This window comes from Aminipila sp., assembly GCF_032051575.1.
GTDB lineage: Bacteria > Bacillota > Clostridia > Peptostreptococcales > Anaerovoracaceae > Aminipila.
Genome location: NZ_DAMBYD010000006.1, coordinates 1 through 230686, shown reverse-complemented (window position 1 = coordinate 230686; position 230686 = coordinate 1). Strand labels below are relative to the sequence as shown.

The window sequence follows — 230686 nt, the reverse complement described above, 5'->3', positions numbered from 1 at the left end:
TGGGTATCCAATTATTTCGAAAAAGGACAAAAATCAGAGAATGGAGTGTGGCTGCATAGAAAGTATCGATATTGGGGCATACAATACCTGTAGGAATGGATGTAAATATTGCTATGCAAATCATAGTCCTGTTACAGTAGGAAAGAATATAGAAAAATATGAGTTCGATTCCCCCGTTTTGTGCAGTAAAATAACAGAAAGCGATAAAATAAAAGAGCGAACGGTTACATCGGGAAAGCAGGAACAGTTGATGTGGAGGTTAATATGATTACCAAATATACAAATAAAGCAAACTTAATATTTGGATTTAAAAGTGCCGATTTAATAGGCAGAGAAACTGCGAAATATGGGAATAAGGTGCTAATCGTTACAGGAAAATCCAGCACAAAGAAATCAGGATTGTTGGACAGGGTGATTGAGCAGCTTAAAGAAGAAAAAATCGATTATGTGCTCTTTGACAAGGTAGAAAAGAATCCTGTGATTTCCATTGTAATGGAAGGCTCAAAAGCAGCCCAGAAAGAAAAGTGTGATGTGGTATTGGCCCTTGGAGGCGGCAGCATTATGGATGCTTCAAAAGGCATTGCTTTCTTTTCTAAAAATGATGGGGATTTTGAGGAACATCAGCTTGGGAAGGTGGAAGAAAAACCTTCCTTACCTTTGATTCTTGTTCCTACCACTTGTGGTACAGGTAGTGAAGTCAATAGTATTGCGGTGTTTACAAAGGATGAAACTCAGGATAAGAGAGGTATGCGTAAAAACGGATTTATGGCAAAGGCTTCTATTGTTGATCCAGAATTAATGATGTCAATGCCAAAACAGGTTTTAGCATCAGTAGGTTTTGATGCTTTATGTCATTTACTGGAGGCCTACGTTTCTACAAGAGCGAATCATATGAGTGATATATTTGCAGAGAAGGGAATAACGCTGATAAAGGATAATCTGGTTAAGGTATATGAAGACTACAACGATAGAGAAGCCTGGGAGGCAGTAGCCTTGGCTAGTACATTGGGCGGATATACACTGGAAACTGCTGGAGTTTGTGCACCTCATGCATTTGAACATCCATTGAGCGGGTATAAAAATGTCACACATGGCGAAGGTTTAGCTGCGGTTATGCCAGCCATCGTCAGAGCATCCATAAACGGAAATCCACAAAAGTTTGCAAAATTATCAAAACTGTTAGGTGGAACGGATGAGACAGATTGCGCAGAGACTATAGAAAAACTATTAAGAGAAATAAACCTGAATATTTCATTAACAGATTTAGGTTTTGTGGAGGAAGATATAGAGTGGCTTGCCACAAATATATTTAAGGTATCTTACGGGAATATAAAAGTAAATCCTGTAGTATTCGCAAAAGAAGAGATGGAACAGATATACAGAGAGTCGCTAAAAAGAAGGTAAATATTTTACCTATTTTCTATAAAAAGCTATTGACTATATGGTAACTGTATACTTTAAACTATTGAGTAGGAGGGGATAATATGAAACTTTCACTCAAAATTAAGACAGCATATGGGACCATAGCCATAGCTGACCAATGCTTATATTTCCTTTATGGTACGTTTTTCTTGTTTTTTATGACTACAGTAGTTGGAATAGATCCTGGAATTGCAGGAATCATAGCAGCTCTTGGTGCTGTATGGGATGCAGTTTGCTCAGCAGTTATTGGGTTTATATCCGATAACACTCGTTCGAGGTTTGGAAAAAGAAAAGTGTTCATCATTTTTGCATCAGTGCCGGTAGCCATTGTAACTACGCTATTATTTACGGCTATAGAAGCAACCATGACCGTAAAGATTGTTTACTATGTATGTATGACTTTACTTTTCTGGACTGGGTTTTCTTCGTTTTTTATCCCATTTTTAGCATGGGGTGCAGAGCTTACAGAAGACTATAATGAACGAACAAGGCTAAGGTCCTTTGCCTATGTGGGAAACACTTTAGGCATGGCTATAGGCGCGGTAATGCCTACAATATTTGTGGACCATTTAGTTCATATGGGCAGAACACAGGCTCAAGCATGGCATGGAACGGCAGCTATGATTGCAGGCTGCGTATTTTTATCACTTTTTATCGGGGCTTCGATTATAAAAGAACCGCCAAATAACCTTGAAGATAGGCCTAAATCTGAAAAAATAACGATTAAGAAGTTCTGTCAGATAATAATAGATATGTTTAAAGGATTTGCAGAGATTCTTAAATTGAGGACTCTTAGATATGCTGTTTACGCAAGTATATTGTATTTAGCAGCAAATACAATATTTGTGGCTGACAGGCTATATTTTTATACATATAACATGGGGCTGAATGCTTTAAGCATAACTGCCTTAATGGCCATAGAGCCCTTTGCAGGGATGGTATTTGTACCAATTTTAATGGCTACAAGTCATAAATTTGATAAGCGCAGTCAGTTCATGATAGGTATGAGCATTTGTGCTCTAAGTATGATAGCGCTTCGATTTATTGGCGTTACCAATTTTATTGAAGCAGCACTTATGCTGGTTGCTTTTGGGTTAGGAGCCATATGCTATTGGCAGTTGATGCCAGCCATGATGTATGACGTTTGTGAAGTAGACGAATTAGTCAGTGGGAAACAAAGACAGGGAACGATTGTGTCCCTTCAGGCAATATCAGAATCTTTATCGGAGGCAGTAGGTTTAGTTTTGTTAGGAAATATGCTTCAGTGGGCTGGTTTTGACGGAAATGCACCCGTGCAGCATGAAACCGCATTGTTCTGGGTAGACAATGCATTTACCATTATACCGGGAGTCTTTATGTTTTTATCCGTATATATGATATATAAATATCCTATTACAAAGAAACTGTTTAACAGAGTGCTTGCGGCAGTGGAAAAACAGAGAGAAGGGGAAGCGGTAAACCTGGAAGAGTTTAAAGAAGTTATTTAATTAGTGTTACTTTATTTGCTACAGTACACGGATATTTTTATCATATAATTGTCATATCCACACATGGATAGTTCATCAAGCATGGTATCCTCATAGAAATATTCTCCAGGAGTGTACCCTTTTTTAAGTAAGTCGTTTATAAGCATCTTATAACTTTCAAAAGCCGTATTATAGCCGTGTCGGTGATATATAACGGCATAAGTACCAGCAGGTTTTATATGTAGATTAGGATACCGCTTATTTAAAACTTTTGTATATATGTGGGTATAGGAGTAGTAAATTTCACTTTTGGGCATATCAGATATTCTTATGGTGCTCCCGATTGAATGAATCATATAAAGCCCTAAGTCATGGCAATAGTTATAATGTTTTGTAATAGCTGCAGCTATAGACCTGTCATCTGGCGTGCCACTATAATCTGTAGCAATCAGATATTCTTCTGGCATTTTTACATAAGTAACCTTTTCTGTTTCGGCCTGAAGTCCCTCTGTAGTTATGTCAGTTTTAGTTTTTATATAGTTTTTTATCCATTCCAGTTCTGTAAGCTTATTGTCAACTTCTTTCTGCTTTTCATGAAGAAGCTGTATAAGACTTTCTGGCGTTCGGGTATCTAAATAGTTTTTTATGTCTTTTAAGGGCATGTCTAATTCTTTTAACATGGTAATAATTTCAAAAACTTCAATTTGCTGATATGAATAATAGCGGTAGCCATTTTCCCCAATGACTTCTGGAGAAAAAATACCTATATTGTCATAATGAAATAGTGTTTGCTTCTTTACGTTACAAAGTTTTGCAAATTCTCCTGTAGTATAATAGTTCTGTTTTATGAAATCCATTATTTATCTTCCTTTCAAAAGGTCCATTGCCTAAATTATACTGTTTTAGTATAATATATCAATAGGGTATTTTATTTATTATAACCTATCCCTTTTTATGATACAAATAACAAGAAGCCAAGAGGCTTAAATTCCAAATTTTAATTTTAAAATTTGGACAGAATACTAGAAAAAATAAAACGAGGTACGAAATGAATTACATTGAAACAAAAATATATACAAGCAGATTTGGAATAGAGCACATTCTGAACACACTTTCTGAGATGGAAATAGAAGATGCTGTTATTGAAGATCCTGCAGATGTTGAAGATCTTATGGATAAGAAGAATTCTTATGATTGGGATTATGTTGATGCAAGTGTTATGGAACAGATCAATGAAGAACCCACGGTTATTTTATATATGGAGGATTCACAAGAAGGGAAGGCCAAAGTACAAGCTGTAAAACAGGCAATGGACAGCCTTAGAGAACGTATGAATCAAGGAGAACTGGGAGATAAAAACTCTTTTGGAAGAATGGAAGTTGAAGATCGGCTTGTGAAAGATGAAGATTGGAAGGACAACTGGAAAGAATTCTTCAAACCTGCTAAAATTACGGACAGAATAGTGGTAAAACCTACATGGGAAGTATATGAGAAACAGTCGGAAGACGAGCTGATTATAGAGATTGACCCAGGTATGGCATTTGGTACAGGGACACATGAAACCACAACGCTTTGCATTAAGCTGCTGGAAAAATATTCGGAGAAAGATGATGCAGTACTGGATGTGGGCTGTGGCTCAGGTATTTTATCTATTGCAGCAGCATTACTTGGGATAAAGAATATCCTAGGAGTGGATATAGACCCCGTAGCTGTTGATGTTTCTAGAGAAAATGTTGAATTAAATGGGTTTTCTGATGTAGTTAAAATCCAATATGGTGATTTAACAAAGGGAATAGATTACAAGGCGGATGTGGTTGTAGCTAATTTAATGGCTGACCTGGTCATGATGCTGTCCTGTGATGTGGCCAAACATTTAAAGGGCAAAGGGATTTTTATTTCATCCGGTATTCTTATAGAAAAGCAGGAGCAGGTTTCTGAATCGATTAAAAACAATGGATTTGAGATTGTAGAAGTTTTAGAACAGGGCGACTGGTGTGCCATAGCAGCGAGGTTAAAATAGATGAGCAGATTTTTTACTACTCTAGATAATATTGGGGATAAAACCATACAAATAACAGATAAGCAGGACATTCAGCATATAGTAAAAGTTCTACGGTTACGTGAAGGTGACAAGATCGATATATCAGACTCAGCGAAGTGGGAATATGAAACAGAAATATCCTATATAGATAAAGATTATGTTGAAGCGATCATTCTGGATAAGCAGAAATTTACCAATGAGCCTTTTACTAAAGTAACCTTATTTCAAGGGGTACCAAAGCAGGGTAAGATGGAACTAATCATACAGAAAACAGTAGAATTAGGTATATATGAAATAGTACCAGTTTTTACAGATCGTACAGTAGTTACCGATAACGGAAAGTTTTCAAAGAAGATTGAACGCTGGCAGAAGGTTTCAGATGAAGCCGTAAAGCAGTGCAAACGAGGTATTATCCCAAATGTAGGGGATGATATTACTTTTAAACAAATGCTTAGCTTACTGGCAGGTTTTGATTTAGTACTATTCCCCTATGAAAATGAAGATAACAGAACGATTAAGGATGCATTAAGAGGATTGAACAACAAGCCTGAAACAGTGGCTATAATCATAGGCCCAGAGGGCGGTTTCTCTGATAAAGAAGCGGATACCCTTCGAGAAATGAATACACAATGTGTAACTCTGGGGAAAACTACACTTAGAACTGAAACAGCCGGAATGGCGGCACTTGCCATGGCTATGTACGAGTTAGAACTCTAAATATTTTTTAAGCAGGATGTTTAAAAAGAACTATAAAAAGGTATATATTTAGCATAATATGAAATCTTTAGTAGATATTAATGGATGGAGCATATATAATATAAGCAAATGTATAGTATATGTTTTAATTTGGAGGTAATTTGTATGAGTGATAAGAAATTTTTTGTATGTAAGCATTGTGGAAACTTAGTTGGAATGATTAAGGATTCGGGAGTACCTATGGTCTGTTGCGGAGAAAAAATGACAGAACTTGAAGCAAATACAGTAGATGCAAGTTTTGAAAAACATATACCTGTTGTAACGGTAGAAGGCAATTTAGTTACAGCAAAGGTAGGTTCTGTTGAACACCCTATGGTAGAAGAACATTTTATTGAATGGTTATATTTACTGACATCAAAAGGTGGACAAAGAAAGGGCCTTGCACCAGGTGAAAAACCTGAAGCTCAGTTCGCTTTGGTTGATGGTGAAAAGCCACTGGAAGTATATGCTTATTGCAACTTACATGGTCTTTGGAAAACTGAAATTTAATTATAAACAACAAAGAAAAGGAGATATTCTAAATAGGATATCTCCTTTTAATATAATTTTAAACTCTCTTACATATACTGTTAAAAAGCATGTTGATATAAAGGTTAACAGAAATGGAGAGAGATAATGGCAATTAAAATTTTTATTGATCAGGGGCATAACCCACAAAATCCTAATGCCGGTGCAGAGGGAAACGGAGTAAGAGAACAAGATATTACATACGAAATAGGTGTTAGACTGGCAGCACTTTTAAACGCTAACTCAAATTTTGATGCAGAGCTTTCCAGGAATTCCCCAACTGAAATACTGGGGACGACCAACGCTACCAGTCTTCAGACCAGAGTGTATGCAGCTAATTCATGGGGAGCAGATTTTTTCATAAGTTTACACTGCAATTCAAGCGAGATAAAAGAAGCCAGTGGAAGCGAAGCGTATGTTTTTAGGAGTGACAGTCCAGCTTATGATATGGGCCTGAGGATTTTAGAGGGTCTTAATTACAGCACAGGATTGGAGAACAGAGGAGTATTTGTGCGCCCAACTTTATATGTCTTAAGAACAACGGATATGCCGGCTGTACTGGTGGAAATGGGATACATAAGCAATCCAAGGGATGCATATTTAATGACTTATGACCCAGAAAGCTTTGCAAGGGGTATATATAACGGAATACTTTTATATTATGGTATGCTTTAAAACTAAAAAAATTGGGGTGGAAGGTAATATTACCTGACCACCCCAATTTTTATTTCTGATCCAGAATATTCTTAAAAAAACTGGCACTGCTTTTCCCAGGAGGACGGAGATATCTTCCCAATTTATACAGACATTCTGGATCGCGTGAAATTCTATTTACCTTTTGTGAACAGGTTAAGGATGCCTTAAATCCCATTTCTTTTGTAAGCGCTTCTGAATTTTTAGTATAGTATCCAAATGGATAAGCAATCGTATTTGGCGTAACACCCGTATAATCGGTTATACGCTGTTGCAGCAGACCGATATCGCCAACGAAATTTTCCTTATATGCTGCTAACCCTTCTCCTGACTTTTCACTGCATCCTTTTCTGCCTTTATCATAAGTATGCATATTATAGGTATGATTCTGTATTTCAATATGACCTGACATAAGCATCTCGTTGATTTGCCCCCAAGAAAGATATGAATAATAAGAATTAAATATTTTAATAAGACTATATCTGTCAGTTTGAGAACCGATAATTGAAATCACTGCTTTTTGATTATACTTCTTAAGAAGAGGATATGCATACAGATAATTGTTGTAAAAACCGTCATCAAAGGTTAAAATGATAGGTTTTTTAGGGAGAGGAGCTCCGGTATAAACATAATCTATCAGTTCAGTCATAGTAATTGCAGTATAACCATTATCGTTCAGATACTTTAAATCGTTTTCAAATGAATCAGGTGAAATAAAATATTTATTCTGTAGCTTGATATCTTTAATCAGGCCATGATACATAATAATGGGTAATTTTATTGTGTCTGTTTGTGAGGCTTTATCCTTAACAGTTATTGTACTGCCGCCAACTTGAGGAGGGGGTACCTTACAAAGAGTAAAGATAATTGAAATAGAAAGCATTACAATGCATAATGCCAAGGAAGACCATATCGCAGGCCAGATTAGTTTATGAAAGCGCATTTTAACCTCCCAAAGGTATAATATCTAACTATATGACGGATATAGGTTAAATATGATTTTACTACGAGTGATAACATGATAGCTGGTTTTATATTGCAGTAATTTATTGTAAGGTATATTATCTAATTACGTTAAATTATCATTACTTTGTAAAAAGGAGACCAAAATGGGAGCTAGATTCAAGAGAAATGTTAAAACTATACCAAGGCTAACCCTTACATCTATCAATACAAAGGGACAAGAAAGCACCAGTATCGGCATACCTGAAAAAAAGGCATATTATATTGATGGTCAAAATCAAAATGCATATTTTAAAGCGGAGGGCAAAACTAGAGAAGAAGTTGAGGAATCTCAAAATTTGTTTAGGAACCAAAGAAATCTTGAAAAAAAATTTAAGGCTGCTAAAAAATTAAAAGCCCAATATTCAAATAAAACTTTAAAAACATTTTCGGTAATTTTTAAATGCTTGGGGGTACTTCTTGTGATAACGGGTCTTATGTTATGTTTAATATCTCTCTTTGCATTACTCTTAGTAGGATACGGTATCTTTACGATTTACCAAGGAGACTTTTATTCTAAAATGGTAAAGGGCTATTATGACATGTAATTATTGAATTTATATAATCATTGAAAATCGATTGTATTTACGATATTATTATTTAAATACAAAATGGAGGACTTTAACTTGAGTAATAATAAAGAAATAACAAATGAAATTCAAATAGATGGCAGAAAAATGAAGATTGCTTTTCACACCCTAGGCTGCAAGGTAAATCAATATGAGACGGAAGCATTAAAAGAGAAATTTAAAAGTCATAATCATGAAATTGTAAATGAAAACGATTTTGCAGATGCTTATATTATCAATACCTGCACAGTAACCAGCCTGGCAGATAGAAAGTCCCGCCAATACATCAGAAGGATGAAAAAAATTAATCCGGATAGTATAGTTGCAGTAACAGGCTGTTATGCACAGGTTAGCCCTGAAGAGGTGGGGGCTATAGAAGCAGTTGATATTGTTACAGGAACAAATCAGAAGAATCGATTGGTTGAGTTAGTGGAGAATTATAAAAAAACTCCATATGCTGATACGGAAAAATATGTGGATGAATATGAGCAGCTTTGTGAATATGAGGAAACCGGTATTATTACTTCCATGGAATCTAGAACCAGAGCTTATATTAAAGTACAAGAGGGCTGTAACCGTTTTTGCTCTTATTGTGTGATCCCTTATGCCAGAGGGCATGTCAGAAGCAGGGCAGTTGCCGATGTGATAAAGGAAGCAGAGAGTCTCATACAAAGAGGTTTTAAAGAAATAATTCTAACGGGTATTAATACGGCTCTTTATGGTACAGAGGAAGGATTTAACAAGAAAAATGTTATAAGTGACAATCTATGGGGTATAGAAATCATAATTAATGAGCTTGAGAAGTTAGACGGTAACTTTAGAATAAGGCTTAGTTCTCTTGAGCCGACAGTTATCAATGTAGACTACGTTGAAAGACTTCTGAAATATAAGAAACTTTGTCCTCACCTTCATTTATCTATACAAAGTGGAAGTAATAAAATTCTAAAGGACATGAACAGACACTATGACCGGGAAGAGTATCTGGATATAGTACGTACTTTAAGAGGTTTTGATGCAGGGTATGGCATAACTACTGATTTAATTGTAGGATTTCCAGGAGAAACGGAAGAGGATTTTAAAGACAGCTTAGATATAGTAGAACAGGTTGGATTTTGCAAGGTACATGCATTTAAATACTCCAAGAGAGAAGGAACAAAGGCAGCATTAATGAAGGGCCATGTTGCACCTGAAGTAAAGAATAGAAGAATAGAAGAACTGATTTCTGTTGGGAATAAGGCTTCTGAGAAGTTTTTTGAGAATAATTTAAATACGTATAGAACGGTTCTTATTGAGGAATATTTAGAAGATATAAATTGTCTGACGGGATATACAGAGAATTACATTAAGGCTTATATAAAATGTGATGACTTGGATAGTGGATTTAGTGGGGAGAGCCTGCTTAATACATTTACAAAAGTAAACCTGACTAATCCGTATAAAGACGGTGTAATGTGCCAGCTAATCTGATGGAACAGTTCCTAATTCGTATGAGATAATGAGGTGCTATGATGAGAAAAGTAAAATTAATTTTAACCGTAATAATAGTGTCATTACTTCTGCTCTTACTTGGTTCTTGTGGTGAAGAGGATGCTAAAAATATGACATCTCAGGAAAAGGCCACAGACAGTGAAGAAGTAGAAGAGATGGTTATGCCAGAGGACCTTGGAACCACCAAAGATCTAAATTCATTTGCAACTATTGATATCTACGGTAATCAGGTGGACAATGAGGTATTTAGTGATTATGAGTATACTATTATTGATGTTTGGGGAACTTACTGTACACCTTGTATAAATGCTATGCCTGATATGAAAAAGGTTTATGACGAATATAAGGACAAGGGCGTCAATGTTATGGGCATTGTGATTGATGTGCAAAATGCAGACAGGTCACCGCAGATGGAAGGAATAAAGAAAGCTAGAACTATTGTTGAAAAGCAGGGAGCAGATTTTACACATATTCTTATTCCGAAGAACCTTCTATATTCTTTTATGATGGATATTCAGTTTATTCCAACCCAGTTTATTGTAGATAGTGAGGGAAACATAATAAGTAATTATTATGAAGGAGGGAAATCCTATGAGCAATGGTGCAAAATATTAGATGAAAAATTAGACAATAAGAAACAGGCAGTAAAACTTGAAAACTAACATAAAATGGATTATAATGATAAAATGATGAATCTAGAAAGGGAGTAAAACTTATGGCAGAATGTATCTTTTGTATGATTGCAAATAAAGAAATTCCATCGAATATAGTATATGAAGATGATAAAATCGTTTGTTTTCACGATTTAGAACCTCAGGCACCAGTTCATGTTTTGATTATTCCGAAGAAACATATTCCGTCTATGGATGATGTGAATGAAGAGGATCAGGCATTACTTGGACATGTTATGCTTAAGGTAAAGGATATAGCTGAAACACTCGGACTTGAAAATGGTTATAGACTTGTAAACAACTGTGGTGAAGATGGTTTTCAAACGGTAAAGCATTTGCATTTTCATCTTCTTGGAAAAAGAAAAATGACTTGGCCGCCAGGTTGATAAAAAAATCACTTGCCTTATGGGACAAAAGATAGTATAATACATACGTTGTAGATAAAACCGTTGGACCAGCATTCGTTAGTTCATGAGAGGTCAGGAGGTGAATTGGATACATGGCACAGGTAGTTGTAAGAGAAAACGAAAGTTTAGAAAGCGCTCTTAAGAGATTTAAGCGTTCTTGCGCAAGAGATGGAGTAATGTCAGAATTGAGAAAAAGAGAACATTACGAAAAGCCAAGCGTAAAGAGAAAGAAAAAGTCTGAAGCTGCAAGAAAAAAGGCTAAGAAGTTTTAGTTAGCTGATTTCTGTAGAGATAGATTAGAGGTGTTTTAATTGACCTTAAAAGAAAGATTAACAAGTGACTTCAAAGACGCTATGAAGGCGAAAGATGAAGTTAGAAAGAATACAGTAAATTTTGTTCGTGCTGCTATTAAGCAATATGAAGTTGATAATAGGGCAGAACTTGACGATGAAGGTGTTTTGGCAATTTTAACAAAACAAGTAAAAATGAGAAAAGACGCCCTCGCTGATTTTGAGAAAGCTGGTAGAACAGATCTTTTAGATTCCTACAACAGGGAAATAGAAATTTTATTATCATATTTACCCGAACAATTGTCCCCTGAAAAAATTGCAGAGGTTGTTAAAACAACTGCTATTGAGATGGGCATTGAAGGTGGAAAACAAAATATGGGTAAGCTTATGGGAGCTGTCATACCAAAGGTTAAAGGTTTAGCCGATGGTGGAGCAGTGAAAAAGGCTGTAGAAGAATTTCTAGCATAACGAAACATTTAACACCCCGATTATACAATCGGGGTGTTTTTTCTAGTATGGGGGTTTCATGAAAAATATTATTTCTAAAATGCTATCATTTGTATTTAAAAATGCTAAAGTTATTGTTGTAACTATATTTGTACTTATATTATGTTTTAATTATGTAAAGACTAAAGCAGAATTAAATCAACTATTAATGAAAAAAGATATTAAAGGCAGTTATGCTGTGCAGGATGTTCAAATGCCCATATCAGATAATGAATATCTTGTTTTTCAAGATGGGAGTTTTTATAGATACAAGCAGTTTGAGTTGTTAGATAAGGGAACTTATGAAAATGACCATGAAGACATTTACAAATTAAAAAGTGGCGATACCGATCAATATGTTATATGTAGTAATGAAAAAGTTTATTATTATGACCTGGAACGAAATAATATTTCAATCTATTATAAATTCTCTGATATGCCCACTTTTATAAATGTAAATGTTGATAATGAATGAAAGTGACGATTCTTATGTAAATTGCCTATGTGGGGGTAATCATAATTAATATTGTTTTAATATTGAAATTCCTACTAAACCTATGGTATAATAGTAATATTGTAAAACCAATTAATGAATGATTAGATAATAAGAAAACACAAATACTAATTTTAGATTTTTATCGTATAATGATCTATGCCAATTTGTGTAGAAATTGATGGAAGGTCAGATGCTAAAAAATCAAGAATTTTAACTTGCACATTTTTATTGTATAAAGGTAGGTATTAATAATGAAAGTATCAACAAAAGGAAGATATTCTTTAAGGCTGATGATTGATCTGGCAGAGCACAATACTGGTGAATATATTACACTTAAAGACATATCACAAAGGCAGAATATATCAACGAAATATCTTGAACAAATTGTAAGCCAGCTTTGTAAGTCAGGTTATTTAAATAGCGTCAGGGGCCCTCAGGGTGGATATAAACTGGCAAAAGCACCAACGGAATATACAATTGGGGATATACTAAGGATTACAGAAGGAAGTTTTGCTCCAACCACTTGCCTACAGGATAAGGAAAATCAGTGCGGTATGTATGGAGAGTGTTCTACTATCTCATTTTGGGAAGGTTTGTATGACGTGATAAACAAATATATAGATTCTTATACGCTTGAAGATATAGTGGAACAACATAAAGAAAAGGCTATGTGGGATTATAATATCTAGCCGTTAAACTGCTTATAATATAAGCAGTTTATTTTTTTGTGGCAATTATACTAAATTCCTATTGACAAAGTATGAAATACAATTTATTATTAATTCATACTAAAAAACAATTAATGCATAAGCATTAAAGAAAGTTTGGAAATAATATATTTATTGGAGGGTAATATTATGGCAAAAATATACAATAGTTTAACAGAATTAATAGGGAACACACCACTTTTGTCGCTTAACAATTATAACCATAACAGAAATTTAAAGGCTGAAATTGTTGCGAAGCTAGAGTATTTTAACCCAGCAGGAAGTGTTAAAGACAGAGTTGCTTTAAATATGATAAATGATGCAGAACAAAAGGGAATATTGAAACCAGGCAGTGTTATTATTGAACCTACTAGTGGTAATACCGGTATAGGATTGGCATCTGTTGCATCCGCGCGAGGATACAGGGCTATTTTAACCATGCCTGACACGATGAGTGTAGAACGTAGAAATCTGCTGAAAGCTTTTGGCGCTGAAATTGTTCTAACAGAAGGTGCAAAAGGCATGAAAGGTGCCATCGAAAGGGCAGAAGAATTAGCTAAAGAAATTCCAGGAAGTTTTATTCCAGGGCAGTTTAATAATCCTGCAAATCCAGAAGCACATAGAAAAACTACTGGTGTAGAAATCTGGAAGGATACAGAGGGACAAATAGATATCTTTATTTCTGCCGTAGGTACTGGTGGAACTTTGACAGGTACAGGTGAGTATTTAAAATCACAAAATCCAAATATAAAGGTTATAGCAGTTGAGCCAGCAGCTTCTCCTGTTTTGTCTGGTGGAAATGCAGGACCACATAAGATTCAGGGAATTGGAGCTGGTTTTATACCAGAAGTTTTAAATACAACTATTTATGATGAAATCATTAAAGTAGAAAATGATGATGCTTTTAATACAGCTAAGAATTCAGCTAAAGAAGAAGGATTATTAATAGGGATTTCCTCAGGAGCTGCACTTTGGGCAGCTACAGAAGTAGCAAAGAGAACGGAAAATGAAGGCAAGAGAATAGTAGTATTGCTTCCAGATACAGGAGAAAGATATTTATCAACCCCGAACTTTATTGATTAAATTAACATAACATTTAAAATCTCTTAAGAAAATGACCTCTAGTAGGTCATTTTTTTTAAAATTTGTAATACATTGTTATGATGAGGTGAGATTAATGTATGGATATAAAGAATGAACTACTTTATGATTTTAATTTAAGTATGCCCAGAGTTCTTGTCAGTGGTCGCACAGGAATTATTGATAATGTTAAGAAAATTGTATTTGTATCGGAAAACAGTATCGTAATAGACAATGGAAAACGTTTTACTGCATTAAATGGTCAGGACTTGACTATAACTCAAATTGAGGATGAAAGGGTGCTGGTGGCGGGTGAAATCAAATCAATCGAGTTTTATGGAGCATTACCTGCTGATAAAGGTTGAAGGATTTAAACAGCAGGAATTTATTTCTGAGTGTATGAAAAAAAACATACTTTTAAGAAGTATTAAAATAAAAAACAATATTGAAATGACACTTAAAATAAAGAGCAACGATTTTGCTTCTTTTAAAACAGTAGGGAAAAATAAGTATAGAATAAGTATTATATCTGAAGGTGGATATATTCCACTATTGTCGGTTATTTTAAACAATAAAGCCAGAGTTTGTGGTATATTAGTATTTATACTTATAATATATTTTCAAACTTTCTTCATTTCTGAAATAAGAATAGATGGTTACGAAGTGTTTACTGAGCGGGAAATAAGGGAATGCTTAAAAGAAGGAGGTATGTTTGAAGGCTGTAAAAAGTCTATGGACTTAGAAAAACTAAAGCTTTATCTGTATGATAAACTTGACAATGTTGCCTTTGTAAGCATAAACCTAAAAGGATGTATGGCACAAGTAAAAATAGTGGAAGGAACAAAAAATTTAGAAAAAGTAGATAAATCTGCCCCTTGTGATATAGTTGCAGATAAAGAAGGGTATATATACAAAGTAACACCGATTGAAGGCATACGCGCTGCTGATACCGGCACCTATGTAAAAAAGGGTGATATAATAATTGCAGGCACAGTCCCTATAAAATCAACAGCCTATGGACAGCCAGAAAATGCTCTAACAGAAAGGTACGTTCATGCAGAAGGAACAGCCCTTGCTAAAATCCCGTATCGATTTGTTTACAACCAAAATGCATACGAGATTATAAAAAAGCCCACAGGAAAATCCTTTTATGCTTTCAACTTAAAATTGGGCGAAAAAAATATAGGTACTTCAGATTTATTTAATCCTTTTGAGGTTTCAACTGCAGATGAAATTAAAAGTTTTGAAGGAATCAGACCATTCCCTTTTGCTATTTCGATTTCCAAGGTAAATGAAATCGAGCTTCAATCCAGAAAAAGAAGCAAAGAGGAGATGGAAAAAGAGGTTAATAAGCTTGTTAGGCAAGAAATAAAAGAAAAATTACCTGAAAATGTGCAAATTTTAAATAAAAGTTTGTATTTTGGTAAGGAAAAAAATATAATAGAAGTAGCTGTAATGATTGAATCATTACAAAAAATCGGAATAGAACAGGAGATTGCTATTGGAGAACATGCAGAATGAAGAAATGAAACTTCAAGTAAGTGAGTCTATAGACCGAGGAGAGCTTTTCGGAAGCTTGGATTCAAATTTAAAAATTATAGAAGAATATTTTGGAATTACCATTATTCAAAGAGATAATGAATTAATACTTAAAGGTGAAAAAGTTATTGAAGCACAAAAGGTTATTGCCGAAATGATGTCCATTATTTCTATGGGTGAGAAATTAGACACTCAGAAAATTAATTATGTAATAGCTTTATGTGAAAACGGCATGTCTTATAAAGAAAGTAAAATTAATAAAGACATTATATGTTTTACACATAAGGGCAAGCCATTAAAGCCTAAAACGATAGGACAAAAAGACTATGTAAACAGTATTCGAAAAAAGGATATTGTATTTGGAGTTGGACCTGCTGGCACAGGTAAAACCTATATTGCGGTTGCCATGGCTATAAGCGCTTTTAAAAATAAAGAAGTTCAAAAAATCATATTGGCAAGACCAGCAGTAGAAGCTGGTGAAAGGCTTGGTTTCCTGCCTGGCGATTTACAGGAAAAGGTGGATCCATATTTAAGACCATTATATGATGCACTTTATGATATTTTAGGAAGAGAAGGGGCTTTAAGACTGAAAGAAAAAGAAGTTATAGAAGTAGTTCCGTTGGCATATATGAGAGGTAGAACGCTGGACAATTCATTTATTATTTTAGATGAAGCTCAAAATACAACGAAAGAGCAGATGAAGATGTTCTTAACTAGGCTTGGATTTGGCTCAAAGGCAGTTATTACAGGTGATATAACCCAAATAGACTTACCAAGAGGAAAAAAATCTGGATTAGTAGATGCTATTAATGTACTAAAACCAGTTAAAGATATTGATTTCTGTTATTTAAAAGATGTAGATGTAGTTAGACATGAACTTGTTAAAAAAATAATTAATGCTTATGAAAAATACTATAATGAGAACCCAGAACCAGAGGACAGAAATTTAGAGTAGAAAAAGTTATTGTTATATGCGGAATATGAGGTGACAGATATGAACATTATTTTTAGTGAAGAAAGAATGCCGGGACAAGCTGTTGTTGAGAAAATGATTGAAGCAGGAGAATTGTGCGTTTTAGAGGAAGGTATGAATCCTGACTACATTGTTGTAAGTGTGACATTTGTAGATGAAGAAGAGATACATTCTTTAAACAAACAGTATAGAGGCGTGGATCGGATCACAGATGTTTTGTCTTTCCCTCAATTTGATGATTTAAATGACATACCTGAGGAAGGGGAGGTCTGCATTGGCGATGTTGTAATTTGTCCAGAGCAGGCATTATTACAGGCTGATGATTTTGGACATTCTCCAGAAAGAGAATTGATTTATCTATTTGTTCATAGTATTTTTCATTTGCTTGGATATGATCATATGGAAGAAGCTGACAAGCTAGAAATGAGAGCAAAGGAAGAACTTATTATGAATAAGATTGGAGTGGAAAGGTAGGCTTTTATATGAATGATAAAGAACTATTTTTGAAATCCCGTGAGGCGGCTAAAAATTCATATGCACCCTTTTCTAATTTTAATGTTGGTGCGGCATTACTAGCCAAAAGTGGAACCGTATATACAGGAGTTAATGTTGAAAATTCTTCTTTAGGTGGTACCATATGTGCAGAAAGAACGGCTTTTACCAAAGCCATTTCTGAAGGTGAAAGAGAATTTGATGCAATTGCTATATCAGGAAATGGCGGTGAGGCATGGCCTTGTGGAATATGCAGACAGTTTATGTATGAATTTGCGCCAGATTTAATCGTTATAACTGGAGATGATGAAGAACATTTAGATAAGATGACGTTAAGGGAACTTTTGCCTCATGGATTTAAATTGTAACAAGAAGGAGAAATAGATTGAAATCAGGATTCATTGGAATAATTGGCAGACCAAATGTTGGTAAATCAACATTATTGAATGCAATATTAGGAGAAAAAATATCCATTACTACAGATAAGCCACAGACTACAAGAAATAGTATAAGAGGCATTTATACGCATATGGCTGAGAATAAAGGTGAAGAAGATGTGCAGATGATTTTTATTGATACACCTGGAATTCATAAACCAAAGAATAAATTGGGCAGTTATATGACTGGCATGGCAGTAAATACTTTTAAAGAGGTAGAAGTAATTATTTTGATAGTTGATGATGAACTATCTGCTGGAACGGGCGATAAGTATATTTTAGATTTATTACAAGGTGTGGAAACTCCAAAGATATTAGTAATAAATAAAATAGATAAATTGGAACCTGAAAAGTACCGTAGAATTTATGAAGAATATAGTGCTATGGGTATTTTTCATGCAATCTATGGAGCTTCGGCTATTGATGGTAAAAATGTTGATGTTATAATGAAGGAGATAGAAGGTCTGCTTGAGGAAGGACCTATGTATTTTCCCGAAGATATGGTCACCGATCATCCTGAAAGATTTATTGTTAGTGAAATCATTAGAGAAAAGGCACTTTTATACCTTGAAAAGGAAGTACCACATGGTATTGCTATTGAAATAGAAAGCTATAAAGAAGAAAACAGAATTACAAAAATTGGTGCTGTGATTTACTGCGAAAAGAAATCGCACAAAGGTATTATTATCGGAAAAGAGGGCAAAAAATTAAAGGGTATAGGTAAAAGCTCTCGAATGGAAATTGAAGCACTCTTAGGGACAAAGGTATTCTTAGAATTATGGGTAAAGATTAAAGAGAACTGGAGAGACAGCGATTTTGCTTTATCTAACTTTGGTTATGATAACAAGGAATAGATATGTATACTGATACGGAAGGTATAGTTTTAAAAAATGTTAAGATGCCTGGTGGCAGAAAAATATTGGTATTATTTTCTTTAAAATATGGAAAGATAAGTGCAGGAACCAATATTAATGAAAAAGGAAGAAGTAAATCCACTCTTGCTTTAAGGCCTTTTACTTATAGTAAATTCGAAATATATAAGAACAGGGAAAGTTATAATGTTAACAGTGCTGAAGTGATAAAAAGTTTTTACAAAATTGGCGAAGACGTTGATAAATATATGTATGCATCATATATTCTTGAATTTACGGATAAGATTATTTCAGAAAATGAAAGAGCACCTCAGTTATTCGATTTACTTATTGATTATCTGACTGCTTTAGAAAAAAGAAATAAAAAATATGCCACGCTTGCTTTAGCGTATCAGATTAAATCACTTTTATATATTGGCTGCGCGCCAGAAGCTAAGAAGTGTGTATGCTGTGGACAACATGAAGACCTTAATTGGTTTGCTATAAACGAAGGTGGTGTGCTTTGTGAAAATTGCTTAAATAAACTAAAAAGTAATGTTAATGAGTCATTGATTTATGGCGTAAATTTTGGTATTATTGAGGTAATAAATTATATTTTGTCAAATCCCCTTAAGAACTTGGAAAATTTGGCATTAAATGATAAAACACAAGAAAAGCTTAAAATAATTATACGTAATTATATAGCGTATCATTTAGATATTAGGGATTTAAAAAGCGAAAGCTTTCTAATTGAATAATTTGAGGAGGTAAGATTATGGAGATTACATTAGAGAAGATTGAGTTAGTAAAAGACAGAACAGGTGTTAGCTATAAAGAAGCAAAGGAAGCTTTGGAGGCGGCTGATGGAAGTGTTGTCGATGCGATTATAAACATTGAAGAATCCATAGATGAAAAAGGGAAATCTAAAATCGGTGAAGGCAGTTCACAGATTATTGAAAAAATCAAAGAAACTGTAAAAAAAGGTAATGTATCAAAGATTATTGTTAAAAAAGATGATGAGGTTATGTTGAACTTACCTGTTAATATAGGTATTGTAGGAACTTTTCTTGCACCATGGGCTATGATTGCAGGTTTAATTGCTGCCTTTGGTACAAAGTGTGTTATAGAACTTGTTAAAGATGACGGTGCAATTATTGATATCAGTGAGATGGCAAATGATACAATTGGAGATATCGTTGAAAAGGGTGCTGTAATAGCGGATGAAGTAAAAGTAAAAGGCGTTGATGTTTATAATAATGTCAAGAATAAAACTTCAGATGCCTTAAATAAAGTTAAAAAAGAAGAATCAGAAGAAGATGGATGCTGCTATGATGAATCTGAGTGTGGTGAAGATTGTTGCTGCAACAATGATGATACGGAACATGAGGAATGCAGTTGTGGTTGCAATTGTCAGGAGGAAGAGAAGTAGTTTTAGGCAATAATTAAATAATTAATAAATTTCAAAAGACGAGCTTGGCTCGTTTTTTGGATATAATAAAAAAACTAGGAATGGTAGGTAGATATGAGTAAAGAAATTACAATGGAGAAAATTACAGCTTTAGCTAAAAACAGAGGTTTTGTTTATTCTGGCTCTGAAATTTACGGAGGACTAGCAAATACTTGGGATTATGGTCCTATTGGTGTTGAATTAAAGAATAATGTTAAGAAGGCTTGGTGGAGAAAATTTGTCCAAGAATCAAAATATAATGTGGGTCTTGATGCTGCAATTTTAATGAATCCAAAAACTTGGGTCGCTTCAGGACATGTTGGTGGATTCGCAGATCCGCTAATTGACTGCAAAAGCTGTAAAGCAAGATTTAGAGCGGATAAGCTTATTGAAGATTACTTAAAAGAACAAAACATTACAGACATAACTGTTGACGGATGGTCAAATGAAAAGCTAGAAGCATACATTCAGGAAAAGGAAATTGCATGTCCAGAATGTGGAAAAAACGATTTTACAAATATTAGACAATTTAATCTGATGTTTAAGACTTTTCAGGGTGTTACAGAAGACTCTAAATCAGAAATATTCCTTAGACCTGAAACTGCACAGGGTATATTTGTTAACTTTAAAAATGTACAGAGAACTTCTAGAAAAAAGATTCCATTTGGTATTGCACAGGTTGGTAAATCATTCAGAAATGAAATAACACCGGGTAATTTTACTTTTAGAACAAGAGAATTTGAGCAGATGGAACTTGAATTTTTCTGCAAGCCTGGTACTGACCTTGAATGGTTTAATTATTGGAAGGATTATTGTGAAGCATTCCTTAAATCCCTTAACATGAAGAAAGAAAGCTTTAGATTAAGAGACCATGAGCAGGAAGAATTATCACATTATAGTAATGCAACTACTGATATAGAATATCTGTTCCCATTTGGATGGGGTGAGTTATGGGGTATTGCTGATAGAACGGATTTTGACTTAAAGCAGCATAGCGAACATTCTGGTCAGGAAATGAACTATGTAGATCCTGAGACAAATGAAAAATATATTCCGTATTGTATTGAACCTTCACTAGGAGCTGACAGAGTTACATTAGCATTCTTATGTGAAGCATATGATGAAGAAGTACTTAAAGATGCAAATGGTAAAGAGGACACAAGAGTTGTTCTAAGATTCCATCCAGCCCTTGCGCCATTTAAGGCAGCAGTGTTACCTTTAGCTAAGAAGCTTGCCCCTGTAGCACAGCCTATTTACGAAGAACTTTCAAAGTACTTTATGGTTGACTATGATGAAGCAGGGTCTATTGGAAAGCGATATAGAAGAGAAGATGAAATCGGTACTCCATTTAGTATTTGTGTTGACTTTGATACTGAAAGTGATGGGTGCGTTACAATTAGAGACAGAGACACTATGGATCAGGTTAGAATCCCTGTAACACAGGTAAAGCAGTACATTGAAGAAAGATTAGTATTCTAGTCTTTTGGCAAAGAGAGAAGGAGCAAAATGCGAAAGTTTGTTTATTCATTTAATGAAGGCTCAAGGGACATGAGGAATCTTTTGGGTGGCAAGGGAGCAAATCTGGCTGAAATGACTCAAATAGGTCTGCCAGTACCTTTTGGCTTTACTGTTACCACTGAAGCATGTAATCGATATTACCATGAAGAATGTAAGATTGCTGAAGATATCATTGACCAGATTTTTGAAAAACTTTCTGAACTTGAAAACGTTACTGGCAAAGTTTTCGGAGACGTTTCCAACCCTCTTTTGGTTTCTGTTCGTTCGGGTTCTGTGTTTTCAATGCCCGGTATGATGGATACTATATTAAATTTGGGATTAAATGACGAAACAACGGCTGGCTTGGCTAAACTTACTGAAAATGAAAGATTTGCATATGACAGCTATAGAAGATTTATCCAAATGTTTGGTGATGTAGTTCTTGAAATTCCTAAATCAAAATTTGAAGATATTTTAAATGAGAAAAACCAGGAAAAAAACGGAAAATATGATGTGGATTTAGCGACAGAAGATTTAAAGGAAATCATAAGCTCCTATAAAGAACTGGTAAGAAACGAAATTGGAAGAGATTTTACTCAGAATCCTAAAGAACAATTGATGGAAGCTATAATGGCCGTGTTCCGATCGTGGAACAATGAACGGGCTATTTTGTATAGACAATTAAATAATATTTCCTCAGATTTGGGTACTGCTGTAAATGTGCAGTCAATGGTTTTTGGAAATATGGGAGATAATTCAGGTACAGGGGTTGCTTTTACTAGAGATCCTATAAATGGGCAGCATGGCATATTTGGTGAATTTCTGATTAATGCTCAAGGCGAAGAAGTTGTATCGGGTATCAGAACTCCTCAGCCCATTTCTGAAATGGCAGAAGCTTTTCCAGATGTGTATAAAGAATTTTTAAGAATCGCACAGTTACTTGAAAAGCATTTTACTGATATGCAGAACATTGAGTTTACTGTGGAAAAAAATAAATTATTTTTGCTTCAGTCACGCAATGCTAAAAGGACTGCGGAAGCTGCTGTAAAAATTGCTGTTGATATGGAGCTGGAAGGATTAATAGATAAGAAAACTGCAGTTACAAGACTTGAGCCGACACAAATTACCCAGTTGCTTCATCCTAAGTTTGAAGAAGAGGATTTAATAAAAGCTGTTAAACTTGCTAAGGGACTTCCAGCTTCGCCTGGTGCAGTAACGGGGAAAATTTATTTTAATGCACGGGATGCTGAAACAGCAGCAATCAATGGGGAAAAGGTAATACTAACAAGAATTGAAACTTCACCTGAAGATTTGGCAGGTATGGTAGCTGCAGAAGGCATACTGACTGCAAGAGGCGGAATGACTTCCCACGCTGCCGTAGTTGCAAGAGGCATGGGAAGATGTTGTATAGTGGGTTGTTCTGAAATTATAGTAGATGAAGAACAAAAAACACTTATTATTGGAAATATAGTTTTAACTGAGGGGCAGTATATATCCTTAGATGGCACCTCAGGAATAGTTTATAAAGGGCATGTTAAAACAGTAGCACCCGAATTGTCAGGGAATTTTGGAACTATTATGAAATGGGCGGATGAAATCAGGACCTTGAAAGTAAGGACAAATGCAGACAATTTGCAGGAAGCAAAATTAGCTTTGGATTTTGGCGCAGAGGGAATTGGTCTTTGCAGGACAGAACGAATGTTTCTGGTGGAAAGCAAAATATCACTTATTAGAAAAATGATATTGACTGATAATGAAGATAAAATAAGAGAGGCCTTATTGCAGCTTCTTCCTTACCAAAAAAAAGAATTTAAGTCAATATATGAGGTGATGAGAGATAAACCAGTTACTATAAGATTGTTAGATTTGTCTTTTGATGAATTTTTACCTGATACAACAGACGAAATAGAACAGCTAGCCAAGCAAATGAATGTGCCTTGCAACGATTTGATAAAAAGAATTGAAGAACTTCGAGAATCAAATCCAATGTTAGGTTATAGGGGATGCAGGTTAGCGGTTACTTATCCTGATATTGCTGCTATGCAGACGGAAGCTATTATTTTAGCTGCTATTGAATTGAAAAAAGAAAATAATCTGGATATAGTTCCAGAGATAATGGTACCCATGGTGGGATTAGCCAAGGAGTTTACTTTTATTAAGAAGATTGTTGTGGATACAATCGATAGGTGCTTTAAGAAGGAAAATATAACTTTAAATTATACAGTAGGAACTATGATTGAAGTGCCAAGAGCAGCTTTAACAGCTGATGAAATCGCTAAAGAAGCTGAATTCTTTTCTTTTGGAACAAATGACTTAACACAGTTGACTTTTGGATTTTCTAGGCCTGATTCGGTGAAGGTTATCCAGGAATATAGAGATAAACTGATTTTTGAAGATAATCCCTTTGAGACTATTGATAAAAACGGAGTAGGCAAACTAGTAAATATGGCAGTAGAGTTGGGCAAATCTGTAAGGCCAAATATTAGACTTGGTATTTGCGGCGAACAGGGAGGAGATCCTAGAACTGTTGAATTTTGTCATGCTGCTGGATTAAATTATGTATCCTGCTCACCCTATAGAGTTCCTATTGCAAGACTAGCCGCAGCACAGGCAGCTATCGCTGAAATGTAATTTTGGAGTAGCATCGTATTGTTTGTTGTGTGTCTGCTTTGTTGGAGGTCTGTCCTATTTCTTTTTGTGCTTCTAGCAAAAAAGATTGGGCGTATGGCGAATAGATAATCATTATTCTATGTGATAAAGTACAGTTGTAGTAGGTGATATTTGGTAACTTATGCCAGAGTAACTGCTTGACAAGGCACTGTATTATCAGATGATTTTGATTGCGAGTGTAAGAAATAATACAAGGTCATATCTTAGCAAGGAAGGAGCTCTTGAGAAATATTCAATTCCATTGACAGATAAAGAGGTTAAGGAATGTTTCGAAACAATTAAGGAAGTTGTTCCTCAGTTTAACAATGAAGTGAAAAAATGAATAATATGTATTTAATAAAACTGAATGAAGAGTGGAATTAATCTCATAGCAAGTGAAGAATAATCGAAACATGATGGTCGCATTATGTTGCAATTGTTCATAGAATCAACTAAAATAAAAAAGATTGTATTGTAACTATTTTGGAGGTTATGAAATGGTTGTTTCTTACAATAAATTAAATTATAATACTCACTAAACAGAATATGACTATGTTCGAACTTAGAAAGCTGATATAGAACTAAATATTATTTGAAAATATCACTGTGAAAGGTATAAAAATGAATACTAAGAATTTAAGAGATTGGACAATTGAATTATTACGTTTTATGGCTGCAATTGGAATTGCAATATTCCATTTTGAATGGATTTATTTAGAAGCACCTGTATATTTCCGTCACTTTTATATATTAGTAGAATTCTATTTTGTATTAGGTGGTTTTTTTCTTGCACATAATGTTTATTTAAAAGAAGAAAAAAACGAGCCATATACAGAGCTTGAGTCATTGAAATATATGATTAAACAAGCAAAAAAATTGTTTCCTATGTATGTAATTGGAGTGATATTCTCATTTGTAGTATATTGTATTTACAATAGAGTTACTGAAGTGGATAACATTGTGGCACTTTTATGGCGTACAAAATGGGAATTGATATATTTACAATTAAGTGGTATTGATATTTCAGCACCTCAAATGAATGGAGTTACAGGATATATACCTGTCTTGCTTATTAGCGGTCTGTGTTGTCATTATTTACTTAGAAAGTATAAACATTTTACAATTAATGTGTTATGCATAATAGGACCGATTTTAATATATTCACATATAATAAATGTTTATGGTAATTTGAGTCAGTGGGGAGCTTATGAAAATTGGTATTGTATAGGTGTACTACGTGGAATTGCTGGTTTATTAGTTGGAATTGGAGCATATTATTTTGGAAAATATATTTTTATTGAACATAAAAAAGATAACCATAAATCTATTAGAACAATTGGTGTAGTATTATGTATTATTTTTATTTTGTTATTGGTAATTATTTCAGATAAAATATCATATAATGACGAAGTACTATATCCTTATATTTTTGCTATTCTTATCACATGCATTTATCATAGATCAGTGGCGATAACATGTAAAATAGAGAAAGTAATATTATTAAGTGGAAGAATTTCATATAATATTTTTGTATTTCATTATGGAATTTGTTATCTGTTTAAGTATTTTACGCCTGATAAACCTTATAGGTCTATTGCAGTTATATTTCTTATAATTACTTTAATTTTTAGTATATTAATTGAGTATATTTTTATTTTATGTAAAAAACTTTTTAAAACACGTCTAGAAGAGTCTTCTTTACACTTACATAACCGTACTCATATTTAATAATTGAGTTTCCCCTCGTTTATGACGAGGAGGCGGTATCCGGTAGTATATTATCTTTACAAATAAGCTCATTTTGAGCCTCTGAAATATAGATTAATATTAAATATGAAATAATGATTACCCTATAATCATTCTATAAGGAGTGAGATAATAAGCGTTTATGCAGTGCCCCTCCTTAGCTTGCCTCAGCACAGGCAGTTGTAAAAGAAATTAAAAAATAAAATAATAGAATGACCAATTGGGGGAAACCTAATTGGTCATTACTAATTTTTCGGTGAAAATCTATTGGCTTTCAAATATAATAATATCTTCTCCTATTTTTACAATGGAGCTCCAGGGAAGCTGCATAAAATCGTGACCGGCAAGAAAACCTATTTTTGATTGTAAGTTAGGGACAAGAATGGATTTTATTTTGCCGGTATCTTTTTCAAACAACATTTCTGCATCCCAAAGCTGACCATGTCTACTGCCATTTCGTAAATCAACGATTTCTTTATCTCCTATTTCACTTAGTCGCATAATGAACCCCCATTTAGCAAATAATAATTAAAACATTTATTAATTTTATTTACGTAAGGAGCGTTTTATGAACAATTTTATGAATAAGGAAGAAGAAATAAAGGAAGATACAGGAAAAGAAGAAGCTGATAGTGGAGAAACAAAGGAAAATATAAAAGAATTAGGTATCACTAATACAGTAGACGATTTTAAAAGTGATATTTTATGTCTGCCCATTATCGGGAGCATTGAAGGTCATACTTTTGCAGCACCTATTGATAAAACTACAAAGTATGAGCACATTATACCTCAGTTAACTGCAGTGGAACAGAATCATAATATAAAAGGTCTTCTGACAATTTTGAACACTGTGGGCGGTGATGTGGAAGCTGGATTGGCTATATCTGAATTAATTGCGACACTTTCAAAACCAACAGTTTCGTTAGTTTTAGGTGGAGGACATAGCATTGGAATACCGCTTGCGACAGCTGCGGATTATTCATTTATTGCAGAAAGTGCAACGATGACTCTCCATCCAATTAGAATGAGTGGTATGATTATTGGAGCAGAACCAACTTATGAATATTTTAGAAAAATGCAAGATAGAATTATTGATTTCATTATAAGAACATCTAATGCTGATAGAAATCATATTGTTGAATTAATGAACTGTACGGATAATATGTCTAATGATGTAGGTACTGTTCTATTTAGTCATGATGCGGTAAAAGTAGGTCTAATTCATGAAATTGGTGGATTAGATAAGGCTTTAGCAAAGCTACATGAATTAATTAAAGAGAAAGAAAATAATAAATAAACATTGACAATTATTTCCACAAAGCTCTATAATAAATATGGATAAAGGAGTAAAATATGGAAATAATTACAATTATATTGGTAACTGATGATTTTGAGTATGCGAAAGCGATGTCAACTTGCGTATCAGAAGAGAATAAAGCTATAGTTTTTACAATTATAACTAGTGAAGAATTCGAAAATTATGATAAAACAAATGAATTTAATTTAATTTTGATTGACTATTTGATTTCTAATAATGAAGATAACTATATAAATCTAATTGAAAAGAAAACAGAAATAGAACAAATTAAATTGAAACAGACTTTATACAGATATGATACCGCCGAAAATTTTTCAAAAAGATTAACTCTTTTATATTGTATGAAAACTGGAAGTAAGTTCATAAGTCCTATGGAAAAAAACTGCAAGACAATATTATTCTGCAGTGCAGCAGGCGGCACTGGTAAAACATCTATAGCTATAGCTTTAGCGCAAGAATTAACAAGATTCCATGGGAAAAATGTATTATATATTAACTATGAAGAATTGGAATCAACAAATAGATATTTTAAAATGCAAGAAGATAAAACCGTTTCAAATTATTTGTATTATATAGAAACGAATAAAGATTTTAGTGGATTAATTGATAATTTTATTGTTTCTGACGAATATGGAATTAAAACATTTTCAGCTGGCAAAGGAAGAAATCAATTAAAACTGCTAAACATCGAAGAGCTTTGTAAATTTATAGAACAAATTCAGGCTGTAGGAGAATTTGATTATATTCTTATTGATGGAGATCATTCGTTAAATGAGGAAATGCTATGGCTTATTTCCATTTGTAACAAAATTTGCAAAGTTGAGAAATGGTCTAGTATTGGCTGCAATATAAAAGAAGATAATTTCAACAATTATCTAGAACACGTTTTTGGAAAACAAATATATGATAAAATAACTAATGTAGCAAATTGTTATATACAGCAAGAAGATTCCTGCCTTGAAGAAGATACAAAGAAGATATATATTTTTTATGACGAGAGTAGTTTTCGTACTCAGGCAAGAACAGAAAACATTTTTTACACAGAAATTAATATAGAACGGGATTTTGGTAATGGCATAAGACAATTGTCAACAAAATTAACAATAAATTAACAAAGCTTTAACATTTTTTCTCTTTTTTAGCGTGTGTTTACCTTATACTATAATAGAGACAGGCTATGATAGTGATAATCGCGTGCAATTGAGAGGAGAACAAAATGGAAGTAAATTGGTTTCAAGTCATTATAACATTACTTGGAGGCTTAGCTGTTTTCATATATGGAATGAACTTAATGAGTGATGGATTGCAGAAGGCAGCCGGAGAAAAAATGAGAAATGTTTTGGCTCTTTTGACCAAAAATCCCCTGATTGGAGTTTTAGCAGGTGCTTTAACAACTGCTGTACTACAGAGTAGTAGTGCAACAACCGTTATGGTTATTGGTTTTGTCAGTGCAGGACTTATGAATTTACCACAGGCAATTAGTATTGTACTCGGTGCTAATATTGGTACAACTATAACAGCACAGCTTATTGCCTTTAAGGTGGGAGATTATGCTTGGGCGTTTATTGTTATTGGATTTGTTATGTACTTTTTTATGAAAAAAGAGAACTGGGTAAATATTGGACAGACTATTTTTGCATTTGGACTACTCTTTATGGGGATTAATACCATGGGTGATGTTATGAGACCCATAGCTGCAATGCCAGAAGTAGCCCAAATGTTTTTATCCGTTAAAGAAATTCCTGTTCTGGGTGTTATAATTGGTACATTAGTAACCCTTGTTATACAGAGCAGTTCTGCTTCTATTGCGGTATTACAAAATTTAGCCTGCCAGGTAGGACCTGATGGTGTTTCAAGTATTATTGGACTTCAAGGTGCACTACCGATTTTGTTTGGCACGAATATAGGAACAACAATTACTGCGATACTGGCATCAATAGGAGCATCTGTTAATGCTAAAAGAACTGCAGCTGCCCATATTATTTTTAATGTTACAGGTACAGTTTTATTTATGTTTTTTATACCTATATATAGTAGATTTATTAAATATATTTCACCGTCAGGTCCGGAATATGAAATTGTATCAAGACAGATTGCAAATGCACATATGCTTTTTAATATTATAAATACAATTATTTTCTTACCATTCATTTGGCTTCTAGTTAAAGTTGTTATGAAAATTATTCCGGGTACAGATAACGACAGATTACCTTCGCAACCTGTATATTTGGACTATAATATTATTGAACAGCCATTTTTTGCTATACATCTTGCAACAAAAGAACTTTCCCGAATAGCAAACTTTACATTACAGATGATTACAGATGCAAAGAAGGCATTTCTGGCAAATGATACTCAGGCCTTAAATAGTGTGTTTGAAACAGAGGAAATTGTTAATACACTTCAAGATGAAACGGTGAAATATCTAGCTTCAATATTTGCTAATGATACATTGACAGAGCATCAGGGGAAAATAGTTTCAGGACTTATTCATATGGCTACAGACATAGAACATATTGGTGATAACTGCACGAATATTGCTGAGTTTACCAATGAAAAAATGAAGCATGGTTATGAATTTTCTGATATAGCCTGTGCTGAAATATATGAGTGTTTTGATCAAGCGTCAAGAATGACGAGAGAAACCATTAAAGCTCTTGAAACTGGAGATATAAATCTTGCAAATGATGTTCTTGTTCAAGAGGAAGAAATGAATAGAACAGAACAGAGATTGAAGAAAGAGCATATTAAAAGACTTTATGATAAAAAGTGCTCCCCAGAATTTACAGTTATGTATACAGATATAGTTCATAATATTGAAAGAATTGGTGATTCTTGTAAAAATATTGCAGAGGCAGTGCTATCGGATATAAACTTTAAAGAAAGTAATATTCCAACTAAAGAAATTAGAGATTCTATATAATTGATGAAAGTTGTTATTTGTGTTAAAATTAAATATACAAACTTAAAATTAAGCTGATATACTTGGGATGACATTTTGACTCCATAGCGTATCAGCTTAAATAGTATCAGAGATTAGCGATACAGAATTGAAGGGAAATAATGAAAAAGATATTAATAATTGAGGATGAACCCAATATTATAGAATTAGTTGGTTATAACTTAAAAAATAACGGTTATGATTATATAAGCGCTGAGGACGGTTTGCTGGGTATTACTTTAGTACACAAACAAAAGCCGGATTTAATTCTTTTAGACTTAATGCTGCCCGGTAAGAATGGACATGAAATATGCAGAGAATTGAGGGAGGAAGGAAATAAAACTCCTATTATAATGCTTACGGCCAAAAGTGATGAGGTAGATAAAATATTGGGTCTGGAATTTGGTGCAGATGACTATATCACAAAACCTTTTAGTGTACGTGAGCTAATGGCTAGAATAAAGGCTGTTTTAAGAAGATATGAGGAGAACAATTCTTCTGATAGTATAGATGACTATGTTATTAGTATAGACGACATAGAAATAAATACAGACAGGCATGAGGTTATGGTAGCAGGGAAACAGGTGGAGCTTACACTGAAAGAATTTGAACTATTATGTTTTTTAACAGAAAATAGGGGACACGTTTTTTCAAGAGATCAGCTTTTGGATAAAGTTTGGGGAATTGATTTTGTAGGTGAGACAAGAACTGTAGATGTACATATCCGATATTTGAGAAAAAAACTGGGGCAAGATGACAATGAGGATAAATATATACAGACAATACGCGGGAAGGGCTACAAAATGAGATGAAAAAGAGATTTTTAATGGCTTCAGTAGGGATCACAGCATGTAATGTTGTTTTACTTTTATTTGTTATGGCTTACTTTGTTTCTATAGAATCAAATACACATGACAGTGCTTTCTCGTTTATGCTAAATAACAAATATTTTGGCATCACTATGGTTATATGTGTGCTGTGTTCCGGAATTTTTTCGCTATTTATGTATAACCAAATAATGAAGCCAGTGCATAAGCTTCAAGAACAGATGGTTAAAACAACAGAAGAGAATAAGAAAGCAGAGCAGATAAGAAGTGAATTTGTGGCTAATGTAACACACGAGTTAAAAACTCCACTCACTTCCATTTCTGGATTTATTGAGACATTACAGGATGGTGCTGCTGAAAACCCTGAAATAAGAAATAAATTTATTGACATTATTGCCATTGAAACTTCTAGATTAGAGCGGTTAATTGAAGATGTGCTGGTTCTTTCAGACATCGAAAATAAAAGGGCGCCTTTGGACATTGCAAAGATTGATACAAAGGACAGTCTGATTAAAATGATTTCTACAATGGAACCCCTTGCAAACAGTAAAAATATTAAAATTGAAACCAAACTGGCAAATCAATGTTTTATCGAAGGAAATGTTGACCGTTTTATACAAATGATGATGAACTTAATTGAAAATGCTATAAAGTATTCCAAAGAAGATCAAAAGGGAAAGATACTGGTTTCATCTTTTATGGACAATGATAAGGTGTATATTGAAGTTACTGATAATGGAATCGGAATATCTGAAGAACATTTTGACCGATTGTTTGAGCGATTTTACAGAGTAGATAAGTCAAGAACTAAAAAAGGCGGTGGAACGGGATTAGGACTTTCTATTGTTAAGCATATCGCTTTTTTATTTAATGCAGAAGTTAGTGTAAAAAGTACGTTAGGGGAAGGAACTACATTTACAGTTATATTTAATAGAAAAGAGGATTAGATGGGTCATCTTGATATATTAATACGTGATTTAGCGTTAATACTTGCAGTAGCAAGTGCAACCACTATTATTTTCAAAAAAATAAAACAACCATTAGTCTTAGGATATATTTTGGCGGGTTTTTTAACTAGTGCGAACTTTTCTATATTTCCAACTATTATGGATGTTGAAAATATAAACCTTTGGGCTGAACTTGGGGTTATTTTTATCATGTTTGCCTTGGGACTTGAATTTAGCTTTCATAAAATAGCGAATATAGGTGGCAGTGCTATTGTAACGGCTGCTACAGTTATAACATCAATGGTATTTATTGGATATGGTGCAGGATCAGCTATGGGATGGGACCGGATGGATAGTATTTTTTTAGGTGGTATGTTATCTATGTCTTCTACCATGATTATATTAAAGGCTTATGAAGAACTAAAATTAAAAACTAAAAAATATGCACAATTAGTATTGGGAACATTAATCATTGAAGATGTGGTAGCTATATTTATGATGATTGTGCTTTCCACTATTTCTGTAAGCAAGGATGTATCAGGAATTGAATTATTCAGTGAAATAGGTATGATGATGCTGTATTTAATTTTATGGCTGCTTTTAGGCATATATCTGATACCTACGGCTTTAAAGAAGGCGGATAAATATTTAAATGATGAAACTTTGCTTATTGTGTCCTTGGGGCTTTGTCTTGCTATGGTAGTGATTGCAAATTACATGGGATTTTCTTCTGCTTTAGGCGCATTTCTGGCTGGATCTATACTTGCTGGTACTGTTAAGGCGGAACGAATTGAGGATCTTGTAAAACCCATAAAAGATTTATTTGGTGCAATATTTTTTGTGTCAGTGGGAATGCTTGTAAATCCAGAGTTAATTATTAAATATGCAGGACCTATTTTAATCCTTACATTGGTTACTATCATTGGGCAAATGGTTTTCTCAAGTATTGGTGTACTCTTGTCTGGCCAATCACTTCGTACAGCGGTTGGCGCGGGAATGAGTATGGTTCAAATCGGTGAATTTTCATTTATTATTGCTTCTTTAGGAAACTCTTTGGGGGTAACAAGTCATTTCTTATATCCAATAGTAGTATCTGTATCTGTGATAACAACCTTTACAACCCCCATGTTTATAAAGAAAATAGATACCGCTTATCTAAAAATAAGCAGGATATTACCAAAAAGAACATTAAAGACTATAAAACAATATACTTCGGAAAAGCAGAATGAAAATGAAAAGGATCCTGACTGGAAGGAATTTTTAAGTAAATACTTACCAAGAACAGCGATTACTACAGCTATTTTGTTTTGTATGTATATAGTAGAGACACAGGTTTTATTACCTGCCTTATGGTCATATGGAATGGAATCTACCGTAGCAAGATGGATTACAGGTGGTCTAACAGTAATTTTAATGACACCAGTAATAAATTTGATGTCGTATAAGAGAAATACAATTTACACGAAACTTTGGCTTAAAAGTAAAACCAATAGGCTTCCACTGTTAGTTTTTCGAAGTGTAAGGGTCCTTGTTTGTGTATTCTTTGTTATGCTTACTATTAGTTCTATTACAGAGATTCCTATATGGATTCTTTGGATAATAGCTTTGATTATTGTATTTTTTAGTATAAAATCTGATTTTATGGCTAGCAATTCCATTAAAATTGAAACAAGGTTTATAGCAAATTTTAATGAACGTATATTAGAAAAGAAGAAAAAAGAGAGGGGCATTACCGAGGAGTATAGGTGGCTTGATGAAACTTTATTAGTAGAAGAATATGAAATTAATGAAATATTGATAGAAAAACCTGAAAGAAGCTTTTTCGCCAGACGTAAACTAGGAGTACAAATTATAAAGATCATAAGGAAAGGCAAACATATAAATATTCCAGATATAGGAACAGGCATAGAAGAAGGAGATATCATTGTAGTCATGGGTAAACGGCATAATCTTGATTCCTATGAAATGGCCATTCAAACCACTGCTGTTACGAATAAACGAAAAGCTAAATTTACATTACGGGATTATACCTATAGGCAGGTTTTCACTTCCACAGACAGAGAAAATCATTTGCTTTGTATGGCAGTTAATGTAACGAATCAGTGTGAATTCTGCAATAAAACCATTCAAATGTCAAATGTGAAAGAAAAATATAATGGCTTTGTTATAGGTATAGATAGAGATGCACTATCATTAATAAGCCCAAATAAAAATACACAAATTCAAGAGGGAGATGTTTTATGGGTATTAGGAGCCCAGAGAACGTTGGATAAATTCTTTAGAAAAGGTGTACTTAATTAAGCAAGTCGAATAATGTCGATACAAAACAGTTGTAAATTATTTACAGCTGTTTTATTATATAGTTGAAAGGAAATAAAAGTAAAAAAAGGTTAAATATGTATATTAATAAAGATATAATTATGGACATTATGGAAGATATGAGAAAGATTATAGGGCATAGCGATTATGGTAATGATGAGCAACAAATTTTTAAAATAATTGAAAGTTATATTCTATCGGATTCAAGATTAGAAATGTATAATTTCAAGGTCAAAGCAAGATTAGTTTATCAAGTATATTATTCCATAAGAAAAGATTTAGGGATATTGCATCCATTTAGTAAGGATAAAGACATTACAGAGATCATGGTAAATGGCAAAGATAATATATTTATTGAACGGTCTGGGACGATTGAAAGAGTAAATGAACAATTTACTACAACAGAAGAACTGGAAGAATTGATAAGAAGAATTGCAGGCAGAGTACATCGTGAAATAAACGAACTAAATCCTATAGTGGATGCCCGATTGCCAGATGGTTCAAGGATAAATGCGGTTTATAAGAATGTAGCATTAAATGGACCGATTCTAACGATTAGAAAGTTTCCTGAAAAGGCTTTTTCAATGGAAGATTTAATACAATTTGGAACTATAACAGAAGAAGCAGCAGATTTCTTAAACAGAATGGTAATTGCAGGAGAAAATATATTTATCAGTGGAGGTACGGGTAGTGGTAAAACCAGCTTATTGAACGTTTTATCAAACTATATACCTAAGGAAGAACGAATTATTGTTATAGAAGATTCTGCAGAACTTCAGCTGCATGGAATTGAAAACATAGTGAGGCTGGAATGCAGAAATGCAAATGTTCAAGGCAAGGGCCTTGTTGATATGCAACAATTAATTAAGACTAGTCTTCGAATGCGGCCAAATAGAATTATTGTTGGAGAGGTAAGAGGGAAGGAGGTACTGGATATGCTTCAGGCTTTTAATACGGGACACGATGGATCATTATCTACGGGACATGGGAATTCTATATCAGGAATGTTGAAACGATTAGAAACCATGGTACTGCAGGCAGCAAATTTCCCAACAGATGCAATACGGAATCAAATAGCAGAAGGCATTGATATAATGGTTCATTTAGGCAGAATGCCAGATAAATCTAGACGTGTACTTGAGATTGCTGAAATATATGGCTATGAACAGAATAAGTATATGATTAATAGTTTGTTTAAGTATGAAGTAAAAAACGGATTAGTAAAAATCCAAAATGAATTGATAAATAAGGATAAATTGTTATTAAGGGGAGTTAGATAAATGGATAACAATATAGTAGACAACATCATTGATTATGACAACTATAAGCTGCAAGGTGTACAAGCTAGAAATTACTATATGATTACTTGTACCAGTTTATTTCTGATTGGATATATTTTTTATTTTAATTTATTTATTGCAACTTTTATGGCCTCTCTGGCTTTGCCATTCAAGAGGACCTATATTAAATTTAAGATAAAACAACAGAAAGAAATTTTAAAGCAACAATTCCGCGATTTACTTTATTCTTTATCCGCCTCAATTTCTGCCGGAAGACAAATGTCAGAGGCCCTAATAGAAGGAAACAAAAATTTAGCTTTAATGTATGGAGGAGAGGAACCCATAATGCTGGAGTTACAATACATAACCAAAAGCATTAAGGATAGTAGGGCAACAGATGAGATGCTATTAAAGGATTTTGCTTATAGAAGTGGAATTGAAGAAATCATTAATTTTGCAGATGTGTATTCTATCTGCAGAACAACCGGAGCAAATTTAGGGGCAATGATTTCAAAGGCAACTGAAGTGATAATGGATAAAATGGCTATAGACAGAGAAATTAAATCGATTACTGCCCAGAAGAAGGCGGAAGCTAAAATAATTAGTTCTATGCCTGTAATTATAATTGTTTTTTTAAATTTAGTATCTCCTGGATATTTAGATAGTTTGTATTATACATTTTGTGGACGCATTATAATGACTAGCGCCCTTGTGATTATAATCATATCTTATTATATTATGAACAGAATGGTTGAGGTGAAAGTGTGAACTTAATAGATGAATTTTTAACTCACCTTATGAATAAAATGCCCGATTTGCTTACAGGGGAAACTAAAAAGTATGAAAAAGAACTATATGGCCTTTATGGAAATAATAAAAATAGCAATCTGACATATGCTATGAAACTTCAAAATTTTAAAAGATATATTGTCATTATAATCATACTTCTTTTTACAGTTTTATTAGTTACATCTGCAAATATGCTTAATAATCAAATCCCTTTTTCTATTGATCAAGCTGGACATAAATATATTGAAAGACCTACTTATGATCAGGGAGATATAAATGCAAAGCTAATTGTATCAGGAGATGTGGAAGGGGATACTATAAAAAAACCAATTACATTAAATATAAAACCTGAAGGAGCGAATAGTAATAAAGAAGATGTTAAGGAGAAATCAGTAAATCTGAAAGAGCAGGTTTATGGTAAACTTAATCTGCTTGTTTATAGTATAAATAAAAGTGATGATCTAAAAAGAGTATATTTACCAGAGCATATAGAAGGAATGGGTAATGTGTCATGGAACAAAGACAAAAATCACCCTATGCTATTAATTGCCTTTGCATGTGGTGTTTTATTATTCGGTACTTACATTAAAAGATATAATCAAATTATGAAACTTAAGAAAAGTTGCAATGAATCGATTGAAGAAGAATTACCAGATTTTATAAATAAGATAGTACTTCTAATGAATGCAGGATTAGTTTTATCAGCTGCTTTTGAAAAAATAGTAAAGGATTACAATTATCGTGCATACATGGATAAGTCCTATTTTTATAGTCAGCTTACGGAGATAAATATTAAAGTAGCTGAGACAAATGCATCAATGGTAGAAGAATTGAAAAGATTAGCAGAGAGAAGTAAAAACAGAGAGTTTATGCGGATCAGTAGTGTTATATCAGATAATATACATAAAGGAACTGAATTAGTAAATATTCTTCAAGGCGAGAGTAGTTTTTTATGGTTTCAAAGAAAAAAACGTGCAGAGGAAAAGGGACGTATAGCTGAAACAAAGCTGACTATGCCATTAGCATTACAGCTTTTAGTTTTAATTATTATAACCTTGGCACCTGCTATGATTGAAATGTAGGATAAGTAATTAGAAAATTTTATACAAAAGGAGGAAGAAGAAATGAAATTAAACCTAAACAACAAAAAAGGAATGGAAATGGTACAAGTAGGTATTCTTATAGCCATTGCTATAGGAATAGGGCTTATCTTTAAATCACAGATTACAGATTTTATAAATGGAACCTTTTCTAATCTGATGAATAGTGGTTTTTAAATGTTAAACAAGAAGGGGTCACTAATGGTTGAAGCAGCCATTATATATCCATTAGCTATTGGTGCAATAATGGCTGTAATTTACATAATAATTTGTATGTATACTGGTAATGCAATTAAGGCTAATATTAACATAGAGCTAAGAGATAGAGTGCTTGAGATGACCCAAACAGGTGAAAAAATTACGGATTTGGGTAAATTTATGCCAGAAGATAAATATGGAAAAGGGGCATTTAATAAAAAAATCTATATAACAGAAGAGAAAAATGTAGAAATAAATAGTTTATATGGCACCGCAGCACATGTTTATAGAGGTAATAGCCTGATGTCAGATAAATTTTTAAGGAAGCATCAGAGCACAGTGTATTTAATTGATGAAAAAGAATATATACGAAGGGTTGATATGGTGCTTTAGTGAAGAAAATATTGCCTTATAGTGTCAAAACTAATAAGAAAGGAAACATTTCGGTAATGCTTTCTATGATATTTGTGTGTTTGATGATGATTGTAGTAGTTTTAGTAAATGCTTCTACAAAAGTTTCAAATTACTCTTATTGTGATTGTGTTTTACAGTTGGCAGGAAGATCAATTTTGTCAGAATATCATATAGCATTAAAAGAGAAATATGGAATTATGGCTTTTAAAAGTTATAATCAGGAGACGAATGAAAAATTACAGTTTTATGTAAACAGTAGCTTTAATAGAAAAAAGGCACAAAATATTCTTACGCTCATAAAGCCAAGATTAAATAGTATAAATTGTGATCTGAGTTTGTATTCATTAACAGATGTGGATAATTTTGAAAATGACATTATAGATTATATGAAGCATCCTAGGCTAAAACAACAAGAAAAAGGGGGGCAGGTATATGAGGGTAAAGGCCAACTTATGAACGAAAGAATTATAAATGCTCTGCCCTCAAAAGAGTTAGAAGATGAAGGCTTTAATATAAGCAGTATTTTATCGAATGGTGTTCCATCATGGAAAGAACTTTCATCTCAAAATACAAAGAACCTTATAGTTAATGAATATATTTTAAATAACTTTAATTACCAATTAGGGCTGGAGAGCTCTACTGAAACATTTTTTCGAAATGAACTGGAGTATATATTGTATGGAAAGTTAAGTGACAGTGAAAATCAAGATAATTTCATAAAAGATTTTAAAGCTATGAGGCTTATTTTAAATTCTGCGCATTTGTATGCAGACTTTGAGAAAAGAAATCAAATTTTAGAAATGGCTGAACTTATGACTCCAGGTCCACAAGCACCAATAACTGCTATAGCCTTAGCAGAAACATGGGCATATGCTGAATCGTTAAATGATGTAAAATTACTCTTGGCAGGAGAAAAAGTAGCTCTATATAAAAATAAGCAGAATTGGGCATTAGATCTTGATTCGGCCATAAAGGGGACAAATAAAGGTGGATATGTTAAGCCTGCAAGTAATGAAGGCTATACGTATAAAGATTATCTTCGTATATTTTTTTATTTTGAGGATAGAGAATTAAAATTAATGAGAATGATGGATTTAATACAAATAAATATTCAAGGAGGTTTTGATGAAGGCTTTTACATAAAAGATTGTTATATTGGCTTTAAATTTTATACTAAAATTAATGGACAGGAGTACTGCTATGTTGAAAATTACTAAAAGGGGCAGTATAGGCGTGGAAGCAGCAATTGTTCTGCCTTTGGTTATATTAGGTATTTTAACTATTTCCTATTTAATAAAAATAAACAGTACTAATGAAACGGTCATGAGTATAGCAGCTGATGAAGGAAGAAAGTTAAGTATTGAATCCTATACTTCAGTTGGAAGAATTGCGGCGTTTAAGTTCACAACAAAACTTGATGAGAGGGTAGAGCAAAATTCAAACTGTACAGATGTAAATACAAGCAATTTTAGATACTTGTATTCAAACCTTAACATAGACAAGTTAATATCCTTTGATATTGATTATAAATTGGATTGTAAGTTCCCGATTTCATTTTACGAGCCCATACTGGGAAAAGAAACTATTACAACGCGAGCTTTTTTAGGAAGTAATAAATATAGGAAAACAAAGGGATTTTCTACAATGGAGGAAATGGAAGAGTCAGAGCAGGTTTGGATTTTTCCTAGGGCAGGAGAAAAATATCATAAAAAGGATTGCCCCTATATAAAAGTTGCAGCTACGCAGGCGATATTAAGTAAAAATATAAAGAAAAAATATAAGCCTTGTAGTATTTGTAATTCAAACAATATTAGAACTGGAAGTATAGTATATTGTTTCTTTAACAATGGAAAATCGTATCATAGGCCTAATTGTTCCACTGTAGATAGATATGTTATTGAAATAGAAAAAAGTGAAGCCATAAAACGAGGATATATGCCCTGTTTAAAGTGTGGGGGAATATGATGGAAAATTTTTATGAAAATAATGAAATTAAGGATTTTGAAGTGAAAATATTTGCAACAGGAGATTGCCACAGCTTTATTCCTATGTCATTTGTAAAAATACAAGAAAAAATGTGCGTCACGTATTATACAGAAGGTTATAGACAGTTGAATTTAGAACAGTTAAAAAATCCTTGCGAAATCCTTAATATTGTAGAAAAATTAGTATTAGCTATGAAAGCTGCTCAAAATCATTTTATTATACAATCAAGATATTCCTTGAAGCAAGAGTATATATATGTGGATCAAAACATGTCAAATATAAAAATTCAATTTATACCTATAAGAGAGAAACAAAACACGTCAATTTTTTCTGAAAAAATAATTATCTTTTTAAAAGAATTGTCTTTTGAAGATGTGAGTTGCTGTGATTACATAAATATGGTAATAGAAAAATTAAATAATGTGAATTTATCTATGGAATCATTAATAAATTATTTAGGAGAATTAAAAAGAGAAGCTTATTTATGTGGCTGGGGATAAGACCTTAAAGTTCTGATAATTTGTATCGCAATATTGAATTTACTAAATTAGAAGTCTATTATAGAGTATAGAGGTTAATCAAATGAATAATAGCTTATAAGGGGGTAATAAAAAATGATTTCACAACAACTTATAGCTGTTACCATATTTATTGTGGTAATCGTTGCTATCATGTCAGAAAAAGTGCATCGTGCAGTGGCGGCTGTAACTGGTGCAGTATTACTTGTACTTTTAAAAGTACTGAGCATTGATGATTGTATTTCATACATCGACTTCAATACCATCGGCGTCCTAATAGGCATGATGCTTTTTGTAGCCGTGGTAAAGAATTCAGGTATTTTTGAATATATTGCTATTAAGTCAGCAAAACTTGCAAAAGGAAATCCATGGAAAATAATGGCGTATTTCATGATTCTAACAGCTGTACTATCAGCTTTCCTGGATAATGTAACCACCGTACTTCTGGTTGGGCCAATGACTCTTGCCATTACTAGGATACTTAAGATTAACCCGGTTCCATTTTTAATGACCCAGATTCTATCTTCCAACATTGGTGGTACTGCAACATTAATCGGTGATCCTCCTAATATTATGATTGGTAGCGCTGCAAATCTAAGTTTTATGGACTTTATTGTAAATCTTGGTCCAATTATTGTTATCGTCTTAGCAGCAACAATTTGTTGCTTTTACATAATTTACGGAAAGCATTTTATTTTTGATAAATCTGCAATAAAGGATGTAATGAAGCTGGATGAGCAAAAAGCAATAAAAGATTTATCGTTAATGAGAAAAAGTATTACATTAATAATTTTGGTTGCTGTTGGATTTGTTTTGCATAGCACACTGCAGGTTGAATCTTGCATTATTGCTTTAACTGCAGCTAGTATTATGCTGCTTATTGGAAAACAAGATGTTGATGAGATTATTGCGGGTGTAGAATGGCCTACGATTGTGTTTTTTACGGGGCTATTCGTAGTTGTAGGTGGTATGGTAAAAGTAGGCGTTATTGATACATTAGCCCAGCTTCTTATGAATGCAACAGAAGGACATATGGTTTTGACTATGTTACTAATTCTCTGGGTTTCTGCTATACTTTCGTCAATTTTAGATAACATTCCATTTGTTGCTACCATGATTCCGTTGATTCTTACTATGGAGCAAAGTGGGCTTAATGTTATGCCTTTTTGGTGGGCAATTTCACTAGGAGCTTGTCTGGGCGGTAATGGCACGTTAATCGGCGCTTCTGCAAATGTAGTACTTTCAGGTATTAGTAACAAACATGGATATCCAATTACTTTTGCTCAATACCTTAAAGTAGGATACCCAATGATGATTCTTTCTATGTTGCTTTCTACCATTTATTTAGTAGTGCGTTTCGCATAAAATAGTTTCTCTGTTAATTCCAGAAAGGAAGTGGAAGAATGAACAGTAATGCAATAGAAGGGGACTTAATAGAAGTTAACTTAAGGCAGGCGGGGGCTTCAAAAATAATAGAGGCCAGCAGCGCTATGTACCTAGTAGAATTTGATTTAATCGAGGACTTAACTATTTCTTATATTTATAATATTACTCACAAAGAAAAGTATTATTTACAACGTATTAAACCATATCCTATTTCTCAAGGAAAGTTTGCTGATGAGCAAGAAATTGTAGCATACATAACAAAAGATGTAAATAAATTTCGCAATGCAACATTAAGTAGTAATTTCCAAGCCTTTCTTCATGTAACTAAAACAGTAAGTACTCTTACCGATCGAATGGAAGAACTCTTTCTAAATCATAATGTAGATGGAACAGATTTAATGATACTTAATGACAAAATTGATACATTAATTAGTACAATTGATGAGATTCATAAAGAAGTAAAAAAACTATAATTTCAGTTAAAAACAGATTTTTTAATATAAATGCCCAATAAAAAAAGCCGAGTTATCTCGGCTTATTTTAATGTAAGATCGTTTTAATATTATCTATCTCTACGTCTTTCCTGCTTTTTCTTGTCCCTGCATTCCTTACATCTCTTTGGTTCATTGTCAAAACCCTTTTCCTTGTAAAATTCCTGTTCTCCAACAGTGAATATAAATTCATTTCCACAATCCTGACAAATAAGTGTTCTGTCTTCCATAATCTTAATTCCTCCATATTTAAAAAAATTACTTAAATATTTAAAATATCGAAATGGGAGACGATTCAGATTTAGAAGTCTTTCTTTTCAGATGCTAGGGACATTAGTTTCCGGGTAGAGAAGTTTCCACGTTCAGATCGAGCCAAAGTTATTTTAAATATTCTTTAACTTTATTATATAGGGGAATCATAAAAATGTCTACAATTATTTCGATATTAATTAAAAATTACAACAAATTAATTAATATGAAAAAGGTAGACGACTTAAAATATCAGCTTGTACAGTAAAATAAATGTTCATTAATGTTAATTTAATATGCAAACAAGTTGATATTTTGAAAATTAAGGCATATTATATTAGTTAAATTAACATAATAATAATTTAAGGAATAAACATATTCTTCGATGTAAATAATATTACGAATTAAGGAACAGAAAGGTAGGAGCTATGAAGATTTTTTTTGCTGATTGGAATTATAAAAAACATGCAAAATTTGTAACAGCAATTTATGGGGTACTTTATGCAATTGACATGACATTGACATATTTTCTTATTAAAAAAATAAATAATAGCCACTGCAAGCCGAAAAAGCGCTGCAAATCTAGGTCTTAAGAACAATCAAAAATTATAAATGCTCAATTCTATTTATTAAAGGAGTTGGGTATTTTTTTTATTTAAAAACATACAATTAACTAGCATGATATTCCTAGTAGGGGAGTAGGGAGGATAAATGAAATATGGGACCAATTAGAAGAAAAAGACGAAGAAGTAATTATCGTCAAAAAACAAAGGTGAATTTTACTGCAATTATTGTTATAATGAGTATTGCAGTATTACTTGGATATGGAGCTGCAAAATTTATAATCTATCCATTATTTAATTCAGGAGGTACTTCAGATAGCACGAATGGCGAAGGTTTTAAAATTGAAAAGTTTTTAAGCTTTTTTTCAGATGAGGACAATCCAAATAAGAATAATGAAAATAATGAACAAAATACAACTGATCAAGGGATTAAACAAAATGTTCCAGATTCTGATTCGAATATTGTAGAGGATCAGTTAAATATTACACCAACAGGTCAGACTCCGGCAGCAACTACTCAAAATGGGTATTGCATACAATTTGGCAGCTTTTCTACTAAAATAAGTGCGGAAAGTCTTATTTCTGAATTAAAATCAAGTGGGATTACTGCTCAAATTGTCGAAAAAGATGGAGCATATAAGGTCATAAGTCAGTTGTTTGAACAAAAAGAGCAGGCAGTAGCAACTATGAATTCTTTAGTAGGAACTAAGTATTCAGATGCCTTTATTACACAAAGATAAGATTGATAAAGAAAGGTAAAATTTATATGATTCCTCTTTCAACAAGAATGCGACCAGATAACATTGATCATTTTATAGGCCAGAGTCATTTTATGTATAAGGGCTCTTTATTTTATAATTCAATAAAGAATAAAACTTTTGACTCTGCGATTTTTTATGGACCTTCAGGAACAGGTAAAACTACGCTGGCTAGAATTATTGCCAAGGAAATGGATGGGGAATTTTATGAGTTAAATGCTTCTACTACAGGAGTTAAAGAATTAAAAGACATTATAGAAAAGGCACAATTGAAATTTTTTGGAATACAAAAGCAGACAACTTATGTGTATGTAGATGAAGTACATAGATGGAATAAATTACAACAGGACTCGTTACTTAAGGCTATTGAAGAAGGTGTCATACACTTTATTGGGAGCACGACAGAAAATCCATATTTTTCTATAAATAATGCTATCATAAGCAGGGTAAGAAATATATATGAGTTTAAACAACACACAACTAAGGATTTAATAAACATTTTAATTTATACCCTCGAAGACATGGAACGTGGTTTTGGAAATCTTCATATAAAATATGAGGAAGAATCACTTCGGGTTTTAGCAGAGCTAAGTTCTGGGGATGCCAGAGTTGCATTGGATACGCTTGGGTTCATTGTAGATAACCTAAATAATAATATGGAACTTACTACCGAGCTTGTAGGTGAGGCCATGCAGAGAAAGACTACATTTTATGACAGAAGTGAAGACAGATACAATCTTCTGTCTGCATTGCAAAAATCTATAAGAGGTAGTGACCCAGATGCTGCAGTTCATTATCTAGCTAGACTTCTTAATGGTGGTGCAGATATTCAAATGGTAGGAAGAAGGCTGCTTGTTATGGCTAGTGAAGATATAGGTATGGCATATCCTACAGCCATAACGATTGTAAATTCATGTGTTCAGGCGGCATTAATGGTAGGATTACCTGAAGCACAGATTAATTTAGCCCAAGCAGTAGTAACATTAGCTGCTTCCCCTAAATCGAATGCCGCTTATATGGCATTAGAGAAGGCTATGAATGATATTAAAACAAAACAAATTGATGATATTCCGTTACATTTAAAGGATGCACATTATTCTGGAGCATCCAAAAGAGGCATAGGTTTAGAATACAAATATCCACATGCATATGGTGGATATGTGAAACAGCAGTATTTACCAGACAACCTTTACAATGAAGGGGTAAGGTATTATGAACCGACGGAAAATGGTAATGAAGCGGCATTTAAAAAGTTTTTAGAGGGAGTAAGAAAAATAAATGGCAGAGATTAAATTAGCAGAGAACTCAGGGTTTTGTTTTGGCGTAAAAAGGGCTATTGAAATCACTCAAGAAACAGCTGAAAAGTATAGGGGGGACAAGCAGGTATTTACTTGTGGCCCTTTAATTCATAACAAAATTGTTACAGATGATTTACTAGATAAAGGGGTAAAAATTATACAAAAACCAGAAGAGGCTTCCGAAGAAGATGTAGTTATTATAAGATCACATGGTGAGGGTAAAGATTTCTATGAAAAATCAGGTAAGATGGGGTTTAAATTAATTGATGCTACCTGTCCGTTTGTAAAAAAAATTCATAATTTAGTGAAACATGCATACAATGACCAAAAAAAGATCATAATAATAGGTGATTATACACATCCTGAAGTTAAAGGGATAAATGGATGGTGTGAAAATAGCGCTTTTATAATAAATTCTGTGCAGGAAGCAGAAAAGGTAGATAATGGAGAATATTTAGTTGTTGCTCAGACTACTATCCAAAAAAATCATTTCGAAGAAATTATTTCTAAGCTTAAAGAAAAACAATGTGGTTTATATATAAATAATACCATCTGTAATGCTACAAATACAAGACAGGAAAGCTGTAAAAAACTGGCACAGGAAGTTGATGCTATGATAATAATTGGAGACAAACAAAGCTCAAATTCCCAAAAATTGTATGACTTATCAAAAAAATATTGCGAAAAAGCATATTTTATTGAAAATATAGAAGATTTACCATTGAAAGATATTGAATTATGTAATAAAATAGGAGTTGCGGCGGGTGCATCGACACCTGAACGCTTAATTAAGGAGGTTATTGCTAACATGAGTGAATTTATCACTGAAGACAATGAACAAAATTTAATGCACGACTTAATGGATGAAATTGAGAAGTCATTAAGACTGCCTAGAGGCGGAGAAATCGTAGATGGTACTGTTATTCAGGTAACTGACAGAGAAGTTGTTGTTAATCTTGGCTGCAAGAAGGACGGTATTATACCAAAGGACGAATTAACACTGGAAGGAGAACAGAAGCTAACTGATTTATTTAAAGAAGGCGATGAAATCCAGGCTAAAGTACTAAAGACTGACGACGGCGACGGAAACATTCTACTATCTAAGAAAAAGTTAGAAGTAAACGAGCATTGGGATGAAATTAATAGTGCTCTTGAAGATAAATCATTTGTTAATGCTAAAGTTATTAAAGAAGTTAAGGGCGGAGTTATCGCTGCTTACAAGGAAGTATACGGATTTATTCCTCTTTCACAGTTATCAGACAAGTTCGTTGATAAAGCAGAAGAATTCATCGGTAAGACTCTTCCAGTAAGAGTTACTCGCGTTGATCAGAAGAAAGGTAAGGCTGTGTTCTCACATAAGGCTTACTTATCAGAAGAAAGACAGAAGAAGATTGATGAAGTTTGGGGCAGCCTAAGCGAAGGTGATGTTGTTGAAGGTACTGTTATGAGATTCACTGACTATGGTGCATTCGTAGATATCGGTGGCATTGATGGATTACTTCACATTTCAGAGATTTCATGGGGCAAGTTAAAGCATCCACAGGAAGTTCTTTCTATTGGTCAGAAGGTAGAAGTTAAGGTTTTATCAATGAACAATGAAAAGGGTAAGATTTCTCTTGGATTAAAGCAGACTAAGCCTGAACCATGGTCAATCATTGATGATAAATATCAGATTGGACAGGTTATCACAGGTAAAATTGTTCAGATTAAGGAATATGGCGCATTCGTAGAATTAGAACCAGGTCTTGATGGTCTTGTACATATTTCTGAAATTGCACATAAGCGTGTTACAAACATCGCTGATGAAATTTCAGTTGGACAAGAAGTATCAGCAAAGATTCTTGAAATCGACAAAGACAGAAAAAGAATTAGCTTAAGCATTAAGGAAACTTTAGAAGCTCCTGAAACTGATGAAGTTGAAGAGTTAACTGAAGAAGATGCTGAATAGTTTTTATTCTTAAAAAGTTAAATTTAGTGGGGTGCATGTCGCCCTGCTATTTTTGTATAACAAGAAATCTCTTTATAGTTTCTTTTTAAGGGAAAATAGCAAGTATAGTGGGGGTTATGCATGTGAAGAATTTGATTTTAATAGGCATGCCAGCTTGTGGCAAAAGTACGGTAGGAGTTGTATTGGCAAAAACAATGGGAATGAAGTTCCTTGATACAGATTTATTGATTCAGGAAAGAGAAGGGGCATTATTGCAGGACTTAATCAACCAAAAAGGCAATGATTATTTTAAAAAGGTTGAAGAATACGTTCTGCGTAGCTTGGCTACTGAAAATACAGTGATATCAACCGGTGGAAGTGCTGTATATTACAAAGAAGCCATGAAACATTTTAAGAAAAATGGATTAATAGTATATATTAAGGTTTCTTTTGAAAGTATTGAGAAGAGGCTTGATAATATAACCACTAGAGGTATTACTATGGCTCCAGGGCAGACTTTGAGAGATTTATATGATAATAGAATTCCATTATATGAAGGAAATGCAGATATTATAGTTGATACTGAAGGACTGACTGTTGAGCAGACCATTGAGAAAATCATGAAATTAGTGGAGCACCATTAATCCTTGACAAAATATATTCCATATGTTACCATAAATTTATAAATGCATACGATGAAGTAGCATTTTAGGAAAAATAAGATTAAGCATGACGTAGTGCCTTGGATATTTTATATATTCAAGGCATTTTTGTTTTTGCAATCCGTGTTTCAAAGATAAAGGTAATTAAAAGGAGAGTTGCTATGAAAATGATAAGTAAAGTAGGCGTGAACAAGCAAAAAGTTGCTTCAAGGTTAACATTCATGATTGTGTTATTATTAGTTATTATATTTGCTATTTTTATAACCTTTTCATCTGCAAATACATATTCTCAAATGAAAAATTCTGTAATATCCGAATTTTCCAGTACAGCAAAAACAAATTCTATTATTTCGGATGGAGTTTTGAAAGAATCAGAGAAAACCGTAGAGCTACTTTCATCATATATCGCTAAAACAATGCAAATAGACACCGCGTCTAGTGATATTAGTGCAAATAATCTTAATTTAAGTGCTGTATATAAGGTTGGTATGTCGCAAAAAACAAAAAGTATAGAACAATATGCGATAGAAAATATTCAAAATAATGTTTCTACCAGTGAAGACATCATTGGGATGGGTGTTTATTTTGAGCCATATGCTTTTGATAAGAATATACGAGATTATACACTTTATATTGCTGACGGTGATATAGAATCAAATGCAATACAGACTTTTGGAAAATATGAAGATTATTGTAATGAAGAATACTATAAAGCACCAATGGAATCTAAACAAGTGCATGTAAGTGAGACTTATGAATACCAGGGGATTAACATGATAACTGTTTCTTATCCCATTCTTATAAATGGAAATGCAGTTGGAGTTGTTACTGCAGATATAGATATCAATTTATTTTCTGCCTTTAAATCAAATGCAAACAGTAAGTATTCTACCATGTTCTTTAATATTTACAGTGACAAATACAATGTTGTTTATGATCCTACAGACGTTAAGAATGTGGGACATAATTTGTCAAAGGACTATACAAATGATAAAGACTTATCAGCTATGACTGAGAAATTAAGTGAAAAAAAAGCATTTAATATCAGCGTTTCTAATAAGGACCATAAAAAAGTAATTTGCTTTTTCTATCCTATCAAAATTGGTGAGCAGACATGGTGGTCAATGGTAGGTATACATCAAAGTGAAATCATTAAACCAATTGCTAAATTTGTTTGTTTACAGATAGTATTTATGATTATTGCACTGGGAATTGTTAGTTATATGATTTTTGTTTTAGTAAATAAATCCTTAAAATATTTAAATAATTTAGTCATTGCTGCCCAGAGTATTACGAATGGTGATTTTGAATTAAATCTCAAATCAGATAGAAATGATGAAATAGGTGAACTTACAAATGCCTTTAACGAAATGTCGAATAATATAAGAACGATTATTTCAGATGTGGCTACTACTTTAGAACTTATTTCCAACGGAGATTTTACGGCAAAAAGTCAATGCTCCGATAAATATGTAGGGGAATATGCTAAATTATATAAAATGTATGATGATATCGAGGATAATTTAACCTCTGCAATGATTGAAATTAGTAAAGCATCAGAACAGGTAAATGTAAGCAGTGAACAAGTTTCAGATGGTGCACAGGCTCTTTCTCAAGGAGCAACAGAACAGGCATCTTCCATTGAAGAATTATCTGCGACAATTACAGAGATTGCAAATGAGATTAAGGGGACTGCTGAATATGCAAAAGATTCAAATGAAATAGCCAGTCAGGCAGGGAATGCATTGAAAGCAGGAACTGTACAAATGTCAGAAATGACAAATGCTATGTCAGATATTTCAGATTCTGCAAATGAAATCAGTAAGATAATTAAGACCATTGATGATATAGCTTTCCAGACAAATATTCTGGCACTAAATGCTGCGGTTGAAGCTGCGCGTGCAGGTGTTGCTGGAAAGGGATTTGCTGTGGTTGCTGATGAAGTAAGAAATCTTGCTCAAAAAAGTGCTGAAGCAGCCCAAAATACCACAGAACTTATTGAAAACACTATTTCTGCAATTCAAAATGGTTCTAAGATAGCAGTAGAAACAGTAAATACAATTGATGACGTGGCTTCTTCAACAGGTAAACTGGTTGAATCTGCGGGCAAAATCGCACATGCATCAGACAATCAGGCAAACCGAATAGAGCAAATAACTATAGGTGTTGACCAAATTGCAGCAATTGTGCAGACAAACTCTGCAACAGCCGAAGAAAGTGCTGCAGCAAGTGAAGAACTTGCTGGTCAAGCAAGTATATTGGAGAATTTAGTGAATAAATTTAAAATCGCACAGTAGCGTGCATAGTATTAAAAATATGAATTAAAAAAAGCTTTTAAGCTTGTTAAAGGGCAATCGTGGATGATGCCTCAGCAAGTTTAAAAGCTTTTTTATTATTGCTTAGATAGATGCTTCAATTAATTCTTCTGCATTTTTTAGAGTTGATTCTGTGATATTAAGTCCACCAAGTAGTCTGGCAATTTCTTGGACTTTCTCCTCCTTTGAAAGAGGCACCACAGTTGTATATGTAGCTTTTTCATCAGAATGTTTTACTATTTTAAAGTTGTGACTTCCACAAGCTGTGATTTGAGGAAGATGTGTAATACATATCACTTGATGATTTTGTGCAATCTCTTTTAGTTTTTTTCCTACAACGCTGGCAGCAATTCCACTAATACCCGCGTCTATTTCGTCGAAAATCATTGTAGAAATGTCATCGTAATCACTAATAATCTTCTTAAAAGCTAACATGATTCTGGACATTTCTCCTCCAGAAGCTATTTTTGCTAAAGGTTTAAGGGGTTCACCACGATTTGTACTTAAAAGAAACTCTACAACATCCGTTCCGCTTACAGTATAACCAGAAGGATTATTAGAAAAGCTAATTTCAAATTCAGAACTATTAAAACTTAATTCTAAAAGTTGTTCTTTAATTTTACTCTGAAGTTCTATAGCCGATGCTTTTCTAAGTGTTGAAAGCCTTTCTGAGGTTAATTTCAACTGCTCTTCACACACTGAAAGCGCATGAGTAAGATTTCCTTTCGCCTCATCAATATTTTCTATGAGGGATAAATCATTTTCTAACTGCTCCCCATAAGCTAGTACCTTCTCAATAGATCCACCAAATTTTATTTTTAACTTATCAATAGTATCCATCCTGGAAATAGCCATATCTAATTCATCTGGTGCAAACGTAATATCATCCCTGATATTGCGGATTTCCCTGCTGATATCTTCTAGCTTGTAATAAGCATCATCGAAATCAGAAAGCAAGTCAGAAACAGGTCTAGAATACTGAGCAATTTCTTGCAGTTGATTTTGTATTTTGGTTAGCGCCTCTAAGACGGAAGGCGAGTCACCATAAATCGTTTCATATGCATTTGATAAGTTTCCATATATCTTTTCACTGTTTTGAAGTGACAAAATCTCTTCTTCGAGAATCACATCCTCTCCAATGGAAAGTTTGGCACTGTTAATTTCGTTCAGTTCAAATGCCATAAAATCACGTTTACGTTGATTGTCAGCAGCATTGGATATGATTGAATTTAATTCACTGGAAAGCTTTCGGTATTCAAGATAAAACTTTTCAGTTAAAGCTTTAATCGGTAATATCTCAGAACTGTTATATAAATCAAGAAGGGTTATATGTAACTCAGGATTAAGTAATGACTGATGGTCATATTGTCCATGAATATCTGCGAGTTTTTTACATAGCGTATTCAAAAAGGATACAGAAACGATTTGATTATTAACTCGGCAAACACTTTTTCCTGAAACCGTAATTTCACGTTTTATTATAATTTGATTATCATCAATAGGAATATCGTTTTCTGTTAAAAGATCAGCGGCCTGAGATGAACAATCTTCTATGATGAGTTCAATGACAGCTTTATCTTTCCCAGAACGAACAAAAGCAGTATCTGCCCTGCTTCCTAAAGCAAGGCTTACTGCTTCTATTATAATAGATTTACCAGAACCTGTTTCACCGGTAATAATATTTAATCCAGAATGAAAATCTACATTCATTTCGTTAATAATAGCGAAATCTTTTACATGTAAATGAGAAATCATATTTATTAACCTCCCAAAGGGTATTATTGTAATAAATCGTTAAACTTTCCTACAAGAATAGGCACATTTTCTAATTCATCCACTATAATCATAAGGGTATTGTCTCCGGCAATAGAGCCTACAACATGAGGGAAGTTTAATGAATCAATAGCCTCTCCTGCAGCATTTGCACAACCAGATAATGTTTTTACTACAATAAGGTTGTAAGATGGGACCACACTTCTAATGGTTTCTTTAAAGATTTTTATAAATCTGTCAGAAATGGGTGTTTCTATGGAGTTACCTAAAGCATACTTATATTTTCCAGTATTGGATAAAACCTTAATTAACTGAAGTTCTTTAATATCTCTTGAAATGGTGGCCTGAGTAACATCATAACCACTTTCTTTTAATAAGGAAGCAAGCTTTTCTTGTGTTTCTACTTCATAACTATTGATAATTTCAAGAATTTTGTTTTGCCTTGAATAACGCATATCTTTACCTCCGCGTATCTTTTAAAATAAAAATACATTACATGTATATAATAACATAATTATTCAGGGATATTCAACAACAATTATTATTTATGCAATAACTTCAAAATTATAAGAACTTTTATACAATAAAGTATATGTATATGCACAAGTAGACAAACATGTGTTTGTGTGATAAAATGGAAGAAATAATAAGATTTAGATTAGAAGAAATTTGTGGTATAATATTATAATTATGGAGAATTTATGAGAATATTAGGTATAGACCCAGGTTATGCAATTCTGGGGTATGGTATAGTTGAAATGAAGGGAAATCATTTTGAAGTCTGTGGATACGGAGCTGTGACAACCGAAGCTTCTATGGAAATGCCAGACAGATTGAAATGTTTATATAGTTCACTAACAGAAATCATTGCACAATATGAACCTGAAGTAGCTTCCATTGAAGAGCTGTTTTTTAATACAAATACTAAAACAGCAATTATGGTAGGACAGGCTAGAGGAGTGGCTATACTTGCCTGCGTTAATTCAGGTATGGAAATAGCAGAGTATACACCATTACAGATAAAGCAGGCTCTTGTAGGATATGGAAGAGCAGAAAAAAAGCAAGTACAAAATATGGTTAAGACTATTCTTAATCTTAAAGAAGTACCAAAGCCTGACGATACAGCAGATGCTCTGGCAGCAGCGGTATGCCATGGACATTCAGCTAATTCAAATAAAAGATTGTCAAAAGCTATGAAATTACGATAATACAATTGTATAGATTATAAGGAGGGCAATATGCTTCATTTTATAAAGGGAATATTAGCTATGCATTTTGCTGGCGGTGTTGTTATAGAAACAGGTGGTCTGGGATATGAAGTTTATGTTCCGGACAATTCTTCTGTATATTTGGCTAAAGAAGGCCAGCAGGTAATGGTTTTTACAGCCATGATTGTTAGAGAAGATGATATAAGTATTTATGGATTCCCAGATAAGGAAAGTCTACAGTTATTTAGAAAGCTTATGACTGTAAATGGTGTAGGAGCTAAGGCAGCATTATCTATTTTATCCACATTACCAGTTATGGAACTTCAAAAGGCTATTGTATTTGAGGATGCAGCAGCACTAACAAAAGCGAATGGCATAGGTAAAAAAACTGCTCAACGGATTGTTCTTGAATTAAAAGACAAGCTGGATGCTACGGATGCAATAACTGGCGGTGTTTCAGCTTCAGATATTACAAATGCAAATGCGAATGAAAAGGGAGAGGCCGTTAATGCATTGATGGCACTTGGATATAGTAAGGGAGAAGCAGTCGAAGCACTAGCAGCAATAGAGGAAAATGACTTGACTGTTGAAGATTATCTAAAGAGAGCATTAAAAAGATTATGCTAATATAAACGGGAGCATTTATGATGGATTTTATGGAATATGATGAGCGTGTCACTTCGACCAATCAAAATAGTGATGATGAAGGGGTAGAGCTTACTTTAAGACCAAAAAAATTAGATGATTATATCGGTCAGAAAACAGCAACAGATAATCTGAAAGTATTTATTGAAGCTGCGCAAATGCGAAATGAACCTTTAGATCATGTATTGTTTTATGGACCGCCTGGTTTAGGTAAGACTACGCTAGCAGGAATTATTGCCAATGAGCTTGGTGTAGATTTAAGAATCACTTCAGGACCAGCAATAGAAAGAGCAGGAGATTTAGCAGCTATACTTACTAACTTAAATGAAAATGATGTTCTTTTTATAGATGAAATACACAGGCTAAATCGGTCAGTAGAAGAAGTATTATATTCGGCAATGGAGGACTATGCATTAGATATCATCATAGGGAAAGGACCATCTGCAAGATCTATTAGACTTGACTTGGCTAAGTTTACTTTAATCGGGGCCACTACCAGAGCAGGCAGCTTGTCCGCACCTCTTAGGGATCGATTTGGTGTAGTCAGTAAATTTGAACTTTATACTATTGATGAGTTAAAATTAATTATTAAGCGGTCAGCAGGACTTTTAAATATTGAAGTGGATGATGAGTCCCTTGAGGCTATGGCTAAGAGATCTAGGGGAACACCTAGAGTTGCCAATCGAATTCTTAAAAGAGTTAGAGACTTTAGTCAAGTAAAGGGAAGCGGTATTATTGACCTTGATATAACCAACGAAACTTTAAGATCTCTTGGTGTTGATGAGTATGGCTTAGAGACACTGGACAGGGAAATACTCAGAATGATTATTGAGAGGTTTAAAGGTGGGCCTGTAGGTATAGATACAATAGCAGCTTCCATTGGGGAAGACAGAGTGACTATTGAGGATGTATATGAGCCATATTTAATACAAGCAGGGTTTTTACACAGAACACAAAAAGGAAGAATGGTTTCAGAACAAGCATATAAGCATTTAGGAATTAATTTACCAGATTAATAAAAATAAGGAGCAGATATGAAGGTTACGGTAAAAGATATTTTGTCAACAGTTGTCGTAATGGTAATAATAATGACAGCATGTATTAGTTTAGATTTAGATTATGCCAGAGCAGATTCTATACCGGAATATATTAAGATTGGTTTAAAGTATGGAAGTTCAAGTGCCAGCCAATATGATGTAACATTTGATAATGGTGTGAAATTAGGTATGGGAGATAATAATGGATTTACTGAATTGGCGGCTTTCCAGGATGTAAATAAAGTAACTATTAGTATTCAATTTGGCAGCATACAGTTAATTGGAACAAAAAACTCTGGTGAAACGATTGCAATGAACACAGGTTTTCAAAACGCAAATTGTATTATGCCATATAACTATGAAAATGGTAGTACTTTAACTTTTGCAAATAGTAAATATAGAGGCGGAATCATGTTTAATATTTCTTCAGGCAAGTTGACAATTATCAATTTTTTACCTATGGAGCAATATTTATATGGTGTCATAAATGCTGAATTAAGTAAATCATTCCCAATAGAAGCGCTAAAGGCTCAGGCTGTTGCAGCAAGGAGCTTTGCAGTCTGCAAACTTGGGACTCATAACTCGTATGGTTTTGACCTTTGTGCATCAACTCATTGTCAAGTTTATAAGGGATATAATGATGAGTATCCTGAGACCATCGCAGCTGTTGATCAAACTAAGGGAGAGACTATAAATTATGAAGGTAAAACTGTAGCTGCATTTTTCTTTAAAAATAGTGGTGGTTATACTCAGGATGTTCAAGATGTATGGGGAAGCAGTTTAGGATACTTAAAAGCAGTTAAAGATGAATATTCACCTTCATATCCTTGGAGTCAATCTTTTACATTTTCTGAGTTAGCAAGTAAATTATCTGCTGCAGGTAATAATATAGGAACGATTACGAATGTTTCCATAATAAAGAGGAATCAGTCAGGGGCTGTGGATACCATTCAATTCACAGGAACAGGCGGTATTGCCACGTTACAGAAAGAAAAAATAAGGAGCGTTTTAGGGGCTACTGTTATTAAATCAAACAGGTTTTCTTTAAATGAAAATGGAAGCACCCAGCCTGTGGTGAATAATTCTTCGCAGCCTTATGTAGTTTCTAAATCCTCGAATAGCCCAACCGTATTACCTGAAACGGTGTATGTAATAAATAAAAGTGGTTCCACTAGTCAGATTTCAACAAATAGTATGTATGCTCATAATGGTAAAGATACGAAGTCTGTTGCGGATATGAATCAGACTACAGGCGGTAATCAGATATCCAACACATTAGAGAGTGTGAGTGGTGGAAATGTAACATTTACAGGGCTTGGTTATGGACATGGCATCGGTATGCCTCAGGATAGCGCTGTAGAAATGGCCAAAAAAGGCTTTACATATATGGACATATTAAAGTATTATTATACGGATATTACAATTGATTAGATAATAGAATGGAGTTATAAGGTTAATGCATATTAATGATTTTGATTATAATTTGCCTCCGGAGTTAATTGCGCAGAAGCCGGCCGATAAAAGAGACAATTCAAGGCTTTTGGTAGTTCATAGGGATACTGGAGACGTTGAACATAAACATTTTTATAATATTTTAGAATATTTGAAGCCGGGAGATTGTTTGGTATTAAATAATTCAAAAGTATTGCCTGCCAGGTTATTTGGAACGAAGGAAGGAACTGGTGCTAAAGTTGAATTCCTTCTTATTAAAAGACTTGAGGGTGATACTTGGGAAACCATGGTCAAACCAGGTAAGAGGCTTAAACCAGGAGATGTAGTTGATTTTTCAAGGGAAGGTGCTACTGCTCCATTTAAGGCTACCATAATAGATTATGGTGAAGAAGGTACCAGACATGTAAAATTTGAATATGAAGGTATCTTCCTTGAGAGGCTTGAAGAACTTGGGAGTATGCCATTGCCTCCTTATATTGAAAGAGCCAGTGAGGAGGAAGATAAGAACAGATATCAGACAGTTTACTGTAAAGAAGAGGGATCTGTGGCAGCGCCAACTGCTGGTCTTCATTTTACTGATGAAATTCTGGAAAAAGCAAAAGAAATGGGTGTTAAATTGGCTTATGTTACTTTACATGTAGGTATTGGTACTTTTAGGCCAGTAAAATGTGAAATCATAGAAGAGCATAAGATGCACTTTGAAGAATACGAGGTAAGTGAAGAGAGTGCAAGGATTATAAATGAAACTAAAGCAGCAGGTGGCAGGATTATTTCTGTTGGAACTACGTCTTGCCGAACTGTGGAAAGTGCAGCTATTCCTAATCAAACTGATTCTACCTCAAAATATGAAGTTCAATCAGGACATGGAGATACTGGTATTTTTATATATCCAGGTTATGAATTTAAAATAATTGACTGCTTGATTACAAATTTCCATTTACCAAAATCAACATTATTAATGCTTATTTCTGCATTATACGATAGAGAGAAAATTCTTGAAGTATATAATACTGCCGTAGAAGAACAATACCGATTCTTTTCATACGGCGATGCGATGCTGATTTTGTAGCATCTGACCTTCCAACGATTTGTTTCACACATTTGGATTGGTCATAAAAACAAGTTAAAAGGAGAATGTTATAGATGAAAAATGCAGTTACTTACGAACTGATAAAGACAGACAGTCGGACAAAGGCTAGAAGAGGCAGAGTTCATACACCTCATGGTGCTATTGAGACTCCTGTGTTTATGCCTGTTGGAACGGCTGCTACAGTAAAGGCTATGAGACCTGAGCAGGTCAAAGAAATGGGAGCGCAGATTATATTATCTAATACGTACCATTTATATCTAAGGCCAGGTCATGAAATTGTAAGAGAAGCAGGCGGACTTCATAAGTTTATGAATTGGGACAGAGCCATATTAACAGATAGTGGTGGATTCCAAGTCTTCAGCCTGGGGGACTTAAGAAAAATTACAGAAGAAGGGGTAGAGTTTAGATCTCATATTGATGGTTCTAAACATATGCTTTCACCAGAAAAATCAATGGAGATTCAAAATGCTTTAGGCTCAGATATCATGATGGCCTTTGATGAATGCGCACCATATCCTGCAGACCGAGATTATGTGAAAAATTCCTTAGAACGAACTTCCAGATGGTTAAAACGATGTAAGGATTACCATAAAGATGTGGAGAGACAATCTTTATTTGGAATCATGCAGGGTGGTATGTATAAGGATTTAAGATATGAAAGTGCCATGCAGATCGTTGATTTGGATTTACCTGGTTATGCCATAGGTGGATTAAGTGTAGGAGAACCGAAGGAATTAATGCTTGATGTGCTGGATGATTGTGTTGACTATTTACCAAGTGAAAAAGCCAGATATCTGATGGGAGTCGGAAGCCCTGATTATTTGTTTGAAGGTGTTGAACGTGGGGTTGACATGTTTGACTGTGTCCTTCCAACAAGAATTGCAAGACATGGTATGGCTATGACTTCATATGGAAGAGTAAACATAAAAAATGCAAAGTATGAAAGAGATTTTGAAGCTCTTGACCCTGAATGTGACTGCTATACTTGCAGAAATTATTCAAAGGCATACTTAAGACATTTGTATAAATGTGATGAAATGTTATCAGCAATGCTTTTATCTAACCATAATTTACACTTCTTAGTAAATATGATGGGCAATATAAGAAAAGCTATAGAAGAAGATCGATTTCTTGAATATAAAAATGAGTTTTATACTAAGTATGGCAGGTTCTAAGAACCTGCCTTGCTAGTCTACTGTGACAAATTCTAAATAAATCATTAAAGGAAATAGGAGAGATTTATGGAAATATGTAAGCATGACCAATTTTGTGGAGGATGCATTCATCAGGGTATACCTTATGAAAAACAGGTAGAAATGAAGGGTAAAGAAGTCATCCGTTTACTTGATGCAAAAGATGTAGTTTGTGAAAAGTTTTTAGGCATTGAAGGTAGTCCAAAACAGTATGCCTATAGAAATAAGATGGAATATACTTTTGGAGACCAAGTTAAAGATGGAGAAATGACCTTGGGAATGCATCAAAAGGGTAGATTTATGTCAATTGTTACAGTTGATGAATGCCAGCTTGTAGATCCTGATTTTAATATAATACTGAAAGCTGTTCTGGAATTTTGTAATCAACATGAATATAAGTTCTATCATAAAAAATCCCATGAAGGGTTAATGAGAAACCTGATTATAAGAAAAGGGGAACGAACTAAAGAATTACTTGTAAATATAGTTACTTCTTCTCAGGTTGAATTTGATGAACAGGGTTTTGTTGAATGTATTCAGGGCCTTAAGCTTGATAATGAACTTGTAGGAGTACTTAGGACTATAAATGACGGGCTTTCAGATGCAGTTTATTGTGATGAATTGAAGATACTTTGGGGACGTGATTATTATATGGAAAAAATCATGGGCCTCGATTTTAAAGTAAGTGCATTTTCATTCTTTCAGACAAATATTGAAGCAGTGGAACGATTATATGCAGAAGCTCTAGAGCTAATTGAAAATGTTGAAGGCAAAACCGTCTACGACTTATTCTGCGGAACAGGGACTATTACGCAGGCTTTAGCATTGAAGGTCAAAATGGCTATCGGAGTGGAATTAGTAGAGGAAGCTGTAGAAGCCGCCAAGGTAAATGCAGAGCTGAATGGACTGAAAAACTGCCGGTTCCTTGCCGGAGATGTGTTTGACGTACTGGACCATATAGAAGAAAAACCTGACGTAATCGTGGTTGATCCTCCAAGAGTGGGAATTCAAAATAAGGCATTGAGCAAAATTGTAGATTATGGGGTTAATCAGATTGTTTATATATCTTGTAATCCTAAGACGTTGGCTGAAAATTTGCAGTTTATGCAATTGTATGGATATGAGGTTAAAACAGTAAAGGCGTATGATAATTTTCCGATGACGAAACACACTGAGTGTGTGGTTCTGATGACGAAATGTGGTTCTGATAAGAAATAATGAAAGCTAACCACAATATGTTGTGGATTTGAAGTGAATTTGGGGCAAAAATCGAGCGTAAAAATGACGATTTTTGCCCCTTAAAAATATGCAAAAATAAGGATGACATATGCAGATATGATTGTAAAAATTCCTCAAGGCGGCAACGATTGCTACTTTGAGGAATTTTTATGAAATATTTATATTAAAGGCATCTTTATATTGATGGAGATAAGGTCGACAGATGTTTGAAGGGTGTGGTAAAATAAGGAATATTGAACGGCCGTTATGAAAATAGAAAGAGTTTTGGAGGGAGCATGAATACAATATTATCAGGGCTATTAATTAATTTTATATCAAACTTTGTATCTGAGTGCTTTAATTATATTACGAAAGAAGATTTTGAAAGTAATATGACGGAAGTTTTTATCAAGTTAGAAAATAACTTTAGAATAGAAAATCCAAATCTCGTAGTTGAGGATTCTGCTTTAGCTAGACAAGAGAATGTAGACATATTATGCAAATGGATATTCGAAGATAATATTTTCAACACAGTGCCTTTAAATTTTAATTTGAATAATTTTGATGGAACAATCTTAGCAATAGAACAAAAAGATTTTATTATAAAAGAGTTAAGGAAGTTAGTCGTAGAAAATGATATTTTAAAAAGATATATTGAATTTAATATTACAAAAGATACAAATAACATAATTCGTAGAGAAATTGAAAAATATACAGGAATCAAAATATCTTATTTTTATCCAAATGATTATATTGAGCGAAACGTTAGATCTTTTAAAGATAAACATGTAAGCGGGAGTTTATATGATATTTGCTGTGCGAAAAAGAGAGTTGTGCTACTTGCAGATGCAGGGATGGGAAAAAGTAAAGAATTGGAATGCTTAACCACAGCTGTTTCTAAACTTGATTTTTATAAAGTATATAGCTATGATTTATCAACATATATAGACCATTCTATTGAAAATTTTATTGGTTTTGACAACACATATAAAGGTCAGTCTTTCATAATTTTAGATGGATTTGATGAGATAGAAGCTAAGAATGTCAATGCATTTATAAAAAGACTTAATAGATTTACAAATCAATATAAAGAAAATACCGTATTTATAATCTCTTCAAGAAAAAATTTTTATGTTTTATCACAGGAAAGTATTATCAGTAGTTTTAATAATTTTTATGAACTAGAGCTATTACCTATTGATGATAAATTAGTAGAAGATTATATTGAAAGGCAAATTGGTGATAGAAAATATTTTATGGAGGCTATTTCAAAAAGTTCATTAGAAGATTTAATCAAAAACCCATTTTATCTTAAAATGCTAATTGAAATATATAATAAAGATAAAATTTTGCCTAAAAAGAGCGATCTAATAGATAAAATGATAGATAATAGATTCTGTCAGGATAGTAATAAATATATTAGTACGGAAGCTCTTTATCAAAGAAAAGTAAAAATCAATGAGTTACTTCAAAAAGTAGCATTTAGCTTGCACTGTTTAAATAAACAGGATTTTGATGAAGCTGAATATCAAATATTATTTGAATATAATGAAAGATGTTTACTTCAATATACTGGAATATGGAGAAAATATAATGGACTAAATTGGAAGTTTGAACATAATAACTTCAAAGAATATTTAGTAGCTAAATTTCTTTCGAATATGGAATTATTTGAAATAAAAGAGCTTATCACTTATAAAGAAATGTTAGATACAATTAATCCATTATGGATGAATGTTTTATCTTTTTTAGTATCAATTTACCAAAAAAATACTCTTGTTGAATGGTTAATAGATGAACATCCATCTTATGTGGTTCAATTTGAGATTAATACAGTTGATTATAATAAAAGAGGTGAATTGATAATTGCAATTTTAGAAAATTATAATGAAAAGAATATGTCGATAAATTGGGATGTTAATTCATCACAAAAGTTAGCTAATTTTGGACAATCTAAACATCTACTAAAATACCTATTGAATCAGGTGGAAAATTTTACAAACATAATCTCCTTTAATAATGCCTTAAGAATTCTGAGATTTATTACAGATTTCTACTGCTATGAAAATGATATAAGATCAATTATATTTGAATATTGTAAATCAGAAAAAATGGATAGTTATGAAAAACAATGCCTTATTATGATTCTATCCAATTCAAGGATTTATACAGAAAAAATTGCAGATGAACTTATAAAGCTTTTTTATGAAAATTGTATAAGTGACATTCGATATGGCATGTATTTATTTATACAAGAGCATAATCTACAGAATAAATATGTGGGATTTCTTATTAAAGGTATTGAAATTTGGCATTCTAACAAAAAAGAAACAATAAATTTAAGTGAAAAAATATATTTGGATAAAAATATCCCGTCAATTAATAGTATCGAAGCTGTTAGATATGTACTAAATTATTTAATAAATTTGGATGAAAATTCTCCATTTTGGTGGGAAGGTGAAGAATATTTTGACCCAATAATCTTTAATGCTGAAATTCTGTATAAAGAAGGTGAAGTAAAGGTATTAAATGATATACAAGTTCTTTTTATAAAGAGTTCAATGAGATTTAATCAAAGATTAGTGTCTCTAATAAAGACATTTTTTAATAATACAGGTACAGTTTTTGATACTTATGCTTTTGTATTAAATGAGTGTAAAAATCTTGATGAAGGGATTTTTTGCATAGAAGATATTATGGATAAACAGTGTATAGATGATTTTATAGAGATATATAAAAATGACGAGTTAGAAATTAAAAGAATATTTATTGAATATGCTCTAAGAAGAAATACTTCTGATTACAGATTTGAAGAAATTATTAAGCTAGTTTTTGAAAAGGAAGGCATAAAAATTCCTAAGCGAGAGGTAGTGGATTATGATCTTATTAGAAAAAGGGGGAAGCAAATATATTTTAATGCTTTATTTGATGAAGAGAAATATTTAAAATTAATAGATGATTTTATTAAATTACTGATGCCGGATGGTAGTATATTAGAAAATTGGCATTCTAATATAAAAAATAAACCAGAGCTATCTGATATTTACTATGACTGTTATTTGAAGGAAAATAATAACTCTGATAAATTGAGAGATTTTATTTATGCAATTAATTGGGAAGACTTTTCGATTAATCGCATTGTAAAGAAAATGTATAATTCATCTAAAGATATCGAAGTAAGTAAAAAACAAGAGGAGATCATTATAAATTATTGCTATAAAAAGATTTATGAAACAAATTTTGAATCCGAGATAGAGTTGAAAGTAAATGGTTTTAGTTGTAGTAATTTAATTAAAAATTTGTTATTCTTTACAACGTTTTATTCTCTTGATTATGAAGAAGAAGTTTATTTGAAAATGTTGATGATACCTACTACTTTATTTAATGAAACGAAAAATTCTTATCGTCAATTTTCTTCATATTTAATCAGACGCATCAGACATGAAGAAATGAAAAATCAAATTATCTTTAATTTGAGAAACGAAACTTTGATTGGTGATGTAGCTCTTCAACATTTGAATTTTTGTAAAGAAAACAAATTAGATGATGGAATAGATTTGGCTTTAGATATATGGAAAGATAATGAATACACAGAGTATGTTAAAGGTGAGATATTAGAGTATATAATGGTTGTAAAAGACAGCAATTATGTATATAAAAATCTTTTACCCACTTCAAACACAGTTCAATTAAAAATTATAGTAAATAAATGTCAGTCCGAAAAAAATGGACTACTTATATGTAGAATGCAAGAGGAAAACTCGAAATCTGAAGACGGTAAAATGTATTTGCAAGAGTTGATTTCTATTGATTCTTTATTTGGCTTGAAAAAATATTATAATTTGGCAATAGAGAATAATCGAATACCAGATTATCCAGACGAAGAGGGGACAATACCCGTTATTACAGGTGAAATTAGTAAAGTAAAGGATTTTGAATCTTTAGAATTAGTTATGAAATTATCGGAATTGGTAACAAAAAATGATTTTATAGATTTAGATTCTTGGGGATTATATAATAGTTTATGTGGTGCTATAAAAAATATTGCATCAAATGGTAATGCACTTAAAGTAAAAATAGCATTGGAAAAGTTAGCAAATGCAAGTATTGGCAGAGAAAAATTAGCAACATTTTGCTATGGGAATATTGAAAGTATTAGAACAGACTTGCATAGTCAATTAAGTAGTAGCTGGAGTATAGCAGAAGTCAAATCGTTTTTGGAAAAAGGAGTTATTCATATGGGAAATAATTACAATATCACTAATAATGGAACAATACAACATTTAGCTGTTGGGGATCAAGCATCAGTTGTGGTAAACGATGGATTAAAAGAAGAATTAAATTTATTATTAAAAGAATTGGCAAAATTAGATTTACCACATGAAGAACAAGAACGAATTAATGTATTAAATGACAATATAAAAAATAACCGCTTTGGTGGAGTCAAGGCCCAAATAAATAATTTAATTGTTGGAATAAGTGCTAGCTGCATTGCAAATGGAATGCCACAGTTGATAGAAAATTTAGCTAGTATAGTTCAAAGATTGACATAAATTGATGATTAAATAACGAATCAGGAAACTCATGTACTTCGTATTCGTAAGAACTCCGCCAAGGAACCACCAGCTCCCTATGACATCATTATTGTCTACTCAAGGCATACGGAGTGTGTGATTCTGAAACTCGAAAAAGAGAGTTATATCGGAATTTAGTGCGAGTAAGCAAGGCCTATGGCAATATTAAATTTTCAAGTAACATAATAAGGGTATCGGATAGGCTGGGTATAGCCTATCCGATACCCTTATTCTATATAATTTATTTATACGTGTATAGGCATGCTTACATTTGACGATTACAAACAGTCACGTTTTACTCATACCATAATACTATACAGTAAAATGTAATTTACATTATTAAAGGAGGAAATCTCATGACAAATGTGTTCAGATATGACTGCGATGAAAAAATATCAGACTGCAAGAATAATGATTTTAATTGCATAGATAAAAAACATCCAGTACCTGGTAATTCTATTTTGTCAACTGGTAATGGGTCTTTGGGACCAAGAACAATTGATTTTACAGGCGGTGTGTCAACAATAGATATAAATCAAGCAATTGCAAGTACTACAATTGACACATCTTGCAACAAAAATTTAAAATGGCTAATTAACTTTAATGGAATATTAAATATAACAGCAAATAATACTGATATGTTTAAATTTAAATTCACCTTAACCAGTATATGTAAAAACAATAAAGTTTCAAATACACTGGCTATCTTTACTTTTGACTTTTTATATGTACTTGCTACAAATCAAGATAGCCGCACTTTAAATTTTGAGTATTCTCACTGTGATGAATTATGCGAAGATTGCTGCACCTATATTCTTGAATTGACTAGTATTCAATCCACTAACGCCTCAATTTTAAACTTTGATATTAACAGTGGACTTATTTCTATACTGGGCGTAGAATATCAAAAAAGCAATTACTTTTCTGATATTCATAATAAAAACTCTGGAAATGCCTTACTATGTGTTAATTCTAATATTTATTATTCTAGCAATCTTACTTTTACAGTTCCAAACTATTTGATTACCTTAAATCAACCTATTGCTGTTATTAACTTGGATACAACCTTAATGAAGAAGCCTAAGCTGCGCTTAAAGTTTACAGGAATATTGAATATAGTTACAATGAATATAGGTGTAACACCTACACTTTACTTCACTTTATTTAAGCTTTGCAAAGGCAGCAGAGTCCGTACTCCGGTCACAACCTTTGCCTTTACAAATATTATCGCTAACGTAGTTTCTAACAGTGAAACTTTAAATTTTGAATATTCTCCTTGTGATGAAAACTGCTTTGAATGCTGCACCTATATTATTGAGCTAACTAGTATTACTAACGGAGGGCAGCCAGGAACGATGACTCTTTCTATTAACAATGGCACCTTCTCTGCATTAGCTTTTGATTGCTGTTTAAACAGAAGTAATAAATTAATTGGGAATAGTATATTTAGCAGTAATGTCGGTTCTTTTTATTTTGGACCTATTGATATACCAGCTGATAGACAGCTAACACAAACTTTAAACCTTCCTATAGTCAGCACCACAATTGATATAAGTAATTTAAAATGTCCAAAGTTTCTTATAGATTTTAATGGAATTATACACAATGACTCAAGTTCAACAGCTACGACAACTTATAATTTTACCCTATACAGAACCTGCAAAAACAGTAATGTTTTACAGCTATTAACCTCCTTTGTTTATAATTCTATAAATTTACTGACCCTTAATCAAAGCAATGCTTTAAAATTTGAATATTCCGACAATGAAAACGTATGCGGTGATTGCTGCACCTATATTCTTGAATTAACCAGTATAACTGCATCTGACCATATATTTATATATGATATTGGCATAAGTAAAGCAGTACTTTCTATATTAGCGGTGGAATCCTGCAATTAACAAGGAGGAGATTGGACTAGATCAAATAAGAGAGTGAGATTAAACTGTTTTCGAGAAAAATACTTTGCCACCAAGGAAGCAGTGGGCCATTATGGCATCATTATTGTCTACTCAAGGCACACGGAGGTAGTTTGTTTGTTGGAGCGTGGCAAGAGCATTGAAAAATAGAGGGATTTGGTCGTTTTGCGCAAGCTAAAAGATTTGAGAACCTTGAGATGACAAAAAAGATGACGAAATGTGGTTTTGATAAGAAATAACGAAATATGAACACAATATGTTGGCTTGGAAGTGAAATTGGGGCAAAAATCGGACGAAAAAAGGACGATTTATGCCCCTTTATAATAGGCGGAAATACAGATGATATGGCAATACATATATTTTCAAGTAAGAGACATCATTGTCCGTTTCTTGACAGCTAACCATAGTGTATAATTAGTGTCAAGAAAGGAGTGAACGATATTAGTAATGAAATCATTAGGAGATAAGATAAAGGAATTAAGAATAGCTTTAGGAATGACGCAGGAATATTTAGCGGATCAGTTAGAGATTACGGTTAAATCTGTACAACGCTATGAAAGAGGAAAATCCAGGCCAGATACATATACAATAGCTAAATTAGCAGTCTTTTTTGAGGTATCATCAGATTACTTATTAGGAATTAGTTGTATTCAAGAACAAAAGGAAGAAATTAAGAATAAAGTCTCTGGGGAGGGGACATATAATATCTTTTATGAAAATTATTTAAAATCTAAAAATGATTATATAATTGATGTTAATGCAACTTATTATTGGATAGAAGCCAATGAGGATAAGATTGGTGGTCAAACTCAATGGGTAGGTTGGACTGATGAAACTAGGGAAATGCAAATTAGAATACTGAGACCAGTTATACCTGATAAAGCTATTGAGCTCTGTAAACAAGTGCGTGGAAAGCCAATGATTATAAATTCTGAAGAAGATGTAGGAATATTTTTAATATTTGGTGGACAAGCGATTGTAAAAAAAGAAATTTGTGAAAAATATTTACCTTGGTTTTTGGAACCATTCATAGTGAAAAATTAGATGGAAACTTTCACTTTAGTTAAAGCATACGGAGTGTGTGTGTTTGTTGGAAAAAAATAATTAAATTGATTTGAATTAGAGCTGATAAAATAAAAAAATGGTCGAAGCATGTAGAACGCTTGTTCTGTATGCTTTTTTATGCTAAGATATAAATACTAAGAGCAAGAAAAAAATAGCAATTGAATGAAAAAATTGGACTAAGAACAATTAATACAGGTAATAGGGATAATTATTTAATTAAAGAGGAAGGAGAAAACTTATGGCGAAGAAAAAGAATGATGAAATCACCATACGTTCGAGTGCAGCAGAATACCTAACATATATTGCAGCAACAGGGGATAATCCTCAAAGCTTTGAAATGCGTTATGAAGATGAGAATATATGGGTTACTCAGAAGATGATGGCCGAATTATATAAAGTAAATATCCGCACAATTAATGATCATGTTAAAAAGGTATATTTAGATAATGAGCTAGATGAAAGCTCAACTATCCGGAATTTCCGGATAGTTCGAACCGAAGGAAGTAGATATGTAAACAGAGATATAATGCATTATAATCTACAAATGATTATTGCAGTTGGATTTAAAGTGAATAATGAGAGAGCGATACAGTTCCGCAAATGGTCGAATCAAATAGTAAAAGATTACACCATAAAGGGATTTGTAATGGACGATGAACGTTTGAAGAATGGTGGGTCTATTTTAACCGAACAGTATTTTGAAGAACAGCTTCAGCGAGTTCGTGAAATACGTTTGAGTGAACGAAAATTCTATCAAAAAATTACTGATATCTATGCGACCGCTATTGATTACGATGTAAGCTCAAATGCTACAAAGCGTTTTTTCGCAACCGTACAAAATAAGTTACATTGGGCAATTCACGGTCAAACCGCATCAGAAATCATATATACGCGAGCAGATGCTCAAAAAACACATATGGGTCTGACTTCTTGGAAAGATGCACCAAATGGAAAAATCCAAAAATTTGATGTCTCTATTGCTAAAAATTATTTAACAGAATTTGAAATGTCACAACTTCAAAGGTTAGTTTCTGCATATTTGGATATTGCAGAGGATATGGCAATTAGACATATTCCAATGACAATGGAAGATTGGGAAACTAGATTGAATCGGTTCATAGAAGCAACGGATAGGGAAGTCTTACAAGATGCTGGAAAGGTGACAGCTGAAATTGCCAAAGCCCATGCAGAAAGTGAATTTGAGAAATATCGCATTGTTCAAGATGGGCTGTTTGAATCTGATTTTGATAGGCTAATAAATGAGTGGAATTATAAAGATTAGATGGTATTTTTTATACTAGAAAAGCTTTTTTAAGGTAAGAATTATTTCCCGCCAAGGAACCACCAGGTCCTTATGTCATCATTATTACCAGTTCACGGCATACGGAGGTAGTTTGTTTGCTGGAACGTGCATAAGCGTTGCAACTAAAGGGTTTGGTCGTTTTGACTCCAGTCAAAAGATTTGAGAACCTTGAGGTGACAAAAAAGATGATTAAATGTGGTTGTCATAATAAATAACAAAAGTTGACCACGATATATTATGGTTTTGAAGAAAGTTTGGGGGCAAAAAACTGACAGAAATGTGATAGTTTTTGCCCTTTTAAAATGGGCGGGAATAAGGATTTTCCGTGCAATCAGTAAATAAAGGCAAGCTTACATACAGTGATGTTTTAACTTTTTTCTCTGTATGATATAATTTATAAAGGGTGTTGATAGTAGATAATATGGGGGATTAAAATGTTTAAAATAGCCATTTGTGATGATGAGGAAAAAGTGTGCGCTGAAATGGAAGAAATAATATTAGAATATGGCCAAAATAGTAGGCTTATGTTAGATGTTGAAGTATATTATGCAGGGGAAGATTGATTAAAACAGTTAAGTAGAGGAGAATATTTTGATTTAGTATTTTTAGATATTGAAATGCTGCCTATGAATGGAGTTGAAGTAGGCAAAGAAATCAGAGAAACTTATAACAATGAATGTACAAAAATAATTTATATCTCTGGGGTTGAAGGCTATGCAATGGAGCTATTTGATATACGACCTTTGAATTTTTTAATAAAACCTGTAAATAAAGAAAAAATTATATTTAATATAGATAAAGCCAGACACTTAATTGAGCAATATGAAGAAGTATTTGAGTTTAGTTGCAATAAAACAATAGAACGACTTCATGTAAAAGACATAATTTATTTTACCAGCCAAGCAAGAAGAATAAAGATTATTACAATAGAGGATTGTAAAGAATTTTATGGAAAGCTATCAGAAATTGAAATGAAGTTAAGTTCTAATTTTATCAGAATACATAAATCATATTTGGTAAATAAAAATTATATATCAGAATATACATATGACAATATAAGGCTGTTTGATGGACAGATGTTAAATATTACACGTCAATATAGGAGTGAAGTTAGGACAAGTTTAACGAAAAGAGGATTATAATGAACCAACTATATTCGTATTATAGTATAGTAATGTATTTAATATATAATGCCTTCGGCATATATGCATCTATTTTTATATCAGCACCTAACTCATTGGCTTTATGCAATTTAAAGTTTAAGATACTATCAAAAGATATATTATGAGTGCAAACATAGTTTCCTTTTACTAAAAGTTGATTTTGCATACTATCTAAATAACTTATAATCTTTTCATTTTCTTGTTTTTTTGCCATACTGCTTAAAGCCAGTATATGGTTTTTAAAATCATGCCTTAATATCCTTAAATTATCATTAGAATTTTTAATATACTAAGTGTCTGCATTGATATGTTTTGGATTTGGAAGCTGGGAAAAAACAATAGCGTAAAACATAATCGCACAACCGATTAGTTCTTTAATGGAAAGAGTTTGATGAAGTATTAGCCATCCCGATAAAACAGAAAATACGGATTCTAAACTGAGTATAAGTGCAGTCATAGTAGGTGGAACATGTTTTTGTCCAAGAGTTTGGAGGGTATAGGCTACACCGCAAGATAAAATTCCCGAATATAGAATTGGAGGGATAGCGGCTATGAGAGCGTTAAAACTTGTTTCTTCAAAAACAATTGAAATTAACAAACTTAATGTAGCACAAAAGAAGAATTGGAGGCACGAGAACTTAATTTCATTAATTTTCGTCGAAAAATGGTCTATTAAAAGGATATGTATGGCTGTAGTTAATGCACATAGTAAAATCAAAAAGTCTCCATAGGCTATGTTAAACTTACCGGTCATACAGAGCAGGTACATGCCAATCATAGCGGATAATATGCAAATCCGTATACGCATAGAAATATGTTTTCCCATAAATAGACCAAGAACGGGTACGATTACAATATATAAGGATGTGATAAATCCTGCCTTTCCTACAGTAGTATATATAATACCGATTTGTTGAAAAGTTGCAGTGATGAAAAGAATGAAACCGCAAATAAAGCTACTTTTTAATAAGAAGTGATTTGAATAGAACTGTTTTCCTTGGATATCTTGATCGCTTGGATTGCTCTTAAATGAACTCTTAAATGAATTAGAAAATAATAAGATTGGTATAAGTACAACTGAACCAACATAGAATCTTGCTGCATTAAAGGCAAATGGACTTAGATTTTTCATACCAATACTTTGCGCAACTAAAGATGTTTTCTATTAGTCAAGTCATGTAAAGCCACTTCATAATCAGGACCTAAAGTGTTTCCTAAAACTTCAGTTAGTTTAATATATGGAGCTAATAAAGAATTTGTCATAAATGCACCTCCAATTTGCTCAGGACTCCATTTTACAATAATAAAACGGAAATCTGGAATATATGTTAAAGGGAAAATATATTATTATAGGGATAAATTATTTCCATAGGAAGGAGGAAAACAATGCGGGGAATTGTAAATACAGATAAGGTACCAGCAGCAATCAGCCCTAGCAAGACTACCTAAGGATGCATTAGTTGAAATTGAAGCTATTGCAGAAAAATAAGAGCTTGCCAAACAAGCATAACTAACAAAAAAAGATACTGTCCGCCAGTCACTCTATAGCGATGACCGGAGTATCCTCTATCATGAAGGCGCAAGACGCCATATTAGGAGGAAACATAAATGAAAGAGTATCCATTAAACGCATCAACACCTAGTTCATTGGCATATGTTAAAAGAAACATTCCACAGGTAACGGTTGAACAGAGAGAGAGAGCTCTCGCAGCAACACATTATAACGAGTTTGCATTTCCAGCTGGTATGCTTACAGTTGATATGCTTTCTGATTCAGGTACAACTGCTATGACCGATGTACAGTGGGCAGCTATGTTCCTTGGTGATGAGTCGTACGGACGTAATAAAGGTTACTATGTACTTCTTGATACATTACGAGATGTATTTGAGCGTGGAGATGATCAGAAAAAGATCATAGATCTTGTTCGTACAGATTGTCAAGATATAAATAAGATGATGGATGAGATGTATCTTTGTGAATACGAGGGCGGCCTTTTCAACGGTGGTGCAGCTCAGATGGAGAGACCTAATACATTTATTATTCAGCAGGGACGTGCAGCAGAGTCGGTTCTTATGGAGATTGTTAAGAAGATTCTGAATACTCGTTATCATGGAAAAGTATTCACTATTCCTTCAAACGGACATTTTGATACAACCGAAGGTAACATCAAACAAATGGGTTCAGTTCCTCGTAACCTTTACAACAAAGAATTACTCTTTGAAGTACCGGAAGGGGGATTATACGCAAAAAATCCTTTTAAAGGTAACATGGATATTGATAAGTTAGAGCAGCTCATCACAGCAGTTGGACCTGAGAACGTTCCTCTTGTTTTCACATGTATTACGAACAACCCTGTATGTGGTCAGCCTGTCTCTATGGCTAACCTTCGTGCGGTTAGTGCTATAGCTCATAAGTATGGTATTCCTTACATACTTGACGCAGCTCGTTGGGCAGAAAATGCATATTTTATCAAAATGAACGAAGAAGGTTATGCAGATAAGTCTATCCCTGTTATTGCAAAAGAAATGTTTTCTTACTGTGATGGCTTCTGTGCGTCTCTTAAAAAGGACGGGCATGCTAACATGGGCGGCATACTTGCTTTCCGTGATAGGGGACTCTTCTGGAAAAACTTCTCGGACTTTAACGAAGATGGAATAGTTAAGACAGATGTCGGCGTACTTCTGAAAGTTAAGCAGATTTCTTGCTACGGTAATGATTCTTACGGAGGCATGTCCGGAAGAGATATTATGGCACTTGCAGTTGGCCTCTATGAGTGTTGCAACGTAAACTACCTCAAGGAGAGGGTTGAACAGTGCGAATATCTTGCGCAGGGCTTCTACAAGGCTGGAGTTAAGGGAGTTGTACTTCCTGCTGGCGGCCATGGTGTATATATCAATATGGACGAATTCTTCAATGGTAAACGTGACCACGAATCATTTGCGGGAGAGGGCTTCTCACTTGAACTTATCAGAAGATACGGAATCAGAGTTTCTGAGCTTGGTGATTACTCCATGGAGTATGATCTTAAGACGCCAGAACAGCAGGCTGAGGTTTGTAACGTAGTTCGTTTCGCTATCAACCGCAGCCAGCTTAGCCAGGAACATCTGGATTATGTTATAGCAGCTGTTAAGGCTCTTTATGAAGACAGAGAGAATATTCCTAATATGAGGATTACTTTAGGTCATAAGCTTCCTATGCGTCACTTCCACGCATTCCTTGAGCCATATCCAAATAAATAAGAACAGTTGTGTATTATCGAGAACTTTTAATATATAGTATAGATAATGCGCAAAATTATCGGGCAACTATGATGGTGTCCGCAAAGAATATGTATATATTTTTTTGTTGGGCACCATCACTTTATTTTTAGGAGGCAAATATGAGCGAAACAACGCAACGTGATGGATTTAAAAGTAAATGGGGATTTGTCTTAGCATGTATTGGTTCAGCAGTAGGTATGGGTAATATATGGCGTTTCCCATATATGGTTTCAGCATGGGGAGGCATGACATTCCTGATTCCGTATTGCTTATTTGTAATTCTTATTGCTTCTACCGGCGTTATTGAAGAAATGGCGCTTGGACGTGCAGCAGGCGCAGGCCCAATAGGAGCCTTTGGTAAATGCACCGAGATTAATAACGGTAACAAAAAATTAGGTGAAACAATTGGCGTAATCCCAGTTCTAGGTTCACTCGCACTAGCAATTGGCTACACAGTAGTAGTTGGTTGGATCTTTAAATATACATTTCTTGCTTTTAGTGGCAAGCTTGCCGCCATGGGGCAGGATATGAATCAGATAGGTGGTATGTTTGGAACAACCGCAATATCATGGGGCAATAACATATGGATTATTATTGCAATAGTAGCCAGCCTTACCATCATGGCTCTCGGTGTTGCCGGTGGCATAGAAAAAGCAAACAAAATTATGATGCCTGCATTGTTTACACTTTTTGTAGGACTTGGAATCTACATCTTCACACTTCATGGATCACATGAGGGATATAAATATATCTTTACGCTTAATCCAGCAGGTCTGGCTAATCCAAAGGTTTGGATTTTTGCTTTTGGCCAAGCATTCTTCTCTCTTTCTATCGCAGGAAACGGAACGGTTATCTATGGTTCTTACCTAAGTAAATCTGAAAATATTATAACTGCAGCATGTAATGTAGCTATATTTGATACTATCGCAGCTGTTCTTGCCGCTTTAGTTATTATTCCTGCCATGGCAGTAGGTGGTGCAGAACTCTCATCAGGTGGTCCTGGACTTATGTTCATCTACCTTATTAATGTATTTAACGGTATGCCTGGGGGAACTATAGTAGGAATCCTTTTCTACGTCTGTGTACTCTTCGCAGGTATAAGCTCACTCATTAACTTATATGAAGCACCTGTTGCTACGCTTCAAGAGAGGTTTGGTATGAAGAGACTTCACGCAGTTGGAGCAATCGCAGTTGTAGGATGTGGGGTTGCACTGTGCATACAGGGTATTGTATCGGGTTGGATGGATGCAGTTTCTATTTACGTATGTCCTTTTGGCGCTATGCTGGCAGGTATTATGTTCTTCTATGTTGCAGGCGACAAGTTCGCACTTGATTCAGTTAACGAAGGTGCAAATAAACCTATCGGTTCATGGTTTATGTCTCTTGGTAAGTTTCTTTTCGTTCCACTTGCATTTATCGCACTCGTTACAGGTGCTATGTTCGGTGGTATCGGTTAACTTTAATATCTTACATTGAAAAAGTGACTTCTCTACCTCGATTTACCGACGAATTTTGTTAACAAAAATGGAAACATCGTTGGTAAACCGATACAGGTCGTACTTATGAAATAGAAGTATATCCATTTTCTTTTGCTGAGTACCTACGAATAAATACTTACTACGAAATATTGTGGTTATGAAAGAATAATAAACCTCCGGCATATCCGGAGGTTTTTCTTATGCGGGCAAATCCCTCTAATACGGTTTTGCCCTTTTAAAACGGATGAAAATATAGATGGCATAGATTGACAGAGAAAAAAACAGGTTGACAGAATAGGTTTATTGGGATAAACTCATCGTAAGGTTTATCTAAATAAACCTTACGATGCTTTGTATACAAATAACATCAATAGAAGGGAATAAAAAATGTCAGATTATAAATTATTTGAATCCGAGTACAAATTTATGGAACTGATCTGGGCACATGCCCCTATCAATTCTACAGAGCTTGTTAAACTATGCACAGAAGAATTAGGCTGGAAAAAATCGACGACGTATACGGTACTTCGTAAACTTTGTGAACGTGGAATTACAAAGAATGTAGAAGCCATCGTTACGTATATTGTGCCGAGAGAAGAAATCCAAAGGCAAGAGAGTAAGGCGTTTCTTGATAAAACATTTAATGGTTCTCTTCCACTGTTTTTAGCGAGTTTCTTGAAGAAAGAAACTTTATCTGAGCAAGAGTTAAAGGAGTTGAAACGTATTATTAATGAGAGCACAAATGAAGCAGAGGATTAAATTGCTTTTTACTTCAATTGTGCCGTCTACATGGGGGGAATGGAGAGTAGAATGATAAATGTTTTTATGACTGTTATAAATATGAGTATTACGGCTACCTTTGCGGCATTAATTATTTTGGTTTTTCGAAGTTCATTAGGAAAAAAGATGCCTAAAATATTTTCTTATGCTCTTTGGGGGATTGTATTGCTTCGATTGGTTTTTCCGTTTTCTTTTTCTTCCGTTTTCAGCATTTTGGATAAGATCAATCCAAATGTGGGACAGTACGGAGAATCATTGAGCAAAGCCTATTTAATGCCTCATTCTAATGAATTACCACCGCAAGGGTTAGAAGAAACAAATTTCCTAGGAACTACTGCTGCAAATGCAGGTAGCGGGGCAGTAAGTGCACCCATGGACTTCATTCAAGGGAATTCTATTATAATGGGATGTGCAGTCATTTGGGCCATTGGGATAGCGGCATTGCTCATGTATAGTTTGATTTCCTATTTAAAAATAGCTAGAAGGGTGAGTACCGCTACTCGATTGAAAAAGCAAGATCTTATAGAGCGTTGCAGTGATATGGTTCAATTACGGTATCCCTCTGAAGTATATAGTTCAGATCAAGTAGAGAGCCCCTTTGTATGCGGTATACTGAAGTCTAAGATTATTTTGCCAAATTTTCTCTTCCAAAATGAAGCATATGAAAAAGAGGTGCAACATATTTTACTTCACGAGATGGTACATATTAAACGGTTTGATTATATAGTAAAACTCCTCGCTTATATGGCTTTGACGATTCATTGGTTTAATCCTATAATATGGGGCTGGTTTTATCTGGCAAGCAAGGACATGGAACTCTCCTGTGATGAAAAGGTGCTACGATTATCGACGATGGATCAAAGAGAGAACTATGCAAATACCCTGCTAGGAATTTCAATAAAACAAAACAATTTATTTGCAGAAGGTTTACTTGGGTTTGGGGAAAGTAATGTTGGGGAAAGGGTGAAAAATATTATGAAATATAAAAAACCGACGAAAGGAGTCATTGTCGTATCGACGTTGATATGCGTTATCTTTGGCATTTTACTGTTATCTAACCCACTGGATGGTAGGGCCTCTATGAATGAGCCTATGAATGTATTATTTATAGGTGCTTGTGAAACTGGATCGAACACAAACATTCCTGTAGATTCCTTTATTTTGATGGGATATGAGGCAAAAACAAGTAATTTAAACGTGGTGATGATTCCCAGAGATACGATGCTTAAGGGGGATGATGGCAGGAATACAAAATTGAGTTTATATGCGTCTTCCCATGCTCCCGAGCAGGTGGTTCAAAAATTGAACGAGTTATTGGGGACTAACATTTCAAAATATGTAAAGACGGATACCGCTGCTTTGAGAGATTTTATTGATGCTATCGGAGGAATAAGTTATGATGTACCGCAGGATATGTATTATGACGACCCAATGCAAGGATTACATATTGCACTCAAAAAGGGTCCACAGATTTTAAATGGAAAACAGGTAGAAATGCTTGTACGGTTTAGAAAAGGATATGCCGAGGGTGATCTCGCTCGAATAGACGTGCAAAAGGATGTACTTGCGGCAATTCTAACGCAGAAAAGTGAGACTGATATCTTTAAAAATATAGGCTCCCTTTATAAATTAGCATCAAAAAATATTGAAACGAATATCGATAAAAAAGAGATAAAAAAGTATGCTGCTGTCGTAAGAAACGATTCCATCAAAAAGGATAAGATCAAAGAAATCAATTTACCATATTCTTTACCATTTGAGGATGGCATTAGTTATGTAAAAATCGATGAAGAAAAAGCCCAGCAATTATTAAAAGATACATTTTAGCCTTGCAGTATAATAGATATGTTGTGGTTCTTAAGGAAAATTCTTCATAATTGAAGGTTAAAATAACCGATAATATATTATAGGATAGGATTTAATGGCCGAGTTTACAGTGTGAAGTAAACTCGGCTATTGTTATATCCGAAGATAACATTACCGAACTAAAATAAAAATGACTGTTGGAAAACAAATAATTACTTATAAATACATGGTAACAAATTGAAGAATTTACACCAATATTGTGATATAATGTAAAATTGTATGACTATATTTTAACAATCTATTATAAATATATAATTCAATATAACTTTTTTGGAGGTAATAATATGACAGAACTTGAAAATTTTATGCTGGAAGGTAATATCAAAACATTACTCGTTAAGTTTTCTCTTCCTGCCATAAGTGTATTTTTAGCTAATGTATTATATAATCTTATTGATGCAATTTTTATAGGTAATCAGGCTAATGGTATGTTAGGAATTGCAGCTTTAACTATAGTTTTTCCGATTCAACAAATAATACTGGCTCTTTCTCAAATGATCGGAGTTGGAATTGCTTCTATAACTTCCAGAAGTCTTGGAGCCGGAAATAAACTAAGAGCAGAAAAGGCTGTGGGCACTGCATTAACATCCTCTGTTCTATTAGGAATTTTAATTATGGTTATAGGACTGGCTTTCATCAGACCTATGTTGTATATTTTTGGTTCCTTGGAAACTATACTACCCTATGCTGTAACATTCTTTAGAATTACTTTATATTGCAGTGCTTTTTTCGTTTTTAGTATTGTTTCCAATAGCATCCTACAATCAGAAGGACATGCTAATATTGCTATGATAAGCATGATAATAGGACCTGTAATTAATATTCCGTTAGATTACATATTGGTTACAAGACTTCAATATGGGATAAAAGGAGCTGCCATTGCTACAGACATTTCTCAAATAATATGTTTCATATTTTTATTGGTATACATCTGTTTTAATAGTAAAATTTTAGGAGTAAAAGTTAAAAATTTAGTAATTGATATAAAATTATTAAAGGAAGCGATTTCCTTAGGAGCATCCACGTTTATGACTCAACTGGCTTATGGAATTCTAGCCATAGTATTAAATAATTCATTAAGAATTTATGGAGGATCTGACTTATATATTTCTGCAATTGGTATATATAATCGTATATTCGGGTTTGTTACCATTCCTATGTATGGAATTAGACAAGCTCTTCAGCCTATTATAGGATTTAATTATGGTGCTAAAAAATTCAATAGAGTAAAACAAAGCTTAAAGCTTGGAATTTTAACATCAGTTGTAATTTCATTGGGATTTTTAGTTATAATTATTAGTTTTACAAATAAAATAGCGGGTGTTTTTACATCTGATAATGAATTAATAGCATTGACGGTTCCTATTTTAAGAGTAATGATACTTATGAGTCCTTTAGTAGGTGTTCAAGTAATTGCTGCAAGTTTTTTTCAGTATATTGGCAAACCTAAGCCTGCATTATTTTTATCAATAATGAAACCATTTTTATTTTTAATACCATTAATGTTAATCATCCCAATATTTCTTAAAGTCACTGGTGTTTTTGTATCTGTTCCATTATCTGATTTTTTTACTGCAATGATATCTTTAATTTTTATATATCGTGAGATAAAAAAGATGAATGAATTAAACGTAATTCAAGGAAAAAATAAAAATGCACGTGTTTAGGAGAATTTTGAAGCTAATAACATAAATGAAAATAGCAGACAAATATAAGAATTTATTTGAGAATATAATTTAATAAATGAATCATAGAACATGTGATTTGAGTGTGGATTTGGGGCAAAAACCGGACGAAAAAATAGCGTTTTTTGCCCCTTTAAAATGAGCAAAAATATAGATGACATTAGAATTTGTGATGATTTCTTAACATTATTAGGAAATTATGCAAGGAGCCTTTTTCATGAAGAGAGATAGGGTATAAATAAAGTTATTATAGAAAAATTTACTTTAATGCCAGCAAATATAATATAAAAGAATACGGGTGGTGAAAGGTGTTAGACTCTCTTCATCTCCACCATAACCTCTGCACAATAAAGATGACAAATTATTAAATCAAGTTATTTCAACATATAGGTGATTTTAATTTAAGTAGAATTTTAGAGATAACGCTACAGTACTGAGGAGGGTTGAACGCACGTACTGTGGTGTTTTTATTATAAGTTTATGGTATAATGAATTAAAATTAGAGTATTTATTTCATTAAAAATAAGGGACGATGTTTTTAGTAACAGTAAATGTTTAACTTAGCATGGTGAAAGGCGAGGCCGCTATTGTTATTATATAATAAGAGTTTAAAATTGAGATTACTATTAAGATATTTAAGGTGATAGGATGAAGATAGCAATTTGTGATGATGAAGTTAATTTTCAAAAGATATTAGGGGATAAACTTGAAGAGTATTATGGTATGTTAGAGGTTGAAATCGAAGTATTCTCCTCTGGAATGGATTTTATGGATAGGTTTAAAAAATATCCGTTGGAGTTTCAAATGATTTTTATGGATATTGAAATGCCAGGTCCGAATGGAATAGAAACTTCCAAACAGATTCGGAACATCAATCAGTCCATTCCGATTATATTTTTAACAAGTCATACAGAACTTGCCATGGAAGGTTACGAAGTAGATGCCTTTCGCTTCCTTGATAAGCCTCTGCAGATGGAAAGATTAGTAAAAACACTACATGATTTTGATAACCTAAGGCTATTGGATAGTAAAATAGAATTACAGGATGGAGAAAGAACCTTGTTGGTAAACTGGACGGAAATCCAGTATGTGCAAAGTGAAAATGTATATATTAATGTGTGCATAGAAGGATCCACGTGTTTAATCCGTAAAAAACTGAGTGATATTGAAGAACAAATGCCAAAGCAGATGTTTTATAAGCCGCATAGAAGTTATCTGATAAATCTAGGATTTGTCAAATCCTTTGACGGAAAGAAAATCATGATGAAAAACGGAAATGAAATTCCACTCAGCAGAGGAAAAAGAAATGAATTCAAAACATCAATGATGAATTATTTGCGCATATTAGGATGAGACAGGTGAGATTATGTTTGAAAAATTATACATGATAATTGGGTGCACAGAACTTTTAATTTTATTAATATTAATTGGAAAGTACATATATTTTGAGAAGTTTTTTTATAATTTACGCACATGGAAGTTTATCTTTGGTACATTTTTGTTTAGTGAATTTGTGATTTGCTTTTTTGATAAAGAAGGTGCTATGCAGATTGTCTTACCCTTTTTATTTTTTAGTGTACTGGTTTTTTGTTCAAGGGGGAAAAATATAATTAGGGGTTTATTTTTAATATTTCCAATTTCCGGTATGATATTTTCTATGATATTCATTCCCATTTCTTTTCTATATTTATTTTCAAAATCTATGAATTCCATCATTAATACGAACATCTCCTGGATGGGAATATTTGATATTATATTCTGGATCAGCTTTATACTTTTTCTCTGGAAGGGGAAAAATTGGAGAAGATGTTTTGATGAAGTTATCCAGAATAGAACCCTTTCCAAGTGGGAAAGAAATTTAATCAACACAACTGGCTTGTTTCTTTTGATGTTTTCGGTCTTAGTTGTATGTGTGGATGAGTTTAAAATTGCATCGCTCTACGCCAAATGTTTTGTGGGATTCAGCATTTTAATTGTAGCTTTCTTGGAAACTTCAATCATAGCAATGGTGATTCAGGGAAACGGCAAGACCTATTTCCAACAAGCAGCAATACTGAATGAACATTATCTAAAAGCACAATTGGAGCATTTTAGAACATATCAAGAGACTCAAAGAGAGACCAGAAGAGTACACCATGATATGAAAAACCATATTGCCTGCCTATACAATCTGATTTTGGAAGGAAAATATGATGAGACCAATAAATACATTTTGGGTTTAAATACACAGATCGAGCAGATAGACCGAGAATTACACACCGGTAATGATATCGTGGATGCAATAGTAAATGAAAAGTTGGCTAATGCTAAAAAAGATCAGATATCTATTTCAATAGAGGGAAAACTGGGATATCTGACTGTTGATGCAATGGACCTTTGTACAATATTTTCCAATTCAATTGACAATGCGGTTGAGGCATTAAAAGAGAGTTACGTTCCAGAGAAGGAAATGCAGATACAGTTTAAACAGCAGAATGCAATGCAGTTTCTTATGTTCCGCAATCCAGTGGAACAAGGGAAATCAACGCTTACTTTTTCCACAACAAAGGGAGATTATATAAATCATGGATTTGGGTTGGGCAATATAAGAATGGCAGTAGAAAAATATAAGGGGTATATGGAGTATTATTTAGAAAATGATGGAAAACAAAACTATTTTGTACTGGAAATCATTTTATTTGTGCACCCCGCAACATAATAGAAGCGTTTCACAACAAAAGTGACTATAGGGAAACATCCGAAGCTATGATTGATACACAAACATAGTAAAGGAGATTAGAATATTGGAAAATAAAGTTGAAACAAATGAAACACAATGGAATAAAAAAGAGGTCAGAAAAAACACAAGCAAGTTGGCTAGAGGCGTCCTTATATATGAACTGATAATGTTTTTAATTGTTATTGTAGATATGATTCGAAGGATTATATCATTTTCTAGTAATAATGAATTTGATATTGATTCTGTTATTGATTCTGTTATTGATTCTGTTATTGATTCTGTTATTGATGAGGCAATGAATAGTGGAACTTCAACCATCATTGCGGTTTTCCTGGGGCTGCTCTTTTTATTGTTTTATTTTCGAAAATGTGATTACCAGAAATTAATTTTTCATTCGCAAGAGAAAATGACAGGAATGTCATTTTTGGTATTACTAACGGTCTTTATGTCTGCTCAGGCTATTTTTAGTTTATCAGGTACAGGAATTGAGGCTTGCTTCAACCGATTTGGGTTTACCATTTTGGGTGAGATTGAGAGTGCGTCCAGTAGTAGTAGCACGGTATCGATGCTCTTATATGCTTCGTTTATAGGTCCTATTTCGGAAGAAATTATTTTTCGAGGTTTCATTATGAGAGGATTTCAAAAGTATGGAACCTATTATGCTATTGTTATTTCCGCAGTTATTTTTGGAGCGTTCCATGGTAATCTGATTCAAAGTATCTTTGCAACGCTAGTTGGTCTGGTGCTTGGATATGTAGCCATGAGATATTCTATAAAATGGTCTATCTTGTTACATATTATTAATAATTTTATCTTTGGAGATTTACTTTCCTATCTGACTTCAAATTTAAATGAATCCATGCAATCAGTTGTGATTTATGTGATTGAAGGTGTTTTTGTTGTAGGGACAATCGCGATTATAGTATTGAAAAGAAATGAAATGAAGAAATTTATCAAAGGTATAAAAGTGGAAAAAGGTTTAATGGGATTAGCCTTTACTTCTATATGGATGTTAATTTTTTTAGTTTTTCAAATACTGCTGGCAATATCCGGAATCGAAAAGCTACCTATTTAGTGAAAAGAAAGGGAAAAGTGAATGTATTCAATTCTAAATGCTGATTTCAATTTCCCTAATGTCATTAGCACATTATATTGTGAATATGGGTTTATAAAAATTTACAAAGAGGTAGAGAGGATTTTCAATGAAAAACTGTATGATGAAGAATAATGCTTTGAATTACGAATATGGTAAGATAAAATTATTAGAGTTAGTAGGAATCTATATGATAGCATTAGTATTAGGTGTCTTGTTTCGTATATATGGTGGAAGTATAGGAATTTTGTTATCTGGTACGATATTTTACTTTCTTCCACTCATGTGGATTATAATAAAGCTTAAAACAAAAAAAATCCCTTTTCAATTGTGGACGGCAAGGGTGAACAAATTTACATTATATGATTCGTTTTTTGTTGCAATCTTTTTTATTAGTATTTCTGTAACTTTTATTATAATAGAGGCAATTCTATTTAAGGAAGGCCAAATGGAATATGAGAAAGTCAGTTGGCAAAAAGTAATTGTGTTAGCAGTACTGGCACCAATTACCGAGGAGCTTATTTGCAGGGGAGTTATATTGCAAAGTTTTGTCAATAAGTATTCTGTCAGAAAGGCAGTATGGCTTTCTGCGATAGTATTTTATATAATTCATATAAATATTTTTAATCTATTGACGATATTTGCAGGGGTTATGTTTGCAGTATTAATGATAAAGCACTGCAACCTTTATATGACAATGGCTATTCATTTTTTCTGGAACCTCATACTACAGTTAAAACCCTTGCTGATAGCAAGATTACATAATGTAAGCAGTACTGTTTGTTTATGTATGTTACTCCTTTGTTTTTTTATGATTATCGTTGGATTAATAAAATCCATTCAGCAGTATAAATTTATACTGAAAGAATATTGTGAGTAGGCAATGAAAGATAATAAAATTATACTTTCCTAGTTTTAGGAATTTTAGCAGCACCTGCGGGGCTATTTTATTATAAATTTTTCGTTTCATTTTGGGGTGAAATTGAAGATACTCAAAGTTAAAGGCAACCGAGGTATTATTCTACATAGCCATTAATGTATCTCAAATTACAGGAAGATTTAAGTAGTTTTGTAGAGAAGACATTTCCACCAAGGAACCATCAGCTTCAAACGACATCATTATTGCATACTCAAGGCACGTTGAGACAGTGATTCTGATTACACGTTGTGGTAATAGCGATAAATAAGCCAAACGAACCAAGAGATGTCGTGATTTTGAAGCTAAATCAGGGCGAAAATCAAGCTGAAAAATACTGGATTTTTGTCCTGATTTTTTAGACGTTATTATAGATGACATAAAGAAAAATAGGAATTTGTATATATATCAAGTTAACTCTCGGTTACTATTTTATAAGCAACGGTTCAATAGCCATTTCGTATTACAAGAGTTATAATTTAGTTATTAAAGGAGGTTGTGCCATGCAAATTAATGAGCAAATAAAAGAAAATAGAAAAAATATAGGTTTGACGCAAGAATAAGTTGCAAATTACCTCGGAAGAATCTATAAGAAATTCCACAATTTTTATTCTTGCAGGAAAGGAATGCTTTTACAGGATTTAGAAAAAATTCAGAGATGTTTATTTAAGCTGATAGATATAGAGCTAAAAGTCGACAAATCGGAGAAAGCAAAACAAATAGCTGAAATAGCACAAAACATGGTACATCTATTTGGATTATGGCAATATGGAGCAGTTACCCCGTATCTTCAAATTGTTTTATATGAAAAAGATGCGGAGCAGAGTATTAAGCAAATCAAAGCCATCTTCGATGCGGCATATAAATCTTGGAATATGGATATGACACCGCTCTTTTACAGAACTGCGCAAGAAGAATTCACTGGTATGGAGAAATATTTTGTTCCTGCATTCATCTCAGAACTTAAAAGTAACAGCGAATATGATTTTCTTCGCACCAACAAAGCATTTGAAAACCTGCTTGTAGATTATAATAAAACATCTAACGTTTAACGTGCATAGACCGTATATTTACAGTAAAGTGTAAATGTGTTGAAAAAAATAGCAAAAGTTGTAAAATATATGAAAGAATGTATTGATGAAAATAATAAAGTTCAGGGGGTTACAAATGGGCAGAATATTAATTGTAGAAGACGATCAAATTATTTGTACTGGATTAAATAGTATAATAAAGACTGTAGACAGCACTCAAGAAGTTTTCATGACCGGATATGCAGAAAAAGCATTTGATTATGCCATAGATAAAAGAATAGACGCTTTCTTTTTAGATATTCAGCTTGAGGACTATAGTGGCCTCAAACTAGCAGAGCAGTTGAGGGAAATCGATTATTATAAGTTTACGCCCATCGTGTTTATAACAGCTGTTCCGACTAGAGAATTGGAAGCTTTCAGGAAAATTCATTGTTATGACTATCTAGTAAAACCATTTAGTATAGATGAAGTTAAAGAAGTAATTGAGACTGTTATTAATTATCGAATTAAAAAAGAAAAAAAAATATTGTCAATCAAACAGAAAGATTTTATTTATGTTATTGATCAAGAAGAGATTATTTACATTGAGAGTAATAACAGAAAGCTGATAGTACAAACGGTTCGTGAAAAAGCTGAATATGCTTCATATACCTTAAGCCAGATTGCGAGTGAGTTATCCGAAGATTTTATTCAATGTCATAAAAGTTATATAATCAATAGTAAATACTTACAGGAAATTAATAAAAAAGAATGTTTGATTAGTTTAAAATATGCAGAAGAACAGATTCCTTATGGAAGAAAATATAAAGAAAACATAAGAGGTGAACTGGTATGACACTTCTACAGAACATTATCATGTCTATGTTTGACGTAGCTTCAGTTATTATTATTTCAAAAAAATTGACTAGCAGTCCAATTAAGCTAAGCTATGGATTAATATCTTGGATACTCACATCATTATTTGGAGGTGTTTTAGGATATTTTTTAGATGAGATATTGAGTATATCTTTAAATATATTAACGTTATGCATAATGTTGATACTTATATATAGAAAAAAGATCATAGAAATAATATATATTTATATTTTTACTATGATTATTATAATGTCAGTTCAATTACTGATTGTCCTTCTAATGAGTACGACTAATAGCCAGTTTCAATATGACTTTATGAACGGAATGATAGCACAATCTATTTCTATGACTATCATGGGTTTTATATACTTTAAAGTTCCTTTGAACGTTGCTTATGATTTTATTCAGAGCAAGAATAATATTATAAAAATGTTTTTATTAAATTTATTCATATTAAGTTTTGTAATTCTGATGTATTGGTATATAGATTTTCAAGGAGTACTTTAAAATATTATTCTTTTAACAGTAGTGACTGCCATGTTGATTATTAGTAATTATATTATTCTTAAAAATGGATTAATAAATACTTATCAGGAAAAAGAATTAGGAATATATAAAAGATACAATCCTATAATTCAAGAATTAATTGAAGAATTACGAGGAAAACAGCACGAATTTGATAATCACTTGCAGGCACTTAAACTTATGCTTGCAGATGATAATCTTAATGAAAATATTGACACAATAAAAAATTATATAAAGGATCTAGAAATTAAAAATGATTTAGGAAACTTAATAAAACTGGATAACAAAATACTAGCAAGTCTGCTATATAGCAAGAAAAAGAAATCTGAAGAAAAGGGAACTATATTAAATATTGAAATAAAAAATTATATGATGCAGTTTAAAAATTACGAGCTGGTAGAAATCATTGGAACGCTTATTGACAATGCTTTAGAAACAAAAGTAGATAAAAACATAGTATATCTAAAAATCCATAAAGAAAATGATATGAATGTTATTGAAGTGAAAAATAAACATCCATATCTTAGTCAAAATGTCATCCTAAATATGTTTAAAAAAGGATTTTCTACAAAAAGTGGTAACCGAGGATATGGCTTGTATAACTTGAAAAATATCGTTAATGCAGCTAAGGGAACAATTGAAGTCAGTAACTTAAAAGATGAAATAGATGAAGAAAATTATGTAGCAATTAAAATAAGAATCAATTAAATTTTCGTTTGTTTTTTAGGACATCCGGAATGTATAGACCCATAGTGAAATTGTAAAATATGGGTCTATATTTGTTATAAAATACAAACGACGTCACATGTTGTTTGCGCAGGTATCTTTGCCGTTTAGGAAATATGTATTTACATTTCTAGGAAAAATGATATGGTTATTTTTATAGATAGTAATTGGAGGAACGTTGTCGGTGATAATTAAATTAAAAAAATATATCTTATTATGGCTAATTGTATTGATTGGGTTTATATCAATTAGCATACTTTGTATAGAGCGATATCAAGTTGAATCGGTTAATAATGGAGTGCATATTACATTAGATTATGATGAATTATGCAAGCTTGCAGGACAATCTGAACATGATTTAAAATGGTGGATTTCATTTTTTCATGCACAGGGGTGTGCTTCTGTTTCGATTAAAGAAGAGTCACTTCATTCTTTGCAAGAAAGCAACAAGGATTTGGAATATGATACAGTAGAATCTATATGTAAAAAACTAGAATGGAAAAAAGAATATCCCAAAGAAATTGTTGATGATATCTTAAATAAAACTTATAAAAATGAATATTTTATTGCTAAAACTGATGATGTAAAGCTTGCTCATTTTATTAAAGAAGGGCTAGAAAACAGATACCCAAAAAAATTCTACGATATGTATTATATTGGGAATATCAACTACTTTGTTATAAAATCCGACGAAGAAATTCAAAGTGTATATAAAGAAGAGAAAGATAAGATCAGATTTGGTTTCGATGATAATAAAATCAAGTTAATTAAAGATAGTGGAATGGACGTTATATTTAGGCCGATAAATAATGAAAAGTTTCCCCAAAATTTGGTGAAAGCATATAAAAATGAACTCATTAGGCATCAGATACGTCCTAAAGTTTACTTGTTCGGAAACAATACCATAATTGGTTATCCGGATTTTGACAAGGAATTAAGTGAGTTCATGAAAGAAAATAAAATTACTGTAGCCTTGCTTGAGACACCAGTTCAACGATCTAATGTTGAGGTTGCAGGCATTGAGGATTTAACGGTTGCTCTTAATTATGATGCCGTTCGTACATTTTCCATGAGTGACTATATTCAACAACGATATAAGTATTATAATTATTCCGGCTCTGAAGAGATTGAAAATACAATTTATCGAGCTGTTACTGAAAGGAACATTCGATTGGTGTACTTCAAACCGTTTAAATGGGATAATGATAGTTATGTAACCAATACTACTGAATATGTCAGGATGTTTAAATCACTAAAGGCTCGATTGGTATCACAAGGTATATATATTGGCGATTTTACAGTTATGCCTATGAATACAAGTAATAGAATATTGGTGATTATTGCTGGTATAAGTTTGGTCGCAATTGGAATACTGCGGATAATGCAATATATACGTTTAACTATTAGGGGGCAATTAGGTATGTTAGGTCTAGGCTCTTTATGCATCGTTACAGGAATGTATATTGCGCCCAATACGATGCCTGGTTTAATTGCTTTTGGAGCATCAGTTTTATTTTCAATTATAAGTATTTCAATGTTTATTATGCAGATGAAAAAAGCTTATATTGATTCAACAAGTATAAAATTCTCCTATTTAGTATTTAAATGTATTTCAAGTTTGTTGGGTTCTTTTATAATTGTATTGGTGGGTGGACTATACATTGGCGGCTTGTTGTCAGATTCTAGGTTTTTGCTAGAAATGGATTTCTTTAGAGGTGTTAAACTAGCTCAGATAATACCGATATGTGTTGCAACAGTATTATATGTTATGTCTATGGGGTACTGTAGAAAAGAAAGTGAAATTAAGGAAGAAGTCTACTATATCAGCGATTTAAGAAGACTCTTATTCGTAGATATCAAAGCTTTCTACTTGATTATATTAGGGGTTGCAGGAGGTATTTTGTATTATTATCTTGCACGTACAGGACAAGAAACTAATATTGTACCAAGTGATGCTGAAATGATTTTGCGAAATCTCTTAGAAAATACTTTTTTGGCAAGACCAAGAACGAAGGAATTTCTTACAGGATATCCATTATTGATGGCCGCTTACCTGTTGGCACATAATAAAATAAAATTTTTAATGTATCCGACTATCATAGTAGGAGCAATCGGGATAATTTCTGTTTTGAATACATTTAGCCATTTGCGTACCCCGCTTTATCTTTCTTTATTACGGAGCTTTTATGGCTTAGGTTTGGGAGTTGTTATTGGTATTTTGGGCCTGTTTGTAATTCAGTCAATGATTAATCTGATAAAGAAATATAAAATGAAAAATACATTGATTGAAACCCTAAATAAGGTCTCAATATATAAACTAAAATGATATTAATACCGTATAAATATCAGATGAATTGCTTGAGACATATCTTCAACGTATATTCTATAATATAAAAACCTAATTAACTGATAAAATAATTATATTTAGATCTCATAGATTATCTGCGGTTCATTTAGCAGATAACATCATCTTGATTGAAAATGGCAAAGTATTAGAAGAAGGTAATCATTCAGAATTATTGAATCTGAATAAAGAATATGCAAGACTTTATAGGTTACAATCTGATCTCTACAAATAATTATTTCTAGAATAAAATAGACTTTTTAAAGGTATGCACTGGTGGATTAAAAATAAACAACTTGAATGCTGCATGACAAAGGAAGAAGGAATACAATGTTTGGAATAATTTATGAGAATATATTCTCTGCCACTGAAAAATTTATGAAATGTTTGATATTTATTATACCATTTATTATGGTAACAATATATTACGCAAGTAGACAAAATTTAAGAATTTCAAAACTACACATCTTAGGTGAACTGATTTTTACATATTTAATTGTGTATATACTTGATTTTACTACTATTTCTTCTCTTGCCCGTATTCTTTATATTGGAATTGAGATACGTCCGGAAACCTTTAATTTTATTCCTTTTAAATCAATAAAAACTGATGTATTTTCATATATTACAAATATTATTTTATTTATACCATTTGGATTTTTATGTTCAACACTTTGGAAAAATCAACGTAGTGTAAAACATGTAGCCCTTGGGGGCTTTTTATTTTCATTAACAATAGAAACGAGCCAAATATTTAGTATGAGAGTAACTGATGTTGATGATTTACTCATGAATACGATTGGCACAATTATTGGATACTTAATTTTTAGAATTATTCAAAAATTCTCGGCCATTAAAAACAGTTTTGTGTTAGTTGGGTATAGCGAGATACCCTTTGTTTTAAAACATGAAGTATGGTTTTTGATATATATTGTTTTTGCATTTGAGTTTCTTATTTTACCATATTTATCATAAATAATTAATATTCATGTGCCCTCGATGTATAAATATCAGTATTGAAGACTGATACTTAACAGGCGGCATCAATCAAATGTTGTGGGTGCGTTGTATCCTTATATCTAGGGACATATACAAGACCATAGTTTTAAAATTAAATGGAGTTTTTATGTTAAGAAAAATAACTGCCGAAGAATTCCGTCATATATTTGAAAAAAAATATACGACGGAATTCTTAGATATATCAAATTCAATCAAAATATCTAAAATCAAGAATAATAATATTTGTATTAAAGGATTTGACATAGAATCATTTATTCTTACAGATATAAGAGTACAAGAAGCGATGTCTTTTCTGTATAATGTTCCCTCAGTGGAATATTATACAGTATCGCATAATATTGGATTTAAGAAAAATAAAAGTTTCGAAAAGCAAGTTTCAGAGCTTTATCAGATTTTTGATAATATTTCTGTCTTGGAAACAAATTCAAAAATTTTTGCATTCCAAGTTTCAAAGGTTAAAAAAGATGCTATTGAAATTTATGCAGAACTAGTTAATAGCAAGAGAGTTAATGCTTTTATAAATCACTTTACATCCAAAGAATTAGCAGATGACTTATCAGAGGAAAGTATATATATATATTTCCCTGAAAATATGAAACAAAGTGATTTAAAATTAAAAGAACGATTAGCTTCTGATGAATATATTCAATATCTTTTAAAAGATGATAAGCAATTTGTATCTGGAAATTGCATATCTGTTTCTCATTTAACATTGAATGAAATTAATGATGATCCATACATTAAAGCATTTAGTAATTTAATAAGTGACCCATTGTTTCTTGATGTTTCTATGGAATATGAATTCAATCAATATACCAAGTTTCTTAGGTGGTAGAATTTTAAAAATAAATAATGTTGAGGAAAACTACTTAAAAGTAAAAGGGTGTAATAGCATTGAGGCAAATGAACATAAACAGGGGGAAGTGGTATCATTATTGTCTACTCAAGGCATACGGAGATAGTTTGTTTGCTGGAGAAGAGGTAGTTTAAAAATAGAATAAGAAAGAATCACAGTATGTTGTGGTTGAAGTGAATTGGGGCAAAATACCGGATGTAGAAAGGATTTTTGCCCCTTTAAAATAGGAAAAAATTGATGTAATAGCATAGAAGAAGGCAAGAACCATCAAAAATTCAATCTGAACCTATGCTATAATAATTGCAAGGAGGTGAAATTGGTGACACATATTCAAGAAATTCAAATAGTATTAGATTACATTGAAATGAATTTATGCGAAGAACTGACTTTAGATGGAATTTCTAAAGTAGGAGGATTTTCAAAATTCTATTTCCATAGAATTTTTCAAAGAGAAGTTGGAATCTCGTTATATGATTATATTAGAAAGCGAAGGCTTGCCAGTGCTGCTTCCGTTCTGCTAAATTCAAATACGTCTATACTGGATGTTGCCTTAATCTACCACTTTGAATCTCAAGAAGCCTTTACGAGAGCTTTTAAAAGTGTTTATCAATTGCCCCCAGGCAGATATAGGTCGGCCATTAAGGATTTAAGTATTGGAGGAATAAATATGAATAATGAAATAAAAGACTGGATTATTACAGGAACCGCACCTGAAAAATACCAAGTCAGCATTGACCATAATATATATCATATGGGTTCTAAGTCAGCAATGATTCACTCTATCGGAAACGAATTTTCAATTGGAGAATTTGGTACTATAATGCAACAAATTAGTGCTAAAACTTTTGTTGGAAAGAGGATGCGCTTTTCGGGTTTTGTAAAAACCCAAGACGTGGAAGGCTGGTGTGGATTATGGATGAGAATAGATAGTGCTTTGAGTGTTACGTTGAAACTTGATAATATGCAGAGCAGACCAATTACAGGAACAACTGAATGGAACTACTATTCTTGTGTACTGGATATACCAGAGAATGGAGCTATTATTAACATAGGTATATTGCTGACCGGTAAAGGGCAGGTATGGTTTGATAATGCCGATTTTCAGGAAGTTGACCATAATACACCAACAACTGAATTTGTTTCTGAAGATGTTTTCCCAGATCATCTTTTAAATCCATCATTTGAGGCAGTATGATTTAATACATCACATAATATGGACAAGCAAGAGTTTTTTATGCAGAAAAAAAGACGAATTGTTCCGCCACGGAACAACTATGTCTTGACGACATCATTATCGCAAATTCAAGGCATACGGAGGTAGTCTGCTTGTTGGAGAAGAGATAAAATCTAAAATACAAGATTAATGGCCGCGGTATCAGGAAATACTTAAATAACCTACAGACTCTGCCTCATTTTTAATTGTATAAATTAAAAAGAACGGATGGTGACAATGCCAAAATTCCTGTATATGGATTAGGGACACAAAAGGTTGATTAGTTAAGCAACATGATTAGTTTGGATAATAATTAATAACTAAAAAAGTGAGAAGGTTGTCTTGCCCATTGACATAGGTATGCCCGATAGAAGAATCAAACATAAGTGAATCTCTCCATCGTTTAGTATATAATCGCCTGTGTCTGTACGAAGCATTAGCTCTCCATGATTGAAAAATAAAGGACTTTTATTTGGTCTATGAGTTTATCACGGTTCATATAATTTACTCCTTTTCATAAAAAGTTTATTTTGTTGTCAGTAGGTTTAGGGTAACTGCTGAACCTCTTCTTAATATTTCTACATCTATTTAGCTTTCAGCCATGGTAAAGCCATCAATTGTTTTTCTCTTGCCTATGGGGGTTTTGATCAATTATTCCTTTATATTAATAGAGTTATTATTTGCTGATGAAAGAATTTTATTCAGATCTGTATTAGACATGACTTGAACTGGAGATAAAATATGCTATATTTAATATGAAAGACTGCTATCATAACTTTTTATAGGGGTTAAAACGAAGAACCTGGCTTGAGTGCCTGGTTTTCCATATACATTGTGCTAAGTCAAAGGAGTACTTTTTTCTAATAATATCCTGTGTTGTTACCGAGGGAAAAAATAAGGTCGTATTATGGAGGTCAACTCAATGCCTAGAATGTAATTTGGAATTTGTTGTAAAAGTCTTCTTGAAGGAGTAAAATTAAAATGTTGTTTTAGATTGTTATTCCTGTGGGAGATGAGTGTTCTTTCATGAGTAATAAAGATATTTTAAATATTGAGCTTCATAAAAGAAGTGGGGGCACATTATGACTAAAAACAATAATATGCTGGCAATTCTATGGATGCTGAATTCAGGCGTAAAAATGAAATAGTAGAATTTGAGAATTGTGGAGCTTTGTACTTCAAATTTCTAAAAGATAATAAGTATTAATTTCTCGTCATTCATGATATGATTTCAAAATGCATGAGGAGATGGTGCTTATTTTTTTATATTACAATAAGTTAATTTGTTAACAAGATAAGGAATGACGTTATGTTTTATGAAGAAAAGATATCATGGATTGAGAATACCCCTCTAGGCGTTCGTATAAGGAATATTGAATTCGTGCCAACACATATTCATGAGAATATTGTGGAGATGATTTTCTGTCTAAAGGGAACTGTAAACTTTTCGTACGAATTTGAGGAGTTTAACCTGTCTGCCGGTGAATTTATCTTGGTTGACAAAGATGCTCACTTTCTATCTGGGGAAAAAGAAGATAACATCTGTATCTCTTTTTACATTAATTTAGAATGGTTTGCAGAAAAATATACTTACATAACTAGTCTTCTTTTCGTTTGTGAAGCTACTAGAGAGAGCAGTAAACCTTATCCTACATATTACCACAAACAAATGAGAGGAACGTTAGTCGCTATACTGTTTTATTTATCAAATCACGAAAACGCTGACGATGATTTTCAAAATACGATAATCAATGGAGTGGAAAAAATCATTGATTTATTGGTTCATCACTTCGATCTTGCATTTTTCTATAACCCGGAGCTGATATTAAAAAAAGAGCTTATGGAGCGCAGCCGCAACATGATGGTATACCTCCAGAGTCATTCCACTGAGAAAATTACGTTAGAGACCATGGCACAAGACTTTAATCTGACTAAGTCTTATCTTTCCGAGTTCCTACGAACATTTGAAATAGGTTTCAGAAAGTTATTAAGCTACATCAGAGCCAATAATTCTGAGAAATTATTAATGACAACGGATTTAAATATTATGGATATTTCAGAGGCTTGCGGCTTTTCAGATCCCAAATATTACTATAGCGCATTTAAAGAATGGTATAAATGTACGCCCAGTCAATTCCGTAAGATTTATCAAAATATGATGAATGAGGAGGATTTGGAGATGGAACTGAGTTTGAGCGAGGTGCTTGAACCGTTGAATAATTTGATGTTGAAAGATTATTTAGATTTATTTTTATTCTAATTTAGTAATGGAAACTTTAGAGCCACCCATATAGGGTGGTGTTTTTATAGCCGTTTTAATGTTAAATCCGATAAAAACAACTATAAAACGACATTGAATATACTTTGAATTTCAAGTAGTCTAAAGTAATACAGAAATTAATGGAAAAATCCTTATATAAAATCAAGACTATAAAGGAAGGTACACAAAATAAGGAAGGAATACAAAATGATGAAAAAAATTCTCGTGTCAATTTCGATGATTGCATTAATTGTTTTTAATATAATTATAAATACTCAAACGGCACAAGCAGAAACAGAAACACTTTTTAGCCAAGGCAGCCAATATTCTGCTGGAGCTTATGACTTGAATGCCGCTCAACCAACAGAATATAACTGGACAAGACAATCACGGTATACTGGGCCTTCAAAATATGAAATATTTTGGTCATTCAGCGCAGATTATCTCGTAAGAACTGCACCTGCAATAGGGGCAGATGGGACAATTTATTTTAGTTCGGAAATTGGCACAATGTATGCGCTAAACCCCGATAAGACTGTGAAGTGGACCTATCCTCTGGTGGGAAAACCAATATTATCTTCACCGATAATAGGGGCAGACGGAACTATTTACATGATTTCGTTTAGTATATTTAGTCCGGTGAATTCGAATGACAATAAATTGTATGCCATGAATCCAGATGGTACTCTGAAATGGTCATATTCTGTAGGAGGCCAGGTGGCAGATTCCCCTGCAATAGGAGCAGACGGAACTATTTATGCTGGTTTTATGGATGGTAAATTTAGGGCCATAAATTCTGACATAAATCCAGGTAGTCGCCTAAAGTGGGAAATTGATTTAGGAAATACGCTAGCTGCTTCTCCAATAATAGGAGCAGATGGAACTATTTATATTGGTACTTGTGAAGGCAAATTATATGCCATAAATCCTGCTGGCAGCATTAAGTGGTCATATGATGTAGAGGGTTTTTTAGGTAATGCAGCGGCAATAGGAGTAGATGGAACTATTTACATTGGGAGTGATACTGGTATATTATGTGCTATAAATCCAAGTGGAACCCTCAAGTGGAGAATGAAAACAAGTGGCACGGAGATAAGCAGTTCAATAGCAATAGGAGCAGATGGTACGCTATATTTAGGAGCATATGATTATTTCTGTGCCATTAATGATTCAGGAACAACAGGAGAAACAAAGTGGTCTTTAAAGTTCTCTAATGAAGAGGACACAAGAAGTACACCCATAATAGGCGCAAATGGGATTATTTATACTACGACACAGACGCTAGGCCCATCATTTGGCGAACTATATGCTATAAACCCCAATGGTACTATAAATTGGAAGGCGGCTACTGGTGATTCGCGAAATTCTCCTACAATAGGGAAAGATGGAACCCTTTATATTGATTCAATATATAAAAACGATGGATTAAAAGGAGATTATAGATTAACTGCTATAAATACGTGTTATACCATTACCTTTAATTCAAATGGTGGCAGCTCTGTTGCAAGTATCAAAGCAACCCCCGGGAGTACAATAAAAGCTCCAGCTGATCCCGTGTATGAAGGAAAGCTCTTTAAAGGGTGGTATAAGGATTCAGGCTGTTTGACACCTTGTAATTTTAATACAGATAAAATTACAGCAGATACAACTATTTATGCAAAATGGGTGGATAACAGTCCACCGGTATTAGATGAAATAGGGACAGTCAATGGAGAAGAAGGCAGCTTGATTAGCTTTATATTGGCAGGTTCAGACCCTGATGGTAGTCCAGTGACCTATTCGGCAATTGACTTACCAGAAGGAGCAATATTTGATGCAGCAAGCGGGACTTTAACATGGACACCTGGGATAAACAAAGCTGGTACTTATACTGTTAATTTTACAGTAAGTGATGGAGAATTAACAGATAGTAAAAATGCCACAATTATCGTTACTGCAAAGCCAACTTATGGATTAGCAATATCACAAACAGGAACCTATACCTTTCCAGCACAAACAGAAGGATATGTCTCAACAACTCCGAAAAGCATAACAATAAGCAGAGTTGGAACAGGCGATGTAACAAACTTAGCAGTAGCTTTGAGCGGAGTCAACGAAGGGAGTTTTACCCTTGAGCAGCCTAGTACAACTATCCTAAACAGTAGTACAACTTCAGCAGCCTTTACAATAACGCCTCAAAACGGTCTTGCAGCTGGAACTTATACCGCAACGATAACAGTAACCGCGGACAATGGCATAAACCAAAGCTTTGACGTTACTTTTACAGTAAAAGTAAACCAATCAAGCAAGGCAAACTTAAGCAGCTTAACATTAAGCAATAGTACCTTATCTCCCATGTTTGTGTCTGGGATAACAAACTATACTGCAAGTGTGCCAAATAATATTACGACGGTAACAGTAACCCCCACTGTTGAAGAAAGCAATGCAACAGTAAAAGTAAATGGCATAACGGTAACAAGCAGCAGCTCGTCAGGAGCCATAAATCTTGACGTGGGGAGTAACATTGTAGAAGTTACAGTGACAGCAGAAGATGGCACAACAAAGACTTATACTATAGCTATTGAGCGTATGGAGGCTAAGCCCTCCTCGGGAGGGGGTGACAATTCTCCAGGAGGGGGGAACAATTCCCCAACTAACAGTACAACGCCAACTTACAAGGCAGTGGTTTCAAACAGCGGCTTATCGAAAAGCACCCTGCCAGTTAATGTAGATATGGATACCCATAGGGCAACGGTAGACGTGGGAACTCTGGGAAAAGACATATTTGACGGTACAGAAACAGAGGGCATTAACATACCGTCCATCCCAGGCATAAACGCATATACTTTGAGAATACCTGTTAATTCCCTGTACCGCTTAAAAGAGAAGGACTCTATGAACTTCTGCAATAGTATAGGCAACGTTACTATCCCCATAGACATGCTGGCGGGAATCGCGGGCATTAAAGGGAAACAAGCGGACATCACAATCGGAAAGGGTGATAAATCAAAGCTGACTGATGAAATAAAAATGACGATTGGCGATCGGCCACTTATCCAACTTAACTTGACTCTCGACGGAGCGCAAACCGAATGGAATAACCCGGCTGCGCCAGTTATGGTAAGTATACCTTATACACCTACAGCAGCCGAACTAGCGAACCCTGAAAGAATTGTTGTATGGTACATCGACGGCAGTGGTAAGGCACTTTCCGTACCCGACGGGCACTATGACCCAGTCACAAGATCCGTTACCTTCAGCACAACACATTTTAGCTACTATGCCGTAGGCTTCAATCAGGTGAGTTTTAACGATATAAAGGCTGGCGCATGGTATGAAAAGGCGGTTTCGTATATAGCCGCGAGGGAGATTACGAAAGGCACTGGCAACTATCATTTCAGCCCGGAAGCAAAGCTGACCAGAGGAGAATTCATAGTCATGTTGATGAAGGCGTATGGAATAGCTCCGAATGAAAAGTCTAAGGATAACTTCAAAGATGCGGGTAACACCTATTATACAGGTTACCTGGCTGAGGCGAAGAGGCTTGGAATATCCGAAGGAGTGGGTAATAACCTGTTTGTACCGAAAAAGGAAATCACACGCCAGGAGATGTTTACGTTGCTGTACAGTGTATTGAAATCCTTAAATGAGCTGCCTGAGGGGGATTCAGGCAAGATACTCACCAACTTTTCCGACAGTACCGAGATTGCCGCCTGGGCGAATGATGCCATGACACTGCTAGTGGAAACGGGTACCATCAGTGGCAACGCCAGTAAGCTCACTCCAAAGAGCATGACTAGTAGAGCGGAAATGGCACAGCTATTGTACAATTTGCTATCAAAGTAGATTTGCAATAAAATCTTTGAAAAAATTTGATAAACAAGTACTTTTTACATTGTTATTTTAAAAAAAGTTTCGTAAAGGATGGCTCAGTTTTTGAGCCATCCTTGTTTGGTTTTACAACGCCATTTGGCTGCTGATTAATTGAAAAAATAGTTGAAAAACAGAATACTATTGATTTTTACAATAATTTAAAGTATTCTAAAACAATTAAATTATTAATTAGTTACAATGATCTTTGACGGTAATGTTGTTGTCGGAAAACTGTAGTTACTGTATTATCCAGAATATTAAGTGGTTTAAGGTCAAATTAAAGTAAGGTGATAAAATGGGAAATGATAATACTGTAATGTTAGAACAGCCTGTGGAACTGAAAAGGGTTCTGAAACTCCCGACACTAGTTTGTCAGGGACTAGCATATTTATGTCCAGCAAGCGTGCTTTTTTATTTCGGAATAGTGAATGATATGACTGGAGGAAATTTTCCTTTAGTTCTGATAATTACAACTTTTGCAATGCTATTGTCAGCATTGAGCTATGCAAAGATGAGCAAAAGATATCCAGTTGCTGGATCGGTATATAGCTATGTATCTAAGGCAATAAATCCAAAGCTTGGATTTATTGCAGGATGGACGATAATGCTAGACTATTTCTTGTTGCCTATGACATGCTATTTATCCTGTGGTTTATACTTAAATGTAGCTTTGCCTTTAGTGCCGATATGGGTATGGATCTTTGTAACGGTTATATTTGTAACGTTCTGCAACTATCGCGGAGTTGAAGTTGCTGCATTTATGAATAATATCAATACAATTTTTCCTATTGTTGTAGTTATTGTCACCTTAGTTTTTATAATACGATTTGTTATAGGCGGAGGAGGTACGGGGACGTTGCTATATGCAGAGGGCTTTTATAATCCTGATACAATCAAAAATCCAGCCATTTTTTCGGCTGCGGCAATGATGGCAATTGTATTTGTAGGGTTTGATTCTGTAACAACGTATTCAGAAGAGACAATTAATCCCGAAAAAATGATTGGACGTGCAGTTGTTATCATTTGTCTGGGTGCGGGTATCGGATTTATCATAGTAGCCTATATCATGAACTGCGGATGGCCGACGGCTGTGAGAGAAATGGCAAATCCTAATACTGCAATTATAGAGTATTATGCTTACATAGGAGTAGATTGGATGAATTCCGTTTTTATTGTATTAAATACCTTGGCATGTATTGGGTGCTGTATTGCAGGACAAGCGGCGACTACAAGAATTTTATTAGGGATGGGCCGCGATGGTTTTTTTTCTAAGAAATTCTTTGGTTATATCCATCCTAAATACCAGACTCCATCAAAAAATATTTTATTAACCTCAGCAGTAGGTCTTACTGCAGTTATATTTCAGGACAACCTTGCAGAGGCGATTTCGCTTGTAAGCTTCGGCGCTCTGGCAGGCTTTATTTTTACCAATGTTACTGTAATTTTCCAATACTATATTAAAGAACATCAGAGAAATTTAAAGGGAATAATCACTTTTCTAATAATGCCAATAATAGGAACTATTGTATGTGTATACTTGTGGTTCAGTCTCACGATACAGGCAAAGATTGTTGGATTTAGCTGGCTTGCACTGGGAATAATTTTCTTGACTATAAAAACAAAAGGGTTCAAAGAATTACCGCCGGAGCTAGAACTTTGATAGAGGTGCTATTATGAATGCAGATATCATTCTGAAAAACGGAAAAATCTATTCTGTATCTGAAAACGATGACATAAGTCGAGGGGCAGCAATTGCTATAACAAAAGGTACGATAACTGCTGTCGGGGGAAATCAAGATATACAGAAGTATGCTGGACCAGATACGAAAGTGATTGATTGCAAGGGGAATACGATTCTACCCGGATTGTGCGATGATCATTGTCACGCATCATGGACAGCGAGCGCTATCATGGGATGCAATTTGTTCCATGTGTATGTCGGAGAAGAATATAAAACTTGCCAGGCTGTTATTGATGAATATATGTTACGATTATCAAAATATATTGTGGAGCATCCCGACGAGGTAATCATCCGAGGAGCAGGCTGGAACCTTTCCAACTTCAACGGAGCATCTGGAGAAAAAAGGATGCCCACAAGGCATGATATTGATAAAATATGTTCAAACAAACCGGTAATACTCGAGTCATTTTGCCAGCATAATATTTGGATAAATACCAAGGCGTTGCAAATCGCAGGGTTGGATGAAACTACGCCGGATACTGAAACTGGTGCTATCCTGCGTGAAGAAGATAATTATCCAGTAGGAGTTTTTCAGGAGATGGAATCAATCAACTTAATCAAGCGACAAGTGCCTGAATATGATTTTTCCGTGGATCAATATAAGCAAGTCATAAGATATTACCAAAAAAATCTGGCAAATAACTATGGTGTGACAATGATCAATGATGCAATGCATACAGACAATGCAACTGCAGCTTACAGGGAATTGGATGAGGCAGGGGAACTGACCATGCGGGTACGTGGAGTATATACGCTGGACTATAAAAATCATCAGGAAACAATCAAAAATATCATATTAGCAAAAGGCAGCGACAATAGGGGAAAACTTTTTAAGAGAAATACTATAAAAATATTCTTGGAAGGCGAAATGAGTACATGTGAACCCTATGACGAAAACATAATCAAAACATGTGGATTGACACAAGGATATAATGGAAGACTGTTCTGGGATGATAATGAACTGATCTGCTGTATGCGTGAAATAATAAAAGCAGGCATGCAGATTCACATACATGCAATGGGAGATCTATCTGTAAAACAGGCGGTGGAATGCCTGTGTAAGGCGCAGGAAGGTGCAGAGACGCAGCAAAGAAATGTAATTGCACATCTTATGCTTGTTAGAGATGAAGATGTTAAAAAGATGGCTAAGGCAAATATTGTTGGTTCCTGTCAGCCGAGATGGATGGTGTATGATACCGATGTGCAGGAATATTACATCCCTTTCTTAGGAGAAAAAAGGGCCTTAACGGTTTTCCCATGCAAGAAACTTCTTGATGCAGGATGCATAGTAGCTTTTGGAACTGATTTTCCTGTAACACCTCCGCCAAATCCCTACCACGAGATTCAGTGCGCATTAACCAGATCTGTTTTTAAGGATGCACCTGACTATGAAAGGTTCAAAGGAAAAGTCCTAGCACCGAAAGAAAAAGTTGAGCTGAAAGATGCCATGAAGAGTCTGACGTGGAGCGGAGCTTATCAGAACTGGCTGGAAGATGTGACAGGAACCATCGAAGTGGGTAAATCAGCGGAGCTTGTTTTGCTCGATTGTGATCTAGAGAATATTCCGGTGGATGAAATTTACAAGCTTAAGGTAAAGAGCACTATCTTCCAAGGGCGAATCGTTTACGAAGGGTGAGAGAAACACATTAAAGATAGCTCACCATAGAACGTGCCAAAATAAAATAAAAATATAATACAAAAGGAATCACTGGATATGTGATTTTAGAGTGAATTTGGGGCAGTAATCAAAATCAGGAAAAGAAAGTTACTTTGCTGCCAAGGAATGACTAGTTCCTGACGACATCATTATCGCAAATTCAAGGCATACGGAGGTAGTCTGCTTGTTGGAGAAGAGATAAAAGCTAAAATACAAGATTAATGGCCGCGGTATCATGAAATTAAAGTTAAAAGTCGTAAAAAAGTGAGAAGGTTGTCTTGCCCATTGACATAGGTATGCCCGATAGAAGAATCAAACATAAGTGAATCTCTCCATCGTTTAGTATATAATCGCCTGTGTCTGTACGAAGCATTAGCTCTCCATGATTGAAAAATAAAGGACTTGGTAGGATATTGGCGTAACCGAGATTTCGGATACCCTTGAGCAGATAAAAAAAAAGACAAAATGTGTTTCAGAGTAAGAAAAATAGAATTGAATCACAATATGTTGTGATTTTAAGAAAAAATAGGGCAAGAAAATGACGGTTTGAATAGGCCAAATTCGAAAATATTAATGATTTTACACTAGCTCTGAAGGCACAATTGAATATTGAATCAGTGAATAAATAAGAGGCAGAGTTTGCAGTCAACTTAAATGATTCACAAACCCTGCCGCTTTTCAGTATAGAAGTAAACTGTAAGCAGCAAATCCATGATGATATTCATCTGTTTTCGATATTTATTAAATAGCAATAAAAAAATCGCAATCCAATATTGAAAAGGATTACGGTTTTGTTTAGTATAGGTTATAAAATTTATGGCTAAAGTTACTTCCAACCTGATAGCAAAGTTTTGTCATTTGCAATAGCAGATACTACTTCCTCCCCAGATTTGAAATCGTCATTAAAACAGGTTGACAGATGTTTATTTAAGTTTTGATCAGCACCTCCCTAAAGTTGAATTCTTGGTGCTTATAGTCTATATAACAGCTTCAAAAACCTGCAAAAATTCTTTGGCGATGTATGATAAATGTCGGTCTTTAAGCCATAACAGAGTTGTTCTTGTTTCTAAAGATAACTCATTGATCTCTCTACAAATTATATTCGGATTTGAAATAAGTCCAGTAGCTGGTTTAGGTACAATACCAACTCCCATCCCTGTTTCTGCCCATGATATTATCGATCTGACATCATCACATTCACAAAGTATTCTAGGTTTAAATCCTGCCTTCTTACACGAGCTAACTATCATCAGTTCAAATCTGCGATCTATGATTAGTGGGACATTGATAAGATTAGTTACTGATATAAATTCATTTTCTCCCTGTAAGTATAAATCATCCTTGGATATAGCCATCATCGGATCAAATGGTAAGCTGATTGATTCAAAGATCTCAGAATTAAATGGAGTTCTAACGATTCCAATATCTATTATTCCTTTAGTCAGCATATCTAATATTCTATATGTATCTCCTTCTCGTATTTGAAAATTCAAGCTAGGGTATTTTTCATGAAAAGAATATAGCAATTCTGGTAAAAGTATTCCCCCTGAAGATGGAACAGTACCCACTGATAATACACCTAAGAATTCTTTGTTATAATTTTTTAATTCGTTGATAGTTGTTTCTACTAACTGTAAAATTTGCTCAGCGCGATATTGTAAAAGTTCACCAGCACCTGTTATTTGGAGTTTTTTAGTAGTCCTTTCTATTAGTTTTATTTCAAGTTCCTCCTCAAGAAGCTTCAATTGATGGCTAAGCGGTGGCTGAGCTATGTGCAGTCTTTCAGCAGCTTTGGTTATGCTGCCCTCCTCAATAATTGCAAGAAAATAATTAAGTTGTTTAATATCCAAGAAAATCACTCCTTTGATTTATATTTAAAAAGTATAAATACGATATATTTATAGTATTTTTCATATATATTATACGGTGCTATAATGATGTTGTAAATCAGAATAATTGAAAATCGCGATATCATATTCTTATTAACATAATTTCAAAATAAAATTAAATATAAATTCGGTGGTGATTTAATAATGTCTGATACAAATTTTAATAATGAGCATTTGAATAATAAAACAATTGGAATATTAGGTGGCATGGGGCCACTTGCAACTGATGATCTTTTCCATAAAATTATTATTCTTACAGAAGCTAAGAATGATAATGAGCATATCCATATATTGATTGACAATTATACTGCAATACCTGATAGAACTAGTTACATTTTAGGTTATGGGGAGGATCCTACGAAATACATGGTAGAGGCAGCTATGAAACTTGAATTGATGGGAGCTGATGTCATAATAATGCCGTGTAATACTGCCCATTACTTTTACGATGAAATAGTAAAATACCTTCGTATACCTTTTATTAATATGATTGAAGAAGTTGCTAAAAAAATAAAAAAGGTCAAACCTGACGCCAGTAAGATAGGATTGTTAGCCACAGCGGGAACCTGTAAGTCCGGAGTTTATGATAAGGTATTAAAAAAGTATGGTATTGATGTTATAAAACCAAATGATGCAGATCAGGACAAAGTTAGTGACTTAATATATGGCATTAAAGCTGGACGAACAGAATACAACATGGGCGATATAAATTCTATACTTTCTTTTTTCCAATTGCAGAACATAGATACTGTAATCTTAGGCTGCACTGAACTGCCTGTGGCTTTCCAGATGATGAATATAAAAGGCAATTTTATCGACCCAACTAAAATACTAGCCCAGAGCGCAATTGAAATGGTGGGAAGAAAAGCTATGGATTAAACTTTATAGTATAAGCAACATATGATTAATGCTAATTAGAAGATATAAAACTACATAAAAATAATAGGGGGCAAATATTAATGGATAAAATGAGTATTCAAAGAGAAGAAATAGAAAAAGTATATGGTAAAATCAGCCCATTTGAACTCAAAGACAAGTTAATAAGTCTTGCAGCAGAGTCAAACAAGAGCGGAACGCACTCGCTGCTGGATGCGGGAAGGGGAAATCCTAACTGGATAGCAGCAACTCCTAGAGAAGCATTCTTCACATTTGGCCAGTTCGCAGTTTCAGAAAGCAGACGGGTCTGGAACGAAGGGGACTTAGGGGGAATGCCTGAGAAGGAAGGGATTGCACAACGTTTCAAGCAATACCTCAACAAAAACAGCACCGCTCCAGGGGCAGAGCACCTTAAGAGGATAATAAACTACGGAATAACGATGAAAGGATTCAATCCGGACGAATGGATATACGAGCTTGCAGACGGCATAATCGGGGATAACTATCCTATGCCTGACAGGATGCTATGGCATGTAGAAAAAGTGGTGAACGACTACCTTATACAGGAGTTATGCTATAATGAACCGCTTGAAGGTATTTTCAGGACCTTTGCAGTAGAGGGAGCTACAGCAGGGATGTGCTACGTGTTCGATTCCCTCATCGCAAACAACATGCTTTCAAAGGGAGATAAGATAGCTATCATGACACCAGTGTTTACGCCTTATCTGGAGATACCGCATCTGCCGCGGTATAGCTTTGAAGTGGTGAATATTTCCGCAAACGAAGTGGATGAGCAAGGCAACAGAACATGGCAGTATCCTGATTCAGAAATAGAGAAGCTTAGGGACAAATCAATAAAGGCCCTTTGCATAGTAAATCCAAGCAATCCTCCTTCGGTTGCTATGAAGCCAGAATCAGTTAAGCTCCTGAAAAACATCGTGGATAAGGACAACCCAGACATCATGATCATATCAGATGATGTATACAGCACCTTTGTGGACGGCTTCAGGTCTCTGATGGCTGACCTGCCGTATAATACCATAGGGGTTTATTCTTACTCTAAATACTTCGGAGTCACAGGCTGGAGGCTTGGAACTATTGCTATCTATGAGGACAATGTATTTGATAAACTTCTAAAGGAGCAGGATGAGGATAAGAAAGAGAGAGCAAGAAGAAGATACTCCGGGCTTTCAACTAATCCAGACAGCATAAAGTTTGTAGACAGGATAGTGGCGGATAGCAGACAGGTTGCTCTTAACCACACTGCAGGACTTTCAACACCTCAGCAGGTGCAGATGGCTTTCTTTTCTTTGTTCGCCATAACAGATAGGGAGAATAAGTACAAAAATCTTACAAAGAATATCTGTCGCCGTAGGCAGAAGCTATTGTTTGAAGGGCTGGGGCTTGATGTGAAAAAAGATCAATATAGCGCAGCGTACTATACTCAGTTCGATCTCCTTGAGTGGGCAAGCCAAAACTACAGTGAGGATTTCTCAAAATACCTAAAGGACAACTATAAAACTGTGGACATACTTATAAGGCTTGCAGAACAGTCATCAATTGTGCTCCTAGACGGAAATGGTTTCAATGGTCCGGAATGGTCTATAAGGATATCACTGGCAAATCTCTGCGACGAATCATATTCTAAAATAGGAAAAGTTCTTCATGATGTTATGGAAAGTTATGTAGAAGAATGGACTAAAAATTACAATTAGTTAAGTAGGGCGGCTTTTGAGAACATATACATACATTTTAATACAAAATCCCATAAAATTAATGGAGGTGGCTGAGTAGTACAAACTCAGCTGCTTTTTTAGTTGTATTATTTTTTCTTACCCTGTATAGTTAATTAAATGGAGAATAATGTTTGGGAGGTCATGTCAATGAAAAACATTGGACTTATCTATAAAAACAGAGAAAATCAGGGAGTAATTACTTATTTGGAAAATGCTCTGTATCACATATTTGAAGGGTATATAGAAATAAAAAGTTATTTTATCAGTGAATTGCTGCCCAATGAACAAATTAAAGCAGATGCATATCTGATGGTTTATGAGGATATGATTTATCAGCTTAAAAATCATATATCAAATTTTTATAAATTGATCCTGCTTGGAAGAAGTATAAGAAAAGAATTTCTGCATGCCATGCTGGAAATTCCTAAAGATACGGAAGTACTCGTTGTAAATGATTCCTATGAAACCACCATACAAACCACGTATACACTTTATGAACTGGGTATCAGCCATTTGAACCTAATTCCATACGACAGGGAATCAGCAGCAAGGGGAAAGTACAATGGGATAGAATACGCTATTACACCTAATGAGGAGAGCCTGGTACCTAAAACCATTAAGAAAATAGTAAATATAGGGTATCGAGAAATAAGCTTTGATACATTGTTGAAATTAATGAGAAAGCTTAATCTGGAAAATGATGTGGTAAATCGAAATCTGATTAGGCATTTGCACACCATCGTCGAACCCAACACGGATTATCATGATAATTATTATAACAGTTATCTAAAAGGGAAATTGTTAAATCGTGTTGTTGATAATTCTTTAGCCGTTATCGTTATGCTGAATGAAAATCTGGAAGTGGTTTATTTTAATGAGAAAGCTAATGCCCTATTTGAGACAAATGTGAATGCTCCCTTTGAATATATTGATGCTGAACTTATCCGAGGTGAGGATTTAAAAAATTATCCATTAGTTCTGGCAGATGAAAACTATATATTTGAAAAAACTACCATAAAGCTCATGGATGAGACCATAGGCTATTTATTGAATTTGCAAAGTGAAAAGATATTACATGACATAGAAATCAATTTAAAAAATTATAACGCCAAAAAGGGATTGATTGCTAAACATACTTTTCAGGATATTATTTTTAAGTCTGATTCCATGGCAGAATGTATTGATGTGGCAAAGCAGGTAGCAAAAACAGATTATACAATATTGATAAGAGGAGAATCTGGGACCGGAAAGGAATTAATGGCCCAGTCCATACACAATTATTCTAATAGGAGTAATGCGCCTTTTGTTGCCGTAAATTGTGCAGCAATACCAGAGACTCTTCTTGAAAGTGAACTGTTTGGCTATGAAGGCGGTTCTTTTACGGGAGCACAAAAAAACGGAAAGCTTGGGTTCTTTGAAAAAGCGCATACGGGAACTTTGTTTTTAGATGAGATAGGGGATATTTCAGCCAATCTTCAAACGAGATTGCTGCGGGCGATTCAGGAAAAGCAGATTATGCGGATAGGCAGTGAAAAGGTAATCGACGTGGATATTAGAATTATAGCAGCAACCAATTCAAAATTAGAAGAAGCGGTGCAAAAGGGAAAATTCCGTGCAGATTTATTTTATAGATTAAACGTGATTCCAGTGTTTTTAAAATCCATAAGTCAGAGAAAAGATGATATTTTACCTCTGCTGAAGTTTTTTCTCGGGAAAGCATACAGTAATGTTACTGAGAGCGAGAAAAACTTGCTGGTAGAGTACCAATGGCCTGGGAACATCAGACAGCTTCAAAGTGCCAGCCTGTACTATAAAACACTTGGGAAATTTCCCGAGTATTTGTATGAAATAAAAAGCAGAACGGCCGCTGATTCTTTCGAACCGGCAGGTTCTGCCATGGAAAAAAATTCTGCTGATGAAAGAACACCTGTTGACGTAAATATTGTTTTCCAAAAGGTTTTAACAGAAATCTACAAAGCTACCCAGGCTTATCATGGGATTGGACGCAGTGCAATGATTGGAAACCTGAATATGCAGGGTATTAAAATCAGTGACGGTAAACTGCGGACGATATTGTCTGACCTGGAATCCCAGGGCTTTATATCTATAAAGCGCGGCCGCTGCGGGGCACAGATTACGGAAAAGGGTATCCAATATATCAAACAGGTGTAAGTTAATCTTTTTTAAGAAATAGAATATCATCGATCAGGGACTCAAAACGGACTCTTAAACCAATGCTTTTATGTTCCTCATCGCAGATAAAGGTAAGTGGGATGGATAGCGTGAATATATCTTCTTTTACGTTATCCACTCGGAAGTTACCGGTCCAATAAGGTGTTACAGGTAAAAACATATCCCTATATTTCATATATAACTTGTCACCCTTGGATACTATTGTTAAAAAATCATATCCAGGATTGTAGTATGTACCTTCATATAAGTGAGCCTTAGAGTATGCCATAAGTTGCTGTGACGGCATTTCATTGGGGATGGCATCTGGAAAAATGGAATGAAAGATGTCCACGTGACAATCCTTATAATCTTCCGCCGTAGGTTTCCTGTCATCTCTGAATTTCCAGGTCCAGTCAACCGAAGGAAGATCCAGCAGAGAGTCGATGAGAGTATAGAGAATCGTATGCATGATGGCAATGGTGGGGGAATGAAGGTTCATCATAAGGGAGATTCCAATATCATCATCTGGCATGAAGGCATGTATGGAGGTATATCCTTCGATTTTGCCCGTATGCTTACAAATTAATTTTTCTCTGTATTTACCGGTTTTCCACCCCATAGCATATCCGTCTGAGGGGTATAGTTCTGCATCGGGTCCTATATCATCTGAAAAATCTACCTGTGGGGTGATCATGGCTTGGAAGATATTTTCGGGAATCAATGGAGTACCGTCCTCAGTTCGGCCTTTATTAATCAGGAAAGACAGCCATTTGCACATATCTATTGCAGTACAGTTAACGGATGCTGCCGGGGCGACTACATCTACATTCCAGACGGGAAGTTTGGTAAGTTTGCCGTCTAATACCTGGTATGGATGAGCAAAATTGTCAGAATAGATCATGTCCTTTGCCTGACAATTGGCCGAGGTCATACCTAATGGATCAAACAAATAATTTTGCATCAGACTGGTCCATGATTGTCCGGTTACGGCTTCTGCAATATAACCGATTACAGCATAGATGATGTTGCTGTATTGCGGCCTGCTTCTGAAGGGAGCGCTGGGTTGAAGAAATGAAAAAACCTGGGAGAATTCTTTTAATGTTTTGGGGACGGGCCATATGGCATCATGGCCACCGAGTCCTGTTCTATGGCACAGCATGTCCCGAAGGGTCATGCTGTCAGTGGCTTCTTCATCCATCATTGCAAAGCCAGGAATGTAGTTTGTTACGGGAATATCATAGTCCAATTTCCCTGAAGCCACCAACATGGAAATTATTGCAGAGGTCATGGATTTTGAACAGGAGGCTACACCAAAAAGTGTAGTATCCATTACCTCCAGTTGATTTTCCTTGTCTCTCCAGCCAAAGGTTTTCGTATAAGGTTCATGACCTTTTTTTACAATACTCAAAGATAATCCTGGCACATTCCAGAAATCCATTTCCCGTTGAATAAGCAGTTCGTTGACAGCTGTCCTGTTTTTCATATTGATTAGTACCTCCTAATTGATAATAATTAATATAAAATAATGCAATTATTATACCAATAAAAATCCTCCAGTGGAAAATCAAAATATTACTGTAACATTACATATAGTATCATATATAAATAGTGTAAAATTGGATTTAATAGGATTAAAAAAGTTTTTTTGCTCGTAATGCTTGCAGATTCTGCTTTTTTTCAATCATTATAAATTGGCACTATTTTTGCAATATCTTAATATATAGTCGCAGACTACAATAATATTAAGGAGGAAAAATTATGAGTTCAAAAAGTAATTTGGATGCAACAGCCAATGAAGTTGGATTTAAAAAGGAAATCGGCCTCTTTGGCGGTGTGAGCATCATTGGCGGAATCATGATTGGTTCAGGAATTTTTTATTTAGGCTCATACGTATTGGAGCGAACTCACATGAGCATGGGATTAGCCCTGTTATGCTGGATTGTTGGAGGTATCGTATCTTTGCTTGGAGGATTGTGCTTTGCAGAATTAGGAGCATCAAGTCCAAAATCCGGTGGTATGGTTGTTTATTTGGACGAAGCCTATCACCCAGTTGTAGGGTATATGTTTGGTTTTACAAGCTGGTTGCTAAGCGGTGCAGGCTCTATTGCTGCTTTGGCTATTGCATTGCCAACTGCCTTGAGAGGCTATTTGGATTTATCCGATGTTTCAATCAAAATAATCGCTGTGGCACTCATTATTTTACTAACAGGTTATAATTCATTAGGAATAAAACAGGGAACTATTTTGCAAAATGTATCAATGGTTGCAAAATTAATTCCTATCATTATTATTATTGGTGCAGCTATTTTCCTGGGACAGCAGCATCCTGACCTGACTCTGTTGCCTGCTGACGGAACAGAGGCCAGCTTTAGTGCAATCATTGGTATGATTGCTTTTGCCACAGTAGCTACTTTATGGGCCTATGAAGGCTGGACTAACTTGAATTCTCTTGCGGAAGAGATGAAGGACCCGGCTAAGAACTTACCAAGAGCATTACTGATTGGTATCGGTGCTATCACCATTATCTATACTTTGTTCAACTTTGCAATTTATAAAGTTCTTCCCCATACAGAAATCGTCAGCATGATTGGAGACGGAAACCTCTATCTTGGGACAGAAGTAGCAAAACGTGTATTTGGCGGCATCGGTGGAGGCCTGGTACTTGCAACCATGCTGATTGCTATGTTCAGCTCTTTAAACGGAATGATTATTACATTCCCGCGTAACTACTATGCTATGGCAAAAGAAGGACATTTCTTTAAGAGTTATGGAGAACTACATCCTAAGTACAAGGTGCCTACAACCGCTTTAATTGGTCAGGCAGTTATCTCAATAGTATTAGTTCTTTTAAGAAACCTGGATCAGCTCACATCTCTGGTAGTATTTGCAGGAATGCTGTTTAACGTACTTTGTGTAGTAGCAGTTATTGTTTACAGAAAGAGATACCCGAATTTACCTCGTCCATATAAGGCTTGGGGATATCCGGTTACTGTTATTATTTCCACGCTTTTGTTCTTCGGCTTGATGTTAAATACTTTGATGGAGGATTCGTTTACCGCTTTAATTGGTTTAGTAGTGCCGGCTACAGGAGCAGTGGTTTATTTTATATTTGACAGGAAGCTAAAGGCAGGAAAAAACAGAGTATAGATGAGGAGGCATAAGAAATGGGTTTACCTAAAGATTGTGAAGTTAGCATTCGAAGCAGATTTAAAAAAGGAGAGAGAAATCTGATTACAGATGTTCCCGGTGTAAAAGTAGGGCATGTGACTTTAAAAGATATAGAAGAAGATATACATACTGGGGTTACAGCCATTTTACCCCATACAGGAAATCTTTTTAAAGAAAAAGTGTTAGCTGGAAGTTCTGTGATAAATGGTTTTGGTAAAAGTGTGGGGCTGGTTCAGATTGAAGAATTAGGAAATATTGAGACACCGATTATCATGACAAATACATTTGGAGTGGGAACGGCCATGAATGCATTGACAAAATATATGTTGAAGGATAATGAGGATATCGGAACGACCACAGGCACAGTAAACTGCGTGGTTACAGAATGCAATGACGGAGAACTGAATGACATCAGAGGGATGCATGTGACAGAGGAAAATGTATTACAGGCATTGGAAAATTGTGGGGATGTATTTGAAGAAGGTGCGGTGGGATCCGGTACCGGCATGATTTGCATGGGCATCAAAGGCGGGATAGGGTCGGCTTCCAGAATCGTATCTTGCGATGGTAAGGATTATACGATTGGAGCTATTCTGATGTCCAATTTTGGAATGTCCGGAAATCTGATGATAGATGGCCGAAGAATTGATACAGAGCATACAGTGCCTAGAAGCAAGGCTGAAAAGGGATCGGTTATTATCATCATTGCAACAGATATACCTCTCAATGAGAGACAGTTGAAGCGTGTGGCAAAACGAGCCACTGTAGCTTTGAGCCGAACTGGTTCCTTCCTTGGAAACGGCAGCGGAGACATTGCAATTGCGTTTTCCAACACCAATATAATGCCCCATTACAGTGAAAAAAATATTATTGATACTAAAATGTTCCATGATGATGCAATAGACAAAGTATTTGAAGCAACGGCAGAAGCGGTGGAGGAAGCGGTGATCAGTTCGATTTATCATGCAGAGACTGTGAAGGGCATCAGAGGTAAAGAAGTATTTGATTTAAAAGAATTTTTATAGGATGGATGAGAGGATAAAGATGAAAGTATTTATCAGCGCCGATATAGAAGGCGTTACTGGTGTTACCAGTTGGTGTGAAACGAGATATGGCGGCCAGGGGTATGAAGCGGCCAGCAGGCAAATGACTCTGGAGGTGGGGGCGGCATGCAGAGCGGCCATGAAACTGGGCTACGAAGTGGTCGTTAAGGACGGACATGAAGATGCTTTAAATATCGATGCGACACAATTGCCAAAAGGTGTACAGTTAATTCGGGGCTGGATGACCACTCCGGCATCTATGATGGGTGGCCTGGATGAGAGCTTTGATGCAGCTGTTTACATTGGATACCATTCTCCTGAAGGAAGCGATGTAAGTCCATTAGCGCATACCATTGAACATGATTTATTCAACTGGATAAAAATTAATGGAGCGTTAGCTTCGGAGTTTTTACTGAATGCACTTTGGGCAACAGCTCATGGGGTTCCCTCTGTGTTTCTTTCGGGAGATGACGGTATGTGCCGTCTGGCCAAAAAAAGCCATCCTGGAATTTTTACCGTAGCCACCAAGAAGGGGATTGGTAATGCTGTATGGAATATTCATCCGGAAGAGGCGGTAGAAAAAATCGAAAAAGGCGTGGAAAAAGCATTGGAAGCTGGAATCGAATTAATGCCCATTGAAAAAGAATATAATATGATTATTAATTTCAAAGAGCATCAAAATGCCAGAAGAGCATCATGGTATCCGGGAGCTAAACAAACGGGTAGCAATACGGTGGAATATACAGCAGCAACACCTTGGGAACTAAGTGTTGCACGCATGTTCATGACAGAAATATAGATGTTTTTCATTTGTCAATAGTAAATTTAAACAAAATAAGGTTTTTAAGTGTAAAGACATTGCACCTTTGTTTTTCTGTAATTGCAGGAAATCTCTACAAATATATTGCCCCTACTGGTGTAAAAGTAGAATTCAAAGACAATCCAAAGACTTTAGTCCAAATGAAAGCATGACCAGAGCCATGTTTGTAACAGCAATCGGCAGACTGTATGAACGTTCTTATGGAAGCATTTCTGGAAATGGAAGAGTTTCAGCAAAACCCGTGAACAAATGGCAATCATGATGCTAAATTTTGCAGCCTACCTAAAAAAGACGGAGGCTACTAGCAGTTCCCTTGCGTATGTGGATAGCGCAAGCATCTCAAGTTGGGCAACGGATGGCGCTAAATACTGCCAGGAAACAAAAGTGATAACAGGTAGAGAAGGGAGTAGCTTTATACCGCAGGGAAACGCTACAAGAGCCGAAGTAGCGGCAGTAATCACTAGATTTATTCAAACCATTGTGAAATAGCCAAAGATGTTAGATAATATGAAGACAGTCGTAACTTTTTAAACAAAGGCGACTGTCTTTATTGTTTTGGATAGTGTAGGGTATACAATTTATGGCTAAAGTACCTTCCAACCTGATAGCAAAGTTTTGTCATTTGCAATAGCAGATACTACTTCCTCCCCAGATTTGAAATCGTCAAAGGTACCTTTGTTAATTTCGTCGATGGCTTTACTTAAAAGTTTTTCGTAATATTCTTCAGGGGTTAAATCCGTTGTGGATTGGATAAAAGCCTCTTGAGATTCAGTAGAGGCTAGATGTGCATACTCGTCTTTTATTTGGTCTATGAGTTTATCACGCTTCATATAATTTACTCCTTTTCATAAAAAGTGTTTTTCTCTTGAGAATGGGGTTTTCGGTCAATTATTCCTTAATATTGATTTATTATTTGCTGATGAAAGAATTTTATTCAGATTTGTATTAGATATGAACCTAGAATGTAATTTTGAATTTGTTGTAAAAGTCTTCTCAAAGGAGTAAAATTAAGAAGAAGGGGGGCACGTTATGGCTAAAGACGATAATATGCTGGCAATTCTGTGGATGCTGAATTCAGGCGTAAAAATGACTGCAAAACAAATATCCCAAAAATTAGAAATAAATATAAGGACAGTTTATCGGCATATTGATGCACTATGTGCCAGTGGAGTGCCTATAATATCCGCCCCAGGTCATAATGGCGGGTATAGCCTGCTGAATAATTTTATCAGATCACCTCTGCTATTTGATATGGAAGAAAAAAAGGCACTCCTTCATGCTGCTGTTTTTGCAAAAGAAGCTGGATACCCTTTGAGTGAGGCATTAGGTAATGCGACAGCCAAATTGAAAATGTATTCGAATCAGGAACAGGAAAGTATACTGAATCATCATTTAGCAGGATTTGAAGTTATGAGCCGCATGGTAATTCCTTCCATTCGGCCGATATTGGCGGAATTGGAGCAGGCTGTAGCAAACGAATTCTCTGTAGAAATTGATTATCGCACAGGCCGTGAAGAGCAATCCAAGAAGAGGGTGATAGACCCCTATGGCATGGTGTACTGGAATAATAAATGGTATATTGTTGCATTTTGCCACCTAAGGAATGAGATCCGCAGCTTTCGGGTAGAGCGGATTCTACGAATCAAGCGTACTCAAATAATATTTAAGCGTCCCGAAGCTTTTTCGGCCCGTAAATTTTTTATGAAAAACCTGTTACCTAATTTAGTGGGTAAGGAGGGGTTAATTTCTTTAATTATCGGAGGCAGGTCAGAGGCGTTGGATGAACTATGCATGCATTGGTTTTTAGGGCATCATCTGAAAGAGCGAACATCTAATCAAGCCATCTTTTTATTTGAGGAAAAATCAATTCAACTTTATGTCCCTTATTTTCTTCTATCCTATGGTAAATCCATTCAAATAATCGAGCCACAGAGTTTGAAAGAAAGACTTGTTGCTATTGCATCAGAGTTAATGGAATATTATCAACTTTAATAGCTTCACTGACAGTAGATGTCAGTGAAGTTGTTTTATTATGTAGTAGATATCGTTATTATGAGGATAATCAAGGATTACCAATAGATGGTATTCCTTGATGAATAAAATAAGGAGAAATTGCAAAATGAATAATACAGTATATCTTTATGTGTTTGACACAATGTCAGACTGGGAAATAGGTTACTTAACTGCCGAGCTGAACTCGGGAAGATATTATAAAAAGGGACTTGAACCATCAAGAATAGTAACTGTTGGAATTGAAAAGACGCCTGTAACAACAATGGGTGGATTGAAAATACTGCCTGATATCAAACTGGATGAGTGTAGTATGGAAAGCACAGATGCATTGATTTTACCTGGTGGAGATACATGGACAGAAACAATTCACCAGCCCATCTTAAAAATCGTCCGGAGGTGTTTAAAGGAAGGCGTATTGGTTGCAGCAATTTGTGGTGCTACAATAGGACTTGCTCAGGCAGGATTGTTGAATTCACGTTGGCATACAAGCAATGATCTGGAATACCTTAAAATGATCTGCCCCACTTACACGGGCGAAAAGTATTACAAAATGGAGTCTGCTGTGACTGATGGAAAGCTGATCACTGCATCTGGAATAGCTCCGCTGGAGTTTTCTGTACACATCTTGAAAGCAATGGGTGTGTTTTCTTCAATAACATTAGACGCTTGGTATAGTCTTAATAAGACTCAGGAATCCAAATATTTCTATGAGTTGATGAATTCAATTCAATGAGGTGTACAACTTTTATAACTAAAAGAACTCTTGTTCTAATCTTTAATGTTTGATATAATCAAACTAGTTAGAAGGCAAGCAGATTTAGTCTGCTTTAACATGGAAACTAATTATTAACAAATAAATTTTAAGGAGGCGACCGGAGAACAAACATGAAGAACAGAATCTATTTTGCCATCGACTTAAAATCGTTTTATGCTTCGGTCGAATGTATGGAACGGGGCCTTGATCCGCTGACCACAAACCTTGTTGTTGCAGATGAAAGCCGTACTGAAAAAACTATCTGCCTAGCCATTTCTCCTTCTCTTAAATCATATGGTATTCCCGGTAGACCGAGGCTGTTTGAGGTTGTGCAGAAGGTTAAGGAAGTAAATGCAGCACGGTTATATAAGGCACCAGGACGAGTCTTCTCCGGAGTTTCTTTCAACGATATTGAACTGAAATCCTCGCTGAACATAGGACTGGACTATATTGTCGCTCGGCCGAGAATGGCGCTCTATGTAACATATAGCACGCAAATTTACAACATTTACTTGAAATACGTTGCACCTGAAGATATCCATGTCTACTCTATTGACGAGGTATTCATTGATGCTACCAATTATCTGAGCACCTACAATCTTTCAGCTCGTGAGCTTGCCACAAAAATGATTTTGGATATTCTTAAAACAACGGGCATTACAGCATCAGGAGGAATAGGCACAAACTTATACCTTTGCAAGGTAGCTATGGATATTCAAGCAAAGCATATTCCGGTGGATCAAAACGGTGTTCAGATTGCTGAATTGGATGAAATGAGCTATCGTTCCTTGCTTTGGTCTCATCGACCTTTAATTGACTTTTGGCGTGTTGGCAGAGGGTATACCAAAAAGTTGGAGGAAAAAGGTCTCTTTACCATGGGAGATATCGCAAGATGTTCTCTCGGCAAGCCGAATGATTATTACAACGAGGATTTACTATACAAGTTATTTGGCATCAATGCGGAGTTATTAATTGACCATGCATGGGGTTGGGAGCCATGCACAATGGCTGATATCAAAGCGTATAAACCAAGTACCAACAGTATTGGATCGGGACAGGTACTTCAATTCGGTTATCCTTTTGACAAAGCGAAGCTGGTGGTGCGGGAAATGACCGATTTGCTAGTCCTTGATTTGGTGGATAAAAGACTTGTGACGGACCAGCTCGTTTTATCGGTCGGATATGATATTGAAAACCTCACAGACCCGACGATAAAGAAATTATATAATGGACCAATTACGAAAGACCACTACGGACGTTCTGTCCCAAAAGCAGCCCATGGCACCATAAATCTTGGCAAACAGACCTCTTCAACGAAGATCATCTTGGATGCAGTCATGGAGCTATTTGAACGCATTGTTGACAAAAATCTTCTGGTCAGGAGAGTGAATATTGCAGTGAATCATATTGTTGATGAGGCAACCGTTCAGAAGAAGGACAGCATTGAACAACTTGATTTCTTTACCGATTATGCGGCTGTACAAGCAAAAAAGGAGGAAGAAGAAGCCGAGTTAAATCGAGAAAAAAAGATGCAAAAAGCTCTGCTGGATATAAAGAAGAAATACGGCAAGAATGCCATTCTAAAGGGGATGAATCTGGAGGAAGGCGCTACTACATTAGATCGAAACAAACAGATTGGAGGGCACAAGGCATGATAAAGACGTATGACGATATGATCCATCTACCGCACCATATCTCTACTAAACACCCTCATATGGCAGTCAGCGACAGAGCCGCCCAATTTTCTCCCTTCGCCGCTTTGACTGGCCATGATGCCGCCATCAAAGAAACTGCAAGACTGACTGATGAGAGAGTTGCCATAGACGAATATATGAAAGATGTTTTGAACAATAAGTTACGGATCATCTTAGATCGGATTAAAGAACATCCCCAAATCGCAATCACTTACTTTCAGCCGGATGAAAAGAAGAATGGTGGATCCTATATTACAACTTCTGGCACGGTTAAAAAGATAAATGAATATGAAAGGATTGTCTTTATGACTGATGATACAGAGATTCCTATTGATGAAATAAGCAGCATAGACGGGAATATATTCGAAAATATGTAATAATGAAATTAGTTATTATATGTTTGGGTTTACAATCAAAGTCCTGTATTTGAGATAGATGAACAAGAAGCTGGGCGCTTTGCCGCCTAGGGAGCTTGTTTCTCAAGAAATCCAGGACTTCTTGCAATTTCTTATTTACCTTTTTTCACGCGATTCTCCTTTTAGATAAATTATGCTTTTATTGCCCAACGCAATTTGGCAGAACGCGCGCGCCCGTTGTTACTGCGTTCTTCTGCTGATGCACGGATTGGTTCATCTGCAATTTCACCATAAACCCCGTCGCGAAACAGGCTCTGAAAAGATTTTTTAACGAGGCGATCTTCACCGGAGTGAAAGGTGAGAATTGCAACTCGTCCACCTTCGGCAAGTGCGGAAGGTAGATTATCTAAAAATTTACGTAGCACTTCAAATTCGTTGTTGACATCAATTCGCAGTGCTTGAAAGCACCGCTGACAGGCTTTTTTGATATCTTCATTGCTGTTGCTGCCGGGAATGGACTTCAACGTGTTCTTGATGATCTGCTGAAGCTGTGTGGTGGTATCAATGGTGGCTCCCTTTCTGATTTGAGAAACGATTGCTCGGGCAATTGCTTTTGCATTTGGCTCGTCTGAGTTTTCTCTTAGTATACATTCCAATTCGTCCTGCGAAATGGTTTCCAAACGATCTGCGGCAGATTTACCTTTTTTTGGATTCAATCTTAAATCCAAAGGCCCTTCTGCTTTAAATGTAAATCCTCTTTCTGGATTATCTATTTGCATAGAAGAGACACCCAAATCAGCCAAAATGAAATTCAAAGGTCCTGATTCAGCAAGGATTTGATTGATGCTGGAGAAATTCATTTGCCGGATAGTCAAAATTTCTGGGCCGTACCCCAAACTTTCTAAACGGGACTGTGTGCGTGGCAATTCAAAGGGATCCACATCAACCGCATACATATGCCCTTTGAAGTCCAAACGCTTGAGCATTTCCAGCGTATGGCCGCCATAACCCAGCGTTGCATCTAGCCCGATTTGTCCGGGAGTAATTTGCAAGAATTCTAATATTTCATCAACGCAAATGGAGCGATGCATACCGGCTGGGGTACTTCCTTTTTGCATAACCTTTTCTACTGTATCGGCGTATTTTTGGGGTTGAAGTTCTTTATACTTATCCTGATAAGCTTTAGGGTGAGTCCCCTTATAGCGAATTCTTCGCTGATGTTTTTCCTCATGATTATCCATTGCATCCTCCAACTCATTTTATATCATGTTGCACTAATCTTTTAAATCATATCATAACAAAAGCTAAGCAAAAAAGCAAACCTGGTACAAGCCAACCCCTCCACCAAGGAACCAGTGGTAATCCTGACATCATTATTGTCTGCTCACGGCATACGGAGTATGTTTGCCCCTTTAAAATAGGCGAAAATAAGGATGACATATGCAGATATGATTGTAAGAATTCCTCAAGACAGTAACGATTGCTACTTTGAGGAATTTTTATTAAAGGCATCTTTATATTGATGGAGATAAGGTCGACAGATGTTTGAAGGGTGTGGTAAAATAAGGAATATTGAACGGCCGTTATGAAATTTGCGGTTTGAAAAAGCTTATAAATAGCCATTTGCCTTAATTTTTTTATTTTTACTATTTATATTGCCATATAAATATGTTGAAATTGAATTATTCCAATTAACATCTGGATTTAAAGCAAATTTAATCCATTAATTCCTTCTCATACTTAGATAGTTTGTTACTATGATAAAGAAATATATTACTTTGTAAATGATAAAGAAGAAGGGGATAGGGATTAGACGTTATTTCGCTATGATATAGAGAGATATAGCAAGAATTATGAAAAAATTTTTATAAAAAATTGGTATTCTGTTAATGAAGAAGGTGAAACTCATGGATAATAATACACAAGTGATTCGTTTTTTAATTGACTATATCGAAGAACATATCACAGATGAAATCAGTTTAGACATTCTGGCATATGCATCAGGATATTCACAATATCATATGCACCGCATGTTTACTGAGCTAGTTGGCATAACACTACATCAATATATTAAACGCAGACAATTAACAGAAGCAGCTAAAAGTTTGATTTTTACAGATAAACGGATTATAGAAATTGCTTTAGATGCGGGGTATAAGTCGCAACAGGCATTTACCCTTGCTTTTAAAGATATGTATAAACAGGCTCCTCAGAGATTTCGTCATAATTGCCAGTTTCGTCCGATTCAGTTGAAGTTTGAAGTGATTGAAAACCTTACTAATTTAAAAGGAGACCGAATTATGGATATTGAAGTGATTGAAAAGGAAGAAATTAATCTGGTGGGATATAAAGTAAATACTAAAAAAGGATTTTTTGTTATTCCGAGATTATGGCATAAATTGCACAAGGGAAAAAACAGTATAAAAAATAGAATAGATTTAGATTATGTTGTTGGAATTAATGACTATTCTGATGATTCTATATTTAAAGAAAACCATCCTGCTTTTGAGTATTATGCTGCAGTCGAAGTAAGCAAACCAGAAGGAATAGCATCAGACATGAGTGTGTTGACACTTCCTGCTGGGAAATATGTTGTATTTATCTATAATGGAAAAGCAAAGGACTCCATGCAACCGGTCATGGACTACATTTATAAAGTATGGTTTCCTCAATCAAATTGTCAACTCAATGATAAAGCACGAGTGGATTTTATTAGATATGGTGAGAAAACGGATGATAAAGGGAACAGTAGAATCGAAATATGGGTGCCTATTTTTGCGACCCCACAACTGACACGGCAAAAGTAAAAAGAGATTCTAATAAGTGGCTAAAAGATAAATTAACCAATCACGTAAATAGACACTAAAAAATAATAGATAATGATATGTGATACAAGAGTGAATAAGGGCAAAACCGACGGTTTTCGCCCTTTTAAATTGGCGAAAATATAAAAAATATCAATTTAAACTTGAAACAAAAAATATATTTACGATTCGATCGTTTATAAAAAATTAATAGCATTTTAATTTTTTATAAATCTATTTATATTATGATAAAAATAGAGGTGTCTTTTCAATGAAAAAATGTATGATGAAGGATAATGCTCTCGGTTATGGCAATATAAAAATGTTAGGGTTAGTAGGAATCTATATAATAGCATTAGTATTAGGAATCCTGTTCCGTATATATGGCGGAAGCGCAGGAATTTTATTATCTGGAATGGTATTTTACGTACTTCCACTTACATGGACTTTAATAAAGATGAAAACAGAAAAAATCCCTTTTCAGTTGTGGACGGCAAAGGTGAATAAATCTACATGGTATGACTCATTTTTTGTTGCAATCTTTTTTATTGGTATTTCTGTAGCTTTTATTTTAATTGAAGCAATGTTGTTTAAGGAAGGTCAAATTGAATACGTGAAGGTTAGTTGGCAAAAAATAATTGTATTAGCAGCACTGGCACCAATTACCGAGGAGCTTATTTGCAGGGGACTTATATTGCAAAGCTTTGTTAATAAGTATCCTATCAAAAAGGCAGTATGGCTTTCGGCCATAATATTTTATGTAATACATTTAAATATTTTTAATATATTGGCGATATTTGTAGGTTTAATGTTTGCAGTATTAATGATAAGACACTGCAATATTTATATGACAATGGCTATTCATTTTTTCTGGAACCTTATACTACAGTTAAAACCATTGCTGATAAATTTATTACATAATGTAAGTAGTAATGTTTGCTTATATATGTTAATGGTTTGTTTCATTATGATTATCGTTGGAGTTATAAAATCAATTCAGCAGTATACGTTTATAGTGAAAGAATATTGTGAATAGACAACAATATATATAATAAATCTATTCCGAAGGATAAACCCATAACAATTTGGAATTCTGAAAATTTCAGTGAGCAGGCAGGGTTAAGGTATATTCTATATTTATGAAAGAAGAAAAAAGGAATAGGGATTTTATAGATGATGGTGGTGTTAGTATGAAAAATAACATTTTAATTATTGATGATGATATAGAGTTATGTAAATTATTAAAAAAATGTGTCGAAAAGGAGAACCTAACCGCTTATTTTGTTCATAATGGAATGGATGGTTTAAATCAGTTAGAACAAATTAACTATCATCTCATTGTTCTGGATGTCATGTTGCCGGGAATGGACGGATTTCAGGTGCTCCAAAAAATAAGAGAAATGAGCACTGTTCCAGTGCTGATGCTTACAGCAAAAGATGCCAATACTGACAAAGTAAATGGACTGCGTTCCGGTGCTGACGATTATCTAACTAAACCTTTTGACGTCGAAGAATTTATTGCTCGCACTTTATCTTTAATTCGCAGATATACAACCTTAAACAACAGTGCCAACGAAAAACCCCATCGGCTCTCTTTTCAGAATCTTACTATCGACTTGGACACCCGGATTGTTCAAATCGGAGATGGGCAAGTTGAGCTTTATGCAAAGGAATTTGACATTCTTTACTACCTTGCTAAAAACAAAGGTAGAATTTTAACCAAGCAGCAAATATATGAAGAAATTTGGCAGGAACCATATGCCTATGATGACAACAATATCATGGGATATATCAGTAAACTGCGAAAACAGATAGAGCCTGATTCGAATAATCCCACCTATATTCAAACAGTGAAAGGCGTAGGCTACCGCTTTAGCCGGGAGGTATAAAGTGGAGGAAATTTATGTGAAGCTTCCGTTGCTTGTTGTTGTGCTTGTAATTGTAATTGCCTTTATCGCTGTCATTTCCGCCCTGCTGTTATCCAGAAAAATGCACGACGTAAAGTTGAAATTGAATGATATTTCCGAAACACTGGACGATATTGCACAAGGCAACAGCAATCGAAAAATATTGGCAAAACCCAGCGATATGACTTCTATGATTTGTTACAAAATAAATAATATTGTTCATGAGTTTCAAGAACAGGTCATTGACTTGAAAAAAGCGGAGAAAACCAACAGTCAATTGATGACAAGTCTTTCACATGATGTGCGTACTCCGCTGACAACTTTGATTGGATATTTAGATGCGGCGCAAAAAGGTATTGTAGTCGGTACGGAAAGGGAAGAATATATAGAAACCGCCCGGTTGAGGGCACATGATATGAAAGACTATGTAGATGTGTTATTTGAATGGTTTAAACTGAACTCCAATGAAGAAACTTTTGCCATTAGAAAAGTAGAACTTGCAGAACTTACCAGAAGTATACTGAAAGACTGGATTCCGATTTTTGAGGCCAATTGTCTTAACTTCGACATAGACATCCCGGAAAAGCGCATCAAGGTCAATTTAGATATAGATGCCTATGCCCGTATTATAAATAACCTAATTCAGAATGTAATCTCCCATAGTCGGGCAACCCACGTCAAAATCAAAGTTTTTCTCCTTGCTGTTAATGTAATGATCACTATTGCAGATGATGGTAAGGGAATTTCCAAGCAGGATTTGCCGCATGTTTTTGAACGGCTTTATAAATGTGATACGGCACGTTCTGAAAAAGGAAGCGGCTTAGGATTGTCCATTGTACAGCAGCTTGTGGGAAAGATGGGTGGTTCGATTTCAGTCCAAAGCGAACCGTATCAACGAACAGAATTTATCGTGCGATTTCCACTGGGTGATGAAAAAAACTGCTGAAAGGCAGTTTTTTTACTTCTTTCATAAAATTCAAGGTTAATTCAAGGTTTGTGCAAGGTTTATACAAGGTTGAGGAGATAAAATCAGATTTATAAAAACAAAGGAGGATTATATATTTTGAATGATTTTGTAATTGAGACCAATAATCTGACAAAGCAGTACGGCGAACAAAAAAGTGTCGCCAATTTAAGTATCCATGTGAAGAAAGGCAGAATTTATGGGTTGTTAGGACGTAATGGTGCAGGAAAAACCACCACTATGAAAATGCTGCTAGGCTTGGCAAATCCTACATCTGGGGAAGTGCGTATATTCGGAAAAGACATTCGCACTGACAAAAAGAAAGTTCTTTCTCGAATTGGTAATCTAATTGAATCACCGGGTTTCTATCCTAATCTTACCGGTACGGAAAATCTTAAAATTATGGCAAGACTTCGAGGAATACCTAACCGTAATGCCATTAATAACGCCCTGAATGTGGTGGGACTGCCTTATAAGGATAAAAAACTGTTTTCGCAGTATTCACTTGGCATGAAACAGAGGCTGGGCATTGCAAATGCTATTTTGCATGATCCTGAGCTGTTAATTTTGGATGAACCTATCAATGGACTTGACCCCATTGGTATAGTGGAGGTCCGTGATTTTATAAAACACCTTAGTACAGAGCAAGGAAAAACAATTTTGATTTCAAGTCATATTTTATCTGAAATGGCCTTGCTAGCGGATGATATTGGAATCATTGATCATGGAGTCCTGCTAGAAGAAGAAAGCTTAGAAGAATTGCAACGGAAAAATAGTAAATTTGTTCACTTCGTTGTTACAGATACATCTCAGGCTTGCCGAATTTTAGAAGCGGACTTTCACACTTCAAATTTTCATATTGATGACAATTATAATTTACGACTTTACGACACGGAATTAGACGTAGCCGCTATCACACGTAAATGGATGGAAAGTGGCCTCAATATATCAGAAGTGCATACTCAAAATGACACTTTAGAGGATTACTTCAAACAGGTCACCGGAGGTGAAGGAATTGCTTGATTTAATCATTTGCGAATTTAGTAAAATTAAAAGGCAGAGGTTTATTCTATTTTGTATGTTAGCTGCCTGCCTCTTTCCAATCCCCCTGACCGTATTAGTGGCAAAAGACAATCTGCAATTTGAGCAGCTTTTTAAGCTGGTTGTTACGTTTGGAGATTTTCTCTTTTTACCGTGCGTACTAAGCGTGGTGGCAAGCATCCTGTTTTTTATGGAAAGGGATAGCGACATGCTAAAAAATCTGATGACCGTACCAGTTCCTAAAACAAAACTCGTGGCAGCAAAGCTCAGTGTACTTTTGACTGTTGCTGTGCTATATTCTATTGCTGGTTTAGGTGCTACAATCATCGGTGGATTAATTGTGGGTGCAGTGGAAGGAGTAATGTTTAAATTGGGACTAAGCGCCGTACTTGGTATTATGCTGTTTGTTTCAGTTCTTCCTGTTGTCATTCTCATTGTCTATTTTAACAAAAGCTATATTTTTTCAATTATCATTGCCTTCATTTATTCTATCTTAAATTTTGGCATAGCACTTAATATGTTAAACTTTGCGCCTAACAGTGCTCTCATTACTGCGTTGCCTGTACCGGTCACAATGCGTTGGTGGACATCCTATTGGAACGGACTTACTGCGGAATACCTTGCAATGAGAAAGCCTTATATGTTATCCACTCCGGTTAGTGCAGCAATACTATTTTTAATAACGATAATATCAGTTCTGTTGATTTTAATTGTATTTAAAAAGCAGGAAGATTAGGAGGGTACTATGATTAATATAATTATTACGGAGTTTCAAAAGCTTAAGCGTTACAGCATTCTTTGGATGGGTATCGTAGCCGTGCTTTTTTCCCCGCTGTTAGCTGCTTTTCAACAAAGCAGCGGTAATGAAATGATGCAGTACGAAAGTTATGCAAACAGCGTTATATGGAATAACTTCAGCCTGGCTTTTCCGTTTATGATTGTTCTCATTGGGGGATATATCATAAACCGTGAGTATGTTGACCATACGTTGAAAAACGCGCTGACAGTACCTGTGTCATTTCGTAAATTACTTGCAGGAAAGCTCATTACAGTTGGACTTGTTACTGCATTGTACGGTTTTTTTAGTTTTATATGTACATTTGTCTTAGGTACGCTGTTCTATCATGAAAATATGTCCCTAGCGCTTGTAGCAAAATCACTCTTTCAGCTTGTTGGATTGGGGATTTGCTGTTATCTGGCCGTATTACCAATTATCGTATTTTTTAGTAAAAAACAAAACGGTTTTCTTGCTGGAACTGGATTAGCATTTGTTTATGGTTTCGGTGGAATATTTATTGCCGGTAGAGCATTAACCGATTATTATCCTATTACGGCTGGACTTGGAATTATTAAATTTACAGGAGACGGCACACTTATCTTTAATGCTTCTGTGGAAATTAGTGTCCTGCTCCTTATGGCAGCGATATCAATCGTTATGTTACTTTGTACGAAAGGTTCCCGGACAAAGTTATAACAGGTTCCTCATTTTTGAAAGATTAGGGTTGTTGTAAATCCATGATTAGCACCACTCTTTATCTGCATTGTTCCCTCATGGGCTTCCACAATCTGCCGGACAAGCAGCAGTCCTAAACCATGTCTCAAATCCAGCCTTTCATCAGTGCTGTTCATGTAATGAGGTTTTTCCTCTAACTCTTGCAGCTTTTCAGCTGATAATCCAATACCATTATCAGCGATAGTAAGGATAAGGGAAGTATCGGAGCAGGCAAGGGACAGCTTGACATTACAGCCTTGCGGATTGTGTTTCATACTATTTTGTACCAAATTGCTTACAGCCCGTGAGATTAAACGGGGGTCACAGTCTATTGGGGCTGTTTCAGCAGCCGGAGTGATTTCAATATCAATGGAATAAATATCGGAAACACCTGTATTGAATAATTCTGCCACATAGGAACGCAGTAGCTTTGATAATCTAACAGGCTCCTTGAGTAATGGCTGCATTTCATAGTCCAGTTGCGATACTAAATTCAAATCCTGTACCAGCTCTTTAATCTTAACGCTTTGCTTTCGCACAATTTCAGCCTGTTCTCTTACGGTGGTGCTTACGGTTTCATCATTCGCAATGCGTCCGGCATACCCCATAATCATAGAGAGTGGGGTGCGTATGTCATGGGAAATTCCACTAATCCAATTAGCGCGGGCTTCGTTCTGCCTACTTAAAATTTTAGACGCTTTATTTACACTGTCAGCCACTTCTGATAATTCCCCGATGATAGAAAGAGATACTGGATTACCATTGGAGAGTGTTTCAATGGATGAAATAATCGGCTCTGTACTCTTGATGATTTTCTGCTTTGAAAAATGGTAAGAGAAAAACAGCAGAATCAGATCAACAGCTAACATTACTGAAAAATAAAGCGGCAGGGTTCTAATAGCTTGAATGGAAAAATAATTGCTTGTAAGTTTGGTATAGCTGTCTTTCGGATAGCCCAATACCAGCAGTCCGCTATCGGTATTCCAAACAAAAACAGGATAATCTTCAAGATAGCCCCTTGAAAATATAGCCACATCCTGAACGGTATAATGCGCCGGAATGTTTTCTGGGGCATTAACAGACCACATGGTTTCTCCTGCTGCATTGAGGAAAACAGCCCAAATATGATTGCTTTCCAATTTATTGCGGGCTTCATCTGATAGCCCATCCAATGTAGACGCTGCGGCAACTTCTTCCAGCATATTATTAGGTGATATAGCCCCATAGTCCTTTTTAATAACACTATGAAAAGTCCATCCAAAGGCAATAACATTGATAAGCAGCAACACAAGAATAAAGCCGGCAAAAGATACCAAGTGCTTAGATATATACTTTCCAAATGATTTCATAATGTCACTTCCTTGTATTCAATTTGTAGCCTAATCCCTTGATAGTAATAAGGGAAACGGGTTTTGACGGGTCTGTTTCTATCTTTTCCCTTATGCGCCGTACATGAGCATTTAGGCTGTTTTCATACCCAAAAGGATTATCTCCCCAAAGAGCTTCGCAAAGCGCGTCCACAGTTACAATTTTTCCCTCATTCCGGGCGAGCGCCTCAAGCAAAGTATATTCTTTTGCTGTTAAAGGAATGACTTCACCACCCCTGCTTACCTCTGCGCGACTGAAATCAATCGCACAGTTGTCCAGCTTCAACAGCGGGGCATCCTCTTTGTAACACCGTCGCAGGACAGCATAGATGTGCAGCAGTAATTCCTGCGGCAAAAACGGTTTCACAATATAATCATCTGCGCCGAGACATAAGCCTGCCAACTTGTCCACAGCTTCGTCTTTGGCGGTAAGAAAGATAATCGGTATATCCGTAAACGAGCGCATTTGTTCCATGAGCAAAAAACCATCCCCATCCGGCAACATTACATCCAAAATGGCCAAATCAGGCTTTTCGTTTCTGCTGACTGCAATACCTTCTTTAACAGAAGCAGCAACGACGATATTTTCAAAACCGTCGTCCGTTAAGATATTTGAAACTAATTTAAGTAAATCTGGCTCGTCGTCCACGAGTATTATTTTTTTTGTGTACAAAAATGAATGGTCCATTGCATTACCTCCGACTGTAAACAGTATATCACAACGCGTTCATTTGGGGTGCTGTCTTGCGAAAAAGTAAGGTAAAAGTAAGGACGCGAGAATGTAAAAGTAAGGAGGGTGTTGTAACATGAAATCAACGAAAGGAGATGTTTCATATGAACTATGTTATCACAACAGAACAGTTGACGAAAAAATACAAAAATTTCACTTCCGTGAACGATGTTTCACTACACATTCGGAAAGGCAGTATTTACGGTTTCCTCGGTCCGAATGGTGCAGGGAAATCCACTACTATGAAAATGCTGTTGGGGCTGACCGCCCCTACAAAGGGCAGCTTTACCATTGACGGGAAGCACTTTCCAGATGACCGACTGGCAATCCTGAAAGAGATTGGTTCTTTCATTGAATCGCCCTCGTTTTATGCGAACCTGACAGGCCGGGAAAACCTTGACATTATCCGCCGGATTTTGGGGTTGTCGAAAAGCTCGGTAGAGGATGCTTTAGAATTGGTTGGTCTAACCGAGTTTGGAGACCGTCTGGCAAAGAAGTATTCGTTGGGTATGAAACAGCGTTTGGGTCTTGCCGGGGCGTTGTTGGGGCGTCCGCCTATCCTTATTCTGGATGAACCAACCAATGGGCTTGACCCGTCGGGTATCCATGAAATCCGTAATTTGGTGAAATACCTTCTTGACCTTTACGATTGCACCATTTTAATTTCATCACATATGCTCTCTGAAATTGAATTAATTGCGGACGATATTGGTATTCTCAATCACGGGCGTTTATTGTTTGAGGGCAGCTTGGATGATTTACGTCAAAACGCATTACAGTCCGGGTTTGCTGCGGACAATCTGGAAGATGTGTTCCTTTCTATGGTGGAAAAGGACAATGCAGCAAGAAAGCAGAGAGCAAAGCTATGAGGACACTTGCAATCGAGCTTCGAAAAGAGAAACGGACTGGAGTTATTGCCGTATTGCTGCCGGTTGGTATTTTGGGTGCTGCATACGCTTTTGTCAACTTCTTTGTGCGAAAGGATATGCTGCTGAACCTGCCGTTAGCTCCAATGGATGTGCTGCTGACCCAACTTTACGGCATGATTATGATACTAAATATGTTTGCCATTGTAGTAACCGCCTGTATGGTCTACAACATGGAGTTTAAGGGTAATGCGGTCAAAAAAATATATATGCTTCCTATGAGCGTACCGGCTATGTACTTTTGTAAATTCTTGATTATAACCGTGATGCTTTTGGTGGCTGTCGCCCTGCAAAATCTGGCACTGGTGCAAATTGGAATGACAGACTTTCCGCAAGGAGTGTTTGAATTAGGGACGCTGATAACTTTTGCTGGGTATTCGTTTATTACTTCCATGCCGGTACTGTCTTTTATGTTATTGGTTTCCTCGCGCTTTGAAAACATGTGGGTTCCCCTCGGCGTAGGGGTAGCCGGATTTTTAAGCGGCATGGCTTTGGCGACGTCAGATATGGGGCTGCTGCTTATTCATCCCTTTGTTGTAATGCTAAAGCCCGCAGTAGCTATGAGCGCACAGCCTGATATGACAGTTACTATTGTTTCTGTAATCGAAACAGTCCTTTTCCTTGGCGCAGGATTATGGATGGCAAAAAACCTGCGCTATGAGTAAGGAGGAAAACTGATGAACTTTTTAGATTTGTTCAAAATTGAGTTTATGAAAGTGAAACGCTCCAAAATTATCCCCCTGATTTTCGTTGCCCCGTTGTTGGTGGTGGCGTCGGGGATTGCCAATTTGAGCAGCTATTTCACACCTGAATATACCAATGCTTGGCCTGCCATGTTCATTCAGAGTGCTTTGGTCTACGCCTACTATCTGCTGCCATTTTCTATGATTGTAGTTTGCGTGATGATTTCAGGACGGGAAACACAAAACAATGGGATATTAAAAATGCTGGCTCTGCCAATCAGCCGTTATATGCTCTCACTGGCAAAGTTTTGTGTACTTATGTTTTATCTTTTAATGGAAATGGTAGTTTTCCTTGTAGTATTCGTGATTGCAGGGTTGATTGCAACAGGCTCAATGGGTATTACCGAAACGCTTCCAGTGCTTTATCTTCTGAAATGGTGCGCAGGGCTGTTCCTTACCATGCTGCCTTGTGTGGCGACGATGTGGACCATTACGGTACTGTTTGAAAAGCCACTGCTTTCTGTAGGCTTAAACCTACTCCTTGTCATCCCCGGCGTCTTGGTGGCTAACACCCCGCTCTGGATTGCCTATCCGTATTGTTACAGCGGCTATCTGGTGTCCTGTTCACTGCATGATTTCACAGCAGCATCTTCCGATACCGCATTTTCGCTGATACCGTTCCTACCTTGCGCGATGCTGATCTTTGTGCTGGTTCTTGTGCTGGCTGTCACCCAATTTGGAAAGAAAGAAATGAGGTAAATCTGATGGAAAATAAAAAATTTCAAAAATTAAGTATGGTGGCACTAGTTGTTAGTGTTCTGCCACTGGCAACTTTTATCCCAACGCTACTCACAATTACTCTTTCGGATGGGGTACGCAGTATTTGGGCGGGAGCAAATATCGTCTTTGTTTTTGCGGCTCTGTGCCTTTCCGTTATCTGTGTACGGAGCAGCGAAAGCCGTAGTGCCGTAAATATTATTTCTATGGCAATCAGTGTCTTATGGGTACTGATGATACTTGGGATTATTGTTCTGGCTTTATTTCTGAACTTCCTGTAGTAGCAAATTCTCCTGCCATAGGTGGTGGCATGGTAATAATTGAAATTTAAATAAAAATATCTACAAAAGCAAGTAATGGCTGGAATTAAGTTTTCGAAAGAAAATACGGAATATGATCAACTTAGTAGACGGTTTGCATAGAAGAAAAATACCAATATATATAATCGTGTATTAGCAGAAATCACAAGTGAAAGTAATAATAAAAAAATTGATTTTATTACTGAAATGAAATATGATAGATTTACTGTTAGTGATGAATTTCCAAAGGAGTTTATAGATAAACTTATGTTATTTGTATTGAATAATATAAATGAATTAATTGATGAAGGCGATGACATCACAAAGATAGAAGAATTGAAGAATAGAGGATAATAGAGTATAATTTAATGTAAAATTTGTTTAAAGAAATGGATGTCAAATGAAGAAAATCGCAGTCATAGCAAATCATATATCCTTTGCTAATTATATAAAATCAAACTTGGAGTTATATTTTGATGGATACGCAGATATTATAACCTATTCGATAAAAGAAATAGAGAACAAGGTCGCAATCGAAGAAGAAGTCGTTGTTCTTTCTGCCTTTACAATTTTTAAGGCAGTAAGCGACAAAATCAATAAGGATACCATTCTGCAGGTTGTAAATATGGCTCTCAGCAAGGATAATATAAGAATTCTGGATCAGGCACCTGAGCAATGTAGGGCACTACTTGTAAACCTTGATAACAGAACTTGTATGCAGCTTATAACACAAATTTATGAAGCGGGATACCGTGGACTTGATCTAGTACCATATTATGGTGAAAATTCCGGTTTTGATAAATCTATAAAAATTGCAATAACACCAGGTGAAGTTCAGCTTGTACCGCCAGAAATAGAGAATATTATTAATATTGGCGAGCGTGCAATAGATACCAACTGCATAATTGAGTTAGCAAACAAGCTGAATATTAAAGGAATATTCAACTCTGAAACTGCAAAAAAAGCAAACGATAACGTAGTAATAAAATCAGGCGGCGTCGAGAAGCTTTTGAGCGAGAATGAAAGTATAAATGATAATATAAAGGCTTTGATAGAGTATATTGAAGAAGGAATAATAATTACTGATATTTCTGGAGGTATATATCTGTCAAATGAAAAAGCAAAGGAAATGCTGCGTGGCAAATCAGAAGTACTGGAGGGCTTCGGTATTGGAGATATAATACCGGACTTTTACAATAAGGTGAGGAGTGGAAATGACACCATACTTAAAATAGAAGATAAGAATCTGGTGATTTCTAAGAAGGATATACTGTCAGCAGGCAACCTTACAGGAAGTATTATAATCCTGAAGAATTTCGAGGAACTGGAGGACAGGCAGCATGGTATAAGAACTCAGATTGCAGGAAGCAGACATATTGCACGCTTTACCTTTGATGATATTATAGGTGAAAGCAGAGAAATCAAAGAATGCATAGGCATTGGAAAGAGAATTGCAAAGTCTGACTCATCCGTTCTCATAACAGGGGAATCGGGAACGGGCAAGGAGGTATTTGCCCAGAGCATACATAATGAATCTCACAGAAAGAATTATAATTTTGTTGCACTAAACTGTGCGGCTATTCCTGAAAATCTTCTTGAGAGTGAACTGTTCGGATATGAAGAGGGCGCCTTTACAGGAGCCAGAAAGGGTGGGAAAATCGGATATTTTGAATTGGCTCACAGAGGAACTATTTTCCTAGATGAAATAGGAGAAATGCCACTTTCACTTCAGAGTAAGATTTTGAGGGTCCTTGAGGAAAAGAAGGTATCAAAGATTGGTTCAAGCAAGTTGATTGAAGTAGATGTGCGAATCATTGCAGCTACAAACAAGAATTTGTATGAGTTGGTAAAGGAAAAGAAATTTAGAGAGGATTTGTATTACAGATTTAATGTACTGCCGCTGAATATTCCAAATCTTAACAACAGAGGTCGGGATGTGTTGATACTTTTTGAGAAACTAGCGGAAGGAATTGGAGCAAAGTGGACCTATAGTGAAGAGTTAGGGAGAATCCTTCTTTCTCATCTTTGGCGTGGTAACGTGAGAGAGGTCAGAAATGTTGTGGAATACATAGATAGCTTGGACAAGGATATTATCGAACCGTGGGATTTGCCGGACAATTTTAGAGAGGAAGCAATGAAAATACCACCGCTAAGGAGGCTAGAGGAAACTGCCAGATTTTCACATGCGTGCAGACATATTGGCTTCATCTTGAGAGAAGGGAAAAGCATTGAACTTTTATACGGTGTTTTGTCGGTCCTTGAGGAGGAAAAGAGACGAAAGAAAAGAGCAGGAAGAGCCGAAGTGGAGAAAATAATATTGGCACAGGGTCTTGATTACACCGAGACTGAGGTGAGAAACTCCATGAAAAAGCTGTCTGATAACGGTTACATTAAATCCCAAAGAGGCAGAGCAGGAAGCTCTATTACGGGGACTGGCATAGAACTCTTAAATGAAATAAAAGGCTTAATTGGCTGATTTGAATCCAATTAAGCCTTTTTTTATGGGAAGGTTTATCAAAAAACAGCTAAAATAAGGGTATTCTTATTTGGCATGTAAATTGCTTTATATATTAGCATCTAAGATCTTTAATGTAATTATAACTATTAAGGGAGGTTCATTATGCACGCGAACATTTTATCTATTGTTCCTATAATTCTGACAATAGGACTTGCAATTAAAACAAGAAACGTAATCGTTTCGCTTATGGCCGGTGTGTTTTCCGGTGTACTAATTGTGGTAGGCGGTAATCCCATTGCTGCTACCAAATCAATGATAGGTGACTATTTTATGGCTCAGATGATGGACAGCTATAATGCAGGAATCATCTTGCTGCTGGTATTTATCGGAGGATTTGTTACTCTAATAGAGAAATCAGGAGGAGCAGAGGCCTTCGCAAGAAGTGTAGCAAACTTTGTTGATACAAGATGCAAGACTCAAATTGCGGCATGGCTTGGTGGCATCCTGGTATTCTTCTCAGAATTAGGAACACCACTTATTGTAGGGCCAATATTTACACCAATTTTCAGAAAAATGCGTATCTCTAAAGAAAAATTAGCATGGATAATAGATACTACAGCTTCACCAGTATGTGTTCTTATTCCGTTTATTGGATGGGGTGTTTATTCCATGGGGCTTATTCAGACAGAGTTGGATGCGTTGAATATTACAAATATTACGGACTGGACAGCATTCATCAAGGCAATACCTTTTCAAATTTATCCGATTCTATGTTTAATCATGGTACCTTTAGTAGCGTTTTCTAAGAAAGAATTCGGAGCAATGGCAAAAGCTGAGCACAATGCTCGCAAAGGAATATTCTCAAATCTTGAAGGTGAAGACAAGATTGAATCTAAGTCAATGATTATTGATAACAAGGTATCACCGCTTGTAGCTATTATTCCGCTAATCGTACTCTTCGTAACATTATTTGCAATTTTAATTCCTCAGGGTTTCCCCGTTAAACAGGTTCCTGGAAGTGATTTTAGAATCGCATTGATTACTGGATATTTATTCGCATCTATTGTAATGATTGGTATGATGGTATATTATAAGGTAAAATCTCTTAAAGAAGCAGTATCAACATATCTGAAGGGATACGGAAAATTATTTGAATGCATAATTATGCTGATTCTCGCATGGAGTTTGAGTTCAGTAGGCAAGACTCTTGGAACTTCAGAGTTTATCGTTGAACTTGCTAATGGAAATATTCCTGCATGGTCGGTTCCAGCTATAATCTTTATTATTGGAGCAATCATGTCATTCGCTACAGGAACTTCATGGGGAACTTTCGCAATTGTAATGCCAATTGCTATTCCTATGGCAGTTGCACTTGGTGCACCACTTTATGTTACAATTGCGGCAGTGCTTTCGGGTGGATTATTTGGAGATCACTGTTCGCCAGTATCAGATACTACTATTCTTGCAGCAACGGGTTCTTCCTGTGGACTAATGGAGCATATGTGGACACAGCTTCCATACGCATTAATTTGTGCAGGTGTTTCCTTTGTAGGATTTATTGCAGCCGGAATCACTGATAATATTATCGTTACTGCTATTTGTATCGTTGGACTTTTCGTTGTATACACATTAGTAGCTAAGCTAAAAGGTGAAAAAATAGAAAATTTAAATATCAGTCAGATAGAGGAAATTGACCGAACAGAAAGTCCACAGCAGGCATAAAAACAAGTAAGAATCATGAAAGAAATTAAGGAGGACATAGAATAATGACAAGTTTATGGGGCGGTCGCTTTGAGAAGGATATGGATGATATTGTAAAAAAATTTAATGCATCAATAGCCTTTGATAAAAGAATGTATAATAATGATATTGACGGAAGCATCGCGCACGTTACAATGCTTGGACAGCAAGGAATTGTAACAAAGGAGGAGGCTGACAAGATTATCGAAGGTCTTGAAATAATAAGAAAGAGAATATCTAACGGAGAAATACAATTTACTGTTGAAGATGAAGACATTCATATGGGGATAGAGTCAAGGCTTATTGCTCAAATCGGAGATACAGGAAAGAAGCTTCATACTGCAAGAAGCAGAAATGATCAGTGTCAGGTTGACTTGCGATTATACGTAAAGGATGAAATTAAAGAAATCCTTCACAGATTGTATTACCTTGAATCTGTAATTCTTGAAAAAGCAGAGAAATATGCTGACAAGATTACAATTGGATTTACCCACATACAGCATGCACAGCCTATTACAATCGGATTTATCTTCATGGCATATTTCCAGATGTTTAGAAGGGACATAGAGAGAGTATTAGATTGTTATGAAAGAATGAACCTGTGCCCGCTTGGAGCATGTGCTCTTGCAGGGACGACACTTCCTACTAACAGACACACTACAGCAGGCCTTCTTGACTTTGCTGGACCAACAGAAAATGCAATGGACAGTGTAAGTGATAGAGATTACAGCATTGAGTTTTTAAGTGCTGCATCCATCTCAATGATGCATCTTTCAAGGTGGGCGGAGGAATTTGTATGGTGGAATTCATCAGAATTTTCATATATCGCTATTGATGACAGTTTTTGTACAGGAAGCAGCATCATGCCTCAAAAGAAAAATCCAGATATGGCAGAGTTACTTCGTGGTAAGGTTGGCAGAGTTTACGGTGACCTTATGCAGATGCTTACAATCATGAAGGGAACCCCTCTCGCATACAACAAAGATTTTCAGGAGGATAAAGAAAGCTTATTTGATGCAATAGATACATGGAAGGCAAGCGTTCAAATTTTTGCTAAGATGCTTGAAAATACCGAATTTAGAATGGATCAGATTGAAAAACATCTGAGCAAAGGATTTTTGAATGCTACGGACATTGCAGAGCATTTTGCTAAGCAAGGTATTCCTTTCAGAGAAGCACACGAAATCGTAGGAAAGATGGTCAAAACCTGCGAGGTAAAGGAATGTGATTTTGAAGATTTGACTGAAGTTGAATTACAGTCCATAGATAGCCGAGTAACAAAGGAATCTCTGGGAGATATCAGCATCAAAGCTTGCGTAGACGCAAGAGTGTCTTTTGGAGGTACTGCACCTACAGAAGTGAGACGTCAAATTAAAGTAGGTCAAGAGTGGCTTGACGGACTAGATATTGAAGTACAATAAACGAAAGGAATGCGACAAAATGGATAGAAAGGAATTAGCACTAAAAAAACATGCTGAGTGGAGAGGGAAATTACGTATTGAAATAAAAGCTCCAATTACAAATAAGGATGAACTGGCCATTGCATATACTCCTGGAGTTGCAGAGCCATGTTTGGAAATCGAAAAGGATGAAAGCCTTGCATATACCTATACAGGAAAGGGAAATACAGTTGCAGTAATTACAGATGGTACAGCAGTACTAGGATTAGGAGATATTGGTCCGGCAGCAGGAATGCCTGTAATGGAAGGAAAATGTGCACTTTTCAAAGCATTTGCAGGAATCGATGCCGTTCCTATCTGTGTGGATTCAAAGGACCCTAAAGAAATTATTGATACAGTATATAATATTTCAAAGAGCTTCGGAGGTATAAACCTTGAAGATATCAGTGCTCCGAGATGCTTTGAAATCGAAAGAACGTTGATAGAAAAATGTGATATTCCAGTATTTCATGATGACCAGCACGGAACCGCAATCATCACATCAGCAGGACTTCTTAACGCTGTCAAGTTTACTGGCAAGGAAATGGGCAAGCTGAAAATTGTAATCAGTGGTGCAGGGTCGGCAGGAGTCTCGATTGCTAAGATGATTCTTAGACTTGGTTTTGGAGAAGTTATTCTATGCGGAAGCAAGGGAACAATCTATGATGGAGCTCCTTATAACAACTCTGAGCAACAGAAAATGGCTCAGATTACTAATAAACAAAAATTAGTAGGAAGCCTGGCAGATGCGATGAAGGGTGCCGACGTCCTTATTGGAGTATCAAAGCCTGGCATTGTAAATCAGGATATGATTAAGTCAATGGCAAAGGATCCAATTGTATTCGTTATGTCAAATCCAATTCCTGAAATCATGCCTGATGAAGCAAAGGCAGCAGGTGCAGCTGTTGTAGGAACAGGTAGATCTGACTTCCCTAACCAGGTTAACAATGTACTTGCTTTTCCTGGAATCTTCAGAGGTGCTCTTGACGCAAGAGCAAAGAAGATTACTGAGGAAATGAAGGAAGCAGCAGCAAGAGCAATTGCCGCAGTAATTCCAGAGGAAGAATTGTCAGCAGATTATGTTCTTCCTGATCCATTCAATCCTAAGGTTGTAGAGAATGTTGCAAAAGCTGTTATGGAGGAATTACAGAAGATTATCCCATAGGCACCTTTTACAGGTTAAGCTGTCAGTGCGATATGAAATAAACAGGAGAAGAACTGGAACTTACTAATTATCCAAGAATTTCACAGAAAAAACTATTGACAGATTTTAAAAATAGGTATACAGTAAAGTGATATACGATATACTATATGGAGGTACTATATGTCAACTGTTGATTTGATGTTACTTGGAGCGTTAATGGAAAAGCCAATGAATGCGTATGAAATGAAAAAAAATATGGAAGCTCGCAATATAAAGGCATGGGTGAAAATCAGTTCTCCTTCTATTTATAAAAATCTTCTTACACTGAATAGAAAGGGATATCTTGACGATGAAGTTGTAAAAGAAGGGGAAATGCCTGAAAAAACAATCTATTCTATAAATGAAAAAGGTCGAAAGTATTTTCTAAGTATAATGGAAAAGTACTCTAAAGAACCAGAGAAGATTTATATCGATTTTGTTGCTTTTGTTGCAAATCTTTGCAATGTGGAGCCGGAAATGGGATTGGAGATGATACAAAACCTTAGGAGCAACCTTTCTAAAGAGAGAGAATACATTCAGTACAATATTGAAGCAAAGAAAGAATTTGTCCCCTTTTACGCATTCTCCATACTGGAATTGTACGATAAAATGTATTCGCTATTTTATGAATGGTCTGAGGAAATTGTCCATGAATTTGCTAAAAAGACCCACTCTGATATGTAGCCTGTTATAAAGAATTATGTTCTATGAAGAGCATAATTTTTTTTAACACAAGTAGTATAAAGTATATCAATATAAAGTAAACCTAATTGAATGGAGGAATTATCTTGAAAACAAAAAACTTAAGTAAAACCCAAATCACGTTGATTCTTGCAGGGCTAATGGCAAGCCTCTTGCTTTCGGCTTTGGACTCAACCATTGTGGGAACAGCGATGAAAAAAATAGTAAACAACTTACAGGGAATGGAATACTATGCGTGGCCATTTACAATTTATATGCTTTGTTCAACTGCCATTACCCCGGTTTCGGGCGGAATCGCTGATATCTTTGGACGAAAACCAGTATTTATAACCGGCATTTTGACATTTCTGACAGGCTCGGTATTATGTGGGATGTCCCAAAGTATGATGCAGCTCATCATTTTCCGTGGCATACAGGGAATCGGTGGGGGTATTCTTGTAACCAGCGTTTTTATAGTTGTAGCAGATTTGTTTCCACCTGAAAAAAGAGGAAAGTATATGGGAATTGTAACATCCATATACGGACTGGCGAGTATAATAGGCCCTCTCCTTGGGGGGTTAATCATCGATCATCTTAGCTGGCGTTGGATTTTCTACATAAATGTTCCCATTGGAATCTTGGCTTTAGCGGTTATAATCTTTGTAATGCCGAATTTTAAAACAGAGGGACAAAAGAAAACAGTTGATTATTCTGGAACAGTTACAATTATCCTTGCTCTGATTCCTATGCTGCTTGCCTTCAGCTGGGGCGGAAAAAATTACTCCTGGCTGTCAGTACAGATCATAGGTATGTTTATCTTCTCACTTGTTATGCTAGTAATTTTTGTCTATTTTGAATCGAAAGCTCAAAATCCAATTATACCAATGTCATTTTTTAGAAACAGAAGTATAAATGTGACGCTGATTGTAGCATTCCTTTCACAAGCAATCATGTATGCGGCGATTATGTATATTCCATATTATGCACAAGCAATCATGGGGACTACTGCAACCACTTCAGGCACAATCACAATGCCAATGATGCTTGGACTCTTAGTTGCTAGCTCATTAACAGGGATGTTAACATCAAAGACGGGAAAGAATAAAGTTTTTGTTTTTGTTGCTTTTATACTCATGATTAGTGGAACCGGATTACTTTCTACAATGAGTACCGATACCACATATTTTAATATCATTCTCTATATGATTATTTTGGGTCTGGGAATTGGCATTAATATGCCAATCGCCAACACCAATATTCAGAATTCCGTACCGCCGAGGCAAATCGGTGCTGCTACATCTACAGTCCAGTTTTTTCGTAATATAGGCGGTACCATTGGTTCGGCAATATTTGGCACAATAATGACAACTTCAATGAATACTGGATTTTTAAAGCTGAATTTAAGTAATATTCCGGATACTGTTCAGGACTCGCTTAAGAATCCTTTGATAATAACAAATTCTGAAGCTGTCAAGCAGATTATGCAGCAGATTCCGGCACAGTATTCAAGCTTTTTGAGAATAGCAGTGGAACAGGCAAAAAAAGTACTTTCGAATTCCATACACGAAATTTTCTTGTTTTGCATGTTTGCTGCAATTGGAGGCTTTGTCCTCACATTATTTTTCAAGGATGCGCCATTCCGTACAAAAGAGATTATTGCTAAAATTGATGAAAAAACCATTTGAGAAAGAGCGGTATAAACGCACTATACCTGTTTGTATTGTTTTCTATCACTGGTAATGGTAGAATGGGAACTAGCTTAAAAATTGGTGTTAGAGAAAGTATCGGGGGATAACAAATGAACATAGTAAAAATTAGAAATGAAAAAGAAACAGATTACGAAAGAGTAGAAGAGATCACAAGGAAATCTTTTTGGAACTTATATATTCCGGGGTGCAATGAACACTATTTAGTTCATGTTATGCGATTCCACAAGGACTTCCTGCCTGAGTTGGATCTGGTAATTGAAGTTGATGATCAGATCATTGGGAATGTAATGTACACAAAAGCAAAACTGATTGATGAGTCTGGTAAAGAAAAAGAAATCATTACCTTCGGTCCGGTTTGCATTATTCCGGAATACCAAAGAATGGGTTACGGGAAAATGCTTATTGAGCATTCTTTTAATCTAGCGGTTGCGCTTGGGTATGATGTAATTGTAATATTTGGAATCCCAAGTAATTATGTAAGCCTTGGCTTTAAGAGTTGTAAAAAATTCAATATCTGTCTTGATAATGGAACATTTCCAGCAGCAATGATGGTAAAAGAACTGAAGCTGGAAGTTTTGGACGGAAGGAAATGGATCTACCATGACAGCCCTGTGATGAAGATAGACGAACAAGAAGCTGAACGCTTTGATGAGGGTCTGGAAAAAATGGAGAAGAGATTTCAACCAAGTCAAGAAGAATTTTATATTCACAGCCATTCTATTATACAATGAGTTTCCTTTAGGAGGATAAGGGTAAGCTACAACTTCCAGTTTATCTATAGATTAAAAATTAAATGAATCTTGGATGCCCGGATTGGTTGATGGACAAAGTTCATAAGAAACTAATTGAATTATCGCTTTCTGAGGAAGAAAAATACAAATTGATCACAAGTGTTGTGGACTGAGAATAAATTTGGGGCAAAAAACGAGTGTAGAAAAGCCGTTTTTGCCCCTTTTTAATTGCAACATCTTCCATAATGTATTAAAATAACCTAGAAACCCTAACAGGGATATAGAGTATTCCTCCCGTTTTCAGTGGAGCTGAAAGGAGTTTAAACCCATGATTAACCTTGCAATCTGCGATGATGAATTGCAGGAGCTCGATCGAGCGAATAGCTTGCTCAAACAATACATTCATGAACATCCGCTACATCAAATAAACACTGATTTCTTCTCTTCACCTTTAGAGCTTCTTGCTTATGTGGAGGCCAATAATAGATTTGATGTGCTACTGATGGACGTTTATATGCCAGGGATTCTCGGTACAGATGCGGCAAGGGAACTGCGGGATATGGGGGACACCTGCCAGATTATCTTTCTAACCACTTCACGAGACCATGCGGTAGATGCTTTTTCGCTGAATGCTGCACATTATCTGCTAAAACCTTATTCTGAAAAAGATTTTTTTACAGCACTTGACAAGGTATTGGATAATCTCACAAAGAAAGAAGGAAATATTACAGTCAAATCAACAGAGGGTATCAGTCGCATTGAACTTAACAAGCTGGTATATTGTGAAACAGAGAACCATCTTCAGCGCTTATATTTGCAGGACGGCAGGACAATCTGTGTACGCAAATCCTCCACTGAGATCTTCGAACTGCTCCATGAAGACCCACGTTTTTATAAATGCGGCAGCACCTATATTTTTAACATGGACTATATCACTGAAATTTCATCTCAAAATGTTGTCTTTTCTACAGGTGCTAAAATTATGATGCTTAGCCGAAAATATACGGAATTTAAAAAGCTGTACATGGATTACAGCTGCAATCGCTGAGGGAGAGGTTTTATATGGATATGATTATATATACGATAGTATTCCTGAGGTTTGTACAGACGGCTGCTTATATCAGCTTGTTTTTCTTCTTTCTGATAAAGCTGAAAGAGCCGAAAAGGAAACGAATAACCATTACAGCAGTGATTTATTTTGTGGTTGCCGTTATATTTTGTGCCATTTGGATCTTTTATGGACAAAAAATAGCTGAAATATTGATTATTCCTATGGAAATCGGGTTGTGCTTGATATTGATTTTTATCTGCTCTGCGGACAAGTGGTCGGTGTCTTTTTTTGTCATGTTCACTCAGTTTAATACGCTCGTCTGCATCAGCTACATTTCAGATATATGTAGCACCGAAAGCGCTGGGCTTGTGTATCAGATTCAATATATAATATACCGCACAGTGCTGTTCGGAGCGCTTCTGTTTTTCAATTATATATATCTCCGTCCACGCTTTCGCAAGCTTGTAGAAATATTGGGAAACGAGTGGCGTCTCATTGCCCTAGTAGCTTTCTCTTTTTATGTTCTAGAGTCCACTATTATTTACTACCCGCAAATGTACTGGTATGAAGCGGACAACCGCTGGTATTTGGTTGCAAGCTCCTATCTTGTGCTTTTAGGCGCCTATTGGCTGATATTTCGGTCGTTCAGTGATATCATGGAAAAATATGAGATTCAGGAGAGGGAAAGTATCCTGGCACAGCAAAACAAGATGTGGGAAGAACATATCGAGGAACAGAAAAATGCAGTCAACGCGGCTCGTCGTGACCGCCATGATCTTCGCCATCATTACGATACGCTTATAGCAATGATTCAAGGAGGGAAAACACAGGAAGCTTTATCCTATTTGAACGCACAAACACAGAGAACGGAAACTGCGGTTTTTGCCGGCATTTGCGAACACATGGCGGCAAATGTTAATTTGTCAAGATGGGTGGACCGAGCAAGGGAGAACGGTATCAAAACTGAAATAGACGCGAGAATTCCCGCAAATCTTCCAATGGACGAGGTAGCACTGGTTGGTATCCTTGCCAACGCCTTTGAAAATGCAGTGGAAGGCTGCCTGCGTTGTTCTGACGGAACGGAGCGATATATCACTGTAAAGATTGCTTATTCCGTTTATAACGGAGCCGGAAAGCTTCACATTGTAGTCCAAAACTCTTGCGCGGATAATATTATTTTTGAAAGTGGTTTACCAATATCCCAAAAGTGCGGAGGGGGGACTGGAACAAAGAGCATTACCTATACTGCCGAGAGATATAGTGGTATGGTGGAGTTTACTGCTGAAAATGGTGTTTTTAAGACACGTGTTCTTCTCCATTTATAATGCAAGCTAAAAAATCCGATAAAATACGACATTTACGCCAAATATGATGCAATTACGCCACGGACGGTTTTCGTCCGTGGTTTTTTGTATAATAAAGGAAAGTGCAGAGTGTCGGAAGGCACATTTTTATAATGTAATCTAAAAGTATATCTATAGGGGAGTGATTTTGAAGATGAGAAAACCCACTGACAGAACTGGGGAGATAAAGGCAAAGGACAGTAAACTTGAAATATGGCAAAACGACTTCTGTGATGCCTTTGAACAGGACGAAAGACGATTATTCTCATGTCGAGAGTGCTGGTATTGTAAATATGGGGATTTTGGCATTCATACCGAGCATCCCACGAAAAACGGCGTGTGCAAATATGAGGAGGAAAAAGTATGAAAAAAACAAAAGCAAAGAAAATTTTATCTTTATCTTTAATTTTAATTGTTACCATGGTAATAGGGCTATTGCCTCAAATGGCAATGCCTGTGTTCGCTACAAGCGAAACACCATACTCATCAGGAGTTCCGGCAGGCACAAGCTCGGCTCCTGTTACCTATACCATCAGTAACGAAGCACAGCTCAGTGCTTTAGCAACGAAGGTGAACAGTGGAACTACATATCAATACACAACCTTTGTGCTTCAGGATGATATTGCTCTTAATGCTGCGTGGACACCGATTGGAGCAATAAGTTGCCCATTTAAGGGCACGTTTGACGGCAACAACAAAAAAATTTCACAAGTTAAAATAGGCTCATCGACTACTGCTGAGAGCATTCTACAGTATGTAGGCTTGTTTGGCTATGTTGACAGTGGGACAATTAAAAATCTTGGGGTTAATATAGCTATTAATTCAAATTGTAGTAATGGCTATGTTGGCTCATTGGTTGCTAGCAATTATAATGCTACAATCACAAACTGCTATGCTACCGGTACTGTCACGGGCGGATCTTCTGCTAATGTGGGTGGCTTGGTTGGATATAGTCAAAGTGCCAAAATCACAAACTGCCATTCTACAGGTATTATTAACGGTGGAAGTAGTGCTCATGTCGGTGGATTGGTTGGAGGGAATTATGGCGATACAATTACAAACTGCTATGCCACAGGCGCTGTTGGTGGCGGAAATACTTCCAATGTCGGTGGCTTGCTTGGGTGGGGACAAAACACCCCAATCACAAACTGCTATGCCACAGGAGATGTCTTTGGCGGATCTTCTGCTAATGTGGGTGGCTTGCTTGGATTGGGACAAAGCATGACGATCACAAAAGCATACTGGAATAGTAATGCAGAGCAGAACGTGTGGGGAGCTAGAACTGATGCAGCCAAATTAGGCGTTGGAAGTGGTGCTGACAGCGCAACAAAAATGACATCCACCGACATGAAGGACGCAGCCTTTGTTACAACGTTAAACAATAATTGTTCAGGTCTTTCAGGAACCAGCACTTGGGTACCTACTTCTGGAGGCTATCCAACATTTTTTGTTCCTACAACAACAATCGCAAAGCCAATTACAATTGGCACAACTGCCCCTGTTACCGCGGTAGTCATTGCAGACGGTACGAATACAGTGCCAACAGGTGCAACAGCTCCAGTAATTACTTGGTCTGATGACGGTACAGCCTATGCCACTGCAAGTGGCAATTTTTCAGCCGGCACAGAATACAAAACAAAATATGTGTATACTGCCAGCACAGGGTATGAGTTTGATAGCACAATTGCGGCAAGCAATATAACTGTCATAAATGGGGGGGCAGTGGCTGTCGTGCTTTCTGACGCTAATAAAACACTTACAATAACAGTAACTTGGCCGATAACAGCAAGTAATGCTTGCGATATTACGGGGTTTAGCTTTGCAAGCCCTACTGCAACAGGGACAATAACAGGAACAAATATCGATGTTATCGTTCCATATGGCACCACTGTTACAAACCTTATTCCCACTATTGCTGTTTCAGCAAAATCAACCATTTCACCGATAAGCGGTACAGGAAAAAACTTTACAGACCCTGTTATTTATACAGTAACAGCCGAAGACGGAACAAAAAAAGAGTATACAGTAACAGTAACAGTAGCGGCCGATCCTGACATTGCAACGGTTAACAATGCCAAAAGTGCGGCGGAAAGTGCACCCTATGCAGAGATGAATCAAGCAGCGGCAACGAGTGAAGACGCAATCAAAGACGCACTGAAATCAACCGCAACTACAGAGATAAACAATAATGGTGTAACTGTTACAATTAACAAAGAAAGCTACGCTGGACCAGTTGCCGGAACGAGCGCAGATCCTGCTGGCACAAATGGTAGCTATGAGTTTACCGTAACCGTAAGCAAGGGCAGTCAAACACAAATAACAGAAAAAAAGACAATTACAATTAAGGCAACCGCCTTTACAGGTGTAAGTGATGTGAATGCGGTTGCTGCAGCTAAAACTGCCATCAAAGACGACACGGTAACTGTAGCATTTGGTGCAGACCAAACAGCAAAAACAGCGGCTGTGCAAAGTTATGTGAACGGCTTGCTGACAGGGGATGCTACAGGCGTAACCGCTGCTGTTACTTTTAACAGCGGAACGGGTAAATATGATGTTGCGATTTCAAAAGGAAGCGTTAAGGACTCAACAACCATTACAATGACAATCACAGAAGACGCCGATCCTGACATTGCAACGGTTAACAATGCCAAAAATGCGGCGGAAGGTGCACCCTATGCAGAGATGAACCAAGCAGCGGCAACGAGTGAAGACGCAATCAAAGACGCACTTAAATCAACCGCAACTACAGAGATAAACGATAATGGTGTAACCGTTACAATCAACAAAGAAAGCTACGCTGGACCAGTTGCCGGAACGAGCGCAAATCCTGCTGGGACAAATGGTAGCTATGAGTTCACCGTAACTGTAAGCAAGGGCAGTCAAACACAAATAACAGAAAAAAAGACAATTACAATTAAGGCAACCGCCTTTACAGGTGTAAGTGATGTGAATGCGGTTGCTGCAGCTAAAACTGCCATCAAAGACGACACGGTAACTGTAGCATTTGGTGCAGACCAAACAGCAAAAACAGCGGCTGTGCAAAGTTATGTGAACGGCTTGCTGACAGGGGATGCTGCCGGAGTAACCGCTACTGTTAGTTTTAACAGCGGAACTGGTAAATATGATGTTGTCATTTCAAAAGGAAGCGTTGAGGACGCAACCACCATTACAATGACAATCACAGAAGAAGCCGATCCTGACATTGAAACAGTTATCAATGCTAAAAATGAGGCAGAGAGCGCAAGTTATGCAGACATGACCCAATCAGTAGCTACAGATGAAACGGTTGTTGAAGCTGCTCTCAAAGGTACGGCAGAAAGTGCAGTGAATAACAATACCGTTAACGTAACAGTAACCAAAGAAAGCTACACGGCGCCTGTTGCCGGAACGAGCGCAAATCCTGCCGGAACAAATGGGAGCTACGTATTCAAAATAACGGTTTCAAGGGGAGTGCAAACATTATTTACCTCCCAAAAGACGATTACTATTGCGGCAACACCTTATGCGGAAATACCAACGTATAAAATTATAGGAATCGTGCAGGATGGAAATAGAAGCAACGTTCAGGATGCAACAGTTAAACTTATGCATGGACAAAACCAGGTAGGGCTATCGGTTCAAACCGATGCAGATGGTAAATTTACCATTGAGAACGTAGTAAACGGCACCTATAATCTGGTCGTGAGTAAAAATGGAATTACCGTTACTATTCTTATTGTAGTGAATAATACAAATAACACGCTTGAAGGGGCCATCATACTTCCAAGCAGAAAGACCAATAGCGTTGTTGAAGTAAAACCTTCCACACCGTCGATTGTTGTAGGTGGGCTTGATAAACAATTTCAGGCAACAGCCACAGAACCCGATAAGGGGGTAACTTCAACGGATAATGATGTGGTAACAAACGGTGGCTCTGTTGAAATTAAGCTTATTGCCGAGAAAAAGGATAACACGGCAACAAACGCAAGTGACATTTCAGCTACGGCAACATCAAACGGTAAGACCGTAGGAATCTTTGTTGATTTATCTGTGCTTAAGTCGGTAAAGGACGGTAGTGGAGTCGAAATTTCTTCCCAGTCTACTGTTCTTACCGAACTTCCAAGTTTGATTGACGTATTTATTCCACTTCCTATGGCACTTCAAGGTAAATCAAACTATGTCGTGTATCGTTATCACGGCAGCGCTGATAGCATCACCACAGAGGAAAATACGGACGGGGAAAAGATAGAGCTTGTTGATAACAACACAACCATCAAGCTAACAGTCAAGAAATTTTCCACTTATGGAATTGCATATACAACACCAAGTAATCCATCAACTCATCATTCCAGTGGAAGCGGTACGAGTAGTAGTGTAGTATCACCAATAATCAACACAGAAACAAGTAAAGGTGGCAAAATCACCATTAGCAATGACAAAAAGACTGCTACCATTACCCCTAATGACGGATATGTGATAGCGGATGTAATAGTTGATGGAAAAAGCATAGGAGGAACTGAAAAATACATCTTTACAGACAGCAAAGACCACAAAATCAGCGTTGCTTTTGTAAAGAAAAGTGAACTTCCTTACTACATTAAAAATGGTGAAAAGGTATACATTGGGTTCGCGGCCATTGCAGGAAATCTGTACAAATATATTGTGCCTACTAGTGAAACAGTAGAGTTTGGGGAAAATCAAAAGAATTTTACGGACAATACGATAGCATGGGCAAAAGCAAGTATTGACTTTGTGACGAAGCGTGAAATCTTCCTTGGGGCGAGTCAAGACACGTTCAGCCCAAATGAAAGCATGACAAGAGCGATGTTTGTAACAGCAATCGGCAGACTATATGAACGTTCTTATGGAAGCCTTTCTGAAAATGGAAGTGTTTCAGCAATAAGCAGTTTTTCTGATGTCAATGCAGATGCCTACTATGCGAAGTATGTTGCGTGGGCAAATGAAAAAGGACTTATCAAGGGCGTGGGAGAAAACACATTTGCTCCAAATGCTAAGGTCACTCGTGAGCAAATGGCAGTGATTATGCTGAACTTTGCAACTCTCTTGAAAAAGGCAGATACTTTAGACGGTTCACTAGGATATACCGATAATACAAGCATTTCATCTTGGGCAATGGATGGCGCTAAATACTGCCAAGGAACAAAAGTGATCACAGGCCGAGAAGGAGGCAGCTTTATGCCGCAGGGAAACGCTACAAGAGCCGAAGTAGCAGCGGTTATCACTAGATTTATTGAAAACATTGTGAAATAGTACAGCGCCAAGAATGGCGATTTGATGTTAGATATTATGAGGACAGCTGTAACCTTTTAAATAAAGGCGGCTGTCCTTATCAATGTGACATTAATCTATTTTATTTTCTAATTAGATATTGGACAATCCATAAAGGTAAATTATGACAGAACTGCCCTGATATGTTATACTAATTAAAATGATTTTACGTAATAAAGGAGTCTTTATGTCAAGTTATAAAAATTATATAAATGAGATGAAACAGCAGGATAGAGTAAAGGAACTGATGGAACTTGCTGAAAGAAACGATTGTCAGGCACAATATGAATTGGCTCTCTGCTATTATAGCGGAGATGGTATAACGCAGGATTATGGTCAGGCTGCTTATTGGCTCACCCTTGCCGCTCAGCAAGGAAATGCTACAGCGCAGAGTAGGCTTGGACTTCTCTATTTGGATGGGGAAGGACTTGAGCAAAGTGATGCTATGGCATATGCTTGGTTTTCTCGTAGCGCCCAGCAGAAAGACCCTGTGAGTCAGTGTCTGCTGGGTGAATGCTATGAGTTTGGTCGGGGTACTGAACAAGATTTACATAAAGCACTGGAGCTATACAGCTTATCTGCAGAGCAGGGACATAGTCCCGCTCAGTGCAATTTAGGATACTTATATTACTACGGTATTGGTGTGGAAGAAGACAATGAGAAGGCATATCGTTGGTTTTCAGAAGCAGCAGAGCAGGGGAATATTCGTGGAATGTTCTTTCTAGGCTTATGCTGTGAAAGCGGGTATGGAACGGAAAAGGATTTACAGCGAGCTGTTGTGTACTATCAGCACGCAGCAGAACAACGATATGCGGCAGCACAGTGCAGATTAGGATTTTTGTATTATCATGGCATTGGTGTAGAGCAAAATGACACAAAGGCATTTAAGTGGTTTTTTCAAGCCGCAGAACAGAAGGATGTGCAGGCACAGTTCCAGTTAGCGCAATGCTATGAATATGGTCAAGGCGTAGAGCAAAACCATGAAAAGGCGGTTTATTTTTATCAGCTTGCTGCGAATAAAGGTCACTTACAAGCATTAACTTCACTCGGCTACTTATTTGAAGTTGGAAAGTGTGTGAAACGGAACCAAGAACGAGCTATGAAACTTTACCAGCAAGCTGCAGAGCAGGGTTATGCTCCTGCACAGTGTAATCTGGGGTTCTTTTATTATCATGGCATCGCCACGGAGGAAGATAATACAGAGGCCGTACGCTGGTTCTCAGCATCGGCTAAGCAAAAGTATCCAAGTGCCCAGTGCTATCTAGGGGAATGCTATCACCTAGGTTATGGTGTGAATCAGGATATGGAACAGGCGTTGCACTGGTATGCTCTTGCGGCTGAACAGGGTGAGCCACGTGCTTGTGCTCGTCTGGCCCATGCCTATATAGAGGGAAATCATATACCACAGGACTATGACAAAGCATTAAAACTTTGCGAGAAATCGGTAGAAGGTGATAGCATTGAGGCGTTTGTTAGTATGGGGCGGATCTACCGATTTGGCTGGGGTGTCCCACGTGATATAGAGCGGGCGGTATCTTTGTTTCAACAAGCCGTTGAGGCGAAGATTCCCACTGCGTTCTACCACTTGGCAGACTGTTTTGAAAAGGGAGATGGTGTAGAGCAAGAATTGGAACAAGCGGCGGAGTTATACGGACAATCTGCACAGAGGGGATATGAGGACGCGGAAAAAGCACTGACTCGCCTAGCAGAGGAGGGATGTGCTGCAGCACAGTTACATCTGGGGCTAACTTTTCTTCGTAAGCCTAAACAAGATGAAGAAGAAGAGAATGAGAACAACAAAATTGGGGTACTATGGCTAGAAAAAGCAGTGGAACAGGAAGAGGTACAAGCACAATTTCATCTTGGAAAATGTTATGAATATGGTTATGGCGTAGACATTGACTATGTAAAGAGTGCGCAGCTTTACCAGCTTGCGGCGGAGCAAGGCCATGCACTTTCACAGGTGGATTTGGGGCTGTACTATCAACTTGGCAGGGGCGTAGAAAAAGATTTTGAAAAAGCGTTCTGGTGGTATTCACAGGCAATGGAACAGGGACTTGCGCTAGGACAGTATAATGTAGCAATATGTTACAAAGAAGGCATCGGTGTGGAACCGGATTATAAAAAGACTGTTGAAATGCTTCAAACTTTGGTTGAACAGGGGCATGCTAATGCGCAAAATGTTCTTGGAAGCTGTTATGAAGATGGGCTGGGTGTGGAGCAGAACTATATTGAAGCTGTTCACTGGTACAGTGTAGCCGCTTTACAGGGTAAGGCATCGGCACAGCATAATCTTGCACTCTTCTATGAAAATGGTAAAGGCGTGAAACAGGATTATGAAAAAGCGGTAGAACTGTACCGTCTTGCTGCAGAGCAAGGTTTAGCAGATGCGCAATGCAATCTTGGTCTTTGCTATGACAGAGGCACTGGCGTGGAACAAGATTACGATGAAGCTATAAAGTGGTATAATCTTGCAGTGGAACAAGGTTTACCGGAAGCACAGCATAACCTAGCACGCTGCTATGCGAGAGGCTATGGAGTAGAACAGGATTATACTGAAGCAGTGCGATTATATCGACTTGCGGCTGAACAAGGCCATAACGAAGCCCTTACTAATCTTGCACTTTGCTATCTAAGGGGCAATGGTGTGGAGCAGGATTACGATGAAATGGTACGACTGTATCGCATTGCTGTAGACCAAGGCCATGCGACAGCGCAATATAATCTTGGCATTTGCTATAGAGATGGAACTGGTGTGGAACAGGATTATGCTGAGATGATACGGTTATACCGACTTGCTGTTGATCAAGGATATCAGTTTGCTATATACAGTCTGGCATATTCTTACCAGTTTGGAAAAGGGGTGGAACAAGACCATGTGAAAGCTGCCGAGCTATATGATCAGGCAGTAGCAGCAGGTAACGGAAGCGCCATGGTAAACTTAGGACGGTTATACAGGATGAGTGAGAAGATACCTCGTGATTTGGGCAAGGCTGTATCACTATTTCGGCAGGCGGTGGACTTGGGAATCGACATGGCATTTGGCAATTTAGCGGATTGCTATGCGACCGGAGAAGGTGTGGAACAGGACTATGCAGAAGCGATGAGGTTATTTCTTCTTGGAGCGGAGCAAAACGACGAAAGTGCCATGTATAACATCGGGAAACTATATGAAAATGGTTTAGGAGTAAAGCAGGATTTAACCCAAGCAATAGCCTTTTATGAACAGGCCGCACAGCATGACTACGAAAAAGCAATAGAGGCACTTCAACGGCTGAAAGGCTAAAATAATTTTTATATTTGTTACATTTTCCTATGCTTATTTATATTTATAGTAGAAGTACAAAATTAAACCTATGAAAATATTCATTGGGAAGGTGATTTTAACTGAAATCCATAGATGTATAAATATAATATTATCACAGACAATATATATCATATGAATATTTTAATGGTAAGAGGTTTGAAAAATTAATGGGCTCTAATGATACAATAGAATTGTAGGTATTACGACCTTATAAAAGTGCTTATAATTTTTTGCATAACCATATTAAAAACAGTTAAAAATAATAAAAAATTTGTATTGGAGGAAATGATGAAAGAACTTTTTGACTTTTTGAATAAGAATAAATTTGGTAATCTGGCAACTTGTGAGGGGAATAAACCGGATACCCGTCCGTTTGAAGTCGCACATGTTTCAAACGAAGGGCTTTTGTTTTATGTATCTGCAGGTACAGAATTAAGTAAACAGTTAAAGATAAACCCCAATGTTTGCTTTTGTGCAACAGATGAAAAATATGACTATATAAAAGTTATGGGGGAAATATCTTTCAGCGATAGACAAGAAGATAAGGATAAGGTACTTTCCAACAGTCAGTTTGCCAAAAAAGTGTATGAATCATGCGGCACGGATAAAATGGAAGTGTTTTATTTACCACATGGGGAGTATATGTTACATCATCATATGGATGATAACGTTAAGATAGAAAGATTCTAATGTTTTACGTTTCATCTAAGCACTCTGATTAAAAACGGTCTTATCGAGCAATATAGAACAAAATTTCCATAAGGAATTTTATGATAAGATTATGACCCAAATTAATGGAGAAGATTTGAATGCTATTCATATTTTTCTAGATAAATGGTTAAAAACCTTAAAAGAATACTCTGAAATGTAATAATACCGAAGTTTTGTTTATCAACTTCGGTATTATACTAGAATTAATATTCTAAACTAGCTATACTAACACTTTTGCAGTCTCCGAATAGAATATAAGTGATTATATTGAAGGAGGTTTGCAAATTGAAAGAACTTAATCCGCATAAAGTATTTGTGCAATATCGGGATATAATGAAACCATATGAGCCTGTTATGGGTAGAAAATATACTATTACCCATTCGGATACAACCGCGGAGTTATTTGTGTTTGTGGCCGAAAATTATGCAGAAGATCAAATTACAATAATGCGTGACGAGGTAAGAGTTGCATGGGAGGAAAATAAAAAAGGGCTTGCTTTAATTGGATCAGTGATTGTGGATGGTAAAGGTGTAATAGGAAATGCTTATATTAGAAATAAAATTTTTTATAACGAAATGCCTACAGCACTTCAAGCCTTACGCCAAGCTGACAGATTTTTATTTGACAAAGAGGCTAATCTTGATAACACAACGGTATTTATTCACTTTATCTCAAGTAATCCTGCATATGACAAGACATATGATTTTGGAGCTATTGGCATCTATAAGTAAATTAGTGCTTGCTATATATCGAATCCTTATTTGCAGTTTACTGAGGCTTATTTTATGTAATATCTTAATTGATGTATAGACGATATTATGCTATACTATGAAAATATATAATAAAACTCAACGGCGGTGGACATGAGATGGAAAAAACTAAAGAACGTGTATTAAAAGGACTTTTATATGTTCTTGTGACAATAGCATTGTCTATGGTATTGCTTTTTCCTGTGCTTTTATTCCTTCTGCCGATTGTTTTTGTATTAAATCTATTTTTTCAATTTCTTATTTCCCAATATCCTGTCGGGTATCTTTTCCAAGTTCGCTCTGTATGTAAAATAGAATAAATACTCCTTTGTATTTTTTAAATTAAACAGCAAAGGAGTATATAAAAATTGAAAAAACAATTAAAATTGCAAAAATGGCATATTTCTCAATACGCTAATTTTTTGCTACGAGTTAACCATTTTGATTGGGCAAAATTAACCAATATGGAATTAAAATCACAGTTACAATTTTGTGACCAAAACAATTATTCGAAAATTTACAGTTTGTTAAAAGAGATTATTTTACGCTGTACGGGGCTAATTCTTTTTGATACTCAAATTGCGGCTGCATATTCTATGCAACAAGGCAATATTGCTGAGTTGCCTACTGGCGAAGGTAAAACTTTGGCAGCAGTATTGACAGCGGCTTGTTTTGCCTTGCAAAAAAAGCGTGTCCACATTCTGACATTCAATGATTATCTTTCAAAGCGTGATTACAAGCAAACCGAAAATATTTTTCGGTTCTGCAATTTAACAAGTGGTTTTATAACAGAAGAATCAAGTCTAGAAGAACGGAGAAGGGCATATTCCTGCAATGTTGTTTATATATCTGCAAAGCAAGCTGGATTTGATTATTTGAAGAATTTTTTGTGCAATGAAAAAAGTAAATTCATCTCTATTCCATTCGATGTAGCCATTGTAGATGAAGCGGATTCTATTTTTATAGATGAGGCGAGAATACCATTAGTAGTAGCTGGAAGTGCAACAATTGCTTGTGTTGAAGCCTTAAAGGCTGATTATGCAATTCAAAAACTATATCCGAAGGATATCGTATATAACAATGTAGAAAATGAATTTTGGCTCACTGATTCTGGTATTGCTAACATTGAGAAAACTCTCGATTTAAATAATCTTTATGATGAAGAAAATGTTAATATAGTAGCATTTATTAGTGCTGCAATTGAGGCAAGATATCTTGTGAGTAAAGATAAGGATTACTTAGTAAAAGACAATGAAATATTCGTAATTGACCAAATAACAGGTAGAATTGCAGTTGACCGTAAATTCCCTGCTATTTTACATCAGGCAGTTGAAATAAAAGAAAAATTGACTAGTTATAGTCAAACAATCATTTATAACTCTATGCCTCTTCAATTCTTTCTTCTAAAATATAAATTGTTGTGTGGCATGACAGGAACTGTAGAGTCTTCAAAAAAAGAAATCAAATACATGTACGGACTTGATGTTGATGTCATTTCTCCGCATCTTCCATCTATTCGAAAGGATTACGCTGATTATATCTGTGATACGGAAGAAGAAAAGGAAAATGCAATTATACTTCAAATCAAATGTGCTAATGATAAGGGTCAACCTATTCTTTTAGGTACACAAAGTGTTCTGGAATCAGAACGATATTCCAAGCTACTTTCTGCAAATTTTCTTCCACATAATGTGTTAAATGCTAGAAATAATGAAATGGAAGCAGAAATCATAGCTGATGCTGGAAAGCCTTATAAAATAACGATTTCAACCAATATGGCAGGCAGAGGCGTGGATATTAAACTTGGTGGTCGTAATGAGGAAGAAAAGAAATTTGTTAAGGATGCTGGAGGTCTGTTTGTAATCGGTTGTGGTATCAATGAAAGTCTTCGTATTGATAGACAATTGAAAGGCCGTTCAGGAAGACAGGGAGATCCGGGTGAAAGCAAATTTTTTGTCAGTAAGGAAGATCCTTTGCTTTCTAAATATTTTGTTGAGGATAAGTTTGAGTCCAACAAACTCCCTAAACTTATTCGTCAAGCACAAAAACTAGAAGATGGCAAAGCTGCCGAAGCACGTTATATGCTTGAAAAATATGCTTATATTTTAGAAGTTCAAAGACAGAGAATTACTGCATATAGGGATGAAATTCTTTTGGATAATCGGACTGCTGATTTTCTAAAGCTCTATAATCCTGAACTTTTCAAATATTATGTGCAGACTGTTGGCATAGGTGGTATTAACCGTGCAGAAAAACAATTAACACTATATTTTATCAATCAACATTGGGCAGACTATCTTTGCACCATGGAAAACATTAGAAGTGGAATTCACTTATCCATTATTGGTGGCTTAAATCCAATTGACGAATACCACAAATCCGCGGTTTCAGCTTTCTCTGATATGGAAGACGATATTAAAAATGATGTCCTTTCTTATATGAAATCATGCACTATAACGGCATTTGGAATTGATATGGAGGAAGCAGGTCTCGTAGGCGCAACAAGCACCTGCACTTATATCATTGATGAAAGCAAAACTCAGTTTGTTAGATTACCACATTTACTTACCAATCTTTCAAATGGAATGAATGGTACGCTGTTTTCGCTTAGTAAGTTGTTTTGGCTTGCAATTAAAATATTAAAAATAAATAAATTTATTTAGATATCAAAGATGATGATGTTTTATTCATTTCGCTAAACGTTTTTGAAGCTAAATCAGGGCGAAAATCAAGCTGAAAAATGCTCGATTTTTGTCCTGATTTTTTAGACGTTATTATGTTGGATGTAGATGAAGAAAATTGGCGCAGAGTATTGTGGAGGGATATGGAACGCTTGTTCTGCATCCATTTTTATGGTATTATAAAAACAATATCAAATTTGTAGTAAATAGTTAAATAGAATCACAGGTGATGACTGAAAGTGAATTTGGGACAAAATCGTTAAGAAAAAGACGGTTTTGCCCCTTTGAAATAGACGTAAATAAACTTGTTTGCATCTTGAGTAAACAGAAAGGAATGTTAAATCCATGAAATATTATATGATTGATAATAATGATTCATTTGTATATAATTTGGCTGCATATTTTGAAAAGTTAGGTCAAGAAATAATTGTTGAGAATGTAGATTCTGCAGATATAGCAAAAATCAATGATAAAAAATATAGTGGACTTATTATTTCACCTGGACCAGGCACACCAAAACAGGCGATTTTTTCTCAGAAATTGATAGAAGTGTATACAGGAAAAATTCCTATATTGGGAGTATGTCTGGGGCATCAGGTTATTGGGCATTGCTTTGGAGCAGATGTTTGTAAAGGGAACAGACCGATGCACGGAAAAATATCGATTATACAGAATCGAGGGCAACGGTTATTCTTGAATCTTCCCAATTCATTTAATGTTACCAGATATCATTCCTTAATTATTGATTCTAAAACACTGACACCAGAGTTTATCATAGATGCAGAAACTGAAGATGGGGTTATAATGGCAATTTCTCACCGAAAATATCCTATATATGGTTTACAATTTCATCCAGAAGCATTATTGACAGAGTACGGATATGAAATAATTGAAAATTTTATTGATATATGTAAAGCTTGGGAGGATAGAAATGACAAACATCAAGAAAATTGAACAATATATACCTATTTCGGAGATATTTGAACTATTTTATAAGGAACTTGACACTGTTATTTTGGAATCTTCTTTGGTAAACTCATTAGGTAAATATTCTATTATAGCCAGGAAACCATATTTAAAGATAGAAAAGAAAAATGATTGCACACTAGTAAATGGAGTAAAACAAGAGGTTTATTTTGAAACGTATGTAAAAAATTATTTCTTAGAAAATTTTCAAAAAAATGAAACGAATCTTCCGCTAGTCGCAGGTGCAATTGGTTATTTTTCATATGATTATAAAAGAAATAAAGAGGATGACATACCAGAAAGTATCTTGATATTTTATGATCAATTTATTATTGAAGAACATTCCAGCAAATCAATATATGTAGTAGCAAATGGGAAAACGCAAAAGCCAGAGATTGCAATTAGAGAAATCGAATCTTTGTTAAGTCGTCAGGAGAGAAAACAATGTCAATCAACAAGACTAAAGGTTTGCTATGATTTTGAGAGAGAAGAATATCTAAAAACCATTGAAAAGATGATAAACTATATCATAGAAGGGGATATTTATATTGCCAATATGACGCAGCGTTTATTTTTAGAAAGTGATCTGGAGCCGTATGATTTATATTCGATTTTACGAGTAGACAACCCATCACCGTTTGCTGCTTATATGAATTATGAATCCTTTCAAGTAGTTTGTGCATCACCGGAAAGATTTATGAGAGTGAAGGATCATACGATTATTACAAGACCGATTAAAGGGACGAGAAAAAGAGGCAGCACGGAAGAGGAAGACCTCATCATGAAGAAGGAGCTTGAAAATTCGGAAAAGGATAAAAGTGAGTTATTAATGATCGTTGACCTTGAACGAAATGACTTAAATAAAATTTGTGAACCAGGTTCCGTTAAGGTTGATAATTTGTTTTCCATAGAATCTTATGCAACGGTACATCATCTCGTAGCAGAAGTGAGCGGTATGTTAAAAAAAGAGACCGACATCATTGATATTATAAATGCTACCTTTCCAGGAGGATCCATTACGGGAGCTCCTAAACTAAGAGCAATGGAGATTATTGAAGAGCTTGAACACACCAATAGAGGTTTATATACAGGAACAATCGGATATTTTTCCTTAAATGGTGATTGTGATATTAATATAGTGATCCGTACGGCTATATATAAAGATGGTCAGTACAGTCTAGGGGTTGGTGGAGGAATCACATATGAGTCCGATATTGCAATGGAATACGAAGAAACTCTACAGAAGGCAAAAGCGTTCTTAGATGCACTTCGTTAATAGATTAGAAGAAGCAATAAAAACAGTAGGAAGGAGAGCAATGTTTTGATAGAAATTGATGCAGGTTATTATTATGGAATAGGAGCATTTGAAACGATTGCGGTTAAAAATGGTGCAGCTTTATTGTTAAATGAGCACCTACAGAGAATAAATCATACGTTAGAGTATTTAAAGATTCCTCAAATGATAACAGCTGGAACTGTGATGAAGTTTTTAAATAAAGAGAATCCTATAAATGGTGTTTTAAAAATCATGGTTTCTGAAAAAAATGTGAAGTTTTCTACTAGAGAAAACTCGTATACCAAGCAAATGTATGATAAAGGTTTTTCGTTATGCATGTGTCCGTTTCTAAGGAATGAAACCTCACCTTTAACGTATCATAAAACATTGAATTATGCGGAAAATATCATAGCAAAACAAACGGCCCAACATAACAATATGAGTGAAGCCTTATTTCTTAACACAAAGGGTGAGGTAAGTGAATGCAGTAGTTCGAACATTTTTTTTGTAAAAGGGAAAAAATTATATACACCGTTAAAAGAGTGCGGGATTTTATCCGGTATATTTAGAAATCTCATTTGTACAAATGAGAAAGTAGAAGAGACAAAAATAAGAATAACCGATTTGCATGAGTTTGAAGAGTGTTTTATTACAAATTCTATTGTTGGGATTATGAAAGTAGTTTCAATAGAAAAGTACTTATTTCGCTCAGATGAATTAACTATTGATTTGCAAGATAAATATAAAAGTTTTTTTTAATATATACTTACAAATCAATAGTACTCGTGCAAAATCTAGAGGAACCAGTGGGTATATTTTAAGGGAAGAGTGAAATGTTTAAAATAGGTGCATTTTCTAAAATCACGCAGATATCTGTAAGAATGTTACGGTATTATGATGAACAACAATTATTAGAACCATGTTTGATTGACGATTCAAACGGGTATAGGTTATATTCTGCAAAACAGATTGATCAGCTAAATAGAATCATACTATTAAGAAATATGGGTTTCGGTGTAAAGGAAATAAAAACATTGTTAGAAACCTGGAATTCTGATAGTATAAAAAATAATCTTTTAGAGCAAATGAAAAAGACGGAAGAAAACATTCAATCAGAGAAGATAAAGCTTCAGCAGATGCAGGGGTTGCTTTATGATTTGGATAACCAGGGGAAAAAATTGAATATTGAGATTATCATGAAGTCATTACCTATGCAGCATGTCATTTCAATAAGAAGGATTGTACCAGATTACTATTGTGAGTCTTTGCTATGGGAGGAGTTTGGAGTAGTTCTTAAAAATATCAAAAACGTAGATAAACTACAGAGCTTCTCAATCTATCATGACTTTGATTATCGAGAAAAGGATGTTGATATTGAAATTTGTGTCGTAGTAGATCATTCGGATATACCTATGGAGAATAAGGACGTTATTTATCGGCAGATTAAGAAAGTAGATATGGCAGCTTGTTTTATGATTTATGGACCATATGATAATATTAGTCTTGCTTATAAAGAATTTGCATACTGGTTGGAGCAGCATAATGAATATCAAATGCAAGGACAAAATAGACAAGTATGTCATGTTTCAATGTGTCATACAAAAAATCCAGAGGAATACATAACAGAATTACAAATACCATTGTTATATCATTCAAATTAAAGAGCAGAAATGCTCTTTTTTTATTGACTCTCACACCATGTGATGGTGGTGGATCAATTGCCAATAGGAAAGACGTCGAAATCTATCGTTGCAACGTATATTGGAACCATGGATTTTATTCGAAGTGAGTTTGCAAATGTTCCGTTATCTGTTCAAAATGGATGGGATGAAAGATATTTTAGTTTTAATAGTCAGTTTGGACAGTGCGATACCTGTATGGGAGAAGGAAAAACCAAGGTAAAATATACAGAAGGAACACTAGTTCAATGCCCGGATTGCAAGGGAAAAAGGTATAAAAAGGATATTCTTTCTGTTTTGTATAGAGACAAAAGTATTGATGAAATTCTTAATCTGTCAGTTAATGAAGCAATTCAATTTTGGGATGAATCAGTAGAAGCAATTCAGGGATTAAAATCTTTGCAGAAGGTTGGACTCGGATATTTGAAACTTGGTCAGGGAACATCTACACTTTCAGGTGGGGAGGCCGCACGATTAAAACTTGCAAAGGATTTAATTTGAAAAAAAAGTGGCAATACTTTATATCTGTTGGATGAACCAACAACTGGACTACATTTCTCTGATATCGAAAATTTACTGAAATTATTAGATGAGTTAATTATTAGCGGAAATACAGTGGTTGCTATTGAACATAATAAGCAATTTGTGGAATATTGTGATTGGAAAATTGAACTTGGACCAGGTGCAGGAAAAGATGGAGGAAATGTGATTAGTCAGTCTGGTGATATAGTAGTAGGAATTACTGTATAGTTGCTACTACTATATAAGTGCAGTACTGATTATTACAATAATCGCAATCCCAAGCAAAGAAGGAGACTGTTGTAGCTAAAGATGTTGTTGGTGAGAATGTCCATATAGGGCTAACAGGGCATGATAAATTATTATAATGCTTAAACACTTGAAATATTATCGTTTCATCAAAATCCGTAGAAACCACATTACTTGTAAAGTCAATTCTAATGCATGGATTACTTAAGCCAGAAGTATTTAAAGTAATGGTGCTAACGATAAAAGAAGTGCCTGCTACATTACCTCCAGGAATTGTAGTTAAACTAGGATAACCACTTTTTATAATCATCTGATAGTGGTTTTTGTCTTCTTCACATGTATCACAATCACTATCAGAATAACCTTTTAACATAAAATTCATAAACACAATCCTTCTTTTAAACTAAAATTTACTAAATATTCAACATCCGAGGAAATTGTAATAGCATAAGTTATCATTAGTATATGAAGGCACAGCACTAATATCTACATAATTAACTGTTTTAATATGATTAATGTTAATGGAGCGTGCTAGAATATTATATATTGAGTTGTGCATTTATTTGTACTGGTAGGAGATGTAATTTTGTCAATAATCTAAGTTAAGACCGTTGTTATTAATGTATTTGATATTATCAATTGTGAAAATTTCCACTGTGCATATAGTATTACATTTTGATGTACAACTCCAAAGGCTGTTCCTGGATCATAGTGTGTCCCGGTTCCATCAGCTTTTGTGTTCCATCCTCTAAAGGCGTAACCTACTTTTTTAAGAGACCCGGTATTATAAGATACTGGTATAGTTGTGTCGCTGTCAGAAGGGGCTATACCACTTGTGTTTCCGTTGCCATCATAAGTTACACTATAAAAAGGCTCTGCTTTATAGAGGTTAGTAGTCTTATCAGGTTGCCAAATAGGAGTATCAAATCCTGTTTTTTCATAAAGATAATAGACTGTGAAATCAATAGATACATTATTAAACACATCGGAACCCATAGTAGGTGCATTCCCATAATACTTGGCAGAAAGTAGGTTGATGCAGCCATAAAAAGCAATGCCACCAATGTTGATCACACTGTTTGGAATAGTCACACTAGTTAGGTTGGTGCATGAATAAAACGCAGCCCAATTAATGCTGGATACACTATTCGGAACATTGAATGAGCCTGTTTTTCCAGCAGGATAACATATCAAAGTTGTTTGTAATTTGTTATATAGCACACCATCCAAAGAAGAGTAATTTGAATTTCCATTATTAACATCAATTGAAGTTAAGTTAGTGCATAAAAAAAATACAGAGTCGCCAATGTGGGTAACACTGTCCGGTATAGTCACATTAGTTAAGCTAGTGCATAAATAAAACGCATATTCACCAATGCTGGTCACACTGTCCGGTATAGTCACATTAGTTAAGCTGGCGCATGAAAAAAATGCATAGATTCCGATACTAATCACATTGTCCGGTATAGTCACACTAGTTAGCCTGAGGCAATCCAAAAACACATAGTCACTAAGGTGGGTGACACCATTAGGTATATTCACGCTAGTTAAGTTAATGCATCCATTAAACGCAGATATTCCAATGCTGGTCACACTGTCCGGTATAGCCACACTACTTAGACTGATGCAGTCTGCAAACATATAATTACTAATGACGGTCACGTTGTCTGGTATATTCACGCTATTTAGGTTGATGCATGACTGAAACGCACCTTCACCAATACTGGTCACACTGTCCGGTATAGTCACACTAATTAGGCTGTAGCTTCTAAAAAACACATACATTTCAATGCCGGTCACACTGCATCCACCTAGGGTTGCTGGAATTGTAATCTTACCTCCGGAACCTGTATAAGCGATAATTGTAGCATGATTGTCTACAATTGTGTAAATATAATCATCGGATATAGGCATTTTAATAAACCTCCTAGACTAAAAAAATTATAAAAATAGATAAATACATTGCATCTTGACTTATGCAGGCAATACATCTTCATCAAGTTTGATTCATAATGAATCATGAAATAAATTATTTTATTAGTAATTTAAACAAGTGTGTTTTAATAGTTAGTATATGAGGATAGTATTTGTGTGTTGCATATTAATCGTAAGTGTAAAATAAAGATATTCTGCCAAGGAGCTGCCAGCTTCTCATCGGACGGTAAAGGATGGTTCTTTCCCTTTTATAATTAACAAGCAATCATTGGGATATTATGTTTATTCATATTGTCTAATCTTGTAATAAAGTGTAAAATATCAGATAAAATAAAATAACTCAGGGAAAATAATTAATGAGTGTTACAGCATATTATACAAAACTGAATTTTGAATTCATTATTATTAAATAGGGGGTATTCATATGAAAGACAGATTGGAAACTGAAAGATTAATTCTCAGACCATGGGAAGAGAAGGATGCAGCGGACATATATGATTATGCAAAGGATGACAGGGTAGGTCCGATTGCAGGATGGCCTGTGCATACAAGTGTAGAAAATAGCTGTGATATTATAAAAAATGTCTTGTCAAAGGAAGGAACTTATGCAGTTGTCTTAAAAGAAACGAATCTACCGGTGGGGAGCATCGGACTGATGATTGGAAAAGAAAGCAACCTTGATATCTCAGATACGGAAGCAGAGATTGGATACTGGATTGGAGTGCCTTATTGGGGACAGGGTTTGATTCCGGAAGCTGTGCGTGAGCTGATGCGGTATGCATTTGAAGAACTTCATATGGAGAAACTGTGGTGTGGATTTTTTGACGGGAATTTGAAATCTCGCCGTGTTCAGGAAAAGTGTGGGTTCATTTACCACCATACCAATGAAAATATTCATTGGGAATTGATGGATGATATTCGCACTGAGAATATAACATGCATTACCAAGGAACAGTGGATATCCTAATGGTAATGAACAAAAATATGAGGATTATAGATTATGAAAATTATTGAGACTGAAAGATTGTATCTAAGAGAATTATGGGTTGAAGACAAGAAAGAATTAATGAAGGTATTATCTAATCCTGAGTCTATGCAATTCTATTCACACCCCTTTTGTGAAGAAGAGGTAGAAAAGTGGATTAACTGGAATATTGAAAATTATCAAAAATATAAGCACGGATTGTGGGCGGTAATCTCAAAAGATGACGAAATCTTTCTAGGGGACTGTGGTATAACTATGCAGAATATCGACGATGAAACTGTTCCGGAAATTGGTTTTCATATTATAAAAAAATATTGCAATAGTGGGTTTGCTACAGAAGCAGCGCTTGCCTGCAAAGAATATGCCTTTCAAGTGCTGAAATATTCTAAAGTATTTTCGTATACCACAATAAAGAATGCCTCTTCACGAAAGGTCGCGGAGAAGATTGGCATGCAGTTTTATAAATATTTTGAAAAGAATGGCGAAAAGCATATTGTCCAAGTAGCATTTAAGAAATAGGGCAGATTTAGGGCAAAGAGACAGCGTAAAAAAGATGTATCTAATTAAAACTGCAGCAGAAATTCTGTTCCTTCTGACGGATCACTGGTTACAGTGATTTGGATTCCATGTCTTTCTGCGATTTGCTTGGCAATAGGCAGACCTAATCCCGTTCCATTTTTATTTAATTCGGATTTTGATTTATAAAACCTTTCAAAAATATGAGGCAAATCTTCTTCAGGGATACCTATGCCATAATCGCGAACTGAAACAGTCCTGTTATTGTGGCATATGGACACAACACCTTGTTCAGGAGTAAATTTAATCGCATTATCCATAATAATCATTAACATCTGGCGGATACGTCCATAATCGCCTATGATTTTGCAAAGGGTAGAATTTTGCTCATATTGAATTTCAATTTTCTTGCTGGAAGCTGTATTTCGTGCGCTTCGAACTACGTCGCTTAAAACATCACACAGGCTTAGTTCTTGCATTTCAATGCTAAAATCTACATTTTGAAGACGTGATAAATCCAGTAAATCATCAACAAGTCTTTGCAAAAATATACTTTCATTTAGCATTTGAGAATAATACTCTTTTATTTGTTCAGGATTAGTAACAACTTGATCGCAGAGAGCCTCCAATGAACCTCGGATGACTGTTACTGGAGTACGTAGTTCATGCGAAATATTGGCAACAAAATCTTGGCGAAGTTGTGTCAGTTTTTTACTTTCACGGCTTGATAGAGCAAGGCGGTCGCTAAGAGTATCGATTGCAGAGGCAAGTTCTCCGATTTCATCCTTTGACAGAACTCCGGTTTTAACAGAATAATCCCCGCCTGCCAATTGGACAGTAGAATTTTTCATTTTCTTAAGAGGATTTGTAAAAGAAATTGCCAAGATAATCGATAGAATGCTAGCTAGGATAAGCGCAAAGAAAACACTTATAGCCAGTATCCGAAAACCTTGTCCAACAGCGTCGTCAATACCTTTTACGGGAGAATGGAGTAGTAATGCTCCAATAACTTTCCCGTTCTTCTGAATTGGAGTTCCAACTGTGAGGGTTGGTGATTTTAACAAATCACTGAAGCCTTCACTAAAGGTGGTATTACCATGAAAAACTTCTTTTACAACGGTATCTGCATCTTTCGGCAAATCTGCATAATTAAAAGACTGATTACTCATATGTCCTATAGTAATCAATTCAAGGTTTTCATCAACAATCCATACGTCTGCATTGGCGATATCATCTAAAAATCGAAGGTACGCCATATATCCGCCTTGTCCTCCTCCCATCATTCCCATTCTTTCACCAGTATTATGTTCTTCTCCAAGCAGGGTAGACAACGTGCTTGCCATTGTCGTTGCCTTGTTTTGAAGTTCAGACTTTTGGACATCAATGGTATGCTCTTTAAAAAGCATCATAAAAATTCCACCGATAATTAAAGAAAACAAAAGCAGCGTTGCAGAAAAATATAGAACTAGCCGATATAGAATTTTATTTTTCATTATTTTTCTCCTCGAATTTGTAACCAACACCCCAGATGGTTTTTATATCCCATTCATCGTGCTGAACCGTTTCAAGTTTAGCACGAAGTCGTTTGATATGTGAATCTACTGTTCTGCTATCTCCGAAATAATCATATCCCCACAAACTGTTTAATAAATTGTCACGAGAAAAGACTTTGTTTTTATTTGTGACCAAGGTCCACAATATCTCAAGTTCTTTTTTTGTTAGAGGGATAGAGATATCATTAATGGTAGCCGTATAATCTTCGAGGTTTACTACTAGATTACTGTAGGTAAATGTCTGTTGCGTTAGATTTTCAGTATGAGAAATCCGTCGTAAAACAGCACGAGCCCTTGCCATAACTTCTCCAGGGGAAAATGGCTTCACAATGTAATCGTCAGCACCTATATCCAGCCCCATAATTTTTTCAAAGTCTTCGCCTCTAGCAGTAATCATGATAATTGGAATACTGAAATGTTTTCTAATTTCACGGCATACTTCAAAACCATCCATTCGAGGCATCATAACATCAAGTAAGATGATATCAGGTTTAAAGCTTTGAAATAGTTCAAGTGCAGACAATCCATCATATGCCACTTGTGTTATATAACCTTCTTTTTTTGCATACTGCTCCAATATAGAAGTTATCTGTTTATTATCATCTGCAATTAAAATTCTTGACATAACATCACCTCATATTATTAATAAGTCGATTATATCATACCGTTAGTAAAGAGTTGTGGCAAAAGTATGTTTTTTACAATGGAAAAAACTTAATTATAGAAAGTAAAAAACATAATTTTGCCATATCTTGAAGGTATTCTGTCATCATAGTAAAACTAAACTTTGTTTAAAGAAACAGGAGGTATTAAAAATGAAGAAAGTTAAAAGATTTATAATGCTTGGAGCTATTGTGACTGTGCTTGGAGCCGTATCGGTTACGGCTTATGCAACTTCTTCCTACAGTACTCCCGCTGAAGTAACGGCAGGCGTAACAGGTAGGACGGTAGAAGAAGTAACTGCAGAAAGATATGAAACAGGGAAAACCTATGGAACCATTGCGGATGAAGCTGGAAAACTTGAAGAATTTCAGACGGAGATGGTTCAAATTAAGAAAAACATTTTGGAAGACAGGGTAGAGGCCGGCTTAATGACTCAGGAAAATGCCGGTGCTATCATTACTGCAATTGAAGAAAATCAATCAACTTGCGACGGCACAGGTAATATGATTGGGAAAAGAATGGGTGCCGGTTTTGGTGGTATGAATGGAAAAGGACAAGGAAATGGCCAAGGTATGCGGGTACAGGGTCAGTGCAGCGGAACTTGTCAAGTACAATAGTAATACGTAAGGAAATTTTCAATCACAGATGAATTTTAGAATTAGAGCTGATAAACCTTAAAGAAAAAATACAAAAAGCACCCAGAACACTTGTTCTGGGTGCTTTTTTGTGTAGTACCAATGCTTTAACCGAAGATGGGGAATTATACAACTTACAAAGTAAATTGGTTGGGTTTATTTTTTTATTTGGTTGTATTTTCTAGGATAAAAGCGTGATATTATCTAGTCAAATAGTAAAGGAGGACGCTCCAACAATTATAATTTCCTTAATATTAAGAGAAAACATTTTAAAACGGAGGAATGGAAGATGAAAATTAACGATTTTAAACTTGAATGTTATTTTGGGCTTTATGAATTTACTGCACCTTATTTACTAACTCAATCAGATTGTGAATCCATGTCAACTAAGGAATTACTTTCTTTGGAGCCTGGCTCGGAAGAAGCATATTTAAATCAATGGCTAGGATATACTGAAACCTGGGGAGATCCAGAGTTAAGACAATTAATTGCATCCCTATATAAGAACATGACTGCAGAAGATGTACTGGTTTTTCACGGCGCACAAGAGGCTATTTTCGGATATATGAATGTAATGCTTAATGAAGGAGACCATATGATTGCCATGTATCCTAACTATCAGTCTGCGTATGAAGTAGCAAATTCAGTTCCAAACTGTGAATTTTCTAAGTGGTATATAAAGGACAATGGGGAAAAATGGGTTGTAGATTTTAATGAACTTGAAGCATTAATAAAAACGAATACTAAAGTAATTGCCATTAATTCTCCTAATAATCCAACAGGATATACTTTTACGAATACTGAAATGAGTCAGTTATGTGAAATTTGTAAGAGACATGATATTTATCTTTTCTCAGATGAAGTATATAAAGGGCTGGAAATGGATGGTGAAAAGAGAGATTGGATGGCTGATCATTATGATAAATGTGTCTCGTTAGGTGTAATGTCTAAGGCATATGGACTTGCTGGGCTTAGAGTAGGCTGGTTGGTAACAAAAGATCATGAAACACTAGATAAGGTTGTTAAATTTAAACATTATACCAGTATTTGTGATTCAGCACCTTCTGAATTTTTATCTAAAGTTGCGCTTAAGCATAGTGATGAATTATTGGAAAGAAGTGCGAACATTATTAAAGAGAATTTAAAGTTAGTTGATGAATTCTTTGATCGATATCCAAATCTATTTGAGAAAAAAGCAATAACCTGTGGACCAGTTGCATACCATAAGCTTTTAATTGATATGCCTGTTAAAGAATTCTGCCAAATGGCTGTTGATAAAAAAGGAGTATTGTTGTTACCATCCAATATTTATGATATGGATGATCAATATTTCAGAATGGGATACGGACGAAAAGGAGTTCCAGAAAGTTTAGCAAAATTTGAGGAATTTTTAATTGAAGAAAAATTTGTTTAGTAATTAGTGCAGTGCCAAATAAGCTTGAGTAGTCAAGCTTATTTGGGTACTAGGAGGTAAGTATGAAAACTTTATTACTTAGTTTAAAAGATGTAGAACAAGCATTATCCATGGAAGAAGTTATCAGCGCTGTAGAACAGGGTTATATTTCATACAATGAAGGAAAAGTACAGCAACCTGATATTGTATCTATGGAAATGCCTGAAAATAATGGGGAAACCGATATAAAATCCTGCTATAACAAATTAAATGAGAGCATTTCGGTAAAGATTGCATCAGGATTTTACGATAACGGAAAAAATAATGAACTTCCTACAATGATTGGAACAATACTTCTATTTGATGGCAGGAATGGTGCACCTCTTTGTATTATGGATGGTAGTTTAATTACTGGAATCAGAACTGGTGCGGCAGGGGCTATTTCATCAAAATTACTAGCCAGAAAAGACTCTAAGGTGGTAGCAGTGTTTGGCGCTGGTGGGCAAGCAAGAATGCAGATTTATGCCTTATGTCAGGTAATGAACATACAGGAAATTAGGGTCTATAGCGAATATACAGAAGAACTGCCTAAATATAAAGAATATGTAGAACGAAACACTAAGGTAAAAGTAATTATATGTGATACACCAGAACAAGCTATGAAGGATGCAGATATTGCCATTTCCACAACCCCATCAAAGAAGTATTTAGTAGATAAATCTTTGGTTAAGCCAGGAACGCATATTGTAGCAGTAGGCGCAGATATGGCTGGAAAAAATGAATGGGATCCTGAAATCTTTAAAGGAGCAAAGATTGTAAATGATAGTATTGCACAATGTATTAGCAGAGGTGAAACTAGAAATGCAATTATTTCAGGAATTATCAAAGAAAGTGATATTTATGCAGAAATAGGAGAACTTTTATTGGGCAACAAGCCATTAAGGGAAAGCGACGATGAAATCACCATCTTTGATACTACTGGAATGGGAATTCAGGATAATGTTACTGCAGCGCAGGTATATGAAATAGCAAAGAAAAAGGGTTTAGGAAAGTATTTCGAATTCATTTAATTAGAAAGGGTGAGCCGAATTATTCCATCAATAAAAGAACTTTCAAAGATTGTAAGAACTTTAGGTTAAATTTATATAAAAGGAAGGATTGTTTATGAAAATTTTATTATTAAATGGTAGCCCTCGGATTAACGGAAACACGGGGACAGCTCTAAATCAAATTATCAAAGGTATCCAATTTAATGTCCAAGAAGCTCAAATAGAACTATTTAACGTGGCAGATTTAGAGCTCAGAGGCTGCACGAATTGTGATTCTTGTAGAAAAAACGATGGCAATTGTGTAATGACTGATGACAGCTTCAAAATTGTTCAAAAAATCGTTGATGCAGATATGATTATTTTAGGAACACCTGTTTATTATTGGGGAATTAGTTCCCAGTTGAAAACGGTAATTGATAAATTATATTCTAAGGAAAATCAGCTCCGCCAGCAAAAGAAAAAATTTGGAGTTATTGCAATTGGTGAAGCCTCTTTAGATGATCTGGAATATAAATTGATTGGTAGCCAATTTGAATGTATTTGTAACTATTTTGGCTGGAGTCTCATTTTCAATAAATCTATATGTGCTTTTGAAGCAGGAGATTTGACTGAGGACAAGATACAACTTCAGGAGTTAGAGTCTTTGAGTGTTTACATAAATAGGGAGAACGGATTCTAGCCAGTGGTGGTTTAACGACGGTTTTTGCCCTTTTAAAATGGGGCGAAATGTACAAGATACTTTTGTCTATAAAAAAATAATAGCATTAATAATCACCTTTATTCATTTATGTCATATTGTATATTAGGTAAATAAATAGCTTACTTACTCCATTAATCTGTCCTTTATAGTACATAGCACTGTTAAATTGAATTGGGAGGAGTAAATAAATATGAATATGAATTTATCATCAAAAGATAATTTTAAGGATGATTATGAAAATGGCAATAATAGCAGTAACTCATTTAGACAAATACTAAAATGCGGAGAGGTTGGCCAAGCATTATTATTTAATGGTGCGAGCATAGGAACTTCTTTACCTGCCGCAACTATCACTCTAGACAACTCTAAATTTTGTAATTCATGTAAGTTACTTGAGTTTTCATCTAATATAATTGGAACACTTTTTCAAGGGACTTTAAACTTTCAATTATACAAGTCTTGTAATAATCAACTACCAATTCCGGTTGGTCCACAATTTTCTTTTACTCAATCGATACCAGCTTTTTTTGCTAATATGTTCACATTTTTTGTATGTGATTGTAATTCATGTTCAAATGAATGCTGTACCTATAGTATAGTTGTCTCAGTTGGTGGATCTACTCCTATTATTGGTAATGTTGGAATTTTCGCAGCAAGGTTAGCCGCAATTGCAGATAATCCGGAACATGATGACTGTTATCCATGTAATAAACTTAGAAATAAAGAAAAAAAGACTATTTTAAAATGCGGAACACCAGGGGGGCAAATATCCATAGTTCCAGGTACTTTAGAAGGTACTACTTTTAACGCTAGTACTTTGAATTTAAATACTTCCTGCTTATGTAATCCATGTGTAAAGCTTGAATTTACAAGCACTATAGAGTATTCAAGTCCTACAACTATTGATAGTACAGTTGTAAACTTCCAGGTATTTAAACTTTGCCATAATCAGCGGAACCCAATACCAGTTGGGCCACAGTTGGTTTTTTCAGTTCCATTTACAACTCTAATAGATCCACCTGCAGCACCTGGATTTTCTGGTACTTCAACATTTTCTTTCTTTGTTTGTGATTGTGACATTTGCTCAAATGAATGCTGCACCTATTCAGTAGTAGCAACTACAGCTACAACTGATGCTTCTGTTGCTATTACCAACGCAAGACTTTCAGCAATAGCTGTAGATAATAAATGTAGATGCTGTTAATAAAAATTTAAAAAACTTTGTTAATATTTTAAGACCGAGGGATACTGGGAGAACAGTATCCCTCTAAAAATAACATGCCTTAATTTGGAGACAAATGAAATGGAAGATTTGTCATTATAACTTGATAGAGGACAAATTAAAAATGTGTGATATCATGTTGGAAGAATTTTAAAATAACAAGAGAAAATTTTATATACATATTGAAACCCTTTCATATTTTTTGTGTATATATATTTAGCATGCGAATAAAAAAGTTATATTGATTACTAACAAAGAGGAGGAAGGCTGATTTGACAGAGGATGAAAAGCTTTTGCTTAATTTAAAAAAGAGAAAGCGTGATGCATTAGATAAAGTAATGAAAGAGTATACACCCTATGTCAGTGTGATTATTTATAATATCATTGGAAATGTTATGACAAAGGAAGATGTGGAGGAAGTCACAGCGGATGTATTTGTGGGCCTTTGGAAGCACGCTGATTCTCTTGATAGGGAAAAGGGGACGGTCAAAGCTTATCTAGGAGCAGCAGCAAGAAATTGTGCAAAAAACAAGCTGCGTCAAGTTTCCGTTCATCAGGAATTAGATGAACGGATGACTTCTGAAAATCCTGAACCTATGGCATATCTTGAACAGAAAGAGAAGCAAAACCAATTGATTCATTTGATTTCTACACTGGGAGAGACGGATAGTGAACTTTTTATGCGGTATTATTATTATGATGAAAAAATCTCTAAAATTGCTAAGATTACAGGAATGAATGCTTCCACTATTAAAACAAGATTAGTACGTGGTAGAAAGAGGCTTAAGGAGATGCTGGATAATGAGGGGAGGAGACTATGATGAATAAACGACTTTCCAAATTGTGCTGTGAATTGAAGATTGACAGCATAGATATAGAAGAAAAAGTCAATATAAAAGACATGATTGACAGAGTAAACGGTACATTGAATACAGATATAAATGAAAGGAAAGTTTATAGAAGGCAGAAGTTAATAAAAACAATAGTGATTATCACTGCACTTCTGATCTTAGCAACAACAACAGTATTTGCAGCAGTTAAGGCAGATATTCTGAATTTGAATTTTATGGGAGATACTGCACCCTATTCGGATTTTGTGGATACGAAGAAACAAAGCGTGACGGATGAACAATACAGGCTGACGCTTGAACAAACACTAGTTTCGAAATATCAGGTATTTGTGGTTTATACTGTGGAGGGCCTGACCGATGAAGCCATAGCAAAGCTCATGAAGGAGGATTATTTTGGAATAGGATTATCGGAGATTTCTTTTGAGCCGAAATATGGTGACCGTGCAACAATTTCGAATCTTACCCAGAATGAAATAATAGGCTTAAAAACGAAAAATTCCCGGACATTTCAACTATACAGCAGTAGTTATTTTAATGAAGATGATGTGGATTTCACTTTAAGGTTTGCCTGCATGAAAGAAGGAATGCAGATAACTGTTCCTATGAAATGTAATGTGGAATCAAAGGAATTTATTTTAGAAGGGCAGCCTTATGGCAATGCAATTTTAAGATATAGTCCTCTTGGAATTTATTTTGAGAGAAACTATAAAACACAAAATGAGATGGACACAGAATTGTATTTTCGCATGAAAAACGGTGAAATCAAAACTTGCAACGATTTAGCCGATGTATTGCCTGGTGGAAGGATGAATTCTTATGACGTATTTGATGAAAAGCTTAAACTTTGGCGTTATGGCAGCACAGGGCTTTTCTATGAAATAATGGAACTATCTGCCTTTAAAAGTATTATTGTTGGTAATATAGAGTATGACATTAAGGACACCACTAAAACCAAACTGATTACCATTGATGAAACATTGCGTCCTTTTGAGTTGAAACCAGTAATTAAAGATGAAACAACCTGGATACCAGTTGAAGCACTTTGCAGTAAATTAGGAGCAAAATATCAATGGAATGAAAAGACCCGTTCTGCAAAAATCAACTACCATGATGAAATATATATTCTTAAAGATGGGAGCAGTACTCTTATGAAAAATGGTGAGGAATTTGAGCTGTTTAACCCTGTATGTATACTTAAAGGGCAGCTGATTGCACCAGAATACCTGGCTTTTGGTATGCATTTTAAGGTGAAACCAAAAGAAGAACCTTGGGAGAGTAGTGAACGTCGTCGTGTAGGCACATATGATATCAAGAATACAGTATGGGTTGTTACACCTTGATCAGGTCAATAACTATAGCTTACTATAATGGTTACTCAGAATGGAAAGTTTATCTTGTAAGAGCATCCTTAATTTTTGTGGTTTAATGGAAGTAATTTTATCCGTATAACTAAGAAAATAGTTTGAAATAAAGTTTTCTTCTCCTATATTATAGAATCCTTTAATAATGTATTGATGTTCTTCAATGCAGAGCTGCATAGAGGGATAATGCTCCTTGTAGAATAGATCGGCTCCTTTGGGGGAAATTTCAACCTCAAAATCCGTTGCTCCCTCGTGCCTAAATATAGCAGATGAGAGATTGGTCAATTCATTTATAGGTTTTGGTGGATAATGTATATCCTTACAAATGGAACGGATATTATCACAGCGAAATACCTGGACTTTATTGGTATTAAAATTAAATGCAGTTGCATACCATTGACCATAAGTTGCTGAAATGTCAAAAAATTGTACAGTGTATTGTCTTTCTGAGTTTTGTTTATTGTATGTTATTTTACAAACAGTTTCCTCAATTGCCATCTTTAATATATCTTTTAAAAGGGGACTACTGTTGTGATGCTTTGAACTTTCTAAACTTAAGATGTTTTCCATTTTATGGATTATATTAATTTGTTCATTAGAAATGCAAGTTTCAAATTTTTCTTGTAATGCTGTTACGCTTAGATGAAATGGAGTTGATTCATACGCTTTTAGCGTTATCATAGCAAAATATAATGCATACATTTCTTCAATAGTAAAAACAATAGGAGAAAGTAATCTGTTTTTTAATATACCGTATCGTCCATTTCTTCCTGTTTCAGAAAAAATTGGCATACCTATTTCCTCAAGTGACTGTATATCCCTTAAGGCTGTGCTTTTAGAAATATTGTATCTTTCCATAATGTCTTTTAAGTTAAAATAATTTTTATTATTTAGATATATCATCATATCATTGATTCGTTCTGATTTACGCATAGATATTTCCTCTCGCAACTTCTAAATGGTATCATAAACTGATACCATTTAGAAGTATACTATATCTATACAAAAAATCAAAGGAGAAATAAAATGAACACAAGAAATGAATTTATAAGAATTATGGCAAACCAAACGGAAATTGCTCTTGCTACAAGTATCAATGATGTGAGTAATGTTAGAATTGTAAATTTTTTTTATGATGATTCTACTCAAACTTTATTCTTTGCAACTTTTGGTGATAACGATAAAGTCAAAGAATTTGAACAAAACAGCAAGGTGGCTTTTACGACTGTGCCACACAATGGTAATGAACATGTTAAAGCAAAAGGAAATATCCAAAAGAGCAGTTTGAATATTTATGACATAAAAGAGCGTTTCATATCGAAAATCCCAGATTATAAAGACACCATCGAGCAAGCAGGTCAATTCCTTGTATTGTTTGAAATAAAGTTTGATACTGCAACGGTTACATTAGACTTTGAAAATATTGATACCTATTACCTGGTTTAGCTATTCCTCGATACCTTCATAATATCGTTTATCCACAAGTTGTCTTGGTGCAAATAGTGCGGTGAAGAAAGTCAGAGACTTAGAATCAACAAGGGAATTTTTTAACATAGAATGATTGGCAGAAGGTATCAGCGTGACACTTAAAAATTCCTGATGGATATTTTTTTCATATACCGCCTTTGTATTAACACTGTCTACATTTATGTTTTTTCTACCAAAGAAGAGTTTTACAGGGCTGTAGAAATGTTGTATATCCTCGGTAGCAATTTCAGGTAGCGTTTTAGCCCAAGTGATAGACGCCACTGCTTCTAAGTTCAAATGGCGTAATTTTATATAAGTGTACCTCTGACAATAAGCCTATGAGTATTAGAACCTTTAGGATGGCAGGTAATTAAAGTTACAAGGCTTTCTTGATCAGTTCCTAACAGGACAGATACGTCGTCTGGAAGCACAACTTCGCTTTCGTAAACCTTGTATTTATAAACGGTGTTATTATAGTTAATTTCTATAATATCACCGTTTTTTAATTCATCAATTCTGTTAAAATATGTCCCAAAGGTATAGTTGCGATGACCAGCAATGCAGCAATTCCCTTTTTCACCAGGTAGTACCGTTCCCTTTATATGTCCAGCACCGTATTTAAGTTGTTTTGCTTCGGAACCTTCCAGTAAGAGTTGATCTGAGGAAATGGAAGGGATGGATATTTTTCCAATCACATCGGATATAGGACTTTTTTTGGAATCCTCTTGAAAATCTATAGCCTTGGGAGTTGATACTTTTTCTGAAACTTCATATTTTCCAAGATCCATTACATACTTTTCAAACATTTGCTGCTGGGTAAAATGCATATAAGTCTTTCCAATGATAGGGATAGAAATAATTATGATACCGGCAATTATAAGTAAAGTCGATAGTTTTTTCATAAACGATGCTCCTTATTTGGCAATTTTAATAATTATAATACAGATAATAACATCTAACAATACACAATACAGCACAATACAGCACAAACAAAAATAAATTTATTTATATTGTGGACGGGATTGTGACTGTTTTGTGACCCATAGGTGCTATTATATGGAAAAAATAAGTTTACAACTTGGATGTGTATAGAATAGTTGAAATAAGACAAGGAGATTATGCATGAAAAGAGATTTAAAAGTTAGAATTAGCTTTTTACTAATTGTATTGATGATACTTATGGGAATGCCTACTGCAGCATTTGCAGGAAGTATAAGCAATTTGAATGTAGAACGCATAGAAGGAAATGATGTTACTAAGGACATCCAAATGAAGGTTCAAATCACCAATAACAATGCTGAGGTTGAGGAAGGGGATACCATTGACCCAACGAAGGATATGACAATGAAAGTAGATTTCAGCATACCGGATACCTTGATCTTAAAAGCAGGAGATTATATGCAGGTTGAATTGCCAGAGTACTTAAGATTTTCTAATCTGCACGAAACAGAGATTTATATGAAAGTAGGAGATGGACAAGTTCTTTTAGGAAATGTAACGGTTTCTGGCAGTAAAGCCATTTTAACTTTTGCAGACTCTGCTCAGAATGAAGAATATTCAGGAAGAGCAGGATGGTTTTCTGCGGGGCTTTCTTTTGATAAAACAAAGGTTGAAACATCTGAAGATAAGGTTGTAGTTACTATTTTAGGAAATGATTTTACTATTTTAGTTAAGGATCCTGATAAAGGAGTTATTTCACTGAAGAAATCGGGAAATCCAGATATAGCAAATGAAGAAATTACATGGACTATAACGGCTACTCCAAGTAAAGAAGATAAGAAGTATGATGGATACGTTTTAAAGGATACGTTACCTTCCAATACATCTTATGTAAAAGCTTCTTTTGAAATAAGGCCTTCTGCTTTAAATAAAGATAATTTAAAAATAGATGAAGCCCAAGGAACGATACAATATACCTTTGATAAGGATGTAAAGGGTATTCAGACTATAACATATAAGACAAAAATTAAAGATGTAGCAGCACATAATAACCAGGATATGACAATTACAAACAATGTAAGTCTGACAGATACGGAGACGACGACCAACGCGGCTGCTACTGTAAAAGTAAAGCCTCAATTGATTTCAAAGTCCGGTACATATATCGTGTCAAATCATTCTGTTGACTGGAAAATAACGGTGAATTCCAGTAAGGCAACACTGAAAAATGTGGTTGTAACAGATATACTTGCAAATGAAATGACTCTGGGAAGCATTCAGATAGGAAATAAAATTTTAAACCAGGACAGCAGCGAAAAACCATACTATAATCTGGATGGAAAAACCATCAGAATTTATTTGGGAGATATTAATCAGGAGGTTTCAATTCTTCTCAATACAAAGTTGGATAATACAGTAAAAGCATACGTTCAAAATAAGGCAACCCTTACTTGGGAAGATAAAGACTCCGGTATTACGGGAGGTAATCAGGGAGCAAGTGACATCGGTACTGGTATAATAAATACAAATATAACAAATGGATTTATTGATAAAACAGCAGGGGAATATAATATTAGTGGAAATGAAATGTCTTGGAACATTGATATCAATAAAGCAAATCAGAAGATTGATAATGCCACAGTAGTTGAATTGTTTGCTTATAATAAAGATGAAGTAACCTCCATTAGCAACAGTTTGCCTAATACTACTAAACTTGAAAAGTATAAGGGAAAGACTGTAAATATTAATGAAAAATATATAGCAGGATCCCTTACATTAGATAAATGTAAAACAGAAAAAATTGATGATAATACTCCATTTACTCAGAAAGGGCAATATAAAGTTAAGACAGTACAACTAAATCCTACAATAGAAGCACAAATCGTAGAAATGTATTTAGGCAATATAGAAAACACTGAAAAAATAGCTTTAAACACAAAGGTAACTGATAAAACAGCCTATGGAGTAAACAGCAAGAGCACTGCATATACCATAAAGAATACCGCATATTTATATTATGGGGATGGTAGCACACCTTTATCAGACAGTGCTTCAAAAAATCATTATAGCTGTATATTAGATAAGGACTGTGCAGTTGGTTATAACTATGTTGATCATACTATCACATGGAGACTTTATGTAAACCATAATTCTTTAAATATTGAAAACGGCGTTATTACAGATACTCTTCCAAAATACTGGGATGTAGATGGTGACGATTTTTATGAGATTTATAAGGGTAAGAGTGTTAAATTAGGCGGCGGAACTGCAACAATTGAAAAAGGAGATAAGCTTACCAAAGATGAAGTGAAAGCTCTCATTAACGGAGTAGAAGTAACCGAAAAAGAAGATGTAAAAACAATCCAGTTTAAATTTAATAAAATAAGTGATAAATATGTAATTCTTATTAAAACAAAGCTTCCAGATCAGGCTGCGCTGGATAAACAATTTGCTGTAAATGGTGACGTAACTATAAGAAATAATGCAGCTATGACAGGTGAATCCATCAGTGGAAGTCAGGGAGATTGGGAAGACGTAAACATTAAGAATAGTCTGGTTTCCAAGACAGGTGCCCTAGATAAAGACAGCAAGGGAAATTATACTGGAGATGCCACTTGGACAATTGATGTAAACAGAAATGCCATTCATTTGCCTACAGACGAATTAAGCAAGGTATATGTTATTGATAAATTACAGAATTATCTTGAACCGAAGATGGAGAATGGCAACTACAAAATACGTATTTGGGAAATGAAACTGAAGGCAAATGGCAGTTGGGAGAAAGCAGATGAAGTTTCTCAGGAAACTGTACAGTCAGGGATCACCTATAAAGACAAAGAACTGCGTATAAAGCTTCCTAAAACAGATGGCTCCTATAGGATTGAGTTAGTCACAAGACTTACCAGTGATACAGTAACGGAAATTAATAATACTGCATTCTTAGAAGGTGTAAAAACAGATATTGTTTCCAAAAACGAGACCATTAAAATTGAATATGCTGATGGAGGTGCATGGGCAAATTTAGCAGGCAAAATAATCTTAACCAAGAAGGCCGAAAAGACCGGTATTCTCCTTGAAGGAGCAGTATTCCAATTGTATGAGATTTCTGATGATAGTAAGCCAGTGGAAACCCTTAAATATACAAAGGTAACGGACAAAAAAGGAATGATCCAGTTTGGACGTTTAAATTCTGGAAAATATAAGCTTGTTGAAGTTACAGCACCTGTAGGATACGAAATTGATAAGGACTCAGCAAGCAGAATCATAGAACTGGATACTTCCAATAATGATACACGAATAGTTAATCTAAATATTACTAATAAACCACTTTTAAGAGCAATTCAGCTCTTAAAGACGGATGAACTGGGAAAAGCTCTTCCAGGTGCAGAGTTTACATTATATAAAAAGGCCATAGCAAATGAGAATGCTATAGCAAAGTCAGAAAGTGCTGTAAATGGTTCTGTTACTTTTAATAATGTAGCAATGGGTGAATATTATATTGCGGAAACTAAGGTTCCAACAGGATATTCAGCTAGCACAGCAAATGCCATTATAAAGGCCGTAGTTGACAAAGATGGTAAAGTTTCATATTTCTCTGGTGATAATTTTGCGAATGCTGTAACCGATGTCCCAACAATTAAAAATGAGGCATATAAGGGAAATGTGGTGATTTCTAAAGTAGATAAAGCAGGAAGCCCTTTGAAGGGAGCAGAATTTACACTTTATGATGAAAATCAAAATGTTGTGGCAAAAGCTATATCAGAAGGAGATAAGGGTATAGCCAAATTTGAAAAACTCAGATTTGGAAATTACACCATAAAGGAGACATCAGCTCCTTCAGGCTACATAGCCAGCGACAAATTCATAAACATTACTGAAAAAGATTTTGTGAAGAATAATGTTGATCTTGCTTACACTGTAGAAAATGAAAAACGACCAGATGGGGGGAGCAGTGGTGGAAGTCACAACAAACCAACTAATCCTGAAGAAAAGCCACAAGTAAACATTCCTGATGAAGAGGTTCCACTAAATAATGCTACAGAAGATTCACCCAAAGCGGATCCCGTAATAATTGAAAATCAGGAAACACCACTAGGAGAAGGTACCATTGAAGATAAAAATGTACCGCTTGGTAAACTTCCAGCAACGGGTGGTATAGGTGAAGAAATTTTCTTTGGTTTTGGTGCAGGACTTGTAGCACTGGGAGCAGGATTAAGAAGAAAAGTAAATAAAGAGAAATAAGGTTAAAGAATTAAAGAGGAGAATTAGTATGGTAAAAAGAAAAATAAGTGTCATGTTGGTTGCTTTGATGGTAACTTTCGCTATACCAACAATGGCTTTTGCTACGGATGAAGCAGCAGTAGAGACGCCTACGGTAGAAGGACAAGTCACAGAACAGCCTGCAGTAGAAACGCCTTCAGTGGAAGCCCCGGTTACTGAGCCGCTTGTAGCGGAAATACCAGCTGATGAAGCACCAGTTACTGAAATTCCAACAGATACGCAAGTAGAGGAAACACCGGCTGTTGAGCAGCCAGTAGTAGAAAAACCAGCATCTGAAAAGCCAGTAGTAGAAGCACCAGTTACTGAGCAGCCAGCTGTTGACAAACCAGGTAATGAGGCACCAGCAGTAGAAACTCCGGCAGTAGAGGCACCTGCTGTACAGCCAGTTGCAGAACTGCCAAAAGAGGAGAGTACTTTAATTATTCATCATTTATTCCAACAGGGCGATGTAGTATGTGATGATTACGAGACTGTAGATAAACTTACTGTTGATGATAAAATAAATTTCAAAAAATACAGTTATGAGGATAAGTATGAATTTGTTACATGTTTGAATGGAAGCGATTCCATTGAACTTCAAGCAGGAACTAACAACATTACAATAAAGTACACTTTAAAAAGTGGATTTAAAGTAGTTTAATATGAGTACTAAGACTGAGAAGTAACTAAACGACGACGGATATTTTGTATATTTTTAGGAATGACAAAATATTCGCCGTCTTTTTTATTGACATGAGTAACTTTATAAAGTATATTGATTATGGATATATCAATATTAGATATATATAATCTATAATTGGAATCTATACAATTTAAATCAAAAGAGTAGTGTGCTATTGGGGGATATTTATTATGAAATACACAATAAGGCCTTTTAGATATGGGCCGTATGATTATAGAGATGCTGAAAATTTGCTAAATAAAATGTCTCAAAAGGGGTGGGAATTTAAAACAACATCTAAAGGATGGCTTAGAAATTGGGCTATGTTTGAAAAAACAAAAGATGAAAATAAAATTACATATAACATTGATTTAAAGGGGTCTATGACGGATAGTGAAAAAGAGGAATACTACAGATTTTATGATGATTTAGGATGGCATTATCTAGATACCTATAATAAAAAGTTAAATATTTTTAAAACAACTAATAAAAACAATATTTCGATATATTCGGAGGAACAGGCAGAATATGAAAATTTAAAAGAATATGGAAAGCCTTCAACAGATATGTGGCTAATATTACAATTGCTAGGAACGGCATTCTTATTATATTTCAATTTTCAACTGATAGATGTACACTGTTTAATCGTATCATATGCTCTAATGGTTGCATTAACCATGTGTCTAATAGATGCGGCAGTAAGTATAACTTTAAATATAATGTATCGGAGCAACTGTAAAAAAAGTATGGAAAATACAGGACAGCTGCCTGAAAATGTGCTGCTTAAAAAATGGCGGGTTTGGGAGTTTTACGGTGATAATTCTTTAATATTGTTAATGGGTATGATGCCCATATTGGGGTTTGGGTACAAAATTTGGGAAAATGATTTTATATCTAGAAATGAAGTACTATTGTTTGGAAAAGATATTTATTTTGCAATGGCACTAGTGGGTTTTTGTGGAATGTTTGTAATAAACTATATCTATATGACTAAACCAGATAAGAGTTATTTAAGGATAATAGATTTTATATTTGACTTCAGCTGGTTATTTGCGTTTTCGATATACTTACAATGCATGTGCTAAAATGTGTAAATTGTAGAAAAATGGAGGAAATAAAAAAATGGCAAGAGAGCAATTAAAGACATTGACAGAACCAATGTATTATATTTTATTATCTTTAATAAAAGAAAATCATGGATATGGAATTATGCAAATGATTTCTGAAATAACAGAAGGCAGAGTGCTAGTTGGTGCTGGTACATTATATACACTTTTAGGAAGATTTGAACAGGAAAAAATAATAGTACAGACGGCAGAAGAGAGCCGAAGAAAAATATATACATTGACGGAAAAAGGTCAGGGAATATTAATGGGAGAATATGACCGGTTAAATAAAATGGTAGCTGATGGTGATAAATTTATGAATTTTAATGGAGAAAGACCTCAGCCTCCCAATGATACATCCAGCGGGATAACAATGCCGGTTGAAGAATTAGATACTGAAGAAAAAAAGAGAGAAGAGAAGACACAAAAAGAAGAAAAAGAAGGGCAAGATAATAAAAAATGGCTTGATGGACATTTAGGAAAAGGTAAAATCGGGAAAGGCATATTGGTACCGTCATGTTAGGAAATCAAAATTCACAAGCTTATTGTGCAAGTAAAGAAAAAATAGAAAGAAGTATAGGCAAAACTATATTGATTAGAATTTTATGCTTTGCGTGTTGTTTTATATTAATATGGCAGGGGTATGGTGTATACAAAAATTTAGCAGAAAAAAACTGTGGTGTTGAAGGTGTAGAATGGATAATTCCCTTAAGCAAAGACTTTGATTATGAAGCTAAGGATGCATACATTACTCAGAAAAGCCTTGAAGAAATAGGACTTGGGTTGGTAACAAGACAAGAAAAAGTGAAAGGTGGAATTTCTAGCTATTACGAAACTTATTTTGGAGTAGAAGATAAAAATGGAAAGGTCATAATCCAGCCCAAATACAATTATCTTAGTATTGATAAAGATGAAAATTACATAAAGGCATTATATTATAACCCAGATGAAGATGCATATGCTGATTTGAAAAATATAGTTCATTATTATAACTTTGACGGCAGTGATTATGTAAGGGGTAATTATTGTGAAGGTGAGTATTTTCAAGATGGTTATGCAGTTGTTGGGGTGCCTTGGGAACAATCAAAGAATCTTCTTTTTAAAAAGAAAGTTCTTGTAATCAATGAAAAAGGTGAAGTTGTTTATGAAAGCCCGTACAGTAAGGTTAGCAATGTACCTGGGATGAAAGGGTGTTTTGTTTTAGGGTATGAAGATACAATGTTTAATGATGAAAAAATGGGGATAATCAATCTTAAAGGTGAGATACTGGTTCCACTTGAATATTATTCTATAGAATGTAACAAGGAGCAGCAAATAATATATCTGACAAAGCTTGATAAAAAAGGCAATGAGATACTGTATTGTATGGATTATCAGTTTAATCCTATTCCAGTAGATGAAACGTGGAAATTTAGAGCAAACCATAAGTTTGAATACGTTAATCCAGTTGGAAAAAGTGCTGTTTATAATGCTGATGTAACAATGACTAAGGAAGATATTTTTAAAAATGCAAGGACAGTAAATGAAGATGAAAATGGCTGGCATATAGTAGATGGAAACGAAGAAATCATTGCAGATTTTTCAGATTGTATAAAAATGTATGACTTTTCAGAAGGTGTTTCTGTAGTAGAATATGCAGATAAAATAAAGTATGTAGATACAAGTGGAAAGGTTTTATTTGAAACTAAAAAGGTAAAGGGCTATGACTTAGACGAAGAATATGGCGGTAATTACTTTTCTGATGGAACTATTCAATTTGCAGAACATAGATCAAATTTTTTAGGTAAGGATTATAAAGTAGGTCTGTTAGATAAAACCGGGAAAGTTTTACTTCCTGCGGAATTTGATTATATAGGGGGAATTTTAAATGATGGAAAAGATCAACAGGTAATAGTTAGAAAAAATGGTAGCTATGGGGTAGTTGTCATACACCTCTCAAATTGGGAAGATACAACAGAATAGATTTAAGGAAGAGGGATACTGGAAGAACGGTATCCCTTTTAGATTGCTACTATCAAGTCGTAAATAACTTTTTTTAAATGTGGACTATCTTTTTGCATTTCTGATTCGTTATACATAATAGAATGGAAAAAATATTTTGAACATTGATAATAAATGAGAAAGGAGGATTTTGTGGACGCTGATTTTCTATTGATTAGGAAAATAAAGCAAGGGGATGAAAAGGCTTTTGATTTATTTATCCATAAGTACTATAAAGAAATTTTGACATACTGCAATTATCATTGCTTTGATAAAGAATATGCTGAAGATTTAACGCAGGAAACTTTTGCGCGGTTTTTCGCAAAAGTGTCTGATTATCATTATAAAGGAAAGACGAAAAATTACTTATATACGATATCTGGAAATTTATGTAGAGATTTTTATAAAAAGAAAAAAGAGATACCTATCAAAGACATGAAATTAAGCGAAAAAGCAGAACCGGTAGAACATCAGATGTCAGATGTAGTAAATAAACTTACTATTGAGTGGGCATTAAAGCAACTGCCAAATGAATTTTATGAGGTTCTTATCCTTTATTATTTTCAGGAACTTAAACTGAAAGAAATAGCTGGTGTACTGAAAATAAGCTTGCCATTAGTAAAATATCGGCTTAAACGAGCAAAAATACAATTGGAAAAACTGTTGGGAGAGGAGGAAATATATGAATCTGGAAGAACAACTTATGAACTATAGCAAAATAGTACAAGCAGAGACAGCGGAGGAAAAAATACAGGAAACAATCAGACAATCAAAGGAAGTATTTTATGCAACAGAACAGGAGAATAGGTTATCTTACCACGAATTTTTATGGGCACAGTTGAAATTGATACAGAAAAGATGGTGGATTTTTCAATTTGTACTTTTATTCATATTAAGAATAATGTTGGTATCCGCATATGAGGATACCTATATCCAGAGGGGGATGGGAGTTATGGCGTCATTGTTTGTAATTCTTATTATTCCAGAATTCTGGAAAAATAGATCATGCAGGTGTATGGAAATAGAGGAATCCGCCTACTATTCCCTGAGGCAAATCTATGCAGCACGTATGGTATTGTTTGGTATAGTAGACATTTTGCTGCTTACTATATTCTGTGCAACAGTAACAATGGAATTGCATTTTGAACTGACGAAGTTGCTTGTTCAGTTTCTTTTGCCAATGATTGTAACAGCTTGTATTTGTTTTGGTACATTGTGCAACAAATATATTTTAAATGAAGCTGTTGCAATTACCTTATGTATTGTGTGGAGTGCATTATGGTCACTTATCACTTTAAGTGAAAGGGTATATACAATAATTACATTGCCAATATGGCTGGCTTTAGTGATGTTTGCACTTATTTTCTTATGTATTACTGTTTATCGTACTTTAAATAGTTGTAACAAATATTGGGAGGTGGATTTTAATGGAATTGGAATTGATTGATTTAACAAAGAGTTTTGGCGATTTTACCGCTGTAGACCATATGAACCTTACGATGACTAATGGTGTGTATGGTTTGTTAGGTGTTAATGGTGCAGGAAAAACCACTTTAATGAGGATGCTCTGTACTTTACTCAGGCCTACAAGTGGACGTATAACCTGCAATGGAAAAGATATTTTTAAAATGGACGGGGAATATAGAAATTTATTAGGGTATTTACCACAGGACTTCGGGTTTTATCCTGAGTTTACAGTGCAAGATTATCTTCTTTACATTGCTACAATTAAAGGAATCCGCCCCGCTGTGGCAAAAAAAGCCGTAAAAGAGCTGATCGCTCAAGTGGGACTTACCAAATCAGCAAATAAAAAAATGAAGAAATTATCTGGTGGTATGAAACGTCGAGCTGGAATTGCACAGGCAATGTTAAACAATCCCCAGATTTTAATACTTGATGAACCTACCGCAGGACTTGACCCCAATGAAAGAATACGCTTTCGTAATTTGATTAGTGAGCTTTCAGAAGAACGTTTGGTTTTATTGTCTACACATATTGTTTCTGATATTGAGTATATTGCCAATGAAATCTGGTTAATGAAGGATGGAAAAATTGTTCGTAAGGGAACATCGCAGGAAATCATAGCTTCAATGCCTGAAAAAGTCTGGAAGTGTTTTGTAGAACATTCCTTGGTATCTGCAATCATGAAAAGATATAAGGTTTCTAATATGAAATCAGAATCTCATGGTGTAGAATTACGCGTTATTTCATCAGAAAAGCCTTTTCCTGAGGCAGTTTGTATAGAGCCGTCCCTTGAAGATGTATTTTTATACTATTTTGGAGAAAAGGTTGGTGATGAAAAATGATTGGATTTGAAATAAAAAAAGTGTTTTCTAAGCCTATAAACAAGGCGGCACTGTTGTTTTTGATAGTTACACTTATTATTGTAAGTATTCTCACGATTAATAATGTGAGATATGTGGATGAAAATGGAGATGCAACAACGGGAATTACCGCAGCAAAACATTTGAGAGAGTTAAAAAATCAGTGGGCAGGTTATGTTAAGGATGATGTGCTTTCAAAAGTAATTGAAGAAAATACTGCAATTAACAATTCGAAAGAAGCTTTATCTGACATCGTACAAGAAAAAGATAAAGCATATGCAAAAAAACAAGGGTTTTCTGATATTGTAGACATGATAAGTAATGCATTTGTGGGCTTTGGAGAATATGATTATTATAGAGCTGACCGTGTTACAACTGAAGAAGTAGGCATGGTTTATGAAAACAGAATTTCAAATTTAAAAGAATGGCTTGATTCAGGTAAGGAGCATTTTTCAGATGCAGAAAAAGATTTCTTAATTGGACAATATCAAGCACTTAAAACACCTTTTTATTATGAATATACAGATGGCTGGCAGGCTTTATTACAAAATATTTCTACGGTTATTCTAATATTGGCACTAATCATTGGATTTTTTGTAGCGGGTGTTTTTTCAGATGAGTTCCAATTAAAGGCTGATTCTATTTTTTTTTCGACAAAGCTAGGAAGAAATAAAGCAGTTCGTTCAAAAATAGGAGCGGGATTTTTAATTACCACTTTGACATACATAATATTTGTATTCTTGTATTCTATGATTGTGCTTTTATTATTGGGAACAGATGGCGCAGGGTGTCCAATACAATGGAGTATGTGGAAAAGTTTTTATAATGTTACATATTTTCAAGCGTACCTTCTTATTGTTTTTGGAGGATATATAGGAACTCTATTTGCCATGACGGTTTCAATGCTTGTATCAGCCAAAACGCATTCAACAGTGGTAGCAATCATGATACCTTTTATCCTATTATGTGTGTTCCCGTTTTTAAGCAGAATTATAACATTACCTCAAATCTGTTCACTTTTTCCAGACCAGTTGTTAGAGGTATTTGTCATTCTGAAAGATTCTGGATTATATGAAATAGGTGGAAAAGTAATGGGAACAATAGCTGTTATTATACCTGCCTATTTGGTACCTTGTATTGTTCTTCAACCAATATTGTATGGTGTTTATAAAAGGGCAGAAATAAGATAAATGAAACGAAATACTAAACGGAAATTAAATAACATAAAGATATTTGCATTTCTTCTCTTTATTGTTTTGCATATGTACTGCTGACAAAAAGAACATGAAAGAGTGAGTAGGTTTTAGCTCTACTCACTCTTTTCCTTTAAATGAATAGTTTAATTCATTTTTTTTCTTTTATCTTCCTGTTTTTTAGTTTTACTCTTTTGTTCTGTTTTATCTTTTGATTCTTTATTTTCTGTAACGCATTGTACATTTTTTTCATCATCTATTTTTGCGATGTTTTTAGCTAATTGTTTTTTATGATCAAAATTACCTAATCTTGAAATCATAATTCTTTGTGCTTGAGGGGAGCCGGCTCCATGCATAGATTCCGTTAAATATCCTACAGCACCTGTTCCCAAAGTAAGATTTTCAATCAAACGTAAAACTCTCATACGATTTTCTGTACATATGGAGTTCACTCCGCGTAAATATTTATTCACATAATGTCCAATTTCCTTACTGTTTAAATCCATTGCTGAAGGTTGAGATACCATAATACCTCCAGCGATATCTTGAGCAAGTCGCCCCATCTCATAAGGGAATCGAGTAACATTTTGCTTACATACATTCGCTAACATCAGATCAATCAGGTAAGCACCGGAAGGGGTAGGGGAACCCTCATAGGCGCAAGCTAATGCAGAGGAATAAATTGTTTCATTTAATTGAGTCATTTCAATCAACTTATCTTTGATATGAGAAGCCTTTGCTGTGCCGCTATAATCTGCAGACAGTGCACTGGCTCCAATGAGTACATCACCTACACCAACTTTACAAGCATAGCTTGCTCTATGGTGCCCGCCAAAGCGTTCTACCAACATGCCACTAAACTCTGTTTCACCATTTAAGAAAATGCGGTCATTGGGAACAAATACGTGATCAAAAACAACAATTGCTTCATGCCCGCCAAATTGACTGTTTCCTACATCAATATCACTTTCTTCCATTTTTCTTGTGTCAGAGGATTGACGACCATAAATAATGGTAATTCCTTTTGTGTCTGTAGGAACTGAAAAACAAATGGAATAATCTTTATCTTCAGGCTTCATAGCCATGGTAGGCATACAAAGTATTTCATGAGAATTTACCACACCTGTTTGGTGTGCTTTACAACCAGTAACATATACACCATCTTCTGATCTCTCAACAACATGCATATAAAGATCAGGATCAATCTGTTGGCCTGGTGATAAACTACGGTCTCCTTTCGTATCAGTCATCGCTCCATCAACAATCAAATCTTCCTCCTGAACATAATTTAAGAACTTTATAAAATTATCCAAATAGTGGGTGGAATGATTTTTGTCAACTTCATAAGCCGTACTGTAAACGGCATTAAAAGCATCTTGTCCTACACAGCGTTGAAAACAGGAACCTGTTTTCTGTCCCAGCATTCTTTGTCTTTTAACTTTTGTAACTAAGTCTTCTTTGCTTTGAAATATATGATTAAAACGATTAATTTTTTCTCCAGTAAGGTGAGATTTGGTTGTCATTAAATCTTCATAAAGAGGATCTAGCGCTAAATCATAAGTTAGTGCAACCGCATTTAATGAAGGTTTAATAATAGGGTGATCCACAGGATTTTTTACCTTTTCTCCAAACATGTATACGTTCAAATCTAATTTTCGCAGGCTATCGATATATTCTTTTCCGGTTTTCATTGTCATAACAATATTTTTTCCTTTCTAATATACTCACACTTATTCTTAATATTGAATTCATTTATAGTTATTATTTGTTAATATCATTTTGTTATACTAAAAGGCAGGAATTTTAAAAGTTTTATTATTTGTTTTGACAAAGGGATTTTATATAGTGAAGCCAGACAAGAGAATTAAAAGTTGACTAAGTGATTGGTAAATGTTATAATTAAAAAAAATCGCGAGGGAGTAACTTGCCAATATGGTTCGGTCGTCGTCATTACGGATAATTCCCGGTGGCCGAGATACATGCGTATTTAGTGAGACTCGATTGGACGTTAGTTCAGTCGATTTTTTTATGCCTATAATTCGAAAAAAGTATAAGGAGATGTATCATGAAGAAATACGAGTTGATGTCAGTTGAAGAAGTCCTAAATGATCTTAAAACAGGGAAAGACGGATTGAATCGGCAACAAATAGCCCAAAATAAGGAGCAGTTTGGGGAAAATAAGTTGCCAGAGGAGAAGTCTGTTCCACCAATCATTGTGTTTTTTAGCCAATTTAAAGATTTTCTAGTAATTATCCTTATAGCTGCGGCACTTATATCTGCTGCCATGGGAAAATTTGAGAGTACTATGGTTATCATAGCCGTGTTAATTCTTAATGCAGTGTTGGGGACTGTTCAACACATTAAGGCAGAGCAGTCACTAAAAAGCTTGAAAACGCTTTCATCGCCAAAGGCTAAAGTTATACGTAATGGTGAGAAAATTGAAATTCCATCCGCAGAAGTTGTAGTTGGGGATTTACTGGTTCTGGATGCAGGAGATTATGTATCTGCCGACTGCAGAGTTATTGAAAGTTTCAGCCTGCAAACTAATGAAAGTGCCCTAACAGGTGAATCACTGAGTGTAGAAAAATATACTCAGCCTTTAGATAGTGAGAAGACAGCGCTGGGAGACCAGATTAACCGAGTATTTTCCAGTAGTTACGTTACTTATGGACGTGGCCTGGCGGTGGTGACTTCGGTAGGAAAAGATACTGAAATTGGTAAAATCGCAGGGCTTATTGCTTCTGCAAAGGAAAAAGCTACACCATTGCAACAGAGTTTAGATGCCTTTGGTAAAAAACTGGCTATTTTGATATTAGCCATCACAGTACTGGTTTTTGCACTAAGCCTATATAGACAAAGTCCTGTAATGGATGCATTGATGTTTGCGATTTCTTTGGCTGTTGCAGCTATACCTGAAGCACTGAGTTCTATTGTGACAATTGTTCTTGCGTTAGGAACCAGAAAACTTGCTTCGGAAAATGCGATTATACGCAAACTGCATTCTGTTGAAAGTTTGGGTAGTATTTCTGTTATTTGTTCAGATAAAACAGGAACATTGACACAAAACAAGATGACAGTACAACAAATTTATTTAGATCACACACTGGTGAATGCAAGCGAGGCAAATATTGAAGATCCGTTGACAGATAAACTGATTTTGGCTGGGCTACTGTGTAGTGATGCAGTTACATCGGAAGATAAGAGTATTGGAGATCCCACAGAAATCGCACTTCTTGATTTTGCTGAAAAATATGACAGGGATGAATTGATTGTAAGAAGTCAATTCCCAAGGATTTCTGAGCTGCCTTTTGACAGTGACCGCAAGTTAATGACCACACATCACGAATTGGATGACATACCAGTTGCCTTTACTAAAGGGGCTTTGGATGTTATTTTGCGAAGAGCAACACATATTGAAACGGCGGAAGGAGTTCGTCCGATTCAGGAGGAAGATATTCAAGCATATGAAAAAGTTAATTTTGAATTATCCAATTCAGGATTGAGAGTTCTTGCATTTGCTTGGAAAGAAATGAATGGTGAAAATCTTGAAATGCAAGACGAGTATAACTTAATTTTGCTTGGTATTATTTCAATGATGGATCCACCCCGTGAAGACTCGGCACAGGCTGTTGCAGATTGTATTCAGGCGGGCATCAAACCAGTCATGATTACAGGTGACCATAAAATTACGGCAGCAGCAATTGCTCGTCAAATTGGTATTCTTTCAAAAGATGATCAGGTCATTGAAGGGGCAGATATAGAGGATTTAAGTGATGAAGAGTTAGAAGCACTGGTACCTCATGTTGCAGTATATGCCCGTGTTTCTCCAGAACATAAAATAAGAATTGTTTCTGCATGGCAGGCATTAGGTAATGTTGTTGCCATGACCGGGGATGGGGTAAATGATGCGCCAGCTTTGAAAAAAGCCGATGTAGGTGTGGCTATGGGAATTACCGGAACGGAAGTGTCCAAGGATGCGGCAAGTATGGTATTAACTGATGACCGGTTTGCAACGATTGTAAAGGCAATCAACAATGGCAGAAGTATTTACGGTAATATAAAAAATGCTGTGAAATTTCTTCTATCTGGTAATACAGCGGGTATTATTGCTGTTCTGTATGCTTCTTTATCGGGGTTACCGGCACCATTTGCACCGGTACATCTATTATTTATAAATTTATTAACGGATAGTCTTCCGGCTATAGCAATTGGTGTTGAACCTGCACACGGTGAATTGATGAAAGACAAGCCGCGTGATGTATCAAAACCTATAATGGACCGAAGATTTGCAATTGAAGTTTTACTACAAGGTATTGTGATAGCCATAGTGACCATGACAGCCTATCATATTGGCACCGAAGCAGCTGGACATGAAACTGGGATGACCATGGCTTTTGCAACTCTAAGTTTAGCCCGCTTAGTGCATGGTTTCAACTGCCGCACTGATGCACCGCTAAGCCTTAAAACATTCTTTATGAATAAGTTTAGTTTCATGGCTTTCTTTGCTGGTACACTCCTGTTATCAGCTGTACTGGTACTAGAGCCGTTGCATAAATTATTCGAAGTGGCAGATTTGACAGGGAATCAAATGGCAATTATTGGAATACTAGCATTTGTTCCTCTGGTAGTAGTACAAGCTGTAAAAAGAATTATTAAAAGATAGAGCTGGGTCAAAATAATTGTGTCCGTATGCAGAATTTAGGTGGCGCTGAAATTTAACAGCGGACAATGTGGCTTCATATAATAGAATAAGCTGAATGACTGTGCTTATTTTATTATTTAAAAATTTGGAGGCATATTTATGAATGACTTTTTATATGGTTTGACAGGATGCATTGTTACGCCATTTGAGCCTATATATAGTGAAGCCAGACAAGGCTTTAACAGAGCAATACAGCAATATCCCTTAATTATAGTATATTGTAAGAATAAACGGGATGTATCAAATGCAGTGATTTGGTCGAGGAAACATTGTGTACGGATTCGCATACGTAGTGGAGGTCATAATTACGAAGGATATTCAAATGGAGATTGTACTTTAGTTATTGATATAAGCGAAATGAACCATATGAGGATTGATGAATGTAAAAAAAAGTTATATGTTGAGAGTGGGGTAACCAACAAGCAGGTATATGGATATGTATCCTCAAAGAAATATCCTTTTCCAGGTGGCACCTGCCCATCCGTTGGAGTAAGCGGATATTCTCTGGGTGGAGGCTGGGGACTTTCCTGCCGCTATCTTGGGCTGGGTTGTGATAGCTTGGAGAAAATAGAAATGGTAAATTATGAAGGGGCAATTATTGAAGCAGACCGCATAAATAATTCCGATCTTTTTTGGGCTTGCCGTGGGGCAGGTGGCGGAAACTTTGGTGTCATTGTATCGATGACCTTCAAACTTCCTCCACGAGTTAATAAAGTTACCCTTATCGAAATAGATTATCAAAATGTCACTTCAGAAGAGCAAGAAGAATTTCTTCATATTTGGCAGAAATGGCTTAGAACTGCCGATAATAGAATTACGTTGATTTCCAGAATCTATAACTCTGTCAGTGATGGCTTGGCTATGCTGGTAAGAGGGATATTCTATGGTGAACCGAAAGATGCAAAGCGAATGATGGCTGATTTCCTTGCACTTGAAGGGGCAGAATACAATATTGAGTATGTTACTTTTCTGGAAGCGGTTACCATTATTGGTAGTGTATATCCTTCCTCAGAAAAATTTCAATCCGTAAGCCGTTTTGTTCTAAGATACTTTAATTGTAATGAAATATCAGAAATTGTAGGATTAATCAAAGCGCGCCCTCAAGGGTCTGTATTTGCTGGTATTTCAATGTATGCACTTGGGGGTAGAGTTGCAGAGGTCGGAAGAGATGATACAGCTTTTTTCTATCGCAAGGCACATTTTATCATTTGGCTGGAGTCTATATGGGAAGAACGTAAATATGCAAGTAAAAACAGGAAGTGGATCAGTAATCAATTTCCATATCTTGAAGCAGTCACTACAGGCTCATACGTGAACTTTCCTTATGGAAAGCTTCCAAATTATTTAGAAGAATACTATGGGAATCATGTAAATGAATTAACACAAATAAAAAGAAAATATGATCCGTTAAATGTTTTTACATTTCCACAAGGTATTAAAGCAAGTTGCCATAACCGTTCAAAATCACCTATATCAAACTTATTAATGAAGGATGATGAAGGTATGATAAACCAACCAGATGGTATGAGCCATAGAGGATTCCGATATGTATCAAAGAAGGAAAGATAATATCAAATGGATTTGTAAAAATGGGGTACTGAAACTACTTGTATATTTGCAGTCATAAGCAGTCGCTACGCTGTTGACACTAACCCTATTTAATGGTAACCTATAAGTAGATATAAATTGGAAAATAATTTAATAAATCATTTTATGTTCTGTTTTAATTTGTTTAACTTATAAATTAGGATGGCTAAGAGGGAAGCAGGTGAGAGACCTGCGCGGTCCCGCCGCTGTAAACGAGGAATTTTTCTAAAATACCACTGAGAGAATCTTGGGAAGGTTAGAAAAGTGATGATACGTGAGCCAGAAGACCTGCATAAAATGAATAAAGTAGTATTCCGCGGGAAATCGGCTATACTGATTTAATATGTACATATTTAGATGTGATACATGGTTTTTTTATTTGCAGCAAAAACGGACTGTAGTATTTTTTTACTACAGTTTTTTTGTGCTCAAAATATAGTTGTGTGGCTGGTGCTTTACTTTTTCGGGAGAATACGGGTTTTATCTAATCTAAAAAATATAACGCATTATGCGATGATATAGATAAGAATAATAGAAGGAGAAGAGGAAGCAATGTTTTTTGAAATGAATAAAGTAAAAAAAGCGCTAGTGATTATATTAACCATTGCCATAATTTTTACAGGTTTTTGTATACCAGAAGCCGGTAACATAAATGTGTATGCAGATGAAGTCACAACGGGCAGCTCTGGTAACACTAGTGAACCTTCAGCAGGTGACGGGAGTAATGAAAACCCTTATGTCATAAAGACTGCCGATGAGCTGGCATGGTTTGCAGAGGAGGCCAATAAAAATCTGAAACTATGTGCCGTTCTGGGTGCTGATATTAATATGGGTGGGGAAAGCCGCCCTTGGACACCAATTGGTACAGGCGTTGATAGTCAAAAGCCCTATACTGGAGCCTTTGATGGGAAGGGTCACACTGTTAGCGGCATCTATATCAATTATGAAGGAAAATACCTTGGCTTTTTTGGAAACCTGGGTTCTGGAGGTATTGTAAAAAATCTCACAGTAAAAGGGAAAATTACCACCAATGCTGACAGAGCTACATACAGCGGAGGAGTTGTTGGATGTGCCAATGGTGGCAGTCAGATTGTGAATTGTGCCAATTATGCTGCTGTGAGTGCAAAGGACGGAACAACTGTAGGCGGGCTTGTAGGCGGCACAGAGGGTAATGCCAATAACAAGGTTAAGATATTAGGCTCTCTCAATGTAGGATCTGTGTCAGGAAAAATGATGGCAGGTGGTATCATTGGAAACGCTAAATTTGCTGATGTCAGTTACTGTTATAATAGTGGAAATATTAGTGCTTCAGGTTCTCATGTGGGAGGACTTTTAGGTTACATAGCTAAAATCTATCCTTCCAGCTTGCATAATAGTTACAATGTTGGAAGTGTTAAAGGAAGCAGTAATGTGGGTGCACTGGCTGGATATCCAGATGGTATCTCTACTAAAGTTAGTGATTGCTACTGGTTGGAGGGTTCAGCAGAAAAAGGCTTTGGAGGTACAGCTTCAATTTCAGGTACTAATGAAGTTAAGACTGCTGCAGACATGAAAACGGCAGACTTTGTTATGTTGATTAATGGGGCAAATTCTCCACAGGAATCTAAGTTCATAGCGGTTGAAGGAGAATATCCTGTTCATCAGTGGCAGCAGCCAGCCATGAGTGACGAGGATGCAGTGGCAGCAGCAGTGGACGCTTTGACTATGGATACTTCAAATCCAGTAAAGATTAATCTCACCCTTCCATCCACTGGAATCAATGGTACAGCCATTTCATGGAAGTCAGGAAATGAAGCAATTATTTCCCATGATGGTGTTATTAATCCTCCTGATGCAGATACAAAAGTTACTCTGACGGCTACCGTATCTAAGAATGGAATAGAGAAAATAAAAGATTTTGTTTTTACAGTAGCAGCCGGAAGTGACAGCCAGGATAAAGAAACTGTAGATAAAGCTATTCAGATTTTATCTAATAACATGATTCCAAAGAATGGTACAGATACAAATTTTATTACTTTTATAAATAGTACTTTGGAAAAGAAGAACATTACAGGGGTTAATGTAAAACTAATAAATCCGGGTACACCTGCAAGAGCGGATGTGGGAAGTATAGGGGCAAATGGAGAACTTACATATTTTTATCAGGACCCGTCAACACTGGGTTACAGTACAGCCTTCGTTTTTATTAATGACATTAAGCTGACTCTCTCTAAAGGGAATGTCAGTAAAGAGATTACAGTAAAAGCACGACTGGATTGGGATGAAGGTCAAGTGAAAGATTGGCTGAATAAAGCGGTGCTGTATACAATTGATTGGGAAAGTATAAAGCAGAATAATTCAGATCAACAAGCTGTTACGGATTCATTAAGCTTACCCGTGCGTAAACGTGATACAAAAAACAATTTGCTTGCAAATCTCACGTGGAGCAGCAGTGATACCGGTGTAGTACAAATTGCCAAAGGAGAGCTTGGTAGTGACAATCCGATTGTGGCAACAGTCAAGCATCAGGCAGAGGATAGGGAAGTTGTTCTTACGGTTTCTGCTGAGAGTACAAAAGCACTAGGCATCACTGGCACAAAAACCATTATACTGAAAGTGAAGGGGGATGGTAAATCTCTATCTGAACAGGGAAAAATGCAGGCAATGCTGGATAAACATTATACTGAAGGGTGCCTGACTCTGGTTTCTACAGGCAAAAAAATCATAGGTCCGGTCAGTAGTGATGTGATGATACTAAAGCATTCTAGAGACTGGTTTGATGCCGAATCGGGACTGGAGTTTGATTCAAAGATTACAGATCCTAACTCTGAGAGCAGTACACGGCGAAATTATGATTTTACTGCTACCATTTCCGATTCAAAATATGCTGATTCAGGATATCCTAGAATCAATGTATACCGCCCGCTGCCAGGCCAAAGCCCAGCAACGGTCAACGTAACAGTAAGTATGACTAAAGTCAGTGACAAAAGTATCAGCGCCAGTAAAAAACTTACTTTCCAGATTGCCCCATGGGAGCAGAAGGAACTGGACAAAGCCATTGCGGATGCAACAGAACTGATGGGTAAGGCAAAAGACGATTATGCCACAGCCCTATTGAATGGTACGAAGAATACGGCAGATAATATAACCGAAAATCTTGCTCCATTCCGTAATGTTACATTAAAGGATGGCAAGCCAGTATTCAGTAACAATATTAGTACTTCTGCAATTGGTCTGATTGCCGATGAATACCCGGGGTACGATCCAATGATGGTGTACAGCGGAGGATATCGTACCTTTAAATCCAGTCAGGAAAATACGATTTCCAATGAAATGCTTCAGCTGATTGGGAAGGTACCAGAAGACAAGCAGATAACCATAACTGCATGGCTTACACACTCAGAGCTTGGGAAATATTGGGCAAAATATGGAGCTGCAAAAAATGCCGCTTCAGAAGATCAAGAAGCCTACAAAGCTTTCAAGGATTTTTATAAAAATGAGGTAAGTGCTACTTATACGGTAAAAGGTACAGGCGGGGAACCAGATCCTTACGGTACCAGTGCGGATATCAATTTTGCTTTTTCTTATGATGGAAATTTTGAGGTGCAGCCAGTTCCAATGAAAGTAGAGGCAGGTTATGCAGCCAAGTTTGGTATAGGAAGTCCATCAACGAACCCTACCGTTTTAGATGCGGCAGTTATGGCTCATAAGCAAAAGTATGGGGATGCATTTACATCCGATTCAGCTCAAAACTATATGGATGGGGTTTTGACCAAGCTTTTTCAACATGATGTAACAAATACCTTTTTTGGTCATTACATCAATGGTGTATATAGTGCAGACTATGCTAATTCAGCGAAACTAAAAGACAATGATGTGGTACATGTCTTTTGTTACAAAGATAATAATGGAGATCCTGTAGCTAATTTTTACAAGGATGGCAACTTCGTTTCTGATATAATTACAACGGACGGTTCTCTGACTTTGAATTTAATGAAGGCAAAGGGATATAAAGAAACAAAAGCAACCCCTGCTGATGATGTACAGGTAGGTGTGATGGACAAAGATGGCAAGTTGTCTGGTGATAATATTGTGGCTATGGTAAAAAGCGATGTTGACGGCAGCTTTACTCTTAAATTTATAGAAAATGGAACTTTCTTTATCATGTCTGACCACACTTGTGATGGCAAAGATATGCAACCTGCATGGTGTAAAGTCACGGTGTCTGGTGCAATGACGGAAGCAGAGATGCGTGAGTTGGTGGAACAGGATAAGAATGTTCTGGCGATAGATGGTCTAAATACGGATGGGACAACCTCTTCAGAAATTCTAGGGTTAGCTTCTCAGGGAGCAAGTGGAAAAACCCTGATTAAATGGGAGTCAGATACTTCTTCCGTTATAACAAATAAGGGACAAATTATCAGAGATTCACAGAATCACACGGTTAAGCTAAGGGCAGTTATATCCTGTGGTAGTGTGAGCGAAAGCAAAGACTTTACTGTAAACGTTTCTGCACTGACAAATGATGAAGCTGAGAAAAGTCTGAACGAAGCAAAAGCAAAGCTGACAACTGAGGCACTTGCTCCAGTTGAATATGATGGACTTGATCTGGAAAGCAAGATGTATCTGATTAATTCAAATGAACTGGATACAATTCTGATTACAAAAGCCGTAGCCATTATAGACAACCCGGAGATTAAAGTAACTCTTGAAAGCTCTTCCAACAGTGCTGTTGATGCTGACGGCAAAATCACATATGGTAATACTGAAGTAACCGGACAGGCTGTATTTAAATTAACTGTTGGAAATCAAACGCAGAATCATACGGTTGATGTAAAAGTTCCAGCTCACATGAAGAATAAAAAAGAATATATGGAGGAGGTTGCGAAAGGTTTAACTTTTGAAAAGATAAAGGGAGAAAATGATACAAAAGACGATATTAAATGGGCGCTTTTACTTCCAAATGAACTGGATATGGATGAAAAATATAACGAGACAGAAATTATCGCAGAGTGGGTATCAGATCATCCAGAAATCATTAAAATTCCAAGTGAAAGCATTGTAGATCAGAACGATCTAAACGCAGTTTATAAGGCAGAAATCATAAGACCTACTGTAAAAACAACTGTAAAGTTAACGCCTATGTTCTCTTATTATACGGAAGAAAAATCAAAGAGGGGCATATTGCCTCCTGGACCTATGCCTGAAAACATGAACCTGGAGCCAATTGTAGTTCAGGTTAATCCACTTACAGAGGAAGAGAACGCGGCTATAACAAGTACGCTAAATGAAGCTCTTGCCACAATTGGAAGTGAAAAAATAACAGCTTATAAAGATGGTAAAGATAGTCAAAAATCAGCAGATCTAGCTGCAGTAATGGATGACTTACACCTATATGAGTTTGATAAAAATAGTGCATATAAGGATAGTGGTATTCGTGTTACTTGGTCTAGTAGTAATTCTGCTATAACCGTCAACGGACTGAGTGCTAAGGTTTCTCGTCCCACAGGAACACAAAACGCTGTGGGCCAGCTGAAAGTAACACTTTTCAAAGATAATATCAGTGTCAGCAAGGATTTTGACGTAACAGTTCTTGCAGATCCAGATGGAAAAGTTAAAGCCGGAATACTTGCATTTATGAACGCTATTACTGCAGGCTATGCAGGTAAAGATGCCTCCTGGTGGGGAAGAATAGATAGCGGGAAGTTTTGGAATGCAGTAGGAATGGAGGCTTATAAAAACTATCAGCCAGATACAAGAAATATGCTTTCAAAGGAAGCAAAACAGGCATTTATAAATAAAATGATTGCTATGTCTGTAAAAGGCGATTCAGAAGCAGTAAAGAATGCCAACATTCAGGCAAATGCTATAAACGGTTTAAGTGCTCTGGGCTATAATCCAACAGAACTTTGGACTGTAAACCATACAAAATTCAGCGCTGTGGATAAGCTAAAGAATATTAATATTGATAGCATGAATAATGATCAGAAGAAAGCGTATAGAACGATAGCTCCTTATGTATTATCTGCTTTCAGGCAGGGTGACTACTCTACAGAACAGCAGGAAAGTGCTCATATAAAATTCTTGATAGAGCAGTTAAATCTGGATGCAAACTGGACTATTGGCATAGATTACCCAGCAATGATGATGCAGGGGCTGACACCATATTATGACAGAACTGACGTAAAGAAAGCTCTGGATTCAGCAATTGAAAAACTATCTGCTATGCAGGGTGACTACGGAAGCTACGGAAATTCCAATTCTGATGCTATGGCAATTATAACATTGGCACAAATGGGAATTAATCCAGCAAATGACAATCGATTTATAAAAAATGAAAAAAGTCTCCTTGACGGAATGCTTTTATACAAAACAAAGGACAGCAAAGGTTTTAGTCATAAGCAGGATAAAGATTACAATGATTTGTCTACATCTCAAGGGCTGCTTGGATTAATATCTGTACTTAATGTGTTGGATACAGGTAAAGCATACAACGTTTACGACTTCAGTAAAACAGCTAAAACTGTAGCCTATGCTAATGGAACCATTGCAGGAGAACCAGACGAGCCAGAAATAAAACCGGAAGAGGGTAAGGAAATAACGGTTTCCTTTGCCATGAAAGCCGATAAGGGCACCTGGATTCCAACAACTTCAGTTACTTTGAAAAAAGATGCAAAAGTATATCATGCTTTTGTGAAGGTTTTAAATGATGCAGGATTTACTTATGTAGGAGCAAACAGAAACTATGTTTCATCCATCACCAATAAAGAGGGTAAAACTTTAGCTGAATTTACCAATGGACCTGATTCCGGATGGCTATACAAGGTAAACGAAAAAGTGCCGAATGTGGGACTGAAAGATTACACACTTGCCAATGGAGATAAACTAGTATGGTATTATACAAATGATTGGACAAAGGACCCAGGCGCTATAGAAGCTATGGGGGGAAGTAAATCCGTAAAGATTACAGAAGAAAAAAAAGGTACCTCTGTAGGAAGAGTGGTAGCGGAAGCCAAGATAGATAGAAATGGAACAGCTGCTGCAACTATATCCGATAAGGATATTTCTTCTGCCATAAAAGATATGCTGAAAAAGGCAGCAGAAAGCAAAACGAATCTGATTAAAAAAGTGTCTATAGAAGTAAAGGCGGATGACAAAGCCACAAAAGTAGAAACAACTATTCCTAAAGTATCCGTTACAGAATTAAATAAAAATGTGGATGCAGTAATGGTGAATACGCCTCTTGCAAACATCAGTATGGATAGAGAAACCTTGAAAAATATTGCAGAAAATATCAAGGGAGATATAAAGGTATCCGCTGAAAAAGCGGATTTACAAAAATCCATTATGAAGGACGAGAAGATTTCTAAGGATATAAAAGACAAAATAGAACAAAAGATAGGTAACAGGCCTGTATTTGATTTTACAATGCATTCTGGAAACGATAAAGTTTCTCAATTTGCAGGAAAAATCACTATTTCTATTCCATATAAGCTTCAGGCAAATGAAAAACCAGAAGGTATTGTTGTATACTATATCAATCAGGATGGAACAATGGAAAAACTATTTGATGCAAAATACAACAGTGGAAATGTTGAATTTACAACAAGCCATTTCTCCTATTATGCAGTAGGTTATGAAGAACCGTTAAAATTCACGGATGTGAAAGCAGGGGCATGGTATACTGAAGCAGTAGATTATGTAGTAAAAAATAACCTGATGAACGGAGTAAGTGCCACATCATTTAAGCCAGATGATAACACGACAAGAGCTATGCTGGCAACGATTATTTACAATGCAGAAGGAAAACAGACGGCAAAGGCAGAAAGCTCATTTGCAGATGTTAAGAAAGATGCATGGTATGGATCTTCTGTTATTTGGACATCAGAAAAAGAAATTGTAAAAGGCATGAACCAGAATTTATTTGTGCCTACAGGAAATGTTACCCGTGAGCAAGTTGCAGTAATGCTTTATAACTATGCTAAATTTAAGAAATTAAATATGGAAGTAAACAAAGCAGCAATAGAAAATATGACTGATTCTGAAAAGGTATCGACATGGGCTAAAGAAGCTGTAACATGGACGTTAGATAAAAAAATTATGAAGGGAAAAGGAAACAATGTCCTTGATCCAAAAGGAAACGCAACAAGAGCAGAAATCGCGCAGATGATAAAAAACTTCATAGAAGTTAAGTAATAAAAAGACCTCCTTTGCAGGAATAACATATATAAATGTTTCTTGCAAAAGGAGGTCTTTTACAGTGTACAATGCAAGATAGAAAAAGGGCTGCCAATTTGTCTTGACAGCCGATATTTATTGTTTAAACTTTGACTTTTCCCACTGAAAGTACGCATCATACATTTGAAGTGCTCGCTTCATATTCTTATCTGTTACTTTTGATGGGTCTTTTAGAATGCTCCCCATTTGGATGAGTTGCAACTCTAAGAATTTTGGGTTATTAATCCTGCTTTGAGGATTAGCATTCTTGTTTTTTGAAGAAATAATACTTTCTTTAAACATAAAAAGAATAAAGTTATGTTTCTTTTGTTTGGGTGCTTGTTTAGATGATTCAAAAACTTGCTCAAACATTTGATAAAGTTTTTTTCTTCTGAAACGTAAGTAGAATATAAGACCTATAATCGCTAAGATTAAGACTACTAAAATTATAATCCATGTTGTTATGTGCATATTGTATACTCCTTTTATAAACTTATATATATATTTTACAGCAAATTGATTAAAATGTATAGGGGTAGGATTCGACTAATATACAGCGCAGCAAATTAGATACATCAAGAACGGTTGTTCTTGATGTTTTTTTGTGCTAAGATGTAAAATATAAAGAATATAAAGATTAAGTAAGAGGAAAAATAATGGATAAAAACATTTCTTGGTTTATTGATAAACAAGTTGAAAAAGCTCTCAATGCGTTGCAAAGAAATAATATGAAAGGTATCTATGTAGAGGATGAGGACGAGTTACTTCAAGTTATTAAAGAACTTATTGAGGAAAAATCTGTTGTAGGAGTAGGGGATTCCATGACGCTTTTGGAAACTGGTGTATTGGATTTCTTACGCAATGGAAATTATACTTTTTTAGATAAGTATCGAGAAGGGATTACTAGTGAGGAAAAGAAGAGCATCTATATACAAAACTTTTCTGCTGACACCTTCTTATGCAGCACGAATGCATTAACAGAGGATGGACAATTATATAATATAGATGGAAATGGAAGCAGAGTAGCTCCAATGATATATGGGCCGAAACAAGTTATCATTGTTGCTGGTATAAATAAGTTGGTTCAAGATAAAGAAGAAGCTGAAAAAAGAGTAAGAAATTATGCCGCTCCAATTGATGCCAAGAGGCTAAACAAGGATACACCATGTACGAAATTAGGGCGTTGTGTAGACTGTAAAAGCCCAGAAAGAATATGTAATGATTTTGTCACCATAACAGGACAATTTGTAAAAGACAGAATAAAGGTTATTATCGTGGCAAAAGCTTTAGGGTATTAATGAATGTAAATTCTGTATACAGAACGTTGGAAGGAATATTATATGAGAATAGGATATGCATGCTAGCAGTAAGTATATATGAGACAAGCTATAAAAGTTGTTAGTATAGGAAGGAAAAGTATGCCAAAAACACGAAAAATGCTGAGTGACTGGGACACACCATATATTCAGTCAATTGTAAAAATAATTGAAACACAAAGTAAGGTTACACTTGTAACTTGGGCACTTGATTATTCAGAGCAAATTTTAGTGCCCTTGTTCAGCAAATACTATCCAGATGACTTGCGTCCACAAAATGCAATAAATGCAGCCCGTGAGTGGTTAGCAGGAGAAATAAAACTGCCCCAGGCTAAAACAGCCATTCTCCAGTGCCATGGAGCCGCCCGGGAAGCTGAAGAAAATCCTGCGGCACAAGCTGCTGCCAGGGCAATCGGACAATCTGCGTCTACTATTCATTCTGCAGGTCATTGTATGGGGCTAGCACTGTATGGAGCATTAGCAGTTGCATATGATACTCTTGGAACCAGTGCTCCCTGGGGACGGCTGGAGCAATGTGCTGCGGACGAATGCAGACGAATGTGGGATGCTCTGAATGCCCTTGCAGTGGAAAATGAACCAAACCCGGCTAAAATCACATGGAAATGTTGAAAGTAAACCGTAGAGTTATGCTAAGGTGAATACTTACAATTTAGTTGGAAACAATACACCATGGAGGTGTTTCTATTATGATATCACGTAAATCGGTAATTACTTTTGGCATGGTTGCCATACCTATTGCAATGCAAACAACTACTCAGGATCATGACATTCATTTTAATCAGCTGCATAAGGAAGATAGCAGCCGAATCCGTTACAAGAAGACCTGTGCTCACTGTGGTAAAGAGATTACTTCAGGAGATATTGTCAAAGGATTCGAGTATGATAAGGACAAGTATGTAGTTGTCACAGAAGATGAGATTGAAAAGATTAAAACAGAAAAAGAGAAATCTATTCAAATTCTGCATTTTGCACAGCTAAACCAGATTTCCCCCGTTTATTATGAAAAAACATATCAGGCAGTACCAGAGACAGGAGGGGAAAAAGCTTTCGAGCTGCTTCGCAGTGCATTGATGGCTCAGCAGAAGGTGGCTATAGGCAAAACGGTTATGGGTACCAAGGACACGCTGATGGCAATTATTCCCAGGGAAGATGGTATTCTCATTTCTACTATGTTCTACGCCGATGACATTAAAGAACTTCAAAAACAGTATATTAAGCCTGAAGTATCTGAGCAGGAACTAAATATGGCAAAAATGCTCATAGATTCTATGGATACGCCTTTTGATCCTTCCCAATATAAGGATGAATATCAGGAGAGACTCCGTGTTCTCATTGAGACGAAGATTTCTGGTAAGGAGATTGTTGCGGTAGAACCTGACAGTGCAGGTAAAGTCATTGACCTGATGGATGCCCTTAAAGCCAGTGTGGAGAAAGCAAAACAACAGAAAGAAATGGCATAATTTTTATGGTGGAAAATTTGTACGAATATAATAAAAAAAGAAATTTTGAGAGGACTTTTGAACCAGAAGGGAAAACACAAGACTCTGAAGATCACCTTAAATTTGTGGTTCAGCACCATATGGCCCGGAATGACCATTATGATTTGCGTTTGGAATGGATGGGAGTGCTTTTGAGCTGGGCGGTGCCCAAAGGCCCTACTTATAATATTCATGATAAGAGGCTTGCTGTAAAGGTGGAGGATCATCCATTGGAATACAGGAACTTTGAAGGTACTATTCCCAAGGGGGAATACGGCGGTGGTGTGGTCATGCTTTGGGATGAAGGTTTCTGGGAACCCTATGGAAATGTAGAAGAAGGGCTCCGAAAAGGTGAACTCAAATTTGAGCTAAATGGAAAACGCTTAAGAGGAAAGTGGGCACTGGTTCGGTGGAAATCAAAATCTGACGAAAAATCAGACAACTGGCTTATGCTAAAGGAAAAGGATGAGCATGCTAAAATGGATGATGGTGTGTCCCAATTTACAACAAGTATCCGAACTGGACGTACTATGGAAGAAATTGAAAAAGGGGAAGAAGAAAAAGTCGTAAGAAATCCTTTCAATAAAGCCGATGTACAGCTGGCCAAGCTGGTAAATAAAATTCCTGATGGTGAAGACTGGCTCTATGAACTGAAATATGACGGTTATCGAATCATGGCATTTGTGGAAGGTAATAATGCCCGGCTTATGACTAGAAATGGTAATGATTATGTGAGACAGTTTCATGAGGTTGCGGATTCACTTATTGATTTTTCTGTTGGAAGGGCTATGATTCTGGACGGAGAAATGGTAATCACCGACTCATCTGGAAAGACGGATTTTCAGGCTTTACAAAATTATACTAAAAATACAGCTAGTAAAAATCTAATCTACGTTGTTTTTGATATTCTTGCGTTGGATGGTAAAGATCTTAGGGGATGTCCTTTAATTGACAGAAAGCAAATCCTTGAAACTTTGATGAAGAATGCACCCCAAAAACTCTACTACAGCCGTTATATCAGAGGTAAGGGAGAGGAAAGCTTTGCTGCAGCTTGTGAGACAGGTATGGAAGGAATTGTGGGGAAAAAGGCAGATTCTGTTTACAGCGGAACAAGAAATGGTGACTGGATTAAACTGAAATGTGATAAAAGACAAGAGTTTGTCATCGGAGGATATACTCTTTCTGATAAGAAAACAATGGGGATAAGCTCCCTTCTACTTGGGGTTTATGAAGGTGAGGAATTGGTTTACGCCGGACGTGCAGGCACAGGTATGAGCGGGAATGATATGAAAATATTCGAGAAAAAGTTTGAAAACTTAAAGCGAACGGACTCAGCTTTTAAAATTGCACCTGAACCAAGAACAACTGAAAAAATTACATGGCTTGAACCTTCATTGGTAGCAGAAATAAAGTTTGCTGAGTGGACTAAAGAAAATCTGTTAAGGCAGGCAAGTTTTAAAGGCCTTCGAACAGATAAAAATCCGAAAGACATAAAAAGAGAAAAAACTGAAGAAGAACAACAAGTTGAATTACCGGAGACAAAGGCGGAAAAACCTATGGAAGTAAATACAAATGGTATTATTATTGAAGGAATAAAAATTTCGAACCCAGATAAGGTCATATTTGATGACCCGGTGATAACAAAGGCAGATGTGGTTCAGTATTATGCAAAGGTTTCAAATCGTATGCTGCCCTATGTAAATCACCGAGTTCTAAGTATTGTTCGCTGTCCAAAGGGAGTATCACAGACGTGCTTTTATAAGAAGCATCCGGGTTCAGAAAGCAAAGGGGTCATAACCATTCCTATTACTAACAGTGACGGTGAAACCGAAGACTATTTCTACATTGAGGGTGTTTCAGGGCTCATCAGTGAAGTACAAATGGGTACATTGGAATTTCATACTTGGGGAAGCCGAGTCCAGGAACTTGAAAAGCCCGACGTGATGGTATTTGATTTGGATCCAGATGAAGGAATGGAGTTGAGCCGGATACGTCAGGGTGTGCGTGATATCAAAAGTATTCTTGATGAGCTTTCACTGAATTCATATCTAAAGACCAGTGGCGGAAAAGGGTATCATATAGTCGTACCTTTAAAACCAGTGGTAACCTGGGATGCTTTTCATGATTTTGCAAAGGGCGTTGCCGAAGTCATGGAACAAAAGTGGCCGGACCGTTACACCAGTAATGTGAGAAAAGCAAAACGTTCAGGCAAAATTTTCATTGACTGGATTCGAAATGGCAGAGGTGCCACAAGTATAGCCCCTTATTCCATAAGGGCAAGGAGGGGCGCCAGAGTGTCCATGCCCATTTCCTGGGATGAGCTTGATATAGTGGCACCAGACGGTATTCATATGGCAGATGCACTTATTAGAATAAACGAAAATGACCCTTGGAAGGATTTTTTTCAAAATGACCAGAGGCTTAAATAAAAATATATAATTTACTTCTTGACAAAATAACCTAACACTGTTAGCATAATAATAGTGTTAGGTTACTTTGTGTGGAAGGAAGTGAAATTATGGATTATGCTGAGCTTGTTGAAGAGTTTCTTCAATACATGCATCAGTTTCAAAAATGCCACCATCAAAAAAGAATTGATGGAATTATGCGTGGTGAAACCTTTGTGATTATATATATTGCTCGAAAAGGAAGATGTGTTTTGCCAAGTGAGATTAGTACGGAGATGAGTATCAGCTCTGCCCGTATTGCTGCAACACTAAATAGCCTAGACAAAAAAGGGCTCATTACCCGTCAAATCGACGTGGATGATCGCAGAAGAATTTTAGTTGATTTGACTCCGTCTGGGAAAGAACTGGCGGAAAGGCACAGACAAACAGCAGTTACTACTACTACCCGTATGCTGGAATCCCTGGGGGACAATGATGCTAAAGAACTTGTACGCATTATGGCAAAACTTGCTAAAAGAGTCCCTGAAATCTTGGAAAATGAGAAATAAAAAGATAGTTTTAAAATAGCGGTCATAACAATGGCCGCAAAAAAATGCTTGAATTACTAATACTGTTAGTAACAAACGATGTTAAATAATGCTAATTTTACTGGGAGGTTTATATGCTTAAAATTTTCAAATATCTTAAATTAAAAGAATGGGCTCAGGCTGCTATCAGTCTTGTATTTATTGTTATACAGGTTTGGCTGGATTTAAAGATGCCAGATTATATGTCGGATATAACCCGGCTGGTACAGACCCCCGGCAGTGCCATGGGTGACATATGGGAGCAAGGGCTCTATATGCTGCTCTGTGCGCTTGGAAGTGTTGTTTCGGCGGTTATAGTAGGATTTTTCGCTGCTCGTATCGCTGCTTCATTTTCTCAACGGCTGCGCAGTATGTTATTTTATAAAGTGGATTCTTTCTCCATGGAAGAAATTAACCGTTTTTCCACATCCAGCCTGATTACACGTTCTACCAATGATATCACACAGATTCAAATGTTAGTTACCATGGGATTGCAGATGATTATTAAGGCACCTATTCTGTCCGTCTGGGCCCTTACCAAAATTGCGGGAAAAGGCGTGGAATGGTCCATGGCCACAGGAGCCGCGGTACTGATTATGGTTGTTATAATTGCTTTTATCATGATTTTTGTCCTGCCAAAATTCAAAAGGATGCAGACACTCACCGACAATTTAAATCAGGTAACTAGGGAGAACCTGACGGGTCTGAGAGTAGTTCGTGCCTACAATGCAGAAGCTTATCAGGAAGAAAAATTTGAACAGGCTAATGCAGAATTGACGAAGACACAGCTTTTCACCAGCCGTGGTATGGCTGTAATGATGCCTATGATGAGCATGATTATGAGTGGCTTGTCTCTGGCAATCTATTGGATTGGAGCATACCTGATTCAGAATGCCCAGGCTATGGATAAACTGTCCATTTTTTCCAATATGGTGGTATTCTCTGCTTATGCAGTGCAGGTAATCATGTCCTTCATGATGCTTGTTATGCTTTTCATATTGATGCCAAGGGCTACCGTATCGGCTAAGCGTATTAATGAAGTGCTGGATACAAAGCCCACTATTGTTGCAGGGAACCTAACAGAAGGAAAACCGGGCCTTGCAGGTGAAGTGGAATTTAAAAATGTCAGTTTTAAATATCCTGATGCTGCGGAATATGTGTTGCAAGATGTGAGCTTTTCTGTGAAGAAGGGAGAAACCATAGCCTTTATTGGATCCACAGGCAGCGGCAAGAGTACCTTAATCAATCTGATTCCACGTTTCTTTGACGCTACAGATGGTCAGGTGTTGATTGACGGGGTAAATGTAAAAGATTATGAAGGAGAATCCTTGTATAGTAAAATCGGTTATGTCCCTCAGAAGGCAGTTTTATTTCGTGGTAGTGTAAGTTCCAATGTTGCTTATGGTGAAAATGGTAAAGAGAGTGCCAGTGCAGAACAAATAAAAAAAGCGGTGTCTATCGCTCAGGGAACAGATTTTGTGGAAGCAATGGACAGCGGGTATCAGTCAGATATTTCACAGGGAGGCACTAATGTATCCGGCGGACAGAAACAAAGGCTGGCTATTGCCCGTGCAGTCTGTCGAAATCCGGAAATCTATATTTTTGATGACAGCTTTTCTGCATTGGATTACAAAACAGACCGTGTGCTGCGAAGTGCCCTTAAGAAAGAAACAGCTGGAATAACCAGTCTGATTGTGGCGCAGCGAATCGGTACCATTATGGATGCAGATCAAATCATTGTTTTGGATGAAGGAAGAATGGTGGGTAAGGGTACCCACAAGGAGCTGCTAGCAACATGTCAGGTGTATAAAGAAATAGCGATGTCACAGCTTAGTGAGGAGGAACTTGTATCATGAGTGAGAATATACAAAGAAGACAAGGGCCCATGGGAGGCCCGCAGGGAATGGGAACCACTGTGGAAAAGTCCCAGGATTTCAAGGGAACATGGGGGAAATTGATTAAGTATTGCAAAGGATATCTTCCAATCATGATATTTGCTTTATTGACAGCAGCTGCAGGTACAGTGCTGCAAATCATTGGTCCAGATAAACTGAAAGATATGACCAATGAAATTACGAAAGGACTGCCTGCATTGATAAACGGCCAGATGATTACAGGGGTAATCAATATGGATGTGGTAGTTCATATAGCAATACTGCTGGTATTTTTCTATGCCAGTGCTACCTTGCTGAATTTTACCCAGAGCTTTATTATGGCTACAGTTACGCAAAAAATTTCCAAAACCATGCGTACCGATATATCACAGAAAATAAACCGTCTGCCTCTAGGATATTTTGATAAAACAAGTTACGGGGATGTGTTGAGCCGCGTCACTAACGATGTGGACGCAATTGGACAGACTATGAATCAAAGTATAGGAACACTGGTTACCTCTGTCACCATGTTTATAGGGTCTTTTATCATGATGTTTTATACCAATTGGATTCTGGCCCTGACTGCAGTTTTTGCAAGTGTAATTGGTTTTACTCTTATGATAGTCATTATGAAGAAATCCCAGAAATATTTTTCTGCACAGCAAAAGGGACTTGGAAATGTTAACGGATACATTGAGGAAATTTATTCCGGACACAATATTGTTAAGGCATATAACGGAAGCAAGGATGCAAAGAAGAGCTTTGAAGAAATTAATGAAGGTCTATATGACAGTGCCTGGAAATCACAATTTCTATCCGGACTGATGATGCCTATGATGCAATTTATCGGAAACTTCGGATATGTGGCTGTCTGTGTAGTCGGTGCGGTACTGGCCATGAAAGGCACCATCTCATTTGGTGTGATTGTGGCATTTATGATGTACATCCGTCTGTTTACCCAGCCTCTTTCTCAAATGGCTCAAGCCGCAAACAATCTGCAGCGGACAGCCGCTGCGGGAGAACGGGTATTTGAGTTTTTAGAAGAAGTTGAAATGGACAATGAGAGCCAGAAGATGAAAGCGTTACAGAATATTAAAGGTGAGGTGGAATTTAAACATGTCAAATTTGGATATGTACCGGAAAAAACTATAATTGAAGATTTCTCAGCAAAAATAAAACCAGGACAGAAGGTTGCTATTGTTGGCCCAACTGGTGCAGGGAAAACCACCATTATGAATCTGTTAATGCGGTTTTACGAATTAGATGGCGGTGAAATACTGCTGGATGGAATGCCAATCAGCCAGGTACCACGGGAGAATGTCCACCAACAATTCTGTATGGTTTTACAAGATTCTTGGCTGTTTGAAGGCACTATAAAGGAGAATATTATTTACAGTAAGCAGGGCATCACAGAAGAACAGGTAGTCAAAGCCTGCAAAACTGTTGGTTTGCATCATTTCATCAAAACCTTGCCAGAGGGATACGATACTGTATTAAATGATAAGGCCAGTTTGTCAGAAGGACAAAAACAGCTTATTACCATTGCCCGGGCAATGATACAGAATGCACCGCTGCTAATTTTAGATGAAGCAACCAGTTCAGTTGATACCCGTACAGAGCGTATTGTTCAATCTGCAATGGATCAGCTGACAGTCGGCAGAACTTCCTTTGTCATTGCCCACAGGCTTTCCACTATTAAGAATGCTGACTTGATTCTGGTGATGAAAGATGGCGATATCATTGAAAGCGGTAATCACAAAGGGTTGCTTGCTCGGGGTGGATTCTATGCAGAGCTTTATAACAGTCAATTTGAGCCTGCAGCATAAATAATTAAAAGACCTCCTTAGGCGATAGAAAATTCATATTTTCTGCAGAAGGAGGTCTTTTGATTTGAGTTGTCATAAATGGTAAATTATGCTATAATTAGAAAAATGTAAAATTTAAATATATAAGGAGAAAATATATGAGTTTTATAAAAAGAGTTGCCGACCTATTGGATGCAAATATTAATGCATTGATTGATAAGGTTGAAGATCCTGAGGTGATGCTTGAGAAGTATATCATGGATATGGAACAGGAATACAAAGAAACACAGGCTATGGTTGCAAAAACTATTGCTGCACGTAATATGACCCAGAATAAGTATAATGAAGCGCAAAAGCAAGTTGATGTTTGGGAAAAGAACGCTATGCTTGCTGTTGAAAAGGGAAATGATGATTTAGCTAAGAAAGCACTTGAAGAGCAGTCAAGTTATGAGCAAACTCGTGATAGTCTTAAACCTGAGCTTGACAACCAATCAGCAGAAGTTGATAACCTTAAGCTGCTTCTTTCAAAGCTTGAATCTAAGATTAATGAAGCTAAAAGCAGGAAAGAGGTTCTTGTTACCAAGGTGGCTAATGCACAAACAAAAAAGAAACTTGCTGAATTCTCTGCAAAGATTTCCGGAAATGATTCTTCGGAAGGCTTCTCTAGAATGGAAGAAAAAGTAAACCGAATGGCTGCAGAAGCTGACGCCATGACAGAGCTTAATGGACAGTCTTTGGAAGCACAATTTGAAACACTTAAAGAAGATAGTGACAACTCTTCCATGGATGATAAGTTGGCGCAATTAAAAGCAAAGATGGGTAAATAAATCACCATTACATATCCCCGGCCCGTTAAGGTCGGGGTATATTTAAATAATATAGAAATAAGAGGCGAAAAATGACTGATATTCAATTATTGAAACGCTTAACTTTGTGGGAAAGACTAGGCTGGTTACTTAAAAAAAGAAAGAAAAAAGTTATTAAAGCAATAATTATTATTTTACTTGTTTTCTTTTTTATTTCGTTTATCCAGTCTATTGTTTCGACAAATCAGGCCAATGTTGCAGAAAATTACATAACAGAATCTGAGGCGCGTTTAGAGCAGATAAATTCTACTATTAATCAGGTTTCCAATCGTTTAGAGAATAACCCTAAGATGTATAAGGAGTATGAACTTTATGATGACCAGATTGGTGAAGAAAAAGATGATTATGAAAGTTTAATATCAGAACTGGCAGATATTAAAAAAGATTTTGACCATAAAGATATTAAAAAAGTAATCTATCAATTTCAGCATGATGAAGATGAAAAAAATGTTATCTTTTCCGATAAAATTGCGGCAATGGAGAAGTCGGTAGCAAGCTTTAATGAGAAGACCACAGAAGTCATTGAACTGGATAAGTATTTAATTTCAAAGTATCCCAAGTTCAGCAAATTTAAAGAATCTTTGGATGATCGGCTGAAATTAAGATTTGACAATCTCAATATCATACAATCAAAAGGTAAAAATGCTAGGGTAAAGAACAATGCCAATATGTATTTTACACAGATTAACGAACAAAAGAAACGCTTTATAAATGGATTGGAACATGTGAAAGAGTACACAAGTGATTCACATGGTTCCCTTAGTCTGACTGAACTTAGGCAGATGAAAGAAAAATATCTGTCGCAGAACACATTATTAGACAACGTTAATTCTTCAATTGCGAATTTTGATAATTATTGGAGTGAACTTCATAGTCAATATTATACGATTGTAAAAAATCAATATTCTTCAAAAAGTACAGATTATGTAACAGAGAATAATCCTAAGTATAAAGAATGGACTGAAACAGAAACATACCAAGATACGGAAACCTATACAGAAAAAGTATACGTAGGCAGTAGAATTGTGGATGATCAAAAAGAAGATATATATGAAAATGTTACGAAAGAACGCCCAGTGACAAAAACTAGAACGGTAACCAAAAATAATGGTCAGCCGGTTACCATTTCTGTTCCATATGATGTTTATACGTTTTATTATACTGTTGAAATGCATAGTCCAAATGGTGTTACAGAGGATACTGAAAAAGCTGGAGAAAAACATGAAAAATATGATACATCTGTTAACAGTTGGGATTACATTGAAAGTCAGAAGGTTGGCTATACGGAATGGAAGAAGTTATGGGATGACAATTCGGGAATATTGAGGGGGAAAAATCTTTCTCCAAGATTAGAGTAATGATAGGAGGCGGTTAAATGGATAGTCAGCTTAACAAACTGAATGAGCGCTTGGATTTTTATATGAAGGCCTATGAAGAAACTTCTAATGACTTAAAACCTTCTAAATCCAAATACATAACAATAGAAAAAGAAATCAATACAGAAGCTAAAAATATTTTAGATGAAGCAATACCTGATCCACTTAATGATAATCAGATTGATTCATTAGAAAAAGAATATCAGATGAATTTAGATGATATCATTTCCAATCATGAAGAAATAAAACGTAACTATATTAAAGAAGAAGAAAATTTAAAATCAGACAGCAGATATAAAGAGTATTTAAACTTGCTTATTAATGATGATCTTGAACTTGTTTCCCAAATGGAAAAGGATGAAGCCTTTGCCTATCTGATAGAACAGAATTTTGGGACTGCTGATTTTGAAAACCAACCTTATTTTTCTATCTTTGGATTTAAGTATCAACCAAGACTTTGGAAATTTAAAAAGATTGCAGATAAAAAGGCCAAAGAATTTGGTATTTCTTCCTTTGATGAAATGTATCAACTCTGGAAAGGACTGAGAATTAATTATCAAAGCTTAATTGGGAATAAAAAAATAGCAGAGGTAATCAAAGAATGTGAAGATATTGAAAACAAAATTAAAGCCTTGAAGAAAGCTGTTGAGGATTATCTTAATCCCCGAAGAGAGGATATTATCAAGGCAATTATTCAAAGAATCAAGATCGTAGACATTCCAGAACAAGTGAAGTCAAAGTTTTCAAACCTTTTACCACTTTTAAAAGAATTTAATGAAGTATCGGAACAAGTAGCCAATTTAGAGAATAGAAATACGATTATCATGAATAATGTAAATACAGTTGAAAAGATGATTAGTTTAGCTGAAGAAGGGAATCTGGTTCTAGATGAAAAATCAGCCGAAGCATTCTTTAATAATCCAAATCCTGATACTCCGATTTATGAAATGATTAGCAATGAACAATGGTCAAGTATAAAACAGGCATTGGAGGATAAAGGCATTAAAACTACTTCTAAATCAAAATATTCTGTTGTGCGTAAACAGATATCTAAGGAAGAAAAAGAAGATCTTCTGAAAAAGTATAATGTAAAAGAAGGAGAAATTTTCATCGACCCGGATTTAGTAAATTAGTAATCCTAATAGCAGACTAATATGATATTTCTTTTGTTTCAAAGAAAAATTAGGAGGTGTTCCTTACATGCGGTATGATGTTGTTGTTGTGGGAAGCGGAGCCGGTTTAATGGTTTTGGAAGAGGCATTGAATCAGGGCCTTAAATGTGCAATCATTGAAAAAGCAAAATTTGGTGGAACCTGTTTGACCAAGGGCTGTATTCCGTCTAAAATGCTTGTATATCCTGCGGACTTTATCCGGGAAATGGAAAGATCAAATCGAATTGGTATAAATACGTGCCCGCCGGAAATTAACTGGGATATTATTTCTCAAAAAATGTGGGAGCAGATTAATTTCCATAAAAAAATAGAAAGTAATTTATTAGATATACCGAATCTTGACGTGTATAAAGGTACTGGCGTCTTTACTGGAACGGACAGTATGGATATCCGTTACGATGACGACAAACCTGAGGATACGATTTATGGGGATAAATTCATTATTGCTGTTGGAGCCAGAAGTTCTGTCCCGGCATTCGAGGGGTTAGAGAACGCTGGATATATAACTTCAGAAACCTTTTTTGGAGAACAATTTCCTCAAAAGCCATGGAAAAGTCTTGTTATTATTGGGGGCGGAGCCATTAGCATGGAATTTGCACATATTTTTTCTGCCCTTGGAACAAAGGTAACAATTATAGCAAGATCCAGTCGTATTTTAAACAAAGAGGAAGAAGAAATCTCTGAATTTGTAGCGAAGCAGTTTAAAGGAAATGGTGTGGATGTGCTGACTGATAGCTCTGTCTTGTCTGTCTCTAAGGATCAGGACTCAAAGTATATAACAGTAGAAAATCAGTTTACAAAAGAAAAAACAACGGTAGCCTGTGAAGAAATCTTTGTGGCTTCTGGTGTTCAGTCAAACGCAGATTCCCTATCTTTAGAAAATGCTAATGTGGAAGTAGATGAAAAGGGCTGGATTCGTACTAATTCATATTTGGAAACTTCTCAGAAAAATATCTGGGCGCTTGGAGACATCAATGGAAAATACCAATTTAGGCATAAAGCTAATTATGAAGCCTTAATTTTGAGCGGAAACTTATTTGGAAAACAGAAAAAGGAGGTTAGTTATGATGTTGTACCATGGACAATCTTTACTCATCCTCAGGTAGCACATGTAGGTATGACGGAAAAAGAAGTCAAAGCGAAAGGCATTTCATATAAAACCGCCCAAAATTATTATTCTGATGTGGTGGGCGGAATTGCCATGGGATATAGAAAAAAAGATGAAGATAACGGGTTCATTAAAATAATTGTAGGTCAGGATAAAAAGATTCTGGGTGTTCATATTGTTGGCCCCCAGGCGGCTATTTTGTTGCAGCCATTCGTGTATCTAATGAATGAAGGTTACCAATGTAAGAAAAAAGTTGATGCAAGTACAGAAAAGGCGGGAATAAAAGAATTGAGAACCATGTGCCCGCAAATGGGAACTTACGAACCCATCAGTAATTCTATGGTGATTCATCCTTCCCTTAATGAATTGACTGCCTGGGTATTTGAAAAATTTCATTGACAAACAAAAACACGATTGACGTAAACAAGTAAGTCAGTTTTTAAAGCTATAAAAAGGTTAAGAAGAATATTCTTAGCCTTTTATTGTTAAAACAGATAAACCAAAATTAAGCATAAAAAAGACGAGGATTTATATAATGAATGTTAGTATAAAGCATGGGAGCACTGAAGAAATGCTAGAGCTGTGGAATGGCAGATATGAAAGTTTTGAGGAGAGCTATATTAAGAATATTGAAAGTGGCATTCAGGAAGTATGGCTGATTAAGGATGAAGAAACACATATTTTTATTGGTGAAATACATATTATTTGGGATTGCAATGACAAAAGTCAGGCAAATGGTTTGGATACCGCCTATATTTTATCTTTTGAAGTTAACCCTGCTTTTCAAGGCAAGAAGCTGGGGAGTGCTTTGATTCGCAGGGCATTGCAGAGAATAAGGGACAAGGGCTATGCAAAGGCAACAATTGGAGCTGACGACGCAGATGGTGAAAAATTATGTGCCATGTACAAGTCATGGGGATTTACTAAAGAAGTAAAGCGAGATTCATTTGAATATATGGAGGATGGGCAAACTATAATTTGTACCTATTCACCTTTATTAAATGATACATTATAATGTTTTAACATCATCTCTAATATAAATAAACATCATAAGAACATTATTGGGTCAAAAAAATATAATGTAATAAAAGGAATATTTGGAGGTGAAAATCATGAAGGAGCCAAAGAAAGATTATGATAAAAATGTTTCTTCTTTACATAGAGAAACAACAGCAGAAAATGCCTTAATTGAAGATACATTTATACGTAATAGAACCGGCTTTGTTACCATTTCATATGGTGTAATGGACCGTAATCGGGTGATACAAATGCAAGTAGTTACTCTTGTCATTGATAATAATACGAGAATAAGAGACCAGTTTGGAAATAAAATAGGTTTAAGAGAGTTAAGAGCAGGTAATATTATTAATGCCAGATTTTCTTCAGAAATGACAAAAAGTAATCCACCGCAAGCAAGAGCCTTTAGTATAGGTGTAGTCAAAGAAAAAAAATCATCAAAAATAGTAGAGGAAAGAGTAATAAATGTTGATGCCAGTGGAAATTTGGGATATATATTAACTGGAGTTCCAAACAATCCAAACCGTCAGATGCGATATGTGGTTAGTAATACAACAAAATTAAGGGATAGACGAGGTAACCGGATCCCTTTACAATCTATACAGCCTGGCCAAATAGTGAGAATAGAGAGAGAACCGTTTCAGACTATGAGTATACCGCCACAAACCAATGCGCTTTCTGTACAAATAATCTCAAACTAAATAACGAATCAATGGGTTAGGGAATTTAAAAGGAATGAATCATAGTAGTTATAAAATAGTATTTACCTAATTTGACAATATGCTAATACAATGATATAATGAGGAGGTTAGCACTCATCAGTGAAGAGTGCTGACAATAGAAATGAATATGGATTTTAAAAAGTCACTTAATTTATTTAAGTGGCTTTTTTTTATAAAAATAGCATCATTACACAGCTAATAGAGCTGTATGTGAAATTTATACAATGGAGGAGTTAACATAAGTGGATAAAAAAAAGGTATTAGTTGGCAGCCCCGTATATCAAAAACCGGAAATACTGGAGGCATTTTTGAAGTCCTTAAAAACCCTTAACAGGGATACTGTCTCTATAGATTATATGTTTGTAGATGACAATATTGATGAAAGCTCCAAGCAGCTTTTAGCTAGCTTTAAGAGAGAGGAATCAACCGTTACCATTGTTGAGGGTAAAGGTAATGGAGCATATTTGTGTAATGATGAAACGCATCACTGGGATGATAGTTTGATGTTAAAGGTGGCAAATTATAAGAACTTTATTATTGACTATGCCATAAGCAATAATTATGATTATCTGTTTTTTGTTGATTCCGATTTGATTCTGCACCCTAATTTGATTGAACATTTAAAGACTGCAAATAAGGATATTATATCTGAAATATTTTGGAGCAAGTGGCATAATGATAGACCTTTCGAACCAAATGTCTGGCTGTTTGACGAATATGATTTGGTGCCTAAGAGATTAGGAGAGACACTAAGCGAAGAAGAAATGAATAGAAGGCAGACTAAATTTCTGAATCAACTCAAAATTCCTGGCATATATGAAGTGGGCGGATTAGGTGCATGCACATTGATTAGCAGAGTTGCATTGTTAGAAGGCGTTAATTTCAAGCCTATTAAAAACTTGACAATACATGGCGAAGATCGATTTTTCTGCATACGAGCAGCGGTGATTGGCATTGATATTTTTGTAGATACATGTTACCCCGCATACCATATTTACAGAGAGCAAGATTTGGCTGGTGTGCAAGATTATGTAAAAAGCTGTGAAACAGACATTGCATTTGTACGTAAATATAAAAAATGCGGAAATAAAATTACTCTTTCTATGGTAGTGAAGAATGAGCAGGGACGGTATCTAAAGCAAGTGCTGAATAGCCTAAAAGACCATATTGATGAGGCTGTCATAATTGATGATGCGAGCACTGATGATACAGTTCAAATTTGTCAACAAATATTACAGGGTATCCCTCTATATATTACAAAAAATGAGAAATCCCTGTTCGCAACTGAGGTAGAACTCAGGAAAAAGCAATGGAATGAAACCATAAAAAGAAATCCTAATTGGATTTTAAACCTTGATGCAGATGAAATAGTAGAAGAAAGCTTTTGGGATAATGCTCAGAAACTTGTGGATAATATAAATTGTGATTGTTATTGCTTTAGACTATATGACATGTGGGATAAAACTCATTATCGCGAGGATGAATATTGGAATGCACACAGTATTTTTAGACCTTTTTTAATGAGATACCAGCCCGGTTTTAATTATGCATGGAATGAAACAGCACAACATTGCGGAAGGTTTCCGATGAATACTTTTTCTCTTCCGAAGGCTGAATCTAAATTCCGAATAAAGCATTTGGGGTGGTCAACGGTAAAAGATAGACTGAAGAAGGCTAAAAGGTATGAGCTTTTAGATCCTGATGCAATATATGGAAACAAGGATCAATACGATTCTATTATGGACGTAAATCCCAATTTGGTTAAGTGGAATGAGGAATCAAGATGAAAATTCAAGAAAAGAAAATAAATGTTGGTGTCGGATTTGTTACAGGACGTAAGAATTTTAAAAATGTAGTTAAAACATATGTAGATAACTGGAATGAATCGGGTCTTGTTGATAATAAAAAAATTGCGCTACATTTATTTGTTGCTTACGACTTAAAATATTCAAAGACAAAAGTAAGTGATTATAAAATTACAGATGAAGAAATATTAGATCGGATTGATTCTGTTTATTACTTAGGAAACTCTTCAATAACAAATGAGGCACAATACCTGATAGAAAAAAAGGTAATTAATTTAAAAGAAGCAAAATTGATATTTGGTGAAGGCTATGCAATGAAAAGAAATTTGGTTTTGTATTTTGCAATGAAAAATAAAATGGACTATCTTATTTTTCTTGATGATGACGAATATCCAATAGCAACTATTAAAATTAATGATAGCATTGTTTGGAAGGGGCAAGAGGTTTTATCCACGCATATTAGCAACATTAAAGATGCGGATATGACGCATGGTCATCATTGTGGGTATATTTCACCAATACCATATTTAGATTTTAATGACAAGTTATCTGAAGATGATTTTAAAATTTTTATAGAATCTATAAGCAATGACATTATTAACTGGGAGTCAGTGAAACAAAAAATGAATGACGGAGGAGTGACGTACGCTAATCTTGATATAATTAATAGTAAAAGAATTGAGGTTGTTAAAGAAATAAATGGAATGAAATTTATTTCGGGTGCTAATTTAGGATTTAACCTTAATAATCTGGATAAATTATTTCCATTTTATAATCCACCTGGAGCAAGAGGGGAAGACACCTTTTTAAGTACCTGCATTGGTGAGTGTACGATAAGAAAAGTTCCTTGCTATACATTTCATGATGGATTTTCTACTTATGACCATTTGCTCCTTGGAGTTCTTCCTAACAAATTAAAAGTTATAAAGGCGGATTCAGGAGCAATTACTAAAAGATTCTTAAAGGCTTCAATCGGTTGGGTTCGGTATAAGCCACTTTTGCTTTATATAACTCAAAGAGAGAGTTATGAAATGGAAATCACTAAAATGAAAAAGAATTTATCAAATGTAATTCCAAAGGTTTGTGACTATTTTGGCAGTGACGAATTTAAAAATATATTGGACGAACTTGAATTTTATCATACGCATGTAGAGAAACATTACAAAGATTTCGAAAGTACTAAAGTAGCTTGGCTAAAAGTAATTAGTTTTTTAAAGAATGCATAGCACTACGATTTACAGATTGTTTTATTATTGTAGTAAGGTGAAAAGTACAAGGATATTATAAAAAAAATTATATCTTCCTTGGGTAAATATGAATTATATGATATACTTACTTTAAAAAATTTGTAGAAATGAAGAAGGATAACGTTATGTTTTTTAAATTAAATGAATATTGCAAGCCGGATTTTTCATTAGATAAATTTATAAATTCTCCGGATGCAATTTTAGAATATGCACCAAAGGATATGGTAGCTCCCTTGGAATTTCATGCAACTTCTATTTTTCCCGAATATTACAAGATAAATGGTGAATGGCTCCTTGCTGAAGATTCAAGAATGGATTGCGTTGCAATATATGAAAATGGAAAGATATTTGTCAAAGAGTTTCGAAACATTCGCTGTGGTGATGCCGTGATAATGGGTCGTACAGAGAACTGTGAAGAAGGAATCTATGTTCATAATGACTGCTTTAGGTCAGAGAAGCAAAATAAAGAAGAGGCATTTGCCTTCAGGCAGGGCAGAAGCAGGGAAACTGGATTCTCCTGTGATTATGATTTTATAAATGGACTTTTGAAGCATGAAAAAGAAAACGGATATGTTGTCTGGGTCCTGGGCCCTGCTTGCACTTTTGACATTGAAGCAAGAAAATGCTTTTCAAAGTTAATAGAAAATGGATATGTTCATGCATTGTTAGCAGGTAATGCACTTGCGACCCATGATCTTGAAGCAGGTCTTTTGGGAACTGCCCTGGGACAAGATCTTTATTCACAAAGACCGCATTTTAATGGTCACTATAATCATATTGATACAATAAACAAAGTTAACCTACATGGTTCTATTGCAAGCTTTATCGAAAAAGAAAATATTTCGGATGGAATCATGTACAGCCTTGTAAAAAAACATGTGCCATTTGTGCTAAATGGATCCATAAGAGATGATGGACCATTACCAGACGTATACGAGCATACATATGACGGTCAGGATGCAATGAGATCACATCTCCGAAAAGCGACTACTGTTATTGGCATGGCTACAACTTTGCATACTATTGCATCAGGAAATATGACGCCTACTTACAGAGTCCTTTCAGATGGAACTATAAGGGAAGTGTTCTTTTATACTGTAGATACTGCTGAGTTTGCTGTAAATAAGCTAGGTGACAGGGGAAGCTTAGGAGCAAAGGGTATCGTAACAAATGTACAGGATTTTGTAGGAAATCTTTGCAAAGGTCTAAATATTTAAAGCCTAAATAGGAGGAGGAGACAAAATGATACGCAAGGCAACCCAAAATGATATACAAGGTATTGTCAAAATATATGACGCTATTATAAAAAAAGAAGAGGAGCAAACTTTATGTGTTGGATGGAAAAGGGGAGTATATCCTACAGAAGATACAGCTCAAAAGGCGTTCAATAGAAATGAACTGTTTGTGCTGGAGGATAATAATTGTATAGTGGCTGCTGCAATAATTAATCAAACTCAAGTTCAAGAATACAGAGATTGTAATTGGACGTACCAAGTACCTGATGATGAAATAATGGTTTTACATACGCTTGTAGTTGACCCAGAGATGTCTAATAAAGGATATGGAAAACAGTTTGTTGAGTTTTATGAGGAGTTTTCTGCACAATTGGGGATTGAATATCTCCGTATGGATACAAATGCTAAAAATCTAGGAGCAAGAAAATTTTATGAAAAAATAGGATATAAAGAAGTAGGAGTAGTTTCCTGCATTTTTAATGGAATTGAAGGTGTACAGCTTATTTGTTTGGAAAAAAGGCTTATTTTATAGATACAAATAAAAAATAAAAGCAGTGAAAAATAATGTGTTTTCACTGCTTTTAAATTATCTTTATTTGTCTGCTTCAAGGACTTTCCAAATATCATTGTCCGTTTTCTTATAGTCAGATAAATCCTTATAGTTTATTTCAAATTCAGCATAGTCACCCATGACGTGAGGCACGCTTATAACGATTACTAAGCTGTCTTTGGTTAAATAGGAATATTGGTTTCCACTATAAATATCAAAAGAATCAGCATTTTTTAGGAGATCTATCCATCCTTTAGTATCCGTTTCATCTAGTATATTTTTAATGGATTCCATTAATTCCGGAGTTTGATCTGGATAAGGTGACAGGTATTTTCCATTTTTAAATAAGTCAACAAATCCTTCGTTTATATTTACAAAGTCACTTAATTTTATGACTTTCTGATTCTTGATGTCTATATTTAAAGTTTCAACAGAGTTGCTTGGGTGAGCAGACTGAGTAAAGTTGACATAGTCATTAAACCTTATGCTCAGCAATTCCGGACTGCTGTACTTAACATCATATTTAAGCTCATATGAAAATGGTTCGCCTTGCTTTACCATTTCATTATAAGCTAAAAATGCTTTGTTTTTAATCATTTCATTTATTTTTTCCTGTGCAGAGGTGTCTGTAAGATTTATAAGCTGAGGATAATTAATAATCACATCTTTATCTTTAAATCTCTCTGATTTTAATTCATACATGGTCTCGATTTTCTTTGTATTTTCTTTTTGCACTTCTTTTTTTGTATCCTCAGACGGTGCTTTATTTTGGCTACAGCCTGATAAACATAAGCTAAGTGCTAAAATTAGAATAAGTGCTACATTATATTTTTTCATTTTTAATCCTTTCTGATTCTGGTTCTTTTATTTTATAATTCTTTTTAATTTGACTTTGGTCTCAAATTACTTGTTGCTTATAGGTAATATTTTATTATCTTTTATTTCGAATTTAGTTGTTTTGACTATATCTCCATTATAATTTTTTTTGATAAAAGTTAAAATACCGTTTAGACTGCCCTTATCCTGCCATGACGTTTCGTATACATATCTGGTTCCATTTTCAACAGTCTCACGGGTGCCTATCCAGTATGGATATTCACTATAGTTTTCAAAAATATAGTTGGCGGTCTCAGAGTTAATATCGGGTCTCTCTTTTTCTTTTTGATAAATATAAATTTCACCGTCTCTGCTGGCTTTTTTCAGGTAAGCTTTGGCATAAGCTTCACATTGTGAATCTAAGTCTGCTTTGCTTTTTTCACGATCAGTTGAGCTTAACTTTTCTAATGCAGTGGACGAAAATAAATCTTTTATAAAAGAATAATACTCTCCATCAGTAAGAGGTGCTTTTAAATTATCGTAAATATAATCCCCTTTACTGTCTTTTTTTAATGTAAGTACAGCCACATTTTCTCCATGGCCGCTACTTGCTGTTAAATTGTTATCTTCAAAAGAAAATTCATAGTACTCTTCAAGTAAATAAACCTTAGTAATACCATCTTTTTCTTCTGAATCAAGTGTTATATGTCCTTCTGCTGCTACTTCATACCAAGGACTATTGAATTCATTTTTGTAATGATTCAATAAGGCGTTTGAAATGCTTTGCTCTAAATTTGATGTATTTTCAGCAGTAATTTTAAGCTTATCTAAAGCTTCGGGTTTAGGGTTGGCAAGCAGGCCCACGCCTATAATGCATACCATTACAATTGAAAAAGCTATAATCCAAGGAACCGGTTTTTTGTAATTTAATACATTTTTTATTCTTCCTTTAACATTTCTTTCACCAAAAGCAAGAGGGCTGCCATTTATAATGCGGTGGTTTGTTGCAAGGGAAAGCAGGGAAGTAGAATAATCCTTTTTTATTTCTATGCCCATTTTTCTGATAACCTTTTCATCACAGGATAGTTCCATATCGGTACTCATTAGTAAAAACCCTATCCAGACTAAAGGATTGAACCAATGTATGCACAATATTAGAAAAGCCAAAAGCTTAACCATATGATCAAATCGTGAAATATGAGTTTTTTCGTGTTGAATGATATATCTTTTTTCATCTTCTGTTAATCCTGCTGGCAGATAAATTTTAGGACTAAGTATTCCAAGTACAAATGGGGTCTTGATATTGACTGCTTCATAAATATTAGATTTAAGGTGCTGGGCATGTTTTAAATGGTTCTTTAAAATCAATATACAAACAATACTGTAAATAAGCATTAAAACAATACCGGTAATCCAAATATACCCGGACCATGAATTAAAAAAGGTCTGCACAGGGGATACATCATAATTTGTTGGTGTCACCGTTAATGCTTTTCCAGTAAAGGTTTCTAAAGCATTATTATTTGTGTGAGTCATTTGATTATGGAATATGTATTGTGGAATTTCTTCTGTGCCGGTGGGTATAAAGCTTATCATACTTTCAAAGGAAAACGGGCAAAGAAGACGGAATGCCGCGATACTCCATAAAGCATAAGATATATTTTGGGGAACTTTTTTTAGTGGCAGCCGAAGTATAATGATAAAAAGAATGACATAGCTTGCTGTTATGCTCATATGTAAAACTGAAAAAAATAGTTCATTCATTTCTAATCCCCCTTTCTAATCCTCCTTATATTCATCAATCAGTTTTTTTAGTGCTTCTGCTTGTTTACTGCTTAGTTTATTTCCGCCAATAAAAGCTGTAAGAAATTTTGGAAGAGAGCCTCCAAAAAAATCTTCAACAAAGTACCTGCTTTGTTTTGCATAGAACTCTTCTTTTTTGAAACAAGATGTTACTGTAGCATTCTCATTTTGAAAAATACCTTTCTCACATAGTTTTTTTAAGACTGTATAAGTGGTTGATTTCTTCCATTTCATTTCCGCTTCACATAATTTGGCTAAGTCACCTGAAGTGATCGGTTCATTCTGCCAGATTAAATCTGCAAATTTGGATTCAGTTTTTGTCAGTTTATAACCGCTCATTAATTCACCTCCTTCATTTAAAAATATTTGAGACCCCTTTATTACCGCTTGGTCTATATCCTATAGACTAAGCGGTTTTTTTATTCTATAACTTATAGACCAGAATGTCAATATTTAAATATACCAAATTATTGAATAACTTTATGAAATAAAAAATTGTAATTAAATAGAGAAAAATATTCCAAATTGTCAAAATGTTTAGATTTTGTTTAGTTATGATTTGTATAATTAAGAAAAATTCTGTCGCCGAAATAATATCATAAAAGTGAATTTCAATGTGAAAGAAAGGAGTGGAATAAAATTCTTTTTTTAATCAAACTGAAATTATCTAAGAAGAGATAGATAACAGATTTTTACGGAAGGGGCGTAAATATTTATGAAAGAAAGGTCATTTAAAAAAGTTATTTCTTATATTTTAGGCATAACCATGATTATCACATTGATGCCATATAGTGCAGTATACGCAGACGAAAGTACAGTCTATAATCCTGGTAGCTCAAATTTCACCTATGATTATGATGGAATCAATTCATATGATCCAAATAAAGCAGGTATTCAAGATATAGTAGACCATAACGGAGAAATGTATGCTCTTCAAAATGATTATACAGGAGATACTAATAAAGTAAGAATACAAAAATATAACGGTTCTGGTTGGGAGTATATAAATAATGATATCGTGTCTTCTGATGGTTACTCATCTAGTATGGTTTTTTACAAAGACAAGCTCTATGTAGCATTTGTTGAAAATTTAGCGGGTTCGAGCAGACTAAAGGTAAAGGGCTATAACACAACGGGCTGGAAAGAAGTAGGATACAGTGAACCCTACGGCATAAATGTAAGTTCATCCGATAGTATAGAAAGCCATCAATTGATTGTTTTTAAGGATAAGTTGTATGCAATATTTGTATCGAAAGACAGTGAAGGTTATAAAGTAAGGGTTCTGGTATATGATGATGGGCAGGATAACTGGAATGAAGCAGATGGTGGTATTCCACTGGATTCTCATACTAAGAGTACTTCGTTTCGAGTTACCAAGACAGAGGATGCTATGTATGTAGCTATAAATAAATTAACGGGATTCGATCAGTATCAACGTACATTCCTGAGTAAAGTTATAAAATTTGACGGCATTTCATGGAGTGCATATGGGGGAGAGATAAACAATTTAATGAGTAAATTGGTTGTATACAATAATGAACTGTATGCATTTGAGAGTAGAATGGAGGGGATTTACTGCAGAAAATATGATGTTAAAAATAATCAGTGGGTTCAGATGACCTATAACGGAGGAAACACAGACTTTGAACCACCTCAGGCTACTTATTATTGTTCTAGTTTAACAAATGTTGAAGCGTACAATGGAAAATTATATATTTCAACAGTTATGAATTATTGGAAAGGCACTGTTCCTTACCAAACCTATGTTGCAGCATATGATGGCACAAATCTTATTTGGATAGGCGGAAGTACTACCATCAGGCAGGGAATTAATTTTGATCCATATGGAGAATATGTTGGAGCAATTAAAAAAATTAATGGTGAATTATTGGTCTTTGGAAAGCAGAAAAAAGCTACAGATTCTAACTCATTTGTTACAAAATTTGCAAAATATACAGATTCTGTTGCACCAGTGATTAGTTTTGGCACTGCCTCACGTATCAGTAGTACCAGCGGAGCAATAAAGATTACTACAAATGAACCGGGATATTTGTATTATACCCTTGTGGACGATGGAGCTCCAGTACCAGATATAGATACTTCAGGAATGGGAATTTTCTGCAACTCATTTGGAGCGGAGGCAAATATCCCTTTGACCGATGGAGAAAAGGATATTTATGTAACTGTAAAGGACGCAGCGGGAAATAACAGCCAGATAGTAAAATATGATATTCCCGCCATGGCGGATACGACACCTCCTGTGATTACCAGTCTTTCAGCTATCCGGTCCTCCGATGTGGATTCAAGTGTCCGCTTTACAGTAAATGAATCCGGAAAGTACTACTATAAATTGATGGCAGACGGAGCTGCAGAACCTACGGCAGCCATCCTTACCGGTACAACTGCCTTTAACTGTACAGCTGGAGAAAATGTCTTTACACCAAGTGGATTAACTGTAGGAAATAAGGATCTTTATCTATGTGCAAAAGATGTTGCAGGAAATATATCAGATGTTCAGAAAGTGGATTTAAATGATACGGTGAATCCGGTTATATCAGACAGCATCGCAGGGCGCAGCTCAGATACCGCAGCCCAAATAACCTTTACTTCCAGTGAAGCAGGAAGCAGCTATTATGTGGTAGTAGATGATAATCAGACAGCCCCTGTAATAAATACAGGAGGAACGGGAACAGCTTGCATCAAGGGTGCAAATACCATTGATATTTCAGGACTGACAGCGGGAGCAAAGGATTTGTACCTGCAGTTAAAAGATAAGGCAGGAAATTTAAGCACAGTATGGAAGGTGGATATTGATGCAGCAGCGGATACAACTATACCGGTTCTTTCCCAGAATAACGTTAAGAGAACAGCACCTGCATATGCAGATATAACCTTTGAAAGCAGTGAGGCAGGAAGTTATTACTATTTGGTTACTACTTCTGCTATTACTGATTCAAACCTTATAAATACTACAGGAGTAGGAAGCCCGTGTCAGGCAGGATTAAATACATTTAATGTATACTTAAACACATCTGAAGCAATGACAGTTTGCATTATTGCAAAAGATAAAGCAGGAAATTTAAGTCAGGTGCTCTCAGCTTATGTTGCACCATATCAGGTACCGGCCATAAATGATCTGGCAGCAATGCGTAATTCTCCAACTACAGCATATGTGAAATTAACTTCAACAGTCAGCGGTAATTTATATTGCAGTGTTGTAAACCATGGAGACCCTGTCCCTGTTATTGATACATCAGGTGCGGGAATAAGTGTTGAGGCTAAAATATTAAAAGAATTTACTGTTGATAACTTAACAGAGGGAGACAAGGATATCTATTTTCTGGTTAAAGATTTAAATGGAGCTGAAAGCTCAGTGACAAAAGGTACAATATGGCAGACTGTTGATGATCAGCCCCCTGTTTTATCCCTTGGCACAGCCTATAGATTAGAAGGCGGAACAATAGCAGCTATAAGATTCCAACCGAATGAATTTGTTTATTGGGATAAGGTTGTAGTTGATGAAGGTGTCACACCAGTCCCACCTACTGTAATTACGTATTCAGCATGTACGATAAATCAATTAGCATATGATGAGATTCAAGATTTAACCTCAGGAGCAAAGGATGTATATATCTATGCAAAGGATAAGGCGGGTAATGCAGCGACACCATATAAAATACGTATCCCGGCGTTTGAAGAGTCTGACACCACTAAACCTGTTTTGTCGGAAATCACTAAAACCCGTATTTCAGATGATAAGGCCACTGTGGCATTTGTGTCAAATGAAACAGGGACGTATTATTATAAGGTATTGGACAGTGTTACTGCAGATCCAGGTATCGATACAAGTGGAGCAGGAACTCCTTCCGGTGCTATGAATACTATTTCTATGACAGGTTTGTCTGCAGGAGTTAAGTATTTGTATGTTCAGGTAAAAGATGCGGCAGGAAATGTAAGTGAACCACTGCAAATCGTCATAGGCGGGTATCAGCCTGTAGTACCAAACTTGGCAATAGTCGGGTCTGCCACAAGTCCTAATTTGAGGCTCACAGAATACACAAAAGACGGAACTACATATAACTTAATTGAAGGACTGAATCCTATGGCAGAGAAGGTAAGTCAAGTTATGTCATACTTTAATGTGACAAACGGTACCGTTAAAACCTATAAATGGAACCCGACTTCTTCAACCCATACAGAGGTTGCCTCTAATGACTCAAGTACAGTAGTGGGAACCAACTTTAAGATAGAGCTGTATGATACATCAAATAATCTTGTGAAAACATATTATGTTGTAATCAGAGGAGATGTGAATTGCAGCGGAACTATAACTACAACGGATACATTAATGGTGAAGAACCATGTTATGGGAAAAGTAGGAATAACAAATCCTATTATGCTGTATAGTGCGGATATGAATAAGAGTAATACCATAACAACCACCGATACATTAGCTTTAAAAAATCATGTTATGGGTAAAGTAAGCATTGTTCAATAGCAAACGAACAAAAAATCAGAATAATATAAATGTTTAGATTCTGTTTAGGTACCATTTTGAATAATAGAGATAAATTCGTTATAAGAAGAAATTTTTTGATGGACAATCGTTTATTTTGAAAAGAGATACAAATGGCCATATAAAAATATGCAAAATCATAATATTTTGTAGAAGGAGGAATCAGTATGAAAAAAAAGTGCAGGGATTATTTTAGGCAAATAGGACTGTTTTTAGTATTACTACTAATTATCAATTTAGTCTATTTTCCTATGGAAGCACATGCAGCTACAGCGGATATAAAGCTTGAACTAAATGCAGATACGCCAGTAGTGTCTGTAGGAGAAACAGCTAAAATTACTTTAAAATTAACTGGCACCAATAACATTCATTATATGTTAACAAATGGAGATACAGGACTTTGGGGTGCTACAGTATATATAAAGATGAATGAAAATGTATTTACCAATCCAACGTTTGATACGACATTTTCTTCAGAAAATAAACTGAAATTAGAGCCTTCTATTCAGTGGCCATATTTTTCATCATCTGATAGATTTGCCTATGGGGCACATACTCCAGATAATGATTATATGCTAGATGATTGTGGAGGTGCAGATAACTCTGTAGACTTAGTAACCTTTTTAATACCTGTAAAGGCAGATGCTATTCCTGGAACATATGAATTTTCTTTTGTTCAGGATAAAATTGAGCAATTACCATTATTAAATGGTGACATAGGTTCGGAATATAATCCAAGTGTAAATTCTATATTTATTCAGGTAGTAGCAGCACAGACAAATCATACAATAAGCTTTGATGCAAACGGAGGAACCGGAAGTGTAACCTCAATGCAGGTAGCAGATGGACAAACTTCATCCGCATTACCAGATGGAAGCGGACTGACAGCACCAACAGGAAAGAAGTTTGACAGCTGGA

General features: G+C 35.5%; 195 protein-coding genes, 1 pseudogene and 1 riboswitch (1 of these 197 cut by a window edge). Of the genes and pseudogenes, 169 read left to right on the top strand and 27 right to left on the bottom strand.

What is annotated here, in order from left to right; genetic code table 11:
* From RTW14_RS10195 to RTW14_RS10185, 3 genes are all read left to right on the top strand, one after another.
* A protein-coding gene (locus RTW14_RS10195) for a DUF1848 domain-containing protein (RefSeq protein WP_312650480.1) crosses the window boundary here: on the top strand, nt 1-268 show its final stretch. It extends 674 nt beyond the left edge of the window; the window shows 268 of its 942 coding nt (coding positions 675-942); its start codon lies beyond the left edge, outside the window; the stop codon is at nt 266-268.
* The gene (locus RTW14_RS10190) at nt 265-1404 is read left to right on the top strand and encodes an iron-containing alcohol dehydrogenase (RefSeq protein WP_312650477.1); all 1140 of its coding nucleotides are present in this window, start codon (nt 265-267) and stop codon (nt 1402-1404) included. The genes RTW14_RS10195 and RTW14_RS10190 overlap by 4 nt, the downstream gene beginning before the upstream one ends.
* 80 nt (nt 1405-1484) lie before the next feature.
* Complete coding sequence (locus RTW14_RS10185) at nt 1485-2909, top strand: MFS transporter (protein WP_312650474.1); 1425 nt, start codon at nt 1485-1487, stop codon at nt 2907-2909.
* A gap of 11 nt (nt 2910-2920) precedes the next feature.
* Here RTW14_RS10185 and RTW14_RS10180 read toward each other — a convergent pair whose 3' ends face one another.
* Nucleotides 2921-3745, bottom strand: a complete 825-nt coding sequence (locus RTW14_RS10180; RefSeq protein ID WP_312650471.1) for a MerR family transcriptional regulator — start codon at nt 3743-3745, stop codon at nt 2921-2923.
* A 191-nt stretch (nt 3746-3936) separates the two neighbouring features.
* Between RTW14_RS10180 and prmA the strand changes: the two genes are divergently transcribed.
* The 4 genes from prmA to RTW14_RS10160 all read left to right on the top strand — a co-directional run bounded on the left by prmA (nt 3937) and on the right by RTW14_RS10160 (nt 6867).
* Nucleotides 3937-4908 (top strand): 50S ribosomal protein L11 methyltransferase, encoded by a 972-nt coding sequence (gene prmA / locus RTW14_RS10175; protein ID WP_312650467.1) that lies wholly within the window; start codon nt 3937-3939, stop codon nt 4906-4908.
* Nucleotides 4909-5646, top strand: coding sequence for an RsmE family RNA methyltransferase (locus RTW14_RS10170; protein WP_312650462.1), 738 nt, complete (start codon nt 4909-4911; stop codon nt 5644-5646). It abuts the gene before it with no gap.
* 144 nt (nt 5647-5790) lie between these two features.
* Nucleotides 5791-6174, top strand: coding sequence for a desulfoferrodoxin family protein (locus tag RTW14_RS10165; RefSeq protein ID WP_312650458.1), 384 nt, complete (start codon nt 5791-5793; stop codon nt 6172-6174).
* 126 nt (nt 6175-6300) lie between these two features.
* On the top strand, nt 6301-6867 hold the full coding sequence (locus RTW14_RS10160; protein WP_312650454.1) for an N-acetylmuramoyl-L-alanine amidase family protein: 567 nt from the start codon (nt 6301-6303) through the stop codon (nt 6865-6867).
* Between the two features lie 49 nt (nt 6868-6916).
* Here RTW14_RS10160 and RTW14_RS10155 read toward each other — a convergent pair whose 3' ends face one another.
* Nucleotides 6917-7828: a polysaccharide deacetylase family protein gene (locus tag RTW14_RS10155; protein WP_312650451.1), complete on the bottom strand. Its 912-nt coding sequence runs from the start codon at nt 7826-7828 to the stop codon at nt 6917-6919.
* Nucleotides 7829-7994: 166 nt separating this feature from the next.
* Here RTW14_RS10155 and RTW14_RS10150 point away from each other — a divergent pair, with 166 nt between their 5' ends.
* The 20 genes from RTW14_RS10150 to RTW14_RS10055 all read left to right on the top strand — a co-directional run bounded on the left by RTW14_RS10150 (nt 7995) and on the right by RTW14_RS10055 (nt 25694).
* Nucleotides 7995-8435, top strand: a complete 441-nt coding sequence (locus RTW14_RS10150; RefSeq protein WP_312650448.1) for a hypothetical protein — start codon at nt 7995-7997, stop codon at nt 8433-8435.
* A gap of 78 nt (nt 8436-8513) precedes the next feature.
* Entirely contained in the window at nt 8514-9923 is a 1410-nt protein-coding gene (gene mtaB / locus RTW14_RS10145; protein WP_312650446.1) for a tRNA (N(6)-L-threonylcarbamoyladenosine(37)-C(2))-methylthiotransferase MtaB, read from the top strand.
* A 41-nt stretch (nt 9924-9964) separates the two neighbouring features.
* A complete protein-coding gene (locus tag RTW14_RS10140) occupies nt 9965-10606 on the top strand; it encodes a TlpA family protein disulfide reductase (RefSeq protein ID WP_312650441.1) in 642 nt (213 codons plus the stop codon).
* A 53-nt stretch (nt 10607-10659) separates the two neighbouring features.
* Nucleotides 10660-11001, top strand: a complete 342-nt coding sequence (locus RTW14_RS10135) for a histidine triad nucleotide-binding protein (RefSeq protein WP_312650438.1) — start codon at nt 10660-10662, stop codon at nt 10999-11001.
* 113 nt (nt 11002-11114) lie between these two features.
* On the top strand, nt 11115-11294 hold the full coding sequence (rpsU, locus tag RTW14_RS10130) for a 30S ribosomal protein S21 (protein ID WP_027399339.1): 180 nt from the start codon (nt 11115-11117) through the stop codon (nt 11292-11294).
* Nucleotides 11295-11333: 39 nt separating this feature from the next.
* Nucleotides 11334-11780, top strand: a complete 447-nt coding sequence (locus RTW14_RS10125) for a GatB/YqeY domain-containing protein (protein ID WP_312650436.1) — start codon at nt 11334-11336, stop codon at nt 11778-11780.
* 58 nt (nt 11781-11838) lie between these two features.
* Complete coding sequence (locus RTW14_RS10120) at nt 11839-12273, top strand: hypothetical protein (protein WP_312650435.1); 435 nt, start codon at nt 11839-11841, stop codon at nt 12271-12273.
* Nucleotides 12274-12545: 272 nt separating this feature from the next.
* A complete protein-coding gene (locus tag RTW14_RS10115; protein ID WP_312650433.1) occupies nt 12546-12983 on the top strand; it encodes an RrF2 family transcriptional regulator in 438 nt (145 codons plus the stop codon).
* A gap of 168 nt (nt 12984-13151) precedes the next feature.
* Nucleotides 13152-14084, top strand: a complete 933-nt coding sequence (gene cysK / locus RTW14_RS10110) for a cysteine synthase A (protein WP_312650429.1) — start codon at nt 13152-13154, stop codon at nt 14082-14084.
* A 98-nt stretch (nt 14085-14182) separates the two neighbouring features.
* On the top strand, nt 14183-14446 hold the full coding sequence (locus tag RTW14_RS10105) for a YabP/YqfC family sporulation protein (RefSeq protein WP_312650427.1): 264 nt from the start codon (nt 14183-14185) through the stop codon (nt 14444-14446).
* Nucleotides 14394-15602 (top strand): sporulation protein YqfD, encoded by a 1209-nt coding sequence (locus tag RTW14_RS10100; RefSeq protein WP_312650424.1) that lies wholly within the window; start codon nt 14394-14396, stop codon nt 15600-15602. Before RTW14_RS10105 ends, RTW14_RS10100 begins: the two co-directional genes overlap by 53 nt.
* Nucleotides 15592-16575: a PhoH family protein gene (locus RTW14_RS10095; protein ID WP_312650771.1), complete on the top strand. Its 984-nt coding sequence runs from the start codon at nt 15592-15594 to the stop codon at nt 16573-16575. The genes RTW14_RS10100 and RTW14_RS10095 overlap by 11 nt, the downstream gene beginning before the upstream one ends.
* A 39-nt stretch (nt 16576-16614) precedes the next feature.
* On the top strand, nt 16615-17067 hold the full coding sequence (ybeY, locus tag RTW14_RS10090; protein WP_312650420.1) for an rRNA maturation RNase YbeY: 453 nt from the start codon (nt 16615-16617) through the stop codon (nt 17065-17067).
* 8 nt (nt 17068-17075) lie between these two features.
* Nucleotides 17076-17453, top strand: a complete 378-nt coding sequence (gene cdd / locus RTW14_RS10085) for a cytidine deaminase (RefSeq protein WP_312650416.1) — start codon at nt 17076-17078, stop codon at nt 17451-17453.
* Nucleotides 17454-17470: 17 nt separating this feature from the next.
* A complete protein-coding gene (gene era, locus RTW14_RS10080) occupies nt 17471-18376 on the top strand; it encodes a GTPase Era (protein ID WP_312650412.1) in 906 nt (301 codons plus the stop codon).
* Nucleotides 18377-18378: 2 nt separating this feature from the next.
* Nucleotides 18379-19131 (top strand): DNA repair protein RecO, encoded by a 753-nt coding sequence (gene recO / locus RTW14_RS10075; protein WP_312650408.1) that lies wholly within the window; start codon nt 18379-18381, stop codon nt 19129-19131.
* 17 nt (nt 19132-19148) lie between these two features.
* Nucleotides 19149-19802 (top strand): DUF4342 domain-containing protein, encoded by a 654-nt coding sequence (locus tag RTW14_RS10070; RefSeq protein WP_312650405.1) that lies wholly within the window; start codon nt 19149-19151, stop codon nt 19800-19802.
* Between the two features lie 93 nt (nt 19803-19895).
* Nucleotides 19896-21299 carry a glycine--tRNA ligase gene (locus RTW14_RS10065; RefSeq protein ID WP_312650402.1) on the top strand — a complete coding sequence of 468 codons (1404 nt, stop codon included), beginning with the start codon at nt 19896-19898 and terminating at the stop codon, nt 21297-21299.
* 27 nt (nt 21300-21326) lie between these two features.
* Nucleotides 21327-23948 carry a pyruvate, phosphate dikinase gene (gene ppdK, locus RTW14_RS10060; protein WP_312650400.1) on the top strand — a complete coding sequence of 874 codons (2622 nt, stop codon included), beginning with the start codon at nt 21327-21329 and terminating at the stop codon, nt 23946-23948.
* Nucleotides 23949-24587: 639 nt separating this feature from the next.
* On the top strand, nt 24588-25694 hold the full coding sequence (locus tag RTW14_RS10055) for an acyltransferase family protein (protein ID WP_312650398.1): 1107 nt from the start codon (nt 24588-24590) through the stop codon (nt 25692-25694).
* Nucleotides 25695-25976: 282 nt separating this feature from the next.
* On the opposite strand, the gene RTW14_RS10050 is transcribed toward RTW14_RS10055, so the two are convergent.
* On the bottom strand, nt 25977-26213 hold the full coding sequence (locus tag RTW14_RS10050) for a YlmC/YmxH family sporulation protein (protein WP_312650396.1): 237 nt from the start codon (nt 26211-26213) through the stop codon (nt 25977-25979).
* Nucleotides 26214-26280: 67 nt separating this feature from the next.
* Between RTW14_RS10050 and RTW14_RS10045 the strand changes: the two genes are divergently transcribed.
* From RTW14_RS10045 to RTW14_RS09970, 16 genes are all read left to right on the top strand, one after another.
* On the top strand, nt 26281-27009 hold the full coding sequence (locus RTW14_RS10045) for a ClpP family protease (protein WP_312650392.1): 729 nt from the start codon (nt 26281-26283) through the stop codon (nt 27007-27009).
* Between the two features lie 56 nt (nt 27010-27065).
* Nucleotides 27066-28142, top strand: coding sequence for a DEAD/DEAH box helicase family protein (locus RTW14_RS10040; protein ID WP_312650389.1), 1077 nt, complete (start codon nt 27066-27068; stop codon nt 28140-28142).
* A gap of 104 nt (nt 28143-28246) precedes the next feature.
* Complete coding sequence (locus tag RTW14_RS10035; protein ID WP_312650385.1) at nt 28247-29953, top strand: Na/Pi cotransporter family protein; 1707 nt, start codon at nt 28247-28249, stop codon at nt 29951-29953.
* A 140-nt stretch (nt 29954-30093) separates the two neighbouring features.
* Nucleotides 30094-30783 (top strand): response regulator transcription factor, encoded by a 690-nt coding sequence (locus tag RTW14_RS10030; RefSeq protein WP_312650381.1) that lies wholly within the window; start codon nt 30094-30096, stop codon nt 30781-30783.
* Complete coding sequence (locus tag RTW14_RS10025) at nt 30780-31745, top strand: sensor histidine kinase (protein WP_312650378.1); 966 nt, start codon at nt 30780-30782, stop codon at nt 31743-31745. The genes RTW14_RS10030 and RTW14_RS10025 overlap by 4 nt, the downstream gene beginning before the upstream one ends.
* On the top strand, nt 31746-34046 hold the full coding sequence (locus tag RTW14_RS10020) for a cation:proton antiporter domain-containing protein (RefSeq protein WP_312650374.1): 2301 nt from the start codon (nt 31746-31748) through the stop codon (nt 34044-34046). It begins immediately after the preceding gene.
* 95 nt (nt 34047-34141) lie between these two features.
* Entirely contained in the window at nt 34142-35344 is a 1203-nt protein-coding gene (locus RTW14_RS10015) for a CpaF family protein (RefSeq protein ID WP_312650371.1), read from the top strand.
* Nucleotides 35345-36112, top strand: a complete 768-nt coding sequence (locus RTW14_RS10010; RefSeq protein WP_312650366.1) for a type II secretion system F family protein — start codon at nt 35345-35347, stop codon at nt 36110-36112.
* Entirely contained in the window at nt 36109-37215 is a 1107-nt protein-coding gene (locus RTW14_RS10005) for a hypothetical protein (protein WP_312650363.1), read from the top strand. The genes RTW14_RS10010 and RTW14_RS10005 overlap by 4 nt, the downstream gene beginning before the upstream one ends.
* A 42-nt stretch (nt 37216-37257) precedes the next feature.
* Entirely contained in the window at nt 37258-37410 is a 153-nt protein-coding gene (locus tag RTW14_RS10000) for a Flp1 family type IVb pilin (protein WP_312650360.1), read from the top strand.
* Nucleotides 37411-37824 (top strand): hypothetical protein, encoded by a 414-nt coding sequence (locus RTW14_RS09995; RefSeq protein ID WP_312650355.1) that lies wholly within the window; start codon nt 37411-37413, stop codon nt 37822-37824.
* Nucleotides 37824-39062: a DUF5702 domain-containing protein gene (locus RTW14_RS09990; protein ID WP_312650352.1), complete on the top strand. Its 1239-nt coding sequence runs from the start codon at nt 37824-37826 to the stop codon at nt 39060-39062. Before RTW14_RS09995 ends, RTW14_RS09990 begins: the two co-directional genes overlap by 1 nt.
* On the top strand, nt 39046-39810 hold the full coding sequence (locus RTW14_RS09985) for a TadE/TadG family type IV pilus assembly protein (RefSeq protein WP_312650349.1): 765 nt from the start codon (nt 39046-39048) through the stop codon (nt 39808-39810). Before RTW14_RS09990 ends, RTW14_RS09985 begins: the two co-directional genes overlap by 17 nt.
* On the top strand, nt 39810-40331 hold the full coding sequence (locus RTW14_RS09980) for a DUF6382 domain-containing protein (protein ID WP_312650346.1): 522 nt from the start codon (nt 39810-39812) through the stop codon (nt 40329-40331). Before RTW14_RS09985 ends, RTW14_RS09980 begins: the two co-directional genes overlap by 1 nt.
* A 114-nt stretch (nt 40332-40445) precedes the next feature.
* A complete protein-coding gene (locus RTW14_RS09975; RefSeq protein ID WP_312650343.1) occupies nt 40446-41714 on the top strand; it encodes an ArsB/NhaD family transporter in 1269 nt (422 codons plus the stop codon).
* A 38-nt stretch (nt 41715-41752) separates the two neighbouring features.
* The gene (locus RTW14_RS09970) at nt 41753-42208 is read left to right on the top strand and encodes a hypothetical protein (RefSeq protein WP_312650339.1); all 456 of its coding nucleotides are present in this window, start codon (nt 41753-41755) and stop codon (nt 42206-42208) included.
* Between the two features lie 89 nt (nt 42209-42297).
* Here the strand turns inward: RTW14_RS09970 and RTW14_RS09965 are convergent, their stop codons facing one another.
* Nucleotides 42298-42456: a zinc-ribbon domain-containing protein gene (locus RTW14_RS09965; RefSeq protein WP_312650333.1), complete on the bottom strand. Its 159-nt coding sequence runs from the start codon at nt 42454-42456 to the stop codon at nt 42298-42300.
* Nucleotides 42457-43193: 737 nt separating this feature from the next.
* Here RTW14_RS09965 and RTW14_RS09960 point away from each other — a divergent pair.
* From RTW14_RS09960 to RTW14_RS09940, 5 genes are all read left to right on the top strand, one after another.
* Nucleotides 43194-43778 (top strand): SPOR domain-containing protein, encoded by a 585-nt coding sequence (locus RTW14_RS09960; protein WP_312650330.1) that lies wholly within the window; start codon nt 43194-43196, stop codon nt 43776-43778.
* Between the two features lie 26 nt (nt 43779-43804).
* Nucleotides 43805-45088 (top strand): replication-associated recombination protein A, encoded by a 1284-nt coding sequence (locus RTW14_RS09955; RefSeq protein ID WP_312650327.1) that lies wholly within the window; start codon nt 43805-43807, stop codon nt 45086-45088.
* Nucleotides 45075-47042 (top strand): bifunctional 4-hydroxy-3-methylbut-2-enyl diphosphate reductase/30S ribosomal protein S1, encoded by a 1968-nt coding sequence (locus RTW14_RS09950; protein WP_312650325.1) that lies wholly within the window; start codon nt 45075-45077, stop codon nt 47040-47042. Before RTW14_RS09955 ends, RTW14_RS09950 begins: the two co-directional genes overlap by 14 nt.
* 122 nt (nt 47043-47164) lie before the next feature.
* Nucleotides 47165-47665, top strand: coding sequence for a shikimate kinase (locus RTW14_RS09945; protein WP_331654431.1), 501 nt, complete (start codon nt 47165-47167; stop codon nt 47663-47665).
* 179 nt (nt 47666-47844) lie between these two features.
* Nucleotides 47845-49980: a methyl-accepting chemotaxis protein gene (locus RTW14_RS09940; protein ID WP_312650319.1), complete on the top strand. Its 2136-nt coding sequence runs from the start codon at nt 47845-47847 to the stop codon at nt 49978-49980.
* Between the two features lie 102 nt (nt 49981-50082).
* Here RTW14_RS09940 and recN read toward each other — a convergent pair whose 3' ends face one another.
* Nucleotides 50083-51753, bottom strand: coding sequence for a DNA repair protein RecN (gene recN / locus RTW14_RS09935; protein ID WP_312650314.1), 1671 nt, complete (start codon nt 51751-51753; stop codon nt 50083-50085).
* Between the two features lie 23 nt (nt 51754-51776).
* Nucleotides 51777-52226, bottom strand: a complete 450-nt coding sequence (locus RTW14_RS09930; RefSeq protein ID WP_312650311.1) for an arginine repressor — start codon at nt 52224-52226, stop codon at nt 51777-51779.
* Nucleotides 52227-52472: 246 nt separating this feature from the next.
* Between RTW14_RS09930 and ruvC the strand changes: the two genes are divergently transcribed.
* The 15 genes and pseudogenes from ruvC (at nt 52473) to RTW14_RS09855 (ending at nt 69617) form a co-directional block, all read left to right on the top strand.
* On the top strand, nt 52473-52979 hold the full coding sequence (gene ruvC, locus RTW14_RS09925) for a crossover junction endodeoxyribonuclease RuvC (protein WP_312650308.1): 507 nt from the start codon (nt 52473-52475) through the stop codon (nt 52977-52979).
* A 30-nt stretch (nt 52980-53009) separates the two neighbouring features.
* Complete coding sequence (gene ruvA / locus RTW14_RS09920) at nt 53010-53606, top strand: Holliday junction branch migration protein RuvA (protein WP_312650305.1); 597 nt, start codon at nt 53010-53012, stop codon at nt 53604-53606.
* Between the two features lie 20 nt (nt 53607-53626).
* Nucleotides 53627-54640: a Holliday junction branch migration DNA helicase RuvB gene (ruvB, locus tag RTW14_RS09915; protein ID WP_334308163.1), complete on the top strand. Its 1014-nt coding sequence runs from the start codon at nt 53627-53629 to the stop codon at nt 54638-54640.
* Between the two features lie 18 nt (nt 54641-54658).
* Complete coding sequence (locus RTW14_RS09910; protein ID WP_312650300.1) at nt 54659-56092, top strand: SpoIID/LytB domain-containing protein; 1434 nt, start codon at nt 54659-54661, stop codon at nt 56090-56092.
* Nucleotides 56093-56117: 25 nt separating this feature from the next.
* A complete protein-coding gene (queA, locus tag RTW14_RS09905; RefSeq protein ID WP_312650297.1) occupies nt 56118-57182 on the top strand; it encodes a tRNA preQ1(34) S-adenosylmethionine ribosyltransferase-isomerase QueA in 1065 nt (354 codons plus the stop codon).
* 74 nt (nt 57183-57256) lie between these two features.
* A complete protein-coding gene (gene tgt / locus RTW14_RS09900) occupies nt 57257-58378 on the top strand; it encodes a tRNA guanosine(34) transglycosylase Tgt (protein ID WP_312650294.1) in 1122 nt (373 codons plus the stop codon).
* A 66-nt stretch (nt 58379-58444) separates the two neighbouring features.
* Nucleotides 58445-59614, top strand: a complete 1170-nt coding sequence (gene rlmD, locus RTW14_RS09895) for a 23S rRNA (uracil(1939)-C(5))-methyltransferase RlmD (protein ID WP_312650291.1) — start codon at nt 58445-58447, stop codon at nt 59612-59614.
* A gap of 296 nt (nt 59615-59910) precedes the next feature.
* A complete protein-coding gene (locus RTW14_RS09890) occupies nt 59911-64167 on the top strand; it encodes an NACHT domain-containing protein (protein ID WP_312650286.1) in 4257 nt (1418 codons plus the stop codon).
* Between the two features lie 377 nt (nt 64168-64544).
* A complete protein-coding gene (locus RTW14_RS09885) occupies nt 64545-66089 on the top strand; it encodes a DUF4489 domain-containing protein (RefSeq protein WP_312650283.1) in 1545 nt (514 codons plus the stop codon).
* A 263-nt stretch (nt 66090-66352) separates the two neighbouring features.
* Nucleotides 66353-66508: a hypothetical protein gene (locus tag RTW14_RS09880; RefSeq protein ID WP_312650280.1), complete on the top strand. Its 156-nt coding sequence runs from the start codon at nt 66353-66355 to the stop codon at nt 66506-66508.
* 46 nt (nt 66509-66554) lie between these two features.
* Nucleotides 66555-67151: a helix-turn-helix domain-containing protein gene (locus tag RTW14_RS09875; protein ID WP_312650276.1), complete on the top strand. Its 597-nt coding sequence runs from the start codon at nt 66555-66557 to the stop codon at nt 67149-67151.
* Nucleotides 67152-67410: 259 nt separating this feature from the next.
* Nucleotides 67411-68454: a virulence RhuM family protein gene (locus tag RTW14_RS09870; protein WP_312650273.1), complete on the top strand. Its 1044-nt coding sequence runs from the start codon at nt 67411-67413 to the stop codon at nt 68452-68454.
* A 455-nt stretch (nt 68455-68909) separates the two neighbouring features.
* Complete coding sequence (locus RTW14_RS09865; protein WP_312650271.1) at nt 68910-69038, top strand: hypothetical protein; 129 nt, start codon at nt 68910-68912, stop codon at nt 69036-69038.
* 30 nt (nt 69039-69068) lie between these two features.
* Nucleotides 69069-69248: pseudogene (locus RTW14_RS09860) on the top strand (response regulator); the annotation flags it as partial.
* Entirely contained in the window at nt 69231-69617 is a 387-nt protein-coding gene (locus RTW14_RS09855; protein ID WP_312650766.1) for a LytR/AlgR family response regulator transcription factor, read from the top strand. The pseudogene RTW14_RS09860 and the gene RTW14_RS09855, both read left to right, overlap by 18 nt.
* 310 nt (nt 69618-69927) lie before the next feature.
* Here RTW14_RS09855 and RTW14_RS09850 read toward each other — a convergent pair whose 3' ends face one another.
* Entirely contained in the window at nt 69928-70770 is an 843-nt protein-coding gene (locus tag RTW14_RS09850; protein WP_312650268.1) for a DMT family transporter, read from the bottom strand.
* Between the two features lie 17 nt (nt 70771-70787).
* On the bottom strand, nt 70788-70901 hold the full coding sequence (locus RTW14_RS09845; RefSeq protein WP_312650265.1) for a PAS domain-containing protein: 114 nt from the start codon (nt 70899-70901) through the stop codon (nt 70788-70790).
* Between the two features lie 345 nt (nt 70902-71246).
* On the opposite strand from RTW14_RS09845, the gene RTW14_RS09840 reads away from it, so the two are divergent.
* From RTW14_RS09840 to RTW14_RS09815, 6 genes are all read left to right on the top strand, one after another.
* Nucleotides 71247-72878 carry a tryptophanase gene (locus RTW14_RS09840; protein ID WP_312650262.1) on the top strand — a complete coding sequence of 544 codons (1632 nt, stop codon included), beginning with the start codon at nt 71247-71249 and terminating at the stop codon, nt 72876-72878.
* Between the two features lie 140 nt (nt 72879-73018).
* Nucleotides 73019-74356, top strand: a complete 1338-nt coding sequence (locus RTW14_RS09835; protein WP_312650259.1) for a sodium-dependent transporter — start codon at nt 73019-73021, stop codon at nt 74354-74356.
* 408 nt (nt 74357-74764) lie between these two features.
* Complete coding sequence (locus tag RTW14_RS09830; RefSeq protein WP_312650256.1) at nt 74765-75136, top strand: BlaI/MecI/CopY family transcriptional regulator; 372 nt, start codon at nt 74765-74767, stop codon at nt 75134-75136.
* Between the two features lie 51 nt (nt 75137-75187).
* The gene (locus tag RTW14_RS09825; protein ID WP_312650252.1) at nt 75188-76984 is read left to right on the top strand and encodes a M56 family metallopeptidase; all 1797 of its coding nucleotides are present in this window, start codon (nt 75188-75190) and stop codon (nt 76982-76984) included.
* Nucleotides 76985-77307: 323 nt separating this feature from the next.
* Entirely contained in the window at nt 77308-78690 is a 1383-nt protein-coding gene (locus RTW14_RS09820; protein ID WP_312650249.1) for an MATE family efflux transporter, read from the top strand.
* Between the two features lie 666 nt (nt 78691-79356).
* Complete coding sequence (locus RTW14_RS09815; RefSeq protein WP_312650247.1) at nt 79357-80061, top strand: LytR/AlgR family response regulator transcription factor; 705 nt, start codon at nt 79357-79359, stop codon at nt 80059-80061.
* Between the two features lie 105 nt (nt 80062-80166).
* Here RTW14_RS09815 and RTW14_RS09810 read toward each other — a convergent pair whose 3' ends face one another.
* Nucleotides 80167-80424, bottom strand: a complete 258-nt coding sequence (locus tag RTW14_RS09810) for a hypothetical protein (RefSeq protein WP_312650245.1) — start codon at nt 80422-80424, stop codon at nt 80167-80169.
* 19 nt (nt 80425-80443) lie between these two features.
* Between RTW14_RS09810 and RTW14_RS09805 the strand changes: the two genes are divergently transcribed.
* The 14 genes from RTW14_RS09805 to RTW14_RS09740 all read left to right on the top strand — a co-directional run bounded on the left by RTW14_RS09805 (nt 80444) and on the right by RTW14_RS09740 (nt 101495).
* Nucleotides 80444-81406, top strand: a complete 963-nt coding sequence (locus RTW14_RS09805) for a sensor histidine kinase (RefSeq protein WP_312650242.1) — start codon at nt 80444-80446, stop codon at nt 81404-81406.
* Nucleotides 81407-81491: 85 nt separating this feature from the next.
* Entirely contained in the window at nt 81492-82502 is a 1011-nt protein-coding gene (locus tag RTW14_RS09800) for a CPBP family intramembrane glutamic endopeptidase (RefSeq protein WP_312650239.1), read from the top strand.
* A 127-nt stretch (nt 82503-82629) separates the two neighbouring features.
* A complete protein-coding gene (locus tag RTW14_RS09795; protein WP_312650236.1) occupies nt 82630-83400 on the top strand; it encodes a CPBP family intramembrane glutamic endopeptidase in 771 nt (256 codons plus the stop codon).
* Nucleotides 83401-84062: 662 nt separating this feature from the next.
* Complete coding sequence (locus tag RTW14_RS09790) at nt 84063-84488, top strand: hypothetical protein (RefSeq protein WP_312650233.1); 426 nt, start codon at nt 84063-84065, stop codon at nt 84486-84488.
* 115 nt (nt 84489-84603) lie between these two features.
* Nucleotides 84604-85302, top strand: a complete 699-nt coding sequence (locus tag RTW14_RS09785) for a LytR/AlgR family response regulator transcription factor (protein ID WP_312650230.1) — start codon at nt 84604-84606, stop codon at nt 85300-85302.
* 557 nt (nt 85303-85859) lie between these two features.
* Nucleotides 85860-86555 carry a sensor histidine kinase gene (locus RTW14_RS09780; protein WP_312650227.1) on the top strand — a complete coding sequence of 232 codons (696 nt, stop codon included), beginning with the start codon at nt 85860-85862 and terminating at the stop codon, nt 86553-86555.
* A 202-nt stretch (nt 86556-86757) separates the two neighbouring features.
* On the top strand, nt 86758-88899 hold the full coding sequence (locus tag RTW14_RS09775; RefSeq protein WP_312650224.1) for a DUF5693 family protein: 2142 nt from the start codon (nt 86758-86760) through the stop codon (nt 88897-88899).
* 348 nt (nt 88900-89247) lie between these two features.
* Nucleotides 89248-89892: a VanZ family protein gene (locus RTW14_RS09770; protein ID WP_312650221.1), complete on the top strand. Its 645-nt coding sequence runs from the start codon at nt 89248-89250 to the stop codon at nt 89890-89892.
* Between the two features lie 151 nt (nt 89893-90043).
* Complete coding sequence (locus RTW14_RS09765; protein WP_312650218.1) at nt 90044-90772, top strand: hypothetical protein; 729 nt, start codon at nt 90044-90046, stop codon at nt 90770-90772.
* Nucleotides 90773-91112: 340 nt separating this feature from the next.
* The gene (locus tag RTW14_RS09760) at nt 91113-91988 is read left to right on the top strand and encodes a helix-turn-helix transcriptional regulator (protein WP_312650215.1); all 876 of its coding nucleotides are present in this window, start codon (nt 91113-91115) and stop codon (nt 91986-91988) included.
* 1399 nt (nt 91989-93387) lie between these two features.
* A complete protein-coding gene (locus RTW14_RS09755) occupies nt 93388-94266 on the top strand; it encodes a helix-turn-helix transcriptional regulator (RefSeq protein ID WP_312650211.1) in 879 nt (292 codons plus the stop codon).
* Between the two features lie 207 nt (nt 94267-94473).
* Entirely contained in the window at nt 94474-98091 is a 3618-nt protein-coding gene (locus RTW14_RS09750) for an S-layer homology domain-containing protein (protein ID WP_312650208.1), read from the top strand.
* Between the two features lie 322 nt (nt 98092-98413).
* Complete coding sequence (locus RTW14_RS09745) at nt 98414-99778, top strand: APC family permease (RefSeq protein WP_312650205.1); 1365 nt, start codon at nt 98414-98416, stop codon at nt 99776-99778.
* 13 nt (nt 99779-99791) lie between these two features.
* Nucleotides 99792-101495: an amidohydrolase gene (locus tag RTW14_RS09740; protein WP_312650202.1), complete on the top strand. Its 1704-nt coding sequence runs from the start codon at nt 99792-99794 to the stop codon at nt 101493-101495.
* 998 nt (nt 101496-102493) lie between these two features.
* Here RTW14_RS09740 and RTW14_RS09735 read toward each other — a convergent pair.
* A complete protein-coding gene (locus tag RTW14_RS09735) occupies nt 102494-103366 on the bottom strand; it encodes a LysR family transcriptional regulator (RefSeq protein WP_312650199.1) in 873 nt (290 codons plus the stop codon).
* Between the two features lie 183 nt (nt 103367-103549).
* On the opposite strand from RTW14_RS09735, the gene RTW14_RS09730 reads away from it, so the two are divergent.
* The 3 genes from RTW14_RS09730 (at nt 103550) to RTW14_RS09720 (ending at nt 108189) form a co-directional block, all read left to right on the top strand.
* Nucleotides 103550-104284, top strand: coding sequence for an aspartate/glutamate racemase family protein (locus RTW14_RS09730; RefSeq protein ID WP_312650196.1), 735 nt, complete (start codon nt 103550-103552; stop codon nt 104282-104284).
* 80 nt (nt 104285-104364) lie between these two features.
* Nucleotides 104365-105996: an aspartate 4-decarboxylase gene (aspD, locus tag RTW14_RS09725; protein WP_312650192.1), complete on the top strand. Its 1632-nt coding sequence runs from the start codon at nt 104365-104367 to the stop codon at nt 105994-105996.
* A gap of 168 nt (nt 105997-106164) precedes the next feature.
* On the top strand, nt 106165-108189 hold the full coding sequence (locus RTW14_RS09720; RefSeq protein ID WP_312650189.1) for a sigma-54 interaction domain-containing protein: 2025 nt from the start codon (nt 106165-106167) through the stop codon (nt 108187-108189).
* A gap of 1 nt (nt 108190) precedes the next feature.
* Here the strand turns inward: RTW14_RS09720 and RTW14_RS09715 are convergent, their stop codons facing one another.
* The gene (locus RTW14_RS09715) at nt 108191-109672 is read right to left on the bottom strand and encodes a serine hydrolase (RefSeq protein WP_312650186.1); all 1482 of its coding nucleotides are present in this window, start codon (nt 109670-109672) and stop codon (nt 108191-108193) included.
* A gap of 275 nt (nt 109673-109947) precedes the next feature.
* Between RTW14_RS09715 and RTW14_RS09710 the strand changes: the two genes are divergently transcribed.
* From RTW14_RS09710 to RTW14_RS09695, 4 genes are all read left to right on the top strand, one after another.
* Nucleotides 109948-111336, top strand: coding sequence for an APC family permease (locus RTW14_RS09710; RefSeq protein ID WP_312650182.1), 1389 nt, complete (start codon nt 109948-109950; stop codon nt 111334-111336).
* A 17-nt stretch (nt 111337-111353) separates the two neighbouring features.
* Entirely contained in the window at nt 111354-112382 is a 1029-nt protein-coding gene (locus RTW14_RS09705) for a P1 family peptidase (protein WP_312650179.1), read from the top strand.
* A 1-nt stretch (nt 112383) separates the two neighbouring features.
* Nucleotides 112384-113199, top strand: coding sequence for a M55 family metallopeptidase (locus RTW14_RS09700; RefSeq protein ID WP_312650175.1), 816 nt, complete (start codon nt 112384-112386; stop codon nt 113197-113199).
* 279 nt (nt 113200-113478) lie between these two features.
* Entirely contained in the window at nt 113479-113709 is a 231-nt protein-coding gene (locus RTW14_RS09695; RefSeq protein WP_312650171.1) for an S-layer homology domain-containing protein, read from the top strand.
* Nucleotides 113710-113804: 95 nt separating this feature from the next.
* Here RTW14_RS09695 and RTW14_RS09690 read toward each other — a convergent pair whose 3' ends face one another.
* Complete coding sequence (locus RTW14_RS09690) at nt 113805-114050, bottom strand: hypothetical protein (RefSeq protein WP_312650168.1); 246 nt, start codon at nt 114048-114050, stop codon at nt 113805-113807.
* Between the two features lie 199 nt (nt 114051-114249).
* Between RTW14_RS09690 and RTW14_RS09685 the strand changes: the two genes are divergently transcribed.
* The 4 genes from RTW14_RS09685 (at nt 114250) to RTW14_RS09670 (ending at nt 118058) form a co-directional block, all read left to right on the top strand.
* Entirely contained in the window at nt 114250-115212 is a 963-nt protein-coding gene (locus RTW14_RS09685; RefSeq protein ID WP_312650165.1) for a helix-turn-helix transcriptional regulator, read from the top strand.
* A gap of 127 nt (nt 115213-115339) precedes the next feature.
* Nucleotides 115340-115966 carry a type 1 glutamine amidotransferase family protein gene (locus RTW14_RS09680; protein ID WP_312650162.1) on the top strand — a complete coding sequence of 209 codons (627 nt, stop codon included), beginning with the start codon at nt 115340-115342 and terminating at the stop codon, nt 115964-115966.
* A gap of 152 nt (nt 115967-116118) precedes the next feature.
* Nucleotides 116119-117642 (top strand): Y-family DNA polymerase, encoded by a 1524-nt coding sequence (locus tag RTW14_RS09675; RefSeq protein WP_312650159.1) that lies wholly within the window; start codon nt 116119-116121, stop codon nt 117640-117642.
* A complete protein-coding gene (locus RTW14_RS09670; protein WP_312650155.1) occupies nt 117639-118058 on the top strand; it encodes a hypothetical protein in 420 nt (139 codons plus the stop codon). Before RTW14_RS09675 ends, RTW14_RS09670 begins: the two co-directional genes overlap by 4 nt.
* Nucleotides 118059-118228: 170 nt before the next feature.
* On the opposite strand, the gene rsmH is transcribed toward RTW14_RS09670, so the two are convergent.
* Nucleotides 118229-119278 (bottom strand): 16S rRNA (cytosine(1402)-N(4))-methyltransferase RsmH, encoded by a 1050-nt coding sequence (gene rsmH, locus RTW14_RS09665; protein WP_312650152.1) that lies wholly within the window; start codon nt 119276-119278, stop codon nt 118229-118231.
* Between the two features lie 666 nt (nt 119279-119944).
* Between rsmH and RTW14_RS09660 the strand changes: the two genes are divergently transcribed.
* The 8 genes from RTW14_RS09660 to RTW14_RS09630 all read left to right on the top strand — a co-directional run bounded on the left by RTW14_RS09660 (nt 119945) and on the right by RTW14_RS09630 (nt 126227).
* Complete coding sequence (locus RTW14_RS09660; RefSeq protein ID WP_312650149.1) at nt 119945-120844, top strand: AraC family transcriptional regulator; 900 nt, start codon at nt 119945-119947, stop codon at nt 120842-120844.
* Between the two features lie 268 nt (nt 120845-121112).
* Nucleotides 121113-121877 (top strand): CPBP family intramembrane glutamic endopeptidase, encoded by a 765-nt coding sequence (locus RTW14_RS09655; RefSeq protein ID WP_312650146.1) that lies wholly within the window; start codon nt 121113-121115, stop codon nt 121875-121877.
* Nucleotides 121874-121984 carry a DUF1835 domain-containing protein gene (locus RTW14_RS18850; RefSeq protein ID WP_442871571.1) on the top strand — a complete coding sequence of 37 codons (111 nt, stop codon included), beginning with the start codon at nt 121874-121876 and terminating at the stop codon, nt 121982-121984. Before RTW14_RS09655 ends, RTW14_RS18850 begins: the two co-directional genes overlap by 4 nt.
* A gap of 47 nt (nt 121985-122031) precedes the next feature.
* On the top strand, nt 122032-122730 hold the full coding sequence (locus tag RTW14_RS09650) for a response regulator transcription factor (RefSeq protein WP_312650143.1): 699 nt from the start codon (nt 122032-122034) through the stop codon (nt 122728-122730).
* A gap of 1 nt (nt 122731) precedes the next feature.
* Entirely contained in the window at nt 122732-123694 is a 963-nt protein-coding gene (locus tag RTW14_RS09645) for a sensor histidine kinase (protein ID WP_312650140.1), read from the top strand.
* Nucleotides 123695-123811: 117 nt separating this feature from the next.
* Nucleotides 123812-124735 (top strand): ABC transporter ATP-binding protein, encoded by a 924-nt coding sequence (locus RTW14_RS09640; RefSeq protein WP_312650136.1) that lies wholly within the window; start codon nt 123812-123814, stop codon nt 124733-124735.
* The gene (locus RTW14_RS09635) at nt 124719-125489 is read left to right on the top strand and encodes an ABC transporter permease (protein ID WP_312650134.1); all 771 of its coding nucleotides are present in this window, start codon (nt 124719-124721) and stop codon (nt 125487-125489) included. The genes RTW14_RS09640 and RTW14_RS09635 overlap by 17 nt, the downstream gene beginning before the upstream one ends.
* A gap of 9 nt (nt 125490-125498) precedes the next feature.
* Nucleotides 125499-126227, top strand: a complete 729-nt coding sequence (locus RTW14_RS09630; protein ID WP_312650132.1) for an ABC transporter permease — start codon at nt 125499-125501, stop codon at nt 126225-126227.
* 8 nt (nt 126228-126235) lie between these two features.
* On the opposite strand, the gene RTW14_RS09625 is transcribed toward RTW14_RS09630, so the two are convergent.
* Nucleotides 126236-127594 (bottom strand): sensor histidine kinase, encoded by a 1359-nt coding sequence (locus RTW14_RS09625; RefSeq protein ID WP_312650129.1) that lies wholly within the window; start codon nt 127592-127594, stop codon nt 126236-126238.
* 4 nt (nt 127595-127598) lie between these two features.
* Nucleotides 127599-128300, bottom strand: a complete 702-nt coding sequence (locus RTW14_RS09620; protein WP_312650126.1) for a response regulator transcription factor — start codon at nt 128298-128300, stop codon at nt 127599-127601.
* 146 nt (nt 128301-128446) lie between these two features.
* Between RTW14_RS09620 and RTW14_RS09615 the strand changes: the two genes are divergently transcribed.
* From RTW14_RS09615 to RTW14_RS09490, 26 genes are all read left to right on the top strand, one after another.
* Entirely contained in the window at nt 128447-129211 is a 765-nt protein-coding gene (locus RTW14_RS09615) for an ABC transporter ATP-binding protein (protein WP_312650123.1), read from the top strand.
* Nucleotides 129208-129933: an ABC transporter permease gene (locus RTW14_RS09610; protein ID WP_312650120.1), complete on the top strand. Its 726-nt coding sequence runs from the start codon at nt 129208-129210 to the stop codon at nt 129931-129933. The genes RTW14_RS09615 and RTW14_RS09610 overlap by 4 nt, the downstream gene beginning before the upstream one ends.
* Before the next feature lie 12 nt (nt 129934-129945).
* Nucleotides 129946-130710, top strand: coding sequence for an ABC transporter permease (locus RTW14_RS09605; RefSeq protein ID WP_312650116.1), 765 nt, complete (start codon nt 129946-129948; stop codon nt 130708-130710).
* A gap of 5 nt (nt 130711-130715) precedes the next feature.
* Nucleotides 130716-131009: a hypothetical protein gene (locus RTW14_RS09600; RefSeq protein WP_312650114.1), complete on the top strand. Its 294-nt coding sequence runs from the start codon at nt 130716-130718 to the stop codon at nt 131007-131009.
* A gap of 418 nt (nt 131010-131427) precedes the next feature.
* Complete coding sequence (locus RTW14_RS09595) at nt 131428-133503, top strand: sigma-54 interaction domain-containing protein (RefSeq protein WP_312650111.1); 2076 nt, start codon at nt 131428-131430, stop codon at nt 133501-133503.
* A 144-nt stretch (nt 133504-133647) separates the two neighbouring features.
* Nucleotides 133648-135207 carry a Na+/H+ antiporter NhaC family protein gene (locus RTW14_RS09590; RefSeq protein ID WP_312650109.1) on the top strand — a complete coding sequence of 520 codons (1560 nt, stop codon included), beginning with the start codon at nt 133648-133650 and terminating at the stop codon, nt 135205-135207.
* Nucleotides 135208-135251: 44 nt separating this feature from the next.
* Complete coding sequence (gene argH, locus RTW14_RS09585; RefSeq protein ID WP_312650106.1) at nt 135252-136646, top strand: argininosuccinate lyase; 1395 nt, start codon at nt 135252-135254, stop codon at nt 136644-136646.
* Nucleotides 136647-136665: 19 nt separating this feature from the next.
* A complete protein-coding gene (locus RTW14_RS09580; protein WP_312650104.1) occupies nt 136666-137829 on the top strand; it encodes an NAD(P)-dependent malic enzyme in 1164 nt (387 codons plus the stop codon).
* Nucleotides 137830-137988: 159 nt separating this feature from the next.
* Complete coding sequence (locus tag RTW14_RS09575; RefSeq protein WP_312650101.1) at nt 137989-138531, top strand: PadR family transcriptional regulator; 543 nt, start codon at nt 137989-137991, stop codon at nt 138529-138531.
* Nucleotides 138532-138635: 104 nt separating this feature from the next.
* The gene (locus RTW14_RS09570) at nt 138636-140213 is read left to right on the top strand and encodes an MDR family MFS transporter (RefSeq protein WP_312650099.1); all 1578 of its coding nucleotides are present in this window, start codon (nt 138636-138638) and stop codon (nt 140211-140213) included.
* A 113-nt stretch (nt 140214-140326) separates the two neighbouring features.
* Nucleotides 140327-140968 (top strand): GNAT family N-acetyltransferase, encoded by a 642-nt coding sequence (locus RTW14_RS09565; protein ID WP_331654429.1) that lies wholly within the window; start codon nt 140327-140329, stop codon nt 140966-140968.
* A gap of 328 nt (nt 140969-141296) precedes the next feature.
* Complete coding sequence (locus tag RTW14_RS09560; protein ID WP_312650095.1) at nt 141297-142016, top strand: LytR/AlgR family response regulator transcription factor; 720 nt, start codon at nt 141297-141299, stop codon at nt 142014-142016.
* A 14-nt stretch (nt 142017-142030) separates the two neighbouring features.
* Nucleotides 142031-143344 (top strand): ATP-binding protein, encoded by a 1314-nt coding sequence (locus RTW14_RS09555; protein WP_312650092.1) that lies wholly within the window; start codon nt 142031-142033, stop codon nt 143342-143344.
* 172 nt (nt 143345-143516) lie between these two features.
* Nucleotides 143517-143729, top strand: a complete 213-nt coding sequence (locus RTW14_RS09550) for a hypothetical protein (RefSeq protein ID WP_312650089.1) — start codon at nt 143517-143519, stop codon at nt 143727-143729.
* Nucleotides 143726-148612 (top strand): S-layer homology domain-containing protein, encoded by a 4887-nt coding sequence (locus RTW14_RS09545; protein ID WP_312650084.1) that lies wholly within the window; start codon nt 143726-143728, stop codon nt 148610-148612. The genes RTW14_RS09550 and RTW14_RS09545 overlap by 4 nt, the downstream gene beginning before the upstream one ends.
* 205 nt (nt 148613-148817) lie before the next feature.
* Nucleotides 148818-151916: a tetratricopeptide repeat protein gene (locus RTW14_RS09540; RefSeq protein WP_312650082.1), complete on the top strand. Its 3099-nt coding sequence runs from the start codon at nt 148818-148820 to the stop codon at nt 151914-151916.
* 309 nt (nt 151917-152225) lie between these two features.
* Nucleotides 152226-152627: a pyridoxamine 5'-phosphate oxidase family protein gene (locus RTW14_RS09535; protein WP_312650079.1), complete on the top strand. Its 402-nt coding sequence runs from the start codon at nt 152226-152228 to the stop codon at nt 152625-152627.
* 306 nt (nt 152628-152933) lie between these two features.
* On the top strand, nt 152934-153380 hold the full coding sequence (locus tag RTW14_RS09530) for a staygreen family protein (protein ID WP_312650077.1): 447 nt from the start codon (nt 152934-152936) through the stop codon (nt 153378-153380).
* A 137-nt stretch (nt 153381-153517) separates the two neighbouring features.
* Nucleotides 153518-153718, top strand: a complete 201-nt coding sequence (locus RTW14_RS09525; RefSeq protein ID WP_312650075.1) for a hypothetical protein — start codon at nt 153518-153520, stop codon at nt 153716-153718.
* 48 nt (nt 153719-153766) lie between these two features.
* The gene (locus RTW14_RS09520; protein WP_312650071.1) at nt 153767-156061 is read left to right on the top strand and encodes a preprotein translocase subunit SecA; all 2295 of its coding nucleotides are present in this window, start codon (nt 153767-153769) and stop codon (nt 156059-156061) included.
* Nucleotides 156062-156424: 363 nt separating this feature from the next.
* On the top strand, nt 156425-157033 hold the full coding sequence (locus RTW14_RS09515) for an anthranilate synthase component II (protein WP_312650068.1): 609 nt from the start codon (nt 156425-156427) through the stop codon (nt 157031-157033).
* Complete coding sequence (gene pabB, locus RTW14_RS09510; RefSeq protein ID WP_312650065.1) at nt 157011-158321, top strand: aminodeoxychorismate synthase component I; 1311 nt, start codon at nt 157011-157013, stop codon at nt 158319-158321. The genes RTW14_RS09515 and pabB overlap by 23 nt, the downstream gene beginning before the upstream one ends.
* Nucleotides 158322-158366: 45 nt before the next feature.
* Nucleotides 158367-159080: an aminotransferase class IV gene (locus tag RTW14_RS09505; protein ID WP_312650062.1), complete on the top strand. Its 714-nt coding sequence runs from the start codon at nt 158367-158369 to the stop codon at nt 159078-159080.
* Nucleotides 159081-159154: 74 nt separating this feature from the next.
* A complete protein-coding gene (locus RTW14_RS09500; RefSeq protein ID WP_312650059.1) occupies nt 159155-159982 on the top strand; it encodes a MerR family transcriptional regulator in 828 nt (275 codons plus the stop codon).
* A 57-nt stretch (nt 159983-160039) separates the two neighbouring features.
* Nucleotides 160040-160501 carry a hypothetical protein gene (locus RTW14_RS09495; protein WP_312650056.1) on the top strand — a complete coding sequence of 154 codons (462 nt, stop codon included), beginning with the start codon at nt 160040-160042 and terminating at the stop codon, nt 160499-160501.
* A gap of 27 nt (nt 160502-160528) precedes the next feature.
* Nucleotides 160529-160750, top strand: a complete 222-nt coding sequence (locus RTW14_RS09490; protein ID WP_312650053.1) for a hypothetical protein — start codon at nt 160529-160531, stop codon at nt 160748-160750.
* Here the strand turns inward: RTW14_RS09490 and RTW14_RS09485 are convergent.
* A complete protein-coding gene (locus tag RTW14_RS09485; RefSeq protein WP_312650051.1) occupies nt 160740-161150 on the bottom strand; it encodes a DUF4489 domain-containing protein in 411 nt (136 codons plus the stop codon). The genes RTW14_RS09490 and RTW14_RS09485 overlap by 11 nt on opposite strands.
* 215 nt (nt 161151-161365) lie before the next feature.
* Nucleotides 161366-162682 carry a leucine-rich repeat protein gene (locus RTW14_RS09480; protein WP_312650048.1) on the bottom strand — a complete coding sequence of 439 codons (1317 nt, stop codon included), beginning with the start codon at nt 162680-162682 and terminating at the stop codon, nt 161366-161368.
* Between the two features lie 445 nt (nt 162683-163127).
* Between RTW14_RS09480 and RTW14_RS09475 the strand changes: the two genes are divergently transcribed.
* Both RTW14_RS09475 and RTW14_RS09470 read left to right on the top strand, forming a co-directional pair.
* Complete coding sequence (locus RTW14_RS09475; protein WP_312650045.1) at nt 163128-163670, top strand: GNAT family N-acetyltransferase; 543 nt, start codon at nt 163128-163130, stop codon at nt 163668-163670.
* A gap of 33 nt (nt 163671-163703) precedes the next feature.
* Nucleotides 163704-164207 (top strand): GNAT family N-acetyltransferase, encoded by a 504-nt coding sequence (locus RTW14_RS09470; protein WP_312650041.1) that lies wholly within the window; start codon nt 163704-163706, stop codon nt 164205-164207.
* A gap of 44 nt (nt 164208-164251) precedes the next feature.
* Here the strand turns inward: RTW14_RS09470 and RTW14_RS09465 are convergent, their stop codons facing one another.
* The gene (locus tag RTW14_RS09465) at nt 164252-165724 is read right to left on the bottom strand and encodes a sensor histidine kinase (RefSeq protein WP_331654428.1); all 1473 of its coding nucleotides are present in this window, start codon (nt 165722-165724) and stop codon (nt 164252-164254) included.
* Complete coding sequence (locus tag RTW14_RS09460) at nt 165687-166382, bottom strand: response regulator transcription factor (protein WP_312650038.1); 696 nt, start codon at nt 166380-166382, stop codon at nt 165687-165689. Before RTW14_RS09460 ends, RTW14_RS09465 begins: the two co-directional genes overlap by 38 nt.
* Before the next feature lie 190 nt (nt 166383-166572).
* Between RTW14_RS09460 and RTW14_RS09455 the strand changes: the two genes are divergently transcribed.
* The 7 genes from RTW14_RS09455 to RTW14_RS09425 all read left to right on the top strand — a co-directional run bounded on the left by RTW14_RS09455 (nt 166573) and on the right by RTW14_RS09425 (nt 173610).
* Nucleotides 166573-167037, top strand: coding sequence for a DUF2680 domain-containing protein (locus tag RTW14_RS09455; RefSeq protein ID WP_312650034.1), 465 nt, complete (start codon nt 166573-166575; stop codon nt 167035-167037).
* A gap of 307 nt (nt 167038-167344) precedes the next feature.
* The gene (locus RTW14_RS09450) at nt 167345-168469 is read left to right on the top strand and encodes an aminotransferase class I/II-fold pyridoxal phosphate-dependent enzyme (protein WP_312650031.1); all 1125 of its coding nucleotides are present in this window, start codon (nt 167345-167347) and stop codon (nt 168467-168469) included.
* Between the two features lie 62 nt (nt 168470-168531).
* Nucleotides 168532-169518 carry an ornithine cyclodeaminase family protein gene (locus tag RTW14_RS09445; RefSeq protein ID WP_312650029.1) on the top strand — a complete coding sequence of 329 codons (987 nt, stop codon included), beginning with the start codon at nt 168532-168534 and terminating at the stop codon, nt 169516-169518.
* Between the two features lie 94 nt (nt 169519-169612).
* Nucleotides 169613-170176, top strand: coding sequence for a flavodoxin family protein (locus RTW14_RS09440; RefSeq protein WP_312650026.1), 564 nt, complete (start codon nt 169613-169615; stop codon nt 170174-170176).
* 211 nt (nt 170177-170387) lie between these two features.
* Nucleotides 170388-171401: a DUF4489 domain-containing protein gene (locus tag RTW14_RS09435; protein WP_312650024.1), complete on the top strand. Its 1014-nt coding sequence runs from the start codon at nt 170388-170390 to the stop codon at nt 171399-171401.
* Nucleotides 171402-171691: 290 nt separating this feature from the next.
* Nucleotides 171692-172240: an RNA polymerase sigma factor gene (locus tag RTW14_RS09430; RefSeq protein WP_312650021.1), complete on the top strand. Its 549-nt coding sequence runs from the start codon at nt 171692-171694 to the stop codon at nt 172238-172240.
* Nucleotides 172237-173610, top strand: coding sequence for a stalk domain-containing protein (locus RTW14_RS09425; protein ID WP_312650018.1), 1374 nt, complete (start codon nt 172237-172239; stop codon nt 173608-173610). Before RTW14_RS09430 ends, RTW14_RS09425 begins: the two co-directional genes overlap by 4 nt.
* Before the next feature lie 12 nt (nt 173611-173622).
* On the opposite strand, the gene RTW14_RS09420 is transcribed toward RTW14_RS09425, so the two are convergent.
* Nucleotides 173623-174564 (bottom strand): helix-turn-helix transcriptional regulator, encoded by a 942-nt coding sequence (locus RTW14_RS09420; RefSeq protein WP_312650015.1) that lies wholly within the window; start codon nt 174562-174564, stop codon nt 173623-173625.
* 93 nt (nt 174565-174657) lie between these two features.
* On the opposite strand from RTW14_RS09420, the gene RTW14_RS09415 reads away from it, so the two are divergent.
* Nucleotides 174658-175077, top strand: coding sequence for a pyridoxamine 5'-phosphate oxidase family protein (locus RTW14_RS09415; RefSeq protein ID WP_312650011.1), 420 nt, complete (start codon nt 174658-174660; stop codon nt 175075-175077).
* On the opposite strand, the gene RTW14_RS09410 is transcribed toward RTW14_RS09415, so the two are convergent.
* On the bottom strand, nt 175078-175395 hold the full coding sequence (locus RTW14_RS09410) for a hypothetical protein (protein WP_312650008.1): 318 nt from the start codon (nt 175393-175395) through the stop codon (nt 175078-175080).
* A gap of 11 nt (nt 175396-175406) precedes the next feature.
* Nucleotides 175407-176000, bottom strand: coding sequence for a class D sortase (locus RTW14_RS09405; RefSeq protein ID WP_312650005.1), 594 nt, complete (start codon nt 175998-176000; stop codon nt 175407-175409).
* Between the two features lie 220 nt (nt 176001-176220).
* On the opposite strand from RTW14_RS09405, the gene RTW14_RS09400 reads away from it, so the two are divergent.
* The 9 genes from RTW14_RS09400 (at nt 176221) to RTW14_RS09360 (ending at nt 187579) form a co-directional block, all read left to right on the top strand.
* A complete protein-coding gene (locus tag RTW14_RS09400; RefSeq protein WP_312650002.1) occupies nt 176221-180279 on the top strand; it encodes a SpaA isopeptide-forming pilin-related protein in 4059 nt (1352 codons plus the stop codon).
* A gap of 28 nt (nt 180280-180307) precedes the next feature.
* Nucleotides 180308-180958 carry a hypothetical protein gene (locus RTW14_RS09395; RefSeq protein WP_312649998.1) on the top strand — a complete coding sequence of 217 codons (651 nt, stop codon included), beginning with the start codon at nt 180308-180310 and terminating at the stop codon, nt 180956-180958.
* A 212-nt stretch (nt 180959-181170) separates the two neighbouring features.
* Nucleotides 181171-182064: a DUF2812 domain-containing protein gene (locus tag RTW14_RS09390; protein WP_312649995.1), complete on the top strand. Its 894-nt coding sequence runs from the start codon at nt 181171-181173 to the stop codon at nt 182062-182064.
* Nucleotides 182065-182101: 37 nt separating this feature from the next.
* Entirely contained in the window at nt 182102-182608 is a 507-nt protein-coding gene (locus RTW14_RS09385; RefSeq protein ID WP_312649992.1) for a PadR family transcriptional regulator, read from the top strand.
* Entirely contained in the window at nt 182602-184047 is a 1446-nt protein-coding gene (locus RTW14_RS09380) for a WG repeat-containing protein (RefSeq protein ID WP_312649989.1), read from the top strand. Before RTW14_RS09385 ends, RTW14_RS09380 begins: the two co-directional genes overlap by 7 nt.
* A 171-nt stretch (nt 184048-184218) precedes the next feature.
* Nucleotides 184219-184779 (top strand): RNA polymerase sigma factor, encoded by a 561-nt coding sequence (locus RTW14_RS09375; RefSeq protein WP_312649986.1) that lies wholly within the window; start codon nt 184219-184221, stop codon nt 184777-184779.
* The gene (locus tag RTW14_RS09370) at nt 184748-185512 is read left to right on the top strand and encodes a hypothetical protein (RefSeq protein ID WP_312649984.1); all 765 of its coding nucleotides are present in this window, start codon (nt 184748-184750) and stop codon (nt 185510-185512) included. Before RTW14_RS09375 ends, RTW14_RS09370 begins: the two co-directional genes overlap by 32 nt.
* Nucleotides 185493-186371 carry an ABC transporter ATP-binding protein gene (locus tag RTW14_RS09365; RefSeq protein ID WP_312649981.1) on the top strand — a complete coding sequence of 293 codons (879 nt, stop codon included), beginning with the start codon at nt 185493-185495 and terminating at the stop codon, nt 186369-186371. Before RTW14_RS09370 ends, RTW14_RS09365 begins: the two co-directional genes overlap by 20 nt.
* Nucleotides 186368-187579: an ABC transporter permease gene (locus tag RTW14_RS09360; RefSeq protein WP_312649979.1), complete on the top strand. Its 1212-nt coding sequence runs from the start codon at nt 186368-186370 to the stop codon at nt 187577-187579. The genes RTW14_RS09365 and RTW14_RS09360 overlap by 4 nt, the downstream gene beginning before the upstream one ends.
* Before the next feature lie 149 nt (nt 187580-187728).
* On the opposite strand, the gene RTW14_RS09355 is transcribed toward RTW14_RS09360, so the two are convergent.
* On the bottom strand, nt 187729-189279 hold the full coding sequence (locus RTW14_RS09355) for a 4-hydroxyphenylacetate 3-hydroxylase family protein (RefSeq protein ID WP_312649976.1): 1551 nt from the start codon (nt 189277-189279) through the stop codon (nt 187729-187731).
* Between the two features lie 368 nt (nt 189280-189647).
* On the opposite strand from RTW14_RS09355, the gene RTW14_RS09350 reads away from it, so the two are divergent.
* The 3 genes from RTW14_RS09350 to RTW14_RS09340 all read left to right on the top strand — a co-directional run bounded on the left by RTW14_RS09350 (nt 189648) and on the right by RTW14_RS09340 (nt 202046).
* Complete coding sequence (locus RTW14_RS09350) at nt 189648-192245, top strand: cation-translocating P-type ATPase (RefSeq protein WP_312649973.1); 2598 nt, start codon at nt 189648-189650, stop codon at nt 192243-192245.
* A gap of 138 nt (nt 192246-192383) precedes the next feature.
* Nucleotides 192384-193853, top strand: a complete 1470-nt coding sequence (locus RTW14_RS09345; protein WP_312649970.1) for an FAD-binding oxidoreductase — start codon at nt 192384-192386, stop codon at nt 193851-193853.
* Between the two features lie 127 nt (nt 193854-193980).
* A riboswitch (cobalamin riboswitch) is annotated at nt 193981-194181 on the top strand.
* A 242-nt stretch (nt 194182-194423) separates the two neighbouring features.
* Nucleotides 194424-202046 (top strand): immunoglobulin-like domain-containing protein, encoded by a 7623-nt coding sequence (locus RTW14_RS09340; protein WP_312649965.1) that lies wholly within the window; start codon nt 194424-194426, stop codon nt 202044-202046.
* A gap of 117 nt (nt 202047-202163) precedes the next feature.
* Here RTW14_RS09340 and RTW14_RS09335 read toward each other — a convergent pair whose 3' ends face one another.
* Nucleotides 202164-202538 carry an EGFR-like transmembrane domain-containing protein gene (locus RTW14_RS09335; RefSeq protein ID WP_312649962.1) on the bottom strand — a complete coding sequence of 125 codons (375 nt, stop codon included), beginning with the start codon at nt 202536-202538 and terminating at the stop codon, nt 202164-202166.
* A gap of 185 nt (nt 202539-202723) precedes the next feature.
* Between RTW14_RS09335 and RTW14_RS09330 the strand changes: the two genes are divergently transcribed.
* The 17 genes from RTW14_RS09330 to RTW14_RS09250 all read left to right on the top strand — a co-directional run bounded on the left by RTW14_RS09330 (nt 202724) and on the right by RTW14_RS09250 (nt 222615).
* Entirely contained in the window at nt 202724-203365 is a 642-nt protein-coding gene (locus RTW14_RS09330) for a lactate utilization protein (RefSeq protein WP_312649958.1), read from the top strand.
* 120 nt (nt 203366-203485) lie between these two features.
* Nucleotides 203486-204013, top strand: a complete 528-nt coding sequence (locus tag RTW14_RS09325) for a putative immunity protein (protein ID WP_312649955.1) — start codon at nt 203486-203488, stop codon at nt 204011-204013.
* Between the two features lie 77 nt (nt 204014-204090).
* Nucleotides 204091-204864 (top strand): non-homologous end joining protein Ku, encoded by a 774-nt coding sequence (ku, locus tag RTW14_RS09320; RefSeq protein WP_312649952.1) that lies wholly within the window; start codon nt 204091-204093, stop codon nt 204862-204864.
* Between the two features lie 17 nt (nt 204865-204881).
* On the top strand, nt 204882-207311 hold the full coding sequence (gene ligD / locus RTW14_RS09315) for a DNA ligase D (RefSeq protein WP_331654427.1): 2430 nt from the start codon (nt 204882-204884) through the stop codon (nt 207309-207311).
* A gap of 89 nt (nt 207312-207400) precedes the next feature.
* Nucleotides 207401-207838: a MarR family winged helix-turn-helix transcriptional regulator gene (locus tag RTW14_RS09310; protein ID WP_312649944.1), complete on the top strand. Its 438-nt coding sequence runs from the start codon at nt 207401-207403 to the stop codon at nt 207836-207838.
* A 113-nt stretch (nt 207839-207951) separates the two neighbouring features.
* Nucleotides 207952-209712: an ABC transporter ATP-binding protein gene (locus RTW14_RS09305; protein WP_312649941.1), complete on the top strand. Its 1761-nt coding sequence runs from the start codon at nt 207952-207954 to the stop codon at nt 209710-209712.
* On the top strand, nt 209709-211556 hold the full coding sequence (locus RTW14_RS09300; protein WP_312649938.1) for an ABC transporter ATP-binding protein: 1848 nt from the start codon (nt 209709-209711) through the stop codon (nt 211554-211556). Before RTW14_RS09305 ends, RTW14_RS09300 begins: the two co-directional genes overlap by 4 nt.
* A gap of 137 nt (nt 211557-211693) precedes the next feature.
* Nucleotides 211694-212362, top strand: a complete 669-nt coding sequence (locus RTW14_RS09295) for a PspA/IM30 family protein (RefSeq protein ID WP_312649935.1) — start codon at nt 211694-211696, stop codon at nt 212360-212362.
* A gap of 71 nt (nt 212363-212433) precedes the next feature.
* A complete protein-coding gene (locus RTW14_RS09290) occupies nt 212434-213759 on the top strand; it encodes a hypothetical protein (RefSeq protein ID WP_312649932.1) in 1326 nt (441 codons plus the stop codon).
* Between the two features lie 17 nt (nt 213760-213776).
* A complete protein-coding gene (locus RTW14_RS09285) occupies nt 213777-214910 on the top strand; it encodes a hypothetical protein (protein ID WP_312649930.1) in 1134 nt (377 codons plus the stop codon).
* Nucleotides 214911-214977: 67 nt separating this feature from the next.
* A complete protein-coding gene (locus RTW14_RS09280) occupies nt 214978-216456 on the top strand; it encodes a dihydrolipoyl dehydrogenase family protein (protein ID WP_312649927.1) in 1479 nt (492 codons plus the stop codon).
* A gap of 136 nt (nt 216457-216592) precedes the next feature.
* Nucleotides 216593-217072 (top strand): GNAT family N-acetyltransferase, encoded by a 480-nt coding sequence (locus RTW14_RS09275; RefSeq protein WP_312649923.1) that lies wholly within the window; start codon nt 216593-216595, stop codon nt 217070-217072.
* Nucleotides 217073-217169: 97 nt separating this feature from the next.
* Nucleotides 217170-217775, top strand: coding sequence for a hypothetical protein (locus tag RTW14_RS09270; RefSeq protein WP_312649920.1), 606 nt, complete (start codon nt 217170-217172; stop codon nt 217773-217775).
* 263 nt (nt 217776-218038) lie between these two features.
* Entirely contained in the window at nt 218039-219583 is a 1545-nt protein-coding gene (locus RTW14_RS09265) for a glycosyltransferase family 2 protein (protein ID WP_312649917.1), read from the top strand.
* Entirely contained in the window at nt 219580-220827 is a 1248-nt protein-coding gene (locus RTW14_RS09260; RefSeq protein WP_312649914.1) for a hypothetical protein, read from the top strand. The genes RTW14_RS09265 and RTW14_RS09260 overlap by 4 nt, the downstream gene beginning before the upstream one ends.
* 146 nt (nt 220828-220973) lie before the next feature.
* On the top strand, nt 220974-222065 hold the full coding sequence (locus RTW14_RS09255) for an ornithine cyclodeaminase family domain (protein WP_312649911.1): 1092 nt from the start codon (nt 220974-220976) through the stop codon (nt 222063-222065).
* Nucleotides 222066-222090: 25 nt separating this feature from the next.
* Complete coding sequence (locus RTW14_RS09250; RefSeq protein ID WP_312649909.1) at nt 222091-222615, top strand: GNAT family N-acetyltransferase; 525 nt, start codon at nt 222091-222093, stop codon at nt 222613-222615.
* 60 nt (nt 222616-222675) lie between these two features.
* On the opposite strand, the gene RTW14_RS09245 is transcribed toward RTW14_RS09250, so the two are convergent.
* From RTW14_RS09245 to RTW14_RS09235, 3 genes are all read right to left on the bottom strand, one after another.
* Nucleotides 222676-223470 carry a PdaC/SigV domain-containing protein gene (locus RTW14_RS09245; RefSeq protein WP_312649907.1) on the bottom strand — a complete coding sequence of 265 codons (795 nt, stop codon included), beginning with the start codon at nt 223468-223470 and terminating at the stop codon, nt 222676-222678.
* A gap of 66 nt (nt 223471-223536) precedes the next feature.
* On the bottom strand, nt 223537-225213 hold the full coding sequence (locus tag RTW14_RS09240; protein ID WP_312649904.1) for a M56 family metallopeptidase: 1677 nt from the start codon (nt 225211-225213) through the stop codon (nt 223537-223539).
* Nucleotides 225214-225228: 15 nt separating this feature from the next.
* Nucleotides 225229-225591: a BlaI/MecI/CopY family transcriptional regulator gene (locus RTW14_RS09235; protein WP_312649900.1), complete on the bottom strand. Its 363-nt coding sequence runs from the start codon at nt 225589-225591 to the stop codon at nt 225229-225231.
* 376 nt (nt 225592-225967) lie between these two features.
* On the opposite strand from RTW14_RS09235, the gene RTW14_RS09230 reads away from it, so the two are divergent.
* Nucleotides 225968-229750 (top strand): dockerin type I domain-containing protein, encoded by a 3783-nt coding sequence (locus tag RTW14_RS09230; protein ID WP_312649896.1) that lies wholly within the window; start codon nt 225968-225970, stop codon nt 229748-229750.
* Nucleotides 229751-229935: 185 nt separating this feature from the next.
* Nucleotides 229936-230686: hypothetical protein (locus RTW14_RS09225; protein WP_312649893.1), on the top strand; the 751-nt coding region annotated here is incomplete at its 3' end.

Coding starts and splice junctions, on each gene's coding strand:
- RTW14_RS10190 (WP_312650477.1), top strand. CDS start 265: ATGATTACCAAATATACAAATAAAGCAAACTTAATATTTGGATTTAAA.
- RTW14_RS10185 (WP_312650474.1), top strand. CDS start 1,485: ATGAAACTTTCACTCAAAATTAAGACAGCATATGGGACCATAGCCATA.
- RTW14_RS10180 (WP_312650471.1), bottom strand. CDS start 3,745: ATGGATTTCATAAAACAGAACTATTATACTACAGGAGAATTTGCAAAA.
- prmA (WP_312650467.1), top strand. CDS start 3,937: ATGAATTACATTGAAACAAAAATATATACAAGCAGATTTGGAATAGAG.
- RTW14_RS10170 (WP_312650462.1), top strand. CDS start 4,909: ATGAGCAGATTTTTTACTACTCTAGATAATATTGGGGATAAAACCATA.
- RTW14_RS10165 (WP_312650458.1), top strand. CDS start 5,791: ATGAGTGATAAGAAATTTTTTGTATGTAAGCATTGTGGAAACTTAGTT.
- RTW14_RS10160 (WP_312650454.1), top strand. CDS start 6,301: ATGGCAATTAAAATTTTTATTGATCAGGGGCATAACCCACAAAATCCT.
- RTW14_RS10155 (WP_312650451.1), bottom strand. CDS start 7,828: ATGCGCTTTCATAAACTAATCTGGCCTGCGATATGGTCTTCCTTGGCA.
- RTW14_RS10150 (WP_312650448.1), top strand. CDS start 7,995: ATGGGAGCTAGATTCAAGAGAAATGTTAAAACTATACCAAGGCTAACC.
- RTW14_RS10140 (WP_312650441.1), top strand. CDS start 9,965: ATGAGAAAAGTAAAATTAATTTTAACCGTAATAATAGTGTCATTACTT.
- RTW14_RS10135 (WP_312650438.1), top strand. CDS start 10,660: ATGGCAGAATGTATCTTTTGTATGATTGCAAATAAAGAAATTCCATCG.
- rpsU (WP_027399339.1), top strand. CDS start 11,115: ATGGCACAGGTAGTTGTAAGAGAAAACGAAAGTTTAGAAAGCGCTCTT.
- RTW14_RS10120 (WP_312650435.1), top strand. CDS start 11,839: ATGAAAAATATTATTTCTAAAATGCTATCATTTGTATTTAAAAATGCT.
- RTW14_RS10115 (WP_312650433.1), top strand. CDS start 12,546: ATGAAAGTATCAACAAAAGGAAGATATTCTTTAAGGCTGATGATTGAT.
- cysK (WP_312650429.1), top strand. CDS start 13,152: ATGGCAAAAATATACAATAGTTTAACAGAATTAATAGGGAACACACCA.
- RTW14_RS10105 (WP_312650427.1), top strand. CDS start 14,183: ATGGATATAAAGAATGAACTACTTTATGATTTTAATTTAAGTATGCCC.
- RTW14_RS10095 (WP_312650771.1), top strand. CDS start 15,592: ATGCAGAATGAAGAAATGAAACTTCAAGTAAGTGAGTCTATAGACCGA.
- ybeY (WP_312650420.1), top strand. CDS start 16,615: ATGAACATTATTTTTAGTGAAGAAAGAATGCCGGGACAAGCTGTTGTT.
- cdd (WP_312650416.1), top strand. CDS start 17,076: ATGAATGATAAAGAACTATTTTTGAAATCCCGTGAGGCGGCTAAAAAT.
- recO (WP_312650408.1), top strand. CDS start 18,379: ATGTATACTGATACGGAAGGTATAGTTTTAAAAAATGTTAAGATGCCT.
- RTW14_RS10070 (WP_312650405.1), top strand. CDS start 19,149: ATGGAGATTACATTAGAGAAGATTGAGTTAGTAAAAGACAGAACAGGT.
- RTW14_RS10065 (WP_312650402.1), top strand. CDS start 19,896: ATGAGTAAAGAAATTACAATGGAGAAAATTACAGCTTTAGCTAAAAAC.
- ppdK (WP_312650400.1), top strand. CDS start 21,327: ATGCGAAAGTTTGTTTATTCATTTAATGAAGGCTCAAGGGACATGAGG.
- RTW14_RS10055 (WP_312650398.1), top strand. CDS start 24,588: ATGAATACTAAGAATTTAAGAGATTGGACAATTGAATTATTACGTTTT.
- RTW14_RS10050 (WP_312650396.1), bottom strand. CDS start 26,213: ATGCGACTAAGTGAAATAGGAGATAAAGAAATCGTTGATTTACGAAAT.
- RTW14_RS10045 (WP_312650392.1), top strand. CDS start 26,281: ATGAACAATTTTATGAATAAGGAAGAAGAAATAAAGGAAGATACAGGA.
- RTW14_RS10040 (WP_312650389.1), top strand. CDS start 27,066: ATGGAAATAATTACAATTATATTGGTAACTGATGATTTTGAGTATGCG.
- RTW14_RS10035 (WP_312650385.1), top strand. CDS start 28,247: ATGGAAGTAAATTGGTTTCAAGTCATTATAACATTACTTGGAGGCTTA.
- RTW14_RS10030 (WP_312650381.1), top strand. CDS start 30,094: ATGAAAAAGATATTAATAATTGAGGATGAACCCAATATTATAGAATTA.
- RTW14_RS10025 (WP_312650378.1), top strand. CDS start 30,780: ATGAAAAAGAGATTTTTAATGGCTTCAGTAGGGATCACAGCATGTAAT.
- RTW14_RS10020 (WP_312650374.1), top strand. CDS start 31,746: ATGGGTCATCTTGATATATTAATACGTGATTTAGCGTTAATACTTGCA.
- RTW14_RS10015 (WP_312650371.1), top strand. CDS start 34,142: ATGTATATTAATAAAGATATAATTATGGACATTATGGAAGATATGAGA.
- RTW14_RS10010 (WP_312650366.1), top strand. CDS start 35,345: ATGGATAACAATATAGTAGACAACATCATTGATTATGACAACTATAAG.
- RTW14_RS10000 (WP_312650360.1), top strand. CDS start 37,258: ATGAAATTAAACCTAAACAACAAAAAAGGAATGGAAATGGTACAAGTA.
- RTW14_RS09995 (WP_312650355.1), top strand. CDS start 37,411: ATGTTAAACAAGAAGGGGTCACTAATGGTTGAAGCAGCCATTATATAT.
- RTW14_RS09985 (WP_312650349.1), top strand. CDS start 39,046: ATGTTGAAAATTACTAAAAGGGGCAGTATAGGCGTGGAAGCAGCAATT.
- RTW14_RS09980 (WP_312650346.1), top strand. CDS start 39,810: ATGGAAAATTTTTATGAAAATAATGAAATTAAGGATTTTGAAGTGAAA.
- RTW14_RS09975 (WP_312650343.1), top strand. CDS start 40,446: ATGATTTCACAACAACTTATAGCTGTTACCATATTTATTGTGGTAATC.
- RTW14_RS09970 (WP_312650339.1), top strand. CDS start 41,753: ATGAACAGTAATGCAATAGAAGGGGACTTAATAGAAGTTAACTTAAGG.
- RTW14_RS09965 (WP_312650333.1), bottom strand. CDS start 42,456: ATGGAAGACAGAACACTTATTTGTCAGGATTGTGGAAATGAATTTATA.
- RTW14_RS09960 (WP_312650330.1), top strand. CDS start 43,194: ATGGGACCAATTAGAAGAAAAAGACGAAGAAGTAATTATCGTCAAAAA.
- RTW14_RS09955 (WP_312650327.1), top strand. CDS start 43,805: ATGATTCCTCTTTCAACAAGAATGCGACCAGATAACATTGATCATTTT.
- RTW14_RS09950 (WP_312650325.1), top strand. CDS start 45,075: ATGGCAGAGATTAAATTAGCAGAGAACTCAGGGTTTTGTTTTGGCGTA.
- RTW14_RS09940 (WP_312650319.1), top strand. CDS start 47,845: ATGAAAATGATAAGTAAAGTAGGCGTGAACAAGCAAAAAGTTGCTTCA.
- recN (WP_312650314.1), bottom strand. CDS start 51,753: ATGATTTCTCATTTACATGTAAAAGATTTCGCTATTATTAACGAAATG.
- RTW14_RS09930 (WP_312650311.1), bottom strand. CDS start 52,226: ATGCGTTATTCAAGGCAAAACAAAATTCTTGAAATTATCAATAGTTAT.
- ruvC (WP_312650308.1), top strand. CDS start 52,473: ATGAGAATATTAGGTATAGACCCAGGTTATGCAATTCTGGGGTATGGT.
- ruvA (WP_312650305.1), top strand. CDS start 53,010: ATGCTTCATTTTATAAAGGGAATATTAGCTATGCATTTTGCTGGCGGT.
- ruvB (WP_334308163.1), top strand. CDS start 53,627: ATGGATTTTATGGAATATGATGAGCGTGTCACTTCGACCAATCAAAAT.
- RTW14_RS09910 (WP_312650300.1), top strand. CDS start 54,659: ATGAAGGTTACGGTAAAAGATATTTTGTCAACAGTTGTCGTAATGGTA.
- queA (WP_312650297.1), top strand. CDS start 56,118: ATGCATATTAATGATTTTGATTATAATTTGCCTCCGGAGTTAATTGCG.
- tgt (WP_312650294.1), top strand. CDS start 57,257: ATGAAAAATGCAGTTACTTACGAACTGATAAAGACAGACAGTCGGACA.
- rlmD (WP_312650291.1), top strand. CDS start 58,445: ATGGAAATATGTAAGCATGACCAATTTTGTGGAGGATGCATTCATCAG.
- RTW14_RS09890 (WP_312650286.1), top strand. CDS start 59,911: ATGAATACAATATTATCAGGGCTATTAATTAATTTTATATCAAACTTT.
- RTW14_RS09885 (WP_312650283.1), top strand. CDS start 64,545: ATGACAAATGTGTTCAGATATGACTGCGATGAAAAAATATCAGACTGC.
- RTW14_RS09880 (WP_312650280.1), top strand. CDS start 66,353: ATGAACACAATATGTTGGCTTGGAAGTGAAATTGGGGCAAAAATCGGA.
- RTW14_RS09875 (WP_312650276.1), top strand. CDS start 66,555: ATGAAATCATTAGGAGATAAGATAAAGGAATTAAGAATAGCTTTAGGA.
- RTW14_RS09870 (WP_312650273.1), top strand. CDS start 67,411: ATGGCGAAGAAAAAGAATGATGAAATCACCATACGTTCGAGTGCAGCA.
- RTW14_RS09865 (WP_312650271.1), top strand. CDS start 68,910: ATGTTTAAAATAGCCATTTGTGATGATGAGGAAAAAGTGTGCGCTGAA.
- RTW14_RS09850 (WP_312650268.1), bottom strand. CDS start 70,770: ATGAAAAATCTAAGTCCATTTGCCTTTAATGCAGCAAGATTCTATGTT.
- RTW14_RS09845 (WP_312650265.1), bottom strand. CDS start 70,901: ATGACAAATTCTTTATTAGCTCCATATATTAAACTAACTGAAGTTTTA.
- RTW14_RS09840 (WP_312650262.1), top strand. CDS start 71,247: ATGAAAGAGTATCCATTAAACGCATCAACACCTAGTTCATTGGCATAT.
- RTW14_RS09835 (WP_312650259.1), top strand. CDS start 73,019: ATGAGCGAAACAACGCAACGTGATGGATTTAAAAGTAAATGGGGATTT.
- RTW14_RS09830 (WP_312650256.1), top strand. CDS start 74,765: ATGTCAGATTATAAATTATTTGAATCCGAGTACAAATTTATGGAACTG.
- RTW14_RS09825 (WP_312650252.1), top strand. CDS start 75,188: ATGATAAATGTTTTTATGACTGTTATAAATATGAGTATTACGGCTACC.
- RTW14_RS09820 (WP_312650249.1), top strand. CDS start 77,308: ATGACAGAACTTGAAAATTTTATGCTGGAAGGTAATATCAAAACATTA.
- RTW14_RS09815 (WP_312650247.1), top strand. CDS start 79,357: ATGAAGATAGCAATTTGTGATGATGAAGTTAATTTTCAAAAGATATTA.
- RTW14_RS09810 (WP_312650245.1), bottom strand. CDS start 80,424: ATGATGGAATTCATAGATTTTGAAAATAAATATAGAAAAGAAATGGGA.
- RTW14_RS09805 (WP_312650242.1), top strand. CDS start 80,444: ATGGGAATATTTGATATTATATTCTGGATCAGCTTTATACTTTTTCTC.
- RTW14_RS09795 (WP_312650236.1), top strand. CDS start 82,630: ATGAAAAACTGTATGATGAAGAATAATGCTTTGAATTACGAATATGGT.
- RTW14_RS09790 (WP_312650233.1), top strand. CDS start 84,063: ATGCTTTTACAGGATTTAGAAAAAATTCAGAGATGTTTATTTAAGCTG.
- RTW14_RS09785 (WP_312650230.1), top strand. CDS start 84,604: ATGGGCAGAATATTAATTGTAGAAGACGATCAAATTATTTGTACTGGA.
- RTW14_RS09780 (WP_312650227.1), top strand. CDS start 85,860: ATGTTGATTATTAGTAATTATATTATTCTTAAAAATGGATTAATAAAT.
- RTW14_RS09770 (WP_312650221.1), top strand. CDS start 89,248: ATGTTTGGAATAATTTATGAGAATATATTCTCTGCCACTGAAAAATTT.
- RTW14_RS09765 (WP_312650218.1), top strand. CDS start 90,044: ATGTTAAGAAAAATAACTGCCGAAGAATTCCGTCATATATTTGAAAAA.
- RTW14_RS09750 (WP_312650208.1), top strand. CDS start 94,474: ATGATGAAAAAAATTCTCGTGTCAATTTCGATGATTGCATTAATTGTT.
- RTW14_RS09745 (WP_312650205.1), top strand. CDS start 98,414: ATGGGAAATGATAATACTGTAATGTTAGAACAGCCTGTGGAACTGAAA.
- RTW14_RS09740 (WP_312650202.1), top strand. CDS start 99,792: ATGAATGCAGATATCATTCTGAAAAACGGAAAAATCTATTCTGTATCT.
- RTW14_RS09730 (WP_312650196.1), top strand. CDS start 103,550: ATGTCTGATACAAATTTTAATAATGAGCATTTGAATAATAAAACAATT.
- aspD (WP_312650192.1), top strand. CDS start 104,365: ATGGATAAAATGAGTATTCAAAGAGAAGAAATAGAAAAAGTATATGGT.
- RTW14_RS09720 (WP_312650189.1), top strand. CDS start 106,165: ATGAAAAACATTGGACTTATCTATAAAAACAGAGAAAATCAGGGAGTA.
- RTW14_RS09715 (WP_312650186.1), bottom strand. CDS start 109,672: ATGAAAAACAGGACAGCTGTCAACGAACTGCTTATTCAACGGGAAATG.
- RTW14_RS09710 (WP_312650182.1), top strand. CDS start 109,948: ATGAGTTCAAAAAGTAATTTGGATGCAACAGCCAATGAAGTTGGATTT.
- RTW14_RS09705 (WP_312650179.1), top strand. CDS start 111,354: ATGGGTTTACCTAAAGATTGTGAAGTTAGCATTCGAAGCAGATTTAAA.
- RTW14_RS09700 (WP_312650175.1), top strand. CDS start 112,384: ATGGATGAGAGGATAAAGATGAAAGTATTTATCAGCGCCGATATAGAA.
- RTW14_RS09695 (WP_312650171.1), top strand. CDS start 113,479: ATGATGCTAAATTTTGCAGCCTACCTAAAAAAGACGGAGGCTACTAGC.
- RTW14_RS09690 (WP_312650168.1), bottom strand. CDS start 114,050: ATGAAGCGTGATAAACTCATAGACCAAATAAAAGACGAGTATGCACAT.
- RTW14_RS09685 (WP_312650165.1), top strand. CDS start 114,250: ATGGCTAAAGACGATAATATGCTGGCAATTCTGTGGATGCTGAATTCA.
- RTW14_RS09680 (WP_312650162.1), top strand. CDS start 115,340: ATGAATAATACAGTATATCTTTATGTGTTTGACACAATGTCAGACTGG.
- RTW14_RS09675 (WP_312650159.1), top strand. CDS start 116,119: ATGAAGAACAGAATCTATTTTGCCATCGACTTAAAATCGTTTTATGCT.
- RTW14_RS09670 (WP_312650155.1), top strand. CDS start 117,639: ATGATAAAGACGTATGACGATATGATCCATCTACCGCACCATATCTCT.
- rsmH (WP_312650152.1), bottom strand. CDS start 119,278: ATGGATAATCATGAGGAAAAACATCAGCGAAGAATTCGCTATAAGGGG.
- RTW14_RS09660 (WP_312650149.1), top strand. CDS start 119,945: ATGGATAATAATACACAAGTGATTCGTTTTTTAATTGACTATATCGAA.
- RTW14_RS09655 (WP_312650146.1), top strand. CDS start 121,113: ATGAAAAAATGTATGATGAAGGATAATGCTCTCGGTTATGGCAATATA.
- RTW14_RS09650 (WP_312650143.1), top strand. CDS start 122,032: ATGAAAAATAACATTTTAATTATTGATGATGATATAGAGTTATGTAAA.
- RTW14_RS09630 (WP_312650132.1), top strand. CDS start 125,499: ATGATTAATATAATTATTACGGAGTTTCAAAAGCTTAAGCGTTACAGC.
- RTW14_RS09625 (WP_312650129.1), bottom strand. CDS start 127,594: ATGAAATCATTTGGAAAGTATATATCTAAGCACTTGGTATCTTTTGCC.
- RTW14_RS09620 (WP_312650126.1), bottom strand. CDS start 128,300: ATGGACCATTCATTTTTGTACACAAAAAAAATAATACTCGTGGACGAC.
- RTW14_RS09615 (WP_312650123.1), top strand. CDS start 128,447: ATGAACTATGTTATCACAACAGAACAGTTGACGAAAAAATACAAAAAT.
- RTW14_RS09610 (WP_312650120.1), top strand. CDS start 129,208: ATGAGGACACTTGCAATCGAGCTTCGAAAAGAGAAACGGACTGGAGTT.
- RTW14_RS09605 (WP_312650116.1), top strand. CDS start 129,946: ATGAACTTTTTAGATTTGTTCAAAATTGAGTTTATGAAAGTGAAACGC.
- RTW14_RS09600 (WP_312650114.1), top strand. CDS start 130,716: ATGGAAAATAAAAAATTTCAAAAATTAAGTATGGTGGCACTAGTTGTT.
- RTW14_RS09595 (WP_312650111.1), top strand. CDS start 131,428: ATGAAGAAAATCGCAGTCATAGCAAATCATATATCCTTTGCTAATTAT.
- RTW14_RS09590 (WP_312650109.1), top strand. CDS start 133,648: ATGCACGCGAACATTTTATCTATTGTTCCTATAATTCTGACAATAGGA.
- argH (WP_312650106.1), top strand. CDS start 135,252: ATGACAAGTTTATGGGGCGGTCGCTTTGAGAAGGATATGGATGATATT.
- RTW14_RS09580 (WP_312650104.1), top strand. CDS start 136,666: ATGGATAGAAAGGAATTAGCACTAAAAAAACATGCTGAGTGGAGAGGG.
- RTW14_RS09575 (WP_312650101.1), top strand. CDS start 137,989: ATGTCAACTGTTGATTTGATGTTACTTGGAGCGTTAATGGAAAAGCCA.
- RTW14_RS09565 (WP_331654429.1), top strand. CDS start 140,327: ATGAACATAGTAAAAATTAGAAATGAAAAAGAAACAGATTACGAAAGA.
- RTW14_RS09560 (WP_312650095.1), top strand. CDS start 141,297: ATGATTAACCTTGCAATCTGCGATGATGAATTGCAGGAGCTCGATCGA.
- RTW14_RS09555 (WP_312650092.1), top strand. CDS start 142,031: ATGGATATGATTATATATACGATAGTATTCCTGAGGTTTGTACAGACG.
- RTW14_RS09550 (WP_312650089.1), top strand. CDS start 143,517: ATGAGAAAACCCACTGACAGAACTGGGGAGATAAAGGCAAAGGACAGT.
- RTW14_RS09545 (WP_312650084.1), top strand. CDS start 143,726: ATGAAAAAAACAAAAGCAAAGAAAATTTTATCTTTATCTTTAATTTTA.
- RTW14_RS09540 (WP_312650082.1), top strand. CDS start 148,818: ATGTCAAGTTATAAAAATTATATAAATGAGATGAAACAGCAGGATAGA.
- RTW14_RS09535 (WP_312650079.1), top strand. CDS start 152,226: ATGAAAGAACTTTTTGACTTTTTGAATAAGAATAAATTTGGTAATCTG.
- RTW14_RS09525 (WP_312650075.1), top strand. CDS start 153,518: ATGGAAAAAACTAAAGAACGTGTATTAAAAGGACTTTTATATGTTCTT.
- RTW14_RS09515 (WP_312650068.1), top strand. CDS start 156,425: ATGAAATATTATATGATTGATAATAATGATTCATTTGTATATAATTTG.
- pabB (WP_312650065.1), top strand. CDS start 157,011: ATGACAAACATCAAGAAAATTGAACAATATATACCTATTTCGGAGATA.
- RTW14_RS09500 (WP_312650059.1), top strand. CDS start 159,155: ATGTTTAAAATAGGTGCATTTTCTAAAATCACGCAGATATCTGTAAGA.
- RTW14_RS09485 (WP_312650051.1), bottom strand. CDS start 161,150: ATGAATTTTATGTTAAAAGGTTATTCTGATAGTGATTGTGATACATGT.
- RTW14_RS09480 (WP_312650048.1), bottom strand. CDS start 162,682: ATGCCTATATCCGATGATTATATTTACACAATTGTAGACAATCATGCT.
- RTW14_RS09475 (WP_312650045.1), top strand. CDS start 163,128: ATGAAAGACAGATTGGAAACTGAAAGATTAATTCTCAGACCATGGGAA.
- RTW14_RS09470 (WP_312650041.1), top strand. CDS start 163,704: ATGAAAATTATTGAGACTGAAAGATTGTATCTAAGAGAATTATGGGTT.
- RTW14_RS09460 (WP_312650038.1), bottom strand. CDS start 166,382: ATGTCAAGAATTTTAATTGCAGATGATAATAAACAGATAACTTCTATA.
- RTW14_RS09455 (WP_312650034.1), top strand. CDS start 166,573: ATGAAGAAAGTTAAAAGATTTATAATGCTTGGAGCTATTGTGACTGTG.
- RTW14_RS09450 (WP_312650031.1), top strand. CDS start 167,345: ATGAAAATTAACGATTTTAAACTTGAATGTTATTTTGGGCTTTATGAA.
- RTW14_RS09445 (WP_312650029.1), top strand. CDS start 168,532: ATGAAAACTTTATTACTTAGTTTAAAAGATGTAGAACAAGCATTATCC.
- RTW14_RS09440 (WP_312650026.1), top strand. CDS start 169,613: ATGAAAATTTTATTATTAAATGGTAGCCCTCGGATTAACGGAAACACG.
- RTW14_RS09435 (WP_312650024.1), top strand. CDS start 170,388: ATGAATATGAATTTATCATCAAAAGATAATTTTAAGGATGATTATGAA.
- RTW14_RS09425 (WP_312650018.1), top strand. CDS start 172,237: ATGATGAATAAACGACTTTCCAAATTGTGCTGTGAATTGAAGATTGAC.
- RTW14_RS09420 (WP_312650015.1), bottom strand. CDS start 174,564: ATGCGTAAATCAGAACGAATCAATGATATGATGATATATCTAAATAAT.
- RTW14_RS09415 (WP_312650011.1), top strand. CDS start 174,658: ATGAACACAAGAAATGAATTTATAAGAATTATGGCAAACCAAACGGAA.
- RTW14_RS09405 (WP_312650005.1), bottom strand. CDS start 176,000: ATGAAAAAACTATCGACTTTACTTATAATTGCCGGTATCATAATTATT.
- RTW14_RS09400 (WP_312650002.1), top strand. CDS start 176,221: ATGAAAAGAGATTTAAAAGTTAGAATTAGCTTTTTACTAATTGTATTG.
- RTW14_RS09395 (WP_312649998.1), top strand. CDS start 180,308: ATGGTAAAAAGAAAAATAAGTGTCATGTTGGTTGCTTTGATGGTAACT.
- RTW14_RS09390 (WP_312649995.1), top strand. CDS start 181,171: ATGAAATACACAATAAGGCCTTTTAGATATGGGCCGTATGATTATAGA.
- RTW14_RS09385 (WP_312649992.1), top strand. CDS start 182,102: ATGGCAAGAGAGCAATTAAAGACATTGACAGAACCAATGTATTATATT.
- RTW14_RS09380 (WP_312649989.1), top strand. CDS start 182,602: ATGTTAGGAAATCAAAATTCACAAGCTTATTGTGCAAGTAAAGAAAAA.
- RTW14_RS09370 (WP_312649984.1), top strand. CDS start 184,748: ATGAATCTGGAAGAACAACTTATGAACTATAGCAAAATAGTACAAGCA.
- RTW14_RS09365 (WP_312649981.1), top strand. CDS start 185,493: ATGGAATTGGAATTGATTGATTTAACAAAGAGTTTTGGCGATTTTACC.
- RTW14_RS09360 (WP_312649979.1), top strand. CDS start 186,368: ATGATTGGATTTGAAATAAAAAAAGTGTTTTCTAAGCCTATAAACAAG.
- RTW14_RS09355 (WP_312649976.1), bottom strand. CDS start 189,279: ATGACAATGAAAACCGGAAAAGAATATATCGATAGCCTGCGAAAATTA.
- RTW14_RS09350 (WP_312649973.1), top strand. CDS start 189,648: ATGAAGAAATACGAGTTGATGTCAGTTGAAGAAGTCCTAAATGATCTT.
- RTW14_RS09345 (WP_312649970.1), top strand. CDS start 192,384: ATGAATGACTTTTTATATGGTTTGACAGGATGCATTGTTACGCCATTT.
- RTW14_RS09340 (WP_312649965.1), top strand. CDS start 194,424: ATGTTTTTTGAAATGAATAAAGTAAAAAAAGCGCTAGTGATTATATTA.
- RTW14_RS09335 (WP_312649962.1), bottom strand. CDS start 202,538: ATGCACATAACAACATGGATTATAATTTTAGTAGTCTTAATCTTAGCG.
- RTW14_RS09330 (WP_312649958.1), top strand. CDS start 202,724: ATGGATAAAAACATTTCTTGGTTTATTGATAAACAAGTTGAAAAAGCT.
- RTW14_RS09325 (WP_312649955.1), top strand. CDS start 203,486: ATGCCAAAAACACGAAAAATGCTGAGTGACTGGGACACACCATATATT.
- ku (WP_312649952.1), top strand. CDS start 204,091: ATGATATCACGTAAATCGGTAATTACTTTTGGCATGGTTGCCATACCT.
- RTW14_RS09310 (WP_312649944.1), top strand. CDS start 207,401: ATGGATTATGCTGAGCTTGTTGAAGAGTTTCTTCAATACATGCATCAG.
- RTW14_RS09305 (WP_312649941.1), top strand. CDS start 207,952: ATGCTTAAAATTTTCAAATATCTTAAATTAAAAGAATGGGCTCAGGCT.
- RTW14_RS09300 (WP_312649938.1), top strand. CDS start 209,709: ATGAGTGAGAATATACAAAGAAGACAAGGGCCCATGGGAGGCCCGCAG.
- RTW14_RS09295 (WP_312649935.1), top strand. CDS start 211,694: ATGAGTTTTATAAAAAGAGTTGCCGACCTATTGGATGCAAATATTAAT.
- RTW14_RS09290 (WP_312649932.1), top strand. CDS start 212,434: ATGACTGATATTCAATTATTGAAACGCTTAACTTTGTGGGAAAGACTA.
- RTW14_RS09285 (WP_312649930.1), top strand. CDS start 213,777: ATGGATAGTCAGCTTAACAAACTGAATGAGCGCTTGGATTTTTATATG.
- RTW14_RS09280 (WP_312649927.1), top strand. CDS start 214,978: ATGCGGTATGATGTTGTTGTTGTGGGAAGCGGAGCCGGTTTAATGGTT.
- RTW14_RS09275 (WP_312649923.1), top strand. CDS start 216,593: ATGAATGTTAGTATAAAGCATGGGAGCACTGAAGAAATGCTAGAGCTG.
- RTW14_RS09270 (WP_312649920.1), top strand. CDS start 217,170: ATGAAGGAGCCAAAGAAAGATTATGATAAAAATGTTTCTTCTTTACAT.
- RTW14_RS09260 (WP_312649914.1), top strand. CDS start 219,580: ATGAAAATTCAAGAAAAGAAAATAAATGTTGGTGTCGGATTTGTTACA.
- RTW14_RS09255 (WP_312649911.1), top strand. CDS start 220,974: ATGTTTTTTAAATTAAATGAATATTGCAAGCCGGATTTTTCATTAGAT.
- RTW14_RS09250 (WP_312649909.1), top strand. CDS start 222,091: ATGATACGCAAGGCAACCCAAAATGATATACAAGGTATTGTCAAAATA.
- RTW14_RS09245 (WP_312649907.1), bottom strand. CDS start 223,470: ATGAAAAAATATAATGTAGCACTTATTCTAATTTTAGCACTTAGCTTA.
- RTW14_RS09240 (WP_312649904.1), bottom strand. CDS start 225,213: ATGAATGAACTATTTTTTTCAGTTTTACATATGAGCATAACAGCAAGC.
- RTW14_RS09235 (WP_312649900.1), bottom strand. CDS start 225,591: ATGAGCGGTTATAAACTGACAAAAACTGAATCCAAATTTGCAGATTTA.
- RTW14_RS09230 (WP_312649896.1), top strand. CDS start 225,968: ATGAAAGAAAGGTCATTTAAAAAAGTTATTTCTTATATTTTAGGCATA.